The following is a 230686-nucleotide window of genomic DNA, read 5'->3' on the forward strand; positions in this document are numbered from 1 at the left end:
GCAACAGCAGGCGATTGCACCGGCACCGATAGGCAAACGAAAAGTCGTGTTGGCAACCAATATTGCTGAAACCAGTTTGACCATCGAAGGGATTCGCATGGTTGTCGATTGCGGGCTTGAACGACTTGCTCAATGGGATCCGAAAACGGGGATTAGCCGACTTGAGTCTGTGCGTATCTCACGAGCCTCGGCTGAACAGCGAGCCGGACGAGCCGGGCGGTTAGCGCCCGGTATTTGTCTGCGTCTTTACAGTGAGGAAATGTTAGCCCGACAGCCGGTGGCACAACAGCCGGAGATCTTACGGGCTGACCTCACTTCGCTGGCAATGGAACTGGCACAGTGGGGATGCCGTTCACCCTCGGATTTACAGTGGTTAGATTGCCCGCCAGAACAGGCCCTCAAACAAGCGGAGTCGCTATTGGCTCGGCTGGGAGTGACTGATGATGGACGACTGACTGAGATAGGCAGTGCTATTTCACAGTTCGGGGTTGAGCCGCGGCACGGGGCAATGTTATGGCGTGCCAAACAGCATGGTGCATCTGTGGCTGCGACGGCAGTGATGTTAGTGGCGTTACTCGAAGAACCGCCAAGAGGAAACGCGAATCCTGATTTGCATTTTCAACTGAACTTAGTTGAAAGTGGTGCTTTGCCACGCAGCCAGTTTTACTTAAAACGTGCGAGGAAGCTATTCACGAAACTCGGGTATTCAGCACAACCGCTCAAGGTCTCTCATGAATGGGTCGCTCCTTTACTGGCAGCCGGTTTTCCCGACCGGATTGCATTATCGCGTGGTCAGTCTAGTCGTTACCGATTAGCCAATGGTCAGGGGGCGATGATGTTGCCGGATGAACCTCTGGCTGATGAAGCATTATTAGTCGTGGCTGACATTGTCAAAACGCAGCAGGGCGATAGTCGGATTTTTTCAGCGGTCCGTGCCGATCAAGCGATGTTGCAACAGGTACTCCCCCATCTGTTTACGTGGCGGGAATGGTTCGATTGGGATGATAATAAAGGACGACTGACCGCAGAAAAGCACCTGTGTTGTGGAAAGTTAGTACTGGAACGCCAGTCTTTAGGTGAACCTGATGCCGATAAGGCTGCTGAAGCTTTGCTGAATGCAGTGGTGCGAAAAGGCTTATCGATTTTGCCGTGGAATCCGGCCGCACGGAACTTACTTGAGCGATCGCGATGTGCACGAGACTGGTTACCCGAGTTAGGTATTCCCGCAATGGATGATGAAACGTTGCTTAATGAAGCGGCGCAATGGCTACTGCCTTATATGACAGGGATGAAAACATTGAAGGCGTTAGCGCAGCTTGATTTAGTCGCAGCGCTTGAGGCGCGTATCGGGTGGGATGTGAAGCAACGACTCGACCATGCGTTGCCTACGCACTATGTGGTGCCGACGGGCTCACGCTATCCCATCCGTTATCAACAAGGACAAGCGCCGGCTCTGGCGGTGAAATTACAGGAGATGTTCGGAGAACAGTCTTCTCCTCGGATTGCTCAGGGCCAAATTGCTTTAGTGCTTGAATTACTTTCACCGGCACAAAGGCCGTTGCAAATTACCCGTGATCTGGCGGCTTTCTGGCAAGGGGCCTACCGTGAAGTGCAGAAAGAGATGAAAGGACGATACCCCAAGCATCCCTGGCCGGATGATCCTGCCAACCACCAACCGACCAAAAAGATCAAAAAACAGCTGTAGCTATCGCTTTGTGGTGCCTCGCTGCATTGGTTGATAAATTTCAAGGTTTATTACCGGATGTTCTGCGGGGGCTTTGGGCTTATTGCTGAAAGTGAGTGGTAAGTGTCAACGATGTCAATAAACGTGCCGTGGCTGTTAATATTGTGTCAAACCAAGCGGTTCAAATTGACATTAAACCATAGGCTTAGTACACAAGATGAACAATCTCCAACCATGTTCATGCTCCAATACATCAGGTAACATAACTGCGAACCGATGACATCGCAGCGAAAGTTGCGAATCATCCAGAGCAGAGATAGAAACGAAGCGATAATTAATTCAATGAGTAGTCAAAAAAATCAGCAGAAGAGACGACGAACTGATCGTCGCGCATCCGAAACCAAAAAAGCGCAGAGTTCGAGTCACAAAACGGCCGCTAAACGCACTGGGTGGTTTAGTAAACTGTGGCGTATCGGATGGAAAGTCGGATTAACGCTTGCCATTGTGATTGGGTTCTATGGGGTTTATCTGAATAGCCTCGTCAGTCAGAAATTCGAGGGCCAACTTTTTGATCTTCCGACCGTTGTCTATGCCCGAATTTTATCGATGTCTCCCGGTGATGATATTAGTTTGGATGCGTTGCGGCATGAGTTGGATATTTTAAATTATCGCAAAGTGGCCCGGCCGCGTTATGCCGGAGAGTACTCGGCATCTTCAACCAAGATTGAATTGATTCGCCGTCCCTTTGAGTTTGCCGACGGGCCAGAACCGGATCGGCATGTGATGCTCTATTTTGACGATAATGGTTTAACCCGGATTGAGTCGTTGGACAAACATCAGGATGTCGGTTTTTTACGTCTGGAACCGAAGATGCTAGGGATGCTGGAGAAAAACATTACCGAGCAGCGTTTATTTCTGCGCCGGGAGCAATTTCCGGAAGTGATGATTGATGCACTACTGGCGACGGAAGACCGGAATTTTTATCAGCATGAAGGGGTTTCGCCGTTTGCTATCCTCAGAGCTTTGGTGGCAAATGTGCGAGCAGGCCGGACGGTTCAGGGGGGCAGTACGCTGACTCAACAGTTGGCGAAGAATATTTTTCTCTCTAGCCAAAGAACCCTTGTGAGAAAGCTGCAAGAAGCCTATATGGCGCTCATCATTGATTACCGTTTCAGTAAAGATCGCATTCTTGAAGCCTATCTGAATGAAGTGTATTTGGGGCAGAATGGTGCTGAAGAAGTGCACGGTTTCGGTCTCGCATCCCGTTTATATTTCGGACAGCCATTACAAGAATTGAGAATTGATCAATTGGCGTTACTGGTCGGTATGGTGAAAGGACCATCCTATTACAATCCGGTTCGTTATCCTGAGCGTGCCAGAGAGCGGCGTGATCTCGTGCTGAAACTGATGATGCAACAAGATATCCTAACCGCAAGGCAGTATGCTCAGGCCGTTGAACGCCCGTTAGATATTCAGAAACATCCACATATTGCCAGACGTCAGCCTGCTTATTTTCAGCAGTTGGCGATTGAATTGAAAGATAAAGTGGGTGATCGGTTTAAATCCGACAAAGGGTTGAGAGTCTTTACCACCTTGGATCCGGTCTCTCAGTCCGAGCTCGAAGATGCAGTACAAAAGAAAGTCCCGCAGTTGGGTAAAGGTTTGGAGGCTGCGGCGATTGCGGTGGATCGTCAGAGTGGTGAAATCCGGGCAATGGTCGGTGGGGTTCGGATCGGGTTCGATGGCTTCAATCGTGTGTTGAATGGCCAACGGCAAATCGGGTCGCTGGTGAAACCTGCAATTTATCTGACCGCATTGAACGATCCGGACAAATATAATCTGGCGACGACACTGGATGATCAGCCGATTCGTTTGAAATCGGATCGGGGAGACATCTGGACACCACAGAATTTTGATCATCAGTTCCGTGGCAACGTCCCGCTGTTTCTGGCATTGGCAAAATCCATCAACATTCCAACGATTAAGTTGGGGATGTCGCTGGGGATTCCCCAAGTGAGTGATATGCTGGTGGCTCTCGGTGTTGACGGACAAGAAATTCGTCCGGTGCCTTCGATGTTTTTAGGCTCGTTTTCACTCACTCCGATTGAAGTGGCACAAATGTATCAGACGCTCACCAACTCCGGCAGACGATCCAAGCTCTCGGCATTACGTTCGGTGATTGATCTGGACGGTAATGTCTTGTATCAGTCGATTCCGAAAAGTACGCAGGCCGTCTCACAGCAGGCTGCTTGGTTAACAACCTACGCGATGAAGCGGGGCGTGATTGAAGGAACCGGTCGGTATCTGCACAATCGTTTTTCCTGGGCGATGCTTGCCGGTAAAACCGGCACCAGTAATGACTATCGGGATAGCTGGTTCGTGGGTGTCGATGGACGTGAAGTGACCACTATCTGGGTTGGCCGGGATGACAATAAACCAACTGGATTAACGGGGGCGAGCGGGGCTTTACGTGTGTATGCCAATTATCTGCAAAAACGAGTACCGAAGGTCTTGCATTTGCCATGGCCGCAGGGCATTACCATGATTGGGTTTGATAAAGACCGTCGTGGTGCGCTCAGTCTCGACTGTGATAATAAATTCAAACTCCCGGTATGGGATGCGAACCACACATGGAAACAGCGGTGTGAAGAGAGTGATAAACCATTACGTTGGCTGAGAAAGATTTTCGAATGGTAGTGTTTTCATAAACGGCTATTGAGTGGTGGTCAGTACAGGCGCAGTATTGACCTCATGATACACGGCTGGAAAGACCATTTATCATCGGTTTTTTCAGCCGTAATTTTTGTGTGGCGAGATGTTTTTGGGTTTGGCTTGAAACTACCGTGAAAAGTTTCGTCGGAAGTTGTTGCGTGGGTCAAAGAGTATACATTTCCATTTATATGTAAGTTTGCTATTCTGCATCAACCGTTTGGCCTCCTCGGCTAAGATAATTTGAGTTTGTCTCTGCACGGAGTGCCAAGTTTCCAAGGACGTTCGTTCCTATAGCTATAATAAAGTGAATGAACCGCAATGAGAGGAAAAAGTCGTGCTTGAAGCCTATCGTAAACACGTCGAAGAGCGTGCCGCAGAAGGAGTTGTTCCTAAACCTCTGGATGCTGAACAAGTTTCTGGTCTGGTTGAGTTATTAAAGTCTCCTCCGCAAGGAGAAGAAGCATTCATTCTTGATCTGCTTGAAAATCGTATTCCCCCTGGTGTTGATGAAGCTGCTTATGTCAAAGCTGGTTTTCTTGCTGCTGTGGCAAAAGGAGAAGTGACCTCTCCGTTGATTGATCGAGTCAAAGCAACTGAGCTGCTGGGAACGATGCAAGGTGGATACAACATCGAACCACTGGTTTCTTTTCTTGATGATGAAATATTAGCCCCTACAGCTGCGAAGGCTTTATCTCATACGCTGTTGATGTTTGATGCTTTCTATGATGTCGAAGAAAAAGCCAAAGCAGGAAATACCCATGCTCAACAGGTACTTCAATCTTGGGCTGATGCCGAGTGGTTCTTGTCGAAAGAAAGTATGCCTGAAAAGGTAACCTTGACTGTATTTAAAGTGACCGGAGAGACCAATACTGATGATTTGTCTCCGGCACAAGATGCATGGTCTCGCCCTGATATTCCTGTTCATGCTTTAGCAATGCTCAAAAATGAGCGTGAAGGCATTGAACCCGATGATGTTGGGAAAGTCGGCCCCGTCAAACAAATGGAAGCGCTGTTGAAAGATAAAGGACATCCACTGGTTTATGTCGGTGATGTCGTCGGGACGGGTTCCTCAAGGAAGTCGGCAACGAACTCAGTGCTATGGTTTATGGGCGAAGACATTCCTTATGTACCGAACAAACGTGCGGGTGGTTATGTCCTCGGTGGTAAAATTGCACCGATTTTCTTTAACACCATGGAAGATGCGGGCGCATTGCCGATCGAAGTGGATGTCTCCAAGCTCAATATGGGCGATGTGATCGATATCTACCCCTATGAAGGCAAAGTTTGTGAACACGGTACCGATAAGGTGTTGGCTGAGTTCAAACTGAAAACAAATGTTCTGATTGATGAAGTGCGTGCCGGTGGCCGGATTCCACTCATTATCGGCCGTGGTTTAACCGAGAAAGCACGTGAATCCCTTGGTCTTGAAGTGTCAGATGTTTTCCGTCGTCCTTCACCGGTGAAAGACAGCGGCAAAGGCTTTACTCTGGCTCAGAAAATGGTTGGTAAAGCCTGCGGTGTTGAGGGCGTTCGCCCCGGTACTTACTGTGAACCAAAAATGACGACTGTGGGATCGCAAGATACCACCGGTCCAATGACGCGCGATGAACTGAAAGATTTGGCGTGTCTCGGCTTCTCGGCTGACTTGGTGATGCAGTCATTCTGTCACACTTCGGCTTATCCGAAGCCTGTGGATGTAAATACGCACCACACGTTACCTGATTTTATTATGAATCGCGGCGGCGTATCTCTCCGTCCGGGCGATGGTATCATCCACTCATGGCTCAACCGTATGTTGTTGCCGGATACAGTCGGAACCGGTGGTGATTCACATACCCGTTTCCCTCTGGGTATCTCTTTCCCGGCAGGGTCTGGTTTGGTGGCGTTTGCTGCTGCAACGGGTGTTATGCCGTTGGATATGCCTGAATCGGTCTTGGTGCGTTTTAAAGGTAAAATGAAGCCGGGAATCACGCTGCGTGATTTGGTTCATGCGATTCCTTATTTTGCGATTCAAGATGGTCTGCTCACGGTTGCGAAATCAGGTAAGATCAATGAATTCTCAGGCCGGATCCTCGAAATTGAAGGGTTGGAGCATTTAACTGTTGAGCAAGCGTTTGAGTTGTCTGATGCTTCAGCTGAACGGAGTGCTGCGGGTTGTACGGTTAAACTGTCTCAAGAGTCGATTGAAGAATATCTGCAATCGAACATTGTGATGCTTAAATGGATGGCTTCTGAAGGTTATGGTGATGTGCGGACGATCGAGCGTCGTGTGCGTGCTATGCAAGAATGGCTGGATAAGCCAGAGATGATGCATGCTGACGACAATGCTGATTATGCACATGTGCTGGAAATCGATTTAGACGATATCAATGAGCCGATTTTGTGTGCACCAAACGATCCGGATGACGCCCGCTTACTGTCAGAAGTGCAAGGCACACCGATTGATGAAGTCTTTATCGGTTCTTGTATGACGAACATTGGCCATTTCCGTGCCGCGGGTAAACTGCTGGATAATTACTCTGGTCAGTTAGAAACACGCTTGTGGGTAGCTCCGCCAACCAAAATGGATAAAGACCAACTGGTTGAAGAAGGCTATTACGGTATTTTTGGCCGTGCCGGAGTTCGAATCGAAACGCCTGGGTGCTCTCTGTGTATGGGTAACCAAGCCCGGGTTGCTGATAAATCAACGGTGATGTCTACCTCAACCCGTAACTTCCCGAACCGCCTTGGTGCTGGTGCGAATGTTTTCCTTGCGTCTGCGGAGCTGTCAGCCGTTGGTGCAATATTGGGACGCATTCCAACCACGCAAGAGTACCTTGAGTACGCTGCGAAAATCGATGCGACGGCTGCGGATACCTATCGTTATCTGAACTTCCATAAGATGAATCAGTATACCGAAAAAGCAGACACTGTGATTTTCCAAGAGCCTGCATAAGTTCTGGTGCTGTTGAATTGAGATCAATCCCTCCGTATGGAGGGATTTTTTTGTATAGAGAAAACCCCCAGCTAGGCTGGGGGTTCCGTAAAGCTTACAGCTATAAGTCAGTTATATAACCCCTTTCAATTTGATAAAAACGTCTTGTGGTCTGGCAACTACAAGAGTTAATTAAGAATTGAAAGGGGGTCCCAATGGGGGACGAAAAGAGCTTAGCGCACACGCGCTGGAACTGTAAATACCACATAGTCTTTGCACCGAAATATAGAAGGCAAGTGTTCTACGGAGAAAAACGTAGAGCAATAGGTGAAATATTGAGGAAACTATGTGAATGGAAAAATGTGAACATTCTTGAAGTGTGGAATGTTGCGCGAATCATATCCACATGCTTTTAGAAATACCGCCCAAAATGAGTGTTTCAGGGTTTATGGGGTATTTGAAAGGTAAAAGTAGCCTAATGCTTTATGAACGATTCGGGGATTTGAAGTTTAAATATAGAAATCGAGAATTTTGGTGCCGAGGTTATTATGTAGATACGGTAGGTAAGAATACGAGCAAGATACAAAATTACATCAAGCACCAACTAGAGCAGGATAAAATGGGAGAGCAATTGTCGATCCCGTATTCAGGTAGCCCGTTTACGGGCCGCAGGAATTAGTCATATGCAAATGTCAGATCACTACGCGCCTGCTAGGGCGCAGCCAGTAGGAGAGCCTTATAGGCGCATATGAAAAACCACCGGCTATGCCGGTGGATACTTTTTATCAGAAATTTCTTTCTCTTATATTCTATTTTGATGCCTAGCTGAGCGAATCGTCTGTGAACAATGATGCGGATGCAGGAGGACAGGTACCTGTATCTGATGCGACTTCCGTATATACTAGGTGTTGGTTTGACTGTATCTCGATGAATCTCGGTATTATGGAATTTGAATTTAGAAAAAATATTTTATTAGGTGAGTATTACGCTGCATTTAATATGGAGCACGCAGTTATTTCTCGTTTTCTTGAAGATGAAATAAACGCGGAGCGCACAATGATTGAGCAGATTTTACAATTGCTGCAATCCGCATATCAAGATGATCTCACTGAACAAGTCTGGTTTGGCAGAGAGATATCACTCAAGATTCTGGAAGGTGAAGTGACGATTTTTGAAAATACCCTGACACACGCCAATCATCATGATTTTGAAGATGAATTTGAGTTATATGAGAGTGAAAGTATCGCGACTTGTGGTCTCGATGATTTCGAATCGATGCTTATGCAATGGCAACAGTTTACGCAAAATTAATTATCTTCAGCCCACACCAATCGTTTTATCCCGAAACAAATCATTTCACTTTGCACAACTGTGGTGAACTTTTCGAAACCCGCTTTATTTTTGTGAAACCGTTGCACCATATTGATGCGACGGTGATTGGGTTTTACTCCTGCTGTTAATTTTATCGATTATAATCAATTAGTTAAAAAGTTGGCACGTACCTTGGATTCAAGAGTCAGTAACCGGAGTACAGCTCGAGAGAGGACGCCATGAAATTAATTAATGCAATTATAAAACCTTTTAAATTAGACGATGTCCGTGAGGCCTTATCTGATGTGGGGATCGAGGGAATGACCGTCTCAGAAGTGAAGGGATTCGGTCGTCAGAAAGGCCATACCGAGCTTTATCGTGGCGCCGAGTATCAGGTTGATTTTCTCCCGAAAGTCAAACTTGAAATCGCAACACAGGGAGACAATGTTGACCGTGTCGTTGAAGCCATCATGAAAGCAGCACACACAGGAAAAATCGGTGATGGTAAGATTTTTGTTTATGATCTGAGCCAAGCGGTACGAATCCGTACCGGTGAAACAGATTCAGAAGCACTTTAAAAGATTCTAAGGATTGGAGAGACTATTATGGAATTATCAGTAACAGTAACGGAGTTACGTTACGCGCTTGATACCTTTTACTTCCTCATTTCGGGCGCACTGGTCATGTGGATGGCTGCTGGATTTGCAATGCTGGAATCAGGTTTGGTTCGTTCAAAAAATACGACTGAGATTCTGACGAAAAACTTTGTATTGTACGCGATTGCTTGTACGTTATATCTCATCGTCGGCTATCACATTATGTATGTTGATAATGCTGATGGGGGCTGGTTGCCTTCAATTGGTGGATTAATCGGCTCTCAAGCTGCAGATGCAGACCACTCTTTAGAATCAGATTTCTTCTTCCAGGTTGTGTTTGTTGCAACAGCGATGTCCGTTGTTTCTGGCGCGGTGGCTGAGCGGATGAAACTGTGGGCATTCTTGATTTTCGCTGTGGTACTGACTGGCTTTATCTATCCTGTTGAAGGTTACTGGACATGGGGTGGTGGTTTCCTTTCTGCTGCTGGTTTCAGTGATTTTGCTGGCTCAGGTATTGTTCATATGGCTGGTGCAGCGGCTGCTTTAGCGGGTGTTTTGCTACTGGGTGCCCGCAAAGGCAAATATGGTAAAAATGGTGAAGTTCATCCGATTCCGGGGTCAAACATGCCGTTGGCAACACTGGGTACCTTCATTTTGTGGTTCGGTTGGTTTGGTTTCAACGGTGGTTCACAGTTGATGATTTCGGATGCTGCCAATGCGTCAGCGGTCGGTAAGATCTTCTTGAATACCAATGCTGCTGCGTCAGCAGGTGCATTAGCCGCATTATTAGTTTGTAAAACCACTTGGGGTAAAGCGGATTTAACCATGGTACTGAATGGTGCGCTGGCTGGTTTAGTTGCGATTACGGCTGATCCACTTTCTCCGTCGCCAATGTACTCGGTTGCCATTGGTGCTGTTGCCGGTGTGATTGTTGTCTTTGCGATTGTCGCGTTGGATAAATTAAAAATCGATGATCCAGTGGGTGCGATTTCTGTTCACGGTGTTTGTGGTCTGTTTGGCTTGATGGCTGTGCCAGTCAGCAATGCGGATGCATCATTTGGTTCTCAATTACTGGGTGCGGTGGTTATCTTTGCTTGGGTATTTGGTACCAGCCTGATTGTTTGGGGTATTCTCAAAGCAACCATGGGAATTCGTGTCACAGAAGAAGAAGAGATGGAAGGAATGGACATGCACGATTGTGGTGTCGGCGCTTATCCTGAATTCGTGACTTCGAAATAATTTCTCCCAGAGTCAAGCTATCTATATGATCAAAACCTGCCCTTTTCGGGCAGGTTTTTTTATGTCGCTGAGCGAGTATATTGCGCTGAATGTAAAGATGTTGAGCCAAGCATGAATCAAATCACAATGATAAATAGAATTAATAGGTTGCTTGATAAACGGCAAACTTATTGGTTTTGGCTAGCGTGTCACAACTTCCCAGTGTTTGTTCAATCAGCGGGGGATATTTGAGGAAACTGTTGGCAACAATCGATAACTTGCCTCGTGGTTTTAAATAATGAGGGGACTGAGTCAGGAATGTTTCACTGGCATGATAACTGGTCCCCAGTCCGGAATGAAACGGTGGGTTACTGATGAGATGATCGTAACGATCAGTCACATCTGAATAGATATCTGATGGGAAAACATGACCGCTCAGTCCGTTTGCAGCCAGCGTTGCTTTACTGGATTCAATGGCTAATGCACTGACATCACACATCGATAGGGTGACTGATGGATATTGTGCGGCAATGACAGTACCAATGACACCGGCACCACATCCGAAATCTAAGACGTCTCCGTGCATGTCGGATAGATTATCCAACAATAGCTGACTGCCAAGATCTAACTCCCCATGACTGAACACCCCGGGCAGGCTTTTCACGATAAGCTCTTTTTGCCGATAATTGACGGTGTAAGTTTTAAACCAGTCCTGCATATTGAACTGCTCTGGCGTCTGGCTACATTCTCCCCAGTAGAAAGAGCAGCGGCGTGCCGCATCATATTTACGAATTATTCCGTAGGATGCGAATAATGTTTCAATGCTTTTTATGCCAGAGCGATTTTCGCCGACCACCACAATTTCAGTCCCCGGACCGAGTTTGGTCATCAGCATTGCAAGCAGGTATGCTGCTTCCTGCTTCGCTTTTGGCCAGTAGAGCAATACCATATCGGCATGACAGTCATCACTCAATGTTGCGCCAAAGTAGGCCGTAACGTTTGAATCGTCCGCGATCTGCCGATAATAGCCATAGTGAGTGGTAAAGATGGCGACAGACTGACAAGTTTGTCGCAGTTGCAGGGGAAACTGATCTTCGATCTCTCCGGCAACCAGGAGATGTTTTCCCTGAAAATAGGAGAGTTGACGTTCAGCAATTTGGCTTGGGGCTGAATTCTGGGCTGAAAAATATTCGCTCGACATGATTGTGCTCTACATTCGATATCACAAAAAGATGCGCGATTTTCTCACAATCTGTGGATGGCTTGAAGTTATTTAGCTTTTATCCTGTCGGTTCAGAAATGACTGGAACTCTTCTTCATAGATATTGAACAGTACAATGGTGATCGCAAAGATCAGAGGGCCGTAGACTAATCCCATCAAACCGAACAGATGAATACCTCCAAGTAATGAGAAAAAGATCATGAGGGTATTCATCCCCGAGCTTCCTTGCATCAGAAAGGGGCGTAGTAAGTTATCAATTGAGCCGACGACGACGATACTCCAGACTGCGAGGAAAATCCCCCAGGAAATATCGTTGGTCAGCAACAGATAAGCACTGGCTGGTATCCATATCAATGCAGTACCGACAATCGGAATAAAGGAAGCAAAGCCAATCATCGTGCCCCAGAACAGACCGGGGAAACCCGCAAGCCACATCCCGAGACCTCCGGCAACACCCTGCGCGAGCGCCGTCAGAAAGGAGCCCATCACTGCTGACTTCGACACTTTCTCTATCTCTTCCAGCAATCGATCCTCCTGACTGCGAGACAGGGGCAGAACATGGCGCAATGTGGTGATGATTTTTTCATAATCGCGTAGCAGGAAAAACAGCACAAACAGCATCAGGAAAAAATCCATGATAAATGCTGTCGCATCACCAACGAGTTTGGCGCTGACACCGACAAGCTGTGTACCGGCCTGACTAGACATTTTGGCGACTCTTTCAGCAATCGCGGCTGGATCAATGGTATCAAAAGGTAAGTAGGTGTTCGCAAAGTCCATCGCTTTGACAACCCAAGGATGATTGAAAATTTCCTGAACACCACCGTGAGTCACCCACTGATAAAGCGTCTGCGAGAAACGAGCGCCTTGTTGAGCAATGGCACCGAACACCAATAATAGTGGCAGCACAATAATAAAAGTCAGAATGACGCAGGATAAAAATGAAGCGAAATTTCGATAAGGATTCAGTTTACGTTCCAGATATTGATGGAGCGGATAAATCAGTAAAGAAATAATAAAAGCCAGCATAATCGAATTGATATAGGGCTCGATGAGCAGATAACATGCGATGGCTGCAACAAGCAATGCAGCGATAATCACTCGATGACTAGAGATGGTATTCACGTTATTTCTACCTTCGATGACTTATATTTCAAATATAGGTCTGTATCATGACGATAATTCAGGTTGTTATCAATCATCGGCATGTTAGAAATGGTAAACACCTGCCATAAATTGTCTCTATCCGGAGATTTTAGCGAGAAATCTGGTAAAGAAAAGGCGCTCTGGTGGGAGCGCCTGAAATCTGGTTATTGTGAAGTCGCTTAGTCGTTTGCCATCATGGCGAAACAACGATCGACGGCTTCTAATGTCGCTTCTATTTCCTGAGAGGAGTGTGCCAGCGAAGTAAAACTGGCTTCAAACGCTGATGGAGCCATATAGACACCATGATCAAGCATCAGATGGAAGAAGCGTTTAAATTTCTCAACATCACAACGGGCGACATCTTCATAGCAGGTGACTTGTTGTTGCTCGGTAAAGAAAAAGCCGAACATCCCACCGACCTGATGTACCAGCAGTGGAATACCATGTTTGTCAGCAAAAAACTTAAAACCATCTGCAAGCTGTTTGGTTTTCGATGCCAGGCGTTTTTCGTTGCCTTCTTCTTTTAACAGACTAAGACATGCATAACCGGCAGCCATCGCGACTGGATTTCCAGAGAGTGTTCCTGCCTGATAAACGGGGCCGGTTGGTGCGATATACTGCATGATCTCTTTTCGGCCACCAAAAGCACCGACGGGCATCCCGCCTCCTATGACCTTACCTAACGTGGTTAAGTCAGGCTTGATATTATAGTGTGCTTGAGCGCCACCCAAGGCAACCCGGAATCCCGTCATGACTTCATCAAAAATCAACAAGGCGCCGGCATCATCACAGAGGGTTCTGAGCCCTTCAAGGAAACCTTCAACCGGTGGAATGCAGTTCATGTTACCGGCAACGGGTTCGACAATAATGCAGGCAATTTCGCCTTCATTGGCATCGAATAAAGCTTTGACTGAGTCGAGATCATTAAAACGAGCCGTTAATGTATATTTGGCAAAGTCAGCAGGTACTCCGGGAGAGCTGGGCTGACCCAGCGTGAGCGCACCAGATCCAGCTTTAACCAGAAGACTATCAGCATGACCGTGGTAACATCCCTCGAATTTGATAATTTTATCGCGGCCGGTATATCCGCGTGCCAGACGGATGGCACTCATAGTCGCTTCTGTGCCGGAGTTGACCATGCGTAACTGTTCCATCGATGGAACGAGTTGTGAAACCAGTTCAGCAATCGCTATTTCTTGTTCAGTCGGTGCACCAAAACTCAATCCTTTTTGTACCGCGCCAATCACCGACTCACGAATGACGCCATGATTATGACCTAGAATCATTGGACCCCATGAACCGACGTAGTCGATATAAGCTCTACCATCAACGTCAAAAACGAATGGACCGTCTGCTCTGTCGATAAAAATCGGCGTGCCACCGACACCATTAAAGGCGCGTACTGGCGAATTTACACCACCGGGAATGGTGGTTTGTGCCTGTTGATATAGATCAGATGATTTGGTCATGGGGATTATCCTCTTTTGAGTGGTTGGACCAACTTGGCAAGCATTGTACTATTCATCGTTCGAAGAGAAATATTTTTTTCGATTTTTTCCTGAAATGCCAATAGATGAATACACCTTGTTACTGAATTTGTGTCTGTTTGGTCGATCATTCTGAATGATGCCAAAGTTTTGTGTGGCCGGGCTATCACGTTACGGGGCGGTTGGGGCGCTCATTGTCATCTGAAAAAGAAAGTTTGTTTGATGTATGCGGTGAATACTTGAACGACTCAGTCAGGTATTAGATAATCAAGGCGGATAATAAAGTATATCTGATGCAACAATGTTGACTGCGGTTCTGTTGACTGAAACTATGTTAGCAAGAGATATCGAAGCATGAGAGAGGTCGTTGTGAGTGATTTAAATATACCGCTGACATTTTCTGATGCGGCAGCGAAGCGCGTGAAAGCGTTAATTGCCGAAGAAGAAAATCAGGAGCTCAAACTACGGGTTTATATTACCGGTGGTGGTTGTAGCGGTTTTCAGTATGGATTTACGTTTGATGAGAATGTAAATGATGGGGATATGACTATCGAAAATTGTGGCGTTACATTGGTGGTTGATCCAATGAGTCTGCAATATCTGATTGGTGGCGAGGTTGATTATACCGAAGGACTTGAAGGGTCTCGCTTTTTCGTCAATAACCCAAATGCGACAACTACGTGTGGTTGTGGTGCCTCATTTAGTGTCTGACGCTGTCTCATCCTGATGAACCATGTCGGATCGTCGTATTCGAGCCGACATGGCTGTTCCGTGTTCAAATTCTAATTCGCCCGTTCACTGTCCATCGATATTGCTCAATCATATTGTTCAAAGCCCGACGAATATTAATATTACACAGACTCAACCATTGTTGTGTAACGCAGTGACACCTTAACGTTTGGCATACATCAGATGACTGAAGCGTTCTAGCTGTTGTAATCTGATTTTAGCATTGGCGATAAATGTCTGTTTCGATTGTCCCAAAAGTGATGCCGATTGAGGAAGAGACACTGTCCGTGGATTTTTGTGTACGCCATGAACGAGGAATTCGTAGTGCAGGTGTGGCCCTGTGACTCGGCCTGTACCACCCAGAGCACCGATTTTTTGTCCTTGTTTCACCCGTTGGCCGGTTTTCACATATCGGCGTTTCAGGTGAAGGTATTTGGTCATATAGGTATTACTGTGTTTGATAAAGACATAATTCCCGTTGAAGCGGTTATAACTCGACTTCACGACGACACCATCACCGGCTGCCCAAATGGGTGTTCCGACCGGAGCAACGTAATCTGTACCGCGATGAGGTCTGACTCTGCCGGTCACCGGATGCAGCCTGCGTGGGTTGAAGTTTGATGAAACACGACGAAAATCGAGCGGGGAGCGCAAGAATGCTTTCTTCATGGCTCGTCCATTCTCATCATAATAATCACCATTCTCATCGTTGATAATCGCTTTAAATGTCGTGCCCTGATTGGTAAACGTTGCGGCAATGATATTGCCCTTACCGACAATTTCACCTTCGACGACCTCTTCCAGATAGAGCAGGCTGAACGTATCTCCTTTGCGAATATCCAAGGCAAAGTCAATGTCCCAACCAAAAATACCAGCCAGCGCCATAATTTGATTCGGGGTTAAACCTGCATTGACCGCAGCATTCCAGAAGTTAGATGTAATTTGGGCTTCAGCGTAATTATATTGATAGTGCACTTCTTTTTTATCTAATTTCGCGGTAAAGCCATGCTCTGACTTGGTAATCATGAACGCTTCGTAGGTCGAAAGACTTCGTCGCAATTGCACCAGTTGATCATTTTCATCAAAACCGAAGCTGAGTTCGTCTCCGGGGCGGAGTCGGGTGAGTTGCTGTTTGATCTCCGGATCACTGGCGGTTAATTCATACAAAAGACGTGATGATAGCCCGATACGCTGAAACAAAACGGCGGCACTCTCTCCGGACTTTACCTGATATTGTTCCCATCTGAGCGTTGCTGTCGGTGCAATCGCTACTCCGGGAGAAAGCGCTTCTGCATTGATTGAGAGTGGATAATGACGACCGATTTCGAGATGCTTTTCTTTTCCTTGAAGCTCTTGGGGATTGGGCAGAAAAAAAATAGCGATCACGATTAAAGCGGAGAAACACCCAATCAGTATTTGATGTAATCGTGGCAGACGAGCAAAAATAGACAACATATAGACAGCGTTTTACCGATGGTTCATAAAATCCTTAGAACAATAGTTTAACTGGTTTCAAAATGCATCGCTATTCAAGTAATATGTCTAACTAATAAATTTCTGCCAAATTTGTGGAGTGAACGAGAATGGCGACAATTGAAACCGCATTAGCTGAAATCAAGCGCGGTGTTGAGGAGTTGATTCCTGAAGAGGAATTGATCGCAAAACTGAAAGAGGGCCGTCCGTTAAGAATTAAGTTGGGTGCTGATCCAACTGCACCGGATATTCATTTGGGCCATACTGTTATCCTGAATAAGTTACGTGCATTTCAGGATCTGGGACATGAGGTGACTTTCCTTATCGGTGATTTTACCGGTATGGTTGGTGATCCGACAGGAAAAAATACCACGCGCCCGCCATTGACCCGCGAAGATGTGATTCGTAATGCTGAAACATACAAAGAGCAGGTTTTTAAAATTCTCGATCCTGAAAAAACAAAAATTCAGTTTAATTCCGAGTGGCTTTCTCAATTAGGTGCCGAAGGAATGCTTCGTCTGGCATCTAATCAGACGGTTGCCCGAATGTTAGAGCGGGATGATTTTAAAAAGCGTTATCATAGTGGTCAGGCGATTGCGATTCATGAATTTATGTATCCGCTCCTGCAAGGCTATGATTCCGTAGCGATGGAAACCGACGTTGAGCTTGGTGGGACAGACCAAAAGTTTAATTTGCTGATGGGGCGTGAATTGCAAAAAGCACACGGTCAAAAACAGCAGGTTGTACTGATGATGCCACTACTCGTTGGTTTGGACGGCGAGAAGAAAATGTCGAAGTCGGCTCACAACTATATCGGCATCGATGAGGCGCCCGAAGAAATGTTTGGCAAAATCATGTCGATTTCAGATGAGTTGATGTGGAGTTATTACGATTTGTTGTCATTCCGACCTCTTTCTGAGATCCAGCAATTCAAGTCAGATGTTGCAGGTGGTAAGAATCCTCGTGATATTAAAATCTTGCTGGCGAAAGAAATCATTGCACGTTTCCATGATGAAGCAGCAGCGGATGCGGCTGAGCAAGAGTTCATTGCTCGGTTCCAGAAAGGTGCTATTCCTGATGAGATGCCTGAATTCACATTTGCATCCGGTATTGCCATCGGCAATATCCTGAAGGATGCAGGTCTGGTGGGTTCAACATCGGATGCCATGCGGATGATTCGTCAAGGCGCTGCCAAGGCGGCTGGTGAGAAAATCCAAGATACCAAATGGATTCCTGAGCATGGCACCTATGTGCTTCAGGTTGGCAAACGCAAGTTCGCCCGCGTGACCATCCAGTAAATATCGTTCAAATAAAGCCTGATGTTATGATTCAGGCTTTATATTTGAGAGGTACGATTTCTTTTGCTGACTCATCTGAATGATATCCCGATACAGTTGTTCTTCAAACTGCTCTAGTGGTGACGGCGTTTGAACGGTTTCTGCTTTATCATCATCAGGGAAGTAGTCGGTGACAAACTGGACGAAAAGCACCTGAGGCTGCCCTTTTTTATCCAGTCCATATCCCGCCATATTATAACTGCCATATAGCGAGCCGCTTTTGGCACTCAAATGACCTCTGACAATCGAAGAACGCATACTTTTCCGGTATTTCAGCGTACCGCTTTGTCCTGCAACCGGTAACAACTCGATCAGATGAAGTGATGCATCATGCTGCCAAATATAATGTAAAACCTCAGCCATTTGATTGGCGGTTACTCGGTTATTGCGTGACAACCCAGAACCATCAACCAGTTGTGCACTTTTAAGGTCAATGCCTGCTTTGGCATATAAGATTTGTTTGATTGCTTCTGTGCCGTTGGCAAAACTGCCCGCCTGAACAAAAAATTGATGACCCAATGTTTTCGTCACATTATTCGCAATTAGGTTATCAGACTCTTTCAGCATCGTATCAAGTAACTCAACGAGCGGTTTAGATGTATGTTGAACTAGGGCTTGTTGTAATGGTTTTGGGGGGCGTCCGACGATCACTTCTCCCGTGAGCGTGATCCCCAGGTGATTCAGAATTCTGTAAACGATACGAGTCGCGTAAAGGCTGGGATTCTGGATCGCAAATTTTAAGGGGAGCGGTGAATTTCGCTGAACCAGACATCCTGAAAGGCGATAGTTGTTTTCGGCACGACTACGTAGCTCAAGATCGCACAGCTGTTGTTTTTGTTCTTGTGATGAGACGGTTTTCGCCTGAGTCGTTACATAAATGGGGTATTGTTCAGGAATATAAACACGAGTATTGCCATCTTTTTGTGTATAAATTGAGCCGGGCACACAGTTTTCGTCTAACACGATGACACTCGATGGGGCGCTGTAACATACCCCCAGAATATCCCACGGCCAGCCGACAGCCCTTTCATAGCCGCTGAATAACGAATTATCGAGCCACAAGTTACCCTCAATTTTTTTGATACCTTGCTGTTTCAACGTCACAAACATGTGTTTCAAGTCATGGGTTGTGAGCTGTGGATCACCACTAAATTGGAGCACCCAATCATGGTCTGCTTTGCCTAATAAAGTCTTGAAACGAAATTGATCGCCCAGTTCTAATTTAGCAGCCAGTGCAGTAATCAGTTTCATGGTGCTGGCGGGGGGATAGAATGACAGACTATCGGTATCGACTTCTCGCAGGGGCGTATCCAGTTGTTCAACAATCAGAGCGGTTCTGCTGGTCGGTGGTAACAGACTGGCATAAGGTGTCGCCTGAGCGGCGCACAATTCAGCGCTCAGAACAAAACAGGTAATAGTAAACAGAAGCGTCCGCAGCACAAAGCAACCTAATATAATGATGTTATGTGACTAGTATAACCAGATAAAAAAACGCCCGCTAGCGCGGGCGTTTTAAGAGTATTGAATCTGGTTCAGATTAGAAGTCGTAGCGTAGACCTACAACCATATCATCTTCAGTACCATTATCACCAATTGCGCTACCGGCAAGGTCAACATCATCTTTATCAAGCATATTGATGTTGTAAGACACATAGCTGCGGAAGTTTGGCTGGAAGTAATAAGCAACTTCTAGAGCAAGATAATTAGCTACATCTTTATCTGTTTCGCCATAGTTATATGTGGCGATCAGTTTAGTTTTGTCGATGGTATAAGAAGCTGCTAGTTCATAACCGTCGTAGTTATCCTTACCAGCTGCATCGAAATCGATGTGGCTGTACAATGCTGACAGGTATAGATCATTCAGGGTATAAGCAACTGTGGCAACGATTTGATTGTCGTCGTTTTGCGCACCGTAACCTAAACCTAAATCAACACCGATATTTGCCAGTGCATAAGTGGCAGACAGACCATAACCATCTTGATCATTATTATCAATAGTGTCAGTTGTTGCGTTCTCAATACGGTCAGCGAAACGATATTCAGCAAAAACATTCAGATTGTCAAATGAACCCGCATATTTTAATTGGTTATCGACACGATCAAGCGCAACTAATTTTTTAACTGCGTTGTCACCGTGATATGACATGATATCAGTAAAATCAGACAGCGGAGTCAATACGCCGTCTTGTTTACCATAAGTAACGACACCGTATGTACCACCCAGGCCAGCATAAGCATAACGAGTGTCGAAATCACTATTCTCGTCGTTTTTCAGCGTATGAACCGTTGGAGTAGTAGGATCTTGTTTGCCATCATTAGATGTAAATTGACCTTCAAAATAGCCTAATCCATACAGATTATCGTTGATTTCTTGTTTACCTAAGAAACCCAAACGAGCACGAGATTCGTCTGATGCATCGCCATCTTTCAGAGAAAGAATGCCTTCGACACGTCCTTTCATCGTTAGGGATGTGCCGTCTTGGTTGTATAGTTCACCAGCGTTCACGCCAGTTGCCACTGCAGCACCTGCCACTGCAAGAGCGATCAGAGTTTTTTTCATCTTGTTAATCCTAAAATTTACTGTCCATAAACGTTGAAGAACATAATCGGTCTAACCTGTTAAGCCCTGTTAAGCGAGGTATCGGAGCGACTATCGTCCATCATCTGTAATGCGAATGCGCGCAACGTAGCGTAAATATAAAACTACGAAACATTGAACTTTTCGCCTTTTTCGTAGCCTAGTTGTACATGCAAAGGTGGGGATGAAGTTAGTAAAATGATATAAATCGACGCGATGAACGGTATTTTTTGAATATAAATAAATATCAAGTATTTGTTTTTAAATGATTTTTTATGCATGTCATAAAGTTCCGTTACTTGAAAAATTTAATCTATATTTATTTTTTTTTACGACTTTTGCTTCATATTTAGAATAATGTTCTGTGGCATGGATCAATTTTCTATATGGGTAAGTCAGTGTTCAGGTTTGGCGGTGTCAAAGATTTCTAAATTGAGGTCTTGAATTTAGATGATTTCACGACCAACTTTGTTTACACTGAGATAATCAATTTGAATGAAAAACTACCTAATCCTTGGGATTGGGTAGTTTTGTTTTGTCCAAAGATAACTTTGGTTTCGAGGTATAAAATGGAAAAAGTTCCAATGACGGTTCGTGGCGAGCAACTCCTTCGTGAAGAGCTTGACCGACTCCTGAAATTAAGGCCAAAGATTTCACAGGCGATTGCTGAAGCTCGTGAACTGGGAGATCTGAAGGAAAATGCAGAGTATCATGCAGCCCGGGAAGAACAGGGAATCTGTGAAGCCCAAATTCGTGATATCGAATATAAACTCTCCGTAGCTCAAGTGATTGATGTGACTAAGCTTGATAATTCCGGCAAAATTATTTTTGGTTCAACGGTCACGTTGGTCGATGTGGAAACCGATGAAGAAAAAAGTTACCAGATTGTCGGTGATGATGAAGCCGATATAAAAGCGGGACGTATTTCAGTCAGTTCTCCGATTGCCCGGGGGCTGATTGGCAAGGTTGAAGGGGATGAAGTCACCATCGTCACTCCCGGTGGTGAAAAAACTTTCGATATCGATAGCGTCGAATATAAGTAAAAACGGCAATGATGATTGATCGATATTTTGCTGCAATGTAATAAAAAAGCCGCTTCAGCGGCTTTTTTTACTTTCTGGGAATTTCAATTCTTCGCTGTTCTGAAGGACGATATAACACCAGCACTTTGCCGATGGTTTGAATTTTTTCAGCACCGGTTTCGCGAATAATTGCATCAATAATCAGCTGCTTGGTTTCCCGATCTTCTGAGACAACTTTGACTTTGATTAATTCGTGATGATCAAGTGCAATCTCGATCTCTGCAAGCACGGCTTCTGTCAGGCCATTTGCGCCCATGAGAACGACGGGTTTCAAATGGTGGGCTAAGCCCTTTAAATGCTGTTTTTGTTTTGTGCTTAGGTTCATGATGCAGCCAATTTAATTTACTATATTAGGGTTGAAAACAACTATTTTAGCGCCATCTATGGAAGATGACCACATCTTCCGTCCTTTGTTTATCTGGTGAAGTGATTTGTATTGGAACAGAAATGAGTAAAAATAAGCATTCTGCGAGCTCAGGCCGATGGCTGAAAGAGCATTTTGATGATAAATATGTAAATGATGCGAAGAAGAAAGGTTATCGTTCCCGTGCTATCTTCAAACTAGAAGAGATCCAAGGGAAAGATAAACTGCTCAAACCTGGCATGACCGTGGTTGATTTGGGCGCAGCCCCTGGTGGGTGGTCTCAATATGCCGTGAATATTGTCGGTGATTCGGGGCAGGTTATCGCGTGTGATATTTTACCGATGGATTCGATTGCCGGCGTTGCCTTTCTTCAAGGGGACTTTCGGGAAGAGGCCATTCTAAATGCCTTACTCGATAGAATTTCTCCGAACCTTGTCGATGTCGTGATGTCTGATATGGCACCGAATATGGCTGGAAATTTATCCGTTGATCAGCCCAGAGCAATGTATTTGGTAGAATTGGCTCTCGACATGTGTCGACAAGTACTTGCTGAGAATGGTAGCTTTATCGTCAAGGTGTTTCAGGGAGAAGGCTTTGACCAATACGTGAAAGATGTCCGGTCACTGTTTAAAGTGGTAAAAATAAGAAAACCAGACTCATCGAGAGCACGCTCTCGGGAAGTCTATATTGTAGCAACTGGTTACAAAGGGTAACCATTTACGGGGCTCGGGCGTTACCGATACGGTAGCGACATACTATAATCTGTAGTACCCTACCTTTAATTACAACTAGTTATCGCGAGGCTTACACCTTGAGTGACATGGCAAAAAATTTAATATTATGGCTGGTTATCGCCGTTGTCTTAATGTCCGTATTTCAGAGCTTTGGCCCTGGAGATAATAGTGGCAGGGCGGTTGACTACACCACTTTCGTAAAAGAAGTAGGGCAGGGTCAAATTCAGGAAGCTCAATTCAAAGATAGTGAGATTACTTTTACCCGCCGAGGCAGTAGTACTCATTATGTCACGTACATGCCAGTGTACGATCAGAAGCTACTCGATGATCTGATTAATCAGAATGTAAAAGTTCAAGGGACACCTCCTGAAGAACAAAGCTTACTGGGGACAATTTTCATCTCTTGGTTCCCGATGATTCTCTTGATCGGTGTCTGGATCTTCTTTATGCGACAGATGCAGGGCGGTGGTGGTAAAGGTGCCATGTCGTTCGGCAAGAGCAAAGCCCGCATGATGACGGAAGAGCAGATTAAAACAACGTTCGGTGACGTTGCTGGTTGTGATGAAGCGAAAGAAGATGTGAAAGAGCTTGTCGATTACCTGCGTGATCCGAGCCGTTTCCAAAAACTTGGCGGAAAAATTCCAACCGGCGTTTTAATGGTTGGTCCTCCGGGTACCGGGAAAACGTTGCTGGCGAAGGCGATTGCCGGCGAAGCGAAAGTTCCTTTCTTTACCATTTCAGGTTCTGATTTTGTTGAAATGTTCGTTGGGGTCGGTGCTTCTCGGGTCAGAGATATGTTTGAGCAAGCCAAAAAGGCTTCTCCTTGTATTATATTCATCGATGAAATTGATGCTGTCGGGCGTCAGCGCGGCGCAGGTGTCGGTGGTGGACACGATGAACGTGAACAGACATTGAACCAGATGTTGGTTGAAATGGATGGTTTTGAAGGGCACGAAGGCATCATTGTTATCGCTGCAACCAACCGTCCGGATGTATTGGACCCAGCGTTGTTACGTCCCGGTCGTTTCGACCGTCAGGTTGTGGTTGGACTGCCGGATATCCGTGGGCGTGAACAAATCCTGAAAGTTCACATGCGTAAAGTGCCTATTTCTAATGATGTCAATGCTTCACTGATTGCTCGTGGTACACCAGGATTCTCAGGCGCGGACTTGGCCAACTTGGTCAATGAAGCCGCACTGTTTGCGGCGCGTGGGAATAAACGCAATGTCTCGATGGTTGAGTTTGAACTGGCGAAAGACAAAATTATGATGGGTGCTGAGCGGCGTTCCATGGTGATGTCAGAGGAAATCAAAGCATCAACAGCATATCATGAAGCTGGACACGCGATTGTCGGACGTTTGGTCCCAGAGCATGACCCGGTGTATAAAGTATCGATTATTCCGCGTGGTCGGGCTCTAGGTGTCACGATGTACTTACCGGAGCAAGATCGCATCAGTATGTCTCGGCAACATCTGGAATCGATGATTTCCAGCCTTTATGGTGGACGTTTGGCTGAAGAACTGATTTATGGTGTGGATAAAGTATCAACTGGTGCGTCGAACGATATTGAGCGCGCGACTGATATTGCACGTAAAATGGTGACTCAGTGGGGATTCTCGGAAAAATTAGGTCCGTTGTTATATACCGAAGAAGAGGGTGAAGTCTTTCTTGGTCGGAGTGTGACAAAAACGAAGCACATGTCTGATGATACGGCAAAGCTGATCGATGACGAGATTCGGAAGATTATTGACCGAAACTACGAGAGAGCGAAAAAAATCCTGTTGGATAATATGGATATCATGCATTCGATGAAAGATGCTTTGATGAAGTATGAAACAATCGATGCAGGCCAGATCGATGATTTGATGGAGCGAAAATCTGAAATTAGAGACCCAGCCGGATGGGTTGAACAGGATTTAAACGCTCAGGAAAAAAAGAAGTCTACTGAACCGAAAAATGATACGACACCTGATGACCCTCAAAATGAGGAACAACAGGACAAATCAGATAGTGATGATCAAAGTGGACGAACTGAGTAAATCGTTTTGTTGCTGAAAAAAAGCCCCGGTATTGTCGGGGCTTTTGCTATTATGGGAGTATTATGGATATTCGGACATCCAATAAAACCTTAAGTTTAAGTGAGCCTCAGGTGATGGGGATTTTGAATACGACGCCTGATTCTTTTTCTGATGGCGGGCGGTTTGTCTCTCTGAAGCAAGCACTAGCTCATGCAGACTCGATGATTCAGGCTGGTGCGACGATTATTGATGTCGGGGGGGAATCAACTCGTCCCGGTGCTGCTGAAGTGACCGTTGAAGAAGAATTAAACCGAGTGATTCCTGTTGTCCGTGCTATTCGAGAAAAGTACCCGGACATATGGATTTCTGTTGATACAAGTAAAGCTGAAGTCATGCAGCAGAGCATTGATGCCGGTGCAGATCTGATTAATGATATTCGTTCACTTCAGGAGCCGGGCGCATTAGCTGTTGTCGCGAAAGCGGATATTCCTGTTTGTTTAATGCATATGCAAGGGCAGCCCGGAACTATGCAGGAACGTCCTGAATATCGTGATGTTATTCAGGAAGTCTACACGTTTTTGAAGGACAGAATTGCCGTATGCGAGGAAGCTGGTATACGACGAGAAAATATTATTCTTGATCCTGGCTTTGGATTTGGTAAAACCCTTGCGCATAATTACCATTTATTAGCCAATCTAAACACCTTTCATCAGTTTGGTCTGCCGCTGTTGATTGGTCTGTCCAGAAAATCGATGTTGCATAAATTTCTGGGCAAACACCCCGCTGATTGCATGGTCGCAAGTGTGGTTTGTGCCGCGGTTGCTGCAATGCAAGGCGCACAGATCTTTCGGGTTCATGATGTTGATGAAACCGTTGAAGCGATGAAAATAATCAGTATGATTCAAGCCAATCAATGATAAGAAAATAGGAATATCGATGTCGAATCACAGGCGTTATTTTGGTACCGACGGCGTCCGAGGAAAGGTCGGACAATTCCCTATCACTCCTGATTTTGTGATGAAGCTTGGATGGGCTGCCGGTCGGGTTCTATCGAAACAGGGAACCCGTAAAGTGATTATCGGAAAGGATACTCGCATCTCCGGCTATATGTTGGAGTCAGCTCTGGAAGCTGGTTTAGCTGCGGCCGGGCTCGAAGCAACGTTAACTGGCCCGATGCCCACACCGGCAGTTGCCTATCTGACACAAACCTTTCGTGCTGAAGCCGGAATCGTGATTTCTGCATCTCATAATCCATATGATGATAACGGCATTAAATTTTTTTCCTCTGAGGGAACAAAGCTGCCTGATGAGGTGGAGCTCGAAATTGAACAAGAGCTGGATAAGGTGATTGAGTGTGTTCCTTCAGCTGAATTAGGTAAAGCGTCACGTCTAACTGATGCTGCCGGGCGTTATATCGAGTTTTGCAAGAGTACTTTCCCATCCAGTCTAAGCTTGGCTGGATTAAAAATTGTTGTCGATTGTGCTCATGGCGCAACTTATCATATTGCACCAAGTGTTTTCAGAGAGTTGGGTGCAGATGTCATTGCTATTGGCGTGAATCCAAATGGTTTAAACATCAATGAACAGGTCGGTGCGACCGATATTCGCGCGCTCCAGCATAAAGTACTGGAAGAAAAAGCAGATATCGGATTGGCATTTGATGGCGACGGTGATCGTATTATCATGGTTGACGCATTGGGACGCAAAGTCGATGGCGACCAAATTGCCTATATCATTGCTCGTTACCTACTGCGCAAAGGAGAGCTGAAAGGTGGTGTTGTCGGGACGTTGATGACGAACCTCGGTATGGAGGTTGCGTTGAAACAACTGGGAATCCCCTTTGCCCGGGCTGCTGTCGGTGACCGGTATGTTATGGAAAAACTGTTGGAGAAAAACTGGAAAATCGGGGCAGAGAACTCAGGACATGTGATCTTATTGGATAAGATGACAACCGGAGATGCAATTGTAGCTGCGCTACAGGTTTTGACCGCTGTTGTGGATAGTGAGATGTCACTGAGTGAATTATCCAACGGTATGAAGCTTTTCCCTCAGGTACTGGAAAATGTCCGTTTCAGTGGCGATTCCAATCCACTCGATGCTGAGGCAGTGAAACAATGTGTTGAGGCAGTTGAAGCTGAACTAGGCGATAAAGGTCGGGTGCTGTTGAGAAAATCAGGCACTGAACCGTTACTTCGCGTGATGGTTGAGGGTGAAGATGAAGCACTCGTTCGGGAATCTGCATTGAAGATTGCTGACGTCGTGAAGTCAAATTGTTGAATGATCGAAAGGAACCGTTAAAATGACGGTTCCTGCCATCTGAATTTCTCCTTTCTGAATGATGAAAATACTGCAGTTGTCCCTTTTTTAACCGCTTAACCATGAATTTGAAAAAAAAGTAATTTATCCTCTTGCCAGTTTTCAATCCTTTCGTTAGTATTGCCCCCACTTCCGATACGGAGGTCGCTAGCCTAGTTCAAGTCGATAGATAAGAACGGCGCTGGCTCAACAATTTGGAACATAGGTGGATATGTTATGTTTACAGTTCTACTTGTGATTTACCTGTTGGCAGCGGTTGCTATCATCGGATTGGTGTTGATTCAACAAGGTAAAGGCGCAGATATGGGAGCCTCATTTGGGGCCGGTGCTTCAAATACAGTATTTGGTGCCGGTGGCTCTGGAAATTTCTTGACCCGAATGACTGCAATTTTTGCAATTGTATTCTTAATCGTTAGTCTGGTTTTAGGGAATTTATCAACACATAAAGCGAAGTCGCAATGGGTTGATCCCGCTCAGGATAAAGTAGTTCAAGAGCAAACAAAGACTGATGACGGTGTTCCTGCTGACGACTCAAACGGCAGTGAAATACCACAGTAAGAAGAATTTAGCCGAGATGGTGAAATTGGTAGACACACTAGCATGAGGTGCTAGCGCCTATGGTGTGAGGGTTCGAGTCCCTCTCTCGGCACCATTATTCTTTACAAACTTGTAAATGAAGATTGAGAGCGTATAATGCTCAGCAAGTCGGACGCGGGGTGGAGCAGTTTGGTAGCTCGTCGGGCTCATAACCCGAAGGTCGTCGGTTCAAATCCGGCCCCCGCAACCAATTCTTGAATTGGTTGTTGCAGGTTTGATAGTGAGAAGGTTTATCTCACTATATGTTAAGACACTGTCTTAACATTCAGGGTCCAGCATAGATAAAAACCCCGACTATCGGGGTTTTTTATTATCTGATTCTTGTGTATGAGCAGCAATCACTGTTCATATATCGAAGATTTGGTCTGTTTGCTTGGAATTGAAATTGGGCTCATAGCCCTTTTTTTGTTTCTGGAGTCGTTTAAATGACAGGGTTAGAAAAACAACTTTCTGAATTACTTGAAGCACCTGTTGTTGCTGCAGGTTATGAATTAGTCGGATTAGAATTTGTTCGTGCCGGAGCACATTCGACACTACGAATTTATATTGATCACGACAACGGTATTACTGTGGATGACTGTGCTGAGGTTAGTCGTCAGGTCAGTGCTGTGCTTGATGTAGAAGATCCTATTTCTGTGGCCTATAACCTTGAAGTTTCTTCACCTGGCATGGACAGACCTTTATTTAAATCTGAACACTATGAACAATTTATTGGTCACGAGGTCAATATTGTTTTGAAAATGGCTGTTGGAAACCGCCGCAAATGGAAAGGTATCATCCAATCGGTTGATGGTGAAACCATTGTGGTTACTGTTGATGGGCAAGAAGAACCATTCGCGCTCAGCAATATTTCAAAAGCTAATCTGATCCCTAAATTTTAAGTCTTAAAGAGGCTGGAAATAATGAGTAAAGAAATTTTAGCGGTAGTTGAGGCGGTTTCAAACGAGAAGGCTGTTCCTCGTGAACGTATTTTTGAAGCGCTTGAAACTGCGTTAGCAACCTCGACTAAGAAAAAATACGAAATTGATATTGATGTTCGCGTTGAGATTGATAGAAAGACCGGAGAGTTTGAAACTTTCCGTCGCTGGTTGGTTGTAGAAGAAGTTCAGAATCCGACCAAAGAGATTTCAGTCGAAGCAGCTCAATTTGATGATGACTCGATTGAGCTGGGTGATTTTATTGAAGATCAAATTGAATCGGTTAAGTTTGACCGAATCACGACTCAGACGGCAAAACAGGTTATTGTCCAGAAAGTTCGTGAAGCTGAACGGGCACAGATTGTTGAGCAGTTTATTGATAATGAAGGTGAGCTTGTCACCGGTGCAGTAAAGAAAGTTAACCGAGATAGTATTATTCTTGATCTCGGCAATAACGCAGAAGCTGTGATTTTGCGTGAAGATCAACTTCCCCGAGAAAACTTCCGTCCTGGTGACCGCGTTCGTGGCCTGCTTTATGCGGTTAGACCTGAAGCGCGTGGGTTCCAGCTCTTCATCACTCGTTCTAAGCCTGAAATGTTGGCTGAATTATTCCGTGTTGAAGTCCCTGAGATTGGTGAAGAATTAATTGAGCTGAAAGCCGCATCTCGCGACCCGGGTTCAAGAGCTAAAATCGCAGTGAAAACCAACGATAAGCGCATTGACCCAGTTGGTGCATGTGTTGGGATGCGTGGGGCCCGGGTTCAGGCGGTTTCCGGTGAATTGGGTGGTGAGCGTATTGATATCGTGTTGTGGGACGATAACCCAGCTCAATTTGTAATTAATGCAATGGCGCCAGCTGATGTTGCTTCTATCATCGTTGATGAAGATGCCCATTCGATGGACATTGCTGTTGAAGCCGACAATCTAGCTCAGGCGATTGGCCGTAGCGGACAGAATGTTCGTTTGGCCTCTCAGTTGACTGGCTGGGAACTCAATGTGATGACCGTAGAAGATCTTCAGAAGAAACATCAAGAAGAGTCAACTGAGTCAATTGAGTTGTTTATGAAGCATCTGGCTATTGAGCAGGACTTTGCCGAATTGTTGGTTGAAGAAGGCTTCTCTACATTAGAAGAAGTTGCCTATGTACCGGTGAATGAGTTGCTTGAGGTTGACGGGTTGGATGAAGACCTTGTTGAAGAATTGCGTACTCGTGCAAAAGATGCACTGACAACTCTTGCTTTGGCCAGAGAAGAATCACTGGATGGAGGTGAGCCCGCTGAGGACCTGCTAAATCTATCTGGTCTTGAGCGTGATATGGCTTACAAACTGGCAGCAAAAGGAGTGATTACTCTTGAAGATTTGGCTGACCAGGGAATTGATGATCTTGAAGGTATAGAAGGACTGACAGAAGAACGCGCTGGAGAATTGATTATGGCTGCGCGTAATATTTGTTGGTTTGGCGAAGACGCGTAATTTTCAGCAAGGGGAGAAAGCGGCATGACAGAACTTACAGTTAAAGCACTGAGTGAAGAGATTGGTACACCAGTTGACCGCTTATTAGAGCAACTTGCTGACGCAGGAATGACAAAAACGGGATCGGATAGTGTTTCTGAAGATGAAAAACAGAAACTGTTAACTTTCCTTCGTAAAGAGCATGGTGGCAGCTCTTCAAAGGACGAACCGACTCGTTTAACATTACAGCGAAAAACTCGCAGCACACTCAGTGTGAATGCGGGAGGTGGTAAAAGTAAGAATGTTCAGGTTGAAGTGCGCAAAAAACGTACGTATGTTAAGCGTAGTGCAATCGAAGATGAAGCGAAACGTCAGGCAGAAGAAGCAGCCCAGCGTGAAGCTGAAGAGAAAGCCAAGTTAGACGCTGAAAAAGCAAGATTAGAAGCTCAAGCGAAGCGTGAAGCTGAAGAACAAGCGAAACGGGAAGCTGAAGAGCAGATGAAGCGTGAAGCCGAAGAAAAAGCGAAGCGTGAAGAGAAACACAGTCAGAAAGTTGAACTTTCTGATGAAGAGAAATCCAAGCAAGAGGCAGCGCGACAAGAAGCCGAAGCACTGATGCGTCGTCAGGAAGAAGAGTTGAGACGTAAAGCTGAAGAGGAAAGTCAGCGTCAGCTCGAAAAAGCGCGTGAATTGGCTGAAAAGAATCAAGAGCGTTGGTCTGCTGCAGAAGAGAAAAAAGGTGCTATGGAAGACGAAACTACAGATTACCATCTAACTACTTCCCGTTATGCCCAAGAGGCAGAAGACGAAGCAGACCGTCGTGATGAAGGTAGTCGTCGCGCAAAAGCGAAGAAAAAAGCTTCTGCTCGCGATGAACAACGCCAAGAACGTGATATGCGTCCTCGCGGTGGAAAAGGTGGACGTAACTCGAATCGAGGTCGGGGAAAACCTTCGTCAATGCAGCAAGGTTTTGATAAAAATGCAACTGTTGCAAAATCTGACGTTGTTATCGGTGAAACAATTATTGTTTCCGAGCTGGCTCAGAAAATGTCAGTAAAAGGCACCGAAGTTATCAAAGTCATGATGAAAATGGGTGCGATGGCAACGATCAACCAAGTGATTGATCAGGAAACTGCACAGCTTGTTGCCGAAGAAATGGGTCACAAAGTGATTCTCCGTAAAGAAAATGAGCTGGAAGAAGCGGTTCTTTCTGATCGTGATAGCACTTCTGAAGCCGTTCCTCGTGCTCCCGTTGTTACCATTATGGGACACGTTGACCACGGGAAAACTTCAACACTGGATTATATTCGTCGTACGCACGTTGCATCTGGTGAAGCCGGTGGTATTACCCAGCATATCGGTGCTTATCACGTTGAAACTGACAACGGCATGATCACTTTCCTTGATACCCCGGGACACGCGGCATTTACGGCAATGCGTGCTCGTGGTGCTCAGGCAACGGATATCGTGGTGTTGGTCGTTGCGGCTGATGATGGTGTTATGCCTCAAACCATTGAAGCAATTCAGCACTCGAAAGCAGCGAAAGTTCCGCTAATTGTTGCCGTGAACAAGATTGATAAAGAAGATGCCAATCCAGACAACGTGAAAAATGAACTGGCACAATATGACATCATTCCTGAAGAATGGGGTGGTGAAAATATTTTCGTTCATATTTCTGCCAAGCAGGGAACAAACGTAGAGGCGTTGTTAGAAGCGATTCTTCTTCAAGCCGAAGTTCTGGAACTGACAGCTGTTGCTGACGGCATGGGAACCGGTGTTGTTGTCGAGTCTCGACTGGATAAAGGCCGTGGCCCTGTCGCAACGATTCTGGTTCAATCAGGCACAGTGCGTAAAGGCGATATCCTGCTTTGTGGTCAGGAGTATGGCCGAGTCAGAGCGATGCGTGACGAAGTTGGTGATGAAGTGCTGGAAGCTGGCCCATCAATTCCGGTTGAAGTGCTCGGTCTTTCTGGTGTTCCTGCTGCGGGTGATGAAGCGACTGTTGTGCGTGATGAACGTAAAGCGCGTGAAGTTGCGAACTACCGTCAGGGTAAATTCCGTGAAGTTAAACTGGCGCGTCAGCAGAAATCTAAACTAGAGAATATGTTCTCTAATATGACCGCTGGTGAAGTTGCTGAATTGAATATCGTGCTGAAAGCTGATGTTCAAGGATCGGTTGAAGCAATTACCGATGCATTGGTTAAACTTTCAACTGATGAAGTGAAAGTTAACATTGTTGGTTCCGGTGTGGGTGGTATTACAGAAACTGACGCGACACTGGCTGCGGCATCGAATGCAATTGTACTGGGCTTTAACGTCCGTGCTGATGCTTCTGCCCGTCGAACCATTGAAACAGAAAGCCTTGATCTGCGCTACTACTCCATCATCTATCAATTGATTGATGAAGTGAAACAGGCGATGAGCGGTATGTTGGCTCCTGAATTTAAACAGGAGATTATCGGTCTGGCTGAAGTCCGTGATGTATTCCGTTCTCCGAAACTGGGTGCTATCGCTGGCTGTATGGTTACTGAAGGACTGATCAAACGGAATAATCCTATTCGCGTGCTGCGTGATAACGTGGTCATTTATGAAGGTGAGTTGGAGTCACTCCGCCGCTTTAAAGATGATGTTGCAGAAGTGAAGAGTGGTTATGAATGTGGTGTCGGTGTGAAAAACTATAACGACGTCCGTGTTGGTGACCAGATCGAAGTCTTTGAGACAATTGAGATTAAACGGTCAATCGACTAACCGATATTGATGGTCAAGTGATATACCACACAATCGATTGTTGAATGTATCGTTGGTTGTTGAATACACCATGGGGGGTTGGCGAAGACCATCCCCCCATTCTTTCTATGAGAAAGTTTAAATATGGCAAAAGATTTTAGTCGTACGCAGCGCGTTTCTCAGCAGCTGCAAAAAGAGCTGGCAATGATATTGCAGCGTGAAATCAGAGATTCTCGCCTCGGTATGGTGACGATTTCTGAGGTAAAAGTTTCCCGGGACTTGGCTTATGCCAAAGTGTATGTTTCCTTCTTATGTGTAGGGGAACAGACACCGGAAAGTTGCCTGAAAGCGTTGAAAGGGCATGAATCTCATATTCGTATGATGTTAGGTAAGCGGATTCGTCTGCGTCTGACGCCTGAAGTCCGTTTTGTCTATGATGATACTTTGGTTGAAGGGATGCGGATGTCGAATCTGGTCAACCAAGCGGTTGATGAAGACAAACGGAAAAGGGATGAATTAGGTTCGGATGAGGAGGCGTAATGGCTCGTCGTCGGAAAGGTCGTCCGGTTGATGGCATCATTTTACTGGATAAGCCTACGGGGATTTCATCCAATGATGCCCTCCAGAAAGTGAAGCGTATTTTCTTTGCCGAGAAAGCCGGGCATACAGGCGCATTAGATCCTCTAGCGACGGGGATGCTACCGATTTGTCTGGGGGAAGCGACCAAGTTTTCCCAGTTTCTCCTCGATTCAGATAAGAAGTATCGAGTGATTGCAAAGCTGGGTGTTCGTACTAATACGTCGGATTCCGATGGTGAAATTGTTGAGACCCGGCCAGTTGAAATTTCTGAGTCGTTGTTGATGCAATCTATCGAGAAATTTAAAGGCGAAACAGCTCAAATTCCTTCGATGTTCTCTGCATTAAAGTATCAGGGGCGTCCTTTATATGAGTACGCACGGGAAGGTATCGAAGTTCCCAGAGAGTCACGTCAGATTACGGTTTATTCCATCGAACTGATCCGCCATGAAGCAGATGAAGTCGAGATGGAGATCCATTGTTCCAAAGGGACTTATATCCGTACCATCGTTGATGATCTTGGGGAAATGTTAGGCTGCGGTGCCCATGTGACATATTTACGTCGTACGGCTGTCGCACAATATCCGGCAGAGCGGATGGTCACTATCGAGGCGCTTGAACATATCCTTGAAGCCGCACGTGAACAGGATGTCGCCCCAAGAGTTTTGCTTGACCCGCTTCTGTTACCGATGGATTCAGCGGTTCAGTCATTACCTGAAGTGAATTTAATTCCTGATTTGGCCGAAATGGTCCAGAAAGGGCAGGCTGTGCAAGTTTTCGGTATACCAACAAGTGGTACGGTGCGTATGACCGTTGGTGAAGAACAACACTTTATTGGTGTTGGTGAAATTGATGATGACGGAAAAGTAGCGCCGAAACGGTTAGTCGTTTTTCGTGAATGAAATAGGGCTATTTTTCAAATGATTCGCTATTGCGGGGATAGGGAATATTCTCTATAATCCCCGCTCCTCGTGTCGGCTGAATCAGAGATTGGCTGACACAAACTAAAACTCTAACTCTTAGGAGAGAAATTATGTCTCTGAATGCAGAAACTAAAGCAGCAATCGTTGCTGATTACGCACGTGGCGAAGGCGACACTGGTTCACCAGAAGTTCAAGTTGCTCTATTGACAGCTTCAATCAACCACCTTCAAGGTCACTTCAAAGAACACAAAGGCGATCACCATAGCCGTCGTGGTCTTTTACGCATGGTTTCTCGTCGTCGTAAGCTTCTGGACTACCTGAAAGGTAAAAGTTTGGATCGTTACCACGACCTTATCCAACGTCTTGGCCTACGTCGCTAAGATTGGATTTGTACAAAAAAGGGGCGAAAGCCCCTTTTTTAATGGCTAAATTTAGCCAAAGGGCGCCTGAGTAGTTTATACTAGCGACCGTTGAAGTCAGTCAATTGATTTCAATACACAGACTCAAAGCATGACAGTCACCGAAGTCGGCCAAAAGGTCGCGACTATTCAAAGGAGATTGGCATTTCAGTATCCTTTTACTAGTCGCGATTTGTGATGCCTTGAGTATTGATAACCCATTTCTAGGTTAGCCTAGGCAAAGGAATAATAATGTTTGAAAAACCAGTTGTGAAAACGTTTCAATACGGCAATCACACCGTCACGATTGAAACTGGCGTGATTGCACGTCAGGCAACATCAGCAGTTATGGTCACCATGGACGATACATCAGTATTCATTTCTGTGGTTGGAAAAAAAGAAGCGGTAGAAGGTCAAGATTTCTTCCCGCTGACAGTTAACTATCAGGAACGGACTTATGCTGCCGGTAAGATTCCTGGTGGATTCTTTAAACGTGAAGGTCGTCCTTCTGAAGGTGAAACTCTGACAGCTCGCTTGATCGACCGTCCGATTCGCCCTCTGTTCCCTGATGGTTTTACCAATGAAGTTCAGATTATTGCCACAGTTATGGCCGTAAACCCTGATGTTCAGCCTGATATCCCAAGCTTGATCGGTACTTCTGCCGCGCTGGCAATTTCTGGTATTCCATTCAATGGTCCAATCGGTGCGGCTCGTGTCGGTCATATTGATGGACAGCTTGTTTTGAACCCAAGTGCGAAAGAGCTCGGAGAATCTCGTCTGGATCTCGTGGTTGCCGGGACAGAAAATGCGGTACTGATGGTTGAATCTGAAGCAGATATTCTCTCTGAAGAAGAAATGCTTTCAGCGGTCGTATTTGGTCATGAACAGCAACAGGCTGTGATTCAAGCCATTAATGAATTTGCTGCTGAAGTTGCAGCACCTGCATGGTCATGGAGCGCTCCTGAAGTCAATGTCAGCCTGAAAGCATTAATCGCTGAACATGCGGAAGCTCGCTTTGCTGAAGCATATCAGATCACTGAGAAAATGGCGCGTTACGAACAGGTGGGTCAGATTAAATCTGATGTTATCGCGACATTACTTGAACAAGATGCAGCTCTGGATGAAAACGAACTTCGTAACATGCTGAGTTCATTAGAGAAGAAAGTCGTTCGTAGCCGTATTCTGTCTGGTGCGCCGCGTATCGACGGTCGTGAAAAAGATATGGTTCGAGCACTGGATGTTCGCACGGGTGTTCTGCCTCGCGTCCATGGTTCATCGTTATTTACCCGTGGTGAAACACAAGCTATCGTGACGGCTACGCTGGGAACTCAGCGTGATGCGCAAATTATTGATGAATTAACCGGTGAACGGAAAGAGCACTTCCTGTTCCACTATAACTTCCCACCTTACTGTGTAGGTGAAACAGGTTTCGTCGGTTCTCCAAAGCGTCGTGAAATTGGTCATGGTCGTTTGGCGAAGCGTGGTATTCAGGCGGTTATGCCATCGATTGATGAATTCCCTTATACCATTCGTGTCGTCTCTGAAATTACTGAATCAAATGGTTCTTCTTCAATGGCTTCAGTATGTGGTTCATCGTTGGCATTGATGGATGCAGGAGTGCCAATTAAGGCCTCTGTTGCTGGGATCGCGATGGGACTCGTCAAAGAAGAAGATGATTTTGTCGTTCTGTCCGACATCTTAGGTGATGAAGATCATCTTGGTGATATGGACTTTAAAGTTGCGGGTACATCCAATGGTGTGACTGCACTGCAAATGGATATCAAAATCGAAGGGATCACCAAAGAAATCATGCAGATCGCTTTGAATCAGGCCAAAGGTGCTCGTTTACACATTCTGTCTGTGATGGATAAAGCGATTCACAGTGCGCGTGATGACATTTCTCAGTTTGCGCCACGTATCCATACGATGAAAATCAGTTCTGATAAGATCAAAGATGTTATCGGTAAAGGCGGTGCTGTCATTCGTGCATTGACAGAAGAAACCGGTACTACGATTGAAATCGAAGATGATGGGACAATCAAGATCGCTGCGACGGAAGGCGAAGCGGCTAAACATGCGATTCGTCGTATCGAAGAGTTGACGGCTGAAGTTGAAGTTGGTCGGATCTACACTGGTAAAGTTACTCGTATCGTTGACTTTGGTGCCTTTGTCGCTGTTCTTGGCGCTAAAGAAGGTTTGGTTCATATCTCTCAAATCGCAGATCAACGTGTTGAGAAAGTGACGGATTACCTGAAAGAAGGTCAAGAAGTTCAGGTGAAAGTGCTGGAAATTGATCGTCAGAACCGTATCCGTTTGAGTATGAAAGAAGCGGCTGTAAAACCAGCGGTTGAAGACGCACCACAACAAGATCAATCTGACGCAGAATAGAAACGCACCTCTGGATTCGATATATCCATTGGGTTGCTTTTTTATTGGTAAGCATGATGTTATAAAGGGAGCTGTTTTGCTCCCTTTTTTTATGCCCGCGTTGAGGAGAATAATTTTGGCGAAGTGGTTTCTCACGATATTGACAGGACTCGGCTTACTTTTGAGTGCTGGGTGCTCATCGTTTGTGCATCAGCAAGACTCTGAGTGGCTTTATGCCCCGATGGCCCGGCCATTACAACCGACGATTCAACAAGAAGTAAAAATCTTGCGGTTGAGCCAACTGCTACAGCAAAAAGAACTCACGGATGAAATTCGGGCCAAAGTTTTTCATGAACGTGGTAATAACTACGATATGCTGGGTTTAAAAAATCTGGCACGTCTGGACTTCGAACAATCTTTGCGTTTTTATCCCTCTCAGCCAGAAGTGTTTAACATGCTTGGCGTCTATTACACAGAAATCAACGATTTCGATGCTGCTTATGAGTCATTTGATTCCGCATTAGAGCTGGCACCGGAGAGTGTGTATGCCGGCAGAAACCTTGCGATTGCGTTGTATTACGGTGGTCGTGCCCGTTTGGCCCGGGATGAAATCGAACAGGTGATAGCAAAAAATTCAGCGGATCCTTTTAGTGCCTTATGGCGATATATGATCGTGAGTGAGATGGATGCGGAAACGGCTCGAAAAGAATTGATGCAAAGTTATCATGCCCGTCAGCCTGAGCAAGATAACGCTTGGGGATGGTCTTTGGTTGCCATGATGTTAGGGGAAACCGATGATTCGACGGTTTTCAAACAGCTCCTGCAAAAGACCAGTGATAATACGGTGCTCGCTCGCCGCTTAACGGAAGCTTATTTTTATCTCGGAAAGCGTTATGAGATGCAAGCACAGTATGCTGAGGCGGTCGCCTTATATAAACTCGCTATCTCAATGAATGTTTACGAGTATATTGAACATCGCTATGCCTTTTTAGAACTGGAACGGATATACCATACGATTAAGGACGATCATTCATCGTAATATTGATATTTTCTTGATTGAAATCACGACCTCAGGATCTGAATTTATTGTCTTGAAGTTGGGTTTGTGGTGAACAGCCTGCATTGATTCTTGCAGGCTGTTTGTATTTCAGGTTTGGGTTGAATCTATGCAGCAGTCTATTTATTCACAGTATTTTCGCTATACCGTTCCAACCGTTGCGGCCATGTTAGTCAATGGCTTATATCAGCTTATTGATGGTATTTTCATTGGTCAGTATCTTGGTGTTGATGGATTAGCCGGCATTAATATCTCTTGGTCCATGATTGCTATACTGGTTGGCATTGGTTTGATGGTGGGGGTCGGGACGGGCGCCATTACCTCCATTTATAAAGGACAGAAGAATTTATCCGCAGCCCGCCAGACGATCAGTACGGGGCTGATCTTGTTGATCCTGTTATCGCTGTTGCTGTCTTTGGGGTTGCGGTTCTTTATGGCGGATATTCTGAATTGGCAAACACAGGATCCCAATGTCTTTCATCTGGCGATGCAGTATATGCAAGTGGTGGTGTTTACCTCTTGTTTTACCCTTTCTGCGACGGCATTACCATTTCTGATGAGAAACGATGACAGCCCGGCATTCGCGACCTATCTGATGAGCATCGGTGGGTGTCTGAATATTGTTTTTGATTATCTGTTCATTGTGGTCTGGGATATGGCGTTGCAGGGCGCAGCGATTGCGACCGCAATATCACAGGCTGTGGTCACCATTGTCGGACTCAGTTACTTCTTTTCTCCTGCGGCATCTTTGCGTTTAAGACGCGCTGATCTGTTGTTTTTCCGGTGGCAGGATATTCGTCAGATTGTTTTGGTCGGTCTTTCAAGCTTTTTCATGTACCTCTATTGGAGCGTGATGGTGGCCTTGCATAACAGCCAATTTGCGGCCTACGGTGGTACAACCGCTTTGGGAGCATACACCATCCTCGGTTATATGGTGACATTCTATTATTTGACGGTAGAAGGGTTTGCGAATGGGATGCAACCGTTAGTGAGTTTTAACTACGGTGCGAATCAGTTAGCGAATATTAAAAAATTGTTGTTAATGGCGATGAGCTTATCTGTCGTATTCGGATTAGTTGTTACCGCGATTATGAATCTTTATCCGCATGAGATTATCGCTATTTTTAATCGTGATAACCCGGAATTGAGTGATTTTGCCACCACAGGGATACGATTACACTTTATTGCATTGTGTTTGGATGGCTTTATTGTTGTTGCATCTTCATTTTATCAATCAATTCACCGGGGTAAAAAAGCGGTGAGTATTTCACTGGGTAATATTTTTATTCAGCCACCATTCTTATTTTTGCTGCCGCTGGGATGGGGACTGACAGGCGTATGGCTGGCCTTTCCGATTTCGAATATTGTTTTGTCGTTAGTAGTTTCAGTGATCTTGTATAAAGATATCAGGCGGTTATTTCATTCAGCCGCCTGATAGGATTGGTGTGATTCAGTGATGGTGAAGCGGTGGCATTCACTGAGAGTTTGAGGTTACGTTCTCCAGCCCCGCGACGCGGTGCCAGTAACCATTACATTGGTGATTGTCTAACGGATAGGACTGCGCCGCAGTCTCATTGTCGCGGAATGCTTGAATGGTTGTCAGGGTTTCCGCACCAGTGGGGCTGAGACGAACGACATCGACGCTGTCAGTCATTCCGGGGAGTTCGTTAATCAAGTTATAGCAGTAGCCTGACTGCGTCTGAATCCCGTTCAGGTTGAAGACTTCTTGTCCTTCCTGACTTTGGACTCGGATACCATTGGGATAATGGATACAACATGTTTTACATTCATCTTTCGGGCGGTTTTCAGCCCGAGCTGTGAAACAACGGGCGGAGTAGGCGAGTGGCAGATAGCCATAGCCGAATATTTCAACTTCAAATGCGTCACGAATCCCTAACGTTTCACATTGTTGCAGCACTTGTTTCAGCCATGAATGGGACAGCTCGACAGGCATACACCACCGGATCATGCCTTGGCGCAGAAAATATTTCAGGGTATGGGCGTTGTAGCAGTTGATCGCCGGCCCGACAACAAATGGTACTCGCTGTTCATTGGCGAGATGAACGGCTGAAACATCGTTGGCTTCAATGATAAAATCACCGTTATCAATGTATTTTTTCATGACGGTGAGTTCACTACGTGACTCAAGCAGCGCCATGGTTGACAGGACGACCTGTTTACCGCTCCGGGCGATTTCCTGTGCGATTGCCAGCCAGTCGTGTGTTTTTAACTCCCGACGCTTGGAACAAACGGTCTCTCCTAGATAGATGATATCAGCGCTGGCGCTCTGTGCTTGCTGATAGAATTGTTCCACCTCTGTTTTAGGCCAGAAATAGAGTAATGGACCTAATGCATATTTCATCTGTGAACTCCTTTTATTGCCACTTTCTGTGATAGGCACCGAGTGTTGTCTGAGTGCCTTCGGAAACGTTGGCAAGAGTTCGGTTCCATGCTTCATCGACCTGATAATTTTGAGGCGCAGACAAATAATGGTCAATCGCTGCCCGCCATGTCTTGGTGACTTGCTCGACATAGGCAGGACTACGCTGCCGCCCCTCAATTTTAACTGAGGCGACATTCGCAGCGAAGAGCTCCGGTAAGAGCGACAGTGTATTGAGACTCGTTGGTTCTTCCAAGGCGTGATAACACTGCTGTTGGCCGTTTAGCTCGGTGACGAAGCGGCCCTTACATAAGGTCGGATAGCCAGCATTTTCCCCGGGTTTGTATTGATCAATCAGAATGTTATTCAGCCGGGTTTCCATCCCATGTGGTGTTTCTTGCCAGCGGACAAATTTTGCGGGTGAACACGCTCCGACAGTATTGGGAGATTCTCCCGTCATATATGAAGAGAGATAGCAGCGACCTTCCGACATAATACAGAGACTGCCAAAAGCAAAAACTTCCAAGTCAATCTCATCATCAATGGATTGAGAGAGTTGTTTGACTTGGTGAATCGATAGCACCCGGGGAAGAACAACCCGTTTGATGTGGAAGTTTTGGTGATAAAACGCAATGGCTGCGCTATTGGTAGCGGAAGCTTGAACGGAAAGATGAATTTCCTGATGCGGATAGCGATTAGAGATGTACTCCAGCAGCGCTATATCGGCAACAATTAATGCATCGACGCCCAGATCAACCGCTTTATCGGCGGCCTCCGTCCAGTGGTTAAATCGATCTGGATGGGCAAATGTGTTGAGAGCAACATGGATTTTCTTGTGATGTTCATGGACGAACCGAACAGCACTTTCCAGTTTTTTCCCTGAGAAATTTAAGCCGGCAAAATGGCGGGCATTGGTGTCGTCTTTAAAACCGATATACACCGCATCGGCACCATTGGTGATTGCCGTCTTCAGGGCGGGGAGGTTTCCCGCGGGACAAAGCAGTTCCATAGTAACTTAATTTCTGGTGGCTCTTGAAGTGGCTGTATTGTATGGAAAAGTGCGACAGAATGAATTGATGTGAGGCAGGTTTGATCTGGAATTTTTTATTTATGAAGACGAGGATGAGGAGGCGTGGCGACGGTTTTGGGCGAATAAAGCTTCGACTTCCTGCTTGGGTTGCGGACGATGAAAGTGAAATCCTTGGATAGAATGACAATGAAGATTGGAGAGTAAAATGGCTTGTTGCTGAGTTTCCACCCCTTCAGCCACGACCTGTAACTGTAAAGATTGGCCGAGATTGATGATGTTTTCGATGACGGTTAATTGTTTGGGTAATTGATCGATCTCCGTAATAAATGCTCGGTCAATTTTGAGCTCATCAATCGGAAAGCGGGCGAGATAAGAGAGAGATGAGTAGCCGGTACCGAAATCATCAATCGATAGGGTAAAGCCGAGTTTTTTGATGGCATTCAACATTTGTACAGTGTGTTCACTGTCACTCATGACCGCACTTTCGGTCAGCTCGAAGGTAATACAGCTCGGATCAAGTTGCGTCGAACGTAGGAGTTTCTCCATGAAATCGATCAGTTTCGGGTTACCAAACTGCTCCGGAGACAGATTAATTGCGACAGGACCGGGGAGGATTCCTTGCTGTTTCCAACGTTTGACTGTCGTGAATACATCCCGCATCACTACCCGACCCAAGTGTTCGATTAACCCAGCCTTTTCTGCGACAGGAATAAATGAGCCGGGGCTGATATACCCTTCGACCGGATGTTTCCATCGCACCAATGCTTCTGCACCGTTGATACTAAAATCTCTCGCATTGACTTTCGGTTGATACCAGACTTCAAGACCACTATTTTGCAGTGCTTTTTGCAGTTCAATCTCCAGCCACAATCGGGTTCTTGCTTCTTTATTCATCTGCGAACTGAAGCGAATCATCCGGTTACGTCCTCTCGCTTTGGCTTCATACATCGCAGTGTCGGCATTTTGCAGCAAGATTCGTGCATCTCTGCCATCACCTGGGTAAGTCACACTGCCAATAGAGCAAGCAAGCCTTTTACTAAAATAGTTCAAATCGAAAGGTTGATTGACCAACGCAATAATCCGTTCGGACAGCATTTCTGCGGAACGGGGTTTTTCCGGCTCTGGCAAGAGTAAACCAAATTCGTCAGCACCCAAATGACCTAAAATTGCATTTTGAGGGAGTAATCGCTTGAGTCGGGCAGCGACCTCTCGGATTACTTTGTCACCGATATGATGTCCCAGAGAGTCATTGATGTTTTTAAAGTTGTCAATGTCGAGATAGAGCATCACTAGCGGGATGTTATCAGCAATGAACATATTGAGTCGTTTGGTAAAACCGGTTCGGTTATACAACCCGGTCAATGGGTCAATGTGGGCATCAATCGATGGGTGATATAATAACTCAGGCGTCTTTTTTTCTTGAGGTTGAATAAGGACAAAAAATGCCGGACTCCCAAAAATCTTGGTGGTTTCAATCTGAAGTGTTACTTGCCGTTCTTCACCGTAGGCTTGGGTCGTATGGCAAGAAATAGGGTGTTGAATGGTCGGGGATAGATTGAGAACAAAAGGTTTCTGGGTTGATGTCTGAATAAAAATCTCTGAGAGCTGCTCTCCGTAAAGTTCATCGGCGGTACTCAGTCCCAGCAAATGGGCCGCCGCCGGATTGCAGGAAATGACGGTATTTTCTTCAACAATGAGCACCGATTCCTTCAACATATGAACTAATGTGGAGAATTTTTTTTCTGATTCGTCAATGGCATCGAGTAACATCTGCTTTTCTGAGGCATCGACAGCTTGAAAGATGATTCTTGGGGGATGACCATCGAATTGCAGTCGCGAGACGGAGATCAGGAGTGTCGTCGTGAGTTGCATACTGTCGAGTGTTAGCTCGGTTTCAATGGTTTCTCCGTTAAATGCGCGATGATAATAGGGACGAATTGCTTGATAGAATGACGCCCCAAAAACAGCCTGATCATTGGAACCGATGAGCTGCTCGTCTGTGAGACCTGATATTTCACAATAGCGTTCATTTACCATCGTATAATTGTGCTGGGCATCGAGAATGGCAAAAAAGAAAGGGCTGTGTGACGTTAACTGTATAAACCAGCGTTGAAATTCTTGTGAAATCATGCCAACTATTCATTGCTTAGCAACCAGACCGGTACTCAGCATTTATCAATCGATACGGAGTACGTCACTATAACCGCCTTTGTAACATTAGTGAAGTGCGTGGTGGTCTTAGATTTTTTGATTCACAACAGCAATTCAAGTTTAATCTTTCAGTATGATAACACCATTCATATCAACTTAATGGATAACGAATGTGCTCAATAAGATTCAGTACTACATGGTGCAAAACGCCGCTTCATTTTTGAAAACACCGGCGCGCTTTTTGCCAGATTTTGTGCAAAACAAAATTCTGTTAGAGGCTTTGAATACTATCTTTAAAGAAGCGCTGGCAGAAGGGGAGTTTGAGTTCCTTGAGCGTCAGTGTTTGAAAGTAGAGGTAAACGATTTGGGGCTCTCTTGGCTGCTTACCTGTCGTAAAGCGCAGTTGGTCATCGCTGAACCTGCTGTTGAACCTGATGCCTGTTTTAGTGGCTCTTTGAATGACTTTGTGTTGATTGCAGGGCGAAAAGAAGATCCTGACACCCTCTTTTTTCAGCGACGACTTTCGATTGAAGGGGATACCGAGTTGGGACTTGAAGTGAAGAATATGATGGATAGTGTCGATCTGGAGACATTTCCGGCACCCATTAAATATTCTTTGAATCAGCTCTCTGATTTTGTGTATAAAGGTATGCAGTCAGAACACTCAAATCATAAAGGAATGGTGAATGCTCATTCGCACTGAAGCACCCGCAGATATTTTACCTATTGATCAGTTACTACGCGCATCGCTGAAGCGTGAGGAAACTGCCGATCTGGTCATGGCTTACCGGGAAAGTAGTCGTATTACATTGTCTCTGGTGGCCTGCGATGATGAAGGACAGATTCTGGGATATATTCTGTTTACACCGATTGCTCATGATGGCGTGTTTCATCACTGGCAGCACCTGCGGTGGTTGGTTGCTGACCCACAAGCTCCGGATGAGATTACGCAACAGTTAGTGACCGAAGGGCTGAATTCGCTGTATGAATTCGGTTACCCGGTGTGCTCGGTGTTCGGCGCTTATAACGACTATCGGTCACTTGGCTTTCTGCCGGGGGAAAATTTTAGTCTCAATACTGTGCATTCTTTGTCACCTCCCAATCAATTGCTCATTTGTGAAATGGTTCAAGGGGCGGTGGATGAAATGGGTGAGCATCAGATTGAATTTGACCCCTCACTCCTTTGAGTTTTTCCCAGCTTCTGCTTCAAAGGGAAATTTGTTAGTATATCGTCCCTCTTTTATTGGTTCATTGGGCTGACATTCATGCAAGAGCGTCAACGATATTATTTACAGGAAATGGGGATTCAGAGCTGGCAGCTCATTCATCCCGAGCGAATGCAAGGTATTGTCCATACACAGTATGAGTTGCCATCATCCTGTAAATTATTATTTGTCAGTCCGGTTTTGCCTGAAGGTCCTCAGGCGGTGATGTTTGAGAAAGTGCTTAAGAGTTTTGATGTTTCTCTTGAAGAAGCACGACATGTTGATCCCCATTCGCTTGATTTGGTTGCTCAGACTGATATTGAATGGATCTGGTTTGCGGGTTGTTCAGCACCGGAGGGGATCACTGCAAAACTGCTCACATCCCCTTTGTTGAGCCAGATCGATGGTCATCCTCAACATCGTCGGGAGCTCTGGCGTCAAATTTGTTCTTATCGGGCCTCATGAATATTTCAATTATCCCAATGTCCTCTGATCATTTGGATCAGATCTACTCAATTGAGTGCCGAGCGCATTCCTTTCCCTGGAAAGAATCGATCATCCGTGCTCTGGATAGCCGTGGCGCTTGTCATCATACGCTGTTGATTGATGGGCGTGTCGGTGGCTACTTTTATGCTCAGAATATTGTTGGCGAAGTCTCGTTGCTCAACATTGCAGTGGATCCCGCGTATCAGGGTAAAGGACTTGGACGGCAACTGCTCGCGTTTTTTCTCGATTTTTGTGAACAGCATGCTGTAGAAAGCGTGTGGTTGGAAGTCAGAGCGAGTAATCTGCCAGCATGTCAGCTGTATCTCAATGCGGGGTTCAATGAAGTGGATCGGCGCTTTGGCTACTATCCGACTGAAAATGGACGTGAAGATGCGATTATCATGAGTTATTTTTTATAATCTCCCTGCTCACGTCTTGTCTGACTTGTCGTTCACTATCTCATCCCAGTTATATCTGTCTGTTTATCTATTTTCAAGAACGCTATTTTCAAGAACGCTATTTTCGAAAAATAGTGCTCTTAGTTTTTATGACTTATTTAATTAAAATAACTGAATTATTTATTATTTTAAATAAATACTTTTGAGTAGAGTGTCTCATTATTGATATCCTGACAAAAAAATAACATTTCTATGTATCTGACCTGATGTTAATTCGACTTCGTATCGATATAAATTGGCGGTGCATTCAATAAAAATAATACCATGAGTGATGCTTTTTTAACGTGTTTTATCATAATTAATTATTGTGTAAATCTAATGTCTCACTTTTAAGAATGATGAAAATATCAGTGTAATTTGCCTTTATTTCGATTGAAATAATAGTGACTGATGTCGCATACTTTGATTGTGGTCAATTTCATATTTTGACAAATAAAGTGAAGTCGTTCATTTGATTTTGGTGAGAGGATGTTAACTTTTTCTTTAAAAAATCAAATATAAACAATTAGTTATGATTATCTTGATCGTTTATGCCATAGCGTCATTTATTCAGTTTGTGGGGTGCTTCACCCAAGGGCGGTAGCATACTAAATTTATATTGGTTAGGTGGGATGTCAGATGGGATATGGTAGTCGAATTAAATATTATGGAGAAGAATCATCAGTCGGATTTAAGGTTGTTGATATTTTTGTTATTTCAATGATTTTATTTTTAGTGTCAGAGTCATATTTAGACGGTTTTACAACTATTTATCAATTAATATTGAGTTTTTTTGCGGTCGTCTATTTTGTTATATCTGATGTCGCAGGTGTGTATCGGCCATATAAATATCTTTCATTTAAACAAAATTTCTTTGCGATAGTAATGACTTGGAGTGTTTGTGTCGCATTATCTCTCATTGTTGCCTTTTTCCTTAAAATTAGTGAAGACTATTCTCGTTTGGTTATTGGTTTATGGTTCGGTCTAACCCCGTTTTTTCTGGTGGGATGGCGCTGGTTGGTTCACGGCATGTTTCGTGTCATCTTCCCCGGAGATAAACATCGCAGCAAAGCCATCATTATCGGGGCGACAGGATCGGGCCTTCAACTGGCTCAGGAACTCAAACAGCACCGCTCAAGTCGGGAAGTTTTGATCGGCTTCTATGATGACCGTAGTCTGGATCGAATCGGCTTACATCGCCTCTCTTGTCCGCTACGCGGAAAAATCGATGATGCACTGATGCTGGCGAAAAGCCACAGTGTCCAGAAGGTTTATATTGCATTGCCGATGGAAGCGGCCAAACGAATTAAACAAATCTTAAATGCTTTTGCTGACTCAAATGCTCATGTCTATGTTGTTCCTGACTTTTTCACTTTTGATCTGATGCAGTCGCGGCTGAAAAATATTGGTAAAGTTGTCACATTGAGTGTGTATGACACACCTTTCTACGGTTTTACTTCTCTGATCAAACGTATCGAAGACATCATTCTTGCCTCAATTATTATCACGCTGATTAGTCCCGTGCTGTTATTTGTTGCCATTGGTGTGAAACTGTCGTCCCCGGGACCCATCATTTTCAAACAAGAACGCTATGGTCTCGATGGCAAGCCGATCAAAGTCTGGAAATTCAGATCAATGCGGGCCATGGATAATGGTTCAGTGGTGAAACAGGCGACCAAAAATGACCCTCGCGTGACTCAATTCGGGGCTTTCATTCGCCGCACCTCTTTGGATGAATTACCGCAGTTTATCAATGTGATTACCGGACAGATGTCGATTGTCGGCCCGCGTCCGCACGCTGTTGCGCATAATGAGGAATATCGTGGGCTGATCGATAAGTATATGCTCCGTCATCATGTCAAACCCGGCATTACTGGCTGGGCTCAAATTAACGGCTACCGAGGAGAAACCGATACACTCGATAAGATGGAAAAAAGAGTTGAGTTTGATTTGAGCTATATCCAGACATGGTCTCTATGGCTCGATTTAAAAATTATATTCTTAACGGTATTTAAAGGATTTGTCGGGAAAACAGCCTATTAATTCACTGTTTTCCGAGAATGGGGTTTAGAGTTCTGATAGGTAAGTGATGTTGAAAATAATATTAAAAAGCATGGTTTTATGCTGCATATTCTTTTCTGTTTTTGTCGGTGCAGTCGAATATCGATTAGGTGCCGGGGATGCAATCAGAATTTCTGTATATGGGGAGCCTGACTTATCGTATGAACAGTATCTCATCGATAGTGGCGGAACAATGGATTACCCTTATTTAGGGAATCTGGAACTCAAACATAAAACACTTAGTGAACTGAGAAATATGATTGTCAACGGTTTGAAAGGTCAGTACCTCGTCGATCCGAAAGTGACAATCAACATTGTGAAATATCGAAATATCTATGTGAATGGTGTGGTGAATTCTCCGGGTGGATATGAATATCAACCGGGGTTGACTGTTCAGAAAGCGATTGCTCTGGCTGGCGGATTTCTCGCGAAATACCGCAAAACGCGTGGTATCTATTTAACCAAAGATGAAGAAATTGAAGGATTATCCCAGGATCAGATTGAGGAATTACTGAAAGGTAAACATGAAGTCGAACTGAATGAAACCGTACATCCCGGTGATACGATTTATGTAGTGAGTTCTTTTTGGTAAGTCTGAAAATATAAAATAGATGAAGGCAAGGTAAAGAATGCAAGAGCACTTTGAAGATAATGCCAGTCAACAGAATGATATAATTGATCTGACACATTATCTGAATTTAATCAAAAGAAACTGGATCTCAATATTTATATTCTCAGTATTGGTGACCGGGCTGTCAGTATTTATTGCGCTGTCTTTAAAGTCGAAATATACCGCAACGGCTACTTTACTGATTGAATCAAAAGAAAGACAGGCGATTTCAATTGAAGATGTTGTCGGTATCGAACCGAATCAAAAAGAATACTATCAGACACAGTTTGAAATATTGAGATCCAATCAGATTGCTGAAAAAGTGATTCATAAATTGGCTTTGGATCAGAAGGAAGAGTTTAATCCGTTACTGAGTCAGGAGAAAGGGATTATCGAGACGATAAAATCTTATCCTGTCATTGCTGGATTACTTGGTTCGACGAACGAAGAGGAAGCGCCGGATCCTGAATATGTGCGTCAGAAAGTATTAAATGCCTTTAAGAAAAATCTTGAGATTACACCGATTTTAAAGACTCAGTTGGTCAGCATCAGTTTTACATCTGAGGATCCTAAACTGGCTGCTAAAATTGCGAATGAAGTTGGTTACGCTTATATCGAAAATAATCTTGAGTCGAAACTCTCCGCAACTCAGTATGCATCGAGCTGGATAACCTCACGTTTGTCTGAATTAAGAGATCAGTTGGCCGATTCTGAAAAGGCGCTTTCTGACTTTTTGATCAAAGAGAAATTGATCGATGATAGCGGCATTGAATCTCTTGCCAGCAAACAATTGGCAAGTTTGAGTGAGCGGTTGGCGCAAGTTCGCGATGATCGAATAGAAACAGAATCAGCCTACAAAGCATTAACCACGGGGAATGTGAAAGATATTGCTTCTTTGTCAGCGATCCCTTCGATCTCCCAGCATCCTCAGGTGATCGATATCCGGAATGCGGAGCTGGAAGCCCAGAATGAAGTCAATGAATTGAGTAAACGCTATGGGCCGAAGCATGACAAAATGATCGCTGCGCAAGCTAAACTAAAATCGATTGAGGATCAGGCTCAACGTGTCACTCAGAAATTGATTCGAGGTATCGGCAAAGAGCTACAGGCAACAAAAGAGCAAGAAGCCCTGTTGGTGCAGGAAGTCACACGAGAGAAGAATGATTTTCAGGCGTTGACGGTTAAAAAAAGCAAATATGATTCATTGCAGCGTGAAGTTGAAACCAATCGGGAGATTCTCAACCTCTTTCTGACGCGACAAAAAGAAACCACTGCGACCAGTGATTTCGACTCGACGAGTGCCCGGTTTACCGATCAGGCTTTGGTGCCACAGTTACCCAGTGCACCGAAACGAAAACTGATTGTCATCGCTGCATTTATTCTCAGTATCGGGATGGCGATTGGCTTTATTATCATGCTTGATTTGTTGAAAAATACCATTGAATCCGCTGGTGATTTTGAAGATAAGTTCGGTTTAATTCCTATGGGTGGCATTCCGGTGGTGAAATCGAAACGGTTCCGTAAGAAACCGATCGATAGCAGTATCTTTACCGATGAAAATGAGGTGAGTTTTAGTGAGTCGATTCGTTCAATCCGAACCTCTCTGCTGGTCAATCATATTGATAGGCAACATCGGAAGATTGCGGTAACGTCATCACTACCCGAAGAAGGCAAGACCACGGTTTCTCTCAATTTGGCGGTTTCATTTGCCAAAGTTGAGCAAGTTTTATTCATTGATCTCGATTTGCGTAAACCCGCGGTTGCCGAACGGTTTGGCTACAAGAAATATCAGCAAGGGCTCACGAATCATTTGTTGATGAATACGCCGTTAAGTGAGTGCATCTTTAAAGATGAAGCATCCGGTTTATCTGTGTTACCCGCCGGCATGTTAGCGTCTAATCCTCAAGAGCTGTTGAGTTCTCAGCAGTTGAAAACATTACTGACAGAGCTCGAAGGTAGCTATGACCGGATTATTATTGATACTCCACCGACGTTACCGGTTAGCGATTCTTTAATCATCGGTCAGCATGTCGATTCTGTTGTGCTGGTGGTGAAAGCGAATGCGACCAAGCAGGCGTTCGTGAAAAAAGCGATGACTAAACTCATCAGTCATCAAACCACGCTTGCCGGAGTGGTCATCAATCAGGTCAGTCAGAAAGTTGGCGCGCTTGAGAATGAGTATGAGTATGGTCAGTACTATGGCTATGCGGAAAACTGAAATTTGGCAATGTAACTCAGGGATGATGAGAATGAATTGCTCGAAAATTTCACAATATACGCTGATTGCGATTTCTGTATGGATGATTATTTTCTCGGTACGGGCATTGATGGGGAGTTTGTATAGCAATGTCGTCCATCTGGAAATTGAGCGTCTCGATCAGTCAAATCATCAGATGACGGCTGATGCTCTGGCACAGTTGAATCAATTCAAAGATGGGATGTTGTCATGGGATGACGACAATCCGGAAAATCTGTCAATGGCTGCTTATACTGCCTTGCTTAATCGTTTTTCTGCACAAGAATTGACAAGAGAGCAGTATTTGCAGCAAAGCGATCATTATAACTGGCAATCGATTCGGCGCAGACCTTTGTTTCCTGATGGCTATGCGCAGGAAACGGAACTGCTTGCCTTATGGGAAAAGCCATTTGATGAGGTTGTCCGGGTTTTGAATATGGCTGAGACGTACGGACCTTATGAAAAATATACGGCCGAAACGGCGATGAATGTGTTGTTTAAGTATTGGGCACAGCTATCTCGGCAACAGCGTCTGGATGCGATTCATTATATGACAGCGCATGAAAAATATGGGCTGAAGCGGTGGCGGTTGAATGAAATATTCAAAGTTTCCCCTTACAAACAACAGTTTTGCAGTCTGGCTATCTTTATTCGTTTGCCTTTGTGGACGTGTGGCAATTTCTCGGATGCTGCCCGCAATGATCCGCGATCTCAGGAGGGCGTCTGAATGAAGCAATACTGGATACTGATTTTGGCTGTTGTTGTGGTCGGCTCGCTTTCGCTGAGTAAAAGCGTCGGTTTTGGGGCGCAACATGTGATTGCTCTGGAACAGATTTTAGGCGGAGATAAAGACCTTCATTTCTTGTGTGCCTTTGTTCTGACGAGCTTGTCGGTCTGGGTGACCCGAACCCGTGTGCGCAATAGTAAGACCGTGCGTTTGATCGGTTGGCCGACCTTAGTTGTTGTGGTGCTCATGATGCTGGATGAGTCCTCCCAGTTTTGGTTGCAGAGGCGTGAATTCTCAGTTGATGACATGATGACGAATCTGCTTGGTGTTGCGATTGCATTGTGTGTTGCAACGTTTGTGAATTACATCCTGTCGAACAAAGCGCGTTCTGATGACTAAATCCTGAGTATGACGTATTCGGGCAGAGAGCAATTGCAGGTAGATAGCAATCGAACACAGAAGTGAGTTCAATGAGATTCCACAAAAACACGTTATATAGTCTGTTAATTTCGTCTAATTTGTTATTTTTGACACTGTCTAATGGGTTGTTCAAACGTCCGATTCTGACGTTATATCTACTGATTTTTCTGTTGTTGTCATTTCGACCGTCGATTATCAAACAGATGTTTTCATTATGTCGGCGCTGTTATCCACTCATGATTGTTTTTGCATGGTGTGCAGTGACGGGCCAATGGTCGTCATGGCCGAAAGCGACTTATTATGAATTGCTTTGGCAATTGATCTTGTTTGGTTATGTGACGCTGTTTGTGATCCATTTTTATGCGATCAATGCTCGGCGTGTTGTTTACTACACCTTTTGTGTCTGGCTATTTTTAACTTATCTTTTAGTGTTCAAAAATGATGTATTGGCCGGGCGGTTGCTGGAAATATCAGGTGCGTTTGCCAATAAAAACAATTTAGGGCCGATTATCAGTGTCTTTTTGTTTTTTTATATCTACTCGGTCCAGCGCTGGAATGGATTGAGAGTGGGGATGTTGCTGGCAACTTTTTTACTGTTGTTGGCGACGGTATCCAAAACATCGATTGCACTTTTTGTGCTGGTCACTTTGCTTGCCTGGCGTATTTTTTACTGGGACAAGCAACTGGTTCATCGTTTCCGTCGGCTTTATTACGGTAGCGGTCGCATCGTCGGGTTTGGTATCTCGGTTGCTTTAGCGTTGATGCTGGTGCTCTATTACCGGGACATGGTGGATTGGTTGTTGATGCATGTCCGGGATGAATGGCTGACTGGCCGCGGTAAGCTTTGGTTGGTCATGTTGAATCAATCTTATGACAAACTATTTTTGGGCGTAGGTTACTCCGCAGTTTGGGGATTGGGTGACAACAACCTGATCCAAGAAACAGAACTCGCAAAATATGCACCGGAGTGGGTAGAAAAGCTGGCCGCATCGGATGGCGGTTATGTCGATATGCTTATTTCTATCGGTGCCATCGGAACCGCGCTTTTCGTCTATACCATTGGTGATTTTTTTATGACCTTTTATATATCACTGCGAACTCAGAAAAACGTCGCAATCACGAAGTTATGTTTTTGTGTCGGCACGTTTGTTGTTTTGAATAATGTCACGGAGACGAAGTTTTTATTGGGTTCCGGCTTTAGCTGGTTTTGTTTTCTCTTTAGCTATGTGTTGTTGAAATACATTACAGGCAAAGAGCATATTTTAAAAAATAAAGTGTCGTCATGAGTAATATTCGGAAATTAATTTGGTTCAGTCTGGACAACCTTGGTGGGGTATTGTTTGGATTGTTCAGTATCGTCTTTATTGCCAGAATATATGGGCCGACGAATATGGGATATCTCTCTTATATTCAAGCATTGGCGAGTATTCTCTCTTGCGTGTTTATTCTGGGAATGGATAACGTCGTCATGAAAGAATATGTGCTGCATCGTGATAAAAAGCGGGTATTTTATGCGGTCTCTCTGGTGCGTTTGGTTGGTGGTATCGTATTCTTTGGTGCAGTGTTTGGTTGGGCTTATTTTTTCAGTAAAACACCGGATGAACTGGTGTTGGCACTGGCGTTCACCGCTTGTGTCACCACTTATTTCGGCAAGTCCTCTGCATTTCGGCTCTATTTTCAAGCGACCGAACAACCCCGGGTGCTGTCCATTTCTACGGTGGCGTCGCGTGTGGCAGCCATCGCCTATATTCTGGGGGTGATTTACTTTCAGCTGAGTTTTATCTGGGCAATTTTCTATCTGGTGGTGTACTCGGTGGTCGCTCAGGTGATCTTACTGTGTGAATTTTATCGCGAGACTAAAGATGAGGTGTTCCCTGCGATTGCAGAGAGTCTTCGATACGGTAAACAGTTGCTGAGCGAGTCGAAGTTTGTCTTTTTCTCTTCAATTCTGTTTCCGATCTTTATGTACTTTGATGTGGTGATCATCGAGAAATTCCTCTCTCCTGAAGCGGTCGGGTTATACGGTGTCGCAACGAAGTTAGTCATGCAGTTACTGTTCGTCGGTCATATTTTCGTCTTTGCATTTTTTACCCGTCTCAACCAAGAGCTCAATGAACAGCAGTTGGATGGTTATATTTTCAGAAATATTGTCCGGCTGATGATTTATTGTTCTGTCGGTGGCGGTATTTTTGTCAGTTTAACCGGCGACTATATCGTTCACTTGCTTTACGGAGAGCAGTACCAAGGCGCGGGAATCATTCTCAAGATCCTGATTTGGAAACTGGTGTTTTCTTACTTTGGGGCGCTGTTTTCCCGGGTGCTGATCATCAGACAGTGGACCAGTATTGAACTGGCTAAAACGATTGTCGCATCGACGGTTTCTCTCTGTGCGTCGATTGTGGCCGTGCAGATCTGGGGAGCGACCGGTGTGGCTACGGTATCCGTAGTTTCTTATGCAATTGCTGATTTATTCGCTTATCTGTTGTTTGCCCGGACGCGTATTTTTTTCGTGGTTGTTGTACAAGAGTTGGCGCGTATTTTTATCCGGCCAATCGAGGCGTTCAGACAGAGCGTGGCATTTCTGGTAGAGGGGCGTCAGCGTTATGGCCATTAGTATGACCGACATTGGTATGACAGACATTAGTATCATTATCCCGACATACAATGCAGCCGAAACTTTGCCTGATACGCTCAGGTCTATTTTTGCCAGTTGTCCTGAAGAAGATAGTCGTTTTGAAGTGATTGTCATTGATGATGGCTCAAGTGATGCGACCCAAGCACAATTAGCAGCGCATTTTGCTCAGCAACTCGGTAGCGGCAGATTGTGTTATCACCACCAACAAAATGCTGGGGTCAGTGTGGCGCGGAATACCGGACTGAATTTAGCTCAGGGGCGTTATATCACCTTTGTCGATGCCGATGATGCGGTTCAGCATGACTACCTCATCCGTCTCTATGAACTGATTCAACAGCATCCGGATGTCGATATCTTCGAGTTTGGTTATCAGACTTTTCGCCATCAGGTTGATACCGTGCTGGGGCGCGGGCATGTAACACGCTGTCGGGGATTCAATGCCAAGCAACCGGCATTTGAAGGTGCGGTTTCATCCTTTGTCTGGCTGGTGATGTGTCGCCTGATTAAAGCGGATGTGGCAAAGCAGGCGACTTTCCCGGCCGGGGTAAAATACTGTGAAGATTTGATGTACTTATGCGTCGTGTATGCGCAGGCCCGATCATGTTATGCCAGCGATCTGGCGCTATATCGTTACCGGATTGGTGAAACTAGTGCGATTTCCCGGGTCACGATGGCGCAGTGTCAGCAGGTTCGCGAGTTTCTTCATACGCATGTGTTTCATGAGCGTCGGGTCAATGGTGAGCAATCAGACGGTACTGCGCAAGCCCATTCTGCACAAACCAATGTTGCGCAAACCAATACCGCGCACCTGAAAACGATTGTCGATGCGAATTTGTATTATATGTGCCACTCGGCAGGTAAACGCACCATGCCATTCTTTGAATTTTGCCGTCAGGTGCGACGTTTGCCGCTGCTGACGATATGCAGACTCTATATCCAAGGTCTGTTATCCCGTCGTAAGACGATGATCTGTCTCTTTCCCTCGATTTATTTTTTCGGTCATAGGATGAAACGGCGATGAGAATTATTTTTCGGATTTCTTATATGGGATTTGGCGGGGCAGAACAGGTGTTTTTGTCTGTCGCCAGAACACTGATGCAGGCGCATGACGTGCTATTTGTTACGGATCGCGCAGAGGGGGCAAGTTACACCACACTGTTGAACGAAAATATTCCGGTGCGCAGTCTGGATGTGAAGCGAACCTTCATGAGTCTGTTACGTTTTAAACGTGTGATCGATGAATTTCAACCTGACGTGATACTTTCGGCTTATCCGGATACCAATGCGGCTTGTCTTTTGTCCGCAGCAATGGCTCGGCATCAGGCCAAAGTCGTGGTCAGTGAACATGCCTCAATCGTTGAACATTTTCAGCATCAATCTGTATTGACTCGTGTGAAAGTTCGCCTGATTGTGCAGTGTCTCTATCGTATGGCGGATCAGGTCGTGGCGGTGTCTGAAGGGGTGATGAACGATATCGTGCCGCTCATCAAACGTGCCGATAAATGCTGTTTCATTCACAATCCGGTGCGCTTTGATCAGACCGCTCCTGCATTCGATTCGCAACCCGTCCGCCAACCTACGGATGCCCAGCAATCGGTTCTTGCTCGAACCGATGCTGCTGGCGCGGTAAAACGCGGTGCCTCCAAAACCATTTTGGCTGTCGGGCGAGTCACACCGCAAAAAGATTATATGACTTTACTTCGTGCTGTCCGTTACCTGATAGAGACACAACATCGAGATGATATACAGGTCATGATTGTCGGTGGCACACATGATAAGGCCGAAATGGCCCGATTAACCGAGTATATCGAACGGCATCAATTACAACCTTACATCACGTTTGTTGGCTTTTCGGATCAGGTTGAGCGTTATTACGCCCAAGCGGATCTGTTTGTCCTGTCATCCGCGTGGGAAGGATTCGGCAATGTGATTGTCGAGGCGCTCGCGTTTGGTGTGCCGGTTGTGTCTACCGATTGTCGCAGTGGTCCCGCTGAAATTTTACAAGATGGTCGGTTTGGCCGGTTGGTCACCGTTGGAGATAGTACCGCGCTGGCGATGTCGATTGTTGATGAACTCGATACGCCGTCTTGTCCCCGTGAAGCGCGTTTAGAACGTGCTGCACAGTTTTCTGAACGTGAGATCAGCGCACGGTATAGAACACTGTTTGAAGCATTGGTTTAAGGCTTTGTGGCATAACGAATCGGTTGAATGGTGTCATGTTTCTGTTTCACATGTGGCGGACTTTAACGTTCAGTGGGCTTTTTCAAATAATGAGTGAGCTTAAAGGTTTTCGGAGATGGTGAATAATATCAGGGCGGATGTATTTCGCTGGTATGGAAAATACAGCAGGTTGCTATTGGTGAAGGCCTTTCTTAGTCAGAAGGGATTCCGTTTCGTTTTGTTCATGCGATTGGCAAATCATGGTCGGCGCATTCCGGGGCTCAATGTATTGTTTATCTTGCTCTATAAGGTATCCAAGATCATTTATACCAGTGATGTCAATTATCGTGCTTCGATAGGACCGGGACTGAGAATGCACCATGTCTTCGGCACCACTTGGGGAGAACATGTCACGATCGGTCGGAATGCGACGATTGTACATAACGTCACTATCGCCGGTAAAGACGGCGCGTGGCCGATCATTGGTGACAACGTCTATCTCGGCACCGGCTGTTGCATTCTCGGTGGGATTCGCATTGGCAATAACGTGGTGGTGGGTGCGAATGCCGTCGTGACCAAAGATGTTCCCGACGATGCCATTGTTGCCGGCATCCCGGCCAAAGTCGTGTCAGAAAAAGGTTCTGCCGATTTCATCATTAACCCATGGAGCGACTGAGTGTGGATATTATCGTATTAGGAACCGGTCAGAATGGCGGGATTGATGCTGTGATTAACAATCTGAAGCTCAATTTGAATCAGCAGTTTCGCTATCGTCGGTTTATCAGCCATAAAGGGGGCAATAAATTATTTGACCTGATGTTGGCGCTGTGGGGATTGTGGGTTGTTTTCTGGTTATCGCTCCTTCCCGGAGAACGTATCTTTCACCTGCATATGTCTTATCGCGGGAGTTTCTGGCGTAAAAGGATGTACCTGAAAGTGGCACACTTTTTTGGTCGTAAGGTACTGATCCATTTACACGGTTCTGAATTTAAAAAATTCTATCAGGCCAGTGATGCCAACGTGCAGCAGAAGATCCGGCAACTTATCTGTCGCGCGGATGCCTTTATTGTCCTTTCTGAATCATGGCGTGAGTATATCGAGTCGATCCTTGAGCCGCCACAGCAAGCCAATCTGGTGATACTCCCCAATTTTGCCGTTGTCGCGCCGTCTCCGGAATCTGAAGGGCAGCAGAATCATGTGTTGTTTTTGGGTGCCTTGATTGATCGGAAAGGCATTTTTGATCTGTTGCGTGCCTTACGCGATCTACCGGATGTGATTTTACATGTCGGTGGCGGCGGTGATGTGGCGCGTTTTCAGCAAGCAGTCGCTGAGTTCGGGGTTGAAAAACAGTTGGTATTTCATGGCTGGATTGATCATGAGCAGAAAGCCCAGCTAATGGCCGCAACGCAGCTATTGGTTCTGCCATCTTATAATGAAGGATTGCCGGTGGTGATTCTTGAAGCGATGGCTTCAGGGCTCCCTGTCTTGTCAACACCGGTTGGCGGTATTCCTGAGGTGATTATGCCCGGACAAACCGGTTATCTGGTGGAACCGGGCAATATTGAACAGTTAACCGCGATGATCCGCCAAGCGCTCGATGATGATGCTCGGTTAAATATGGCCGAGAATGCGAGAGCGCTTTATCAACAAAATTACGATGTGTCGGTTGTCATGCCGCGCTTAGAAAAACTATATGTCAGCTAAAACCATATGTCAGCTAAGGTTAGGTTATGATCATGAAAAAAATTTTATATCTATGTCTCTTTGGGGTTTTGGGGAGTTATTCCGCAATAGCCGCAGCCTGTTGCAGTGAAGAGCAGCAGTCTGCCGAGCTGAAACAAGTACTTGGGTATAACCAATCCGCCGAACAGTTCTTTTTTGAAGCCAATCCTAAAGCCATCGCGCTAAAAGACGATGGCATACAGTTTATTCTGACGGGGAATAATTCTTATATCTTTAACGGTGAGCGTTCGGAAGTCAGTGTTCAGAGCCCGTATGAAGTTGGTGATACGGTTCGTTATCAGTTCACTTTCAAGCTACTGGACTCTCCGGTTTTTTCTCAAGGATGGGATGGGGTTTGGGTGATTGTCGCCCAGTGGCACGATCAACCCGATCCGAGAAAAGGGGAGACTTGGTCAAATTATAAGAGTAGCCCGCCGCCGCTCTCCTATCATCTCGAATATGATGACCAACTTTATCTGGTGCTACATACGGATAATCACGATGAAAGAATTCCTGTCCGGCCCGAGCAGCAAATTACTTGTCGCACTCAGGTGCACTGGCTCTATCAGACCGATGGTCGGGTGTCAGGCTGGTGTGATGTGGACGGCGTTCGGCATCCGTTTGATTTTGCCGATGACATCATGATTAACGATTATTACCACTATTTTAAGTTTGGTTTATACCGTGACAAAAATATCGATGAGTTGATGGGTATCGAATATAAGTCGCTGACGATCAATGAGGTAGACGATGAAAAATAAGATATTGTTGGTGGCTTCTCCGGGCGGGCACTTTGTTCAGTTGAGCCTGCTTTCTGAAAAGCTCGATTGTTGTGAAAGGATCGTTGCAGGGACTTATGATAAGCAGCCCGGTTTTATGGCGGGAGAGCGATATTACCAAATTTCGGATTTTAGCCGCGATACCGCTTATCTGGCGGTTAAAGTGGTATGCCAGTGTCTGAAGATCCTGAACAAAGAGCGGCCGTCTCTGGTAGTGACCACTGGCGCTGCCCCCGGGTTGGTGATGGCGTTGCTGAGTAAAATGCGTGGGATAAACACCGTCTGGGTTGACAGTATCGCCAACTCGAAAAAACTGTCGTTGTCGGGGCGGTTGGCTGCGAAGTGTCGTATCCATGTTGTCTCACAGTGGCAAGAGGTCGCTGAATCCCATCAGGTGACTTATCAAGGAAGAGTGATATGATTTTTTTAACCGTAGGTACACAACTACCGTTTGATCGATTGGTTCAAACGGTTGATCAATTGGCAGAAAAATATCATCTGGATGTTTGTAGCCAGATCGGTGATTCGGACTATCAGGCCAAATCAATTCAGAGTGCCAAGTTTTTTGCGCCGGATGATCTTGATGACCAGTTTCGCCAGTCTGAATTGATCATCTCTCACGCTGGGATGGGGACGATTATCAATTGCCTGCGAATCCGCAAGCCGTTAATTATTTTCCCCCGGTTGGCTCAGTATCAGGAACACCGCAATGATCATCAGTTGGATACACTGAATTCATTTTCCAATGTGAAGGGTATTTATACCGCCCGGGACGAACAAGCGCTTGAAGCGTTGCTGAGCAATTATCAGACATTACAAGCGCCCGATGGATTGGATACGCCAGAACGTGATCAATTGGCGCAATATATTCTGTCTCTGGCAAGTGCATGATTGCCTCGTCGATATGTTGATACGAACGATATGTTGATATGAACGATGATGAAAAAAATTAAAGACTTGATACAAATTCAGCTCCGACAACGTCTGCTTTCTTTGAATGTGTGGTACCTCAACCGCTTTTTCGGGACACACATCGATGCAACAGCCAGAATTTCTTTAAAAGCCAAAATCGATAAACGCAATGGTGACGGGATCTATATTGATGAAGGGACATACGTTGCGTTTGGTGTCGCGATTTTGGCACATGATATGTGTCGCCATCTCAAAGCGGATGTCCGGATTGGTAAGAATTGTCATATCGGCTGCAATTCACTGATCTTACCCGGTGTGACGATCGGTGATTCATGTATTGTGGCTGCGGGGGCGGTTGTGACGAAAGATGTCCCACCCAACACGTTAGTGGCTGGTAATCCGGCAATTGTTAAGAAAGAAGGAATTCACCTCAATCGGCTGGGAATTCTTCCGAAAGATTCAGTTTAATCATGGAAGTGAAATCAATGAGTGTTATCAATCATCAATATAAATATCGGCTAAAGCCAAAATTTGGCCGGGTTTATATCGGGATAATCATGGCTTTGGCGACCGCTTTTCAAGTCAGTGCTGACACCATCACATATCCGAATGGGGCGCATGTTGCGGTTCATCTGTCGTATGATGATGGACTGTCATCTCAGTTGGATCATGCGATTCCCACGCTCGATGAATACAATATCAAAGGCTCTTTTTATCTGTTACCGGGTTCAGCAACGCTCAATAATGAACGCCAGGTTGAAGTGTGGAAGAAAGCAGCGCAGAACGGCCACGAACTGGGTAATCATACGGTGTTTCATCCCTGTTCATCTAAAGGCCCTGAGCGGAGTTGGGTCAAACCTTACGCATCTCTGGAGCAGCGAACACCGGAATGGATGGCGGCTGAAGTGAAAATGGCGAATACGTTCCTGTTTTTACTCGACGGCCAAAAACGTCGTACGTTCACACCACCATGTTTTGAGACCATGACGGGGAGTGGTGATTATTTGTCGGCCGTCCGGCCGCTGGTCGCCGGGGTATATGGGCGCACATTACCCAAGCCGGAAGAAGTTTTCTGGTCTGCCCATAACGTCTCTGGTCAACAGCTCATCAATTATATTAAACGTTCGGCCACGAATCCACGGACTAAAATTATCGGCATTAAATTTCATGGTGTCGGTGGTGATTATTTATCCGTCAGTGACGAAGCGCATCACGAATTGGTGCAATATCTGGCGAAGCATCATGATCAATATTGGGTAACAACTTATAAAAATATTGTTGATTATATTCATCAACAGTAATCCTTTCCCTCGATATGTATTCTTTTTTATCGGCTATCGAAGACTCATTGAACAGGCTGTGGTGCGATTGATGAGTCTTATTTATGATTATTTCAGCTTATATTTGTCTCATTATTGATATTAAGGTTAGTTCCTAATTCAATTACCTTGTTTGCACTGCCGCCTAACCCTATAGTTTGCCTTATCGAATGAATATAATAAATTTATCAACAGATGGGTTGTTATATTTATTATCGGATGAGATCGCCATGATTAAATTGGCATAACAACGGGTAATAGTGATGAAACGCAAAGGATTGGTAGTGAATATTTTATGGAGTGTCGGATTGGCATTCTCCGTAATGGCCGCACCGGATGACGGGACGACGCAGACTGATACCGTTTCAGCGGCTGCCGCTTCTGGTGAACAAGCGCGAATCGGGCAACAGGTGGAACAGCTGTTTGCTGATCATGCCCCGCTCGACGTGGTTCGTCTCATGGCTGAGGAAAATCCACTTGATGCACCGATGGTACTTCAGGCCGTGTATCGTAAAGCACCAAATGTTTCTCTTGAGAGCCTCGTGTTAGCAGCGTTTAATGCAGCGCCTGAAGCTGCGTTGGCAATTGCATCAATGGCACTCGATTTGGGGTTAGATGCGACGCTTTTACCGGAACTTGCCATTGTCGCTAATATTGACCCGACAACTATTGCCCAAGCAACCGCAGCGGGGCCTGCCGAAACACAATCCGAATCAATCATCAGGCGTCACTCCCGGGGAAGTGGTATTTCTCCAAGTTAATATCGGGTCATGATGTGCAGCCGTAACTTCCTTACTTACCGTCAGAATTCAGAATTAAGGACGTGAACCTTGAGAGAGGAAGATCGTGACTCATAGTGAACGTTGGTGCTGGTATTCTTTATTGCTCATGTTGATCTGGCTGCCGATTCCACTTGGCAGCCACCGGATGTGGTCATGGTCGATATTTGAGATCTGGATATCTTGTCAGACGCTGTTGCTCAGTGCGTCTTTGTGGCACCAATTCCCTTGGCAGAAAATCAGAAAATTTGTCTGGTTGCTGGCACCGCTGAGTCTTTTTCAGTGTTGGATTGCGATTCAGGCAATTCCATTACCGGTTGAGGTACTCAGTATCATTGCACCGGATGTGGCTCAGGTTTATCGTCAGGTCGGTGCGGACGTCGGGAGTCTTTCCTATGATCGCTATGCGACATTGACAGGGTTGATGAAAGGGATCGCCTATACGTTATTTGCGTTCAATGCAGTCGTTCTGATCCATTCCGTCAAACGTGTAAAAACCGTGCTGTATGCGCTGGTTATCAGCGGGACTTTCCAATCATTTTATGGCGTCTTGACCGTATTATTAAATAGCCATCAAAGCTGGTTCTTTGGTTTGCCGCAAGGTCATCGGGCGACGGGAACCTTCTTGTATTTCAACCACTTTGCCAACTATCTGGTGATGTGTCTGTGTCTGGGGATCGGCCTGATTGTCTCACAATTACATCAGACTGAATCCGGGTCGTGGCATGTGCGTATCAGGCGGTGGTTCAGTGCAGTGATGTCCGCCAAAATGATGATCCGTTTGTGTCTGATTGTGATGGTTATTGCTTTGATCATGACACGTTCTCGAATGGGCAATGCGGTTTTCTTCTCCGTGATCGCGTGTGGCGGTGTCATTGCTCTTTGTTTTTATAAAAGAAGACCGAGAGCGTTAACGGCATTAATCATCTCCATGATGATCATTGATACATTTCTGGTGGGGACGTTGTTTGGTATCGATAAGGTCAAGCAGCGTATCGAAGCCACTTCCATTGAAACCGAGACTCGCGATCAGGCGGTGCAGTGGAGTCTGGATATCATTCGGGATTATCCGTTGACCGGCACGGGGTTAGGGAGCTTTTACTCTACCTTCCCGCACTACACGCACTACAATATCGGCTATTACAACTATGCCCATAATGACTATGTCCAATTCGCTGCTGAGGCGGGGATCCCGGCGGTTGTACTGTTAAGTTTACCGATACTGGTCGCATTGTGGTTTTGTTTCAATGTGATCAGAACCAGGCATAGCAAAACGTTAAAAGGCACCGCGTTAGGATGCCTGATGGGAATTTTGGCCATGATGGCGCAGATTAGCGTCGATTTCCATCTACAGGCGCCCGCGAACGCGGTGACATTTATTTTAATTCTCGTGTTGTCCGGCTGTGTGAGACAGATTCAAGTTCGTCCGGAAAGTCATCCGGTTGCCGTTGACCATTTGTTGTTGAAAAACTAATTGCTGAAACTTTTCGTTGAAAATTAGTTGTTGAAAACTAGTCATTGAAAAATTTTCTGTTAAAAACTTTTCGTTGAAAAAATGTCCAGTGAAAAACTGACTGTTTGAACGTTGTGATTTTATTAGATAACGGAGAGAACAGCCGAGAATTTGTTTTATTTATAAGAATGACACGATAAAAATTTTTATTTATTTAGCGCTGAACAAGAACTTTCATGGAATTGACGTCTACGCGCTCAATCTATGGATTAATCCTGCAAGTCGTTCAGGATACGATAAATATGACGCTTGACCTGGGTCGTAAGTTATTTTTTCTGAAATTGTTTGTCGGAGTGAATAGGACGTCAGTACGATTAAGATATCGGGGAATAAAATGAAAAAGACATTAATTGCTTTAGCAGTGGTAAGCAGCGCTTCGGTAGCTCATGCTGCGGAAATATATTCACTGGATGGTGTTACCGTTGATTTATCCGGTGAGGTGGATATGCAGTATTATAAATCTCAGGATAAAAGTCAGCATTCTGAATGGAATGTGAACGAAGCGAAGTTTGGCTTTGATATGACTTATGAAATGACCGAGGATCTGGTTGTTGGCTCACATATGGATGTTGACGCCAATGATGAAGAAGACAATGGTTCGGTCAGACGCGGTGATGTATATGGCAAGATCATCTACCTTCAGTCACATACGATTAGTTTTGGTGCGCAACCAACGATTCTGGATGACGCCGGGATCGGGGATGACTATGAATTCGGTTTTACCTCCTTCGTTGAAAGTGCGAAAAATGAAGGGGATCAGGTCATTAAATATAAATATGACGGCGGCGAAATGTTCTATGGCGGGCTGGCATATTTAGAAAATAAGAATAATACCAGTGGCAGTAACGATGATTATCAGCTCGATGGCAATTTAGGCGCAAGAGTAGAAGATTTTGACTTTACCATTTTCCTTGCACGTGCCCAGAAGAATGAGATGGATATCAGTACCTACGATCTGGAAGTCCGCTATCTGTATGGTGACTGGCAGTTGGCCACAACATACGGCATCTCTTCGACAGAGCAGGAAAATGCATCCGATCGGGATAAATCAACGTATGGTTTGACCGTGAGCTATAGCGATGGTGGTCGGTTGGAATATGCTGCCGGATGGGCGGTTGTTGAAACAGATCATAGCATCAGTAACGCGGTACCAAACGGTGATGTTAATGATTTCTATGTCAATGTGACTTATGCTTTGTCAAATGATGTCGCGCTCTATGCCGAAGTCGGTTTGACCGATGCAAATGATCAAGAAACGGGTTATGTCATCGGTATGGATACGACGTTTTGATGATGTCGGTATGGTGGCTCGATTGATCGAGTCGCTGCAAATTCATGAATACATAAACATCATCTAAGGACGTCATTTTGAAACGCATTGTATCTATTTTAGGCGTGCTCGCCGGGAGCTTTTCTTGCGCGACACTGGCAGCAGAATTGACCTTGCCGAGGAGTGTTGAGTTATTGGCTCTCGATGGTCAGAAAGTTGCGCATACAGCGGTGCTTCAACTGCCGGAAGGGAAGCATCAGTTCGTGTTTCGGTATGAAGAATCACTACGTTTCGGCTCTCGTAAGAAGAAATATCAGTCAATGCCTTTGATTGTTTCAATCCCATTTTCCGATTCAGCGCAGATGGCGCTACGCCATTCTCGTTTGCGGGACTATTCTGCCGCGGAGTCGGCATTTAAGAATGGCACCGTCGCATGGCAATTATCAAACTCGCAGGGCAAGCTCACGGAGCTTCATCCGGTTGAACTACCCGGTAACCCTGGCTTTTTGCCTTATCAGAATATTGAGGCTGCCATTGGACGCTATAATCGCCAGCATGGTATTCCGATGTCATCTGGCAGTGCGTCGGTGCGAGCCGAGCAGGGGGCTGCGACGCCCAAACAGCAAAAAACGATGAATCCGCGTCAAACCGTCGTTCCTGAACCATCAGATGCTCAATACACAGGTGATTTTGTGCCCCGGATTCAGGCTTGGTATTTACATGCAACGGATGCAGAACGTAAAGCTTTACTCAAATGGATGATTGAGCAGCAATAACGTTTTGAAGAGATGCCCCATGTTTGAAAACATTCTCGTGATTTGTGCAGGGAATATCTGCCGTTCTCCTTATGCTGCCGGGCGACTTCAGTGTCTTATACCTTCTCATACGGTGCACTCTGCCGGATTGCTCACTGAGAACAGTGGGCTTATCGGTGCTTCGGCTGCCCCAGAGGTGCAAGTCATTGCCCACTCATTGGGGATCGATCTGACCGCTCATCAGGCTCGGCAAATTAACACTGCCATGGTCGATGGCTGTGATTTGATTTTAGCAATGAACCAAAATCAGATTGATATGCTGAGCCGAATGTTTCCGAAAGCACGCCATAAAACGATGCTTTTCGGCCATTGGATTGGTGTCAGTCAGATTGACGATCCTTATCAGAAATCCTCCGCAGTTTTTCAACAGGTATATGCTGTTCTTGATCGTGCGGCGCAAGCTTGGGCTGATAAGCTCGGTCAGTAAGCTGTTCCTTCCAGGAGACTACACAGATTAATTGTTTTTCGCCTATACGGTTAGTCTGTGCCATATTTATGAACATGTAGCATAATAAAATCCCCCTATCTTTTGTCATGCTTCCCAAAATAAGAAGGCTAAACATATATATACAGCAACCTTACTTTTCTCTGTTATTTCAAATTGTTTTGCCATGCATGATTGCGCCTGACGAATGAATGAAGTTACTTATTGAAATTAAATGGATTTGTCTTGGTGTTTTTATTCGGTCATTTTCGCTGAAACGGCACCGGAAGTAACTCGGGGATTCTCCCCGGTTCATGATGAATGAAATAGTCTGTTTAATAGTGAGGGAGAGAAAAATATGAAGTTGGCTAGGTGGCTTTTATCTTTACATCACCGACTCTACGGTGGTTTGTTAATGATGTGTTTGGCCGTGGTTGCTGTCACGGTTCAGGCCAGTGAGGTTGAAACAACGAATCTGCCCACACCACAATTGCTGGAAAGTTTCGATTCTATGACGGGATGGTCCGTCAATCGCGGGGGCGTCTTCCAACAGGTCTGCCCGGTCACGGAAGGACAGGGCGCAATGGCTGTTCTCGGTAAGGGGGAGGAGCTGTCTCATGCTATTGCTCAGAAGACATTACAGACGCCGGTCAATTCAAATGATATGGGCGTGATTGCTTTTGCGGTGCGTAAGGTTTTACCGCGCGTGACGAGCAATTTGAATGTCAGATTTAGCACGGCTGGTGGTTCGTACACTGGTGTCAATTATCATCTCAATGTGGCTAACTTGAACTCGAATGCACCATTGAAAACGTATTGGGTTGTGTTTCACCAATCAGAAGATCCATTGTTGTCACAAGCGGTTGATGTGACAAAAGTTCGGGTCAGTTCGCCGTCTCGTAATGCACCTTATTTGATCAACAATGAAATTGATTCACTTTATGTGAATGCGAAAGGTCAACCGACAGTCGTGATCGGGTTTGATGATGGGGAAGATACGATAGTAAGCACTGCCTATCCCTATATGACCCAGCATGGCTTGGTCGGTACAATCTATGTTCCGACCCAGCAGGTTGGTTGGGTAAATCGACTGACTTGGGAGCAAATTTCAATGTTGTCGGATGCCGGTTGGGCGATCAGTGTGGATGGTTCACCGGATGATACACCGATGACCGATGCTGCGGATATCGACACTGCGGTTGCCAACGCGATTTCCGCGTGGGATGAATTGAAACAGCATGGGCTTGATTCCGAAGCGATGTTCCATCTGTGCTATCCCGGTGGAAAATTTTTCGATACATCTGTTCGACCGATTCAGGTGACATCCATGATGTCGGATGGTTCGAACGTAGTGATGCTGGATAACCACTATCCGATCCATGTCGGGATGCGCGTCTATGGGTCGAATATTCCCAAGAATACCTATGTGATTAACGGCGGTGGGGAATCCGTTGCTTCGGTCACTTTGTCTCAAAAAATTCCGCCACAGAATTTACCTGCCATGTTTAATGATGAATCTGGGGCATTTTATTTAGATAAGCTTCCGGCAGCATTACATAAAGCCGGATTTAAATCAGGACGAATTACCGTCGGCGGCGATATGTATACCCGGTTTGGTTTTGGCGGCAGAGAGATGACGACCATTGGTCAAGGTGTCTCTTACATGACATTTAACCAGTTTTCCCCATTACTGGAGCAAGTCGTTCTGCGCGGCACCACGATAGAAACTTATTTTCATCGGATTGTGCCTGATCCGGTGGAAGGCTGGACGCCGGATACACCGAATCCGGGGATCAATGTTTATGAGTCATTTTTCAAAGCTTATATTGATGCCGTTGCTGAAAAGGTTCAGGCCGGAGAGCTGGTTGTGCTGACCAAGCCACAGTGGTACGAGCGGGATATTGATAAGACGGTTCCTGAACCCTAATTGAGTTGAAAGCCCACGGTTTCGCAAGATACTATTTTCGAACATCGGATTGATGTCGGACAGCATTCCCTTTTCGTGCTTACCAAATGGTGTGAAAGCTGTCGCGGAAAGGGAATGGCTGGTTGCTGCTCATTCAGTACAGAATGTGTTGATTTGATACAAACTGCTACATTCTTTCCGGCTGAATTTCGCTACACTGGTTTCAAAAGTCGTTTTATTTTGCGGAGCCAGAAATCAATGACCCCCTTGCCGAATTACAATAAACGGATTCTTTTAGTTGAAGATGATACTGAGCTTGCCGGCCTGATCGAGGATTTTTTGTCTCGTTATGGTTTTGAAGTGATGACGGTGAACAACGGAACGGATGCCGTGAAACAAGTGGCTGACCTTCAACCGGATTTGGTGATTCTTGATGTGATGTTACCGGGAATGAACGGCATGGAAGTCTGTAAAACGATACGCAGTTTCTATACCGGCTATATCTTGATGCAAACGGCTCTGGACGATGATGCTGATCAGATGAGGGGATTGGAAATTGGTGCCGATGATTATGTGATCAAGCAGGTGCAGCCCCATTTATTACTTTCCCGGATTTATGCTTTATTACGACGTTCAGAACGAAGATCACCGCCAGCCAATACGACGATAGAACCCAATACCCTGATGTGTGGGCCATTGGTGATTGATTTAAGTAATCGGACGGTTGTATTGAATCAGCTCCCCGTTGAGACCACCACCGCAGAGTTTGAACTGTTGGTCTTACTGGCGAGTACGGTTGGTCAAGTGGTGAGTCGGGATGAGATTTTACAGAAAATACGCGGTTTTGAGTACGATGGTTTAGATCGGTCGATTGATCGCAGAATATCTCGATTGCGGCAAAAACTGGTGCTGGACAATGGTAAAGAACTGATCAAAACGGTCAGAGGCGTCGGTTACCAACTCTGTGTTTATTCCGATTGAACTGACCCGAAACCTAGCCTTAAACCCACCGGGAGCCGTGAGCGTTTCGTCTACGCCGTAAATAGGATTAGGATTTGTCTTCCCCAGACAGACCATTTCTTTTGCCAGTATTGCATATTGGAACCGACCCGTCGTGCTGTACTGAGCCCTCCATTCGCTGTTACAAACTGTCACACAGCGTCACCATAAGCCTCTCAAATCTCAGCCTCTGTTCAATGATAATGACGCCGTGATGCATTTTGTCCATTTTCATTGTAGTCAGAGGGAAAGTAATGAAAAAAATCATAAGTATTTTAGGCACCGCTAGTGTATTACTCGCATCAACGAGTGAGGCGGCGACATGGGTCGGGATTGAAGCGGGGATCGGTTCTTCTGATTATGAATCCGCATCGGACAGTATTGATGTTTCATGGACAGGGGCGATTCAGGCGGGTGTGGATTTGAATCAGAATTGGAGTGTATTGGTCGGCGCACATATGGGTGGGGGGAGTAGTGTGCCTCGCAAAGAAATCGGCGTGATCACCGAATCAGAAGAGGAACTTGACTACCGTGCGCTATCACTGAGTCTCAACCGGAACTTTTACCTGACGGAGCGGCAGTTTTTTTATGCGTCTGTGGGGATGAATTATAACCAGACAGAAGTTGAGCTGCATGGCGTCAAAACCATTGATGAAGATGGGATCGGTTACAATTTACGAGCGGGATGGCTATTTCGTTTAAATCAACGTTTTTCGGTCAATGTCGGTCTGCAACGTTTAGGGATGAGTGATGTGGATGTTAACTCGGCCAATGTTGGGTTGATGTATCGTTTTTAGTCACTGTGATTGTTGCACAACCAGATTGTTTAAACAGCCAAGATCAGCGAGAATAGCAGCCTCTTACGATTCACATGACGGATTTGATCTGTGGCGCGCCCGAAAGGCAGCTTGAAACATGTGTACGAATCCGTTGTACAGATAAAAGATTTTATTCATGGCTGACCAGAATTTTCTTAACGAAGTTAATAAGCGAAGAACCTTTGCTATCATTTCCCACCCGGATGCGGGTAAAACCACCATTACTGAAAAAGTGCTGCTGTTCGGACGTGCGATTCAACAAGCCGGTACCGTAAAGGGACGTGGCTCGAATCAACATGCGAAATCAGACTGGATGGATATGGAAAAAGAGCGGGGAATTTCGATTACCACGTCAGTCATGCAGTTCCCTTACAATGATTGTCTAGTCAACCTGCTCGATACCCCCGGACACGAAGACTTTTCTGAAGATACGTATCGGACGCTGACAGCGGTTGACTCTTGTCTGATGGTGATCGATGCCGCAAAAGGGGTCGAGGATCGGACGCGTAAGCTGATGGAAGTGACCCGTCTGCGAGATACACCGATTGTGACCTTCATGAACAAGTTGGACCGAGATATCCGCGATCCGATGGAGCTGCTGGATGAAGTTGAGAATGAGCTGAATATTCTCTGTGCGCCGATCACTTGGCCAATTGGCTGCGGTAAAAACTTTAAAGGTATTTATCACCTACACCGTGACGAGACCATTTTGTATTCTACCGGTCAGGGGCATACCATCCAAGAGTTGCGCATCGTCAAAGGTCTCGATAATCCGGCGCTTAATCAAGCAATCGGTGATGATCTGGCAACGCAGTTAAGAGAGGAACTGGAACTGGTCGTCGGGGCATCGAATGAGTTTGATCTGGAGCTGTTTCTTCAGGGGGAACTGACGCCGGTATTCTTCGGTACTGCGTTGGGGAACTTCGGGGTCGATCATGTACTCGATGGTTTGACTGAATGGGCGCCGGCACCGCTACCGCGTGAAACATCTGAACGCTTAGTTGAGGCAACCGAAGAAAAATTCACTGGGTTTGTGTTTAAAATTCAGGCGAATATGGATCCCAAACATCGTGACCGGATCGCCTTTATGCGGATTGTGTCCGGCTCTTATCAGCAAGGTATGAAAATCAATCATGTCCGGATCGGTAAACAGATTAGCATTTCTGATGCGGTAACTTTCATGGCCGGTGACCGAGCGCGGGCTGAAACGGCATTTGCCGGAGATATTATCGGCTTACATAACCACGGTACGATTCAGATTGGTGATACCTTTACGCAGGGTGAAGCGATGAAGTTTTCCGGAATCCCTAATTTTGCACCGGAGCTGTTTCGTCGTATTCGTCTCAAAGATCCATTGAAGCAGAAACAATTGCTGAAAGGATTGGTGCAGTTATCAGAAGAAGGTGCCGTGCAGGTTTTTCGTCCGATGCAAAATAACGATCTGATCGTTGGTGCGGTCGGGGTGTTGCAGTTCGATGTGGTCGTTGCGCGTCTGAAATCCGAGTATAACGTGGAAGCGATTTACGAGAGTGTTAACGTTGCAACCGCGCGCTGGGTCGAGTGCGATGATGCCAAGAAGTTAGATGAATTCCAGCGTAAGAATCAGGCTAATCTGGCTTTAGACGGTGGCGATAATCTGGCTTACATTGCGCCGACAATGGTCAATCTCAATTTGGCGAAAGAGCGCTTCCCGGATGTTGATTTCCGTGCGACGCGTGAGCATTAATCGCGTCGTCTCTTGAACGATCTTGTCTCGATAGAAACAAAAAAGCTCCCTCAGGGAGCTTTTTTGATCACGACGTTTAACCGATGTTACTTCTTCTTTTTAGCGGCTTTCTTTTTCACGGGCTTTTTATCTTTGGTGGCCGATTTTTTCTTCTCCGGAGACTTTTTCTTTTTGAAGACGGGCTTTTTATGTTTGGGTCGTAACCCGTCAATAAACCGTTCTTTAATCTCTTCGTTCATATAACGCTGAATCCGTTCGATCATTGGTTGATCATGTGCTTCGACCAGAGAAATCGCGATCCCTTTTTTACCGGCCCGCGCGGTCCGGCCTATTCGGTGTAGGAACACATCTGCGGTCCGGGGCATATCGTAATTGATGACATGGCTGATATCAGAAATATCTAAGCCGCGGGCAGCAACATCGGTTGCCAGTAAGATGTTGATATCACCTTCGCGAAAACGGGTAATGGCATTGTTTCGACGTTCTTGGGGCATCTCTCCCTGAATCCAGGCACAGGGAATCTGACTCCGTTCTAGTTCTGTACGTAGCTCTGCCAGTCGATCACGGGTTTTCACGAATACGATGGCTCGCTGAGATTGGTTGGTCAGAATCTCTTTCAGTAGATCATTTTTATGCACCAGACTATCTGCCCGGTGATACCACTGGGTGATTTTTTTTCTTTCCCGGCGCGGTGGTTCCGCGCGAACTTCTGCCGGTTCATTCAATAGATCTTCAGCAAACCCATCAACGCCTTTTCCTTCTAGGGTGGCAGAGAACAACAAGGTCTGTTTACGCCAACGACATTCAGAAGAAAGGCGATTCACGGTCGGTGCAAAGCCCATATCCAACATCCGATCCGCTTCATCCAAGATCAGCCACTCGATAGCTCGACAATCAAAACGTTCGGCTTCGATGTATTCCATCAACCGGCCGGGAGTTGCGACCACAATGTCCTGTGTTGCATTCAGCAGATCAGCATGTTGCTGATATTGGACACCACCGGTAATCGTAACGATTTTCAGATGGGTAAACTGAGCCAGTGTTTGAATCTGTTCCGAGACTTGAGCGGCCAGTTCACGAGTCGGCGTGAGGATCAGAATCCGAGCTGGTCCCGGTTTTTTACGGGGAAAGTCGATTAAGTACTGAATCGCGGGCAGGCCAAACGCTGCGGTTTTTCCTGTGCCTGTCGGGGCAGAAGCCATGACATCCCGACCGTCTAAAGCGTAAGGGATGGACTCGGCCTGAACTTGTGTTGGGCGAGTAAATCCTGCTTTTTCAATGGCTTCAAGAAGACAGGGATCGAGTTCTAAGTCTGAAAAATTTTTAATCACGGCTATTTCTCTGCTTGTCGAACGCTCTGCATCAAAACGCTCATTCATCAAACTATCTGTTAAGCTATCCGTTATCAGTGACCTGTGCAATCGGGATGGCAAAACTAAAGCTCGGCATTATAGAGACTTCCATCACGATCTTACATCCTTTTTTACATCTTCAGATAAAACGCTTGGGTGAGTTCGGTAAATGCAGCGGTATAGCGATTTTGTGCGCGGATGGTGAGGCTGGTGACTTCACAAGTATCATGTGCCGATCGACTGAGTGAGAACAGCAACCGCGTCGGTGGTTTTGTTGTTGTCGGCGAAACAAGACAGTATCGGGTTAAGAACCAGCCTTGTTGTTTGGCCTGTTCAATTAACGTATCTCCTTCCTGACAAGGCAGAATCAAGCTGATTTGCCCTGACGGAGAGAGCAAATGCTGGCAGTGATGTAAGAGTTGTTGGTGAGAAAAGCCAGCAACATGGCGAGCAAGGGCTCGCGCCGGCGTGATGGATACCTGTCCGGCGGTAAAATAGGGCGGGTTACAGATGATCGCATCATAATTCGAGTGGGGTGCAAAGGTTAAGATGTCTTGATGTTTTACCGCGATCCGTGAAGCCCACGGGGAATGGTTGCGGTTATGGATTGCGGTCTGAATCGCTTGTTCATCAATATCGAGTGCCGTGATGTGTGCCTCCGGGAAACGTTGGGCACAAAATAAAGCGAGCAAGCCTGTTCCGGTACCGATATCGAGAATAGAGCGGAGATTTTCCCCCTTCATCCAAGCGCCCAATAACACGCCATCGGTGCTAACGGGCATCCCACATTCTCCGCCGGATACTGAGAATTGTTTGAAATGGAATGTTTTGGGATGCTGTGATTTTTGCTTCATAGATATTGTTTTACCCGTAACAGACTTCATTTCATTGAAGCCTTTTTTGAACGATTTTCAGTCCATATACCCAAGTAACCTCAAGATGCAGTTTCAGCGAGAATCACTGGGCTCAGAGGCAAGGCAGAGATTTGAGTCATAGCCATTCTATGGCGAGAATCTCTAACACAGTCTCTGAGCTCAGTGAACTCGCCCTTCGGGAGTGCTTCAATCGGCGCCTTTCTGCGTCAAATGCCATTGAAATGGGAAGGCCATTCCTGCCGACATTTTCCTTGAATGACGCCGATTGAAGACACTCTGAATCCTGCATCTTGAGGTCATTTGGGTATAAGACGTACATTTTGGCGAGATGTTGGCAGGAATAGCATCACCTTTCAAGGCCATTTCGTTGTGGCTGTTTTTGTGAATGTTTTGTACCAAATGATGTGTGTTTTTGTATCAACATTTTGCGTTTATATTGGTTTATTGTTCTAGTAAATGTGAATTTACATGGATCGATTAACTAATTTATATTGTGTTATTGATTATTTCATTCTGTTTGTTCATGATCGCGCAAAAAATGAAAGGCAGTCTACTGTCGCAGTTACAAACACAACATCAACATAAGAAGGTGATCTGTGAAACAGACATTGAAATTAACCGATATTATGGCGGTCGGCTTTATGCTGTTCGCTTTTTTTCTTGGCGCAGGCAATATTATCTTTCCGCCGCTTGCCGGACAAATGGCCGGCGAAAACCTGTCATCCGCAATGGGTGGTTTTTTACTGACGGCAGTCGGGCTCCCGCTGATTACGATTATTGCTGTTGCCGTGGCTGGCGGAAGCTGGCAACACCTAACTAAAGATTTGCCACTCAAAGTATCAACGATTATGGCGGTACTGATTTTTATCATTATCGGCCCCGCTTTTGCTGCGCCTCGTACGGGGCTGGTTGCTTTTGAGATGGCGTTTAAACCATTAGTCGGTGAAAGTATCTTCTCTAATCTTACTTTTTTCTCTGTCCTATTTTTTGTGATTGCTGCTTTCTTCTCCTGGTCTCAGGGTAAACTGATTGATTTAATTGGTAAAGTTTTAACCCCAACGCTGTTTGTCGGACTGATTATTGTCGCAGTTGGTGTGTTTATTCATCCACAAGGGACCATTACTGCGGCGCAAGGCGCATATCTGGAAAAGCCGTTAACTACCGGTTTTCTGGAAGGTTATAACACCATGGATACCTTTGCTTCGTTGATGTTCGGTATGTTGATGGTTGATGTTCTGCGGGGTAAAGGGATTACAGAATCCCGAGCGACCACCAAGTATCTGATTGCGGCTGCCTTTATCGCGGCTTTCGGACTCGCATTTGTCTATATTTCATTGTTCTATCTAGGGGCGACCAGTTCAGTTATTGCTACCGGAGCTGACAATGGTGGGGTGATACTCAGTCTGTATGTACAGGCAATGTTTGGTTATTTTGGTCAGTTTGTCTTATCGATCATTGTATTGTTGGCTTGTTTGACAACTGCGATTGGTCTGATTTCAGCGTGTTCTGATTACTTTAGTTCTCTGACGCGATTCAGTTATCACCAGTGGGTGATTGTGAACAGCGTAGCTTGTGCTGTGATTGCGAATGTGGGATTGAGTCAGTTAATTTCTCTGTCGATTCCGGTCTTATTTGCATTGTATCCGGTGGCGATTACGCTGGTTGCGCTGACATTTGTCCGAAATAAACTACCGAATCCTAAAGTTGCTTACCGAGTCGCTTTGCTGGTGTCTTTTCTGTTTGCGTTGATCGACGCTTTCAAGTTTGTCGGCGTGGATGTTTCCTTCTTCAGCTTCTTACCACTGTTTCATATTGGTATGGGCTGGATATTACCGACTGCAATTATTTTTGTGGCAATGTTTGGCATGTCTCGTTCAGAGCAACCCATGAACGTCAACGAAGCGACCAACTGATATGTCGTGAGTGAGAATTTGCTTACGATTCATCAAAGCGATTCTTATCCCCAAATCACTGAACGCGCATGATTCCTGAGAACATGGGCGTTCGGTTCGATTCTATCGCGTGCTGGAAACTCATGTGGAACCAGCAATTTTTCCTGTATCTTCATCACATTTTTCAGTAGAATTCTTCGGTTAAATTCTACTCTAATAAACGATTGAGCAATCATGTTTGAAATCAACCCGATAAAAAACCGCCTGCAGGACGTGTCTGAACGCACAAATGTCCTGAGGGGGTATCTTTGACTATGATGTAAAAAAAGAACGTCTCGAAGAAGTCAATGCAGAACTTGAACAACCCGAAGTCTGGAACGAACCTGAACGGGCTCAGGCGCTAGGAAAAGAGCGAGCTACGTTAGAGGCTATTGTTGAAACCATTGATCTCTTGGATCGTGGTGTTGATGATGTCGAAGGTTTACTTGAACTGGCGGTTGAGGCTGAAGATCAGGAAACGTTTGATGAGATCGGCCCTGAACTGGATGAGCTAGAAGCGAATCTGGAGAAGCTGGAATTCCGTCGCATGTTCTCAGGAGAGCATGATTCATCCGATTGTTATATTGACCTTCAGGCTGGTTCCGGTGGAACAGAAGCACAAGACTGGACGTCGATGCTGCTGCGGATGTATCTACGCTGGGCCGAAGCTAAAGGTTTCAAGACGGAAGTGATTGAAGTCTCCGAGGGGGAAGTCGCTGGTCTGAAATCCGTCACGGTACGGATCGTCGGCGAATATGCCTACGGATGGCTGCGGACCGAAACCGGTGTTCACCGTCTGGTGCGTAAATCTCCGTTTGATTCTGGTGGTCGTCGTCATACTTCTTTTGCATCTGCGTTCGTCTATCCGGAAGTTGATGAAAACATTGCTATTGATATTAATCCTGCTGATCTGCGTATCGATGTTTACCGGGCTTCAGGCGCGGGTGGTCAGCACGTCAATACGACCGAATCTGCGGTACGGATTACGCATTTACCGACGAATACAGTCGTTCAGTGTCAGACGGACCGCTCCCAGCACAAAAACAAAGATCAAGCGATGAAGCAACTTCGTGCGAAGCTGTTTGAACTTGAACTTCATAAACAGAATGCCGAGAAGCAAGCGAGCGAAGATGCCAAATCTGATATCGGATGGGGCAGTCAGATTCGTTCTTACGTGCTTGATGACTCGCGGATCAAAGATTTGAGAACGGGGATCGAAAACCGCAATACTCAGGCGGTTCTGGATGGAGATTTAGATAAATTTATTGAAGCAAGCCTGAAATCAGGTCTTTAAGCTTTTCACCGATATGACAGGTACATCGAAATGACTGATGCGATTCAAAACGAAACGACTCAAGAAAGTAACAGACAAGAAGAGAATAAACTTATCGCAGAACGACGCGGCAAGTTAGATTATATCCGTCAGGATTCTAAGGCAAACGGTCATCCCAATGACTTTAGACGTGATAGTTTAGCCAGTGATTTGCAACAAACATTCGGTGAAAAGACAAAAGAAGAATTGGAAGCATTGAATCATGTTGTGGCGATTGCCGGACGCATTATGGCAAAACGTGGGCCTTTCTTGGTGATTCAAGAAACTTCCGGTCGGATTCAAGCCTATGCAAGTAAAGATGTGCAGAAAGATCTGAAAGCCAAATATCAAGGTTTGGATATTGGTGACATTATTGGTGTGAAAGGTGTGCTGCATAAATCCGGTAAAGGCGATCTGTATGTCAATATGGAATCCTACCAATTGCTGACGAAAGCGTTGCGTCCATTGCCAGAGAAGTTTCATGGTCTGACGGATCAGGAAATGCGTTATCGTCAACGTTATGTGGATCTGATTATGAACGAAGATTCGCGCCAAGCATTTATTATTCGTTCCAAACTGATTAGCGCGATTCGTCATTTTATGATTGGCAAAGGCTACATTGAAGTTGAAACACCAATGATGCAGAGCATCCCCGGTGGTGCAGCGGCACGTCCGTTTATTACACACCATAATGCGTTAGATATGGAAATGTATCTGCGAATTGCGCCGGAGCTCTATTTGAAGCGTTTGGTCGTGGGTGGCTTTGACCGTGTATTTGAAATCAACCGTAACTTCAGAAACGAAGGGCTGTCCCCTCGGCATAATCCTGAATTTACGATGATGGAATTCTATCAGGCTTATTCTGACTATAACGATTTGATGGATTTGACGGAAGAGATGCTGAGTTCGGTTGCTCAGGAAGTGCTGGGTTCGACCGCCATGCCTTATGGGGATGAAATGGTTGAGTTCGGTGGCCGTTATACACGGATGAGCATGTTAGAGGCAGTGAAGCACTACAACCCTGACCATGCTGATATTCAAAGCCTTGATAATGATAGAATTCAGGATCGTGACCTGATGGTCGCGATTGCTAAATCGTTACATATCGATGTTGAACCATTCTGGACATGTGGTCAGTTACTCGAGGAGATCTTTGGTGAGACGGCTGAACCAAAACTGATTCAACCGACGTTCATTACAGGTTATCCGGCTGATATATCGCCATTGGCTCGCCGTAGTGATGACAATCCATTTTTGACGGATCGCTTTGAGTTCTTTATCGGTGGCCGAGAAGTTGCCAATGGTTTCTCCGAGCTGAATGATGCTGAAGATCAGGATGCACGCTTTAAAGCACAAGTGGATGCCAAAGATGCCGGTGATGATGAAGCAATGTTCTATGATGCGGATTATATCACTGCGCTAGAACATGGCTTACCACCGACTGCCGGACAAGGGATCGGTATTGATCGCTTGGCAATGTTGTTCACCAACACGCATACGATTCGAGATGTAATTTTATTTCCAGCAATGCGTCATCAGGGATAATTGACTAAATTTATCACTAGTTATGGATTAAAGTGCTAAAAAACATGGAAAGCCTTTCCTTCGGGAAAGGCTTTGTTTTATCTGAAAGAGAAGGTAGGATGATTAGACCAGTGATGATTTCATATATTAGAGGAGTTGAAAGGGGGGATATATCTAAGTAGTTGTCATCGGATAAGGAAAACGGGTCGTAGTATTTTATCGCTTCTGTTCTTTTTATGTAATTTCTTATGTTAGTCTCATAATTAAGAATGTGCGTTTTTTAATTCGTGCCTATGGTAGCGTAATTATTAATAATTAATACTATATAAGCCCCCAAATAACATAACAATATGAATAAATGATAAGGAATAGTTCATGGGTAATCAGTTCCGTATGGACTCTGTGCCAGGTTCTCTTATCGTGGTTGGTGGCACGTATGAACCATGGCTTTCGGTATTAGAACAAGTTGGTTGGCGATGTTCTCAAGTCGGCGATTTAAGAAAGGCAGATGTCTTGTTTGATGAAGTCGGTCCTTGTATTGGTATTGTCGATTTAAGTCACGATGAGTTCAGTTTAAATGGGGTTGCGAACTTAGTTAGTAGTCATAGACAAGTTCGATGGCTGGCATTCATTCGCGAGTCACAATTAAGCTCAGATACAATATGTCAATTTATTGTGAATTTTTGTATTGATTTCTTTACTGCGCCAATTCCTGATGCGCAGTTGTTGAGCACTATTGGACATCAGCTTGGAATGTTGAAGCTTGAGAAAAAAGTATGGCCTCACTACGGGGTAAACGATAATTTTGGTTTGATTGGCGAGTCGGTTTCAATGAAACGACTCCGTGATCAGATCAAACGAATTGGACCGACCGATGTGAGTATTTTGATTCATGGTGAAAGTGGTTCAGGGAAAGAGTTGGTTGCTAAAGCAGTCCATCATTCCTCTTCCCGTTCTAAAAAGCCATTTATCTCTGTGAATTGTCGAGCGATGTCCGAAAAACGTTTTGCGATGGAATTGTTTGGTATCGATGCTGATGATGATTTTATTTCAATTCTGGAAAAAGCAGATGGGGGCACGGTTCTTCTGAATGATATTTTATCGATTACGAAAGATCAGCAACTGAATTTACTCCGCTTTTTCCAAGAAGGAACGGTAGAGACATCAAGAGGGATCCAGACTGCTGATGTCCGAATATTGGCCGCAAATGCGACAGATATAGAGAAGGCTTTGATTGATGGTAATTTCAATGACGAGCTATATCACTATATTAATGTATTGCGAATTAATGTGCCTAGTTTAAAAGAACGTGTTTCAGATATTCCTTTAATTGCCCGTCATTATCTTCAGCAATTTTCAAAAGAGTACAACGCTCAGGCTCGTGGTTTTACAGAAGATGCACTCAAAATGCTTTCCCGTTACCATTGGCCAGGAAATATTCGTGAGTTAATCAATCAGATAAAACGAATGGTTCTGATGTCTGATACCGTTATGCTCGGTGAGAGTAACCTAGATTTACCAAAATTTGAGGATGGAAAATTAAGTCTGAAAAGTATCCGTGAACGTTCTGAAAAAGAAGCGTTGATGTTGGTGCTTGAGTCTAATTCCGGGCAAATTACTCAGGCAGCAAAAGAGTTAGGTATATCAAGAGCGACAATGTATCGTTTGTTGAATAAACATAATTTAATTTCTGAAGATATGAACTAATTATATTTTTTGGGACATCTTATTTTAGCAAAGTTGTATGATGCAGTTTGAAAGCCTTATGATTTCAGTAAGGCTTTTTTCGTTTTATCAGATATTCGTATGATTTAAAATAGTGTTAGTGAATTGTTTCAATAAAATAATTTATTCTAGTTAAATGTCATCATGAATAGATGGGTGATTGTTGATTATTGAACTAATCTATTTTTTTTAGAATATCGTTCGTTCATTGATTGATTTATTGTCTTGTTGCCATTAAATTATCGCTGTGGTTTCGGCCATAAATATTAACTGGATTGTAATAACTAAAGGAGACACGCTATGAAATCTATACTCTTCATTATTTTTGTTTGTGTGTCTTCATCTCATTCTATTTGTAACTTGCTGGCAAGTGCTACTCATTGCATGCCACGACAAATGAAACGAGATATTTTTAGTTAATCAATCCGTAAGCTTTTTTATTAGGCTGCGGAAATGTAGCAGCTTAATAAGTCAAAGAATTCAATTCCCTATTCTGCATTCTGTTAAGTGTCGCTAGATTTCCTCCGGCCAATGATCCTCAGGAGATACTACTATGCGTCATTCACTTTATTTATCACTCGCAGCATGGCTCATTCGAGCCGATTTACGTCGTGAAGAACGGGTATGGAGAAGAAAAGTAAGTCGAAGTGCTTACGATATTCCATGGGATAACCCATATTTATTGCGTGATATCGGTCTGGAAGCTGATGGTCGCCCCTTTGGTCGTTCAATCAATGAAGATCAGCGTGTGGCACGTCGTATGCACCTGCTCAGTCAGTTTATATCATTGCGAATACCGACATAACTGAAGCAGGCCAAAAGGGTGTTTCAATCCCTTTTGGCCTGGTACTCACTCAGCCCATAGATGACCTTCGATAAGGTTCAGGGCAATCAATATCAGTAAAAATTACGGACAAGGGTTGGGGTAGGTCGTGGCAATGTCATTGATTTTGCCGATGATCTCATCCGACAATGTGACATCAATACTATCGATATTACTTTTTAATTGATCTAATGTCGTCGCACCGATGATGTTGGAACCGACAAAAGAGCGCTGGTTGACGAAAGCCAGCGCCATTTGCGCCGGATCGAGTTGATAATCTCGGGCAAGTTGAACATAAGCTTCGGTAGCTTTGATTCCTTGAGGAGTGAAGTAGCGTTTAAAACGTTCAAAGCGTGTACAACGTGCTCCTTCCGGTTTGGCGCCATCGAGGTATTTTCCACTGAGAATGCCAAATGCAAGTGGGGAGTAAGCCAGTAATTGCACCCCTTCAAAATGACTGATTTCTGACAGGCCGATCTCAAAGCTACGGTTCAGTAGGTTATATGGATTCTGAATCGTGACAATTCGAGGTAAATCATGTTTTTCGGCTAAGCGAAGATAGGTCATCACGCCCCAAGGGGTCTCATTGGAAACACCGATATAGCGAACCTTTCCTGCCCGGACGAGATCCGTCATCGCTTCAAGTGTTTCAATCAATGTGATTTCTTCTTGTTCCGGAAGTTCGGGATAGTTGAGTGTTCCGAAGCAGTTTGTCTGGCGTTGTGGCCAGTGGAGTTGGTACAAATCGATATAATCGGTTTTCAAGCGCGCGAGACTATCGTCAATGGCTTGATGGATATTACGGTGATCCAGGGCCATATTTTCCCTGATCTGAAGTGGATTTCTTGGTCCGGCGTTCACTGGCCCGGCAACTTTGCTTGCCAGAACGATTTTCTCTCTCTTACCTGACTTTTCAAGCCAGTGGCCGATGAATTCTTCTGTTCTTCCCTGAGTCTCCGGAGAAGGGGGAATCGGATAGACTTCTGCCGTATCAATGAAATTTACGCCTCGTTCGAGGGCGTAGTCAAGTTGGCTGCAAGCATCATCACATGTATTTTGTTGACCGAAGGTCATGGTACCAAGGCAGATTTTACTGACTTCTAATGTTGAGTGAGGCAGCTTTGTATAATGCATATGACTTCCTTTCTTGTTAGAGAACCAATTATCCAGTAGCTCTGACTGCATATCTTCATTAGGTTTGAGCGTGGTTATATATGCTTCGTCATTCACTATAAGCGAAATTCCTACCGAAAAGGAAATAGAAATTAATCGTAAAAGATTGGTGACGAGTTACAGCATTGCGCTGAACAGCAAGGTTGGAACGATACTCGTTATGGTGCCGTTGTCAGATGTAAATGATGCCGTATCTATATGAAGTGATGAGCGAGGATCTGCGCGGTAAATTGCGTCCGTAGATAAAACCCTCGGGGACGTGTACGGATTATTTTTCCGTTATAACCGTAAGCTTCCGTTTTGACTCGACTATTGGCTGCTTTCGGGCGTAATTGAAGGATTTCTCCATGTCTGGCTGTGACTTGTTCGATCTGCCCTAGCACAATGAACTCCATGAGTTCTTCCCAGTCATTTTTGAGTTGTGCTTCTTGTTCAGGTGAGGGACTCCATAACAGTGGTGCACCGACTTTTCTGTCAGAGAGCGGAATATCGCGTTCTCCTTCAACGGGAATCCAGAGGACTCGTGACAATTTGTTTCTGACATGGCTGTTTTCCCATGTCAAACCATGGACACCTGTGAGTGGTGCCACGGAGACAAATGTGGTTTCGAGTGGCTTGCCAACATAGCTGATGGGAATACTTTTCAGTTCAATTCCCAGTTTTTCAAAATCTTGTTGCGGTTTGCTTCCTGCTGTTGCCCCCAAATGCCATTCGAGAAGTTGCCCGACCCAGCCTTTATCTTTTTTCAGATCCATCGGGACTTTCATCCGGGCAATGGCTGCAAGTTCTGCAAAACTGAGTCCGGCTATCTCCCAAGCTCTGTCAAGTAATTCACGCTCTGTTTTTGGTTCTGGTCTCATAAGATCTTTCGGATATTCGTGGCGGAAGCGCATCAGTTCAGGATGTAATACGCGCTAGTCTAACAGATGAAATGAGAGGTCGTCATGGTTTGTCTGAAAGTGCTGTTCTCTGATGATGTCCTCAGCTTATCCACAGGATTCTTATATGTGATGATTTATTGTTTCACTATATGGATAAATATACAGGTTTTTTCGGCGGGTTCTGTTATTTTTTCAGCGAAATCTCGGTTGTCGTGTGGATAAAAATGGTAGTGGTTGATCTTTGTTCAATGTGGTGAGGCGATTGATCCTTGTGAATCCAATTGGGATCGTAAGTATGATGTCTGTTGATTTAACTTATTGATAAGTAATTATTAGTTTAATTTTTATAGTGGTCGTTGAAAGATTTATTGTGAGAGGAAGATCTAAATATTGTGAGTAATCTATCACTTTTTCACATAGTTACTCACAGAAAAGGTGAATAAGATCCGCTAAATTTGTCATCTTGTGTTAATAAGTTACTTATCCTGATGTGAAATATCAAATTTAGTCCACGGGGGATTTTTGTTTTTATTGTCAATGGATATTTGCTACATCTGGGGATCTATGAAAAAATCAGGAGAAGTTAAATTTTATTAGAGGTTTGCCAGTGATAGATGGCGATGGTTATCGACTGAATGTCGGAATTGTAATCTGCAACAACCATGGTCAGGTATTCTGGGCGAAACGATACGGACAACACTCTTGGCAATTCCCTCAGGGCGGAATTGATCATGGTGAAACTCCGGAACAAGCGATGTTCCGAGAGTTATACGAAGAGGTTGGTTTAACAAAAACGGATGTGAAGGTCATTGGTTCTAGTCGTCATTGGTTAAAGTACAAACTTCCCAAACGATTGGTACGCTGGGATTCTCAACCTGTCTGTATTGGACAAAAACAGAAATGGTTTCTTCTGCGTTTAGAGAGTCATGAGTCTAAAATTAACATGCAGCGTGGAGTAACCCCTGAATTTGATGGTTGGCGTTGGGTGAGTTATTGGTATCCGGTAAGGCAGGTTGTTTCCTTTAAACGTGATGTTTATCGGCGGGCAATGAAAGAGTTTGCTTCTATTGCGATGCCATTTAAAGCACGGAAAGTAAAAGGTAAACGGAAAGGGAAAAGAGGATAAACATGCTCTCTCAGCTTCGGGACATTATGGAACAGGTTTCAAAAGTTGAAGATGTTCATCAGGCCTTCGATATTCTGGTGCAACAAACCTGTGAAGCGATGAATACTGAATGCTGCACGATTTATCTCGCCAATGAAGAAAAATTACGCCTTGAATTGATAGCGACGCAAGGGTTGAAATTTAAAGGCAATAAAATACATATCGGCTTTGACGAGGGGTTGGTCGGATTAGTTAAACGTTCTGCTGAACCGATCAATCTGGCCGAAGCCTCTAAACATCCTGACTTCAAATACTTCAGACAGCTTGGCGAAGAGGTGTACCAAAGCTTTTTAGGTGCCCCTATTATTTACCGCAAACAAGTGCTGGGTGTTTTGGTTGTCCAGCAACGTTCTCCTCGCCAATTTAGTGAAATCGAAGAATCCTTTATGGTGACGCTTTCAGCCCAGTTGGCTGTTTTGGTTGCACATGCGCAGTCTCAAGGGCTCTGGTCTCTGGCGAAACAACAACCGGTCGTGCGTGGTATTGGGGTTTCTCCGGGAGTCGCCATTGGTGAGTTCTGGTGGGATAACTCTCAACCGGAGCTAGAGAATGTTTTGCCAGCGTCGACGCTTGACGTCAAGAAAGAACAGGAATGGTTATCCAGAGCGGTTGAAAAGGCTCTGAGCGATTTTCGGCGAATGCGTAAGAAATTGGATGGTGACATTCACAAAGAAACGCTGGCTATTTTTGATCTGTTTACCCATTTACTCAATGATCCGATGTTACGTAAAGATCTGAAAGAGCAGATTCTCAAAGGTGATCGAGCTGACTGGGCTTTACGTCAGGTGGTTGAAGCATATGTCGAACGTTTTTCCCAAATGTCGGATGTTTACCTGCGAGAAAGAGCTCAAGATGTCCGGGAGCTCGGGCAGCGGATGTTGTACTTTTTGTACAACAGTGAACAGGACGAGTTGACGCTGGAAAAGCCGATCATTCTTGTCGTCAGAGAATTAACCGCCTCAATTCTGGCCAGTATTCCAAAAGATAAACTCTTGGCTGTTGTCTCACTCGAAGGTGCTGCTAACTCCCATGCCGCGATTCTATCCCGAGCCTTGGGAATTCCTGCCATTATGGGTGTTTCTTTAAATTTTAAAGAGATTAATAATCAATTAGCGATTGTCGATGGTTACAGTGGCTTCATTCATATTTCACCGGATTCCGAAGTTCTGGCCGAATACCAAGAGCTGATGGAAGAAGAAGGTGAATTGTCTGAAATGGTCAATCAAAGCCTTGCCGAGAAAGCGATTACGAGCGATGGATATCCGGTCAATATTTTGTTGAATGCAGGGTTGAATACCGAAAACAATACCGCAGTGAATCAAGGGGTAGATGGTGTCGGTTTGTACCGGACTGAAATCTCGTTCTTATTACAGAATCGTTTTCCTTCCGAAGAAGAGCAGATTCAAATTTATCGTCAGGTACTATGCTCGCATCCCGACAAGATGGTTGTGATGAGAACATTAGATGTCGGTGGTGATAAACCTTTACCTTATTTGCCAATTGAAGAAGATAATCCATTTTTAGGGTGGCGTGGTATCCGTTTCACACTCGATCATCCGGATATTTTTCTGATTCAACTTCGGGCGATGCTCAAAGCCAGCATCGAGACGAGTAATCTGGGTATTCTGTTACCGATGATTTCCGGCATGAAAGAACTCGATGATGCACTTGCTTTTATTGAACAGGCATTTATGGAAGTTTCGGCAGTGGATGAACGGGTGAAAATGCCTGCAATCGGGATTATGCTCGAAGTGCCATCGATGATTTACCTTTTACCTCAGATGGCTGACCGAGTTGACTTTATCTCAGTGGGAACAAACGATCTGACGCAATATTTATTAGCGGTTGATCGGAACAATGCCCGGGTTGCTGATGTCTATGAATCCATGCATCCGTCAGTCTTGATGGCGTTAAAACATATCTCTGATGTGTGCCATCAGCATCAGATTAATGTCTGTGTGTGTGGCGAGCTTGCCGGTGATCCGATCGGGGCGTTGCTTTTAATCGGTATGGGGTATCAGACATTGAGTATGAACACCGCGAATGTTGCGAAAGTGAAGTACCTCATTCGTCATTCAGAAGTCAAAACGCTGAAAAAACTTGCATCGCAAGCGCTGATGCAAACTTATGGTCATGATATTTATAGTATGATGCGGACTTATTTTGAAGAGTTCGGTTTTGCTGGCTTTATCCGCGCTGGCAAACATTAAGTTAATCTAAGGAACGAACGTGACCATCACTTTTGTCTTGTTGTTGATTGTGTTAGGTGCTTTTGTCGGCGTTATGGCTGGGCTATTGGGCATTGGTGGTGGCTTAATTGTTGTTCCGGCTCTGTTATTTTTATTTCCCCATATCGGTATCGCACCTGATATCGCGATGCAAGTGGCTTTGGCAACCTCTCTCTCCTGTATTATTCTGACCTCCGGCTCTTCTGCCTTGAATCATTTACGCTATGGCAATATTGATTTATTAGCCGTGAAATGGCTGACGCCTGGAATTGTTGCCGGTGGATTGATTGGCGCGACGCTTGCTGACGAGATGCCGAGCGAATATCTGCCCAAAGTATTTGGGGTGATTGTTTTTTTTCTGGCAACACAAATGTTTCTCTCGATTCGTCAGCAGGTTACGAAACCGATGCCCGGGCAAGGTGCAATGTTATTGAGTGGGAGCTTAATTGGTATGATTGCCAGTTTGGCTGGTATCGGCGGCGGGGCGTTATCGGTGCCTTATCTCAACAAACATGGCGTAGAAATGCGTAAGGCGGTTGGTACATCATCACTTTGTAGCTGTGTGATTGCATTGTCTGGGATGGTGGGATTTATCTGGCACGGTTTTTCAGTGAAAAGCCTGCCTGAATTTAGTCTCGGATATGTTTATTTACCTGCTTTGTTGTTTATTTCCTGTGCGTCGATATTTACGACCAAAGTGGGAGCCAAGTTAGCGACTGAGTTACCGACATCAGTGTTGAAAAAGGTGTTTTCTGTTTTTCTAATGTTTATATCTGTTTATATGTTGCTGCGCTGAGCGTGGTATGTCATAAACCATTTTATATTGAATAAAGAGTAATGATTTATGTCTCAGGAATTCCTGCAGTTTCCGAATATTGATCCCGTCTTAGTCTCCATCGGGCCGCTTTCGATCCGTTGGTATGGTGTTATGTATCTGCTAGGGTTCCTTTTTGCAACTTGGCTTGCAAACCGAAGAGCGGATAAAAAAGGCAGCGGGTGGACGAGAGAACAGGTTTCTGACCTTTTGTTTGCCGGATTTGTAGGCGTCGTCATTGGTGGGCGCATCGGGTATGTTCTGTTTTATGGGTTTGAGTATTTTCTGGCCGATCCGTTATATCTGTTTAAGGTCTGGACCGGAGGGATGTCTTTCCATGGTGGTTTACTTGGTGTGATTACGGCAATGCTTTGGTATGCAAGGCGCAATCATCGCCAGTTTTTTGCCGTTGCTGACTTCGTTGCGCCACTGGTTCCATTCGGACTCGCGTTGGGGCGTTTAGGGAATTTTATGAATGGGGAGTTGTGGGGAAGAGTGACACATGTACCTTGGGGAATGGTCTTTCCTGGTGCGGGACCGTTGCCGCGTCATCCTTCTCAGTTGTACGAGTTCTTTTTGGAAGGTGTCCTCTTGTTTATCGTCCTTAACCTCTTTATTCGCAAACCTCGTCCAGCGGGCTCGGTTGCCGGACTGTTTCTCATCGGTTACGGTGCTTGCCGTACGTTTGTTGAGTATTTCAGAGAGCCGGATGCACAATTGGGTTTGTTTGCCGGGTTTATTTCGATGGGACAAATTCTTTCTTTACCAATGATTTTAGCTGGAGCACTGTTGATGGGTTGGGCTTATCGTCGTCATTCAGGTGTATCAGCACAATAAATCGACATCTTAGAGTAATGATTATCAGGTTGGCTAAATGGCTTTAAACGTATTAAAGACGAAGTTATCGAGACATATAACCGGGGACGCAAGAGCCCCGTTTGAGACTTGTTTGTAAAGATTCCCCGATGAAATCATTCGTCGGGGAAAATTGTGTCGTTATATTGCGACGGGCGCTTTTATCGATGGATACGGGTCATAGCCAACGATTTCGAAATCTTCAAAACGATAGTCATAAATCGATTCGGGATGGCGTGAAATACGTAATTCCGGTAACTGTCGTGGTTCTCGGGTGAGCTGTGTCTTAATTTGTTCCATATGGTTCGAATACGCGTGTAAATCACCAAAACTGACCACAATTTCATGAGGTGTCAGATTGCATTGTTGGGCGAGCATATGGGTGAGCAGCGCCAATGAGGCAATGTTATAAGGTAACCCGAGGAAGCTATCTGAACTACGAATGTATAATTGTGCAGAGAGCTTGCCGTTTGAGACATAAAACTGATACAGCAGATGACAGGGGGGGAGTGCCATTTTCCCCTGATGTGCATTATCTCGCGGGGTCATGGACTCGTCAGGTAGATACTCAACATTCCAGCCATGGAATAGAATACGGCGACTGTTGGGATTATTTTTTAAAGCATCCACGACATAATCGATTTGATTGATACTCTCACCTGATTGCGTTGGCCATGCTGTCCACTGCTTGCCATAAATCGGGCCCAAGTCACCATCTTCCGTCGCCCATTCATCCCAAATCGAAACGCCATTCGCTTTGAGCCAAGTGGTATTGGTGTCTCCACTCAGGAACCAGATCAGTTCGTTTGCGATACTTTTGAAGTGGAGCTTCTTGGTTGTAATGAGAGGAAAACCCTCTTGGAGGTTGTGACGAATTTGACGGCCAAACACCGAAAGTGTCCCGGTACCTGTACGATCACCTTTGACATCACCGTTCTTCAGAATATCTTCCAATAATGCAATGTACTGCTTCATAACTTGCCTATTCATGAATTTTTTATCAGTTTAATGAATTTCCCAGAGACTTGTAAGAGGCAGCGTCGAAGATATTTTTATGTTCGGGTATATCGACTCTATAGATTGAAAACTACGATTATTTCGATCATGCTGATGATAGAATACGCTGTACTGTTATAAATTGAATCTGACTGATGGTCTGGGTATATGTCTCATTTGAATTACAATCACTTATATTATTTTTGGATGGTTTGTAAACAGGGATCGGTCACGAAAGCCGCTCAAGCTTTATTCCTGACACCGCAAACAGTGACCGGGCAAATTAAAGCGCTTGAAGCACGTATGGATGGTCAGTTGATGAAACGCGCAGGGCGACGTGTCGAACCGACAGAGCTGGGACAATTGGTTTATAAATATGCTGATCGCATGTATGGCTTGAGCTATGAGATGCTCGATATCGTCAACTATAGTCAGCGGGCAAATTTATTACTGGATGTGGGGGTTGCTGATGCCATTTCCAAACAGATCGTCAGTAAGATTTTGTCGTGTGCCGTCCCTGAAGATGAACATATTCATTTACGCTGTTTTGAATCGACACATGAGCTGCTGCTTGAGCAACTTTCTCAGCATAAATTGGATATGATTCTGTCTGATTGCCCGGTTGATTCTGCTCGCAGTCCCGGTTTGTTTAGTAAAAAGCTGGGAGAAAATCAAATGTGCTTTTTCTCATATACGATGCCTCAAAAGTGTTCACTCATTGAATGCTTGTCTGGTGGAAAAATACTGATTCCGGGGAGTCGGACCGCAATGGGAAGAAGTGTGATGCACTGGTTTGATAGCCAGGGCATTCAACCCAATATTATGGGGGAGTTTGATGATGTCGCGCTGATGAAAGCCTTTGCCAGAGAACATCGAGAAGTTATTTTCTTAGCACCATCTCTCTATACCGAAGGGATGAATGGTGATTTCCCGATACATTTGATCGATAGAATCGATAACTTAAAGGAAGAATATTTCGTTATCTTTGCCGAGCGGATGATCCAACATCCGGCCGTGAAACGTATATGTAGTGAGGATTTTAGTTATTTATCAGTATAATTGGTTCTTTTCCATGAGTAATTGCTTTAATATCTAGCACTTGCTTATTATATAAGTACAAGTTTTGTGATGCCGTAGAGACAATAATAATCATGAATCTCGGTGAATGAACAGAAAGTAAAGTGATTTTGTAAGGCTGCAAGGTTGTAGTCGCTATATGTATAAAATAAGTCCATAAAGGGAGCCTTTCGTGAATCTTCAGGAGATGGAACAAAAATCAGCCAACGCCGTTGTATTGCTCAAAGTAATGGCGAATGAGAGACGCCTTCAGATATTATGTTTACTGTTAGCGCAGGAGTTTTCAGTAGGTGAGTTGAGTGAGAAACTTGAGTTGAGTCAGTCTGCATTATCGCAACATTTGGCGTTACTCCGTCGGGAGCAATTGGTTGCGACGCGGAAAGAAGCGCAGACGGTTTACTATTCGCTCAGTAGTCATGAAGTGAAAGAAATGATTGAATTGCTGTATCGGCTTTATTGTGCGTAAACGGGCGTTGGCTGGTATCAGAGAAATAAAAAAACCGACAAAAAGTCGGTTTTTTATTTTTGTATAAAGCAATTAATGCATTACAGCGCTTTGATTGCAGCAACAAAACGAGCTTTATGACGAGCTGCTTTATTCTTGTGGATCAGGCCTTTTGTTGCCATACGATCAAGAATTGGTGTTGCTTCAGTTAGTGCAGCAGTTGCAGCTTCTTTGTCGCCAGCTTTGATAGCAGCGACAGTCTTTTTCATATAAGTGCGCATCATTGAGCGGCGGCTCGCGTTGTGTTGACGATTTTTTTCCGCCTGAATAGCGCGCTTCTTAGCAGATTTACTATTTGCCAAGGGTCTACTCCCAAAAACTTTAGTTCAGTGACATTTTAAGGGCGGGAACTATCCCTTATTTACCTAAAAATGTCAATTCATTTGTGCAAAAACACAACGAACCAAAACATTTTTGGCCTCGTTGGACATTCGCGGTTAAGATGGCGGGGATTCTAACAGCATTCTTTTTTGAATGCTAATACTTAATCTGCTCTTTCAACGGTCATCTTTTTTTGTGTTTATACGTCTTTAACGAGCGTGGTGCTGTATCACTCAGTTTGAATCAATAGACATATTGTTGACACAACTATGATTTGAAAAGCAGCGCATTCTACGTTAAAAGACTGCACACAGGCAGAAAGTATCCTCAGCTCGCCGGATAAAGCCAGCGTGATGCTTTTCATCCTGCTATATCAGTAAAGTCACCGGGATTCTCTCGGATGTGATTTGACATATAAATAGAGGTTACGGTGAGTCAACGTCTTCTTAGGTCTGGGCTGATTGTCAGTACCATGACACTGCTATCGCGCGTTTTAGGATTATTTCGAGATATAGTGGTTGCGAATCTTATGGGGGCCGGTGCGAGCGCCGATGTGTTTTTCTTTGCCAATAAGATCCCCAATTTTTTACGTCGTTTATTTGCTGAAGGCGCTTTTTCACAGGCTTTTGTTCCCGTACTGACCGAATATCACGCTCAGGGGGATATGGACAAAACACGCCTGTTAATTGCCCGGGCTTCGGGGACGTTGGGTGTTCTCGTTTCGATCGTCACGTTGTTGGGGGTTCTTGGGTCTAGTGTTGTGACGGCTGTTTTCGGGGCAGGTTGGTTCCTCGATTGGTTACATGGCGGACCGTCAGCCGCAAAGTTTGAGCTGGCTAGCTTACTCCTCAAAATTACATTTCCTTATTTATGGTTTATCACCTTTGTTGCGCTGTCCGGTGCGATTTTAAATACGTTGGGTAAATTTGCGGTTTCTTCATTCACGCCGGTATTTCTGAACGTGATGATTATTGGTTCAGCACTGTTGATTTCCCCTCGACTGGCACAACCAGAGATTGGTTTAGCTTGTGGCGTATTTCTCGGTGGACTGGTTCAATTTCTGTTTCAGTTACCTTTTCTGATTAAAGCTGGTGTTTTTGTCTGGCCGAAATGGGGATGGAATGATCCCGGAGTACGAAAAATCAGAACATTGATGATCCCGGCGCTATTCGGTGTGTCTGTTAGTCAAATCAATTTATTGTTTGATACCTTTATTGCCAGCTTCTTGCAAACCGGGTCAATTAGCTGGCTGTATTATTCGGATCGCTTGTTGGAATTTCCGCTCGGATTATTTGGTATCGCCATTGCTACCGTGATTTTGCCGGCATTATCAAGAAAGCATGTCGATGCTGAGCCCATCGGATTTGCGAATACAATGGATTGGGGGGTCCGGATGGTTTGTCTGTTGGGAATCCCTGCCACGCTTGGTTTGATCGTGTTAGCCCAACCGATGATTATGGTCTTGTTTATGCGTGGTGAGTTTACTTTAGTTGATGTACAGCAGGCTGCGCTTTCGCTACAGGCATACGCTTCCGGTCTGTTGTGTTTTATGCTGATCAAAGTTCTGGCTCCGGGATACTACTCTCGTCAAGATACCAAAACGCCCGTCAAATATGGGATTGTGGCAATGGTCACCAACATGTTTTTTAATGCTGTATTTGCTTGGTTTTTCGGTTATGTCGGTTTGGCAATGGCGACTGCATTGTCGGCATTTGTCAATATGGCCTTATTATATCGAGGACTACATTTAGCGGCCGTATATCGGATGCAGCGTTCGACCATTCTATTTGTTGTCCGGATTTTTGTTGCCAGTCTCATCATGAGTGTATGTCTTGCTTTAGGAGCAGACCATCTGGCGGCTTGGGCTGAGTGGGGGACGTTAAAACGGGCGCTTATGTTGGCTGGGTTGATCGTGTCCGGTGCCTGTATTTATGGGGGCGTCAGCTTCATCAGCGGGATTCGGTTGAAAGATATCCGAGTAACCCAATAGGTGGGGTCTCCCGTGTTTATATTGGGGAAAGTTGGTCTTCCAGTGAGACGGTCACATCACTAAAGCAGGATGTGGAACATATTTGTTGGCGTGATTGACTTTCTTCTCCTGAGCTGAGGTTATATAATCCGTCGGTTTCATCATCAGAGAATTGAATCATAGGTTTTAAACGTCCGATATGGAATTAATCCGAGGTATTCATAACATACGTACTCAGCACCACGGTTGTGCGCTGACGATCGGGAATTTTGATGGTGTCCACTTCGGACATCAACAGGTACTGCGGTTAGTGTCGGAACAAGCCCGTGTATTGGGTGTTCCATCGATGGTGATGACCTTTGAACCACAGCCAATGGAGCTATTTAATCAACATCATGCTCCGGCTCGCTTGACTCGTCTGCGTGATAAATTTGTGCAGTTGAGTCGACTCGACATAGATCGCCTGCTCTGTGTTAATTTTGATCATCAATTTGCCCAGTTAGATGCAGAAACCTTTATTCATGACTTGTTGGTCAAGCACTTGGGTGTTAAGTTTCTTGTCATTGGCGATGATTTTTGTTTTGGTCGGCAACGGCGCGGTAATTTTGCGATGTTGCAACAAGCCGGCAAGAAATTCGGTTTCGACGTGGTTAGTACACAAAGTTTTTGTGTTAATCGCCTTCGGGTTAGTAGTACTGCGATTCGTGAAGCATTGGCGCATGATGATCTTGCCGCTGCCAAAGAGATGCTTGGGCGTCATTACAGTATCAGCGGCCGAGTGTCTCATGGGCGAAAGCTCGGGCGAACGATTGGTTTTCCGACTGCAAATATCCCGTTGAAACGATGTGTTTCTCCTGTTTCCGGGGTGTATGCCGTGCAGGTTTCTGGTCTGACTGAAACACCGATTCATGGTGTTGCAAATATCGGGCACCGACCAACGGTTAATGGTGTCCGCCAGCAACTAGAAGTTCATTTGTTTGACTTTCATGGCAATATTTACGGTAAACAGTTAGAAGTCGCACTTTTACATAAACTTCGAGGGGAGCATAAATTTGATTCCTTCGAAGCATTGAAACAACAAATAGAATTGGATGCTGAAGCTGCAAGGGTGTGGTTGCTTCAGTATGAGGGTTAGCCGATACATGTTCGGCTGACATAATGTCTAACTTCGCCCAGTATAACGGAATTAAGAATCGATGAGTGAATATAAAGATACCCTGAATTTACCTGAAACAGGGTTTCCAATGCGTGGCAACCTGGCGCAACGCGAGCCGGATATGCTGAAACGTTGGTATCAAGAGGACCTTTACGGTGCTATCCGTAAAGCTAAAAAAGGCAAGAAATCTTTCGTATTACATGATGGCCCTCCTTACGCCAACGGTGATATTCATATTGGTCACGCTCTGAATAAGATTCTTAAAGACATTATTATCAAATCCAAAACGCTTTCAGGTTTTGACTCACCTTATATTCCGGGGTGGGACTGTCACGGATTACCGATTGAGTTGATGGTTGAAAAGAAAGTTGGCAAACCGGGACAAAAAGTCACGGCTGCCGAGTTTCGTGAAAAATGTCGCGAGTATGCTGCCGGCCAAGTTGAAGGACAAAAAGAGAGTTTTAAACGTCTGGGAATTCTTGGTGAGTGGGATAAACCCTATCTCACGATGGATTTTGCCACTGAAGCGAACATTATCCGTGCTTTAGGCAAAATTGCCGATAACGGGCATCTGCTCAAAGGCTTTAAGCCGGTTCACTGGTGTACCGATTGTGGCAGTGCCCTTGCGGAAGCGGAAGTTGAATATAAAGATAAACAATCGCCATCGATTGATGTGCGTTTTAAAGCGGTTGATGTACCGGCGCTATTGTCTAAATTCACTTTAAGTCAAGGCCATGAAGGCGACGGCGACCTCTCTATCGTGATCTGGACGACAACGCCATGGACCTTGCCGGCAAACCGTGCTGTCTGTTTACGCGATGATCTGGAATATGTTTTGATTCAGATTGAGGCTGATGAAGCGACAGGGCGTCAGGCTGAGCGGATTATTGTTGCTTCCGAACTGGCCAAAGACGTGATGGATCGTACCGGTATTGAACATTTCCATCATTTAGGGTTTGCAAGCGGAGCGGATTTAGAATTAACCCGCTTCCATCACCCGTTCTATGATTTCACTGTGCCTGCTATTTTGGGAGACCATGTTACGACAGATTCAGGGACTGGGGTGGTGCATACCGCACCTGGCCACGGTCAGGAAGACTTTGTTGTTGGTCAGAAGTATCAACTGGAAGTTGCAAACCCTGTGGGATCAAATGGTGTTTATCTGCCGGATACTGAATTGTTTGCTGGTCAGCATGTATTTAAAGCCAATGATACAGTGATAGAAGTCCTGAAAGAAAAAGGCGCGCTGTTACATCATCATGCTTATGAACATAGCTATCCTCATTGTTGGCGCCATAAAACACCGATTATTTTCCGCGCGACACCACAGTGGTTTGTGTCGATGGATCAGGCAGGATTGCGTCACAAAGCACTGGAAGCCATCAAAGGTATCAAATGGATGCCAGATTGGGGCGAAGGCCGTATTCAGAGTATGATTGAAGGTCGTCCGGAATGGTGTATTTCCCGTCAAAGAACTTGGGGTGTACCAATTGCGCTATTTGTACATAAGGAGACGTCTGAATTACATCCGAACTCTTCTGAGCTGATTGAGCAGGTTGCTCAACGGGTTGAGCAAAAAGGTATTCAGGCATGGTGGGATCTGGATGTTGCAGAACTGTTGGGTGATGATGACGCGCAGCAGTATGAAAAAGTATTGGATACGCTGGATGTTTGGTTTGACTCTGGCGTGACCCATTATTCAGTTGTCGATTCCCGTGAAGAATTCCACGGTGCCGAGGCTGATATGTATCTGGAAGGTTCCGATCAACATCGCGGCTGGTTCCAGTCTTCTCTGATTTCATCGATTGCGATGAAAGATAAAGCACCATACCGAGAAGTGTTGACGCATGGTTTCACGGTGGATGGACAAGGTCGTAAGATGTCTAAGTCGATCGGCAATACCATCGCCCCGAAAGACGTCGTCAATAAATTGGGTGCAGATATTTTACGATTGTGGGTTGCTTCTACGGATTACACTGGTGAAGTTGCAGTTTCTGATGAGATTTTGAAGCGTTCTGCGGATGCATATCGTCGGATTCGTAATACGTCTCGCTTCTTCTTAGCGAACCTAAACGGCTTTAATCCGGCAACAGATATTGTTCCGATGGAAGAGATGGTTGCATTAGATCGTTGGGCCGTCGCTCGTGCGCTCGCAACTCAGCAAGAAATCATCAAGGCTTATGATGGGTATAACACACACGCAGTTGTTCAGCGTTTAATGCATTTCTGCTCGATTGAAATGGGTTCTTTCTATCTCGATGTGATCAAAGACCGTCAATACACAGCCAAGTGTGGCGGACATGCACAAAGAAGTTGTCAAACAGCACTGTTCTACATCGTTGAAGCTTTAGTTCGCTGGATGGCACCGATTATGTCATTCACTGCGGATGAAATCTGGCGTGAAATGCCAGAATTGCAAGCAAACGGTGCAACCCGTAATCCGTTTGTCTTTGCAGAAGAATGGTATGAAGGTCTTTTCGATTTGCAGGATGGCGAGCCTTTGGATCACGCATTCTGGAGTCGTGTTCAAGAAGTGCGCGGTGTCGTGAATAAGTTGCTGGAAACAGCGCGTAGTGAAAAGATCATCGGGGGATCATTACAAGCTGAAGTGACGTTGTACGTTGATGGTGAACTGGCAGACAAACTGAATCGACTTGAAGATGAACTCCGTTTTGTGTTGTTGACCTCAAAAGCCGTTGTTCAACCAGTCTCGCAGAAAACGGAACAAGCTCAGAGCACCGAGATCGATGGTCTGTTTGTCATGGTTTCAGCGACTGAAGCAGAGAAATGTGAACGTTGCTGGCACCATACGGATGATGTCGGTACGATTGCCGGACATGAACATATTTGCGGTCGTTGTGTCTCCAACATCGAAGGTGCTGGCGAAGTCCGTAAATTTGCATAATCAGTCGACTGACGGAATCAATATGACAGAACTGACACTTAAACGTTCAGGGATCCGCTGGTTATGGCTGGCGGTTCTGGTTTTCGCACTTGATATTATTATCAAACTGGTCGTCATGAATCATATGGATTATGGATGGCAACACCGTATTGAGGTGCTGCCGTTTTTTAATCTGTTGTACGTTCATAATTATGGTGCTGCATTCAGTTTTCTGAGTGATCAGACCGGATGGCAGCGTTGGTTATTTACCGGTATTGCAGTGCTCGTCGTTCTGTTACTGATGTACTGGATGCGTAAGCAACCTGCATTAGAACGATGGACAAACAGTGCTTATGCAATGATTATTGGCGGGGCTGTGGGCAACGTCTTTGATCGCATTGTGCATGGATTTGTAGTCGATTACCTCGATTTCTACTGGGGAGGACACCATTGGCCAGCTTTCAATCTGGCTGACAGTGCGATTTGTCTTGGCGCGGTTATGCTCATTCTTGATGGCTTCCGTCGTAAAGATGAACCCAAATAGTTTATCCGGATTCATTGAATGAATCACCCGAAGCGCTGTCTGTTGAACCGGATAGCGCTTTTTGCATCAAAGCAGGGGAAAGTAAGTCACATGACAAATACAAACAAAGTTCAATTGATACAGAAAGGGAGTGCTGTCACTTTTCATTTTACAATTAAACTGAAAGATGGCTCTATTGCTGACAGTACGCATCAGATGGGGAAACCCGCGAAATTAGTCATCGGGAATGGCAGCTTAAGCGACAACTTTGAGCAATGTCTGTTCGGTTTACAGGCGGGCGATCAACGTATGATCGAACTGAAAGCAGCCGATGCATTCGGTCTAGCAAACCCTGATAATATTCACCATATGGATCGAACGAAGTTTGCCGGGGATGCGGAACTTGACGTCGGTGTGATCATGGGGTTTAGCGGCCCTGATGGCATGGAGATTCCCGGTATTGTAACTGCTATTGAAGGTGAATCGGTCACGGTTGATTTTAATCATCCGTTGGCCGGTCAGGATGTCACTTTCGATGTTGAAATTTTAGCTGTTGAATCGGGTGAATAACGACGCATGTCGTGAGTTGAGTAAAAACCATGAGCAATGATATGAAAATACTACTAGCAAACCCTCGCGGCTTTTGTGCCGGTGTTGACCGAGCCATCAGTATTGTCGAGCGCGCTTTGGAGATGTATCAGCCACCGATCTATGTTCGCCATGAAGTCGTTCATAACCGGTTTGTTGTTGAAGATTTGAAGCGGCGTGGCGCTATTTTCGTTGAAGAGTTGCATGAAGTTCCTGACAACCAAATTGTGATATTTTCTGCGCATGGTGTCTCTCAAACTGTCAGAAACGAAGCAAAATCCAGAGCATTAACTGTCTTTGATGCAACCTGTCCACTCGTGACCAAAGTCCATATGGAAGTTGCCAGAGCCAGTAGAAAGCATATGGAAGTCGTTTTGATTGGTCATGCCGGGCACCCTGAAGTTGAAGGAACAATGGGGCAGTATGCCAGTCAGACGGGCGGTATGTACTTGGTTGAGAAACCAGAGGATGTTGTTGAGCTGAAAGAGAAAGTCAAGCATCCGGATAATCTTCACTATGTCAGTCAGACCACGCTTTCAGTTGATGAAACTGCGGATGTGATTGATGAATTGCGCCACATCTTTCCTGATATTCAGGGCCCGCGTAAAGATGACATTTGCTATGCCACGCAGAATCGTCAGGATGCAGTTCGGATCCTTGCTCAGCAAGTGGATGTGATGATCGTGGTTGGTTCTAAAAATTCATCGAATTCAACGCGGTTGAAAGAGTTGTCTGAAAAACTGGGGACTGCTGCATTTCTCACGGACCGACCGGAAGACATTCATCCGGAGTGGTTATCCGATGTCCAGCTTGTCGGCGTGACAGCAGGGGCTTCGGCACCTGAAGCGCTGGTTAATCAGATTCTTGAGCGAATCAAAGAATTGGGTGCTGTCTCAGTCGAAGAAGTGTTAGGACGAGAAGAAAATATGTTTTTTGAAGTTCCGAAAGAGTTGCAAATGAAAATGGTTGATTGACCACTTTCTTTTTAGCGATGATCGTATTAGGGCTCCCTTAGGGAGCCCTTTTTACATTAAGCGCTGTCATGAAACAATGTTAAGTTATGCGGTTTTAGTCTGCTTATCCGATGCGTTTTTCGGATCTGAAAGTGCAGTCTTATCATGCCCTTTTGTCACTTTAAGTACGTAGGCGAGCATCGCAATGGAAGCAAGGAAGCCGAGGATTGTTGAAATCTGCATGGGTAACCCGAATCCCAGTGTACTACTGTTGAGAATAAAGCTGACACAGACGGTTGTCATGAACAGTGCTGGTACGGTTGTGATCCAGTGGAATTTCTGGTGGCGTAACAGATAAGCAGAAGCGGTCCACAGCATTACGACTGCGGTTGTCTGGTTGGCAAAACCAAAGTAACGCCAGATGATCGCAAAATCGACTTGCGTCAGAATACCACCGATAACAAAGAGTGGCATTGCCATCAGTAACCGATTGCGCAGCGTTTTCTGCTCGATGTTAAAATATTCTGCTAAGATCAGACGGCTGGAGCGGAAAGCAGTATCACCGGAAGTTATGGGCAGAATGACGACACCAAGGAAAGCGAGAATACCACCGAACACGCCCAGTAATCCGAACGAAGAGCTGTAGACCACATTACCCGGACCACCTTGAGCAATCGCTTCAGAAAGCCCGTCCAGCGAACCGAAGTAGGACAAGGCAATCGTACACCAGATTAAAGCAATCACACCTTCGCCAATCATCGCACCATAGAATACGAAACGGCCATTTCTTTCATTTTCCATGCAGCGTGCCATCAGCGGTGACTGTGTGGCATGAAACCCTGAAATTGCACCGCAGGCAATCGTAATAAAGAGAGCCGGCCATAATGGCATGTCACGTGGATTCAGATTGCTGAACAGATCACCAATGGTGAAACCACCCATGATGGTATGTTTGTCGGAGACAAGGATTGCAGTGATTAACCCAACAGACATGAAAATGAGCAGGGCGCCGAATAATGGATATAGACGTCCGATGATTTTATCGACTGGAACGATCGTTGCCAAAATGTAGTAAGCAAAAATGATGATGACCATCAGACCAGTGCCGACGTGGAGTGATAATTGCTCATTGATTAAGTTGGTAATCATACCGGCAGGCGCAGAAACAAATACAACCCCAACAAGCAGTAAGAGAATGATTGCAAAGGCATTCATGAAATGTTTTGCGCCATTGCCAAGATATTTACCACTGATGTTCGGGACCGATGCTCCCCCGTTTCTGACCGAGAGCATACCTGAGAAATAATCATGTACCGCGCCGGCAAAAATACAACCAACAACAATCCACAATAATGCTGCAGGGCCGTATAGCGCACCCATAATCGGGCCGAATATCGGGCCGACACCGGCAATATTCAGTAACTGTACAAGGTAGACTTTCGGTGTTGATATCGGGACATAATCAACCCCATCTCTCATACTGTAAGCTGGCGTCTGCCGTTGCTCATTAATACCAAATATTTTTTCGACAAGTGTACCGTAAATAAAGTAACCGCCAATGAGAGCGATTAAGGAGACGAAGAACCACGACATATCATTTTCCTTCTGTTGATGGACAGAGATGTTCTATCGATAGACTAGTCTGACCAGAAGCGTTATGCATGAGAAAGTCAACTGAGTGGTGCTATGAAGAATTAAGTGGTCTTCTATCCGTAGGAAGTGGTTTTCACTTGGAGGATGTATTGGATGATTTATAAACATAATTCGTATCAATGTTAATGCACTATTATAGGAAACTGGACATCGCTGTTTGGTGTTTTAGGTCGAAAGCGTATATGGTTGAAGAGAGTAAATTTAAAACAAGGTATTGATGTCGTGATAAATTTCCGTAATTGGTTCGGTGGAATGGTGGTTTCTTTACTGTTGTTAGGGTGTTCTGCGTCGGAGCAGTCACTCGCTACACAAGGAGACTGGTATCAAATTGGTTATCGTGATGGGATTGCGGGGCATCAACAGCGATCCTATCGAGATCTTCATCAACTGGGGGCGGTCCAAATGGCCGATTATGATGAAGGATACGATGATGGTGTTACCAAGTATTGTAATCCAGATTTTGCCTATCAAATCGGGTTATCCGGTCAATATTATGATGGGGTTTGTGCCGGTACATCAGCGGGGAATCAGTTCCGTATGGAGTGGCAACGAGGTTGGGATCAATATACCAGTCACTGAGTGATGGCTTGTATCTCAGTGACATAGTATTGAAGACAGACTGTAAACGAGTCGATATGTCGGTTCTTTAAGCGGACGGTTGGATTGCTTTGCGTAAGACCCCTTCGGATTGCGAGAGTCTGTCCAGCGCTTCCTGATAACTCATATCGGTCAACTGCATCAGAATCGCAATTTTCGCATTGTTCTGGCTCTGCGCCAGTAACTGTTCTGCCCGTGTCTTTTCACAGTCAGTCGCTTGCATCACAATTCTCACCGCCCGGGCTTTCAGCTTTTTATTGGTTGCCTGTACATCAACCATCAGGTTTTGATAGCTTTTACCTAAGCGAATCATACTTGCGGTGGTCAGCATATTCAGGATCAGCTTTTGTGCCGTACCGGACTTCAGTCGCGTAGAACCGGTTAATGCTTCCGGACCGACCAGCGGTGAGATGGCTATCTGTGCAATGGCTGCAATGTTTGAGTCTGGATTACAAGAGACGGCAACGGTCGTGGCGCCTATTTGATTGGCATATTCCAGCCCACCGATCACATAGGGTGTACGACCACTGGCGGCAATACCAACCACAACATCTCGCTGATTTAACGCAATGTTTTGGAGATCATGGTTTGCCGCGCTCGGGGAATCCTCACTGCCTTCTTGTGCTTTAAACATGGCTTCTTTCCCCCCGGCGATCAAACCGATTACCATTTGATCGGACACTCCGAAAGTCGGAGGGCATTCTGAGGCATCCAGCACACCCAAACGGCCACTGGTACCGGCACCGATATAAATCAACCGCCCTTTATTTTTAAATGCCGTGGTAATGGCGTCGACGGCTGCCGCGATTTGAGGAATGACTTTTTCTACCGCAAAAGGCACAGTCTTATCCTGTTGATTCAATCGTTCAAGAATGGCTTCAGTGGATAACAAATCGATATCCATGGTTTCAGGGTTACGTCCTTCAGAAACCAACTGAGATAGCGCGGACAATAAAGCATCATTCGTCATAAGCTTTTACTCTTCTGATTTTATTGGGTTGTGTAGATGACGCCCAGTGACACGGCTCTGATCGCGCCAGTGACTTCAGGCACGTTGCTCGGGAGTGCATGAATGCGTTGATGTGCCAGCCAAGCAAAAGCCATAGCTTCCATATAATCGTTATCAACGCCTTGTTCTGATGTATTACTGACCTGCCAGTCTTGCAACAGGGTTTGTAACTCCTGCATCAATAATGGATTGTTGGCACCACCGCCACAGACAAACAATCGGGGCTGAAGACCGCTGACATATAAGCGGCTTTGATCGGCAATGGTCTCAGCGGTCAACCGGCATAGTGTTCTTTGTACATTTTCGGGAGGGATGTGATGGTTCAGCAATCTGACTTTCGACTGAACCCAATCCAGATTGAAGTATTCTCTGCCGGTACTTTTGGGGGCGGGTGCTGAAAAATAGCTATCCCGCTTCATCAGTTCCAGTAGCGGCTCATCGATTTCTCCACTGCGAGCCATCTGTGCATCTTGATCGAATTTTTCCCGTGTGTGGTATTGGCACCAGGCATCCATCAGGATATTTCCGGGGCCTGTATCATAGCCTAATAGCGGCTGATTCGGTCTGAGCACTGAAATGTTGGCAATGCCACCAATGTTAAGCACGACCAAGGTTGCATCATCTTGCGAAAAGACTTCCCGATGAAAAGCAGGAACGAGCGGTGCGCCCTGACCACCCAGCGCCATGTCTTTACGGCGAAAGTCCGCAACGGTATCAATGCCTGTTTTCGTGGCGACAATATGGGCATCACCAAGTTGCATTGTAAACGGTGTATCCCCTGTCGGGTGATGGTAGACCGTCTGTCCATGACATCCAATGGCTCGGATATCTTTAGCCTGATATCCGCTTTGTGCCAATAGAGCATTGACTGCATCGGCAAACAAATGACCAAGATGATGATCGAGCCTGCCAATTGCAGGGAGATGGGTCGGCTGACCGGTACAGATATCCAGAATGTTCTGTTTGATTGACTCCGGCATAGGATACATCGCGGATGAAAGTAGCCGAATGTCGGGAGCGTCGACTTCAATCAGAGCAACATCAACCCCGTCGAGACTCGTGCCGGACATCACGCCAATATACAATTCTTTCTGAGTCATGATTGCTTCCCGCTGATGGAACATCATTGCATTGTAATTGATTTTTGTCGCAGCACCACTGCGCATGCAAATCTTTGCTGAATGCTCTTTTTTATTTGTCCCTCAGCGTGTTAATCGCTTGGGGGAACGGGAGACTCTGGTATTGCGAATAGAACTGCATCCGAGCGTGGTTGTGTATATAATCGGCTCAAATCAATCATTCGGGTTCGGGAGATAGGTATGGGGCCGCTGTGGCTAGATATGGAAGGATGTGAGTTGAGTGCCGAAGAGAAAGAAATGTTGGCACATCCGACTGTCGGTGGCGTGATTTTGTTCGCCAGAAACTATTTCGATTCAAGGCAATTATTGGCTTTAACTCAGTCAATTCGCCAGTATGCAAAAAAGCCAATCCTGATTGGTGTCGATCAGGAAGGTGGTCGTGTTCAACGTTTTCAGGATGGATTCACCCGATTACCGGCTGCCGCAAGCTATGCGTGTTTCCCTGAGAGTGAACAGCTCGCGCAACTGGGTGGTTGGTTGATGGCCAGTGAACTGATTGCGCATGATATTGATTTAAGCTTTGCCCCGGTTCTCGATACGGGATTTTCCTGTCGGGCGATAGGGAATCGTGCTTTTGGTGAAGAGCGTGAGACGGTCATATCGATGAGTCAGGCATATATGCAAGGAATGAAGTCCGCTGGTATGGCAACGACGGGTAAACACTTTCCGGGGCATGGTGGTGTCGTGGAAGATTCACATAAAGAGACCCCATATGATCATCGTGAGGATATCTTTGAGACCGATATGCAGGTGTTTCAGCAGCATATTCAGGCAAATTTATTAGATGCGATGATGCCGGCTCATGTGATCTATTCTCATTACGATCAGCAGCCTGCAAGTGGTTCCACATTTTGGCTGAAGCAGATTTTGCGTCACAAACTTGGCTTTCATGGCATTATTTTTTCTGATGATTTGGCGATGGAAGGCGCCTCTGTCATGGGAGATGCGGTAGCTCGTTCCCATCAAGCTTTGGCTGCTGGGTGCGATATGTTACTGCTGTGTAATGATCGCGCTGCGTCTATCCGGGTTTTGGATCATCTACCGATTATGGCGGTGTCTGGTGCTGAATGCTTGCAAAAGCAGCGCGCGTTTAGTCCGGCTGAACTGAAAGCGACGCCGCAATGGAAACACGCAGTGGCAGCACTTGCACCACTGACGGAGCGGTAAGTCTTTGCTGCACTTAACTGATACCAAGCGTTTCTTTTAAGTTTTTCAGGTAGTGCCGACTGACAGGGACGGTATATCCCGAAATGGTCAGCACTTCTGCCAGACCATGATCGAGGAGTTTGATCTCCTGAATATTTTTCGGATGAATCAAATACTGACGATGACAGCGAAGCAGCGGGGTCTTTTCTTCCAAATGTTTTAGCGTGAGCTGGCTGGTGGCTTTTTTATCGCTGGTCTGGACATGAACCCCTGCCAGATCACTACTGACAAACTCAACCGCGTGTATTGGGATAATCACAATCCGGTTGAGTCCGGTGCAGGGGATCTGTTCCAGTGACTTGGGGATAATGGGAGAAAAATCCTGTCGTTGTATATCTCGCTTTAACCGTTGTAGGGTTTTGTGCAAACGTTGTTCATCAATAGGTTTGAGCAGATAGTCAAATGCGTTGTCTTCGAAGGCTTGGATTGCGTATTGGTCATAGGCGGTGACAAACACGACTCTCGGCATGGTTTCTTGATCGAGCATTGCCAATAGCTCGATACCAGAGAGTTGAGGCATTTGGATATCAAGAAAAACAACATCAGGTTTGAGCTGATTAATCTGTTTCAAGCCGTCAATCGCATTCGCAGCCTGACCGACGATTTTCAACGTCTCATCTTCTTCAAGCAGTTGGATCAGTTCTTTTCTGGCATGTATTTCATCATCAATAATCAGTACTCGCATTCAGATATTCTCTCAAAGGCATTTCAGGTTAGGTTTGGGAGTAAAAATTGCATTTTGGTCGATACATCCGGCTGGACGTCGGTTTGCAATTGTGATGAATGACCAAAGTAATTGATCAGGCGTTTCTCAACGATTTGCATACCCAGCCCATGTGTTTGATTCGGTGAAGCACGGTACAGACCGGCATTATCTTCAACCACGATGAGGTGTCCATGCACTGTTGGTTGGTTATAAATACGAATTTTACTCTGTCCAAGTAAATTGGAGGTGCCGTGCTTGATAGCATTCTCTACTAAAGGCTGGAGGGTAAATGTAGGCAAACGTCGTTCCATCAATGCGGAATCGATCTGAATCTCAATATCGAGGCGATCGCAAAAGCGGGCTTGCTCAATCATCAAGTAGGCATTCACATGGGCGAGTTCCTCTGCGAGGGTTATCGTTTCTATATTCTGCTTTAAGTTGCTGCGAAAAAAATGAGCCAGGTGTTGAATCAGTTCACGAGCTTGACCGGGATCGGTGCGAATGATCGCACTGATCGTATTCAAAGCATTAAAGAGAAAATGAGGGTTCACTTGTGCGTGAAGGAGTTTGATCTCTGCCTGAGCCAATAATGTTTTCTTTTGTTGATATTCACCGTGAAGGATTTGGCTCGACAATAGCTGTGCGATGCCGCCAGCCATTGACATATTAATGGATGAGAATAGTTTGCGCTTCTGTTCATAAAGTTTGATGGTTCCGATGACGCGATCATCGACACGGAGCGGAATGATCAACGCGGAGCCTAATTTACAGTCCGGTGACAGGGAACATTGATAGGGTCGCTCGTATCCGTCGAGATAGATAATTTCATTTTTTTCAATCGATTCCAGTGTTTTGGGCGATGAGATAGGAGTATTGGGATGATGATGATCATCACCGATACCAATGAAGGCGAGAATTTTTTCGCGATCTGTGATTGATACAGCACCGACATTGGTTTCCTCATAGACGATACGGGCTACCGGTCCTGCAGTTTTGGCGGTAAATTCTTCGGATAGTAGTCCGACGGAACGTTCAGCGATGTGTAATGCTTTGCGGGAAAAAGTTGCAGAATATTCTTCATAAATCGATTTTTTATCTTTGAGAATACTCATAAACAGTGCCGCTCCGACAGAGTTGGCAATAATCATCGGGGCGGCAATGGTACTGACCAATGAAAATGCTTGGTCATATGGTTTGGCAACCGATAAAATAATCAACATCTGAATCACTTCTGCGAACAGGGTAATCCCAAAGACTACGCCCGGATGAAACAAACGTTCCCGTTGGTATCTTCTCATCAGATAAGTATGCAGTAATCCGCCGATGAGTCCTTCGGTTGTGGTTGAAATCGCACAGGCTAAATCGGTAAATCCACCGAGTGTGTAACGATGAAGCCCACCGGTCAGACCAACGGCAAAACCGACAATCGGCCCGCCGAATAATCCACCCATGACGGCACCGATAGCTCGGGTATTTGCGATAGCATCATCGATCTGTAAGCCAAAGTAGGTTCCCAAAATACAAAATAACGAAAAAAGCACATAAATTGACAATCTGTGTTCTAAACGGGAAGAAATGTTCAGGAGTGGCAGAAATAGGGGCGTTTTACTGAGCATATAAGCAAGAACAAGGTAAACGCACATTTGTTGCAGCAGGGAAAGAATCACATCCATGGTCATACAGAACATCTTATAAACTGTTTGCTTATTCTAGGGGAAGCCACAGCAATAAAATACTCACCGAGCAGTGAATTGTGACGGAATAAGGGTGAAATGAGTTTGTAAAATAAAATTTACATTAAATGTTGTTATTATTTTACATTCACAATGGTCGTTTTTACTGGTAACTTAGGCCGTATATGTGATTTAATTCTCGTTAACAAAGAATAAAGTGTAAAATATTTTGTACAGGTGGCTACAATGAATGAACTCAACGATATTAATATAACTGACCAACAGGTTTTGATTACGCCGGAAGCACTGAAAGCGAAGCTGCCTCTGAGTGAGAAGGCACAGCAATTCATTCATCAGTCTCGTCAGACGATTGCTGACATTATTCATAAACGGGATCACCGTTTACTGGTTGTATGTGGTCCTTGTTCGATTCACGATCTGGATGCAGCCAAAGAGTATGCCATGCGTTTTAAAGCGTTAGCTGAAGCTGTCAGTGATCAGCTGTATTTAGTCATGCGGGTTTATTTTGAAAAACCACGGACAACCGTGGGTTGGAAAGGGTTGATCAATGACCCGCATATGGATGGTACATTTGATATTGAACACGGGTTACATATTGGTCGACAATTATTGGTCGAACTGGCAGAAATGGACATTCCGCTTGCGACGGAAGCGCTTGATCCGATCAGCCCTCAATATCTCTCTGACACATTTAGCTGGGCTGCTATCGGAGCAAGAACCACGGAGTCTCAGACTCACCGAGAAATGGCCAGTGGTCTTTCAATGCCTATCGGGTTCAAAAATGGTACAGATGGCAGTTTATCTACGGCAATCAATGCCATGCAGGCGGCTTCATCGAGTCACCGTTTCATGGGAATTAACGCCGAAGGTCAGGTCGCGTTGCTAACGACTCAAGGAAACTCAAACGGACATGTGATTCTGCGTGGTGGTAAGCAAACCAATTATGATTCAGTTTCTGTTGCTGAATGTGAAGCAGAAATGCACAATGCGAAACTTGACCCGGCATTGATGGTAGATTGTAGTCATGCGAACTCTCGTAAAGACTTCAGACGTCAACCGTTGGTTGCTGAAGATGTGATCCATCAGATCCGTGAGGGAAATCGCTCGATTATCGGATTGATGATCGAAAGTCATATTCATGAAGGAAACCAATCTTCTGATTTGCCTCGTGAGGAAATGCAGTACGGCGTCTCCATCACGGATGCATGTATCAGTTGGGAAGTGACTGATTCCTTGCTGCGTCGTGCGCATCAGGATCTGGTTCCATTCTTAGAGAAACGTTTGCAAGATTAAAGAGGTTGTTCATGTCAGTTGAGCTCAACGCGTTACGAGATCAGATAGATGAAGTCGATCAGCAGATGATCAAGCTGCTTGCCCGTCGTTTGGCGTTGGTTGAAAAAGTCGGTGAAGTGAAAAGTCAGCACGGTTTACCGATTTACGCCCCGGAACGTGAAGCAGCGATGCTGGCGGCACGTCGTGAAGAAGCTGAGAAACAGGGGGTTCCTGCTCAACTGATTGAAGATATTCTGCGCCGGACGATGCGTGAGTCTTATGCAAGTGAGAAAGATGCGGGCTTTAAGTGTTTGAATCCCGAATTGCGTCCGATTGTGATTGTCGGTGGGAATGGGCAGCTAGGTCGTTTATTTGCGCGGATGTTCCGTTTGTCCGGTTATACGGTAAAAATCCTCGGCAGTCAGGACTGGGATCATGCCGATGAACTCCTGCATGATGCGGGAATGGTGGTTGTGACGGTGCCGATTCATTTGACACTGGATGTCATATCGAAGCTCAAACACCTGCCTGAAGATTGTATTTTGTGCGATCTGACTTCGATCAAGTCTAAACCATTACAAGCCATGTTGGATGTGCATGCCGGCCCGGTTGTCGGATTACACCCGATGTTTGGTCCTGATGTGCCAAGCCTTGCGAAGCAGGTCGTGGTCTATTGTGACGGACGTGGTGCAGACAGTTATCAGTGGCTGCTCCAGCAGATCTCGATTTGGGGAGCCAGCTTGTGCCAGATTCGGGCTGAAGATCATGATCATGGGATGACATTGATTCAGGCGCTGAGACACTTTACATCTTATGTGTATGGCTTGCATTTATCGAAAGAAAACCCAGATCTGGAAAAACTCCTTCAGCTCAGTTCTCCGATTTACCGTCTGGAATTAGTGATGGTTGGACGTCTATTTGGTCAGGATCCGAACCTTTATGGTGACATCATCTTCTCTTCGGAAGAAAACATCGCCATGATTCGTCGTTTTTATCAGTGCTTTACTGAAGCGATGACCATCATTGATGAAAAAGAGAAAGGACGATTTATCGAGAGCTTTTCTAAAACCAGCCAATGGTTTGGCGATTACTCGCAGAAGTTTATGTCAGAGAGTCAGAGTTTGCTCAAACATGCCAATGATACGATTCATCGTGGGTAAATTTGCAGTCGTATTCTTCACTGAAAGCACTTAAAAAAGAGCGGGTTATCCGCTCTTTTTACATTGTCCTCTATATTATCCTCGATTTAGTCTGCACCAGACGTATCATTTGTCCTCGTCATCACCTAAATCCGTCAGGTGTTCGAGTTCTCGATGTAAGAGTGCGTCATTCCCCACATTCAGCTCAATCAGTCTTTTCAGGTGAGAAATACTTTCGACATCGATATAAGCAATACTCGCATGCAATGTATTGTTTTCCAAATTAACAATATTGGCTGTCATTTGAATCGAGATGTCACTTTCAGGGAGTGGGAATTCTATGTAAATCGGTTGTTGTGTATCGAGTCTCGATTCACCAAGGATGGAAAGCAGAATCCCGTGTAGTGATAGATCCTGAACTGTTGTTGCAATACGGACTGACCCTTGGGTCAGTAAAGCCGGAGCTCGGTAGATAATCCGTGAAAATCGACGTTTTTCTGCCATATCTCTGCCTCTGTATGTGGGAGGAGGGCGCTCTGTTGTGGCGAATGCACCGTGATCCGTCTTTTCCTGATAAAAAGGCCGCAATGGCGGCCTTTTTATATCAACAGAAAACACTATTTCGCAATACGCTTGTATTTAATGCGATGCGGTTCTGCCGCCTGAGCACCCAGTGTCTGTTTTAGCCATTCTGAGTATTCAGTATAGTTACCTTCGTAGAAGTTGACTTGCCCTTCATCACGGTAATCAAGAATATGTGTCGCAATTCTGTCAAGGAACCAACGGTCATGCGAAATAACCATGGCGCATCCCGGAAACTCTAACAACGCTTCTTCCAGCGCCCGGAGTGTTTCTACATCGAGATCGTTGGTTGGTTCGTCAAGCAGTAAGACGTTGCCGCCGGCTTTGAGTAGTTTTGCCAGATGAACGCGGTTACGTTCCCCTCCGGAGAGCTCTCCGATGACTTTTTGCTGATCCACACCTTTAAAATTAAAGCGAGAGCAATAAGCCCGCGCCGGAACCTCAAAGTTATTGATCCGGATGATATCGGCACCTTCAGAAATCTCCTGAAAGACCGTATTCTTATCATTCATACTGTCACGGAACTGATCAACCGAAGCAAGCTTCACGGTATCACCGATGTCGATGGTTCCGGAGTCAGGTTGTTCGGTGCCACTGAGCATCTTGAACAGTGTCGATTTCCCGGCACCGTTGGGACCAATGATGCCGACTATCGCACCTTTCGGCATGGAGAATGACAGATCATCAATTAACACTCTGCCATCGAATGACTTGGTGAGGTTTGCCACTTCAATGACTTTTTCACCTAAACGTTCACCCGGTGGGATAAACAGTTCATTGGTTTCATTGCGTTTTTGATGATCACCGCTCTGCAACTCTTCAAAACGAGCCATCCGGGCTTTCGATTTGGCCTGACGACCTTTCGGATTCTGACGAACCCATTCAAGCTCTTTCTCGATGGTTTTCTGGCGAGCTTTTTCCTGAGATGCTTCTTGCTTCAGACGCGCATCTTTCTGTTCCAGCCAAGAGGTATAATTCCCTTGCCATGGAATCCCTTCACCACGGTCAAGTTCCAGAATCCAGCCCGCAGCATTATCCAAGAAGTAACGGTCGTGGGTAATGGCGACCACGGTACCGCTATAATCGACTAAGAAATGCTCCAGCCAAGCAACGGATTCCGCATCCAAGTGGTTGGTTGGTTCGTCTAATAGCAGCATGTCTGGTTTTTCCAGTAGCAGACGGCAAATCGCCACTCGACGTCGCTCTCCACCAGAAAGGTTGCTGATTTTTGCATCCCATTCAGGCAGACGTAGTGCATCTGCGGCACGTTCCAGTATATTATCTAAATTATGGCCATCTTTTGCCTGAATTAAGGCTTCCAGATCCCCTTGCTCTTTGGCCAGCGCATCAAAATCTGCATCCGGTTCCGCATAAGCTGCGTAAACCGCATCGAGGCGCTCAAGGGCATTTTTGACATCAGAAACTGCTTCTTCAACAATTTCACGGACGGTTTTACTTTCGTCCAGTACGGGTTCTTGTGGCAGATAGCCGACATTTAATCCGGGTTGGGGACGTGCTTCGCCATCAATGTCTGTATCAATGCCAGCCATGATGCGCAGTAGCGTTGATTTCCCTGCACCATTGAGACCCAGAACACCAATTTTGGCACCAGGGAAAAAGCTTAGAGAGATATCTTTCAGGATTTGTCTTTTCGGGGGGACGACTTTACTCACCCGAGACATTGTATACACGTATTCAGCCATTACCGATCGTTCCTAACTGTTACTCGTAGACCAAAACGGCCATTTTATACTAATCAGATGACATTTGTTACTGACAGACATTTTTTTCATACAGACTTTGGGCGGGTCAGATGATTTGTGAAAAAATATGCAAATTGATGTTGTTTGAGATTTTTTGTTAATTTAGCCTCTCTCATGTAATAAATGAGGAAATTATGGCTAAAATGTTAAAAAGTCGTTTTAGAGGAGTCAGGCCGATTATATCGTTCATGAACGGGTCTTGGAGTCGTGTCATATTGCCGATTGTACTGGGTGTTTTTATCGGTAGTGGCTTCGTTTCACGTAGTTTTGCTCAAAGTGATTTGACACTTGCACAACAGCGCCAGCTGTACGAGCGTGCTCAGCTCTGGCTGGATCAACAAGAAGTCAAAAAATACCATCGTATTCGTGACCAGCTGTTGGATTATCCTCTAACACCTTACCTCGATTATCGTTCCATTTTAGTCAACATTGGTGATAAGCCGCCTCTGGTCATTAAAAATTTTATTGATAGTCATCGTAATTTCCCATTTGCCGGACGAATTAGTGCGCCTTATCTGGATGCGTTGGCTCAGCAAAAGAAGTGGTCGGTATTACTGACCTATCAAAAATCGACTCCCAAACAAGAAAAATATCGTTGCTATTACTATACCGCGATGTGGCATACCGGCAGAAAAAATCAAGCATATCAGGGAGCTGAGTCACTGTGGTTGAGTGGTGACAGCGTTGATGATGCGTGTGATTTCCTGTTTTCTCAGTGGCGCAAAACACGGTTTTTTACTGATCGGCAAGTGATCGACCGAATGTTTCTCGCTTTTGAACAGCGAAATTTTTCTCTGATGAAGTATTTGAATCGGCAGTTGAATACGGATCAAGCGCATGTTCAAGCGCAGCGATTGCTTGATGTATATCGTCATCCAAAGCGGGTACTGACACTCATGAATGAGAATGCATTGAGTGCCGATGATTCTAAAACTGCCTTTCTTGGGTTGAAAAAATGGGCAGCAGCGAAGCCGATTGCAGTGTATTCACTGATCGCGCAACATCAGTTGACGTTACTGACCGCTGAAGAACAGAATCATCTTGCGCTTTATGTCGCCAAGCAATTGCTGGATGAAACATCCGTATCCGGTATGACGAAGTGGCGGGATCAAATGATTGCAGAAAGTGGCGACATTCAGCTCATTGAACGGCGTATTCGTCAAGAAATCAGGCAGGGAGATTGGCATCATATTCATCGTTGGATTGGCTATTTGCCGGAATCGCTACAACGGTTGCCCCAATGGCAATTCTGGCTTGGTCGCAGCGAGATCGAATCGGGTAATGAAGCCGAAGGGATCAATAAATTAGCTGCGCTTACCGAGTTGCGAAGTTTTTATGGGGTCGCCGCGTCTGAAATTCTGCAACAGCCATTTGTCTATCGAACCAGTACTCTGAGCTATAACCCTGATTTGATTGAACCCTATCAAAAAGCGCTGGCTCGGATTGAGGAATTGATTGAGCGGGAAAAGATAGCGGCGTCTAAAAGTGAGTGGCATTGGTTACTTCAGCGTGTTTCAGTGGAAGAACGTGCGATGTTGGCACGCTATGCTGCAACTGCCCATTGGTATCATTTGGCTGTAGTTGCTTCGATTCAGGCCAAGCTGTGGGCAAACTTGGATCTGCGTTTTCCCAGAGCGTATCTCAAATGGTTTGAGTTTTTTGGTAATAAAAACAATGTTGATCCGATCTCATTGATGTCTTTGGCAAGGCAGGAAAGTGCAATGGATATTGAAGCGCATTCTCCGGTGGGAGCGAAGGGGTTGATGCAAATCATGCCATCTACGGCTCGCCATGTGGCCAAAAAATATCGATTGCAATATCACAATGCCAGTGATCTGTTTAATGTGGAAAAAAACATCGAGCTGGGCAGTCAGTACCTCCATGAATTGCTGGCGCGATATGATGGCAATCGAATTCTGGCCTTTGCTGCATATAATGCCGGGCCATATCGGGTTGATCAATGGCTGAAAGCCTCGGATGGTGAGTTGGATGTATATCGCTTCATCGAATCGATCCCTTTCTACGAAACGAGGGGATATGTACAAAATGTACTGATGTTTGAAAACTATTACCGCTATTTGATGGGAGTAAAAGGCGATTTTTTACAGCATATGGAAGTGGAGACAAAATATTGATTCCATTGGTCGGTAAAACCACTACAATGGATGAAGTGTATCAATCAACGAGTACAGCCATGTTACAGCAACCAAAATTTACTGATTGGCAGGCTTTATTAGATCTGCTGAGAGAAGCATCGAAACAGGATCGTTTGGCAATGGTGTTGACGATGATGATGAGCTCAGATGAGCGGGAAACGTTGGTTTCCAGAATCAATATATTTCATGAGTTACTCAAAGGTGATTTATCTCAGCGACAGATCAGTCAAATGCTGGGGGTTGGGGTCGCAACGATTACCAGAGGTTCGAACGAACTCAAATCATGTACTGAAGAGAATAAAGCAGCCTTGATGGCGCTGCTGCTTGGAGAGAATTAGCTCCCCGTCTCGAATCAAGCCGATTGATGTTGGCTGCCGGAATTCGGTCACGCCCCAATCGGCTTGTTTTTCGTGTCTCACTTGTGATTCCCGATGTGTTAGCCGATCCCGCCCTGAGTCAGTTTTTGTGGATCGAGGAGTTTTTCCAATTCTTCTTTACTGAGATCGGTTTCCTCAGCCGCGACATCAATGATTGCTCGTTGCTGTTGGTAAGCTTGTTTGGCGATTTTAGCCGCTTTGGAATAGCCGATGACCGGATTGAGTGCGGTGACTAAAATCGGATTCTTCGCTAAAGCAATATCCAAATTATCCTGACGAACCGTAAACGTAGCGATGGCTTTATCGGCTAACGCAGTGGCGCTGTTGGTCAGGAGTTCGATACTTTCCAGAATATTATGAGCAATGACAGGTAACATCACGTTGAGCTGAAAGTTACCGGCCTGTCCTGCAATGGTAATGGTTGCATCATTGCCGATGACCTGAGCCGCTGCCATTGCTGTGGCTTCCGGAATCACGGGATTGACCTTGCCGGGCATGATCGAAGAGCCGGGTTGTAGTGCTTGTAGTTCTATTTCTCCTAAACCTGCGAGTGGGCCTGAATTCATCCAACGCAGATCATTGGAAATTTTCATGAGTGCTACGGCGGTTGTTTTTAACTGTCCTGACAGAGCAACGATGGCATCCTGACTACTGAGGTTGAAAAAGAAATTTTCACTGCTGGCAAACTGAATCCCGGTTTTTTGAGATAAATGTTCAACAAAGGCTGCCGCAAAGCGAGGATCTGCGTTGATTCCCGTCCCTACAGCTGTACCACCTTGTCCTAAAGCTTTCACTGATGTGAGACTATGCTCAATGCCTTGAATCGCGTGTTGAATCTGATGAGCCCAGCCACTGAGTTCTTGGGCAAATGTAATCGGCATCGCATCCATTAAGTGCGTACGTCCTGTTTTGACATGATGACCAATCTCAGTACTTTTATGGTTGAGGGTTTCAACCAAGTGACTTAACGCAGGGAGTAGTTGTTGTTCGATCGAAAGGGCACTACTGATTTGGATGGCTGTCGGGACAACATCGTTGCTGCTTTGCCCCATGTTGATATGATCATTCGGATGAATCTGAGTGCCGAGAATCTGGGAAGCAAGTGTCGCAATCACCTCATTGGCGTTCATATTTGAACTGGTTCCGGATCCGGTCTGAAAAATATCAATCGGAAACTGTTCAAGGTGCTGCCCATCAATGATTTGTTGAGATGCGAGATGAATTGCGTTGGCAACGTCATCCGCTAGCAAGTCTAATTGGACATTGGTCTGTGCTGCCGCTTGTTTGATATAAGCTAAAGCCTGAATAAATCCACGAGGCATTGGTCGTTTACTGATGGAAAAATTATTCACAGCGCGTTGTGTTTGTGCCTGATAGAGGGCATCCGCAGGAACCAGCACTTCTCCCATACTGTCGGTTTCAGTTCTGAATGTTTGTTCCATGAGTTCACTCCTATATTTGATTAGTCGAGTATGGTCTGAATACTTCTTAATTGTTGTTGTAACGCCGTCAGTTTGGCATCGCCATTATTTAGCTGACGATAGTAACGTTTGAGTGTGAGGAGTGGAATGTGGATCGAATCGAGGCAGATTCGGCGAAAAATTCGGCTGTAAATGGGATCTTGAATTGCGTCCAAAAGATGAAAGAATACCTGCCGAAGAAACAATTCATAGAGCAGATCGTTTTCATCATGTGTCTCCGGACGGTAAAACGACGCGAGTAACAGGCCACTCTGAATATATTCCTGAATAGTTTCAGGCTCGAAACCCAGCACTTGATGATGTTGAATGAATCGATCCTGAGCTTTGAAAAAAGCGTTATATAAGTTCTCTTCTCGATGCATAGTCATCTCACTTTACGCCACATTATAATGATAATTATTATCATTATAATGTGGCGAATGCAAGTGCACTCTGCTTATCTGAAGCCATTCGGTACGAGGGGCAAGTTGTCAGGATAGAGTGTTGGATTGACAAAAGGTACTAGCGCCAAAATCAAAGCTTGGTGATAAACAGAGCTGCGAGTGAGAAGATGGTTGGTGAGTAACCCGATAGCACCACCCTGTTGTTTGATATTGGTGGTTTGAAACAGGTCGTCCATAATACTGCCGAGCTCGGTTTCGGCATTTAATTGCGTGATCACTTCAGGCGGAAGTGGCAGACTTGAAGAGCGTGATTCACCTCTTTTTTGTCCTGATTCGACGATCATCCATGCGTAAGTAAATTGTCCTTCTACACCTGCTTCCAGACCCACATAGAAATCAGCGTCCGGGGATTGCTTTCGTGCGTTGGCAACGCGGTTTAATGCGCCTAAACGTGTTTCTGAATCACTCATGGGTTGATCTGCAACGTTACTGGGAACGGATATACCGATCACTTGTGCTTCAACGGTCGGAAATACTTCCTGAAAGGCATTCTCTACAGCTTTGATTTTTACTGGGTTGAGTGATGCAACAATAATTCGGGTCATCATGCTGTTCCTTTTGATTGTTCTGCAAGTGTCGTCAGTTCCGTGATTGATAGTGGTTTACCGAAGTAATATCCCTGTAAATAATCACATTGGTATTTCTGCAGCCATTGATACATGCTTTCTGTTTCGATCCCTTCAGCGGTTACTTCCATATTTTGAGAGTGGCATAGGTCAATTAATAGCTTCACCACCTGATGCTTTTGAGTGGCAATTAAAGTATCAAGAAAATGACGATCTAATTTTATTTTTTGGACTGGATATTGAACTAACTGAGAAATCGATGTGTATCCTGAGCCAAAGTCATCGATCGTCAAATCAAACCCGAGTTTCGATAACTGGTGTAATAGTGGAAAACCCTGAGATTCCGCGGCGAATGTTTCAGTAATTTCAAACTCGACCAAATGGGATGGAATCTGATAAGTGTGCGCGAGAGATTCGACATATTCTGCCAATTGTAAGGAGTTTAGTTCTGCGGATGACAGGTTGATTGCAACTTTTTTCGGTTCATTCTGAATCTTTTGAAGTGTTGCGAACTCTGCAAAGGCCTTATGAATAACCCAACGGTCGATATCACCAAATAACCCGGTTTGCTCAGCAATAGGAATGAACTCGTCAGGAGAGATCTCTCCCAACTGGACCGATTCCCAGCGCAGTAAGACTTCAAATCCAGTGATGGTTTTTTCGGAGCAGGTAAAATAGGGCTGATAGACCAAACTAAACTCATCATCGAAAGCGCAGTTTCTCAGCGCTCGCTCAATATTCGCCCGGCGCTGGACGATTTTATCAAGTGCTTTTGAGTAGTGTGCAATCTGGTTCTTGCCTGCATTCTTTGCCTGATACATTGCTGTATCGGCATTGGACAGAAGTTTCTCAATATGTTGACCATCTTCCGGGAAGGTCGCAATCCCGATACTGGCGGTAATCGGAAAGTGTCCTATTGGCGAATGAATCCGGCTTTGTATTGGTTCTAATAGTTTTTGTGCAAACCTATCTGCAATTTCCGGTTGTTGAGTCGATGATTGAAGCAGAATGGCAAATTCATCTCCGGAAAGCCGCGCAGCCAGGCAATGCACTTGATAACTCTGATTAAAGTGTTGGCATAGTGTTTCGATATGATTGGCAAAATTAATCAGCAGGGAATCTCCGATTTGATGCCCATACTTATCATTGACATATTTGAAGTTGTCTAAATCAATATAGAGTGCCCAGACATATGTGTGAGCCTGAGCCAGAATAGCTTTCGCGTGACGTTGAAACTGATGTCGGTTCGCCAGATTAGTGAGGTGATCGTTTTCTGCCAATAACTTGGTTTGCTGGTAGGTCTTTTCCAGTTCGGTATACATCATATAAAAGCGTGATGATAAGCGTCCGATTTCATCGTTGCTCGACAGAACTTCAATATTTTTGCGCTGTCTATTTTCAACTTGCTGTAATTGATGATCCAGCCGGGTGATTGGGTTTATGACATGCCGATACAGCAGAAGCAATAACAGAGCAACGGTAAAAAATGCAGAGATATTAAACGCTAAGATTAATTCTTTCTGAATAGTATTGAGCTGTTGATTCAGAATCAATGGTGCCGGCGCCAACGTAGCGAACCAGCCGGGCTGAAGTTCAACGGTTTGAATCAGGTCTTCTTTTCGGGCTGATTGATTTTCCGAAGGTTGATGCGTGAAAAAAATGGCGGTTTGATTATCGTACTCGAGGACCTTTTTTAGATGATTGAAACGATCAAGCGTTGCGTAGACAAGCACAAAAAAGATTTCATTTTGATTATAACTCAGCGGTGTTTGCAGTGTTTTGGTATCTAAAACATCATAACGAATTAAGACATCTTCTCCTGATGAATTTTCATTATAGCCAACATAAGTTGGCTTTTTGCTCTGCTGGTAAACTTGCTCGGTGTCTTTGAGAAGTTTGGGATCCATTAAGGCAAAGGGATCATGGCTTGTGTCGGCGTAGTAAAGAACCTTATGCTGACTGTCCAAAATCGATAATGCGATAAACTGTTGCTGCTTGGGCTGAAGTACATAAATGGTATCATTCAGGTTATCAATCAGTTCAAGTTCTCGAAACGGATTTTGTTCATGGCTAATATAATGGCGAATAATATCGCTTTTAGCCAATGTGTAGGCATAGCTACTCACCAGCGTATTCGTCTGACGATAATAGCCTGCTAATTTTTCCATGTTGAGCTGTAGGTAGCTATTGGTACGTTTTATCAGTGCATCTTTTTGCATCACATAAATAATGTAATTTGATGCTGCGGCACTCAATAAAACAACAGGTGCGATGAGTAATAATATTCTATGGCTGAGTTTCATGTTGATTAATTAAACTGTTGATTATTTTAGAGCGAATATTTAAATTCAAGGGTGAAAGTTCCGTATCAATGATGATGTTCTTCATGTTCCTAATGGGTGGAAATATACTCTCATCATGAATAAAACTTGCTGGAAGTCGTTTGAGTGCTTCCATATTGGGTGTCGCTGCACCGATATCCAGCGCGTTTTGAGCTGCGACATCCGGCCGCATTAGATAATTCAGAAAATCTTTGGCCGCCTTTTTATTTTCTGAATTACGATTGATTGCCATACAATCTACCCAAATAAATATTGGACCTGCAGGTGTGATAAATTTCCAGTTGTTATTACTGAAATATCGATTGAGTGAATACTGATCGCCACTATACCCTAATGCCATGTAAAGATTGTCATTATCTTTGTGGTGGCTTCTCACGTAGCTGAGTGCATATTCATAAGTGATAATATTGGCGTTGAAACGTTCCATCGCATGATAAGCGGCTCTCAATTCAGGTAAAGAATCTGTTATCGGGGATAAGTGCTGTGCAAATAAGAAAGGTAATAATGTTTCAACACTGTCTTGTATCATGCCGATGTGCCCTTTAACCGCTAGTGGTGGATTCATAAATTCAGACCATGTCCGTGGTGGTGAAGGTATTTTATTTTCTCTATAGACAATCCCGACACTTCCCCAAAAATAAGGGATGGCATGAGTCCCACACACTTGATTCCAACGCGGATCGATATATCTACGGTTTTCTAGCGATGACAGATCTTCAAAAGCATCTTGGCGGGCAAAAATTTGCGCAGAAACATTATCTAAAACAATAATATCAAAAGGAAGTTGAAAACTTTTCAGCATAAGAAGGCTGCGTTCATCATCATTATCAAAATGGAACAGATGTAAAGGGATATTTAAATATTTACCCCACTGCGATATGACATGTTTTGATAGTGTATCTTCCCACAGATAAATATTAAGTTCTGAAGCCGTGACTGTTAAAGGAAAAGCCGCAAGGGTAATAATCAGTATTCTAACCAGTTTTTTTACCATCATGTATACGTTCGAACCTGACGTATGCCGATCCTAAAAATGAGATAGGCGCTATTTGCTACTTTATCTTGTATCTAAGATAACAATACGACAAAAGACTATGTTGAGGTGAGGAGATTCATTCTATGTTGTCGATGTCGTATTGTCAGCTTGACCAAGGCAGGAAATCACCCGTTTCTCAATATTGTTCCACTTGGGTCGGTTTTACATTTTCAATCGGGTAACATCCCAGCACTTTGAGGAATTTGGTTAAGCGGGTCAATTCTTCCAAAGCTTTCTGCATTTCGGGAGAGGCCAAATGTGCAGCTAAGTCAACATAGAACATCTCTTCCCAAGGATTGCCCATCACCGGTCTCGACTCCAGTTTAGTCATATTAATTCCCAGCTTTTGTAACACCTGAAGGGTTGAAACCAGAGCACCGGCTTCTTGGGATGTTGCCATAATGAGCGTTGTTTTGGCGGGGATCTGTAAGGAAACTTCGACCGATTTACGAGCCACGATAATAAAACGGGTATAATTCTCGGTTTGATTGGCTATATTGGTTTTGATCGGTTGTAACCCGTACAGTTTTCCGCTGGAAGCATTACCGATCGCGACAACATCATGACGATTCATCTCTTTGACTTTCTGCATGGCATCCGCGGTACTGATGCAAGATTCGAGTGTAGCATGACGCATATAGCCTAAAAATTCACTACACTGTTGCAGGGGTTGTGGATGAGAGTAAAGAACTTTAATTTCTTCCAGAGGAATGTCTTGCGTTGCCAACAGGCAATGCTCTATCGGTAAGGTTAATTCCCCGACAATGTGTAATGTTGTACGCTGGAGTAGGTCATACACTTCGTTGATTGACCCTGAACTGGTATTTTCTATTGGTAATACGCCGTAATCTGCATGGCCTGACTCAACCGCTTTGGTCACATCTTTGAACTGCTCACTATTCATCTCAATCAGTTCGACATTTTTCCGACTAAAATATTCACGCGTTGCCAAATGTGAGTAGGAACCTTTTGCCCCTAGGAAAGCGACGCGAGATGTCGGTTTTCTATGCACTGGGTTGGCTAAGTTCTGTAAATAGTTTTGTTGGAGTAATACTGAATCTTCAATGATGGTATAGAACACTTTGGTGATATAGGGCGCATCTAACTGGTATTTTTCTTTGCCATTATTGATCAGTTTCACCAGTAATTGCTGCTCTCTATCGGCATCGCGCACGGGTTTGGCTGTTTCCACCTTGCTTTTGGCAACTTCAATGCTCAATTTACGGCGTTCTGAAAGTAATTGAAGTAACTGATCGTCTAACTCGTTCAGTCTTAAGCGAATATCCTGCAAAGAGTACTTCTGAGACGTCATTAATATATCCTCATAAGAAAAGACCTCCGTACAGAGAGGAGGTCTCCATTTGTTATTTTATATGCGCAATGATTGTCATTTGATTCGGAGTTTCAGCGCTGATTCATCTGGTGAATCTAAAGTCGAAAATCGTAATTAGTCACACAATAAGCAAGGTGTCATAAGGCGTCAAGCAAAAAACAGCGCTGATTCAGCGCTGTTTGATATGAGAAATGATTTCTTTTTTACAAGGTTGTCGATGGGTCAATTTTATCTTTATCGGTACGTCTGGCTTCTGGTTTGTGTCTCAGTTTATTGAGCTGACGTTCTAGCTTCTGTTCGACTTCATTTACAGCGATATAGAGATCTTCGTGTGTAGCCGAGGCAACCAGTTGTCCTTTGGGAATCGAAATAATCGCTTCGAATTTTTTCTTTTTATCCGGCTCTTCTTGGAATGTGGTTTGACAGCCAATGATATCAACTTGCCATTTTTCCAGTTTTTTGATTTTCCCTTCGATATGCTCGCGGATTGCAGAGGTGACTTCAATATTTTTACCGATAATGTTTACATTCATAGATGATTCCTCTGTAGCTATCCCATCTGGATTACCTTCAGGTTACCTGTTTGATATGGAAAAAATGTGACACGCGTCACTTAAATGGGCGATGAATTCTGATGTGGAACCAAACGTGATCTGTCGCAAAGAGTCATCGCGAGAAAGTGAGAAAAGGGTTGAGAATATTTTACGTCACGCTAGATTAGAGGAAGGTTGAACTGAAAAATATTTGTTTTTTAGTGGTTTTTTTCAGCTTGATAAAAAACGTCAGTTAAAAAGTCATCAAATCGGTTGCTTAGTTAATTCGCATCTCCTTTCCAAAAAACGAATTGCTCCTCCCAAAATGAGAAAGAGCAATCTGTATTCGTCTGTTTTATTTATGTGTGTTTATTTGATGGGGTTTAATTTGATGAGTGTCTTCGTTCGCTTCACTGCGTCAGTTAACCCCAACTGTTGATAGGCTTGCAATTGTATTTGCAATGACTTTCTCGCAGCTTCAGTATTCGGGAAGGTCTTTTGTAGTTCCTGACAACGTCTGATCGCTGCAATCCATGCTTCCCTTCTCAAATAAAAATCTGCCGTCGCCAAGTCATAATTAGCCAGCCTGTTCTTCAGCGCCAAAAGGCGTTGATGAGCATCTTTGGCGTAAGGACTGTCTGGATAGCGCTCAAGTAATTTTTTAAAATCGGCAAAAGCTTCTTTCGCGGGCTCAGGATCGCGATCTGACCGATCAATATTAAACAGATCCTGCATAAAATTGGCATCTTGGGCGATATTGGTTAAGCCCCTCATATAGAGCACCCAATCGATTTTATCGTGCGTTGGATTTAAACGCATAAAGCGATCAATCGTTGCCAGACTCATGGCGAGCTGATCACTTTTATAATAAGCGTAGATCAGATCAAGCTGGACTTGTTTTGAATACGCTCCGAACGGATAACGTGAGTCCATGGCCTCCAATTTTTCAATTGCACTGGTCCAATTACCGTTTTGCAAAGAGACTTTGGCTTCTGAATAGAGCTGTGAAGGAGGGATATCGGGAACAACGTGTTCACTGCTGGAGCATCCCGCTAGAAGTGTCAGCGCAAGTAGACCTGATAAAGCTTGGTATTTCATGTCAGAAGTGGCTTCCTTTAATTCAAATAGTTCAGTGAAAGTTCTCTTTGGAAAAGGTTACGTTACTTTCTCTGTGGTAACAGATACAATAGTGCATCATTTTATCCATACTAGGGACTATTAGTCTCCTTGTTTTTTAAAAAGTTCGATATGGCTCAGCAGATTGAATTAAAGAGTACCGTAAGAGATAGCCAGTTAGGACAACGCCTCGATCAGGCGATTGCCGAACTGTTTTCTGATTTTTCCCGTTCTCGTCTTAAAGAATGGTTACTTGCCGGCAAAGTGGTTGTCGATGGCGAAGTGGTGATTAAACCTCGTCAGAAAGTGATGGGAGGGGAAGAAATTGTCCTTCACGCTGAATTGGAAGATGAAGAGCGCTGGCTTCCTCAGGATATTGCGTTGGATATCGTCTATGAAGATGATGATATTCTGGTGATCAATAAACCCCGTGATTTTGTGGTCCATCCCGGTGCCGGGACACCCGATGGCACGGTGCTGAATGCATTACTGCATCATTATCCACAAATTGCGGAAGTGCCGAGAGCGGGGATTGTCCATCGTCTGGACAAGGACACAACCGGCCTGATGGTGGTCGCCAAGACCGTTCCCGCTCAAACACGTTTGGTTCGGGAGCTCCAGAAGCGAAAAATCACCCGAGAATATGAAGCAATTGCAATCGGAACAATGACCGCTGGCGGTTTGGTTGATCAACCGATTGGCCGACATCCGACCAAACGAACATTGATGGCTGTATCACCCATGGGAAAACCAGCCGTGACCCATTATCGGGTGGCAGAACATTTCCGTGAACATACGCGAATCAGATTGCGGTTGGAAACCGGACGAACTCACCAAATTCGTGTGCATATGGCATCGATTCAGCATCCGTTGTTGGGCGATATTGCATATGGCGGGCGAGTCAGAATTCCGAAAGGTGCAGATGACGAGGTTGTATCGTTGATCAGAAACTTTGATCGTCAGGCGCTACACGCAGTTATGTTGCGGTTTGAACATCCGATTACAGGAGAAGAACTGGAATTTCATGCTCCAGTTCCTGAAGATATGGTGATTCTGACTGAAGCATTACGTGACGATATCAACAAATATGGAAAAGATGAATATTCATCATGATCATCCCTGACTGGCAGCTTCCTCAAAATGTTCAGGCGGTGTCTTCGACACGCCAACGCGGTGTGTCCACCGGGAAATATCACAGCCTTAACTTGGGGATGCATGTCGGTGATTCGGCGGAACATGTTGCAGAAAACCGTCAACGGATCATTGTCTATGCTGACATGCCTTCAACGCCGGTATGGATGAATCAAACCCATTCAACACAAGTGCTTCCCGTTCATCAGCCAACTACTGATGTACTGGATGCCGATGGGCTTTTTACCCGGATACCAGGTGTTGTTTGTGCGGTGATGACCGCAGACTGTTTACCTATTCTGATGACGAATACATCAGGGACTGAAGTCGCTGCGGTTCATGCTGGTTGGCGAGGGTTAGCTCACGGGATTATTGAAGAAGCCGTCGCCAACTTCTCTGGGGAAGTGATGGTATGGCTGGGGCCTGCGATCGGTAAAGCTGCTTTTGAAGTCGGTGATGATGTGGTCGAAGCGTTCACCCAGATAGACCCAATGGCTGAACAAGCGTTTGAACCACGCCAGCAAGATGGAAAGTGGTCTGCAGATTTGGTGCAATTGGCGCAACAACGACTGAACCGAGTCGGTGTTGGACGCGTTTCCGTCAGTGGCTTATGTACATACAGTGATAGCCACAATTTTTTCTCTTTCCGTCGGGATGGTGTGACAGGAAGACAAGCTTCATTTATTTGGATCAAATAACCATCTTTTTATGGTGGTGATTTGACCTCTCCCCCTTGAAAAAACGATCAAGCGTATCCATTTTTCTAACAGTGAAATTTTATTGCTCCGAAGCAAGCAGGAGATAGATATGCGTCTTGATCGATTTACCAGTAAATTTCAAATTGCCATTTCTGATGCCCAGTCACTCGCACTCGGGCGTGATCATCAATATATAGAACCTGTTCATTTGATGGTCTCTTTGCTCGATCAAAATGGCAGTCCTATCCGACCACTACTGACCATGCTGGATGTAGATGTCATGCATTTACGCTCCAAACTTGGAGAAATGCTCGATCGACTTCCTAAAGTGAGTGGCATCGGTGGTGAAGTTCAGTTGTCCAATTCCATGGGTTCAGTCTTGAATATGTGTGACAAGGTTGCCCAGAAACGACAAGATGCTTACATCTCTTCCGAAATTTTTCTTTTAGCGGCTTTAGAAGACAAAGGGCCTCTCGGAAAACTATTGAAAGAAATCGGTTTGACTGAGAAAAAAGTCTCTGACGCAATAGAGAAAATTCGTGGCGGACAGAAAGTTAATGATCCGAATGCGGAAGAGCTACGTCAGGCACTTGAGAAATATACTATCGATCTCACCGAGCGTGCGGAACAGGGCAAACTGGATCCAGTCATTGGCCGTGATGATGAGATCCGGCGGACGATTCAGGTTCTTCAGCGCCGGACTAAAAATAATCCAGTGATTATCGGTGAGCCGGGGGTGGGTAAAACCGCCATTGTGGAAGGATTAGCGCAGCGGATTATCAACAGTGAAGTTCCGGAAGGGCTTCGCGGACGTCGGGTGCTTTCCCTTGATATGGGGGCATTGGTCGCTGGTGCGAAATATCGGGGTGAGTTTGAAGAACGTTTGAAGTCTGTTCTGAATGAGCTTGCTAAAGAAGAAGGGAATATCATTCTGTTCATTGATGAGCTGCATACCATGGTCGGCGCTGGTAAAGGTGAAGGGTCTATGGATGCCGGTAATATGTTGAAACCGGCATTAGCCAGAGGAGAGCTTCACTGTGTTGGCGCTACAACCTTGGATGAATATCGTCAGTATATTGAAAAAGATGCCGCGCTTGAGCGTCGTTTCCAGAAAGTATTGGTCTCTGAACCGAGTGTCGAAGATACGGTTGCGATTTTACGTGGCCTGAAAGAGCGTTATGAACTCCATCATCATGTCGAGATTACTGACCCGGCGATTGTATCGGCAGCGAGTCTTTCTCACCGATATATCTCGGATCGTCAGCTTCCCGATAAAGCAATTGATCTAATCGATGAAGCGGCTTCCAGCATTCGTCTGCAAATTGACTCAAAACCAGAAGCGTTGGATAAACTAGAACGCAGAATCGTGCAGTTGAAAATAGAACAACAGGCGCTTAGTAATGAGCATGATGATGCCAGTGAGAAACGACTGAATATTCTCAATGATGAATTGCAAGAGAAAGAACGGGAATATGCAGAGCTAGAAGAGATCTGGAATGCTGAAAAAGCGGCCCTTTCTGGTACTCAACATATCAAAGCCGAACTTGAACAGGCCCGTTTGGATCTTGAAGTTGCTCGTAGAGCAACTGATCTGAACCGGATGTCGGAACTCCAGTATGGCCGCATCCCTGAATTAGAGAAGCAGTTGGATCTTGCGACTCAAGCCGAAATGCAGGAAATGACATTACTGAAAAATAAAGTAACGGATGCTGAAATTGCAGAAGTTCTGTCAAGGCAAACCGGTATTCCAGTTTCAAAAATGCTTGAAGCTGAGAAAGAAAAACTACTACGTATGGAAGATGCGTTGCATAAACGGGTTATTGGGCAAGGGGAAGCTGTTGAGGTTGTATCCAATGCAATCCGCCGTAGTCGAGCTGGTTTATCGGATCCCGCTCGACCCATTGGTTCCTTCCTATTCTTGGGGCCAACCGGGGTTGGTAAAACTGAGCTGTGTAAAACACTCGCCAACTTTATGTTCGATAGTGATAATGCCATGGTTCGAATTGATATGTCCGAGTTTATGGAGAAGCACTCCGTGGCTCGTTTAGTGGGTGCGCCTCCCGGTTATGTCGGATACGAAGAAGGTGGATATTTGACTGAAGCCGTCCGTAGAAAACCTTATTCTGTCATTCTATTAGATGAGGTTGAAAAAGCTCACCCTGATGTTTTCAACATTCTACTTCAGGTTTTGGATGATGGGCGATTAACCGACGGACAGGGTAGAACGGTTGATTTTCGCAATACCGTTGTAATCATGACATCTAATTTAGGTTCTTCACATATTCAGGAACATTTTAAAGAGCTGAATTATGAAACAATGAAAGAGCAAGTGATGGATGTTGTCAGTAAACATTTCCGTCCTGAGTTCCTCAACCGGATTGATGAGTGTGTGGTATTTCATCCATTGGGCAAAGGACAAATTAAGTCGATTGCATCGATTCAGATTGAGCATCTGCGTCAACGAATGCAGGAAAAAGATTATGATCTTGAAGTTGAAGATGTTGCATTAGAATTGATTGCTCAAGTTGGCTATGACCCCGTTTATGGTGCGAGACCACTTAAACGAGCCATACAGCAATCCGTAGAAAACCCACTAGCGAAATCAATTCTGAGTGGAGAATTGCTACCAGGGATACCGATTCGTCTTTCAGTAGAAGATAGTCAGATTGTAATGTCACAGTAGTTCGGCTGGGTTGAAATCACAAAAGAGGTGTCTGATGGCACCTCTTTTTGCATGGGAGATGCGTAAAATACGTGATCACTCGGATAAAAGTGCTAAAAAATTAATCGCTTCGATTGATATTTAATCTGTTGGACGAAAAAAGAAAGAATTTATAGTTTTTGCTATTGCTAAGTTAAATTAACGCCATATAATGCGCCTCGTTGTCTCGGGACTCAGTCACGATTCAATGACGGATTTTGAGTCTTAAGTGCTCAAAAAAGAGAATAAAAAAAGTGTTTGACACCAAGATTTATCTCGCTAAAATGTCCGTCCGCTTCAAGTGCTAACCAAACGCTTCGGAGCTAAGCTCTTTAACAATATAGACCAATCAATCTGTGTGGGCACTCGTCGATAAATATCCAATAAGATTTTATCAATGAACCGAGTGACCAATATCAAGTTGGAAAGCAGTTTGCTGTTATCTGACAAGAGCACAGTCAATTCAGCATTACTTATGTAATGTGACTTTTTGCTTTCGCTTTTTTAAAAAGCGGAGACGAAAAGCAGTATTCATTGAGCCGACACTTCGGTGTCACAAAAACTTTAATTGAAGAGTTTGATCATGGCTCAGATTGAACGCTGGCGGCAGGCCTAACACATGCAAGTCGAGCGGTAACAGAAAGAAGCTTGCTTCTTTGCTGACGAGCGGCGGACGGGTGAGTAAAGCCTGGGAAATTGCCCTGATGTGGGGGATAACCATTGGAAACGATGGCTAATACCGCATGACGTCTACGGACCAAAGAGGGGGACCTTCGGGCCTCTCGCGTCGGGATATGCCCAGGTGGGATTAGCTAGTTGGTGAGGTAAGGGCTCACCAAGGCGACGATCTCTAGCTGGTCTGAGAGGATGATCAGCCACACTGGAACTGAGACACGGTCCAGACTCCTACGGGAGGCAGCAGTGGGGAATATTGCACAATGGGCGCAAGCCTGATGCAGCCATGCCGCGTGTATGAAGAAGGCCTTCGGGTTGTAAAGTACTTTCAGCAGTGAGGAAGGATATAGCTTTAATAGAGTTATATTTTGACGTTAGCTGCAGAAGAAGCACCGGCTAACTCCGTGCCAGCAGCCGCGGTAATACGGAGGGTGCGAGCGTTAATCGGAATTACTGGGCGTAAAGCGCATGCAGGTGGTTTTTTAAGTCAGATGTGAAAGCCCGGGGCTTAACCCCGGAGTTGCATTTGAAACTGGGAGGCTAGAGTACTGTAGAGGGGGGTAGAATTTCAGGTGTAGCGGTGAAATGCGTAGAGATCTGAAGGAATACCGGTGGCGAAGGCGGCCCCCTGGACAGATACTGACACTCAGATGCGAAAGCGTGGGGAGCAAACAGGATTAGATACCCTGGTAGTCCACGCCGTAAACGATGTCTACTTGGAGGTTGTGGCCTTGAGCCGTGGCTTTCGGAGCTAACGCGTTAAGTAGACCGCCTGGGGAGTACGGTCGCAAGATTAAAACTCAAATGAATTGACGGGGGCCCGCACAAGCGGTGGAGCATGTGGTTTAATTCGATGCAACGCGAAGAACCTTACCTACTCTTGACATCCTCAGAAGAGACTGGAGACAGTCTTGTGCCTTCGGGAACTGAGAGACAGGTGCTGCATGGCTGTCGTCAGCTCGTGTTGTGAAATGTTGGGTTAAGTCCCGCAACGAGCGCAACCCTTATCCTTGATTGCCAGCACTTCGGGTGGGAACTTCAGGGAGACTGCCGGTGATAAACCGGAGGAAGGTGGGGACGACGTCAAGTCATCATGGCCCTTACGAGTAGGGCTACACACGTGCTACAATGGCGTATACAGAGGGTTGCCAACTTGCGAAAGTGAGCGAATCCCAAAAAGTACGTCGTAGTCCGGATTGGAGTCTGCAACTCGACTCCATGAAGTCGGAATCGCTAGTAATCGTGGATCAGAATGCCACGGTGAATACGTTCCCGGGCCTTGTACACACCGCCCGTCACACCATGGGAGTGGGCTGCAAAAGAAGCAGGTAGTTTAACCTTCGGGAGGACGCTTGCCACTTTGTGGTTCATGACTGGGGTGAAGTCGTAACAAGGTAGCGCTAGGGGAACCTGGCGCTGGATCACCTCCTTACGAAGAGATATTTTGGATGAGTGTCCACACAGATTGATTTGGTTTATAAGCAAAGAGAGTTTGGGTCTGTAGCTCAGGTGGTTAGAGCGTTCGCCTGATAAGCGAGAGGTCGGTGGTTCAAGTCCACTCAGACCCACCAAAATCTTCGAATAGCGGCGTTAGTTTCCTCGTCGTGTATAAACGATACACGTCCTCGAAAACTGCCTTGCTCTTCAATGATTTATCTCTAAAGATGGGGCTATAGCTCAGCTGGGAGAGCGCCTGCCTTGCACGCAGGAGGTCTGCGGTTCGATCCCGCATAGCTCCACCATCTTTAAGGGTTTTTAGACAGAATCTTTAAAAATGGTTTTGTAATATACAAAATCTTTGCTCTTTAACAATTTGGAAAGCTGACAAAATAATGTGTGTTTCTTTGGAAACAGACGATTATTTGTAAAAGTTCTCAATACTTTCTCGAAAGAGAAAGACCAACACAATCAAGTGTTCTTGGAATGACACAATTTAGTGTCTATTCAATTGAGTCCGGCAAAACCAGTCTCTCGCTCATGTAAAATAATGAGAGACACCTAGGTTACTGATATGCAGCTCGAAACTTCTTCGGGTTGTATGGTTAAGTGACTAAGCGTACACGGTGGATGCCTTGGCAGTCAGAGGCGATGAAGGACGTACTAACTTGCGATAAGCGTAGATGAGGCAGTAAGAGCCACTTGAATCTACGATTTCCGAATGGGGAAACCCACATGCAGCAGCATGTATCATCAGGTGAATACATAGCCTGATGAGGCGAACCGGGAGAACTGAAACATCTAAGTACCCCGAGGAAAAGAAATCAACCGAGATTCCGACAGTAGCGGCGAGCGAAATCGGAGTAGCCCTTAAGCTTTTACAGCGTTAGGTGAAGTGTCTGGAAAGGCACGCGATAGAGGGTGATAGCCCCGTAACCGAAGGCGTTGTTGAAGTGAAAACGAGTAAGGCGGGACACGTGATATCCTGTCTGAAGATGGGGGGACCATCCTCCAAGGCTAAATACTCCTGACTGACCGATAGTGAACCAGTACCGTGAGGGAAAGGCGAAAAGAACCCCTGTGAGGGGAGTGAAATAGAACCTGAAACCGTGTACGTACAAGCAGTAGGAGCACCTTCGTGGTGTGACTGCGTACCTTTTGTATAATGGGTCAGCGACTTATATTCAGTGGCAAGGTTAACCGATTAGGGGAGCCGTAGCGAAAGCGAGTGTTAACTGCGCGTTTAGTCTCTGGATATAGACCCGAAACCGAGTGATCTAGCCATGGGCAGGTTGAAGGTTGAGTAACATCAACTGGAGGACCGAACCGACTAATGTTGAAAAATTAGCGGATGACTTGTGGCTAGGGGTGAAAGGCCAATCAAACTCGGAGATAGCTGGTTCTCCCCGAAAGCTATTTAGGTAGCGCCTCGGACGAATACTACTGGGGGTAGAGCACTGTTAAGGCTAGGGGGTCATCCCGACTTACCAACCCTTTGCAAACTCCGAATACCAGTAAGTACTATCCGGGAGACACACGGCGGGTGCTAACGTCCGTCGTGGAGAGGGAAACAACCCAGACCGCCAGCTAAGGTCCCAAATTACAGCTAAGTGGGAAACGATGTGGGAAGGCTCAGACAGCTAGGATGTTGGCTTAGAAGCAGCCATCATTTAAAGAAAGCGTAATAGCTCACTAGTCGAGTCGGCCTGCGCGGAAGATGTAACGGGGCTAAGCTGTAAACCGAAGCTGCGGCAATGCGATTTATCGCATTGGGTAGGGGAGCGTTCTGTAAGCCGTTGAAGGTGTGTTGTAAAGCATGCTGGAGGTATCAGAAGTGCGAATGCTGACATGAGTAACGACAAGGGGGGTGAAAAACCTCCCCGCCGGAAGACCAAGGGTTCCTGTCCAACGTTAATCGGGGCAGGGTAAGTCGACCCCTAAGGCGAGGCTGAAAAGCGTAGTCGATGGGAAACGGGTTAATATTCCCGTACTTGTTGTGAATGCGATGGGGGGACGGAGAAGGCTAGGTGGGCCTGGCGACGGTCGTCCAGGTTCAAGTGCGTAGGCTGTAGAGTTAGGCAAATCCGGCTCTACAATAGGCTGAGACACGATGTCGAGCATCTACGGATGTGAAGTCATTGATGCCATGCTTCCGGGAAAAGCCTCTAAGCTTCAGTTCACAAGAAATCGTACCCCAAACCGACACAGGTGGTCGGGTAGAGAATACCAAGGCGCTTGAGAGAACTCGGGTGAAGGAACTAGGCAAAATGGTACCGTAACTTCGGGAGAAGGTACGCTCTTGACGGTGAAGTCCCTTGCGGATGGAGCTGATGAGAGTCGCAGATACCAGGTGGCTGCAACTGTTTATTAAAAACACAGCACTGTGCAAAATCGTAAGATGACGTATACGGTGTGACGCCTGCCCGGTGCCGGAAGGTTAATTGATGGGGTTAGACTACGGTCGAAGCTCTTGATCGAAGCCCCGGTAAACGGCGGCCGTAACTATAACGGTCCTAAGGTAGCGAAATTCCTTGTCGGGTAAGTTCCGACCTGCACGAATGGCGTAATGATGGCCACGCTGTCTCCACCCGAGACTCAGTGAAATTGAAATCGCTGTGAAGATGCAGTGTACCCGCGGCTAGACGGAAAGACCCCGTGAACCTTTACTACAGCTTGGCACTGAACATTGAGCCTACATGTGTAGGATAGGTGGGAGGCTTTGAAGCAGTCACGCTAGTGATTGTGGAGCCGACCTTGAAATACCACCCTTGTATGTTTGATGTTCTAACTTGGCCCCATTATCTGGGGTGAGGACAGTGCCTGGTGGGTAGTTTGACTGGGGCGGTCTCCTCCCAAAGAGTAACGGAGGAGCACGAAGGTGGGCTAATCACGGTTGGACATCGTGAGGTTAGTGCAATGGCATAAGCCCGCTTAACTGCGAGAGTGACGGCTCGAGCAGGTGCGAAAGCAGGTCATAGTGATCCGGTGGTTCTGAATGGAAGGGCCATCGCTCAACGGATAAAAGGTACTCCGGGGATAACAGGCTGATACCGCCCAAGAGTTCATATCGACGGCGGTGTTTGGCACCTCGATGTCGGCTCATCACATCCTGGGGCTGAAGTCGGTCCCAAGGGTATGGCTGTTCGCCATTTAAAGTGGTACGCGAGCTGGGTTTAGAACGTCGTGAGACAGTTCGGTCCCTATCTGCCGTGGGCGTTGGAGAATTGAAAGGGGCTGCTCCTAGTACGAGAGGACCGGAGTGGACGAACCTCTGGTGTTCGGGTTGTGATGCCAATCGCATTGCCCGGTAGCTAAGTTCGGAATCGATAACCGCTGAAAGCATCTAAGCGGGAAGCGAGCCTTGAGATGAGTTCTCCCTGGCGCTTAAAGCGTCCTGAAGGGTTGTTCGAGACTAGAACGTTGATAGGCAGGGTGTGTAAGCGCTGTGAGGCGTTGAGCTAACCTGTACTAATTGCCCGTGAGACTTAACCATACAACACCGAAGGGGTTTTAGGGCTCAGTAAGAGACTTGATTGTGTAGAGAGAGAATCAGCTTTTCGAATTGAAAGAATTTGCTTGGCGACGATAGCGTTTTGGACCCACCTGATCCCATGCCGAACTCAGTCGTGAAACGAAACAGCGCCGATGGTAGTGTGGGGTCTCCCCATGTGAGAGTAGGACATCGCCAGGCTTTAATTTATCGTTTGTCTACTGAAGCTTGATGCTTTTGATAGCTGCGATGCTCATGTGCACTTGCACACTGCGCGTCTCACTTCAAAATCCTCATCGCCCAGCGACAAACGTCTCAATAAAGCAATGAGATTATAAGACTTTATTGAGAGACAGTTATTTGTGGAGCGGTAGTTCAGTTGGTTAGAATACCGGCCTGTCACGCCGGGGGTCGCGGGTTCGAGTCCCGTCCGCTCCGCCACTTATTTATATTTCGCTTTTAGCGATTACAGGGGTGTAGCTCCAATTGGCAGAGCAGCGGATTCCAAATCCGCGTGTTGGGGGTTCGAATCCCTCCACCCCTGCCATTACAAATTGCATAATTATGCAAAACGAAACCCGCTCATTGAGCGGGTTTTTTACGTTTTGAACAAAAATAAAATTGTTAGGTACAAAATAGAGTGTCATAATACCAATCGCACTAATTAACTGGTCAACATGGTCCAATCTCTAAAGCAGAGTGAAATGACTCTGCTTTTGTCTGCACAAAAACGATTCCAAGCACTACACAGCTTGTCGACAATATCGTCATAACATTCAAAACACCTATTGGCTATTTCGTTCTGACGTAACCAACTCCATACCTGCTCTATTGGATTCAGTTCCGGTGAATAGGACGGTATATGAATGATAGTCACGTTCTTGAATGAATCGGCAAGATAATACCAATCGCACTAATTAATTGGTCAACATGGTCCAATCTCTAAAGCAGAGTGAAATGACTCTGCTTTTGTCTGCACAAAAACGATTCCAAGCACTACACAGCTTGTCGACAATATCGTCATAACATTCAAAACACCTATTGGCTATTTCGTTCTGACGTAACCAACTCCATACCTGCTCTATTGGATTCAGTTCCGGTGAATAGGACGGTATATGAATGATAGTCACGTTCTTGAATGAATCGGCAAGATAACTTTGATGCCAACTGGCTTGATCCATGATGACGACAGCATGTTTGTCCGTGGGTGTTGATTGAGAAATGAGCCTGAGTTGCTCTTTCATTGCTTCCATGTTGCTCATCGGCACAACAATAGCTTCAGTTTCTCCGGTATTAACGCACACCGCTCCAAAGAGGTACGCATACTCAAATTGCTGTTGTTGTACCGCTCTGGGGCGAGTCCCTTTTTCTGCCCATATTCGGGTGGTTGTGTTGCGCTGGCCAAATCTGGCTTCATCTTGAAACCAGATTTGAACATCTTTTAAAGCCACATGTCCTGGGATCTTAAGGATCGTTTCGATTTGGAATTTTTTTAAAAGCTTCTTGCGCTTCTACAGATTGCTTTGGGTGCTTTGAACGCGTTGTTATCCAAACTAAATCAAGCTTTCTCAATATTTTATAGATACCTGATAAGCTGTACGATAGGCCAAATTCCTCATGTATGAATTCAATAATATCTGTTCCCTGTAGTCTTCCACCTTCAGGCTTAATCGCATTGGAAGTTATGTACAGCTTTAACTGAGATAGCTGGTCTTCAGTCAGTCGTGGAGGACGGCCTGTATGCTGCTTTTCTACTAAGCCTTCAACACCGTTCTTCAAATAAGTCACCACCCAGTTATTGACACTGGTACGACTGACTTTTAAATATTTGGCGATCTGAGTGCGGCTTTTTCCATCCACGAAATGAGATATAGCAAGAAGTCTCGTACGCATCCTAGCATCAGATGTTTCACGAATAAGTTTTGGGAAGTCAGAGGTCATCATATCAGCTCCTATTGAAGTTGACATTAGATCATAAAATTAGTGCGATTGGTATAACTTTGATGCCAACTGGCTTGATCCATGATGACGACAGCATGTTTGTCCGTGGGTGTTGATTGAGAAATGAGCCTGAGTTGCTCTTTCATTGCTTCCATGTTGCTCATCGGCACAACAATAGCTTCAGTTTCTCCGGTATTAACGCACACCGCTCCAAAGAGGTACGCATACTCAAATTGCTGTTGTTGTACCGCTCTGGGGCGAGTCCCTTTTTCTGCCCATATTCGGGTGGTTGTGTTGCGCTGGCCAAATCTGGCTTCATCTTGAAACCAGATTTGAACATCTTTTAAAGCCACATGTCCTGGGATCTTAAGGATCGTTTCGATTTGGAATTTTTTTAAAAGCTTCTTGCGCTTCTACAGATTGCTTTGGGTGCTTTGAACGCGTTGTTATCCAAACTAAATCAAGCTTTCTCAATATTTTATAGATACCTGATAAGCTGTACGATAGGCCAAATTCCTCATGTATGAATTCAATAATATCTGTTCCCTGTAGTCTTCCACCTTCAGGCTTAATCGCATTGGAAGTTATGTACAGCTTTAACTGAGATAGCTGGTCTTCAGTCAGTCGTGGAGGACGGCCTGTATGCTGCTTTTCTACTAAGCCTTCAACACCGTTCTTCAAATAAGTCACCACCCAGTTATTGACACTGGTACGACTGACTTTTAAATATTTGGCGATCTGAGTGCGGCTTTTTCCATCCACGAAATGAGATATAGCAAGAAGTCTCGTACGCATCCTAGCATCAGATGTTTCACGAATAAGTTTTGGGAAGTCAGAGGTCATCATATCAGCTCCTATTGAAGTTGACATTAGATCATAAAATTAGTGCGATTGATATTAGGTACAAAATAGAGTGTCATAAAAAACTTTGTTGTTTCAGAATCGCCCATACAGCGGCTCAGATAAGCCGTCCCATAAATGGTTGCTTTGGGGGAAACAATACTGATGACTATTTATTTTTTATTCTCTCAACAGCGTTAGGGGAAAAATGGTATCATTTGCTGAAAAAGAGGAAGTCAGTATGCCCCATTTTCGATTTCGCGCGGTTGAACCGCAGACCGTCCAGCACCTTTCAAAAACATTGGTGGATGAACTACAGTCCCCGATGAATGCTCCTCGTGAAGATTTTACATTCGAATACATATATACCACTTTCTTCCAAGAGGGAGAGGTTTCTCAAGCTTATCCTTTTGTTGAAGTGTTGTGGTTTGATCGGGGGCAGGAAACTCAGGATCAGGTTGCACAAGTTATTACGCAACAGGTCAGAGAAGTGATAGGAGAAGAGGTTGATGTTGCTGTTATTTTTACAGCACTGAACCAGACAGATTACTATGATAATGCGCAACATTATTAATTGAGAAAATGGAGACAATTTAAGATGAATCCGGTCATTGAAACTATTCAGAGCCATCGCTCGATTCGTTCCTTTCAAGAGAAACCACTCACAACAGAACAGATGGATGCCATTATTGCTTCTGGGATTGCAGCGTCTTCTTCAAGTTTGTTACAAACTGTCTCTATTATACGAGTTACGGATCAGGAGAAACGGCGGGTTTTAGCTGAACTTGCAGGAAATCAGTCTTATGTGGCAAGTGCAGCAGAATTTTTAGTTTTTTGCATTGATTACCAACGTCATGCTTCACTGAATCCAAATGTTCAGTCGGAATATACTGAGCTCACTTTGATTGGAGCGATTGATGCCGGGATTATGGCGCAGAACTGCTTGCTCGCGGCGGAGTCGATGGGGCTCGGCGGTGTTTATATTGGTGGCTTGCGCAATGCTCCGAAAGAAGTCGATGAGTTATTGGGATTACCACAATATACCGCGATCTTGTTTGGGATGTGTTTGGGATATCCGGCTCAAGATCCAGAGTTGAAACCACGTCTGAGCCCTCAAGTTATTGTTCATGAAAACAGCTATCAGCCATTAGATCACGCGCTGATCGATGAATATGACCAAAAAATGGAAGACTATTACCAGCATCGCTCGACAAATGCGAAGCAGCAAGCATGGTCTGATCAAGTCACCACCAAACTGAGTAAAGAGCAACGACCTTTTATTCGGGATTACCTGAACAGTAAGGGATTAGCCAAGAAATAACAGCGATAAAAAAGCCCAATTTTTTAATTGGGCTTTTTTTCGTGAACAATCTGAGACTATCATCATTTACACAAGGGGAATGAGCAGATTATCAGGTCAGCCCTTGAATAATGACAAATTTTTCCAGCAGTTCATCTTCTGTTTCAATATGGTCTGGATTTGTGATGATGCAATTGCTTATCGGACAAACCGACTGACAAGTCGGATGATCGTAATGGCCTTTACATTCGGTACAAAGATCCGGATTAATTTCATAAAGATGTTCACCAAATGAAATTGCATTATTCGGACACTCAGGTTCGCACATATCGCAATTGGTGCATTTACCGGTGATCAAAAGTGCCATATCACTTGCCTGTCGGGTTACGGGTATCCTGACCAACGTTCAGATTGCGCATCAGTAATGCATAATCGAGCTTGACGTCTTCAGGCACAGGAATATAAACGAAATGACCATTTCCTTTGGCGTCATCAATTGCCTCACTCTTGCGGTTTTCCATCGCTTCCAGTGTGAACACGATATTCCCTTGTGGCGTCATCAGTTCCAGACTATCGCCCAGACAGAACTTGTTCTTCACTTCAACTTCAACCAAATCACCACGACGTTTACCGGTAAATTCACCCACAAACTGCTGACTATCCGATACAGAATATCCATAGTCATAATTCTGGTAAGCATCATGCGTATGGCGACGTAAGAAACCTTCGGTATAGCCTCGGTGTGCCAGACTTTCCAGTGTGCCTAGCAGCGTCTCATCAAAAGGCTTGCCTGCCACAGCATCATCGATTGCTTTACGGTACACCTGAGCCGTCCGGGCACAATAATAGAATGATTTTGTCCGGCCTTCGATTTTCAGGGAATGAACCCCCATCTTCGTGAGACGCTCGACATGCTGTACCGCACGCAGATCTTTTGAGTTCATGATATAGGTGCCGTGCTCATCTTCGAAAGCCGCCATTTTTTCATCTGGCCGGTGGCTCTCAGACAGTAACACCACATCGTCTATCGGTTTGCCCGCTCCAATGGTGTTTTCCGGACGTTCGTTTTGCACTTCTATCGCTTGTGGCGAATTCGGATCAAATTGTTCGACGATCTGGCCGGCTTCGTCTTCTGTGCCTTTTTCGACTTTGTATTCCCAACGGCAGGCATTGGTGCATGTTCCCTGATTCGGATCGCGTTTGTTAATGTATCCGGACAGTAGGCAACGACCCGAATAGGCCATACAAAGTGCACCGTGAACAAATATTTCCAGTTCGGTGTCCGGACATTTTTCTCGGATTTCTTCAATCTCTTCAAGAGACAGTTCTCGGGAAAGAATAACCCGAGTGACGCCGTGCATTGACCAGAATTTGACGGTTGCCCAGTTGACGGCATTGGCTTGAACCGATAAGTGGATTGGCATGTCAGGGAAGGCTTCCCGAACCATCATGATCAGGCCCGGATCAGACATGATTAGCGCATCCGGCCCCATATCGACAACGGGTTTTAAATCGCGGATAAACGTCTTCAGTTTTGAATTATGCGGCTGAATATTACAGACCACATAAAACATTTTTCCCTGAGCATGGGCTTCATCGATCCCGATTTTCAGGTTTTCATGATTAAATTCATTATTACGAACCCGCAGACTGTATCGGGGTTGCCCTGCATAGACAGCATCTGCGCCATAGGCAAATGCGTAACGCATATTTTTGAGGCTACCTGCCGGAGAAAGGAGTTCTGGTACGAATGTTTTTTCTGTTGTCATTGCTTCTATTCCAAATCTGATCACAAGTCAGGCCGATACCACCTGATGGTACCGGAGGGGGCGAATTTTACGTCAAAACAGGTTGTGATCCTAGCTTTGTTTCGGATGGATTTAGCGATGGATTATGGCGGCTCATTGAGAGAATGAAAGGGAGACGATAAACAGTGCGGTCATCAAAAGCGGTGCGACATGGTCACACTTGTTCAGGTTGGAAAACACAAAAGCCAGCAGCAGGATTTACCGACGGCTGGCTTTTTAATCATTTCATGTGAATGAAGTCTGTGTTACTCGGATTCGGGTAAGCCACCTAATGCTTCAAACAGGTTCGGCAGAAAAGCACTGAGTTCACCGCACATCAACGAGAAATCGGCATCGAAGCGAGCGGCACGATCTTCACGGGGAATATCTTCGTTGTGATCTTTCAGCTCATCGCTGTATTGTACTCTTTTCAGGCTCGCATCGTCGGCCAGTACAAATGTGATTCGCTCCTGCCAGCTTAGCGCCAGCTTGGTTACCACTTTGTTGGCAGTGATGTGACTCATAATTTCGTCACTGGTCAGATCCTGTTTTTTACAACGTACGACGGCACCATCTTCCAGTAAAGATTTTAGCTCAGCTTCGTCTTGCAGTTGAAAACCTGTCGGTAACTGGCCGCTTTGAACCCATTCGGTGAGCGTGGTTTCGACCGCATTTTGAGGGATCGCCGGAATAACAGGCAGGCTGCCCATGGTTTTACGTAGCAGTGAAATGACTTCTTCTGCTTTTTTATAACTTCCCGCATCGACCACGATTAACCCTAGTGAAGGCAAGATGAGCAAATAGGTATATTGGCTTTTGCTAAACGCACGCGGGAGTAGATCAATGATGATATCCTCTTTGAGCGTATCTTTTTCTTTCTTTTTAATGGGGCGGCCTTCTTCCGCCTCAAGCGTTTCTACTTTACTCGCAAGAGAGTCTTGAATCACCGATGCCGGCAAGAGTTTTTCTTCTTTTCTGGCACATACGAGGATGCGGTCTTCAGAAAGATGGGTCAGCATATCCCCATCTTTTCCCATCACACTTGTCCAGCCGAATTTCTGCTTATCCTGACTGCCGCATGGTGTAAAGCGGAATTCATGAAGTTGTTTTTCTAGTTGATCGGCATTGAAGTGGATATCGCTATTTACACGATAAACCATACAGTTTTTAAACCACATAAAGTCTCTCTTGTCCCATAATCAAGGGCGAATATCATAGGCTAAAAGCAAATAAATGTCTCAGCCGATTTGCAATCTCTGGAGCCGGTTAACTTCCTTAATGCTGTTGAAACCCCGCCATGACAGTAGGAATCGATGCGATAAACATCGATAGTTCAGGCTGTTGCGCCAAAGGGCTTATCTGCGAAAGCATTTATCTGTGAATTTGCGACGAACGTTATGTGAAAATTTGTTTTCAAAGGTCACAAAAGTGTCATAATTATTTTTAATAATGCAAAGCGTTGATAGAAAAACAAAGGCTAATCGGATATGTCCAGAAGGATTCTTGTGGTTGAGGACGAAGCACCCATTCGGGAAATGTTGTGTTTTGTACTTGAACAAAAAGGTTATCAGGCGGTTGAAGCTGAAGACTATGAGACCGCCATTAACAAACTGGCAGAACCTTTCCCTGATCTTGTTTTACTTGATTGGATGCTTCCCGGAGGAAGTGGCATTAATTTTATCAAACACATGAAACGAGATGAGTTAACCCGCAATATTCCGGTCGTGATGTTGACGGCTCGCGGAGAAGAAGAAGATAAAGTGCGCGGACTTGAAGTCGGTGCTGATGATTACATTACTAAACCTTTTTCTCCGAAAGAGCTGGTCGCCCGACTCAAAGCTGTGATTCGACGTGTGACGCCGACAGCGTTGGAAGATGTCATTGATGTTCAGGGGCTCAAACTTGATCCGGTTTCACACCGGGTGACAGCCAATGATAAAGCGCTGGACATGGGGCCGACAGAGTTTAAGTTGCTGCATTTCTTTATGACGCATCAAGAACGGGTCTATAGTCGTGAACAGTTACTGAATAATGTCTGGGGTACGAATGTTTATGTCGAAGACCGGACTGTGGATGTGCATATTCGTCGCTTGAGAAAAGCACTGGAAGATGCCGAACACGATAAATTAGTTCAGACGGTCCGTGGTGCCGGATATCGTTTTTCAACGAAAGCATAACTGATGTTGATGGCTTGGTTGAAGCATCGTAGAGGAGTGAGATGGTCGAACGTCTAACATGGAAAAGGCTGGCTTGGGGGCTGGCTTTTTTTTACTGTCCTTGGGTACTGGTCGGCTGGATCTTTGGCTACATGCCTTGGCTGTTGTTGATCGCGACAGTCATTCAACTCCTCTGGCATCTGGGCAATCAAGTCCGTCTTTCTGCCTGGCTGTGGGATGAGCGCCGTTTAGGGCCGCCATCTGGCAAAGGACAATGGGAATATCTCTTTAACGGTATCTACCATCTTCAACAGCATCAGCGTAAAAAACGCAAAGAGCTGGCAAATCTGATCCGACGTTTCCGTAACGGTGCGGAATCGTTGCCCGATGGTGTGGTGGTCTTCCGCGATGAAGGCAATATCGTTTGGTGTAATCGACTCGCTCAGAACCTGTTGGGGTTTCGTTGGCCCGAAGATGAAGGTCAGCCGATATCTAACCTTTTGCGGGCGCCCGATTTTATTAAATACCTCGAAAAGAATGATTTTACCGAACCATTGGAAATTCATTCACCGCTGAATGTCGATCGCATGCTGGAACTGCGGATTGTGCCTTACACCAAAGGTGAACACTTGCTGGTGGTGCGTGATGTGACCCAGTTGAAGCAGTTGGAAGGCATGCGGAGAAACTTCTTCGCCAACGTCTCTCATGAATTACGGACGCCAATGACGGTTTTACAGGGATATCTGGAGATGACTGAAGATCCGGATATGCTCGGCGGCCCGATGTGGGAGAAGGCGCATCAGGTCATGACTGAGCAACTCAGTCGGATGAATAGTCTGGTGAATCAGTTACTGACTTTATCGAAGATCGAAGCGGCGCCAATGCATGAATTGGATGAAGTGGTGGATATTCCTGCAATGCTCAAGGTGCTGGAGAAAGAAGCCATGAGCCTCAGTGGTGACAATCAACATCAATTGCATTTTGAAGTGGATCAAACCCTGAAAGTGTTGGGCGATGACGATCAGCTCAGAAGCGCAGTCTCTAATCTTGTTTATAATGCGGTGAAATATACGCCTCCCAAGGCAGATATCCATGTGCGCTGGTATGCCAGTTATCAGGGGGCATGTCTGGAAGTTGAAGATTCAGGGGAAGGCATCGCACCGCAGCACCTACACCGTCTGACGGAGCGCTTTTACCGGGTCGATAAAGCGCGTTCCCGCGATACCGGTGGTAGTGGGCTTGGGCTGGCAATCGTGAAACACGCCCTTTCTCATCATGACTCACATCTTGATATTCACAGTGAAGTCGGTGTCGGCAGTCGGTTTTCTTTTGTATTACCCAAACGTCTGGTTGTGCAATCATGAGCCGAGTCAAGCGCTGGTTATGGGGCTTTCTGGTGTGTTGGTGGAGTGGTTGGTCGCTGCAAGCGGCAACACTGTCTGAGTCGTTGCCCGAGTACCAGAAACAGCTTGGTGTCTCCGGCAGCCTCTTGTCGGTCGGGTCCGATACGCTGGCGGGTGTCATGTCTTTGTGGGTGGAAGCCTTCCAGTCTTACTATCCGAATATTAATATTCAAGTGCAGGCTTCCGGCTCTTCAACGGCACCACCGGCATTGATACAAGGGACTGCTCAATTGGGTCCGATGAGTCGGGTAATGCGGCACCGGGAGGTCGGGGCGTTTGAACAGACGTATGGCTATAAACCGACGGTTCTGCGCGTGGCGATTGATGCCATTGGGATTTTCGTCCGGCAGGATAACCCGATTAAGGGACTCAGTTTTCAGCAAATCGATGCGATGTTTTCTACAACACTACGATGTGGGGAAACTCAGCATCTGACAAGCTGGTCTCAGCTCGGCATCAAAGCGCGTTGGGCGCTGCGTACAATTCAGTTATTCGGGCGTAATTCAGTGTCTGGGACTTACGGTTATTTTAAAAATCATGCGCTGTGTGGCGGTGATTTCAGCCCGAGAGTGAACGAACAGCCCGGCTCTGCTTCTGTGGTGCAGTCGGTTGCGTCCTCGATGAATGCCATCGGTTATTCTGGTATTGGTTATTCGGTTTCCGGGGTTCGGTTGGTTCCGATATCCCGCGAGGGAACAAATTATATTTTCCCTAACCGGGATCATATTTTGTCCGGAGACTATCCGTTATCACGCTATCTCTATATTTATATCAATAAAAATCCGGAGCGGTCACTCTCACCGGTTGAGGAAGCATTCATTCGTTTTATCTTTTCCCGGGAGGGACAGGCGCTGGTTGCGAAAGATGGCTATGTCCCGGTATCGCCACAAATCGCCAGACAAGAACTGGCGAAAGTCGGATTAAATTGAGATGCAAAAGACGGTGAGGTGACAACATCATCGCCTTTCACCTTTCACCTTTCACCTTTCACCTTTCACCCATGACGTTGTTGTGTTTAATATTTAAAAATCAATGGTTAGAAGATTAATGTCCAACCGATATTTTCCCAGTATTGCTGCTCGCTGAGTAGATCGGCATGAAGCAGTTTGTTGTTTTCTAACCATTCGACATCATGGCTGGAAAGTGTCCAAACGTTGTCCTCTGCTGTCAGACATATCTCCGGTAGTAATTCATCACTTCTTTGTCCGTTAAGAACTATCGCCAGCCTGAGAATGCGGATCAGTTGGATGATCTGTTTTTTCTTGTAGAGCGTGAAGTCCGGCATTTCGTTGAGCTTTAATGCTTTTCTCTGAAAACGGGCCAATGTAGAGAGGACCAATTGCTGCTCGCTGTTAAATCCCGGCATATTGGTGTAGCGAAGAATATACTCCGAATGGCGGTGATACCCTTGCAGGCTGATGCTAAGACCGACCTCGTGTAACAGAGCACTCCATTCCAGCAAATCGACCAGTTCATGTTGCTGAGGCGATATCTTGGCTCCGTGATGGATTTGATCAAAAAACTGCCGAGCCAATCCTTTTATTTTTGCGGCATGTTCCAGATCGACTCGATGTTTCTGAGCGAGACTCTCGGTCGTTCTCAAGCGAATATCCGAACATTTAAAGCGTTCTTCCATTTCATACAGTAACCCTTCTCTGAGGGCGCCTTGTGAAAAATGCATCTCTTTGATATTCAGATCTTTTAAAATGGCATACAGAATCGCAACGCCTGCGGCAAATACCGGTTTTCTTTCGTCACTGAGGCCCTTGAGATCCAATTCTTCAATCTGGTTTTTTTCACAGAGTTTGTCGATCAGTGTCTCCAATCGCTCGATGGTGATAATGCCATCGTCATAGCCAATGCCGATCAACACTTCCCGGACTGCTTTGATGGTACCAGACGCTCCGAACGCACTTTGCCAGCCTTTTTTACGATATTGTCGAGCGACGGATTCCAGCTTTTGCTGTGCGGCAACGAATGCTTGGGCAAACCGTTTTTTGGAAAGTTTGCCTTGGGGGAAAAAACGCTGATTGTAACTGACACAGCCCATTTGGAGACTGTTGACCAGTTGTGCTTCAAATCCCTGACCAATCACCATTTCGGTACTTCCCCCGCCAATATCAACGACGAGCATTGAGTCTGATTGCGGTTGGGTATGAGCCACTCCCAGATAAATGAGTCGGCCTTCTTCCATACCCGGAATGATCTCTATCGGGTAGGGCAGAATAGTGCGAGCACATTCAATGAATTTCTGAGCATTTGCTGCTTGGCGTAAGGTATGGGTTGCCGCAATGCGGACATTTTCCGGTGCGAATCCCTGAATACGTTCAGCAAACATCGCAAGGCAATCCAGCCCACGGGTCATCGCTTCGTCATTGAGTTTTTTAGTGTTATCGAGCCCTGATGCCAGCCGGACACGTTGTTTATGGCGGCTGATCAACTGAAGATCCTGATCGATAACTTGTGCGACCACCATGTGGAAACTATTGGAACCTAAATCAATTGCAGCGATATGTCGGGGCTCACTGGGTGCTTTCATGGGATTTTACTTCTGTTGCCTTTTGCTTGCGTGTTTGTCTTTCGACATTTTTCAGATAGTCATAAATCGCTATCTGGGAACGTATTTTCTTACGGTTACCACGGTTAACATATCGGTTACTCATCTCTTTGTCTATCCAGCGAGCTTTAACCGTATCGGTAAAGTGAATGTTGATGAGGTCAATAATGCGTTTTTTCAGGCGCTTGTCACGAATTGGCGTAGCGACTTCAATCCGGTGATCGATGTTGCGCGTCATCCAGTCTGCAGAAGAAATATACACCTGCGGATCTCCGTCATTGTGGGTAATGATGACGCGAGGATGCTCCAGAAATCGGTCTACGATACTAATGATCTGGATGTTGTCGCTGATCCCTTCTATGCCCGGAACCAGAGAACACATGCCACGGATGACCATTTTGATCTGAACCCCCGCTGAACTGGCTTCATAAAGTTTGTTCGTTAACTCGCGATCAACCAGATTATTCACTTTCAAGGTAATGGCGGCTTTCTTATTCGCTTTGGCATTGGCGATTTCATTGTCCAACAATTCATTGAGACGAGAGCGGGAATTCCGGGGCGATACAATCAGGTGGCGGAATTTTACCGGCCGATATGGATTTTCGATATAGTCAAATACACTGCGGACTTCATTGGTGATTTCCGGATCAGCGGTTAGCAATGAAAAGTCGGTATAAATCCGAGCCGTTTTTTCATGGAAGTTACCGGTTCCGATGTGTGCGTAGCGGATGATATCTTCTTCCTCTTTACGACTGATCAAAAGTAGTTTTGAATGGATCTTGAGCCCCGGGACACCAAAAATGACGTGCACACCGGCTTCAGTCAGGATTCTGGACCATTCGATATTCGCCTCTTCATCAAAGCGGGCTTGTAGTTCAACCACCACGGTCACTTGTTTACCATTCATCACGGCATGGATCAGGGAATGCATCAACTTGGAGTCTTTGGCGACACGATAAATATTGATTTTGATACTCAGAACTTTGGGATCAAATGAGGCTTGCCTGACCAGTTCGGAAATATGTTCGAAAGTGTGATAAGGGTAATATAGCAGAATATCTTGCGCTTTAATCGCATCAAAACTGTTGTCGAAACCGAGAAAGTCAGAACATTTGATCGGTGGCATCGGCTTATTTTCCAGGTAGTTCCGCCCGACATTCGGAAATGAAATGAAATCTCTGAAGTTATGATATCGGCCACCGGGGAGCAGGCTATCATAATTGGAAATTTTGAGCTTATCGCACAGAAAATGTAACATCTCTTTCGGCATGGCACTTTCGTAGACAAAGCGTACCGGCATGGCCGTTAAACGCTGACTGAGACCTTCCGACATCTGTTCCAGCAGACTGTGTTCCACCTCATGGCTAAGATCATATTCGGCATCCCGGGTCATCTTGATGGCGTAACCATTGAGTTGATCATACTCGAAGAACCCTCTGAAAATATCATCGAGACAGTAACGGATAATATTATCCAGCAGCATAATTGTTTTACGTTGCTTACCTTTTTGCTCCGGTACCATGATAAACCGAGGCAGATGATTGGTCGGAATTTCAATCAGCGCATAGTGAGAATGTTCATCGGTGTTCAGTTCGACTGCAATGTAAGCATATTCATCTTTAAGAAATTGCAGCATGTCGGCTTCTTCATTGAGTAGCCAAGGCGTAATGTGCTGAATAACTTCACTTTTAAAATATTTTCTGACCCATCGCTCCTGAAATTCGTCCAACTGGGTTTCATTGACTAAAAAGATTCTCCGCCGTGCCATCTCCTTGATCAGATCGTTATACAGTTCTTCGAATTCTAGGTTGAGTTTGAGCGCCTTACTTTGCATTTTCGAGAGGAGGTGTTTGTAGGAACTGTTGCCGCCATGTTCTCGGTCAATCAGGATCCGCCGTTTTACATCGGCAAAACGGACTTTGTAAAACTCATCTAAATTATTAGAAAAAATTCCCAGAAAACGTATCCGTTCAATGAGTGGCACTGACTTATCCGCAGCTTCTTGAAGAACCCGTTCATTAAACGACAACCAGCTTAATTCTTTTTCAATATATAACTTCTCAACACTCATACAATCAGACCTTTCATGTAACTCAGGGCGATCCATTCAGCGACAGAGAATTAGTCATAGCAACGAATTCGCTGTGAAACAATCGTCAGTGAGATTATGGCTTTGTATATGGCGTACACCTCATACAAAGCAAATATAACTATCAGTAATAAAAAAGAAAGTTAGGTGTTTTGTGTTACATTTTTATTTCAAAGTATATAAGACATCTGCTGATTCGTGGAGCAGACTAGGCATTTTGTTCATCTGGACGAGGGGAATACACCGGAAAAAAGGCTGATGAATCAAGCATAAAATCAAGCTCATGTGTCACTTGTTTAGCGCTTGTTGTAATATAAATGTCACGTCATTGACATATGCTTATGGGTCGGAGATATCAAAGCCTAGGGCCTCGTGAGTCTGTTGCAGTCTAAGGACGGGTGTTATTCTCTGTTTGTGTCATTGGTATATCGGTCAGATTCGTTAGGACAAACATGTCATACCCTCAGTTTTCTCTTAAAGCAGCGGATAAAAAGCGTCTTGTTAAAGATCGGCTGATTCGTTTGACCGTCCGTGCTGGTGGCGTCAGTGTGCTTGGAGCGTTGATCTTAATTTTTGTGTATCTGATTTGGGTGGCATTTCCCCTGTTTTCCAGCGCTGAAATCAAAATGTCTCCCGTTCATCCTCATGTTGCCGCCGCTGGTCAGACTCCGATCCAATTCGCTGTTGATGAATATGGTCAGTATGTCTTCATGCTCGATCATTTTGGGAAAATGACATTCTGGCCGACTCAAAAAACACAGCAGTCTCCGGTTTGGCAGCAGCAACTCGGGTTCGAACCAAAGCAGAGCGCGGTCGCTGGACATTGGTTTGCAGTATTCGGTGCCGATAAACAACTGGTGATTGGTCGTCCTCAATTCACCCATCGGTTTCGTGGGGGAAAGAAGATTTTCGTCCCTAATCTTGAACGGTTACCATTGCCTTCATCTCTTCGTTCTGCGCTTCCGGATCGTATTCAGCGATTGACGTTTACTGTATCGGCCCAAGAAGTGACCATCGCATTGGCTGCCCAAAATGGTACGCTGACGGTTTTGTCTTTTTCGCGGCATTCGGAGCAAGTGAGCGTTTTTCGTTTTCCTGAGCAGGTTGCAGCGGACACGTTATTATTGTCACCGGATGGTCATACGCTATATATCCGCGAAGGTGGCCATCTTGTGATTGCTCAGCGTCACGGTCATGCGTATCCAGTCAGAGAAGTGGTTGATCTGACCCGAGGCGATACACAGCGAACGATTGTTCAAATGGTTTTATTGCCGGGTGGCGACTCATTGTTAGTGCGTGACCAACAGGGGATTGTGACCCAATGGTTTGACGTCATCCGCGATCAAAAAAGACAGTTTATGCCGATCCGCGCATTCAACACGGGTGAGCAGACCCGTTTGATTGTGGCGGATATTTATCATCAGGGATTTTTCTCATTACATCGCGACGGTCAAGTGCGCAATTATCAGGCAACAAATCATAAGCTTGTTTTGAGCCAAAAGCTGTTTGATCAAATGCCTGAGAGTGTGGCGTTGTCTGAAAATGAAAAATATCTGGTGGCTTATCATCAGGGGCGCTTAAATCTGGCTCATATTGATCTCGGATATCCGGAGATATCATTTTCGGCGCTTTGGCAGAAAATATGGTATGAAAATTACCCGGAGCCGGACTATGTCTGGCAATCAACATCGGCTTCAGATAGCTTCGAACCGAAATTCAGTTTGGTGCCCATTGCATTTGGCACCATCAAAGCCGCATTGTATGCGATGATCTTTGCTGTGCCGATGGCTATTTTAGCGGCGATTTATACGGCTTATTTCATGTCTGCTCAGATGCGACGCAAGGTTAAGCCGACAATCGAGCTGATGGAAGCATTACCCACCGTCATTATCGGTTTTCTGGCCGGGTTGTGGCTGGCACCGATTTTAGAACGGCACCTGGTCGCAGCAGTGGTCATGATCATCTTATTGCCGCTATCGACGATAGTGTTCGGTCTGATTTGGCATTTTTCACCGGAACGATGGCGCAGTACGGTGCAGCGTGGTTGGCACGCTGCGCTTTTGGTGCCGGTACTCGCTGGCGTCATGGTTCTGATGCTGCCCGTTGGCTTTCATCTTGAGACTTGGTTATTTGATGGCGATATCCGAGTGTTTCTGGCGCAATATGGTATCGACTTCAATCAGCGCAATGCGTTAGTGGTTGGTATCGCCATGGGATTTGCGGTGATTCCGACCATTTTTACTATCGCGGAAGATGCGATTTTCTCTGTGCCGAAACATCTTTCTGACGGATCGCTTGCATTGGGTGCGACGCCTTGGCAGACCCTGACTCATGTTGTATTGCTGACTGCAAGTCCGGGCATTTTTTCAGCAATTATGATGGGGCTCGGACGCGCAGTCGGTGAAACCATGATTGTATTAATGGCGACAGGCAATACACCGATTATGGACTGGAATATTTTTGAAGGAATGCGAACACTGGCGGCGACCATTGCGGTGGAATTACCGGAAGCGGAAGTGGGGAGTAGTCAGTATCGCTTGTTGTTTTTGGGCGCATTGCTGCTGTTTGTTTTCACCTTTTTAGTGAATGCGCTGGCGGAATGGATTCGATTGCGTCTGCGAGAAAAGTATCGGGCATTGTGATGTTAGGACTGGATTAAATGGTGAATTGGATAAAGTCCGGCTCTCCGTGGATATGGTTGACCGGTGGTGCGGTGAGTTTCAGTTTACTTGCCGTATTGGGGCTGTTGCTACTGATTGGCTGGAAAGGGTTGACCTATTTCTGGCCGACACCGTTGTTATCATGGCAGACATCGTCAGGTGAGCGTGTGATCGGCCAGCTTTATGACCAAGACAAAGTATTGGCCTCCCATTTATCCTCATCAGAGAATGCCAAAACCGTGGGAAAAGGGGACTCAATTACGCGTTTGCATATCAAAATTGCGAACCGGGATATTTATCCGTCAGATTTTATATCGGTCCTCAAGCGCCATCTCTCTGAACCCTCGAAGCCACGAGGATGGGCTGTCATTGATCGGGTACGGGATGGGCAGTTTTTTGGCAAACCAATCGGTTATCAGCTTGCTGATGGCGTGATGGCGGATAACATTGATGCTGCTTTGCAAACCGGACTGCGTGAAGCGGAACAACGCCATCAACAGATTCAAACCCTGATGCATGACAAAGTGCAGGTCTGGAGCCAGCAACTTGAAAAACTCCGGCTAGAGAAACGTAAGCGGGAATTGAACCATCACATCAATGCCGCTTATCTGGCACAGTATGAACAGCAAAAATCGGCGCTGGAGCAACAGTTAACCGCGGTTGCTCAGACCTTGGATACGCTGCGGGAGCAGCTCAGAATGCAGGCGCTGGTGGTGGTGGATATGCGGGGAGATAAGGTTCGTATTCCGGTCAGCCAGATCTTGAACATATGGTATCCCAACGATATGTCCTTGCCGCAAAAAATGGTTCATTGGGCGCAACAGGTATGGCATTTTGTTGCCGATAATCCAAGAGAATCGAATTCGGAAGGCGGGGTTTTCCCGGCGATTTTCGGCACCATTTTGCTGGTGATTATTATGTCTGTCATCGTGATGCCGCTTGGCGTGGTTGCTGCGATTTATTTACATGAATATGCCGGTGACAATGCATTCACCCACCTGATCCGTGTCGCGGTCATGAATTTGGCTGGTGTCCCTTCAATTGTCTATGGTGTTTTCGGACTTGGTTTTTTTGTCTATACCATCGGCGGAGCCATCGATTCGATTTTTTATGCCGAGCGCTTACCGGCACCGACGTTTGGCACTCCCGGTCTGTTATGGTCCGCGTTGACGCTGGCCGTTCTTACGTTGCCGGTTGTGATTGTTGCGACAGAGGAAGGGTTAAGTCGAATTCCACTCTCGGTACGCCATGGTTCGTTGGCTCTGGGAGCGACTCAATTTGAAACGATTTGGCGGGTGGTTTTACCGATGGCAACGCCTGCTATGATTACAGGGTTGATTCTGGCTGTTGCCAGAGCCGCCGGGGAAGTGGCGCCGTTAATGTTGGTCGGGGTGGTCAAAATGGCATCTCGTTTACCGGTCGATAATGAGTTTCCATTTATTCATTTAGAAAGAAAATTTATGCATCTGGGTTTTCATATTTATGATGTCGGTTTCCAGACCAGCAATATTGAAGCGGCTCGTCCGCTGGTGTTTGCGACATCATTTCTACTTGTAGCTGTGATTGTTGCGCTAAATCTGACAGCTATTAGTATCCGGAATAATCTGCGGGAGAAATACAGAACAATGGGACAGGATTAATCATGATGCCGCTGAATCATACGCTTGGGTTCCAGCCATCAATTGATGTCAATCACCTCAGTGATAAACAGACAGCGATTGAGATTGATGATCTCAGTCTGTTTTATCAGGGAACAGTCGCGCTCAGCCATATTTCAATGCGGATCCCCAAAGGGCAAGTGACTGCGTTTATCGGGCCTTCCGGCTGTGGTAAGTCAACGTTATTGCGTTGTATGAACCGAATGAATGATTTGGTTGAAGGCTGCCGCGTCGAAGGGAGAGTCGCCCTGCATGGTCAGGACATTTATGCGCCATCCGTGGATGTTGCAACGCTGCGCCGGCGAGTGGGGATGGTGTTTCAACGTCCGAATCCGTTCCCGAAGTCAATCTATGAAAATGTGATTTATGGGCTTCGTTTACAGGGCGTGCGCAATGCGCGGATATTGGATGATGCTGTCGAGCGTTCGTTGCGGGCAGCGGCGCTGTGGGAAGAAGTCAAACATCGTTTACATGAGAATGCATTCGGTTTGTCCGGTGGGCAACAACAGCGTTTGGTGATTGCCCGGGCAATTGCGATTGAACCGGAAATTCTGTTACTGGATGAACCGACATCGGCGCTTGATCCGATTTCGACCCTGACGATCGAAGAACTGATTAATGATCTGAAAACCAAATATACGGTGGCAATTGTCACGCATAACATGCAACAGGCAGCGCGAGTCAGTGATCATACGGCCTTCATCCATATGGGGAAATTGGTTGAGTATGCCGATACCGATACTATTTTTACATCGCCCGTGAAAAAACAGACCGAAGATTATATTACGGGACGTTACGGATAAACGGTTGTTGTTACCACTGTTGTTACGACAATACAATTGAAGAGAGGCATTATGCAGTTTGGTCGCCATATTTCCGGACAGTTCAACGCTGAGCTTGAAGCGATCCGGACTCATGTTCTGACAATGGGCGGATTGGTCGAGCAGCAATTATCCTATGCAATGCAGGCGCTACATAAGCAAGATCTGGAGCTGGCGCGTCAAGTGATCCGCGGTGATCACAAAGTCAATGCCATGGAGGTCTCTATCGACGATGCCTGTACCCGGATTATTGCCAAGCGACAACCGACCGCGAAAGATTTGCGCTTGATTATTGCTATTATTAAGACCATCACTGATTTAGAGCGAATTGGTGATGTTGCGACCAAAATGGCTCACGTTGCTATCGAAAGCCCGGCTTCGAAAGAGCAGCGGTTTCAGGTGTCTTTGGAGCCGTTGTGTCGCCAAGCCATTGCCATGTTGCATCAAGTGCTGGATGCATTTGCACGTATGGATATTGAGGCTGCGGCTCAGGTTCATAAACTCGATGACCGGCTTGATTCAGAATACGAAGCGGTTATTCGCCAGTTGATGACCTACATGATGGAAGATACCAAGAATATCCCGCATATTCTGCAAGTGATGTGGTCGGCTCGGGCGATTGAACGTGTCGGTGATCGCTGTCAGAATATTTGTGAATACATTATCTATTTTGTGAAAGGAAAAGATGTCCGTCATTTGGGCGATCAATCTTTGGATGATGTGTTAAATACTGATTCCGACACATAAAAAAACCGGAGCAAAGCTCCGGTTTTGTATCGACTTTACTTTTTCATGATTGGGGTAAGTCATTCTTTATTTATTATCCAACCATTGACCAGTGTTGAGAACTGGCAAGTCTGTATTATTTTTTATCTAAATCTGCTGTGTGCTCAGATAGGTAAGCGGCAACACCGTCTGGTGATTCTTTCATACCTGCTTTGCCTTCTTCCCACTGTGCCGGACAAACTTCACCGTGTTTTTGGTGGAAGTTCAATGCATCAACCATACGCAGCATTTCGTCGATGTTACGACCGAGTGGCAGATCATTCACGACTTGGTGACGAACAAGACCTTCTTCGTCGATCAGGAAAGAACCACGGAAAGCAACACCTGCATCTGGATGCTCAACATCGTATGCTTTTACGATTTCATGTTTGACATCAGCGACCAGTGGATATTTCACTTCACCGATACCGCCTTTATCAACTGGGGTATTACGCCATGCGTTGTGTGAGAATTGAGAGTCGATTGATACACCGATCACTTCAACGCCTTTCGCTTTGAATTCTTCAAAGCGCTTGTCAAATGCAATTAACTCTGATGGGCAAACGAATGTAAAGTCTAGTGGATAGAAGAAAACAACAGCTTTTTTACCCTTAGTAAACTCTGCAAAGTTGAATGCATCAACAATTTCACCATTACCTAAAACAGCAGCAGCAGTAAAATCAGGGGCTTTACGACCAACTAGTACCATTTTTTTTGCTCCTAATAATATGAATAATTCCAGACTGTCAAAAAACGGCCCGGTCCATGTTTGTTTCCAATCAACTATAGTCAAATCCTTGTATAGGAAAAAGAGAAATAAATAGATTAAGTCTATCGAAAAAAGCGATGAACTAGGATATCCTAACGTTTATACAGACTTAACTCATATATTAATGATTTTATGAATAAATGGCCGAGTTTAAAGCAAATTCATTACTTGGTAACCCTGTATGAAACACGCCATTTCAGCGAAGCGGCTGAACGCTGTTTTGTCAGTCAGTCTACGCTGAGTAAAGGTATTCAGACGCTGGAAGAGCTGATCGGGTGTCCTTTATATGAGAAAAAGGATAAGAAGAGCCCACTCGTCTTTACTCATGCCGGCGAGCAGGTGGTTCATCAGGGCAGAGAATTACTCGCCAAAGGGCAAGATCTGATTGAAATGGGGAAACTCTGTCAGGGCGATTTAATGGAAGGCCAGCTCAGAGTCGGCTGTATCCCGACGATTGCTCCGTTTCTCTTGGGGGATCTGGTTCAAGAAGTCAATATTCGCTTTCCTAAACTTCATTTATTATTACGAGAAGATACCACAACCAATTTGCTGCAAGGTCTGCGCCATGGCGAACTGGATGTGCTGGTCTTAGCTTTACCTGTTGATATCGGCAATATGGAAAGCCGAATTGTCGGTAAAGATCCCTTCCGAATGATTATCAGTAAAAGTCAGGCGGATCGTATTTCGGTGCCGATTCGTTATGATGACTTGCCGGATGAATCTGTATTTCTGTTAGAGAACGAACACTGTTTGACAGAGCACGCGGTGTCAGCCTGTCAGTTAACGGAAAAAGAAAAAATTAATCCTTTCATGGCAACCAGTTTGCACACGCTCGTGCAAATGGTGGCGAATGGGTTGGGCACGACGTTTATTCCGCAGATGGCTATTCAGCACGGTTTGCTGGAGAACCAGAATTTGGTGGTTGTTGAGCCACCCGGTCAAAGTGCATTTCGTTTGATTGGTTTAGTTTGGCGGCCGAGCTCTTCTCGCACTCAGGTTTTTCATCAATTATCTGAAGTCGTTTCAGAACTCCTTTAGCAATTGGTCTTAACCAGATATTTATACTGTAGAAAAATATTTTCACAGTTTTTTATCTTGATTGATTGCAATTTTTTGTCAAATTTTACAGCACCTATCGATTGAAGCTTTCATAAAATCAAAAATATTCACAATGTCAATTTTACACAAATCTACAAGAGGGTTGTGGCTGACATGTTGAATAAATTTAAATCAAATCAATGACTCACCAAGCACTATTGAAAATATAGCTTTTTGCTATTGGATTTTATATGTCATTATTTTGGTAATTTAATTACGAAATAAAATTACCATTAACCTCTAACTCTCCCGCAGTATGAAACTTCGAATTTTGTTTTTTGCAGTTCAACCGTCTTTTCATCTATCTATTTATTTCCTAGAGTTTACCTAGCTTATGTAAGACTTATGTCTAGTTTGAGAGAGGTTGAAAAATGGATCGTTCTGGAACATGGTAGATGATACCAACGTTAAAATATCGCATTTGAATGGTATTTAAATGTTGTTTTAAATTTACAAATGAAAATTGATGTGTGATTGGATGATAACGAAAGAAAAGGGAAGTAATGATGGAACCACTCGCTGATGAAAACACGCTCTCTTGTGAGCAACAAAAAGTACTTGAACGACTTAATATTCACGGCAGCGTGCCTGAAGCGCAGTCTTACATTATCCCATCGGCGGCACAGCTCTTTTTGGCTGAACTTTGTGCTCGTTTTGCACCTCACGTCAAAACCTTATTGCAGCGTCGTATCGACCGTCAGGAAAGCATTGATCAGGGGACATTACCTCACTTCTTACCGGAAACTCAGTCTATTCGCGACGGGCAGTGGAAAATTTTAGGTATTCCCCAAGATTTGCAGGATCGACGGGTTGAAATTACCGGGCCGACCGACCGGAAGATGGTGATTAATGCACTGAATGCGAATGTAAAAGTGTTTATGGCTGATTTTGAAGACTCAATGTCTCCGGTCTGGTCCAAGATGCTGGAAGGACAAATTAACCTTCAGGATGCCGTCAATGGCACTATCCGTTATGTACAACCGGAAACCGGCAAGTCTTATCAGTTATGTGATGACCCTGCTGTGTTGATATGCCGAGTGCGTGGTCTGCATCTGCGTGAAAAACATGTCACTTTTGAACAACAGCCGATTCCCGGTTCATTATTCGATTTTGCACTCTATTTTTTCAACAATTATCAGGCGTTACTGAAAAAAGGGAGTGGCCCTTATTTCTATATTCCTAAACTGCAAAGCTATCAGGAAGCAAAATGGTGGAGTGATGTCTTTCATTTCACCGAAGCGTATTTCGGCCTGAATACCGGCACGATCAAAGCCACCGTGTTGATTGAAACGCTGCCGGCAGTGTTTGAAATGGATGAAATCCTGTTTGCCATGAAAGAGCATATTGTCGGCCTGAATTGTGGCCGCTGGGACTATATTTTCAGCTACATCAAAACGTTGAAAAACTATCCGGATCGCGTATTGCCTGATCGTCAGGTCGTGACGATGGATAAGCCTTTCCTCAGTGCCTATTCCCGTCTGTTGGTTCGGACGTGCCACCGACGTGGTGCATTCGCGATGGGTGGCATGGCTGCCTTCATTCCTGCCAAGGATGCCGCTCAAAACCTTCAGGTTCAGGAAAAAATTCGTCAGGACAAGTTGCTGGAAGGCACCAATGGCCATGATGGGACTTGGGTGGCTCATCCTGGTCTTGCCGATACCGCCATGGCTGTTTTTAACGAGGTGCTTGGTAGTCATCCCAACCAATTAAACGTCATGCGCGAGGATGACGCTCCGATTACCGCGGAAGAATTACTCCAGCCTTGTGCAGGGGAGCGAACCGAACAGGGAATGCGACATAACATTCGGGTCGCATTGCAATACATCGAGGCTTGGATTTCCGGGAATGGTTGTGTACCGATTTATGGCCTGATGGAAGATGCGGCAACGGCAGAGATTTCCAGAACGTCTATCTGGCAATGGATTCAGCATCATAAAACATTGGATAACGGGGAGGTTGTGACGAAAGCTTTGTTCGAGCGTTATCTTGCTGAGGAGCTTGAAATTGTGCGCGAAGAAATCGGAGCAGAACGGTTTGAGCAGGGGCGATTTAGTGAAGCGGCTCAACTGATGAAACGTCTGACGACCAGTGATGAGTTAACGGCATTTTTAACGGTGCCGGGATACGACTATCTGGCGTAAGACAATAAAAATAAATGAATAAAACGTGAAACAAGCTTTTCGATGTCAATTGTTCAACATGGGGTTGATCAACATCAATTGATAGAGAAAAGAAACAAGGATCACCGATATCATTCGGGACAACATGAGGGATAAGACTATGACTTTGACTCGTCGTCAACAAATTGAAGCGCTAGAAAAAGACTGGGCAACCAATCCACGCTGGCAACATGTAAAACGGACTTATTCAGCCGAGGAAGTCGTCGCATTACGGGGATCGGTTATGCCGGAGTATACCCTGTCACAGCGTGGTGCTGATAAACTTTGGTCGTTAGTCAATGGTCAGGCGAAAAAAGGCTACGTCAACTGTCTGGGAGCGTTGACCGGCGGACAGGCGGTTCAACAAGCCAAAGCCGGTATTGAGGCGATTTACCTGTCGGGGTGGCAAGTGGCTGCGGATAATAATACCGCTTCAGCAATGTATCCGGATCAATCTCTCTACCCGGTGGACTCTGTACCGGCGGTCGTCAAAAGAATTAACAGTGCATTCCGGCGTGCCGACCAAATCCAGTGGTCAAATCATATGGCGCCTGAAGATGAGGGCGGGATCGACTATTTTCTGCCGATTGTTGCCGATGCAGAGGCGGGTTTTGGCGGTGTTCTTAACGCTTACGAATTGATGAAACATATGATTGAGGCCGGAGCGGCTGGGGTTCATTTTGAAGATCAACTGGCATCGGTGAAAAAATGTGGTCACATGGGCGGTAAAGTGTTGGTGCCGACTCAAGAAGCCGTCCAAAAGTTAATTGCAGCCCGCCTCGCTGCTGACGTCGCTGGCACGACGACACTCGTCATTGCGCGAACCGATGCGAATGCAGCCGATTTGTTGACCTCCGATTGCGATCCTTACGATCAGGATTTCATTGTCGGAGAGCGGACAAACGAAGGGTTTTATCGGGTGAAAGCGGGGATTGAACAGGCTATTTCTCGTGGTTTGGCCTATGCGCCTTACGCTGATTTGGTCTGGTGTGAAACTGCCAAACCTGATTTAGAAGAAGCGCGGCGTTTTGCGCAGGCGATTCATGAGCAGTATCCGGATCAGTTACTGGCATACAACTGTTCTCCTTCCTTTAACTGGGAGAAAAATCTCGATGCGGAAACGATTCGTCATTTCCAACAGTCTCTCGCTGATATGGGATATCGCTATCAATTCATCACCTTAGCGGGGATTCATAACATGTGGTACAACATGTTCGATTTGGCCCATGCTTATGCACAGGGAGAAGGGATGCGCCACTACGTTGAAAAAGTTCAGCGGCCTGAGTTTGAAGCCTCAGAGCGAGGATATACTTTCGTTGCGCACCAACAGGAAGTCGGAACCGGTTATTTTGATCGGGTGACCAATACGATTCAGGGCGGTCAGTCCTCAGTAACAGCACTGACGGGGTCAACTGAGGAAGATCAGTTCTGAATCTAGCGAAGGTTTTACCACGAACCTTGCCATTTTACTTTGCACATCTCGTCTGGTTGCAAAGAGAGCAGCTTAGGCTGCTCTCTTTTTGTGATACCTCATCTTTTTTGTGATACCCCATCCAATTTGGCGGCTGTTCCTATGCTAAAGGGAATCTATGTCCTCGCCTTCGATCTCATCGGGTTCGGCTTCTTCTTGTAGTTCGAGTAGGTTAATCGCAATCGCAACAAAGTCGTTGTCGGTGATGATCCCAACCAAACGATTATCTTCGATCACGGGGAGACAACCGACCTTGTGTTTTTGCATAAACAAGGCACTTTCTTTCAGCCCTGCATTGGGAGAAACCGTGATCATATGTCTATGCATGATTTCAGACAACGGGTGAGAGAGTAAGATTGTTGCAGGAGAAACATCACGATTCAGGCAGGAATGTTGAGCTTGTAAGATGTCTCTCTGTGAAATGATACCCAGAATCTTTTGGTGTTGATCGACTACCGGAATATGGTGAATTTCATACTTTTCCATAAATGCCCGGGCATCTTCTATGGTATGTGTCGGGGTCAGGGTATGTGGATGGCGAGTCATCATGTCTTCAATCTTGATCATAGTGAACTCCTTACTGAAGCGGCAATCATCTGTTGTAGTGAATACAAGAAGGTGAATACCCTGACTATAGTAATTTCTATGAGGCAGAGATGAGAGATCGAAACCGATTTCTGGTTTTTGTTAAAAAATTATTCCGGATTTCGCCCGAATCACTGGAATACGCTGACGTCCTTACTGATTTCCGTATATACTACCGCGCTGCGAATGACTAGACAGAAAAGAGTTATGCAAGTTTCCGATTTTCATTTTGACTTACCTGATGAGCTGATAGCCCGATACCCAAAAGCTGAACGGACATCGAGTCGTCTGTTGCAGCTCAACGGCGAGACGGGAGCCGTTGTGGATGGAACCTTCACCGATGTTTTGAATCTGGTGCGGCCGGGAGATTTACTGGTGTTCAATAACACACGGGTCATCCCGGCACGTATGTTTGGTCGAAAGGCTTCGGGTGGTAAGATTGAAGTCTTGGTTGAGCGAATGCTGGATGAACACAGCATACTGGCTCACGTCCGATCTTCAAAAGCACCACGTGCCGGCAGTGCATTATTGCTGGGAGAGAATGACGACTATCCGGCTACAATGGTTGCGCGTCATGATGCCTTGTTCGAGATTCGTCTGGAGACTGAAGTGACAGTGCTGGATGTTTTGAATGCTATCGGGCACATGCCTTTACCACCTTATATTGACCGGCCTGATGAAGACGCAGATAAAGAGCGTTATCAAACCGTCTATAACGAAAAACCGGGTGCAGTTGCCGCACCAACGGCAGGGTTACATTTTGATACTGATTTGCTTGAACAAATTGCGGCAAAAGGTGTCGAAATGGCTTATGTTACGCTCCATGTCGGTGCCGGTACCTTTCAGCCTGTCCGGGTTGAAAACATCAATGATCACCACATGCACGCTGAATATGTTGAAGTGCCTCCCGCCGTTGTGGATGCAATTAACGCGACTCGTCAACGTGGCGGTCGGATCATTGCGGTTGGAACCACGTCGGTTCGTTCGTTAGAAAGTGCTGCACAGCAAGCGTTAAAAAACGGCACAGCGTTGGCGCCTTTCTTTGGGGATACCGAGATTTTCATTTATCCGGGATATGAATATCAGGTGATTGATTGTCTGATTACCAATTTTCACCTGCCGGAATCAACGTTGATCATGCTGGTGAGTGCTTTTGCCGGTTATGAAAATGTGATGGCAGCGTATCGTCATGCTGTTGAACAGAAATATCGCTTCTTCAGTTATGGTGATGCGATGTTTATTGAAAAGCGTCAGCATGAAAGAACATGAACAGAGCGCATACAAGCGCTAGTCAATGATGTTTGTGAAGCACGAACATCCAAGAGAGAATTTCTCGTAGACCGTCAGATTGTTTCTCTGGCACTTTGGAGGCATTGTGAAGTTAAAATTTGAACTGAAAAAGAAACAAGGAAATGCCCGGCGCGGGCAGATTACTTTTGAACGAGGAACCGTACAGACCCCTGCATTTATGCCGGTCGGTACTTACGGCACCGTTAAAGGCATGACCCCTGAAGAGGTCAAAGATACAGGTGCTGAAATTTTATTAGGCAACACATTCCACCTTTGGCTGCGCCCGGGGCAGGAAGTGATGAAAATGCACGGTGATTTGCATGATTTCATGAATTGGCAAGGCCCGATTCTGACTGACTCCGGTGGTTTTCAGGTCTTTAGTCTGGGTGATATTCGTAAAATCACCGAAGAAGGGGTGCATTTCCGTAATCCGGTGAACGGTGAAAAAATCTTTATGGATGCGGAAAAGTCGATGGAAATTCAGAACGATCTCGGTTCTGACATCGTGATGATCTTCGATGAGTGTACACCGTATCCGGCCACACACGATGAAGCAAAACGGTCGATGGAAATGTCATTGCGCTGGGCGAAGCGTTCGCGAAACCATTTTGATCATTTGGAAAACCCGAATTCACTGTTTGGTATTGTGCAGGGCGGCGTGTACGAAGATTTACGCGATGTTTCTGTTGCCGGCCTGACAGAACTCGATTTTGACGGATATGCCGTCGGTGGTTTGGCTGTCGGTGAACCGAAAGAAGATATGCACCGCATTCTGGAACATACGTGTCCACAATTACCTGAAGATAAACCTCGCTATTTGATGGGCGTCGGAAAACCGGAAGACTTGGTCGAAGGGGTTCGGCGTGGGATCGATATGTTTGATTGTGTGATGCCGACTCGTAATGCCAGAAATGGTCATTTGTTTGTGACTGGTGGTGTGATAAAAATTCGTAATGCGAAGCACAAAACGGATACAACACCGTTAGATCCACATTGTGATTGCTATACATGTAAACATTATTCTAAGTCTTATTTGCATCATTTGGATCGTTGTAATGAGATTTTGGGAGCTCGTTTGAACACTATCCATAATCTTCGCTATTATCAGAGATTAATGGAAAGTATTCGTCAGGCAATTGAAGCGGATCGGTTTGATGCGTTTGTCGAGGAATTTTATGCTCGTAGAGAGCGTGCTGTTCCGCCACTTGCAAAAGCCTGAATGGATTGCGCCAGCGAGAGATAATCACCAAGTGGTTGAAATCCCAATGGCGCACCCCAACAATAAGACTAATATGATTTAACAACAATAACCCGAGAGGACGTTTCTCAATGAGTTTAATTTCTGTTGCCCACGCTGCGGGCGAAGGCGCACCACAAGGTGGTGGTTTTGAAATGCTGATCATGCTGGCTGTGTTTGCTGTCATCTTCTATTTCATGATCTATCGACCACAAGCCAAACGTGCCAAAGAACATAAAAATCTGATGTCTTCGATGGCAAAGGGTGATGAAGTATTAACCAGTGGTGGTTTGATTGGCAAAATTACTAAAATTGCTGATGATAATGATTTCATCACGATCGAATTGAACCCGAATAATCCTGTTGTAATTAAAAAGGATTTCGTTACTGCAGTGTTGCCAAAAGGTACGCTTAAATCTCTATAACAGCTAGAGGATCCTCGCTGTGCTGAACCGTTACCCATTATGGAAGTATCTGATGGTGGCATTGATTATTGCCATCTCTGCATTGTATGCACTTCCGAATATTTACGGTGAAGATCCAGCTGTTCAAATAACTGGGGCGCGTGGCGCCTCCGTTGATATGGCAACGCTGGATACTATCACCCAATCGCTTGACAAAGCGCACCTTTCTTACAAATCAGCTGCTTTAGAAAACGGCTCTGTTCTTGTCCGGTTCAATAGTACCGATACCCAACTGAGTGCTCGGGATACGATTCGGGAAGCGCTTGACCGTAATATGATCGTGGCATTGAACCTTGCACCATTGACACCCCATTGGCTGGAGTCTATCGGTGCGACACCGATGAAGCTGGGGCTGGATTTACGCGGTGGCGTACATTTCCTGATGGAAGTGGATATGGATGCCGCGATGGACAAATTGCTGACTCAGGAAGAAGATGCCTTCCGAACCGAACTTCGGGAAGCAAAGATTCGTTATCGCGCGGTTCATACGGTTGACAACAAGCGTTTGGAAGTCGTGTTACGTAACGAAGAGCAGGCCAATGAGGCTGTAAACATTCTTCAACCAAAACACCGGGACATGACCATCTCAGCGACAGAAGACAAAGGTCGTTATGTTCTGAAAGCGGTGTATACCGAAGCACGTCTGCAAGAAATTCGTAATTACGCTGTTGAGCAGAACATTACAATTTTAAGAAACCGAGTGAATGAACTTGGTGTTGCCGAGCCATTGGTGCAGCGTCAGGGAGCAAACCGTATTGTGGTTGAACTGCCCGGTGTCCAAGACACTGCCCGCGCAAAAGAAATTTTGGGTGCGACGGCAACATTGGAATTCCGTGAAGTTGATACCAGTGTCGATTTGGCTGCAGCTGCTGCCGGACGTGTCCCACCGGGAACAGAAGTCAAACTTGACCGTCAAGGTCATCCGGTTGTACTGAAAAAACGGGTGATTTTGAGTGGTGCCAGTATTACCGATGCAAGCTCTAGCACTGATGAATATGGTCGACCTCAGGTGAATATTTCTCTCGATAGTGAAGGTGGCAGCAAAATGGCTGCATTTTCCGAGAAGAATATCGGTAAGTTGATGGCAACTGTTTTTGCCGAGTATAAAGACAGTGGTCGTAAGACGCCGAAAGGCAAAATCATTCTGACGAAACATGAAGAAGTGATTAACCAAGCGACCATTCAGTCGGCTTTGGGGCGTAGTTTCCGGATTACGGGAATCGATTCTTCCGCAGAAGCACACAATCTGGCATTACTGCTTCGTGCCGGTGCTCTGATCGCGCCGATTTCTATTGTTGAAGAGCGGACAATCGGTCCGTCTATGGGACAACAGAATATCGATATGGGGATTCAGGCATGTATCTGGGGTCTTCTTGCTGTCATGCTGTTTACTGCACTTTATTATCGTAAGTTCGGTTTGATTGCGAATTTGGCTCTGGTGGCAAACTTAGTCTTGATTGTCGGAGTCATGTCGATGATCCCCGGAGCAACGATGACATTGCCGGGCATTGCCGGGATTGTATTGACTGTCGGTATGGCAGTGGATGCGAACGTGCTGATCTTTGAGCGGATCCGTGAAGAACTTGTTGAAGGGCGTAATCCGCAACAGGCGATTCATCAAGGATATGCCAACGCATTTAGCACCATTGCTGATGCGAATATCACAACGTTAATTACTGCGATTATCTTGTTTGCGGTCGGAACCGGTGCAATCAAAGGATTTGCTGTGACGTTGTCCATTGGTATTCTGACTTCAATGTTTACTGCCATTATTGGAACACGTTGTGTGGTGAACTTGCTTTATGGCGGCAAGCGGATTAAGAAATTGTCGATCTAATCGTCGTCATGATTAAAAGCTGGGAATAGATATGTTTCAAATTCTAAAAGCAAAGCAAGCGATCAACTTTATGCGTTGGTCGAAGTTTGCCTTCGTCCTTTCCGCGTTACTGATTGTGGCGTCTATAGTGACAATCTCGATGAAGGGATTTAACTGGGGGCTCGATTTTACCGGTGGTACGCTGATTGAAGTGACGTTTGATCAACCGGCAGATCTTGCACAGGTCAGGAGTGCGCTTGAGGCGAAAGGTTTTGGTGATGCGACGGTGCAAAACTTTGGTTCTGCCAAAGATGTGATGGTTCGCCTCCGTCCGCGTGATCATGTTGCCGGTGAAGCTTTAGGCAACCAGATTATTAGCGCAATTAATACTGCGACAGGGCAGCATGTTGAAATGCGTCGTATCGAGTTTGTCGGTCCTAATGTGGGTGATGAACTGACTGAAGCGGGCGGGATGGCAATCCTGGTATCGCTTCTTTGTATCCTGATGTATGTGTCGATGCGTTTTGAATGGCGTTTATCTGCCGGGGCGGTTTTATCGTTGGCGCATGACGTGACCATTACTCTCGGTGTATTTTCGCTCTTACAGATCGAAGTCGATCTGACGATCGTTGCAGCATTGCTGACGGTGGTGGGGTACTCATTGAACGATACAATCGTTGTCTTTGACCGGATTCGTGAGAATTTCCGTAAAATGCGGAAAGGAGAATCTGACGAAGTGATGAATAATTCAATTACACAGACGCTGAGCCGGACTTTAATTACCTCTGGTACAACGTTATTTGTGGTGATTGCTTTGTTCGTTGAAGGTGGGGCGATGATCCACGGGTTTGCACTGGCACTGTTACTTGGTATCACCGTCGGGACATACTCTTCAATCTACGTTGCTTCTGCGCTGGCCTTAAAACTAGGGATTAAACGTGAGCACTTACTTCAACCGCAAGTTGAGAAAGAAGGTGCAGAGTTTGATGAACGCCCTTAACGTGTATTGAGCGAAACAAAAAAACCGCTGATATTCAGCGGTTTTTTTATCTGTAGTGCATTCAGCAATGATTATTTCAGAATCGCATCATTACCTTGTTCACGGATATGCTTCAGAATCGCTTTGGTTCCTTTGGCGCTAGATACCACGATATTACCTGACTTCATGTAATCTGTTCCGCCTGCGAAATCAGTCACGATAGCTCCGGCTTCACGAGCGATGAGTTCGCCTGCTGCCATATCCCATGGTTTCAATCCCAGTTCAAAGAAACCATCGACACGATTTGCGGCAACGTAGCATAAATCCAATGCGGCAGAGCCTGTTCTGCGGAAGTCTGCACATTCAGTGAAGAGAGCCGAGACGATTTTCAGGTAAGGTTCAGCATGTTGTTTCTGTTTAAAAGGAAAACCGGTTGCCAGTACAGTACCCTGTAAATCTTTGAGTGCATTGACGCGAACTCGGGAGTTGTTCAGCTGTGCGCCTGAACCACGTTGTGCAGTAAACAGTTCATTCAGCATTGGGTCGTAAACACAGGCGACTTCTGTTCTGCCTTTGATACGTACGGCGATAGATACAGAAAAGTGAGGTATTCCTCTGAGGAAGTTGGTTGTGCCATCCAGTGGGTCGATGATCCATTGTACGTCTTGATCTTTTCCTTCAATCACGCCATTTTCTTCAGCGATGATGACATGTTCCGGATAAGAGGTTTTGATTACGTCGACAATCATAGACTCAGCTTCTTGGTCTACATTAGTCACGAAATCATTCGTACCTTTTTGAGTTGACTGAATTTTTTCAGCGTTTTCTAGTGATTTAGCAATATGATTGCCAGCTTTTCGTGCGGCACGAATAGCGATATTAAGCATTGGATGCATACGAGTTTCCCAACGGATGTTAAAGAACGAAAAAAGCGGGCTGAAGTATACCAGAGATATTCAGAAAAGGAAGTGGTTAAATTCTGTTCTATAGGGGATTATTTCACTTAGAACCTGACCATTTTTCTCTGCTTTATGATAACATCGGCAGCTATTCAATGATGTCATCATCCCATAATCAATAAAGTAGAATCACCCATGCTCAGTCAAGTGAAAATCGTGCTCGTCGGCACTTCTCATTCAGGTAATATCGGTTCAGCGGCTCGAGCAATGAAAGTGATGGGATTCAGCCAGATGGTTTTGGTTGCACCTCAATGTGAGATTGATGCACAGGCCATTGCAATGGCTGCCGGTGCCAGTGAAATTGCGTTAAATGCAACCGTCGTTGATTCCCTCGAAGCCGCAGTTGAAGATTGTCAGTTAGTGGTTGGTAGTAGTGCTCGTTCGAGAACACTGTCTTGGCCCATGCTGACCCCAAGAGCGTGCGGAGAACGTTTTGTTCAGGAAGGGGAGCAAGCTCCGGTTGCATTAGTGTTTGGTCGGGAGAGAACGGGCCTGACGAATGAAGAATTACAGAAGTGCCATTATCATGTCGCGATTCCGGCAAATCCGGAGTATAGCTCTTTGAATCTGGCGATGGCGGTACAAACGCTGTGTTATGAGATTCGTGTCGCCTATCTGGCTCGGCAAGCACAGGCTTTCCCTCAGGAAGCACAACCAGAGTATCCGCGTCATGATGAGTTAGAACGATTCTATCAGCATCTGGAGAAGGTGTTGTTTCAGACCCAGTTCATTACCGAACAACAACCCAATCTGGTGATGAATAAGTTACGTCGTTTATTTAGTCGTGCCCGCCCGGAATCTCAGGAAATCAATATATTAAGAGGCATTTTGACGTCGATTGAACGGCGTACGAAATAACCCTCTTTATGAAATGGTTAAATACCCGACTAAATAGGTCAAATAAATACTTGACCTATTTAGTCGGGTATGACACACTCCTATCCACATAAACGGTGTGGATACAAGTGATTATGAGATTAACATCAAAAGGAAGATATGCAGTGACAGCCATGCTTGATGTGGCTCTGCATTCGCAACAAAATCCAGTGCCGCTGGCTGATATCTCCGAGCGTCAGGGTATTTCTTTGTCCTATCTGGAGCAGTTGTTTGCAAAACTGCGTAAAGCCGGATTGGTTGCAAGCGTTCGAGGGCCGGGAGGCGGGTACCGTTTAGGAACCGAAGCCTACGCGATTTCTATCGGACATATTATCGGTGCTGTTGATGAATCCGTCGATGCAACCAAATGTTCGGGGAAAGGCGATTGTCAGGGCGGAACGCGTTGTCTGACACATACACTTTGGTGCGATTTAAGTTCTCGTATTAGTGATTTTCTCAATAATATCACCCTGGGTGATCTGATGAATGATAACGAAGTAATAGAAATTTCAGATCGACAGAATGTAGACCTTGCAATCAATCAGGGACGCACGCAGCAAAAGCCGCCTTCGGTGCAAGCCGAACCTGTGCCTCTTAGAGCGAATGCTCGGTCATAATTGCTAGTTTTACATTGGAGTAGAAAATGAAACTGCCTATTTATTTTGATTATTCAGCGACATGTCCGGTTGATCATCGTGTTGCTGAGAAAATGGTTCAGTACATGACGGTTGATGGTATTTATGGTAATCCGGCATCTCGTTCTCACCGTTATGGCTGGCAGGCAGAAGAAGCTGTTGATACGGCTCGTGAGCAGATCGCAGCATTGCTGAATGCCGATTCAAGAGAAATTGTTTTCACCTCGGGTGCCACAGAGTCTGATAACCTTGCGATTAAAGGTGCTGCTCATTTTTACGGTAAGAAAGGCAAGCATGTCATTACCTGTAAGACCGAGCATAAAGCCGTTCTGGATACCTGTCGTCAGCTTGAACGTGAAGGTTTTGAAGTGACCTATCTTGAGCCTGAGCCAAATGGCTTGATCGATCTCAATAAGTTGAAAACTGCGATGCGTGATGAGACTGTTCTTGTCTCCATTATGCATGTTAACAATGAAATCGGTGTGATTCAGGATATTGAAGCGATCGGTGAGTTGTGCCGTGAGCACAAAATTGTATTTCATGTGGATGCTGCTCAGTCGGCCGGAAAATTACCGATTGACGTTCAACAAGTTAAAGTTGACCTGATTTCTTTATCCGGGCATAAGATATACGGTCCGAAAGGGATTGGTGCACTCTATGTTCGTCGCAAACCTCGTATTCGTCTTGAAGCGCAGATGCATGGTGGCGGACATGAGCGCGGATTTCGTTCAGGAACGCTCCCTACGCATCAGATCGTTGGTATGGGAGAGGCTTGCCGAATCGCCAAGGAAGAGATGCAACAAGACTATGATCATGCGAAAAAGTTACGTGATCGGATGTTAGCTGGCCTTGAAGGGATGGAAGCGGTCACAGTCAACGGTGATCTTGAGCAGCGTCTGCCGAACAACCTGAACATTAGCTTTGCTTATGTTGAAGGTGAGTCGTTACTGATGTCTTTAAAAGACCTTGCCGTCTCGTCTGGTAGTGCATGTACTTCTGCTAGTTTGGAGCCGTCTTATGTATTACGTGCGCTAGGGATGGACGATGAACTGGCTCATAGCTCAATTCGTTTTTCATTTGGTCGTTTTACGACGGAAGAAGAGGTAGACTACGCGGTCGAGCAAATCCGTGTAGCTGTAGATAAATTACGCGACATGTCTCCTCTATGGGATATGTACAAGGAAGGCGTTGATTTGAGTTCCGTTGAGTGGGCTCATCATTAATTTCTTCGCAGCGATAGAGGATATGAGGTAATCATCATGGCATATAGTGATAAAGTAATCGACCACTACGAGAATCCACGCAATGTTGGTTCTTTTGACAACGAAGATCCAAGTATTGGTAGTGGTATGGTAGGTGCGCCTGCGTGCGGTGACGTGATGAAACTGCAAATCAAAGTTTCATCGGAAGGCATCATCGAAGATGCGAAATTTAAAACATATGGGTGTGGTAGTGCGATTGCTTCCAGCTCATTAGTTACCGAGTGGGTGAAAGGCAAATCGATTGATGAAGCGGCAGCGATCAAAAATGCTGAAATTGCTGAAGAACTTGAGTTGCCACCAGTGAAAGTTCATTGTTCGATTCTTGCAGAAGATGCGATTAAAGCAGCTGTTGCGGATTATAAGAAAAAACACGAGCATTGATCATCGATTGAGGGAGTCTGACGGGCTCCCTCTGAAATCCACTTAGATTTGAGGTTAGAGTTGTATGTCCATCACCTTAACTGAAACGGCAGCAGATCGCGTTCGTTCTTTTTTAGACAATCGCGGAAAAGGGATCGGCTTGCGTTTAGGTGTTAAAACAACAGGTTGTTCTGGCATGGCGTATGTGCTGGAGTTTGTTGATGATCTCAATGAAGAAGACCAAGTCTTTGAAAATCATGGTGTGAAAATTATTATTGACGCCAAGAGTCTCGTTTATCTTGACGGCACTCAGTTAGACTATGTGAAGCAAGGATTGAACGAAGGCTTTGAATTCAACAACCCAAATGCCAAAAGTGAATGTGGTTGTGGTGAAAGCTTTAATGTTTAAGGCATCGGAAGTCAGGATTGATGAATGTTGAATTGGATAGCCGATGAATCAGGACTGATATGAACATGAATTATTTTGAATTATTTGGGCTACCAACTCAGTTTGATCTGGATGGTAGCCTTCTTTCTTCTCAGTACCGAGAGTTGCAAAAGACTTTTCACCCAGATAACTTTGCCACTGCGTCAGAGCGTGAGCGTTTAGTCGCGGTCCAGAAAGCTTCAGAGATTAATGATGCTTACCAGACTCTGAAAAATGAAATTCGTCGAGCTGAGTATCTTTTAATGCTCCATGGCATTGAACTTCGGGGTGAACAACAGACCATGCAGGATCCTGAATTCCTGATGGAACAGATGTTGTTACGTGAGGAGTTGGAAATGCTTGAAAGTGCGGCAGACGCTCAGGAACAACTGATCGATTTCGAAGGGAAAGTCAGCAAAATGTACAAAATACAATTGACGACCCTGAAAGAACAACTGGCGCAATCCCATTGGGAATCGGCTGCAGATATCGTCCGAAAGCTCAAATTTATTGCCAAACTAAGAAATGAAATCGAACGCGCCGAAGAGAAACTTCTCGGCTAGTTCAGAACAAAGGAAAGCCCTATGGCATTACTGCAAATCGCTGAGCCTGGTCAGAGTGCGACACCTCATCAACACAAGCTGGCTGCAGGCATTGATTTAGGTACAACAAACTCACTGGTGGCTTCGGTCCGCAGTGGTACGGCTGAAACGCTCCCCGATCAAAATGGATGGGCGATTGTTCCTTCGGTGGTGAACTATGACCGAGATGCGGTCATCGTTGGTGTTGATGCCCGAAAAAAAGCGCAACAAGATCCTGAAAATACAGTAATTTCCGTGAAACGACTGATCGGTCGTTCACTGCATGACGTTCAACAACGTTATCCTCATTTACCTTATCTGTTTAAATCGAGCCAGAATGGCTTGCCTGTCATCCAAACAAAGCATGGGGATAAAAACCCGATTCAGGTGTCTGCCGATATTCTCAGAACCTTGGCGCGTCGTGCAGAACAATCACTGGGTGGCGAATTAGCGGGTGTGGTCATTACCGTGCCTGCTTATTTTGATGATGCTCAGCGTGCAGGAACGAAAGAAGCGGCACTGTTAGCCGGACTCCATGTGTTACGTTTGTTGAATGAACCAACCGCTGCCGCGATTGCTTATGGTCTTGATTCGGGACGTGAAGGGGTGATTGCGGTTTATGACCTTGGTGGCGGAACCTTTGATATCTCTATTTTGCGTTTGTCAAAAGGGGTGTTTGAAGTTCTGGCAACCGGTGGTGATTCTGCCCTTGGTGGAGATGATTTTGATCATCTGATCGCAGAACATCTCAAAGAATGTATCGGCATTGAACAGACGCTCAATGCTGAAGAGTATCGCACATTGTTAGATGCTGCATCACAGGCAAAAGTAGATTTGTCGGACGCTGAATCAGTTGATATTTCGGTGCTTGGCTGGCATGGACAATTGAGCCGTGAACAGTTTGAAGCGCTGATTCAACCGTTGGTGAAAAAGACGCTGATGTCATGTCGCCGTGCATTGAAAGATGCCGAGGTCGATGCGGACGAAGTGATCGAAGTGGTGATGGTCGGTGGTTCGACCCGAACGCCATTCGTCCGGGAAATGGTCGGTGAATTCTTTGGTCGTGAACCGCTGACCAGTATTAATCCCGATGAAGTCGTGGCAATTGGTGCAGCAACGCAAGCTGATATTTTAGCTGGTAATAAACCGGATTCGGAAATGTTGTTGTTAGATGTTATTCCACTATCGTTGGGCATTGAAACCATGGGTGGATTAGTGGAAAAAATTATCCCGCGTAATACAACGATTCCGGTTGCCCGGGCACAAGAGTTCACGACGTTTAAAGATGGTCAAACTGCAATGATGGTTCATACGGTGCAGGGAGAGCGGGAGATGGTTGCTGATTGTCGCTCTTTGGCGCGTTTCTCTTTAAAAGGGATCCCACCGATGACGGCCGGAGCTGCACACATCCGAGTGACTTATCAAGTTGATGCCGATGGTTTGCTTTCTGTAACCGCCATGGAAAAAAGTACGGGGGTTCAGGCAGAGATTCAGGTGAAACCGTCTTATGGTTTAAGTGAAGACGAAGTTGCCTCGATGCTCAGAGATTCAATGGCTCATGCAGCCGAAGACATGCAGATCCGGGCGCTGATGGAACAGCGCGTTGAAGCTGACCGTGTGATCGAAGGATTAATTGCAGCAATGCAGGCTGATGGTGATGAACTATTGGATGAGCAAGAAAAAGCAACGCTCTTAAGAGCGATTGAAATGCTGATTGCTTTGAGAAATGGTGATGATGCCAATGCGATTGAACAGGGCATTAAAGATATTGATAAAGTGAGTCAGCCATTTGCTTCACGCCGTATGGATAAATCAATTCGTGAAGCACTAGCTGGTCAGTCTGTAGATGATATTAAGTAGTTGAGATACAAACATGCCAAAGATTATTGTTTTACCTCATGAAGATCTATGTCCCGAAGGTGCTGTCCTTGAGGCAGAAGCCGGAGAAACGGTTCTTGATGTGGCGTTGAAAAATGGGATTGAGATTGAGCACGCGTGTGAGAAGTCATGTGCGTGTACAACTTGCCATGTTATCGTTCGGGAAGGGTTTGATTCACTGGATGAAAGTGATGAGCTGGAAGACGATATGCTGGATAAGGCTTGGGGGCTTGAGCCAGAGTCTCGTCTGGGGTGCCAGGCGAAAGTGACCGATGAAGATCTGGTCATTGAAATCCCTAAATATACATTGAACCATGCAGCGGAAGAGCATTGATTTTGCCGTTGCTCCGTATCTGATAGGAACGAATGATGAAGTGGATTGATTCACGGGATATTGCTATCGAACTATGCGACCTTTATCCTGATGTTGACCCGAAAAGTGTACGCTTTACCGATTTACATCAATGGGTCATGGATTTGGATGATTTTGATGATGAGCCAAATCATTCGAATGAAAAAATTCTGGAAGCAATTATTCTGTGTTGGATGGACGAAGTCGATTAGGTTGCCATCCTTGCATTCAGAGTGTTTGTAAAATAAATCTCGTCAAAAGCGGATCTTTACAGGTCCGCTTTTTATCAATTTGACATGTTTGCCAGATATAATGGTAAATTGTCTGAGTGAACTAGGAAAAAATAAGTGGCAAAAAGTGAAAAAAGACAAGGAGAGGCCATGTCTGTAAATATGTCAGTATCAATTAGCCAAGAGAAAGCCCCTGAACAGTGGGGAGAGACGGCGACAGTTTCTTATTCCGAATCCGGTGTGACCATTCATATCGATCCATCATCTACCCCGCTCGCAACGATTCAGAAAGCTGCCCGAAAAATGGATGGGCAAAGTTTACGTAATATTTCATTAATTGGTAGTGATTGGGATTTAGAGCGAATTTGGGCTTTTTATCAAGGATATCGTGATCCGAAAAAATTAAACACATTGACATGGGAAGCGCTTGCTGAAGATGATCAGCGAGAACTAGAGGCTCGGATCAAAACATCTGACTGGGCAAGAGATGTCATTAATAAGAGTGCGGAAGAGGTTGCCCCTCGACAGTTGGCAACGATGGCTGCTGAATTTGTGAAGTCTCTCGCGCCTGACTCGGTTTCTTATCGTATCGTCAAAGATAAAGATTTACTTTCTGATGGTTGGGCAGGCATTTTTGCTGTCGGGCGCGGCTCTGAACGGACTTCAGCGATGCTGCAATTGGATTTCAATCCAACGGGTGATGAGAATGCCCCCGTGTATGCCTGTCTGGTCGGCAAAGGTATTACATTTGATTCGGGTGGTTATAGCCTGAAACCATCGAACTTCATGTCATCAATGAAATCGGATATGGGTGGTGCTGCGTTGGCTACCAGTGGTTTAGGACTAGCGATGTTACGCGGTCTGAATAAACGGGTGAAACTGATTCTGTGCTGTGCGGAAAATATGGTGTCCGGACGCGCACTGAAGTTGGGCGATGTGATTACCTATAAGAATGGTAAAACGGTTGAAATCATGAACACCGATGCGGAAGGGCGTTTAGTGTTGGCCGATGGTCTGATCTATGCGAGTGAACAAAACCCAGAGATGATTATTGACTGTGCAACGCTGACCGGTGCGGCGAAGACGGCATTGGGTGTTGACTACCATGCACTGATGAGTTTTGACGAAAGTTTAAGTCATCAGGCACTTTCCGTTGCGAAAATGGAAGATGAACGTTTATGGCCGCTGCCACTGGAGTCATTCCATCGTGACATGTTGTCTTCTAGTTTTGCCGATCTATCAAATATCAGCGCTTCTGACTATACGCCGGGTGCCAGTACCGCAGCTGCATTTTTGTCGCATTTTGTTGAAGATTACCGCAAAGGTTGGTTACATTTCGATTGTGCCGCGACTTACCGTAAATCAGCCACGGATAAGTGGGCTGCGGGTGCAACGGGGATTGGCATTCGTACTTTGGCTCGTTTATTGACTGACTAAAATAAAATTCAGATCTTGATATTTGAATAACAATAGAGAAAGAAAGGACAATTTTATGGCATTAGAGAGAACGTTTTCTATCATTAAACCCGATGCTGTAGAGCGTAATCTGATTGGTGAAATTTATCATCGTATTGAAAAAGCCGGATTGCAGATTATTGCGGCGAAGATGGTACATCTGACTGAAGAGCAGGCGAGTGGTTTCTACGCTGAGCATCAAGGCAAACCATTTTTTGAGCCGCTCAGAGAGTTTATGATTTCCGGACCCATCATGGTACAGGTACTTGAGGGTGAAAATGCCATTGCTCGCTACCGTGAGCTGATGGGAAAAACCAACCCGGAAGAAGCTGCTTGCGGCACGCTGCGCGCAGATTACGCACTGAGCATGCGTCTGAATTCTGTTCATGGTAGTGATAGTGAAGATTCTGCTGCCCGGGAAATCGCTTTTTTCTTCCCTGATTCAGAAATCTGTCCAAGAGTATCTCAGTCATAATTGAACGTTGTTATCATTGAAAGATGCAGTTGAAAAACCCCGCTTAAAGCGGGGTTTTGTTACTTATTCACAGGGCTTGTTGTCAGTGCTCAAAGGCTGTACAATTCGCGCCCTGAATTTGATGTACGGCTTTTCTGAGAGGCACCATGACCACACAAAAAATTAATCTGCTTGATTTTGATCGTACAGCTTTGCGTCAGTTTTTCACTGAAGAGCTGAACGAGAAAGCGTTTCGTGCTGATCAAATCATGAAGTGGATTTATCACTTTGGTTGTGATGACTTTGAACTGATGACCAACATTAACAAAAAGCTGAGAGAGAAACTGAAAAATCGCTGTGAAATTAAAGCGCCACTGGTTTCAGAAGCTCAGCATTCATCGGATGGTACGATCAAATGGGCGATGCGGGTTGGTGACCAAGATGTCGAGACCGTTTATATCCCGGAAGATGATCGGGCCACATTATGTGTGTCATCTCAAGTTGGTTGTGCACTGGAATGTAAGTTCTGTTCTACAGCACAACAAGGATTCAACCGTAATTTACGCGTTTCCGAAATTATTGGGCAAGTCTGGCGTGCTGCACGTGAAATCGGTATGGAAAAAGAGACTGGCCGACGTCCTATCACTAACGTTGTGATGATGGGCATGGGTGAACCCTTACTCAACATGAAAAACCTGCTTCCTGCATTGGAGATTATGCTGGATGACTTAGGATTCGGGTTATCCAAGCGTCGAGTGACTGTGTCTACATCTGGTGTTGTTTCCGGACTGGAACAGATGACCGGACGGATTGATGTTGCGTTGGCGATCTCTCTTCATGCACCGAATGATAAACTGCGCAGTGAAATCATGCCGATTAATGATCGGTGGGATATTCAGGATTTTCTGTCCTCTGTACGTCGTTATATCGCCTCGTCAAATGCGAACCGTGGCAAAGTAACGGTTGAATATATCCTGCTTGATCATGTCAATGACGGGACGGAACACGCTCACGAACTGGCGGAATTAATGAAAGATACGCCATGTAAGATAAACCTGATCCCATTCAATCCTTATCCGGGATCGCCATATCGGAAACCAAGCAACTCCCGTATTGATCGATTCATGAAGACCTTAATGGGACATGAATACACCGTAACGGTTCGTAAAACGCGTGGGGATGATATTGACGCAGCTTGCGGCCAGCTTGTCGGAGATGTCATTGATCGGACCAAACGGACTCGGTTATTGACTGAGCAGGAAAATGCAATTCCGATTAAAGCGGTTCAATAATTTCGGTTGCATATAGCTTTCTCTGACGCGGGTGTTTATTTTTTATGATTAAAACGGTCCCGTGTCGAAATCTCCTCCATTTTATATGTTTAACTTCCTTTATTGGTGCTTTTTGAGCGTATATTTTATCTCTGTTCAAGAAGTGCGATGAGTTGATAAAAGTCGTCTTCTTGCCTGTATCACTCAGTGTTTAGCCCTCTTTTGTGTCAATTTTCCGAAAAACTTAGATTTGACCGAGTCTTCTTCCTTAATTCATTGTTGTTTCAGTTTTAATATCCTTTAGAATGACGATTGTGTGTATCAAAATTATTTGAGTTATTGATAATATTGACGCTAAGATGAACTTTATTTTGTGCTGGAACGGAAATAAGCTATCCCAAAAGAACTAAAATCAATAAAGCGCTATGCTTATTATAGAGTTACAGCAAAGAGACAAGAGATAGACGCTACGTGATGACAGAATCAGAAATAGTAAAAGAAGAAGATAACCAGATAGGCCCCGGCACACTTCTTAAACAGAAGCGCGAGTCTCTCGGGCTGACTCAAAAGCAGATCGCGGACAAGCTTCGGCTACGTCTGACGATTATACAATCGCTTGAGGAAAATAATTTTGATATCGACAAGGTATCAACATTTACAAGAGGTTATGTTCGTTCTTATGCCAAACTGGTTGGAATTGATGAGCCGGAAATACTCACAGCGTATGAGCATTACTGTGGTGTGACTGCCCCTGACTTATTGATGACCAGCTTTTCAAGAAAAACGACTCGAGAGCAGCATAACAGCCGGATTAATCTGATTACGGTTGGGATTGTTGCCATTGTGATCGGTATTTCATCGGTCTGGTGGTATCAAAACCAAAAACAGGACACCCTTATTCCAGCTCAGACCCAGACATCATCACAACAGGATCAAGTTGCGGGTTCGTCGGGAGATAAGAAGACTGATGGCTTTACGACGGTGCGAGATTTGACTCAGTCACCCCAAGAGTCATCTAAGACTGAGAATGCAGCGTTACCTGCAGAAGAGCCAGAAGCAAACGTCGCTGATGACACTGCTGTCGCTGAACCTGAATCGGCACAACCTTCGCAAGACGAGCAGGAAGCGGTGACCGATGAAACCGATACCGCGTCAGCGGAGCCGGTTGCTTCCGATTCAGCAACACCTCCCGCAGATGAGCCGCAGTCTTCAGTTGCATTGACTGCTTTGACCATGAATTTTGCGAATGATTGTTGGGTTCGCATCACTGATACAAACGGTAAAACGTTAGTGATTGGATTGAAGAAAGCGAATCAATCTGTTCAGCTTCAGGGAGAAGCACCATTTAAGGTTATTTTAGGGGCTCCGGAAAGTGTTTCTATGACATTTGCAGGTGAACCTGTTGACCTTTCTGGGTATACTTCAGGCAAAGTAGCCAGATTTAGCTTACCTTAGACAAAAATATGCAATATGAGTCTCCAATAAAGCGTCGCCGTTCGACACGTATCTACGTTGGCGATGTTCCTATCGGCGATGGTGCTCCCATCGCAGTTCAGTCGATGACAAATACGAGAACAACCGATGTCGAGGCAACGGTTGCTCAAATCCATTCACTGGAAAAAGTCGGTGCAGATATTGTTCGGGTTTCAGTTCCGACCATGGATGCAGCGGAAGCATTCCGAGAAATTAAGAAGCGTGTATCGATTCCTTTGATCGCCGATATTCATTTTGATTACCGTATTGCACTTCAGGTTGCTGAATACGGTGTCGATTGTTTACGGATCAACCCGGGGAATATCGGCCGTGAAGAGCGAATTCGTGCCGTTGTCGATTGCGCTCGAGATAAAGGCATTCCCATCCGAATTGGTGTCAATGGTGGGTCATTAGAAAAAGATATTCAGCAGAAATATGGTGAACCAACAGCCGAAGCGCTGGTGGAATCCGCAATGCGTCATGTTGATATTCTTGATCGACTCAATTTTGATCAATTTAAAGTGAGTGTGAAAGCCTCCGATGTTTTTCTGGCCGTTGATTCTTATCGTTTGTTGGCTCAGAAAATCGATCAACCTTTACACTTAGGGATCACCGAAGCCGGTGGCGCGCGCGCGGGGGCGGTTAAATCATCCGTTGGGCTGGGCATGTTGCTTGCGGAGGGGATTGGCGATACGTTGCGTATTTCGTTGGCGGCAAATCCGGTCGAAGAAATTAAAGTCGGTTTTGATATCCTCAAATCTCTGCGGATTCGTTCTCGGGGAATCAATTTTATTGCCTGTCCGAGTTGTTCCCGTCAAGAGTTTGATGTCATCGGCACCGTCAATGCACTGGAAGAGCGTCTTGAAGATATCCTTACACCAATGGATGTCTCGATTATTGGCTGTGTCGTCAATGGTCCCGGAGAAGCCGAAGCTTCACATTTGGGCATTGCGGGTAGCAATCGCAAAAGTGCATTTTATGAAGATGGGATCCGCCAGAAAGAACGGTTCGACAATGATGATTTAATTCATCAGCTTGAAGCAAAAATTCGGGCAAAAGCGTCAATGCTCGACCAGCAAAATCGCATTCAAGTCACTCAAGTCGAAGACAACAATTAATATCATGATGAATTTACGGTAATCCTTGTGACAAAAACAATTCAAGCAATTCGAGGCATGAATGATTGCCTCCCGACACAATCACCGCTCTGGCAAAAGGTTGAGGGCAAAGTAAAACAAGTTATCAATGCATACGGCTATAGTGAAATCCGTATGCCGATCATTGAAATGACGCATCTGTTCAGTCGAGCGATCGGTGAAGTGACCGATGTGGTTGAAAAAGAAATGTACACTTTCGAAGATCGGAATGGTGATAGCCTAACCTTGCGTCCTGAAGGTACGGCTGGTTGTGTCCGAGCCGGCATTCAAAATGGTCTGTTATATAATCAGGAACAGCGTTTGTGGTATATGGGGCCGATGTTCCGCCATGAGCGACCTCAGAAAGGACGATACCGCCAATTCCATCAGTGTGGTGTCGAGGTGTTTGGTCTTGATGGACCAGACATTGATGCAGAGTTAATCATGATGACCGCCCGGATGTGGCAGGCGTTGGGAATCGCACCCTATGTAAAACTCGAACTCAATTCAATTGGGTCACCAGAGGCGCGTGCTGAATACCGGACCGCGTTAATTGCCTTCCTGGAGCAGCATGAATCTGTGTTGGATGAAGACAGCAAACGTCGGATGTATACCAATCCGCTGCGAGTGTTGGACACCAAAAATCCAGAAATTCAGGCCATTTTGGGTGAGGCACCGAAGTTGTCTGAATATCTTGATAGTGATTCTCGTGCTCATTTTGCTGGTTTATGTGAACTTCTTGACGCTGCAGGCATCGAATACACGGTCAATGAGCGTTTAGTTCGCGGGCTGGATTACTATAATCGTACCGTTTTTGAATGGGTGACTGAAAGTCTCGGGGCTCAGGGCACGGTCTGTGGCGGTGGTCGCTATGATGGTCTTGTCGAACAAATGGGCGGCAAAGCGACATCTGCGGTTGGTTTCGCGATGGGATTGGAACGTCTGGTCCTGATGGTTGAAGCATTGGAACTGACTGATGATATTGCCCGTCAAGTCGATGTTTATATCGTAACGGCTGGCGAAGGCACATTATCGGCGGGAATGAAATTGGCCGAGTCTGTCCGGGAATCATTGCCGACGCTACGTATTATGAACCACTTTGGTGGTGGTAATTTCAAGAAACAGTTTAAGCGGGCCGATAAAGTCGGCGCCTCTGTTGCGTTAGTTCTCGGAGAGGATGAAATGGCACAACAGATGGTTGTCTTTAAAGATTTGAATGGTGGAACTCAGGAAACGGTTCTACAGTCAGATATCATTGAAAAACTGGCTTATTTTTTCAAGTGCTGATGGTTGGCAGTTCAGCTGAGATGCTTAATTAAAGAGGGAAAAACGTGGAACTCTACGATACCGAAGAACAACAAGTTGAAGCGATTAAGAATTGGTGGCAAGAGAATGGCAAAGCCGTCATTGTCGGCACCGTTGTCGGTTTAGCTGCGATTCTAGGCTGGAATTATTATCAGTCATCAGTGAAAGCCGCTCAGGTGGCTGCTTCTCATCAGTATTCTGATGTGGTTGATTCACTTTCTCAGCAAGGTCTCGACGCAGAAAAAACTGTTCAGAATTTCATTGAACAACATTCAGACAGTAATTATGCCGTGCTGGCCGCCATGCAGTTAGCGAAATCTCAAATTGAAGCCAAGCATCTGGATGAAGGACTTGCTCAGCTTGAGTGGGCTAAAGCGCATACCGATGATAAAGCATTGGATACGTTGATTGACTACCGAATTGCCCGGATTCAGGCTGAACAAGGTAACTATGAAAGTGCTGAAGCATCTTTGAAACAGATTACCGACTCAGGCTGGGTTGGTCGCGTTGCTGAGCTGAAAGGTGACATTGCGCTGCGTCAGGGCAATAAGGAAGCCGCTTATGTTGCCTATACAGAAGCTCAGCAGGCTGAAGATGCCAGCCAAACATTACAAATGAAGTTAGATGATCTTGCCAAATAAGGGCGTGAGTGAATGAAAAAGTGGTTTGGCAACTTATGTTTAATGGCTGCAATGACGAGCGGGTTGATTGGATGTTCCGGAGAAGAAGAATCGGTCGTCATGGCGCCTGTTCCTGTCGTCAAAAGTCAGTTTACGCCACATTCGGATTGGCATGCTTCCGTTGGCAGTGGGGTCGGTCATTATTTCTCAAAACTCAAGCCGAAGTATGCTTATGACACCATTTTTGTTGCAGACCGGGATGGTTTGGTCAAAGCGCTGAATCCGGAAAATGGTAAAGAGCTCTGGCATCATGATCTTGAAGTGGATGATCCTATTCGTTTGGCCGGCGGAATTGAGTCTGGATTTAACCAGATTTATGTTGGTAGTGAAAATGGGATGGTTTACGCGCTGGATGCGAAAAGCGGTGAACTGAAGTGGAAGCAGAGCATCGGTGGTGAAGTTCTGGCACCCCCGACAACTGACAGTAACCTATTGATCATCAATACCAGCAATGGCAATTTGACGGCACTGGATCAAAGCAGTGGCAAAGAACAATGGGTGATTAGTACCGAGGTACCAAACCTGACATTGCGCGGCGTGAGTGAACCGGTTGCTGTATCTGGCGGTGTGTTCTGGGGAACGGCCGGTGGTCGTCTGGCTGCTGCGATTACGTCCCGAGGGCAAATGATTTGGCAACAACCCATCGGGATACCGAAAGGGGCAACAGAAATTGATCGACTTGTGGATGTTGATTCATCGCCACTGGTTATCGGCAATTCCCTTTATATCATTGGTTATAATGGTCAATTGGTTGATGTTGATCTCCGTTCTGGCAAGCCGGTCTGGAAACGTAGCTATTCTTCAGCAAAGAATATCGCAACGGATGGTGGCCGTCTGTTCATCGCGACGGATGAAGATCATATTGTCGCGGTTGATGCGCGTAGTGGAACAGAACTGTGGACTAACAGTAAACTCGAACACCGCTTGGTAACCGCCCCCGTCGTGATCAGTAACTATGTTGTTGTTGGCGATAGCGAAGGTTACCTCTACTGGATTGACCGAAATAGTGGTGATTTTGTTGCTCAACAGTTTGTTGATAGCAGTGGATTTGCTGTTTCTCCTATCGCTTTGCCTGACAATAGTTATCTATCGATCACTCGAAATGGCGATCTGAAGAAACTGACGATCCGCTAAGAATTCGTGATATAATTTTATAATCGGCTCCTGGCTGGAAACAGTTAGGAGCCATTTTATTGTGGTTTTGAAAGACTGCTTTTTCAAGCAGTCGTGCTTTGTGTGATACCGACTGGATTCATCGAAATGAATGGACGCCGTCATGTGGTTATACACAAAGTATTGAACGATTTAGAGGTTGTTATGGTTCCTGTTGTTGCGCTGGTTGGGCGTCCGAATGTCGGTAAATCTACATTATTCAACCGATTAACCCGTACTCGCGATGCATTGGTTGCAGACTTTCCCGGTCTGACCCGAGACCGTAAGTATGGTCATGCCAAAGTAGGCGAGCAAGAGTTCATCGTGATTGATACTGGTGGTATTGATGGTGGTGAAGAAGGTGTCGAAAGCAAAATGGCACAACAATCTCTGGCTGCAATTGAAGAAGCCGATGTTGTGCTATTTATGGTCGATGGCCGTGCCGGATTAACGCCAGCAGATGAAGGGATTGCATCGCATTTACGTAAAATTGAAAAGACTTCATTTCTGGTTGTAAATAAAGTCGATGGCATTGATGCCGATGCTGCCAGCGCTGAATTCTGGCAGTTAGGGATGGCGCAGATGTTCCAAATTGCGGCAGCCCACGGACGAGGTGTCAGTGCGCTGATTGAGCGGGTTTTGACGCCAACGATTGAATCGTTAAAAGCACAGGCTGAAATCGAAGATCTGACCGACATCGAAACAGTTGAACAACCTGCCATACAGGATTACACCGAAGAAGATGCGGAAGCTGAGTATCAGCGCTTGCAAGAGCAACCGATCAAGCTGGCAATTATCGGTCGTCCCAATGTCGGCAAGTCAACGCTCACCAACCGTATTTTGGGTGAAGAGCGCGTCGTCGTTTATGACATGCCCGGAACCACCCGCGATTCGATCTACATTCCGATGCAACGTCAAGAACGTGAATATGTCTTGATCGATACAGCAGGCGTGCGGCGTCGTAAACGCATTCATGAGACCGTAGAAAAATTCTCGGTTGTGAAGACGCTTAAAGCAATTGAAGATGCGAACGTTGTATTGCTATTGATCGATGCACGGGAAAATATCTCTGATCAGGATTTGAGCTTGCTTGGTTTTGCCCTGAATGCCGGACGTTCGATTGTTCTCGCTGTAAACAAGTGGGATGGATTGGACATTGATGTAAAAGATCGCGTGAAAAAAGAGCTCGACCGTCGGTTGGGATTTGTTGATTTTGCCCGTATTCACTTTATTTCAGCATTGCATGGTACAGGTGTCGGCCATTTGTTTGAGTCTGTTGAAGAGGCCTACAAATCAGCGACAACGCGTGTGAGCACATCGGTGTTGACGCGTATTATGAAAATGGCAACGGAAGATCATCAGGCACCGATGGTACGAGGTCGACGCGTCAAGTTAAAATATGCCCATGCCGGTGGTTATAACCCGCCGATCATTGTCATTCACGGTAACTTGGTCAATGAGCTGCCAGACTCTTACAAACGTTATTTAATGAATTACTATCGCAAGTCTTTAGAGATTATGGGCACACCGATCCGGATTCAGTTCCAGAGCAGTGAAAACCCGTATGAGAATAAGTCCTCTAAGTTAACTTTGTCTCAAGAGAGACAGAAAAAGCGTTTGATGTCGATGATGAAACATCGCAAAAAATAGTTTTTCGTTATGCAGAAGCATCAAGAGCCCGGCAAACAAGCCGGGCTTTTTCATGTCCGGCGTTTGGTTTCTGTCACCGACAATCTTTTACAAACAACAGACAATGTAAGGTGTATGATCTTTTTATGAAATGCTTTTTGTTGGTTTTGAATACGGATATTTATTTATAATATATCGTTTAAAATTCAAAAACAGAACATGTAACTTATGCTTTCGGTGTGTGGTTATATAAATGTTCTTTTTGGTATTGATCGCTGATCAGTGTGAATAAAGCATGAGATCAAGCAAAGATCTTATTCTTTGCTGTCAGGATCCTCGTTATCATCCTTTTTACCAGTGCAAGCAAATACTTATACATGCCTGCTTCACAGAGTATACAATCAATCGAGTGATTTCAGATCTGATCTTTTTCCATATACGATCAGGTATACGGATCTGAGATGTGGATCAGATCGGCGGTGAGTGAAATCGTGCTATTCCAAAAAGGAGGAGAAAGGATGAACCTGAATCAATGTCCAGCGTGTGATGAAGCACTTCAATGGGATGGACAGTATTATTGTCCGGTATGTGCGATACATTACCGCAAAGTCGCGTACTGTCCTGATTGCCAAACTGAATTGGAGCGACTGCAAGCCTGTGGTGCGGTCAGCTACTTTTGTCCACAGTGTAACGAACAGAAATCAAAACGAAATCCTAAACTACGCTTGATATTTCAACCGATAGGACAAGACTCTGAGCGATAATTTACTCAGTCTGAATGACGGTTGAGCGAATCGTGCCATCGGTAAGGCGAGTGGTGATGCATTCACCGGGTTTGACATCGTTCAGACTCCGGATGATCTGACCGGACTGGTTTTGAGTAACGGAGTAACCTCGTCTCAACGTCGAAAGCGGGCTGACGGCATCCAATGTTTCGGCTGCGAGTGCCAATTGATGACGTGAACTGAGCAATCTTCTTTCTATCGCATCAATATAACGCTGTTCATATTTTTTCAGCAGATAATGCTGTTGCTGAATCTGCTGTTGTGGCGAGTTGTATCTGAGTTGGTTGGTGGTTCGCTCGACCATTTGCGAATGTCTGGCTAAATAATGCTGCATGGCTTGTTGCAGGCGAATACTCAACTCATCCATCTGCTGAATTTGTCGTTCCAGACGATAACTTGGGTGTTGTTTTTCCAAGGCATATTGATGTGTCTGACTCTTCTGACGTTGTTCTGCCAGATAATAACGTATCGCTTGGCTCAGACGGTGACGATAATTGAGCAGGCCGGTCCGTTTGTAACTACTGTCACGGCTCACTAACTCGGCTGCGGCTGAAGGTGTCGGAGCTCGCACGTCGGCGACAAAATCAGCAATCGTGATATCAATTTCATGACCCACTGCACTGACAATCGGGATTTGGCTGGCAGCGATTGTTCGGGCGACAATTTCATGGTTAAAACACCATAAGTCTTCCAGAGAGCCGCCTCCGCGTCCAACGATTAACACATCACATTCTTGACGGGCGTTGGCGCGGCCAATCGCTTGGGCAATTCGAATCGCAGCATCTTCTCCCTGTACCATCGTCGGATAGATAATCACAGGCAGTGTCGGATCACGGCGTTTCAACACATCGAGAATATCAAACAGGGCGGCACCGGTTTTGGAGGTAATGATACCGATACATTGCGGGTGCTCAGGCAAAGGTTTCTTATTACCGGGAGCAAATAGGCCTTCCGCAGTGAGCTTTTGCTTCAATTGCTCGAATTCTTGTTGAAGCCGTCCATCACCTTCAGCTTGCATACTTTCAATGATTAACTGATAGTCACCCCGTGGTTCGTATAACGACAGACGTGCTCTGACCAAAACCTGCTGTCCGTTTTGGGGTCTGAAGGAGACAAAACGATTATTGCCTTTAAACATGGCACACTTGACCTGTGCCCGGGCGTCTTTCAGCGATAAGTACCAATGCCCTGAAACCGGTGCGGAAAAATTGGAGACTTCACCGAGCAGCCAGATGATGCCCATCTCATTTTCGAGGAGCAGACGAACTTCTGCATTAAGGCGGGATACCGTATAAATGTTTTGGTTGTTTGCAGATAGCACAGGAGAATGTCGTGGCCGTAGGAATGGAAATTAGCCGCAATATAATACATATCAAGGGGGCAATTGCAAATAAAAATTGAATAAATGTGTAGTAAAACGATTAATCGCTCGGTATAATCCCTCCGCAATATCAAATCCAATTCACTTTGATAAAAACATTTGAGGGATTGGGTTATTTCTTTTAACACCCTAGCTGTGAGATATTGCAAATGCTACGAATCGCCAAAGAAGCCCTGACTTTTGATGACGTATTGCTCGTCCCCGCCCATTCAACTGTTCTCCCAAATACTGCTGACCTGAAAACTCGGCTGACCAAAAATATCACGCTGAACATTCCAATGATCTCTGCGTCCATGGATACAGTCACAGAGGCTCGTCTTGCGATTGCTTTGGCTCAGGAAGGTGGCATTGGCTTTATTCATAAGAATATGTCAATCGAACAACAAGCTGCTCAGGTTCGTCAGGTGAAAATCTATGAAGCCGGGGTTGTTACTTCTCCGGTGACGGTTCAACCAGAGCAAACCATCGCTGATGTTATGGCTCTGACTGAAAAACATGGCTTTGCCGGATTCCCTGTCGTGACAGAGAATAATGAGCTGGTTGGTATTATCACTGGCCGTGATGTCCGTTTCGTGACGGACTTGACCAAAAAAGTCTCTGTGGTTATGACGCCAAAAGAACGTTTAGCTGCGGTAAAAGAAGGCGCATCTCGTGCGGAAGTTCAGGAAAAAATGCACCAAGCCCGTGTTGAAAAAGTTCTGGTTGTGAATGATGAATTCCAACTGACAGGAATGATCACTGCAAAAGATTTCCATAAAGCAGAAATTGCACCAAATGCGTGTAAAGATGAGTTGGGTCGTTTGCGTGTGGGTGCTGCTATCGGTGCCGGTGCAGGCAATGAAGAGCGTGTCAAAGCATTGGTTGAAGCTGGTGTTGATGTGTTGTTGATTGATTCTTCTCATGGTCATTCTGAAGGGGTCTTGCAACGGATTCGTGAAACACGCGCCACTTTCCCTAATTTAGATATTATCGGTGGCAACGTTGCAACGGCTGAAGGTGCTCGTGCGCTGATTGAAGCTGGTGTGAGTGCAGTCAAAGTGGGTATCGGCCCCGGCTCGATTTGTACCACGCGTATTGTCACGGGTGTCGGGGTACCACAGATTTCAGCCATTGGTGATGCCGCATCTGTTGCCAACGAATATGACATTCCAGTGATTGGGGATGGCGGTGTCCGTTTCTCCGGTGATATCTGTAAAGCAATCGCTGCCGGCGCATCTTGCGTGATGGTCGGTTCGATGCTTGCCGGTACAGAAGAATCTCCGGGAGAAGTGATTCTTTATCAAGGTCGTTCTTATAAAGCCTATCGTGGTATGGGTTCACTGGGCGCAATGTCAAAAGGCTCTTCAGATCGTTACTTCCAGTCAGATAATGCAGCCGATAAGTTAGTTCCGGAAGGGATTGAAGGACGTATTGCATACAAAGGTCTGCTGAAAGAAATCGTTCACCAACAAATGGGTGGTCTGCGCTCTTGTATGGGATTGACCGGTTCCGCAACGATTGAAGATCTGCGTACCAAGGCTCAATTCGTAAGAATTTCTGGTGCTGGCATTCAAGAATCCCATGTCCACGATGTTCAAATTACGAAAGAAGCACCAAACTATCGTTTAGGGTCATAATCCCGTAACGAAAACGTTTGCTTTTTGCTTGATGATGACATGAGAGGCGAGTAAACTCGCCTCCGTTCTATAAACTTTTCTTTGAAGACGACTCAACATGACCAAAAACATTCATGACCAACGGATCCTTATCCTAGATTTTGGTTCACAATACACGCAGCTTGTCGCACGTCGTGTCCGTGAAATTGGCGTATATTGCGAATTATGGAGCTGGGATGTCGATGAAGCCGACATTCGAGAATTTAATCCGAACGGCATCATATTATCAGGTGGCCCTGAAAGTGTGACCGAGGAAAACTCGCCTCGCGCACCACAATATGTCTTTGATTGTGGCGTGCCTGTTTTGGGCGTTTGCTATGGGATGCAGACCATGGCAGAACAATTGGGCGGGAAAGTCTCCGGTTCGACTGAGCGTGAATTTGGCTATGCTCAGGTGAAGGTTGTTCAGGAATCGAAGCTGTTTGAAGGCTTGCGTGATAGCGTCACTGACGATAACTATGCGCTGTTAGATGTTTGGATGAGCCACGGTGATAAAGTCGTAGAGATTCCAATGGGATTCACCCAAGTTGCGCAAACGGATACCTGTCCGTATGCAGCAATGGCAAATGAAGAGAAAAAATACTACGGGGTGCAGTTCCATCCTGAAGTGACTCACACCAAGCAAGGCCTGCAAATGCTGGAAAACTTCGTTTTTGGTGCATGTGGTTGTGAACGCTTGTGGACGCCTAGCTCAATTATTGAAGATGCGGTTGCCCGAATTAAAGAAACTGTCGGTGACGATGAAGTCCTTCTGGCGCTTTCCGGTGGTGTCGATTCATCAGTTGTTGCGATGCTGGTTCAACGTGCTATCGGTGACAAACTGACCTGTGTTTTCGTTGATAACGGCTTATTACGCCTCAACGAAGGCCAGCAGGTGATGGAAATGTTCGGTGACCATTTCGGGCTGAATATCATCAAAGTTGATGCTGAAGAACGTTTTCTCAATGCACTGGTTGGCAAGTCTGATCCGGAAGAGAAACGAAAAGTTATCGGGCACGAGTTCATTGAAGTCTTTGATGAAGAAGCCAGCAAGCTGCAAAATGCCAAATGGCTTGCACAGGGTACTATTTATCCGGATGTCATCGAATCTGCTGCTTCTAAGACTGGTAAAGCACATGTGATTAAATCACACCACAATGTGGGTGGATTACCAGAAGATATGGAAATGGGCTTGGTTGAACCGTTACGTGAGCTCTTTAAAGATGAAGTACGTAAAATTGGTTTAGAACTCGGCCTGCCATATGACATGCTATATCGTCATCCATTCCCGGGGCCGGGTCTGGGTGTCCGAGTTTTAGGTGAAATCAAGAAAGAATATTGTGATTTACTGCGCCGCGCAGATGCCATCTTTATTGAAGAGCTACGTGCTGCGGACTTGTATAACCAAGTATCACAAGCATTCACCGTGTTCCTCCCAGTTCGTTCAGTCGGTGTAATGGGCGATGGCCGGAAGTACGACTGGGTCGTATCGCTACGTGCCGTAGAAACGATCGACTTTATGACAGCACATTGGGCGCATCTGCCTTACGAATTCTTAGGCCGAGTCTCAAACCGCATTATCAATGAGATCGATGGTATCTCGCGCGTGGTTTACGATATTTCAGGTAAGCCACCGGCAACAATTGAGTGGGAGTAGGGCTGATTATCAATAGCGATTAAAGCCTTAAGCCAATAAATGCAATGCCAGTCAGGAATAATACTGACTGGCATTTTTTATGGTTTTTTACTTTCCTAAAAACCTTGCGGAGGTAATTGGTTTCTTCGCAGTGATGTTCATTGTGATACTGGCCTTCTATTTTTTGGGCAGTGGCTGCACAACACCGGACACGGCCCGAAGATGAAAGCCATTGTCGACAAAATGGAGGTATTCCAAAACAGGTTGGCCGATCGTGCATATAAGGATATGACGAGATCGGTCGATCAAATCGACAAAATGAGACGCTGGCCGTTTGGCCGACGTAAGTAGTTAGAAAGCACACGGGCCGGTGATGGTGCACCGGCTCGCATTTCCATATACATATGGCTGATTAGGGGGAAGCTGTAACTTGTTTCTGGACAATTGTGAGTTATCGACTTGGCTAATATTAGGTTCTGTAGGGCAAATGTAGGTCTTAATCGTTTACAGGAACAGGGGTAGCACCCAAATCGACCCTACCTAGGAAGGTAAGGTCAACGATACTTATTATTTTGAAAAATAGGGGGCAGTCTATACGTCGGCTAACAGTAGTTTTCCTGATTTAGGATTAATTTTATACCCTTTATCATGAATGATTTGTGTAATTTTTCCCAAATCGATCTCAGCAATGGCCACTCCTTCATACATAGCGTTACGTAGGATATCCAAATATATATGACTTGCTGTAAGCTCTTCACTGAAAGAAATAGCATCGATAGTTTTCTCGATAACGTCCATTCCATCATTGCGTAGTTCATACTCTTTAGGTGCAGAGTTCTCGTCACTTTTTTGCACGGTGACAATAAGATCTAGAGTTACAACTTTTTCAGTTCCAGAATTAAGTCCTTTAACGCTACGCTGCCCTTTATCTAAAATAGTAATGTTCACAGGCTTATTAGTAAAACCTGCATCACGTAAAGCTTGTTGAACGACAGCCCAAATAGATCCTTGGCTATTCCCAAAGACAACTGATAAATGCCCATCATTCTTTAAAACTCTTCGCGCTTCCTTAAAAGCACCTGTTAAGATTTTCTGGTAAGACTCTTTGCTCTTGGCTTTGTCTTTACCAGTTGTTCTCATTACCGCTTCCGAAGTATTGTCGGTATATTCACCTAACCAAGCTTCATGAAATAGGTTCATATCAGCGTAGAAAATGTTTGAACCAAAAGGAGGATCTGTAAAAACAAACTCGACGGAGTTGTCATGAAGATGAGCAAGATTATCTGCTGAAGCTGTTACATACTCTTGATTGGTTTCTAGAGCGTCATTTCCTCGGTAATCAGTTATTTGTTTGTCTGCTTTTACTAGCGCATTAATTTTTCTTTCAATAAGTTCATAAACGTTCCACTCGTAGAATACTGGTGCAATATAATAGTTTTGTATTGCTGCATTGAGCGGAGCTTTTTTGCTCCACTGGTAACGTTTGGACGCTCTTGGAAGAATTGCAGTGAAAGCAAACTTTAACTTTTGTCTTAAGGATTCATTTTCAACTTGTTCAAAGCGTTGCCATAGGTCATACAATATAATGGCATTTCTGTGCGAGAAAAACTTGTGCGTAGATGTCAAGTTCCATTTTTTAAGTGCAGAACGTTTATACATTTCTCGGTCTTCAGGTATATCTACACTTGGAAAGTACTCAAAGATACCGGAACTTTCAGCGCTCTCAATTTTTTCATAGTCAAATTCTGAAAGGCGCTGCTCTATTTGTTTACCAGCGCACCCTTTCAAAGAAACTACAACGGGTTCATCTCTTAGGAATTTTGCTCCTTTTTTGACAAAGATTTCACCACATGAAGGACATTTCAGTTTTTTTGGGTCCCAGTCATTATCATGAAGTGCGTTATAGTAATTAATTTCATTTTGGCAATGACCACATTCATAAACAAATGACCAAATTGTTTTACCAAACGACATCTTCAAGCCATCTTCTTCACGTAAGGAGTCATAAAAATGCCCCACAGTGGCTTTGCTATCATTCAGAATTCTTCGGGCTTCAGTTTCGAATTCTTCAGGAGTTACGGAGCTAAGGTAGCCCGTCCCGATATGCTTCCCTAAACGTGAAATATCACTGACAATGGCATTTCTACCTGCCATTTTGGCTGCAACCGCTGTCATGCCCGAACCAGCAAAGATATCGGCAACAGTATCGCCTGTTTTGGTATATTCTTCGATAAATGGAACAATAGCCATAACAGGCACTTTAGTTAAGTAGCTATGTCCGTTATAGATAGCATCAGAACGGCCTACTTTCAGGATATCTTGCATATTTTCTGACTTTTCGCATTACAGTAAAAATTTGATCATGCGAGTATACGTCACTGAAATCGCTTTAACTAGACTCTTTGTTTCTATTTTACGACACATATGACTGGTACGACCAGACATATGTGTCATGTCTTTATCGCGTGTATGCAAATAGTTTTATCATTAAATTTGCAACATGGCGCAAGACAATAATGAACAAAAATGACCTGATGTGGCAGTTGGCTGATAATGTTAAATGTTTGAGAGAACGTGAAAAATGGACTCAAGAGGAGCTTGCTGAAAGAGCAGATCTTAACGTTCGCCAGATTAGCCGTATCGAAAATGCTTCTAATGAAACTAGCCTTGAGAACCTTTGTGCTTTGGCAGATGTATTCGATATAGCTCCCAGTAAACTATACGAAAAACTGTTCTTTGAAACTAATATTGAGTGGTTGAATAGTATATTCCCGAGCGTAAGAGATATGGAGTATTTGGCAAAAAAAGAGGGGATAAAAGATATTTTTCAGGACAACGGGGGAAAGCTACTTCAAGTCCTCCTTGTTACTGGGTTAAAGGATTTGTCGGGTAGAGAAGGTAATGATGCCATTGACTGTTTTGGCAATGAGTATGAACTGAAGTCATTAAACGTTAATTTAGTTAAAGGTTTCTCGACTCATCATCACATGAACCCCAAGATAATTGAAAAATATAGAAAGGTAGATTGGGTTTTTGCTGTCTATAGTGATATTGAACTTCAAGAAATATGGCTGCTCACACCTGCTGACCTAGAGTTCTACTATGATAAGTGGACAACAAAATGGTATGACGAAGGAGGTAGGGACATTAATAACCCTAAGATTCCTTTAAAATATGTCCGTGAAAACGGCAGGTTGGTGTATGAGCGACCTCGAAGTGGAGATTTATTTTTCTCTGATATTACTCGTTTTTTGTAAATTTTAAGGCTTGAATCATCAAGCCTTTTTAACATTGCTTCTTTACTAAATCTTATTGAACTACTTATCTCAAGTGGTAGGTGTTCTCCGCATAACTTTGCTTCGACATCGCCCACAATCTCGCGATACCTCATCACAAATGTGAGCTTGCTGTAGTATTGTTGACTCATTGATTTACTAATTTCGCAATGTATTGCTAGGGGTTGTATAGGTCTCCTCCATCATTGCAAGGATAATTAGTCGTTTTTGACAGTAAATAGGTTTGCGTTCGTATATCCGGCTTCTATCTGAAGTATTCATACTTCGAGCCTCGATGAACTTCGCACATATCGTCCTTATCGTTGACACGGATTTTAATCCAAACGCCCTATCAGCTTTTCGATATGCAGTTTTACCTCTCTGTCATCACTTCTACTTATCCAGCAATCCTCGGAAGAGAACGACAATTTGCTGCAAAACCCATCACGAAAGGTCAACAGCCCCTAGCAGATTGGTAAAGCCTGAGTTTTGTAGGTACATTAGGGTTAGAAAACCTAACGTACCTCCAGCTTAAAGGACTCGGCACATCCATTGGGCGAAACACGGAATGGGGCATAGGTGAGTTTGCCGTGATCGGCGCTGGCGCATCTCTGGACACTTTCGACTCAAGTGTGGCAGCGTACCAATGTTATCGCTGCCATTTTTCTCATCTCAGATAATCGATGACATCATTGAATTAAAGAGGCAAACTCAGGTGCAGATTTTGTGGGCACAAACTCGATTAATTCATAATGAGCCAGATTATGAATTTTAAATGGATCATCGTTTAGAACTTCTTCTAGCTCACTAAGATTTCTAGCTTTTGCGAGAATGACTCCACCATTACGGGGAACTTTTCTTCCAGAAGCAATAAAAACCCCTTTCTCATAGTTTTTATCTAGGTACTCAACATGAGCCTCAAGATACTTATCTATTTGAGATATTTCACTAATGTACGTTAATGACACAATAAACATAATTATTCCCCTTTACGTTTGTGACCTTTGATCACAGTGATGAATTCGTCAGTCTTTATGATGGCGTGATTAAGCTTTTATTTTTCTGTGCCCTTAAGTGATTCAACCCACTGTTCTGCGAGACTTTTTAAAGGATAGATTGATGAAATTATTTGCTTTCCTAATTCGGTTGGTTGATAACCTAATTCGCCCTTTTCAAGTAGTTTTGCCTGCCTTAATTCTCTAATTCTTGAATTTAAAACAGCGGGAGAAATAGACTCACAACGGTTCTGCAACTCACGAAATGTACAAGGCCCACCTGAACATAACTGCCATAGAACCCCCATGGCCCAGCGTCGTCCTAGCAAATCAAATAATGCCATGATTGGATTGCCTGTTTCCGAACCACGAACTGGCTTGCCAGGGTACGGGATTTTTTCCATTTTGATTTCTCTGCGATTAAGTTCATGGCAAAGCATAGTCAAATACACAAAAAATTGCTATGTTTTTAATAGCAAGGTGGTAGGGTTTTTTCTGGCGGTTTAGAAAGTAATATTAAAAAATTTAGACATCTCAATTCTAAGTGCATTACTTATTTTTATGGTTGGATAGCGTTAACTCAACACACAATGGCTAAACAAGTTACCACTTTTTAATCATCAAAATCTTCTCGCAAACAATACACCTATGATGTTCAGCATGTGATTCAGTCCCGCGAGCAGGGTGGGTGGTTCTTAGAACTTGATCAAATCGAGCCGCAACTGCGGCTCGAAAACTAAATAAACCAATCAATCATCACACCAAATCTGATTCATCTGGCTCTTCATGATAGTGCACATAATGGGTGGTAATCAGGTTATTCAGATATAGCAGCACGTTGCGCAGCTCTTGACTGTTGTGCCGCTGTTCGGCTTCAAACATTTCTTCTAACTGACGCAAGTATTCGCGGGCTTTTTGGGCGAATTGATGATCGTAAGGGATGGTTTCGTACATAGTTATCTTCCGAAGAGTTAGTGAAAAAACATATCACCACGGGAGTTCCTACGCTCGGGTGGTGAACTGGAACAAGGTGTAGGAATACCGTTCTCTCCGGAACACGGCCAGCCGAAGCTGCCTTGGCCAGCTCACCATAATTCAGATGTGCTGAGGCCGTATATAGTAAAAAACCAACGTAAAGTTAGCAACCTATAATGCCGGAAAGCTATAACGGGTTCCTACGCCCGGCACCGGATTTTGCCAGTGCAGGAGTCAGGTTATCTGATTGTGGGAAATAAAAAGTATTAAAAAAGTATGAGATTTTGGGTGTGGGTTCTCAAAATAATCAGCCGATGAGCGTTTCAGCGAATTTGGGGACAGTCAGTTTTAAAAAGGCGTTGGACAAACGTTTGCCAGTGAGTTCACTAAATTAGCTATCTTTGAATAACTTTTCGTATCCTAAAACATTAAAGACCACCGTTGTCAGCGGTGCTCGATTTGCGCGGAACTGTATAAAATCTTCCACTCGCTACCAACACGATTAGATTCATTTTGTAAACATCCCTTATTCTCGTGGTCAGTTGAATTAGCGTCTTGCTCTTTCCATATCCAACAATGTTCTTTTGCGCTCTAGTCCCCAGCGGTAGCCTCCTAAAGAACCGTCGTTGCGCAATACTCGGTGGCAGGGGATAAGAATCCCAACTGGATTTTTGCCACAAGCGGTTCCTACAGCGCGAACCGCCTTCGGATTATCAATATGTGCGGCAACCTCACCATAGCTCATCACGTCCCCTTCTTTGATACTTAGTAAAAACTGCCACACCTTAATTTGGAATGCCGTTCCTCTGATATCAAGAGGAACATCGGGTCTGGGAGCGCCCTGACTCATATGCTGATCTAAAGCCAACATCCAACTATCCAGCTCTGGTGCGTCTTGTGCCGCAGAAAGTACAAGCCGAGCCTCTGGAAACTCGTCACCTAACAGAGTTAGCAAAGAATCTTTGTCATCACTAAACTGTACCGAGCATACCCCCTTATCTGTTGCAGCCATTATCATGAACCCAAGCGCCGTCTCTCGACACGCATAATGGATAATTTCACCTTTACCGCCAGCTCTGTATGCTTTTGGCGTCATGCCTATATTTCTGGTCGCTTCACCATATACCCGACTGATTGAGCCATAACCGGACGAATAAATCGCATCAGTTACACTCTCTCCCTCTTTTAACGAACGCTTAAATTTTCGCATTCGCACTGCATCCTGATAATGTTTGGGAGACACACCAAACATGTCTTTAAATGAGCGTTGTAATCGGGAAGGTGAAACCCCTGCAATATTGCCTAACTGGGTTAGTGTCATTTTGTCTTCGGCATGAGTTTCTATATAGCGAGCCACATCGATTAGCTGCTGAGTCCGCTCGTCCTGTCCTGCTGGATTACAACGCTTACAAGGACGATACCCTGCTTGCATTGCAGATTCGATATCTAAGAAGAATCTCAGGTTTTCTGGATTTGCCGCTTTGGTTGAACAGGAAGGCGAACAAAATACCCCAGTGGTGATGACGCCATAGTAAAAATGTCCGTCAAAAGATCCATCTCTCTGCGCTACCGCATTTTTCATTGCATTGTCTGATAACTTTGGCATAGCTACGCTCACTGTGTCGCGTGATTCATCAGTATCTCATCACACCAAGTTCGATGATACCATCCGATTCTTGCTGATTAATTCGGGGATGTTGATTAACCCTTCCATTTGAATATGGCGCAATTTTCGGATGTTTAAGAGCGGTTCACATCGTTAACATGAGTATTCATCAAAAGCAAAATAACTAATCAGGTATCACCTAATGAATACAAATTTTATTATAAAACCAATTGAAAAGAGCATATTTAGTGAATACTTTAACCTCAACGACCAACAACTTGAAAAATTTAACGCCAAATGGTTGATTGCAGACTCAAAGCCTGGTTTCCCATGTCGAGTCTCTTTAAAAGAAGCTGAAATTGGCGAAAGAGTTTTACTCATCCCGCACAAATATCATGATGTAAACTCACCATATAAAGCTTCCGGACCCATTTTCATTCGGGAATATGCTGTCGAGGCAAAATTGAACATCAATGAAATTCCCGAAATACTCACTAAACGACTACTGTCTGTAAGAGCTTATAGTGAAGATAGTATGATGATTCATGCTGAAACTACTTTGGGTTCAGGTTTGGAAAAGATTATTTACCATCAGTTGTCTGACCCCAACGTTAAATACCTACAGGTTCATAATGCGAATCCTGGCTGTTTCAACTGTACTGTTTATAGAGCTTAGATGTATCAAGCCTTGTGTGATAGGGAACGGGTCTGCGCCACCCAGACTGGAAAATCGTCCAAGCGAATTATTATGCAAAAGTCAGTAGTCAAAGGTGTCTTTCCAAGTTAAATCTCTATAAAATTAGGCATTTGTTCGTTTAGCGAACCAAGTGAACTAATTAAACCAAGTGAATCAAGTGAACCAATCATCACCATACAACTCCGCTTACCGAACTGAAATTGATGGGCTAAGAGCATTTGCTGTTCTATCCGTCGTAGTCTTTCACGCTTTCCCAACGGGGCTAAAGGGTGGTTTTGTCGGTGTTGATGTCTTCTTTGTAATTAGTGGGTTTCTAATCACTAGCCATATCTTTGAACATTTGGCTAGAGATCGTTTTAGCCTTACAGATTTCTATGGACGTCGCATCAGACGTATTTTCCCAGCCCTTATCTTAGTGATGGCGTGTTCTTTGGCATTTGGTTGGTTTGTTCTATTGGCCGATGAACTTAGCCAATTGGGCAAGCACGTAGCGAGCGGAGCAGCGTTTGTCAGTAATTTTATCTTTGCAAGTGAAGTTGGTTATTTTGATACTGCCTCCGAATTAAAGCCTATGCTCCATTTGTGGAGCTTGGCAGTAGAAGAGCAGTTCTATATCTTTTTCCCTTTGTTGCTTTTGCTCGCTTCAAAGCTAAGAATAAACCTTCTTATGGTTTGTTTGGTGGTTTTGATAGCTTCATTTTTTGTAAATATATTTTTTGTTGACCGCTTTCCCACTGAAATATTTTTTTGGCCGTTTGGCCGTTTTTGGGAGTTGCTCACCGGTAGTGTTTTGGCTTGGGTGATGCTTTACAAGCCCTCTAATAACTCGATTTCATCTTTCCAAACTAATGATCGCAGAGGCGAATTTGGGTTGTTTTTTTCAACTTTAAATAAACGTGGGGTGTTTTCACTTGTCGGACTACTTATATTAGTTCTGTCCATTGTGTTAATAGATAAGGCGAAACCGTTCCCTTCATACTGGGCTATTTTCCCAGTATTGGGTGCAGTTTTAATCATTATTGGTGGTAGTGCTAGTTATGTAGCAAAGCGAGTCTTATGTAATAGGTTAGCTGTTTGGTTTGGCTTAATTAGTTATCCTTTGTATTTGTGGCATTGGCCTATACTTTCATATTTTCGTATCATTGAAGACGGCACACCGCACAGAGACAAAAGGATACTTGCTGTTGTTCTGTCGGTTGCTCTCGCTTGGATTACTTTTCAATTTGTTGAAAAGCCTATTCGCTATGGTAATTCGATTAAATCGTTTCGAACAATGGCTCTTGTTGTAGGAAGCGTCTTAATTGGTTTAGTTGGATTTTCGATCAGCAAATTAGACTTAAAGGAGACGAATGGCGTTGATGATGTCTATTTCAGGGAAGGATTGGAGCACCGCATTGGAGCTACATCTCGTTGGTATGAGGGATTAAACGATTGGTTATTTTTGGGTAATTCTTACGATGACACAGTTGCTAAACTGAAACTGGCTATAAAGCCTTCAGACCACAATATATCTGAGGAAGTAACTCGTTTTAATTCTTTAGCTGAAAAAGGAAGCGAAGTCGGGGCAAAAGTTGCTCTTTTAGTTGGCCCAAATAAATCAAGTGTTTACGGCGAAAAACTACCCAAAGAAATAAAGCCATCTGAGACGAGATACATTTCTTACTTTACTAATCAGCTTAGTAAAATTGATAATCTATATTTAGTTGATCCTACTGAGTTGTTGATTAGAACGAAGGAAACTGAGGGTTTAGTTTATTGGAGAACTGATACTCATTGGAATCAGAAAGGGGCTTATATTGCATTTACTGCAATGATGGAAAAGTTGGGGCTCAATTACCCTCGCCTTCAGTTTCATTTAGAAGGTGATCACAAAGGTGATTTAATTGGAATTTCTAATTTAAATGATTTTCCCATTCATACTGATGACAATTGGAGTCAAAGTGTTCTAAGTGATGAACGGTTAGAGATTGTTCCAAACCCAGAGCAAGCCGATCCCTCAAATATGTATAAAACCGGTTGGGAAGGGGTTGTAAAAAATAAACAAGGCCTAAATAAGTTAGTAGTTTGGGTGTTGGGCGATTCATTTGCTAACTCGATCAAACCATATCTGAATGCAAGTTTTTCAAATGTAAAATATCTAGGGCATTGGCATCACAACATCGATGTTTTGCCTTCAATGATATCAGACTCAATTGAAAAACCCGATTTAGTGTTTATCGTTAGGGTTGAACGATCCTTTTAGATATCATTTGATGGCCTCTAATCGCCTTTTCACTAGCGCATTGATATTATTGAGTTTAAATGATTCCCTTCGGACTTGTTAACGAATCGAATAGTTAGAAACTTGTTAGAGGTTTGCTTTTAACCCTAAATAAATCAATATATTAACAATGCTATTGAATGGGAATGATTGTTAGGCCGGAAAAATCAGGCAGGAACAGGCACTAAATCATACTTAAGTCCGCGTCATTGCGGACTTTTTTGACTTAGTCATTCCTGGCAATGTCTGGCAACGCCAAGCACGGTTTGACCGTGGTATTTCGGATTCTATAAAGATACTTTTCAACAGCAGCAAAAGATACAGAACGAACAGGCTTCACACCTTTACATCCACAGTCATCGTTACAAAATCAACAAGGCGGCAGAAAAACACTGAAAACCAGTCAAAAGTATACGGTTTGTGGCAATTTAGCTATATGGTTGACTCTGTGACTGACATAGTGAAGGCTTATGTAAATACTTTTGTCAAATGCAGTGCGTTACAACAAGCGTAGAAAAACGTATTGTTCATCCCCTTAACAAATATATAATACAAGGCCGATACTTAACCAACGGAGGTGTGAGATGAAATTTTATAGTGAGTTGAAAGCTGCAGTGGAAGCAATTCAGCAGCTGGTGTTTGCAGCTCAGAAGAACGAACGCGCGAATTCGCTGAAAGAAGTAAAACGTCTTTGTAAGGAGTTCGGCTTTATTACAGGGATGCTTAAAAACTCGGTTGCTGAAGGCAGAAAAAAGAAATGAAAAAGTTAGCTAAAGAGTTTATTAAAAAATCTCCCGTTCTTCTATTTTTTGTAAAAAAAATATTATCAGGGTTTCGACTGATTGGTTCCAAGAAAAAATGGAAACGACTCGCGCTAAGTGAAAATATAAAACTAGAATTAGGCTCAGGAGCAAAGAAAGGAGCTAATGGGTGGACTACTATTGACGAAGCTCCTGCAGATATTCGCTGGGACCTAAGACGTGGTATACCTCTACCCAATGATACTGTTGATATAATCTATTCGTCTCATCTACTAGAGCATATTCCTTATGACCAATTGCTCCCTTTTCTACATGAATGCCGTCGTGTTATGAAGAGTAACGCTGAGTTTTCTGTCTGCGTTCCAAATTTTAGGCTTTATGTTGATGCCTACAAAAAAGGGGAATTGTTTCAGAGTAGAGAAGACTGGTATCAGCTTGGCTTGATAGATACTGGATCCTCTATCGATCAACTGAATTATGTGGCTTATATGAAAGACGAGCACAAATATATGTTTGACGAGGAAAACTTAGTGAACACCCTTGTTAAAGCCGGATTTTCAAATGTTCAGCTTCGGGGTTTTGACGAAGAGCTTGATTTGCGTGAACGTGATATCAACTCTATTTACGCCAAAGCTGGCAAATAGACAAATAATCAGCCAGCGCAAGTATGGGGGGCTACCCGAGACTTTTGTGTAAATGTCAGTGGGAACCTCCACGTTACAACAAGCGTAGAAAAACGTGTTGTTCATCTCCTTAACAAATATATAATGCAAGGTTGATACTAAACTAATGGAGGTGTGAGATGAAATCTTATAGCGAGTTGATAACTGAAATGCTTAAGGCTTCTCTGGCTAAAGGAAGGAAGACATCGTGATTGCAAATATCTACTCTCGTATTTTTAGCCGCGGTTTTTTTTCGAAAATTAATAATCGTATTCTTTTACTAGCTCTACGTGCTAGAGGTTATAACAACTTTCGTAATAACAGTGAAAGCGGTGAGAGCTTTTTTATTGAAAAAATCCTATCACCAACAAACCCACGCTTATGCATTGACATTGGTGCTAATGTTGGAGATTACACTGTTGAGCTTCTGAGTAAAACAAATGCAAGTATCGTAAGTTTTGAACCATTGCCAACAGCTTTTCAAAAGCTTACTGAGGCAACTAAGAATGCACAAGAGCGAGTCACGCTGGAAAACAAGGGCGTAGGAAAAGCAGCAGACGTTCTGACTATCCACTACAATCCAAATGCGCTAGCACACGCTTCGTTTTCTGAGGAAGTGAAAAAAGTTAGTTACGTATCAAATGACGAACAAGTAGATGTTCCAGTCGTCACATTAGATGCCTATTGTGAGGAAAATAATATCACTGAGATTGATTTTGTAAAAATTGACACAGAGGGATTTGAGTCAGAAGTGTTTGAAGGGGCAAAACACACTTTCGCAGTAATCAAGCCTAAATTTATTCAAATTGAATTTAACTGGCATCAGTTATTTAGAAACATCTCGTTAAACTTCTTTGCCGAAAAATTACCAGATTATGATGTCTATCAACTCATTCCAAATGGATGGATAAAGCGAGATGCGAAAGATCCTTTAACGAATATCTACCATTTTTCAAACTTCATATTCGTACGTAAAACGTGAATGGGTAAGTGGTACTACAGTCAAAAAATTAAGCAGCAACTTTCGTAAGTTGCTGCAAGAACGTTTAGACAACGTTAATCCATGTTGTACTGAACTAACCATAGATGAAAAGAAAGGACTCTACGCTGTTTTTAGAGACTGTCTTGATTTCTGTATAAATGCCAGTCGTTACATGTAATCCGATAAACGCTTTTCAAATTCAATCATAAAACGATTCAAGGCTTCTTCCTCTGTTGTGGCTTGATAAATTAGCTTTAGCTCTTTTGTGACAGACTTGTAGTCCTTCCATAGCTCGTGTTTCACTGAGTTACGAACCATATGAACGATGCAGCGCTGAATTACGCACTCGAAATGCAAACAGGTATCCGGAAGCCCTTCAGACCGTCTACACAAGTAATGAAAATGTCCATGTTTAGCGATATCAAAGAGTAAACATGAACCTTTGATTATGCTACCGTGTGCTATCGTACAATCGATATTTAATTTGATGGAGATAGATAATGAACAGCGGTTGGGGTAACTTCTTTCCGTACTTTGCTGGTGCTTTAAAAATTATTGTATTAGCGATTGCAGCCTACTTAGCTATTAAATGGCATTTTGATGAAGAAAAAAGGGTAAGGGAAGCAGAAGGTGTGGTATTTGATAAACCAGGCTTCATGAAAAAGTTGGCAATGATTCTCGCTTTCCCTGTCTTTCTCATTATTTTAGTTATTTCAGTAGTTTATGCGACTAACTGGGTGCTCTACTGACAGAGTATGCCGGAAACATCTGGCAGGAACAGACCCTAAATCAAAATTGAAGTCCGCACAACTGCGGACTTTTTTGTTTGTATAGAGAAAACCCCCAGCTAGGCTGGGGGTTCCGTAAAGCTTACAGCTATAAGTCAGTTATATAACCCCTTTCAATTTGATAAAAACGTCTTGTGGTCTGGCAACTACAAGAGTTAATTAAGAATTGAAAGGGGGTCCCAATGGGGGACGAAAAGAGCTTAGCGCACACGCGCTGGAACTGTAAATACCACATAGTCTTTGCACCGAAATATAGAAGGCAAGTGTTCTACGGAGAAAAACGTAGAGCAATAGGTGAAATATTGAGGAAACTATGTGAATGGAAAAATGTGAACATTCTTGAAGCGGAATGTTGCGCGGATCATATCCACATGCTTTTAGAAATACCGCCCAAAATGAGTGTTTCAGGGTTTATGGGGTATTTGAAAGGTAAAAGTAGCCTAATGCTTTATGAACGATTCGGGGATTTGAAGTTTAAATATAGAAATCGAGAATTTTGGTGCCGAGGTTATTATGTAGATACGGTAGGTAAGAATACGAGCAAGATACAAAATTACATCAAGCACCAACTAGAGCAGGATAAAATGGGAGAGCAATTGTCGATTCCGTATTCAGGTAGCCCGTTTACGGGCCGCAGGGACTAGTCATATGCAAATGTCAGATCACTACGCGCCTGCTAGGGCGCTGCCAGTAGGAGAGCCTTATAGGCGCATATGAAAAACCACCGGCTATGCCGGTGGATACTTTTTTTTTGTTATAAGCGACCTTCGTGTTTGACAACTAAAATTCTGGCTTCACCTTGGGGGCAACGTGCTCGGTACCGACAGAAGCAAAGAATATATCTCCCGAATTCAAGGTTATGGATTTCTTTTCGTTGTTTTCTTTATTGCGCCTTTTCATCTGAGATCTTTCAACGTGTATAACATTTGTTAGACAGACAACATCTAAAAAATGTGGGTTTCTTAGCAGGTCAGTGCATTCCCATGCGTGGCGGTGGAGTGGCATTTACGGAAGTGGTGTTATCAGCAACGAAACTGAAAAATAGCCCATCGTTATGGCAACTAAGGCATCAAGAATACGCCAAGCATACGGATTGCGAAACAGCGGTAATAAGAGCTTTGCACCGTAGGTAATTGTACTAAACCACACCACACTGGCAGATAAGGCTCCAGCAGCAAATTTCCATTTCTCAATGCCTGAATAGGGAATCGATAAACTACCGATCATAAATACTGTATCAAGATATACGTGTGGGTTAAGCCACGTAAACCCCAAGCAAGTTAAGATCACCGTTTTAAAATGGGAAGAATCTTCAGTGGAAGGGTTCAATTGACTGTTGCCATACCATGCTTGCTTCGCTGAAGATAAAGCGGTCCATGCTAAAAAAACTGCACCCGCATAGCGAACGATTTCCACCAAATTAGGCCAATTTTTTACTAGCGTTCCCAATCCAGCAATACCACAACAAATTAATATGATATCACTGATACTACAAATTGCCGCAATGGCAAATAAATGATGGCGTAAAAGACCTTGTTTAAGAACAAAGGCATTTTGTGAACCAATGCACACGAGTAACCCCGCTCCAGTTGTAAATCCAGTGATAGCTGAAGCAATGAACATACATCCTCCTTTTTGTGACTTTTCTTTTTCAGGTAGGAGTATTGATTGTTTATAAAAATTAGAAAATCGATATAATCTTAATTAAGTTAAGAAAATCTTAATAGGAATGCATGAGTTTACTATCTCCACAAGTTGTGGCTTTTATTGCTGTGATCGAAGAAACCAGCTTTGAACGTGCGGCCAAACGATTATCGGTGACACCGTCAGCCATTTCACAGCGTATCAAACAACTGGAGGATCGTATTGGTCAGTTGTTGATCGTTCGACAGTCTCCCTGTAAACCCACTCGAGCTGGCCAAAAATTGCTGGCTCGAGTGAAACCGATGTCCTTACTAGAATCGGAAGTCATGAACGACTTCCTACCTGATGAACCAACTGCTGTTCATTCAAACACGTTTTCGATTGCGGTAAATGAAGATTCTTTTTCGACTTGGCTACTCAATGCATTGGCTCCGCTTTATCAGAAGTATAATTATCAGTTTGATATTCGAATCGATAATGAAGAATTTACCTTGGAACATTTAAGGAACGGGCATGTGATTGGCGCCTTAACTTCCGAACCTAAGCCATTGCAAGGTTGTGTCGTGCATGAACTTGGTCAAATGCGCTATTGTGCGGTCGCAACACCCGCTATGTACCAGCGATATTTTAGTAACGGGTTGACTATAGAAGCGTTTCAACACGCCCCCATGATTGACTATGACCATAAAGACTTTTTACAAAAGCGTTTTATTGAAATGGTCACGGGATACGAAGTTCTACCCAATCATGTACATTATTTGCCAAGTGCGGCAGGGATTGTTGAAGCGACTCGGTTAGGAATGGGGTGGTGTGTAACTCTCGAAGGATTGTTAGGTGATGCGCTTGAGACAAAAAAATTAGTGAATATCGCACCGGATATCTCGCTGTATGCGCCTTTATATTGGCAACACGCTGGAGTTCGCTCCCGAGTGTTAGCACAAATTACTCAGGCTGTAATCGCGGAATCAGCTCGGTTTTTATACACATAAGTTCTACATTCATCAAAAGACATACGCAATACCAATGACGACTCGCAAGTCGCAATCCCAAACAGACTCGGCTGGTTGCGTGCAATCGGAGCAACAGGAAATACAATATTTGTGTTCGGTTTGGTCATTCTGGCAATATCTGACGTACAAACATCAATGAATACAGATTGATAATGATGCTTGCCTAATCGTATCCAGCGGCAGCCCGCATGCCCTAATCCCTCATGTTTTTGGGGTGAGAACCTGCAAGCGAGCTTCGTGGCACGCGGTTTCGAGTTTGTTGGGTAAGGTGTCATCTGAAATCAAATAATGGAAATCCATCAGGTCGCCGATTTTATAGGTCGCGGCTTGGTTAATGGCTTTCTTTTCCACGATAAGATATCTTTTCATGCTTCTTTCCATCACGATGTTGGCGATATTCGAGACCAACATGTCTGAAGCGGTGACGCCAAATTTGTCGTGTACACCAGCGGATGAAATAAATACTTTCTGAAATATCATCGGTGTCAGAACACCATTGGACGCTGAAATAAACACATCATGGACAGGGTTGTAACTGCCACCTTGCAAAATTGCTTTGCAGTTCGGCTTATGCTTTAGCGCCAAGAAAACATTCATCGAAGCCGTCACCCCAGTAAACATCACATGATTCGGGATAGAACCAATAATGTCAGCATTGAGATCGCCGTTGTCGAAATACACCACATCATTCATCTCGATAAAATCAGAGACAATTGCTGAAATGTAGTTGTTCACTTTCACCGGGGGAAAAGCGTTCGCGGTGTTGGCTGTGTGATAGTCAGGAGATGGCGGTGAGGTTTCGTAGGATATGAATTCGAGACCTTCCTGAACGTCATCATGCACGATTGGATGACCACGGCGGATATATCCGCCGTAGTACTCGAGGGGAAAAGAATGGGCAGCGTTGGAGTTTAAATCTCGACGCACTGTCATTTCTGACACTTCTAAAAGACGGGCTATTTCTTTCAAGTGAATTTTATCGCTGTGTTTGAGGCACGCTTCAATTCGTCGAAGTCTTTCTAACTGCTTTGTAACCATGTTTCTCCATTTTCGGCCTTTTACGGCCGAAGGCTTCCTACTTTTAGTAATCATCAGTTGTTGGCGCTTGGCCTGAAATAATGCTGACACTGGCACTTGCACCAACGCGTGATGCACCGGCGTCAATCATTGCTTGTGCTGCCTCTTTCGTACGAACACCACCAGATGCTTTGACGCCCATTGTTTTGCCAACAGTATCACGCATTAACTTAATATGCTCAACAGTTGCACCACCAGTCGAGAAACCTGTTGAGGTTTTCACAAAATCAGCGCCGGCACGCTGACTTATGTTACACAATTCAACGATTTGTTCGTTGGTTAACAGACACGTTTCAAAGATAACTTTGAGTAATTGTGAACCACATGCTTTTTTGATCGCTCGGATTTCTTGTTCAACGTTGCTCCAGTTAGCCGCCAACACATCGCTGATGTTAACAACCATGTCGATTTCATCCGCGCCCAGCGAGATGGCATTTTGGGTTTCAAAAACTTTAACCGCAGTGGTGTTCGCACCTAATGGGAAGCCGATCACTGTGCAGATCTTCACATTTGATGTTTCTAACCGCTTTGCACAATGCTCAACAAAACCGGGATTGATACAGACAGAGAAGAACTGATGTTGATGGGCTTCATCGCATAATGTGTTGATTTGATCTGTGGTTGCGTTAGCAGATAGCAGTGTGTGGTCAATATAGTGATTCATAAGGTTACCTTGTACTTTCATTTTGAAAAAAGGGTTCGTGTTACATTAATAACACCTGAAAATGCTAATGTTATTATATTTACATGAAATTGTGATCAGGTACGTGAATTATTATTTATTAATCAATATTAACATCATTAGAGTGATGCAGATCGCAGTAAGTGTTCATTGAGATCGACTAATGTTAATTTCATAACATGAATAAGGAAGTACAAAATGAAAACAATTGCAGTGATCGGCTCGAATATGGTCGATCTCATTTCATACACAGAACGTATGCCAAAAGAAGGTGAAACATTAGAAGCGCCATCATTCAAAATGGGGTGTGGTGGTAAAGGGGCAAACCAAGCTGTTGCAGCCGCAAAGCTGGGCGCGGATGTGGTGATGGTGACGAAAGTGGGTGATGACATGTTTGCCGACAATACCATCAGGAATTTTCAATCTTATGGCATTAACACCCAATACGTAAGTAAAGAGCCTCAAACATCGAGTGGTGTGGCGCCGATCTTTGTCAGCCCGACATCGCAGAATTCCATTTTAATCATCAAGGGAGCCAATGAATTTCTCAAGCCGGCTGATATTGATAAAGCAGAAAGAACACTGGTCGAATGCAGCCTGATTGTCCTTCAGTTAGAAGTGCCGCTTGAAACGGTTTATGCCGCGATCGAATTTGGTAACAAACATCATATTCCGGTGCTGCTAAATCCTGCTCCGGCGGTTCCTGAGCTGGACATTGAATATGCCTGTCGCTGTGATTTCTTTGTTCCGAATGAAACAGAGCTCGAAATCTTAGTCAATAAACCTGTTGAAACCGTCGAGCAAATAAAAGAAGCCGCAACGATCCTTCTGAATAAAGGATTGAACAACATTATTGTGACGATGGGGGAGAAAGGAGCTATTTGGTTAAGTAAAGACGGCAAAGACGTCTTTATCGAACCGACGCAAGTCAATGCAGTGGATACAAGTGGTGCAGGTGATGCGTTTATTGGTTGCTTCTCTCATTACTTTATGCAAACCCGCGATGTACAGCTGTCGCTGGAAAAAGCGTCGTTATTCGCTGCATTCAGTGTGACGGAGAAAGGAACACAGTTCTCTTATCCCAGCATTGAACAGTTTGAAGAATTCGAAACAAAACACACGAAATAATATCTTGGTCTGAAATAACAATTAAAAACAGGCTCATTTTTAAATGGGCCACATAATAACTGTCCTAAAAGGAACCCTACAATGATTAAAGCTAATGCCATCCAAGGATCCGATGGGTATTTGGATAAAACACCGATATTTCAATTTATATTATTGTCCTGTCTATTTCCATTATGGGGCTGTGCCGCTTCATTAAACGACATTCTAATTACCCAATTTAAATCTGTTTTTGAATTGTCGAATTTTGCAAGTGCATTAGTGCAAAGTGCTTTTTATGGCGGATATTTTTTAATTGCCATTCCTGCATCTTTAGTCATTAAAAAGTCATCCTATAAAGTTGCCATCATGATTGGTTTGTCACTTTATATTCTGGGGTGCACCGCATTTTTCCCTGCCTCCCATATGGCGACTTACACGATGTTTCTGGCAGCGATTTTCGCCATTGCTGTCGGTCTGTCTTTTCTGGAGACCGCAGCCAATACCTATTCTTCAATGCTGGGGCCGAAATCGCACGCGATATTACGTCTGAATATCAGCCAAACCTTCTATCCTGTTGGTGCTATTGCCGGTATTTTGCTTGGTAAATATCTGATTTTTCAGGATGGTGCGAGTCTGGGATCGCAGATGGCAGTGATGTCCCCGGATCAGATTCATGCGTTCCGACTGGAGATGCTCGAGCATACGTTGAAACCATATAAGTATATTATCTTCATTCTTGTTGGTGTCTTCACCCTGTTTGTACTGACGCAATATCCGAAATGTAAAGTCGCACGACAAAGTGGTCATAAAGCGCCTTCGATTGGCAAAACCTTAAAGTATCTTTCGACCAATAACCGCTTTAAGAAAGGGATCGTTGCTCAGTTCCTGTATGTGGGAATGCAAGTCGCGGTCTGGTCATTTACGATCCGCCTGGCATTAGAGATGGCCGATATTAACGAACGGGCCGCATCCAACTATATGGTGTATTCGTTTGTGTGTTTCTTCATTGGTAAGTTCGTCGCCAATATTTTAATGACTCGGTTCTCGGCAGAGAAGGTATTGATCGCTTATTCAATCATTGGTATGGCGTTCCTGACCTATGTGTCTTTGGGTCATGATTTTAGCGCTGTTTATGTGGCGGTTGGTGTCAGTATTCTGTTTGGACCTTGTTGGGCGACCATTTATGCCGGCACCCTGGATACGGTCGATAATGAATATACAGAAACGGCTGGTGCCGTTATCGTCATGGCTATTGTCGGGGCTGCTGTCGTGCCAGCAATCCAAGGTCTGGTTGCTGATATGGTTGGTATGCAATTATCGTTCTTGGTGAACTTTATTTGTTTTGGTTATGTTGGTTATTACTTTTTCGGTGAAATGAAAAATAAAAAAGCAAATCAAGCACAACCTAAATTAGCAGAACAAACTCATTAATTCAGAGAAGCCACTTTTATAGTGGCTTTCCTCTTCAGGAGATAAAATAATGTACACAATGCCTTTAGGTAAACATTTATTTAATCAACAAGAAGTCATATTCATTCAATCCGAACACTTTAAAGTCTCTGGTTTTAAATATAACTCCGGTATTGAAGCGCTGAGAATAGAAAATTCGAAAGGTTATTTGGTTATTCTGCCTTTTATGGGCCAAATGATATGGGATGCTCAATTTCTCGGTGAAAACCTGTGTATGGAGAATATGTTCTCTGAACCAAAGCCAAGTCGTGAAGTTGTCGCCACGTATGGTTGTTTCGCGTTTCATTCTGGCTTGATCCGTAACGGTTGCCCTAGTCCTGAGGATGACCACCCCCTTCATGGTGAAATGCCATGTGCCAATATGGATAAAGCATGGTTAGAAATAGATGAACACCACATCACCATCAAGGGAGAGTACGAGTATGCGATGGGGTTTGGTGATCATTATCTGGCATCACCATCGGTTTCGATTCAGCAAGACGCTTCAGTATTCGAGATAAAAATGAAGGTGCAAAACTTGGCCTCTGTGCCCATGCCGCTTCAGTATATGTGTCATATGAACACGGCATATTTCCCAGATGCTGAAATGAAGCAGAATATTCCCGACAGTGCGGTAAAACTTCGTGAGTCTATCCCGAATCATGTCACCCCGACGGCACAATGGCTTGATTTTAATGAAATGCTCAAAACGCAAGCAAGCCCAATAGAACAACTCTCAACACCAGACATGTATGACCCTGAAATAGTTTACTTCATGGATAACTTATCGTTGCACACCGACAGGGCTCAGTTTGAAATGGCAATCGGAGGCGGTAAAACATTAATCACGCATTTTGATACCGCCATGCTCAATTTTGCGACGCGTTGGATTTTGCATAACGGTGATCAAAAAGTCGCAGCTTATGTCCTGCCGGCAACATGTCGGCCTGAAGGTTACTTGTCTGCTAAAAAGAGCGGCACACTGATTCATTTACAACCGCAGGAAGTCAGAGAGTTTGCTGTGACAACCGGGATCGTTCAATCCGATTGATCTATGGATAGCGGGCAGTATATTTGCACTGAGCACCGTGGGGTTCGTGCTTGCTGACTGCCCCTATTTTCAGTTGATATTAGCTGGCGGTGAAGGCTTGGCCTCGGGCAATATATCCCACCGCGTAAAGGTCATGCGCTTGGTAGGCGCTCAGCTCTGCGTGACGAATCCATGTGACCCTGATAGGTTGCCAAGCGTGGTAATTGATGCCTTGGACATCCGCCTGTTGGCTTGCATCATGGGTAATCGATGCAAATTGATGTTGCGCTGTGGGGGGCGACGGGGGTTCATCAATAAACCAGGTTTCGACTTTTGGCCGACCAAATTGCTCACACAGCGCTTTAAATCCCTCACTGTTAAGAAAGGCCATCATCGCATGGTGATCTTGCCAGACATAAAAGGGGGCGTAGCTGTTTACCGGACTGTGGTACAGCGGCGCATCCTGACGCGCGTACAAGTAAGCCTTGAAGACTAATCCCGGCCAATCATCTAATAAATAGCCCTTCTCTGTGATCCGTCGTTCGATGAGTGTCATGTCGTAATCAGCGGGGAGTACAAACTTATATTGCATTGCAATCATTATCATTTTCCTATCAATCGATGGCTGAAATACCGGAAGCAAAAGACCAATCTTCTGCATGATTAAATTGAATTATGACCATAATGTCTTCTTCATTGAGGGGAAGAGACTGAGTCAAGTGTTGATTGAGCGCTTGATATAAAGCTCGCTTTTGCTCACAGCTGCGCGGCTTTCCGGCAAAGATATGGAATAGAATTCCGGATTCACTGCGTTTTTTGTGCAAATTGGGGTAGTAGCCATCAAACACGATGTGCTGTGGCGCTTGCACATCAAAGATCTGAAAGCAGTCATGACTGGGGACATCAAAATGGGTTTCTAAGCACTGTTGTAAAATCGTCGAAATTTCCTGATGGCCTGTTTCAAACAAAGCCGGGGTGAGTGTAATTCGTGTTAAAGGCATCTGATTGTTACTCCGCTGGATGACATTGAGATTGGCTGGTATCGAGACGCTCAAGCGCCGAGGCGGCGACAGGCCAGCCGCCATAAAAAGCTAATTGAGTGATTGCTGCACTGAGCTCCTCAGGGGTCAAGCCATTGGTTAACGCGCGCGTCAGGTGACCGGGTAATTGTTCCGTACGGTTGAGGACGACAAGCGCGGTGACTGTGATCAAACTGCGGTCTCTCTGGCTTAATCTGTCGTCCTGCCAAACTTGCCCGAATAATACTTCTGACGTGAATTGATGAAACTGAGGCGCGAGCCGGGCGAACATCGCCATCAGTTCTGTTTCTTTGGAAGTCATCGATTTTCCTCGCTTGTTTCAATGGACGGGAAAATCATAAGTTGATTTATTGATACAAAAAATCAAAACTATTGGTATTAACTGTTTCGATTTTTGGGATGATTGGTCATGCGCAGTCTTGATTTAGATGCTTTGCGATGTTTTGTTTTAGGGATTGAATTGGGCAGTTTTGCGCTGGCTGCCGAGCGTCTGAATCGCTCTCCTTCTGCCGCAAGTGCTCAGTTAAAGAAATTAGAGCAACAGTGTCATACGCCGTTAGCCGTGAAAGTTGGCCGGCACCTTGAACCGACAGAAGAAGGGGAAGTGGTGCTGGGATATGCCCGGCGAATGTTGCAACTGAATGATGAGTTAATGTACCGACTGGTGGGGGAGCGGCTGGAAGGTAAAGTCACGTTCGGCTTACAAGAAGATTTCAGTGATGTGCTCTTGCCACAAATGTTAGGTGCATTTGCACGCACTCATCCGCAAATCCAATTGCAGTCCATTGTCGGGCGACACCAAGAGCTGCTTGACGGTATCGTATCGGGTGAGTTGGATTTCTCGCTCGGATGGGTGGGCGAAAAAAGTGCGCCTTATAGTGAGCTTTTAGCAGAGTTACCCATGCACTGGTACGGACCGGCCAGTAAGCACCTCCGAGAGTCAGTGCTGACGACAAAGCCTTTACCGTTAGTGATGCTGGACGGCTCATGTCTGATCCGCAAACAAGCAACCGAAGCGTTAGATCATCAAGGGATTTCGTGGAAAATTAACTTTGTTGGCAGAAGCTTAAGTAATTTATGGCGTGCGGTGGAAGCCGGATTAGGGATTACCGTGCGATCCTCTTTTAGTTACCCGGAGAGCATCACCAAACTGAGCGGTTTTCCGCCATTGGGGACGCTAAAATTGTGTCTGGATCGCAATCAATATCAACTTGAAACCGTCCAGGCTCAGTTGTATGAAGAACTGAAACAGCAGCTATTGCAGTATCTTGAAGCGTAAGGAAAGGCTCGGGCTCAACCCTCATTCGTGAGTTGAGCCAGTTGCTCTTTCATATGACGATGACCTCACTGACTCATCCGATGCGGGCCGGCGCCTTTCTCGCCTAATTCATCTTGAGGATTAAGCAGCCGGCATCTTTCAAGGGAAAGACAGCCACAGCCGATACAGTCTGTCATCATGTCTCTTAACTCGGTTAACTGGATAATTTTTTTATCCAATTCTTGTCGCCATCTGACGCCCAATGCTTCCCAGTCCTCCAGCGTGACACGGGTACGATTCGGCAGGCCTTCAAGCTCAGATAAAATGTCATCCAAAGAAAAGCCAGTTCGCTGAGCAACCTGAATCAAAGAGACAATCCGAATGACATGTTTGGGATATTGTCTGTGGTTGGCAGCGTTTCTGTGGCTTTTGATTAAGCCTTTTTTTTCGTAGAAATGTAATGCTGATATTGCAACCCCCGTTCTTTTACTCAGCACGCCGACAGAGATCCACTCAGGAATGACTGCTTTAGAAGTGGTCGTTTTTTGCATTCGTCATAACACCTCAACTTAACTTGAGATTTCATGATAGGCATCCATAGAGACTTGCTCAAGTGTTGATCTCAACCGCTGATCATTGGATGTACCATCGGTATTGTTATAGGGTCGTTTACAAGCTTATTTTTTCATCACTTTCTCAAAAATGAAGTATTCATATTCATATAAATCCGTCAGGTTGTAATCGCGCAGATCGGCAGGAAAATGCGTATCCGGATGATAGCGATTGTAAAATTCAGTAATGTGGAAGCCACACTTGTTGAGATAAAAGTGGACGTTTCTTTTTTCAAAGTAGGGCGTTCCGGTTTGCCAGACCTTGGTTGCCGGATAGGCCGCTTCTATCGCCTGCCATGCAGCAAGGCCGATCCCTTGGTTATGATTGCCTGAGTCAATAAAAAACCATTCAAGTTCATGATGTTGAGTCTCTTCGTTGATCTGCAAAACCGCGCCGCCAACGGGGTTACCATTGGATAAGATATGGTAGAGAACCATATTCTCCTCATCAAATGATGACTCAATGTCTTTATCAGAGGGAATGGGTTTACCATGATACTGACCAAACTCTTTGATCACTGCATCGGTGAATGCTGTCTTTAATTTTTGTTTAAATTCGGGCCGGTCTTCTTGTTGAACCGGCATTAATGTGACCTGTTTTTCTTGCATTATCATTACCTTGTTCAGAGATGAATGTGTTGAGCGAGTTGCATCGCTCATTTTGACTCGATGATCAATCAAAGCGCCGATTCGCTGATTCAAGTCTCCAGTCACTCCCGTGCCCCTGATGACTCAACTAATCCGCCGCCTAACGCTTTATATAAAAAAACAGCATTACTTAATTCTTGTTGTTTGAGTTCAAGCCATGTCTGTTTGGCTGCGTAGAGTTGCCGTTGGGCATCGAGTAACGTCAAATGTCGTTCAACACCAGACTGATAACGCAGTTTAGACAGGTGTGTTCTGCGCTGTTCTGCTGCGATAACATTCATTTGTGCCGCGATTTGTTGTTGGTAGGTTTCACTGCCTGATAAACCATCCGCAACTTCTTTAAAAGCGGTCTGAATGGTTTTTTCATATTGCGCGATGGCACTGGATTGGCGGACTTTTGCCAATTTTAACGCGGCATCCAGTCTTCCGCCTTGGAATATGGGCAGCTCTATTTGCGGTGACAATGACCACATGGTCGCCCCCGAACGAACTAAATGGCGGATACTCGAACTGGCATAGCCCATGGCACTGGTCAGAGAGAGGCGGGGGAAGTAGGCCGCTCGCGCTGCACCGATGTCTTCGTTGGCTGCAATGAGGTTTTGCTCCGCTTGCAAAATATCCGGCCTATACAGCAATAAATCAGCAGGAAGCCCTGCGGGGAGCCGGGTCATCATCTCCTGGTCTGTCAATGGGCGGGGAGCGGGCAGATCATTCGGTAAACGCGAACCAACCAGCAACCGGAGTGCGTTTCTGGCTTGTGCCAATGCCCGTATCTTGGCGGCTCGATTGGCTTGCGCACCGGCGACCTGACTTTCCGCCTGAGCAACATCAAGGGCACTCGCCTGATTTCCCATCCTGAGTTTTTGCGTTAAGTCGAGCGATGCCTGCCAGTCCGTTAACGTTTTCTCAGTCAAGCGGAGTTGTGCTGTGGTCAGACGTTCAGAAAAATAAGCGTCAGCAATTGCGCTGATCAGCGCAATTTGTGCCGCCTTTTGACCATAATCACTGGCTAAGTAACGTGCAAATGCAGCATCTGACATTGAACGCGTGCGGCCGAACAAGTCAATTTCAAATGCACTGAAACCGAGATTCAGATTGCTTTGTTGTTGGATTTCCGATGATTGGGTGCCTTGGTCATCGCTCGTCAGATTTCGTTGTCGGCTGGCACTCATCGTCACATTCAGATGAGGAACTTGAGCCGAACGCTGAATATGATATTGGGCTTTCACCGCTTTCACATGGAGGATCGCAATCCGTAAATCCCGGTTATTGGCCAAGCCTAGTTCGATGAGCTGTTGTAAGCGTTCATCTCTGAACATGGTTCGCCAGCCAAGTTCAGCCGTTGGCGGTGACATCGTCCCCGTGTCACTGGCTATCGGCGGAAAAGTCGCCGGTACGGGGAGTGCGGGTTTGGTCATCTCGGGCGTCAGGGAACAGGCCGAAAGCAAGCCTGTCAGACAAAAAATAAATACACGCATCATCTTTACTTAACCTTTAGGCTGAGCTGAGGATTTTGAACTTGTTTTTCGCCAGTTGGAGAGTCGTTCTTGCAGGCGGGTCACCCAGACGAAGAATGTCGGCACAAAATAGATAGCAAGGACAGTCGCACTCACCATGCCGCCAAAGACGCCTGTTCCTATCGCATGTTGTGTCTCTTGGCTCGCGCCACTCGCCAGCATCAGCGGCACCACCCCCAGACCAAATGCCAGCGAGGTCATTAAGATCGGCCGTAAGCGCAATTGGGCGGCCTGCGTTGCCGACTCCATTAATCCGTGGCCTTGCTCGCGGAGTTGTTTGGCAAACTCAACAATCAGAATGGCATTCTTGGCCGACAAGCCAATCACCGTAATCAGGCCCACTTTAAAAAACACATCATTGGGCAGATCACGCAACATCACGGCCATCACCGCGCCCAGCAGACCTAATGGAACAACCAACATCACCGACAGCGGAATTGACCAGCTCTCGTAGAGGGCGGCCAGCACCAAGAAAATGACGAGCATGGACAGTGCCATCAGTTTCGGGGCTTGTGTGGCAGACTGACGCTCTTGCAACGATTGACCTGTCCAGGCAATGGTAAACCCCGCTGGCAGTTGTTGGGCAAGGCGCTCGACTTCTGCCATTGCTTCGCCACTGGCGTATCCTGATGCGGTATCACCCGAAATGAGTAAGGCGGGATACCCCTGAAAACGAATGAATTGCGGTGAGGTTTCACGCCAGCTCGGGGTGATGAACTCTGATAAAGCAACCATGCCGCCTTTGTTATTGCGCACATAAAGGTGCAGAACATCATCGATTTGCATCCGGGCTGAAGCATTGGCCTGCATGATCACTTGCTGCATGCGTCCCTCATTGGGGAAGTCGTTGATGTATAACGATCCTAAAGCCGTCGAGAGCGTGTCACTGATCGTCGGATATGAGACGCCCTGTGCCGCTGCTTTCTGGCGATCAATCTCTAAATGGATACTGGTGCCAGAGGGGAGACCGTCAGCGTAGATCTTGCCTAGCTGCGGGCTTTTTTCAGCCAGAGCAATCAGTTGCGCTTCAGCTTGCTTGAGCGCTTGCTCGCCGTGATGACCTCGATCTTGTAAGAAGAAACTGATGCCTGAATTGGTGCCGAGTTCTTCAATCGCGGGTGGCAGCGTATGGGTGACGGTGCCTTCCGGTACGTCAGCCATGGCTTTTTGAGCCAGAGCTAACTCTTGGCGGGTCGAGGTGTCATCGCGGGTTTCCCAATCTTGCAAGGTGGTAAAGATCTGTGCCGTATTGGTGCCTGAACCGGAAAAACCAAACCCGATGACTGCCATTGTGGATTTTACCGCCGGTCGGGAGAGAATATAGTCTTCAAACCGTTTGACGATCGCCAAGGTACGTTCAGCCGTGGCATCCGCAGGCAACTGAATGTTGGTCATGAAATATCCCTGATCTTCTTCGGGCAGAAACGAGGTGGGCAACTGACGAAATGTGACCACCAGTAGGGCGGTGAGCAGCACAAAGATGATCATCATCCGGCCCTGACGCTGAATGCAGCCTCGCACATGAATCGCATAGCGGTTGTTGAGGCGCGCAAAGTTGCGGTTGAAGCCCTGAAAAAATTTGCGTTTTTCGTGTGCGGCGCTGACTGGCTTGAGCAGTGTGGCGCATAAGGCAGGGGTGAGTGTCAGCGCCAGAAATGCAGAAAATAGGATCGAGACAGCCATGGAGAGGGTGAATTGTTGATAAATGACACCCACCGAATCACCGGCCAGCCCCATCGGAATAAAAACAGCGGTGAGCACTAACGTGATACCGATAATCGCACCCGTGATCTCTTTCATGGCAACCGATGTTGCAGCTTGTGGTGATAAGCCTTTTTCTGACATCAGGCGCTCGACATTTTCGACCACGACAATGGCATCATCAACAATGATACCGATGGCTAACACCATGCCGAACATAGTCAGGACGTTGATTGAAAAGCCAGTGATCAGCATGATGGTGAAGGTGCCCAACAGCGCAATCGGTGCGACGATCGCCGGGATGAACGTATAACGGATATTTTGCAGAAACAGGAACATCACGCAAAAGACCAAAAGCATCGCTTCAATTAACGTCTGGATCACTTTATTGATCGACACTTTGACAAATGGTGCGGTATTAAATGGGATTGAGTCACTCATACCGGTCGGCAGACTATGTCTGAGTTCCGCCAGTCGTTTTTGAACGGCTTCGGCTGTGCTGAGGGCATTCGCCCCCGGTCTCAGGAGTATTGCAGCAGCAGTCGCGTTTTTACCATTTTCCCGGTTTAAGAAACCATAGGATTGCGAGCCGATCTCCACGCGAGCCACATCACCTAAAATCACGCTGGCACCGTTGGTATTGGTGCGCAGAATGATATTGGCAAATTGCGCCGGTGTGGTGAGCTGACTTTGAACCGTTAATGGCACTGTCACGCGTTGCCCCGATACCGTGGGCGCAGCACCGACGCTACCGGGAGCGATTTGGGTATTTTGTTGGATAACCGCCTGACTGATATCGGTCATGGTCAACCCCCGTGCATTCAATTGGTCCGGGTCAACCCAGATACGCATCGCTTTCTCTGCACCGAAGGATTGCACCCGTCCGACGCCATCGATGCGACGTAACTCTTCCACCAGATTGCGCGACAGATAGTCGTTGAGGGCGATTTCATCGAAACGATTGTCATCTGATTTCAGGCCGACAATCATCAGGAAATTTGAGGTCGCCGATTCAACGCTTAAGCCATTCTGACGGACGGCTTGCGGCAGTCGCGACTCAATCATTTTGAGCTGATTTTGAATATCAACCTGAGCAATATTCGGATCGGTGCCGGGTTTGAACGTGGCTGTAATAGAGGCTGAGCCGGAGGTATCCGCAGATGACTCGAAATACATCAGGTTTTTGACGTTGGATAGTTCACTTTCGATCAGACTCAGAACGCCATCGTTCATCGCTTTGGGCGTGGCCCCCGGATACGTCGCGGTAATGCTGACGGTGGGTGGGGCAACGGACGGATAGCGGGAGATAGGCAGTTGAGGAATTGCCAGACAGCCGAATAAGATAATGAATAGTGCAATCACCCACGCAAACACTGGGCGTTGTATGAAAAACTGCGACATAAAAGGACACTCTCACCTAAAGCATGGATTGTGGATGTGTTGACTGTGACGATTGAAAGTTAAAGGGGCGGCGAGGCTTGCCATGGCCGCTGATGAACGGTGATACCGTCCTGTAGTCTTTCTTTGCCCTCAACCACAATATGGTCGCCCGCATTCAGCCCTGCTTTGACATGGTATTGCCCTTGCACCAACGCCCCGAGAGCGACGGGTTTCAGCGCGGCACGATCATGGGAATCAATGGTCCAAATATGAGGGACGCCGCCAATGTGGACGATTGCCTGCTGCGGGGCTGTCAACGCATTGGTATAACGCGAACGCAAAACGCGTGCTTTGACAAACATTCCCGGTAGTAATAAGCGTTGCTCGTTATCCACCAACACGCGCAATAAAACATCTCCGGTACTGGGATCAATATGGATCCCGGAAAATAGCAACTGACCTTGCAGCGGATAAGGCTGCCCGTTCGGATGTAAAATATTGATATTGGTTTGTGTCGCTGCGGCAGATTCAGCAGAACCGGTTGGGAGCGCCTGATTGATTGACTCAAGTGATGATGCCGGGCGGCGAACATCAACAAAAACTTGGTCAATCTGTTCAATGCGTGTCATCGGTGTGGTATCTGAGCGGCTGACAAGCGCTCCCTCGCTGACCAGTGTTTGATCGATACGCCCGGCGATCGGCGCGGTGACGCGGGTATAGTTTAAATCCAGTAAACGACGGGCAAGCGTGGCTTGAGCCTGAGCCACATCGGCGTTGGCCTGATCGCGTTGTAAAACGGCATCATCATATTCCTGACGGCTGATCGCATCAGCGTCGAGTAAAGGCTTTAAATAGGATGCTTTGTCCATCGCGCGCTTTAAAGTCGCCTGCGCTTTCTGTAGTGTCGCTCGGGCAGTATCGACATCGGCCTGAAAGGGCGCCGGATCAAGCTGAAATAAAGGATCCCCGGCCTTGACCTCGCGTCCTTGTTTGAAAAGACGATGTTGGACGATGCCACTGATCTGGGGACGGATCGCTGCGACACGAACCGCCGCGACTCTTGCCGGTAGGGTTTCAAAGATATCCAGTTGTGCAGGCTTCATCGTCATGGTTGACACGAAAGGTTCGGCTGCTTGAGATGCTGTTTCTTGATCGCTTTCGGACGGATGACAAGCCACTAAAAAGAGCAGTGCCAATATGTGTAAGTGGCAACGGACACATATATTTATCTTTTTCACTGAGGTATCCTCTTGGCAATCATTGATGCGTTAGCGCTGTAGAGGGATGCAGTCTACCGCCCCTATGTGGAGGTTCCGCCGAGTAAATGTGGAGATTTGATGGAGATGGATGATTTACGCGTTGGTGCGCAAAAATTGAGCGCTGATTCAGAGCAAGGCGCAGGCACAAACCGTCAAGTGCTGGTGCTGATTGCCGAAGATGAGCCAGAAATTGCCGATATACTGAGTGCTTATTTAGCACGGAGCGGAATGCGTACGGTACATGCCACTGACGGGGTAGAAACGCTTGCGCTGCATTCATCGATGAAACCCGATCTCATCTTGCTCGATATTCAAATGCCGAAAATGGACGGATGGAAAGTCTTGGCTGAACTGCGTCAGCACAGTCAGACCCCCGTCATCATGTTGACCGCAATGGATCAGGATGTCGATAAGCTGGTGGCACTGAGAATAGGGGCCGATGATTATGTGATTAAACCGTTCAATCCGGCAGAAGTCGTGGCGCGGGTTGAAGCCGTACTACGCCGAACCATGGACAGCCGCCAGCATCATACGCAGCGTATCCTGCGTGTTGATCCCTTCGAAGTTGACTTAGACAGCCATGAAATCTCAATCCATCAGGACGGACAGCGCACTTTACTCTCTTTAACGTTGACTGAATTTAAGCTACTGACTCACTTTATTCGCTCACCGAAGCGGGTATTCAGCCGTGGGGAGTTATTAAATACGTGCCTACCGGAGGGCGACACACTGGAACGCACGGTTGACAGCCACATCAGCAAGATCCGCAAAAAACTCGAAGTGGTCGGCATTCACGGCATTCCTGCCGGGGTTCGTGGTGTCGGGTATCGATTCAGGGGCGAATCATGAAATTAGCAGGGCTGAGCCGGCAGGTTGCATTATCGATGATGAAAATTGCGATGGGATCAGCATTACTGGTGATTTTCGGTTCCTTTGTGTTTTATTACCTGTGGGAAAAGTATTGGCCGGATGAGATCCCCAACGATAATAATATGGCACCCTCCGTGCCGGAGTGGATTTGGATTATCTGTACCTTTGTTTTTGTGATTTGGTTTGCTGTTCATGTGGCAATCAAGTTATCCCGACGGATTTTAGAACCTTTAAATTCGGTTGCTGAAGGCATACGAACCATTGCCAAAGGTGATCTGGATGTGCGGGTATCCGTCGGGGATCGTTCGTTAGGTGAAGCCGCGCTGCTGGCTGAAGATTTCAATCGTTTAGCCGAAAAATTACAACACATGTCTGAAGCGCAAAATTTTTGGAATGCCGCCATTGCCCATGAATTAAGAACTCCGGTCACCATATTACGCGGGCGGTTACAGGGGTTAGCCGAGGGGATTTTCACTCCTGACAAAGCACAGTTTCACAAATTATTAGCCCAAGTTGAAGGGTTATCTCACTTAATTGAAGACTTACGGGTCGTGAGCTTAATGAACAGTGGCGAACTGAATATCAATCTCGAAGCGGTGCACCTCTTTGCGGAAATCAAGTCGGTGACCGATATGGCGGAGAATATGCTTCAGGCGGCAGGGCAGTCGGTCCAACTGGCATTACACGCTGAGTTGGTGTGGTGTGATTCGGTACGGATTCGACAAGCGCTGCTGGCAATACTCGATAATACCAGCAAATATGCCGTTCCGGGGACGGTTACCATTCGCTCAAGGGAACAAGACGGGATGTACTTTTTGAGCGTTGCCGATCAAGGCCCCGGCATCGCGCCGGAATTATTGCCCAATGTGTTTACAGCATTCCACCGGGCAAAAGATGCATCCCAGCGAGGGAGCGGGCTCGGCTTGGCCGTCGTCGCTGCGATTGTTCATGCGCATCAAGGTGAAGTGACCTGCTTTCTGAATGATGTCGGCGGAACCACCATTGAGTTATGCTGGCCGTCATCCATATCATCATCAGGCGATTGTCTTCATTAATAACGGTTCTCTCATTAATAACAGCTCCCTCGTAAATAACTGTTCTCGTTCATAGTGCTTCGGCTATTGAGATCGACCTTCACCGTGATGAATCGAATCAAATGAATCGAATCAAAAAAGGGAGCCATTTATGGCTCCCTCTGCTTATTTTATCTTGATGATCAATGACTATGACTCAGCCGGTCTCTCTGAAAGTGGCAGAATGTCATGGTCAGAGGTGGCGGTCGGTTTTTGTCCCGTTTTACGTTCATAGCGACGCTCCCAGTAATCTGCGCCTTTGATTCCGAGTTTCACCGGGTTGAACGTATATTGTTTGACGCCTCGCTTCTGTTGTTCTTCATAATCGCTCAAGGCGGACATGGCCGGTTTATTGAGGAAGAAGATAATCAGAATCCCGATGATATTGAGCCAAGCCATCAGGCCAACCCCGATATCCCCCATCGCCCAGGCGAGATTGGCGGCTTTCACTGTACCGTAGAATGTTGCACTGAGCAGGACAATTTTCAGTAAGAAAGTCAGCGTCCCGGAACCAAAACGACGGCAAATGTAGGCGACGTTGGTTTCTGCAATATAGTAGTAGGCCAAAATCGTGGTAAATGCGAAGAAGAACAGCGCAATGGCAACAAAGGTTTTGCCGACGCCCGGGATCGCTTTTTCAATGGCTATCTGAGTAAATGCCGGGCTGTTTGCTGCCACATCGGCTGCCAAATGTTGTACGAGGAATGTCCCTTCGGCCGCTCCGTGAACGTTGTAAGCACCCGTGATCAGAATCATGAAGGCGGTTGCAGAACAGACCAACAGCGTATCAATGTAGATCGAGAAGGACTGAACCAGACCTTGCTGAGCCGGATGTTGTACATGCGCAGCGGCTGCTGCGTGAGGCCCGGTCCCTTGACCGGCTTCGTTCGAGTATACCCCGCGTTTGACACCCCAGCCGATAGCCGCTCCCACGCCTGCCATTGGTGTAAATGCATCACCGATAATCAGGCTGAAGACATGTGGTACTTGGCTGATGTTGAGCAGGATAATCACGAAAGCGGTAATAATATACGCAAGTGCCATAAAAGGGACGATAATCTGGGTGAAACTGGCAATACGTTTAACGCCTCCGAAAATGATGAAAGCCATCAGAATGGAAACGATCGTCCCGGTCAGGATTTTCGCCATACTGAATGTGCCGATTGCGGTCTCGACCATCTCACCGCTGCCGAAAGCCGATTCGATTGCGTTGCCGATACTGTTTGACTGAACCCCCGGTAACAGCACACCGCAGGCGATGATGGTCGCGATTGCAAAAATCATCGCATACCACTTTTGTCCCATCGCTTTTTCAATGTAGTAAGCCGGACCACCACGGAACTCACCATCATCTTCTTCTTTATAAATTTGAGCCAGTGTTGACTCTGCATAAGCGGTCGCAGCACCGAGGAAAGCGACGACCCACATCCAGAACACGGCTCCCGGGCCACCAAAACCGATTGCGGCTGCAACACCGGCAATGTTCCCGGTGCCGACTCGTCCGGAAAGAGACACGGCCAAAGCTTGGAACGAAGAAATCCCCTTCGTTGACGTTTTTGCCGAGAAGAGTAATCGGCACATTTCTGCAAAGTGCCGGACCTGAACAAAGCGTGTCAGGATTGAATAGAAGAGCCCGGCGCCGAGACACAGATAAATCAGTGCCGGGCTCCAGATTATCCCATTCAAAAAATCAACAAGTGACTGCATAGTTATTTTCCTGTATTTGAGTGTTGTTGTATGTCATTGAGGCGGTGTTGTGTTTGCAATATTTTCATCTCAATGTAAATTAAATGTTAATATATGTGACTTTTCAATGCTATCTATTTTTAATTTGATGTTAAATTTTGATTTGTGCCAAATGTTAGGGTGTATATTCTGGTTTTAAGTGAGGTTATGGGTGAATAATGTTAATTATATGTTTATTTATAGAATAATAAAAAGGTGATGGTTTTTGGGCTTTTAAGCAAGATGTGACTTGTGAATCGAATGAGATTGATATTTTATTCTGCACCTAGCCGGTATAAAGGTTAGAACTCGGTGAGATAGTTAAAGTTTAAACACTTTTTAGGTGTCAGGCGGTTTCCGAACTGGTCATGAGCGCGGCGCATTATGTTGGTTAAAAATGCTACAAAGCAGGTCAATCGCCCGATAGACCTGCTTTGTGATGAACCGTGATTTACAAGCTATCAATCACACTCAATGAGCGGAATTCATCAAAGGCAAATTGGTCGGTCATACCACTGATGTAGTCCTGAATCAGCCGCACCCGAAAATAATATTCCCAGCTACTTTCATCCAGCGAGTATCCACCGGGGAAGTGTCCGGCTTGAATGGCTTTCATCGCATTTTCGTAAGCGCGCAGATGTTTGTTCGGTAGCTTTTTATATAAGCGGGCCGGGAGAAGCGGTTTGGTCTCACCGTCGACAATCGCTTCAAACTGGGCTCTGCTCAGTTCCAGTAGCGGCTTATAGAAGTCGAGCAGGCCCGTGATGATTTGATAACCTTGCAGCTCGCGGGCTTCAACTTCTTTATCACAGAACGCATGTTTTTTGGCGACGTTTTTCAGGGTTTCGACCAGCACATGTTCGGTGCTGTCATCTTCAATCAGTGCCCGGTCAAGATGACCGTGATAAATGGCCTCGATATTGTAGATAAACTGTCTGGCTGCATGTTTCGGCAGACGTTTGCTGATTTCGACTCTTAAGGTAATAAAAAAGTGACTCACCGCGCAGTTATTGGCGCGCTCGGCACTGCCGAGTGCGGTCTGAACAATGGTATCCATCATATCATGAGCTGCATTCGGATAGTCCGTTTGCCGTAGACGTTGATACTCGGCTTTCAGGGCATCACTGGTCTGTTTGATATCAATGATGCCTTTTTCAACCGCATCCTCAATATCTGCAACCCCATATGAAATATCATCAGCCGCTTCCATAATATAAGAGAAGGGAGAGCGGCTGCCTTGTTCCATCGAAAGAGAGCGGTAGAGTTTATCGATAAAGAGCGCTTCACTCAGATAGTAACCGACCTTCTTCTTCAGATATTGCAGCTCACCGGCAGCAAACTGGTGGCCTTTGGCTTGCAATGCCTTCGGGCTCAGTTCATCGCCACGCCGGGTATATTTGAGGATCGCTGAAATCTGTGTGTAGGTCAGGTTGAGACTGAGAATCGAATGCACCAACCGAACCGCCTGCGCATTGCCTTCAAATTCGGTGAGATCTTTCTGCAATGGCTCAGGAAGCGGAATGGTTGCTGCTTTTAACGGAATATAGTGATGGAACCAGTCATTGATTGCTTGTTCACCGAAGTGACCAAAAGGCGGGTTACCGACATCATGCATCAGGCACGCCATTTCAACGATCGATTCAAAGTGACGTTCCAGCGATTCAAGCCCGTAGTGTTCAGCATCAGACCCCAGCATCTTATAAATCTGCTGCACGATATGGCGCCCGACTTGCTGCACTTCCATCGAATGTGTCAGACGACTACGGACGGAGGAGTTTCGTTCCAGCGGGAAAACCTGCGTTTTTTGTTGCAGGCGGCGAATTGCCGCAGAATTGATGATCCGGCCGCGATCACTTTCAAAGCAGGATAACGACGGGATTTTCCCATTGTGGTTATATGGAATGATACTTTCTTCTTTGCCGTTACTTTGGTCATAAGGGCGGTTGAATCTGAATCTGGCTCTGAAATCGATCGACATAACTGACTCGTTCCATCTGTGTCACACGGGTGTTTGCTATTTAAAACAATTTTTTAACCGATGAAAACAGATTCTTATGATTATCGTGACTGATTCGCGTTTGACCACGTTGTTTATGACTGAGTTTGAATAAATTTACTGTAGGAACTGAGCTGTCCGTTAATATACTCGATACCACAGTGAATATTCTGTTCCGCACAACCGACCACTTGATACTCGATAATAAACTCACCACTGATCACTTTGATAAATAAGAAACCATCAACCACTTTCCACAAGCCGCGCAGCGTTTTGTTACTGAATAAGTCCTGTTCGGTCAATGCGCCGTTCGGCAACAACAATAGGCTTGAGGACGATCCATCAACGTTGACTTTGACCCACGGCTGATGGTGGACCTCATAAGCGAGAATTTTGCGGCGTTTTTTGAGCCAGTGTTTGAGTTCCTGCGCTTGTGAAGGGGATAAGATGGGTAAGTCTTCCATATCAAGCAGTGCGTGATACTTCTCATACCAGAAGAGTTGTAGGTGGAGTAATTTCATCAAATTGCGAGCGAGATCAGCGTTATATGCACAAGTATTCACCTTGCGATAACCGAGGAAAGAAGTCAATTTTTCCGGTTAAACTTTTTTGCTCATCCAGCTTTCGGTGACGTTGAGTAATCGGTGACATTGAACAATAAGAAACGGGCAGACACCAATGCGTCTGCCCGAACAGGTTACCCGATCATTTTACCCTCGCTCATGGGTGGTAATTTTAATGCACGGCAGTCGTGGATTCCGGAAATAACGGTGGCAGGTGGGCCACGCTACAGGCTTGGTTAAGACGTTGCTGTGCTGTGTGAATATTGTCTTGCCAGTGGTCATCTTGAGCCCACATTTCGAGCACCAACGGCACGACACAGTCGAGCTGTTTGAGGGTGCTGAATACCGCTGAAAAATCTACGTCACCGTCCCCGATCACCAGATCGCGGAACTGCCCCGGATACCCCGGTTTGACCGGATGCGTATCTTTCAGATGAATCTGCGTGATATGCGGTAAGCTCAGTGCGAGTTCCGTGCAGACATCGTAATTCCAGCCACTGATGTTACCGACGTCGGGATAAGCGGTGAAATAGGGAGAGTGAACCGCACGGTTCAGCACTTCAAATTTACTCAACGCATTGAGATACGGCGTATCCATAATTTCTACCGCTAACATGACACCGGCACGTTCTGCCAGTTTTGCTGCACGTTTCATCCCGGCAACAAAATAGGCATGCGTTTGGGCACTGTTGGGTTCGTAATAAACATCATACCCCGCTAACTGAATCACCCGGATGCCCAGTTTATAAGCCAGCGTGATGGCTTTTTCCAGATGCAGGTCTGCTTGTTGACGAATTTCGGGATCCATCGAACCGAATGGGAATTTTCGGTGAGCACTCAGGCACATCGAATGAAGCGGCACCTGAAGTTGCTCACACAAATGACGTAGGCCATAAATGGTCTCGTTATCCCAGTCGAGCCGACTGCGCCGTTCATCCGATTCATCAATCGAGATTTCAAGAAAGTCGAATCCTAATGCTCGCGTCGTTGTGAGTTTCTCTTCCCATGTCATGTCGCTTGGCAGGGCTTTCTCATACAGGCCGGTCCGGTGACGTTGTACATGTTGGTACATCAGACTACCCCCAAAAGCGTGCGATCTGCTCTTTCAGCGCGGCCGCCGTTTCACGGCCTTCCTCACCGGCGAGCGCTCTGCCGGCAATGAATGTTTTGGCTTTGATGCCTTCAAACAGATAGAGATCTTCCGGTACGATGCCGCCGGTAATCGAGAGTTCCAGGCCTAAATCTGACAGTTGGCGCATCTTATCCAGATCGCCCGGTGTCCAGCCGATACCGGCCAGCTCTGCATCACGCGAGCGGTGGTAAATCGCCTGAGTGATCCCTAAATCGACCCATGATTTGGCGTCAGCCATGGTCCAGTTACCATAAATTTCAATCTGAATTTCACCGTTGAACTCATCGGCAACCTGTTTACAGGCAGCGATGGTTGCGATGTGAGCCGCAGCGGAAACGGTGATCCAGTTTGCACCGGCCTCAAATGCCATGCGTGCCAGAATCGCACCGCCATCCGTCGTTTTCATATCACAGACCAGCAAATGCTCCGGATGATTGTGACGCAGGGTTCTGACGGCATTCATGCCTTCGGCAAAAGCCAGAATAGTACCAACCTCAATCACATCGACAAAACTTTCGACACGGCGTGCCACTTCAATGGCAGAGGTCAGGTTGGTTTGGTCTAAAGCGATTTGAATCATGGGTAGGGTCATGAGATTTATCCTTGAATTTTCTGTCGTATGAGATGGGCAAGGCCATCACTATTGTTATCGGTTTGACAGATCTGTTTCGCGTGAGATTTGACGGCGTCGTCAGCATTCGCCATTGCGATACCCAAGCCGGCATAAGTCAGCATTGAAATGTCATTGTGGTTATCACCGATGGCAATGACGTGATTGGCGTCATACCCCAGTGCGGCGACATATTCGGCCAGTCGCTTGCCTTTGCTGTTCCCTTTGGCGGCAAAATCGATACGATTTGACCAAGAGAATTCACCGTTGAATGTCTCTTTCACCCAAGGGTGTTCTGCAAGACGCTCGACGGAGCTTGGCAGGCCTTCGACAACGAATTTCCACACGTGATCTGCCTGTTCTACTAATTGGTGAAATGAATCAACCCGATGAATCTGAGGACGAATGGATTCAGGGTATTGGTTGGCCCATTTTTCGAGTGCTTCCATATAAACAATCGGATTCTGTTTGCCGTAGTTCATCGTATCGGTGACGTACAGGACCATTTTCATTTGGTATTGTGTGGCGAGATCGATGAACTTGCGCGCATCGTCTTTGGCAATCGCATCGTATTGCAAGACGGCGTCATTCTGATAGTCATAGACATACGTTCCGTTGCAGCAAATGATCGGTGTATTGAGCCCCAATTCCAGATAATAGGGTCTTGCTGCGGTATGATGACGACCGGTGACAATCACGACATGGCACTGTTGTTGTGCTGCGTGAATCGCCTGTTTCACTTCAGGGTGAATGGTATGGTCGTCCGTGAGTACGGTTCCGTCTAAGTCTAATGCAAGCACTTTATACATGTAAGATTACCTTTGTCCGTAGTAAGCATTTACGCCGTGTTTACGCAGGTAATGTTTGTCGGAAAGTTCCTGTTGGATGTTGATTTCCTGATTCAGGAATCGTGTTGCAATCGCCATCGCAGCAACTTCTTCTAACACGACCGCGTGATGTACGGCGTCGTTTGCATCGGCCCCCCATGAAAATGGTGCGTGTCCTGCGACAATCACACTGGGGACAGACATCGGTTCAATATGGCGCATGTGAAACGTTTCGACAATCACCAATCCGGTATTCTTTTCGTAACGATTGATGACTTCGTCACCGGATAACCGGCGTGTGCAGGGGATGTCCCCGTAAAAATAATCGGCATGCGTGGTGCCGAGTGCCGGAATATCCCGCTCAGCCTGCGCCCAGATCGTTGCATGACGAGAATGGGTATGAACAATCCCGCCAACTTGCTCAAATGCCTGATAAATTTCCAGATGAGTGGCAGTATCACTCGACGGATTCAGCGTACCTTCGAGCTGATTGCCGGCCAGATCGACAATCACAATGTCATCGACGGTCATGGTCTCATATGCCACACCGGATGGCTTGATCGCGACCACACCGGCAGCGCGGTCAATTTGCGAGACATTGCCCCAGGTAAAGGTGACCAGCCCATAACGCGGGAGTTGCAGATTGGCATCCAGCACTTGCTGTTTTAAGGATTGAAATGAATGGCCGTGTCCTGACATGTTGACTCCTTAAACCGTCGTTTCCGCCAGCGCTGCATCAATCACTTGCAGTACATCTTCGTTACAACGACAACGGCGGAGTTTATCGAGATCAACTCCCGTTTCACTCTCGTCATCATCCAACACCTGAGTGACTTCCATCAGGCCTTCCATGTGTTCATTCGAGCTGCTGCCGGCCAGTGTGATCAACACATCAACCGGTTCATCTTCTCCGACAAAGTAGACCGGTGTTTCCAGCGTCACTAACGCAAACGCTGTTCGCACGACACCATTTTCTGGTCGGGCATGCGGCATCGCTAACTGAGGGGCAATCACAATGTAAGGGCCCAGTGTTTCGACACTGCTGATGATGGCATCGTGATAAGAGGGCAGAATTGCCCCCGATGCAATCAGGAGGTCGGTGCCGATTTTGATCGCTTCACGCCAGTCCGAGGCGGATGCTTGTAATCGAATTGAGTTATTCTCAATCAGTGACTGTTTCAGTCCCATAATCTTCTCCGCGAGGGGCCATCCTTTGACGACGTAAGACGCCGAGGGACAGGCCCATAGTGGTGGTTCAATCGTGATATTTGATGGTGAAAAAAAGTAAATCAGGCGAAGCGTGCCGGTTGTCCTTCCGGCCTACGCTATCAGTGCCCCACAAAGTTTTTATTGATGATATCCAGCAGCTCATCCCCGAAAGAGTTCGGATTCAGCATGTTCTGTACGCCAAGGACGAACTTGCCTTCTCCCGGATCCATTTCAGCGGAAAGGTGTCTCGATGACACAATAATATCGGTGGTTGCCAGCTTGGATTTGTAGTCAGACACTGCACAGGAGTCCATCACATGCGGAATGCCTTTTTTCTCCAGATATTTACCGATCTTCATTTTCATCATCATGGAAGAGCCCTGACCATTACCACACACCGCGAGAATACTGACCGGGCGCTGTCCGTCGTGGGTTTTCAGCGCTTGTTCTACCGCTTCGAGGACTTCAGGTTCTTCGCTGATTTCAACCGTGCCCTGAGCATCTTCTTCTGCACGCAGACGTTTTGATGCGAAGAACATATAAATGACTGCCAGTCCGATCAGCGCAAAGAAGAACAGTTTCGACATCGAGAGCCCTTGCATAATCGGTGGGAAAACCAAGGCCCAGTCAGCCATTCCCATCCAGCCATTGAATGCCACACCGTGTTGGCTGAATAAGTGAATTGCCCATGCAGAACCAACCACCTCAATGATGCCCATCACAAAGCAGATCTTCATCACGGCACGCCAGCCACCGAAATGGTTCGCAAACACACCAATCGTGGCGTTGGAGAAGAACATTGGAATAAAGCCGGGAATAATCATGATTGGAGCATTGAAAGCGAGCATCGCTAACACCGCAGTAAACTGCCCGATGGCCCCCCACATAAACCCAAACACCATGGCATTGGGAGAAAAGGCATAGATAGCCGCACAGTCGATGGCAAGTACCGCATTCGGAATCACACGTTCAGAAATCCCTTTGAAAGCCTCGGATAGTTCGGCAACGAACATCCGCACCCCGGCGACAATCACCTGAATGGCAACCGCGAATTTCAAACCGGTTTCAAGAATGTAAATCGTCCAGTGGGTTTTCCCGGCCATCGCCTGAAGGTTATCAAGACCGAAAGAGAGCAGGATAATGCCGAAGAACACCGTCATGACAATCGCGGTCGCGGCAATACTGTCGTGGAAAATGTGGAGCCAGCCGGGGAGCTTCAGATGATCAACACTGTCATTTTTATCCCCGAGTTTGTGGGCAACTTTGGTGGCAATCCAAGAGGCGACTTGCTGTTGGTGACCAATGGAGAATCCGGCCCCCCCGGTTACCGCTTCGGTTGGTTTAAACATGATGTTTGACGAAATGCCCCAGTACAGCGCCATCAACACCGCTGAACAGATGATGGTTTCCCACATACCGGCACCCGTGATCAGGTAGAATACTGCGATCAGACCGGCTTGCTGGAACATAATGTGCCCGGTCAGCATGATGGTCCGAATCCCGGTATAACG

General features: G+C 45.4%; 198 protein-coding genes, 6 tRNA genes, 3 rRNA genes and 5 pseudogenes (2 of these 212 running past the window's edge). 142 read left to right on the forward strand and 70 right to left on the reverse strand.

The genetic code is table 11. The features are described from left to right. The 7 genes and pseudogenes from hrpB to MKS89_RS02705 all read left to right on the forward strand — a co-directional run. Window positions 1–1705, forward strand: the 3' portion of a protein-coding gene (gene hrpB, locus MKS89_RS02675; RefSeq protein ID WP_106406968.1) for an ATP-dependent helicase HrpB. 731 nt of this gene lie to the left of the window's left edge; only the last 1705 of its 2436 coding nucleotides appear in the window; the start codon falls outside the window, past its left edge; its stop codon occupies window positions 1703–1705. A gap of 321 nt (window positions 1706–2026) precedes the next feature. After that, window positions 2027–4381, forward strand: coding sequence for a penicillin-binding protein 1B (gene mrcB, locus MKS89_RS02680; protein ID WP_072959983.1), 2355 nt, complete (start codon window positions 2027–2029; stop codon window positions 4379–4381). A gap of 349 nt (window positions 4382–4730) precedes the next feature. Further along, entirely contained in the window at window positions 4731–7331 is a 2601-nt protein-coding gene (gene acnB, locus MKS89_RS02685; protein ID WP_072959981.1) for a bifunctional aconitate hydratase 2/2-methylisocitrate dehydratase, read from the forward strand. Window positions 7332–7525: 194 nt separating this feature from the next. Then, window positions 7526–7989 (forward strand): annotated as a pseudogene (gene tnpA / locus MKS89_RS02690) (IS200/IS605 family transposase). Window positions 7990–8252: 263 nt separating this feature from the next. Further along, a complete protein-coding gene (locus tag MKS89_RS02695; RefSeq protein WP_072961393.1) occupies window positions 8253–8621 on the forward strand; it encodes a YacL family protein in 369 nt (122 codons plus the stop codon). A gap of 239 nt (window positions 8622–8860) precedes the next feature. Continuing rightward, entirely contained in the window at window positions 8861–9199 is a 339-nt protein-coding gene (glnK, locus tag MKS89_RS02700) for a P-II family nitrogen regulator (protein ID WP_021020598.1), read from the forward strand. Window positions 9200–9226: 27 nt separating this feature from the next. Then, the gene (locus MKS89_RS02705) at window positions 9227–10456 is read left to right on the forward strand and encodes an ammonium transporter (RefSeq protein ID WP_072961356.1); all 1230 of its coding nucleotides are present in this window, start codon (window positions 9227–9229) and stop codon (window positions 10454–10456) included. Between the two features lie 139 nt (window positions 10457–10595). Here the strand turns inward: MKS89_RS02705 and rsmC are convergent, their stop codons facing one another. The 3 genes from rsmC to hemL form a co-directional block, all read right to left on the reverse strand. Further along, a complete protein-coding gene (gene rsmC / locus MKS89_RS02710; protein ID WP_072961353.1) occupies window positions 10596–11636 on the reverse strand; it encodes a 16S rRNA (guanine(1207)-N(2))-methyltransferase RsmC in 1041 nt (346 codons plus the stop codon). 72 nt (window positions 11637–11708) lie between these two features. Next, window positions 11709–12782 carry an AI-2E family transporter gene (locus MKS89_RS02715; protein WP_072961350.1) on the reverse strand — a complete coding sequence of 358 codons (1074 nt, stop codon included), beginning with the start codon at window positions 12780–12782 and terminating at the stop codon, window positions 11709–11711. Between the two features lie 200 nt (window positions 12783–12982). Further along, window positions 12983–14272, reverse strand: coding sequence for a glutamate-1-semialdehyde 2,1-aminomutase (hemL, locus tag MKS89_RS02720; RefSeq protein ID WP_072961347.1), 1290 nt, complete (start codon window positions 14270–14272; stop codon window positions 12983–12985). A 387-nt stretch (window positions 14273–14659) separates the two neighbouring features. Here hemL and erpA point away from each other — a divergent pair, with 387 nt between their 5' ends. Then, entirely contained in the window at window positions 14660–15001 is a 342-nt protein-coding gene (gene erpA / locus MKS89_RS02725) for an iron-sulfur cluster insertion protein ErpA (RefSeq protein WP_027694229.1), read from the forward strand. 180 nt (window positions 15002–15181) lie between these two features. On the opposite strand, the gene shyC is transcribed toward erpA, so the two are convergent. Beyond that, window positions 15182–16474, reverse strand: a complete 1293-nt coding sequence (gene shyC, locus MKS89_RS02730) for a peptidoglycan DD-endopeptidase ShyC (RefSeq protein ID WP_072961344.1) — start codon at window positions 16472–16474, stop codon at window positions 15182–15184. Between the two features lie 128 nt (window positions 16475–16602). On the opposite strand from shyC, the gene tyrS reads away from it, so the two are divergent. After that, window positions 16603–17790: a tyrosine--tRNA ligase gene (gene tyrS, locus MKS89_RS02735; protein ID WP_072961341.1), complete on the forward strand. Its 1188-nt coding sequence runs from the start codon at window positions 16603–16605 to the stop codon at window positions 17788–17790. Between the two features lie 24 nt (window positions 17791–17814). Here tyrS and dacB read toward each other — a convergent pair whose 3' ends face one another. Together dacB and MKS89_RS02745 are read right to left on the reverse strand one after the other, a co-directional pair. Beyond that, complete coding sequence (gene dacB / locus MKS89_RS02740; RefSeq protein WP_072961390.1) at window positions 17815–19266, reverse strand: serine-type D-Ala-D-Ala carboxypeptidase; 1452 nt, start codon at window positions 19264–19266, stop codon at window positions 17815–17817. A gap of 100 nt (window positions 19267–19366) precedes the next feature. Then, a complete protein-coding gene (locus MKS89_RS02745) occupies window positions 19367–20389 on the reverse strand; it encodes a porin (RefSeq protein WP_072961339.1) in 1023 nt (340 codons plus the stop codon). A gap of 587 nt (window positions 20390–20976) precedes the next feature. Between MKS89_RS02745 and greA the strand changes: the two genes are divergently transcribed. Then, window positions 20977–21450 carry a transcription elongation factor GreA gene (greA, locus tag MKS89_RS02750; protein WP_072961336.1) on the forward strand — a complete coding sequence of 158 codons (474 nt, stop codon included), beginning with the start codon at window positions 20977–20979 and terminating at the stop codon, window positions 21448–21450. Between the two features lie 67 nt (window positions 21451–21517). Here greA and yhbY read toward each other — a convergent pair whose 3' ends face one another. Beyond that, a complete protein-coding gene (gene yhbY / locus MKS89_RS02755) occupies window positions 21518–21814 on the reverse strand; it encodes a ribosome assembly RNA-binding protein YhbY (protein ID WP_021020609.1) in 297 nt (98 codons plus the stop codon). A gap of 122 nt (window positions 21815–21936) precedes the next feature. Here yhbY and rlmE point away from each other — a divergent pair, with 122 nt between their 5' ends. From rlmE to MKS89_RS02835, 16 genes are all read left to right on the forward strand, one after another. After that, the gene (rlmE, locus tag MKS89_RS02760; RefSeq protein ID WP_072961387.1) at window positions 21937–22566 is read left to right on the forward strand and encodes a 23S rRNA (uridine(2552)-2'-O)-methyltransferase RlmE; all 630 of its coding nucleotides are present in this window, start codon (window positions 21937–21939) and stop codon (window positions 22564–22566) included. Between the two features lie 98 nt (window positions 22567–22664). Beyond that, on the forward strand, window positions 22665–24626 hold the full coding sequence (ftsH, locus tag MKS89_RS02765) for an ATP-dependent zinc metalloprotease FtsH (RefSeq protein ID WP_072961333.1): 1962 nt from the start codon (window positions 22665–22667) through the stop codon (window positions 24624–24626). A gap of 62 nt (window positions 24627–24688) precedes the next feature. Beyond that, window positions 24689–25522 (forward strand): dihydropteroate synthase, encoded by an 834-nt coding sequence (gene folP, locus MKS89_RS02770; protein ID WP_072961331.1) that lies wholly within the window; start codon window positions 24689–24691, stop codon window positions 25520–25522. Window positions 25523–25541: 19 nt separating this feature from the next. Continuing rightward, a complete protein-coding gene (gene glmM, locus MKS89_RS02775) occupies window positions 25542–26882 on the forward strand; it encodes a phosphoglucosamine mutase (RefSeq protein ID WP_072961328.1) in 1341 nt (446 codons plus the stop codon). Between the two features lie 255 nt (window positions 26883–27137). Continuing rightward, entirely contained in the window at window positions 27138–27479 is a 342-nt protein-coding gene (gene secG / locus MKS89_RS02780; RefSeq protein ID WP_072961326.1) for a preprotein translocase subunit SecG, read from the forward strand. A gap of 10 nt (window positions 27480–27489) precedes the next feature. After that, window positions 27490–27573 (forward strand) — tRNA-Leu (locus MKS89_RS02785). A gap of 58 nt (window positions 27574–27631) precedes the next feature. Next, window positions 27632–27708 (forward strand) — tRNA-Met (locus MKS89_RS02790). 235 nt (window positions 27709–27943) lie between these two features. After that, window positions 27944–28399: a ribosome maturation factor RimP gene (gene rimP / locus MKS89_RS02795; protein ID WP_072961323.1), complete on the forward strand. Its 456-nt coding sequence runs from the start codon at window positions 27944–27946 to the stop codon at window positions 28397–28399. A 21-nt stretch (window positions 28400–28420) separates the two neighbouring features. After that, on the forward strand, window positions 28421–29908 hold the full coding sequence (gene nusA / locus MKS89_RS02800; protein ID WP_072961320.1) for a transcription termination factor NusA: 1488 nt from the start codon (window positions 28421–28423) through the stop codon (window positions 29906–29908). 24 nt (window positions 29909–29932) lie between these two features. Continuing rightward, window positions 29933–32635, forward strand: coding sequence for a translation initiation factor IF-2 (infB, locus tag MKS89_RS02805; protein WP_072961318.1), 2703 nt, complete (start codon window positions 29933–29935; stop codon window positions 32633–32635). A gap of 123 nt (window positions 32636–32758) precedes the next feature. Beyond that, window positions 32759–33154, forward strand: a complete 396-nt coding sequence (rbfA, locus tag MKS89_RS02810; protein ID WP_072961316.1) for a 30S ribosome-binding factor RbfA — start codon at window positions 32759–32761, stop codon at window positions 33152–33154. Beyond that, a complete protein-coding gene (gene truB, locus MKS89_RS02815) occupies window positions 33154–34092 on the forward strand; it encodes a tRNA pseudouridine(55) synthase TruB (protein WP_072961314.1) in 939 nt (312 codons plus the stop codon). The genes rbfA and truB overlap by 1 nt, the downstream gene beginning before the upstream one ends. Before the next feature lie 131 nt (window positions 34093–34223). Further along, window positions 34224–34493, forward strand: a complete 270-nt coding sequence (gene rpsO / locus MKS89_RS02820) for a 30S ribosomal protein S15 (protein WP_027694233.1) — start codon at window positions 34224–34226, stop codon at window positions 34491–34493. A gap of 270 nt (window positions 34494–34763) precedes the next feature. Beyond that, window positions 34764–36899, forward strand: a complete 2136-nt coding sequence (gene pnp, locus MKS89_RS02825; RefSeq protein ID WP_072961312.1) for a polyribonucleotide nucleotidyltransferase — start codon at window positions 34764–34766, stop codon at window positions 36897–36899. Between the two features lie 115 nt (window positions 36900–37014). Beyond that, entirely contained in the window at window positions 37015–37917 is a 903-nt protein-coding gene (nlpI, locus tag MKS89_RS02830) for a lipoprotein NlpI (RefSeq protein WP_235862528.1), read from the forward strand. A gap of 127 nt (window positions 37918–38044) precedes the next feature. Continuing rightward, window positions 38045–39370 (forward strand): MATE family efflux transporter, encoded by a 1326-nt coding sequence (locus tag MKS89_RS02835; RefSeq protein ID WP_072961307.1) that lies wholly within the window; start codon window positions 38045–38047, stop codon window positions 39368–39370. Between the two features lie 39 nt (window positions 39371–39409). Here MKS89_RS02835 and MKS89_RS02840 read toward each other — a convergent pair whose 3' ends face one another. The 3 genes from MKS89_RS02840 to MKS89_RS02850 form a co-directional block, all read right to left on the reverse strand. Then, window positions 39410–40297 carry a U32 family peptidase gene (locus tag MKS89_RS02840; RefSeq protein WP_072961304.1) on the reverse strand — a complete coding sequence of 296 codons (888 nt, stop codon included), beginning with the start codon at window positions 40295–40297 and terminating at the stop codon, window positions 39410–39412. 13 nt (window positions 40298–40310) lie between these two features. Next, on the reverse strand, window positions 40311–41324 hold the full coding sequence (gene ubiU / locus MKS89_RS02845; RefSeq protein WP_072961301.1) for a ubiquinone anaerobic biosynthesis protein UbiU: 1014 nt from the start codon (window positions 41322–41324) through the stop codon (window positions 40311–40313). A gap of 99 nt (window positions 41325–41423) precedes the next feature. After that, on the reverse strand, window positions 41424–43475 hold the full coding sequence (locus tag MKS89_RS02850) for a sensor domain-containing protein (protein ID WP_072961298.1): 2052 nt from the start codon (window positions 43473–43475) through the stop codon (window positions 41424–41426). A gap of 193 nt (window positions 43476–43668) precedes the next feature. On the opposite strand from MKS89_RS02850, the gene ubiT reads away from it, so the two are divergent. The 29 genes from ubiT to prfC all read left to right on the forward strand — a co-directional run bounded on the left by ubiT (window position 43669) and on the right by prfC (window position 71455). Next, window positions 43669–44199: a ubiquinone anaerobic biosynthesis accessory factor UbiT gene (gene ubiT / locus MKS89_RS02855; RefSeq protein ID WP_072961295.1), complete on the forward strand. Its 531-nt coding sequence runs from the start codon at window positions 43669–43671 to the stop codon at window positions 44197–44199. After that, window positions 44183–44683: a GNAT family N-acetyltransferase gene (locus MKS89_RS02860; protein WP_072961293.1), complete on the forward strand. Its 501-nt coding sequence runs from the start codon at window positions 44183–44185 to the stop codon at window positions 44681–44683. Before ubiT ends, MKS89_RS02860 begins: the two co-directional genes overlap by 17 nt. Window positions 44684–44761: 78 nt before the next feature. After that, window positions 44762–45166, forward strand: a complete 405-nt coding sequence (locus MKS89_RS02865) for a DNA polymerase III subunit psi (protein ID WP_072961290.1) — start codon at window positions 44762–44764, stop codon at window positions 45164–45166. Continuing rightward, a complete protein-coding gene (gene rimI, locus MKS89_RS02870) occupies window positions 45163–45606 on the forward strand; it encodes a ribosomal protein S18-alanine N-acetyltransferase (RefSeq protein ID WP_072961287.1) in 444 nt (147 codons plus the stop codon). The genes MKS89_RS02865 and rimI overlap by 4 nt, the downstream gene beginning before the upstream one ends. 657 nt (window positions 45607–46263) lie before the next feature. Next, window positions 46264–47667, forward strand: a complete 1404-nt coding sequence (locus MKS89_RS02875; RefSeq protein WP_072961285.1) for an undecaprenyl-phosphate glucose phosphotransferase — start codon at window positions 46264–46266, stop codon at window positions 47665–47667. A 46-nt stretch (window positions 47668–47713) separates the two neighbouring features. After that, window positions 47714–48277 (forward strand): polysaccharide biosynthesis/export family protein, encoded by a 564-nt coding sequence (locus MKS89_RS02880; protein ID WP_072961282.1) that lies wholly within the window; start codon window positions 47714–47716, stop codon window positions 48275–48277. A 37-nt stretch (window positions 48278–48314) separates the two neighbouring features. Then, complete coding sequence (locus MKS89_RS02885) at window positions 48315–50513, forward strand: GumC family protein (RefSeq protein ID WP_072961280.1); 2199 nt, start codon at window positions 48315–48317, stop codon at window positions 50511–50513. Between the two features lie 31 nt (window positions 50514–50544). Beyond that, window positions 50545–51258: a hypothetical protein gene (locus MKS89_RS02890; RefSeq protein ID WP_131814920.1), complete on the forward strand. Its 714-nt coding sequence runs from the start codon at window positions 50545–50547 to the stop codon at window positions 51256–51258. Then, a complete protein-coding gene (locus tag MKS89_RS02895; protein ID WP_072961274.1) occupies window positions 51259–51657 on the forward strand; it encodes a VanZ family protein in 399 nt (132 codons plus the stop codon). It abuts the gene before it with no gap. Window positions 51658–51728: 71 nt separating this feature from the next. Next, window positions 51729–52964 (forward strand): hypothetical protein, encoded by a 1236-nt coding sequence (locus MKS89_RS02900; RefSeq protein ID WP_072961272.1) that lies wholly within the window; start codon window positions 51729–51731, stop codon window positions 52962–52964. Beyond that, on the forward strand, window positions 52961–54292 hold the full coding sequence (locus MKS89_RS02905) for a flippase (protein WP_072961270.1): 1332 nt from the start codon (window positions 52961–52963) through the stop codon (window positions 54290–54292). The genes MKS89_RS02900 and MKS89_RS02905 overlap by 4 nt, the downstream gene beginning before the upstream one ends. Beyond that, a complete protein-coding gene (locus MKS89_RS02910; RefSeq protein ID WP_072961267.1) occupies window positions 54282–55334 on the forward strand; it encodes a glycosyltransferase family 2 protein in 1053 nt (350 codons plus the stop codon). The genes MKS89_RS02905 and MKS89_RS02910 overlap by 11 nt, the downstream gene beginning before the upstream one ends. After that, window positions 55331–56494, forward strand: a complete 1164-nt coding sequence (locus MKS89_RS02915) for a glycosyltransferase (RefSeq protein WP_072961264.1) — start codon at window positions 55331–55333, stop codon at window positions 56492–56494. Before MKS89_RS02910 ends, MKS89_RS02915 begins: the two co-directional genes overlap by 4 nt. 115 nt (window positions 56495–56609) lie before the next feature. Then, entirely contained in the window at window positions 56610–57149 is a 540-nt protein-coding gene (locus tag MKS89_RS02920) for a serine O-acetyltransferase (protein WP_072961262.1), read from the forward strand. 2 nt (window positions 57150–57151) lie between these two features. Continuing rightward, on the forward strand, window positions 57152–58177 hold the full coding sequence (locus MKS89_RS02925) for a glycosyltransferase family 4 protein (RefSeq protein WP_159439606.1): 1026 nt from the start codon (window positions 57152–57154) through the stop codon (window positions 58175–58177). Between the two features lie 32 nt (window positions 58178–58209). Next, window positions 58210–58956, forward strand: a complete 747-nt coding sequence (locus tag MKS89_RS02930; RefSeq protein ID WP_159439605.1) for a heparin lyase I family protein — start codon at window positions 58210–58212, stop codon at window positions 58954–58956. After that, window positions 58946–59395 (forward strand): glycosyltransferase family protein, encoded by a 450-nt coding sequence (locus MKS89_RS02935; RefSeq protein ID WP_072961255.1) that lies wholly within the window; start codon window positions 58946–58948, stop codon window positions 59393–59395. The genes MKS89_RS02930 and MKS89_RS02935 overlap by 11 nt, the downstream gene beginning before the upstream one ends. After that, window positions 59392–59865, forward strand: a complete 474-nt coding sequence (locus MKS89_RS02940) for a glycosyltransferase (RefSeq protein WP_072961251.1) — start codon at window positions 59392–59394, stop codon at window positions 59863–59865. The genes MKS89_RS02935 and MKS89_RS02940 overlap by 4 nt, the downstream gene beginning before the upstream one ends. 45 nt (window positions 59866–59910) lie before the next feature. Then, complete coding sequence (locus MKS89_RS20885) at window positions 59911–60354, forward strand: acyltransferase (protein WP_106406978.1); 444 nt, start codon at window positions 59911–59913, stop codon at window positions 60352–60354. Window positions 60355–60371: 17 nt separating this feature from the next. Further along, window positions 60372–61187: a polysaccharide deacetylase family protein gene (locus MKS89_RS02950; RefSeq protein ID WP_159439604.1), complete on the forward strand. Its 816-nt coding sequence runs from the start codon at window positions 60372–60374 to the stop codon at window positions 61185–61187. Window positions 61188–61489: 302 nt separating this feature from the next. Continuing rightward, a complete protein-coding gene (locus MKS89_RS02955; protein WP_072961249.1) occupies window positions 61490–61966 on the forward strand; it encodes a hypothetical protein in 477 nt (158 codons plus the stop codon). 85 nt (window positions 61967–62051) lie between these two features. Continuing rightward, window positions 62052–63458 (forward strand): O-antigen ligase family protein, encoded by a 1407-nt coding sequence (locus tag MKS89_RS02960; protein WP_106406977.1) that lies wholly within the window; start codon window positions 62052–62054, stop codon window positions 63456–63458. Between the two features lie 373 nt (window positions 63459–63831). Beyond that, entirely contained in the window at window positions 63832–64788 is a 957-nt protein-coding gene (locus MKS89_RS02965) for a porin (RefSeq protein WP_072961243.1), read from the forward strand. A gap of 77 nt (window positions 64789–64865) precedes the next feature. Next, the gene (locus MKS89_RS02970) at window positions 64866–65543 is read left to right on the forward strand and encodes a YccT family protein (protein ID WP_072961240.1); all 678 of its coding nucleotides are present in this window, start codon (window positions 64866–64868) and stop codon (window positions 65541–65543) included. A 19-nt stretch (window positions 65544–65562) separates the two neighbouring features. Further along, the gene (locus tag MKS89_RS02975) at window positions 65563–66009 is read left to right on the forward strand and encodes a low molecular weight protein-tyrosine-phosphatase (protein ID WP_072961236.1); all 447 of its coding nucleotides are present in this window, start codon (window positions 65563–65565) and stop codon (window positions 66007–66009) included. Between the two features lie 355 nt (window positions 66010–66364). Next, entirely contained in the window at window positions 66365–67933 is a 1569-nt protein-coding gene (locus MKS89_RS02980; protein ID WP_072961233.1) for a polysaccharide deacetylase family protein, read from the forward strand. Between the two features lie 237 nt (window positions 67934–68170). Beyond that, window positions 68171–68893, forward strand: a complete 723-nt coding sequence (locus MKS89_RS02985) for a response regulator (protein ID WP_072961378.1) — start codon at window positions 68171–68173, stop codon at window positions 68891–68893. Between the two features lie 272 nt (window positions 68894–69165). Next, complete coding sequence (locus MKS89_RS02990) at window positions 69166–69708, forward strand: porin family protein (protein WP_072961230.1); 543 nt, start codon at window positions 69166–69168, stop codon at window positions 69706–69708. 157 nt (window positions 69709–69865) lie between these two features. Continuing rightward, window positions 69866–71455 (forward strand): peptide chain release factor 3, encoded by a 1590-nt coding sequence (gene prfC, locus MKS89_RS02995; protein WP_072961227.1) that lies wholly within the window; start codon window positions 69866–69868, stop codon window positions 71453–71455. Between the two features lie 86 nt (window positions 71456–71541). Here the strand turns inward: prfC and srmB are convergent, their stop codons facing one another. Further along, the gene (gene srmB, locus MKS89_RS03000) at window positions 71542–72786 is read right to left on the reverse strand and encodes an ATP-dependent RNA helicase SrmB (RefSeq protein WP_072961376.1); all 1245 of its coding nucleotides are present in this window, start codon (window positions 72784–72786) and stop codon (window positions 71542–71544) included. Window positions 72787–72938: 152 nt separating this feature from the next. Next, the gene (locus MKS89_RS03005) at window positions 72939–73661 is read right to left on the reverse strand and encodes a tRNA1(Val) (adenine(37)-N6)-methyltransferase (RefSeq protein WP_072961224.1); all 723 of its coding nucleotides are present in this window, start codon (window positions 73659–73661) and stop codon (window positions 72939–72941) included. A 617-nt stretch (window positions 73662–74278) separates the two neighbouring features. Between MKS89_RS03005 and brnQ the strand changes: the two genes are divergently transcribed. The 5 genes from brnQ (at window position 74279) to MKS89_RS03030 (ending at window position 80979) form a co-directional block, all read left to right on the forward strand. Continuing rightward, window positions 74279–75595 carry a branched-chain amino acid transport system II carrier protein gene (gene brnQ, locus MKS89_RS03010; RefSeq protein WP_072961222.1) on the forward strand — a complete coding sequence of 439 codons (1317 nt, stop codon included), beginning with the start codon at window positions 74279–74281 and terminating at the stop codon, window positions 75593–75595. 213 nt (window positions 75596–75808) lie between these two features. Beyond that, window positions 75809–76907, forward strand: a protein-coding gene (gene prfB, locus MKS89_RS03015) for a peptide chain release factor 2 (protein ID WP_106406976.1) whose coding sequence is annotated in 2 segments (ribosomal slippage) — window positions 75809–75883 and window positions 75885–76907 — 1098 coding nt in all. Because the reading frame shifts where the segments join, the coding sequence is not laid out codon by codon here. A gap of 30 nt (window positions 76908–76937) precedes the next feature. Further along, on the forward strand, window positions 76938–78470 hold the full coding sequence (lysS, locus tag MKS89_RS03020) for a lysine--tRNA ligase (protein ID WP_072961219.1): 1533 nt from the start codon (window positions 76938–76940) through the stop codon (window positions 78468–78470). Between the two features lie 354 nt (window positions 78471–78824). After that, window positions 78825–80156: a cyclic-di-GMP-binding transcriptional regulator VpsR gene (gene vpsR, locus MKS89_RS03025; protein ID WP_072961216.1), complete on the forward strand. Its 1332-nt coding sequence runs from the start codon at window positions 78825–78827 to the stop codon at window positions 80154–80156. A 571-nt stretch (window positions 80157–80727) separates the two neighbouring features. Continuing rightward, complete coding sequence (locus MKS89_RS03030) at window positions 80728–80979, forward strand: DUF1127 domain-containing protein (protein WP_072961214.1); 252 nt, start codon at window positions 80728–80730, stop codon at window positions 80977–80979. Between the two features lie 102 nt (window positions 80980–81081). Here the strand turns inward: MKS89_RS03030 and MKS89_RS03035 are convergent, their stop codons facing one another. Then, window positions 81082–82131: an NADP(H)-dependent aldo-keto reductase gene (locus tag MKS89_RS03035; protein WP_072961211.1), complete on the reverse strand. Its 1050-nt coding sequence runs from the start codon at window positions 82129–82131 to the stop codon at window positions 81082–81084. 233 nt (window positions 82132–82364) lie between these two features. Next, window positions 82365–83030: a DNA mismatch repair endonuclease MutH gene (mutH, locus tag MKS89_RS03040; protein ID WP_072961373.1), complete on the reverse strand. Its 666-nt coding sequence runs from the start codon at window positions 83028–83030 to the stop codon at window positions 82365–82367. Between the two features lie 628 nt (window positions 83031–83658). Here mutH and rppH point away from each other — a divergent pair. The 4 genes from rppH to lgt are packed head-to-tail and all read left to right on the forward strand — an operon-like array spanning window position 83659 to window position 88095. Then, a complete protein-coding gene (gene rppH / locus MKS89_RS03045; protein WP_072961208.1) occupies window positions 83659–84177 on the forward strand; it encodes an RNA pyrophosphohydrolase in 519 nt (172 codons plus the stop codon). 2 nt (window positions 84178–84179) lie between these two features. Beyond that, a complete protein-coding gene (gene ptsP, locus MKS89_RS03050) occupies window positions 84180–86426 on the forward strand; it encodes a phosphoenolpyruvate--protein phosphotransferase (protein WP_072961204.1) in 2247 nt (748 codons plus the stop codon). A gap of 19 nt (window positions 86427–86445) precedes the next feature. Beyond that, window positions 86446–87240, forward strand: coding sequence for a sulfite exporter TauE/SafE family protein (locus tag MKS89_RS03055; RefSeq protein WP_072961201.1), 795 nt, complete (start codon window positions 86446–86448; stop codon window positions 87238–87240). Between the two features lie 48 nt (window positions 87241–87288). Then, window positions 87289–88095: a prolipoprotein diacylglyceryl transferase gene (lgt, locus tag MKS89_RS03060; protein WP_072961199.1), complete on the forward strand. Its 807-nt coding sequence runs from the start codon at window positions 87289–87291 to the stop codon at window positions 88093–88095. Window positions 88096–88254: 159 nt separating this feature from the next. Here lgt and MKS89_RS03065 read toward each other — a convergent pair whose 3' ends face one another. Next, window positions 88255–89088, reverse strand: a complete 834-nt coding sequence (locus MKS89_RS03065; RefSeq protein ID WP_072961196.1) for a thymidylate synthase — start codon at window positions 89086–89088, stop codon at window positions 88255–88257. Window positions 89089–89277: 189 nt separating this feature from the next. On the opposite strand from MKS89_RS03065, the gene nhaR reads away from it, so the two are divergent. Both nhaR and MKS89_RS03075 read left to right on the forward strand, forming a co-directional pair. After that, a complete protein-coding gene (nhaR, locus tag MKS89_RS03070) occupies window positions 89278–90168 on the forward strand; it encodes a transcriptional activator NhaR (RefSeq protein WP_072961194.1) in 891 nt (296 codons plus the stop codon). A gap of 190 nt (window positions 90169–90358) precedes the next feature. Beyond that, window positions 90359–90652: an ArsR/SmtB family transcription factor gene (locus tag MKS89_RS03075; protein WP_072961192.1), complete on the forward strand. Its 294-nt coding sequence runs from the start codon at window positions 90359–90361 to the stop codon at window positions 90650–90652. Between the two features lie 80 nt (window positions 90653–90732). On the opposite strand, the gene rpsT is transcribed toward MKS89_RS03075, so the two are convergent. Further along, entirely contained in the window at window positions 90733–90993 is a 261-nt protein-coding gene (gene rpsT, locus MKS89_RS03080) for a 30S ribosomal protein S20 (protein ID WP_021020689.1), read from the reverse strand. A 491-nt stretch (window positions 90994–91484) separates the two neighbouring features. Between rpsT and murJ the strand changes: the two genes are divergently transcribed. From murJ to ispH, 6 genes are all read left to right on the forward strand, one after another. Then, a complete protein-coding gene (gene murJ, locus MKS89_RS03085) occupies window positions 91485–93002 on the forward strand; it encodes a murein biosynthesis integral membrane protein MurJ (RefSeq protein ID WP_373636447.1) in 1518 nt (505 codons plus the stop codon). Between the two features lie 178 nt (window positions 93003–93180). After that, on the forward strand, window positions 93181–94116 hold the full coding sequence (gene ribF / locus MKS89_RS03090) for a bifunctional riboflavin kinase/FAD synthetase (protein ID WP_072961187.1): 936 nt from the start codon (window positions 93181–93183) through the stop codon (window positions 94114–94116). Between the two features lie 61 nt (window positions 94117–94177). Continuing rightward, the gene (ileS, locus tag MKS89_RS03095; RefSeq protein WP_072961184.1) at window positions 94178–97042 is read left to right on the forward strand and encodes an isoleucine--tRNA ligase; all 2865 of its coding nucleotides are present in this window, start codon (window positions 94178–94180) and stop codon (window positions 97040–97042) included. 22 nt (window positions 97043–97064) lie between these two features. Further along, the gene (gene lspA / locus MKS89_RS03100; protein WP_072961182.1) at window positions 97065–97565 is read left to right on the forward strand and encodes a signal peptidase II; all 501 of its coding nucleotides are present in this window, start codon (window positions 97065–97067) and stop codon (window positions 97563–97565) included. Between the two features lie 90 nt (window positions 97566–97655). Continuing rightward, on the forward strand, window positions 97656–98114 hold the full coding sequence (gene fkpB, locus MKS89_RS03105) for an FKBP-type peptidyl-prolyl cis-trans isomerase (protein WP_072961370.1): 459 nt from the start codon (window positions 97656–97658) through the stop codon (window positions 98112–98114). Window positions 98115–98143: 29 nt separating this feature from the next. Further along, window positions 98144–99106, forward strand: coding sequence for a 4-hydroxy-3-methylbut-2-enyl diphosphate reductase (gene ispH / locus MKS89_RS03110; RefSeq protein ID WP_072961179.1), 963 nt, complete (start codon window positions 98144–98146; stop codon window positions 99104–99106). Between the two features lie 84 nt (window positions 99107–99190). On the opposite strand, the gene MKS89_RS03115 is transcribed toward ispH, so the two are convergent. Further along, the gene (locus tag MKS89_RS03115; protein WP_072961176.1) at window positions 99191–100678 is read right to left on the reverse strand and encodes a carbon starvation CstA family protein; all 1488 of its coding nucleotides are present in this window, start codon (window positions 100676–100678) and stop codon (window positions 99191–99193) included. 312 nt (window positions 100679–100990) lie between these two features. On the opposite strand from MKS89_RS03115, the gene MKS89_RS03120 reads away from it, so the two are divergent. Continuing rightward, window positions 100991–101317 carry a DUF2799 domain-containing protein gene (locus tag MKS89_RS03120; protein ID WP_072961173.1) on the forward strand — a complete coding sequence of 109 codons (327 nt, stop codon included), beginning with the start codon at window positions 100991–100993 and terminating at the stop codon, window positions 101315–101317. 67 nt (window positions 101318–101384) lie between these two features. Here the strand turns inward: MKS89_RS03120 and murQ are convergent, their stop codons facing one another. Both murQ and MKS89_RS03130 read right to left on the reverse strand, forming a co-directional pair. Continuing rightward, window positions 101385–102305 carry an N-acetylmuramic acid 6-phosphate etherase gene (gene murQ, locus MKS89_RS03125; RefSeq protein WP_072961170.1) on the reverse strand — a complete coding sequence of 307 codons (921 nt, stop codon included), beginning with the start codon at window positions 102303–102305 and terminating at the stop codon, window positions 101385–101387. Between the two features lie 20 nt (window positions 102306–102325). Continuing rightward, window positions 102326–103444 (reverse strand): anhydro-N-acetylmuramic acid kinase, encoded by a 1119-nt coding sequence (locus MKS89_RS03130; RefSeq protein WP_072961367.1) that lies wholly within the window; start codon window positions 103442–103444, stop codon window positions 102326–102328. A 219-nt stretch (window positions 103445–103663) separates the two neighbouring features. Between MKS89_RS03130 and nagZ the strand changes: the two genes are divergently transcribed. Continuing rightward, window positions 103664–104650 (forward strand): beta-N-acetylhexosaminidase, encoded by a 987-nt coding sequence (nagZ, locus tag MKS89_RS03135; RefSeq protein ID WP_072961167.1) that lies wholly within the window; start codon window positions 103664–103666, stop codon window positions 104648–104650. Between the two features lie 13 nt (window positions 104651–104663). Here nagZ and btsR read toward each other — a convergent pair whose 3' ends face one another. Beyond that, a complete protein-coding gene (gene btsR / locus MKS89_RS03140) occupies window positions 104664–105374 on the reverse strand; it encodes a two-component system response regulator BtsR (RefSeq protein WP_072961164.1) in 711 nt (236 codons plus the stop codon). 23 nt (window positions 105375–105397) lie between these two features. After that, a complete protein-coding gene (locus tag MKS89_RS03145) occupies window positions 105398–107068 on the reverse strand; it encodes a sensor histidine kinase (RefSeq protein WP_072961364.1) in 1671 nt (556 codons plus the stop codon). A gap of 246 nt (window positions 107069–107314) precedes the next feature. Between MKS89_RS03145 and MKS89_RS03150 the strand changes: the two genes are divergently transcribed. After that, window positions 107315–108382, forward strand: a complete 1068-nt coding sequence (locus MKS89_RS03150) for a 3-deoxy-7-phosphoheptulonate synthase (RefSeq protein WP_072961161.1) — start codon at window positions 107315–107317, stop codon at window positions 108380–108382. Window positions 108383–108393: 11 nt separating this feature from the next. Continuing rightward, window positions 108394–109521, forward strand: a complete 1128-nt coding sequence (tyrA, locus tag MKS89_RS03155) for a bifunctional chorismate mutase/prephenate dehydrogenase (protein ID WP_072961158.1) — start codon at window positions 108394–108396, stop codon at window positions 109519–109521. Window positions 109522–109626: 105 nt separating this feature from the next. Here tyrA and MKS89_RS03160 read toward each other — a convergent pair whose 3' ends face one another. Next, window positions 109627–110004, reverse strand: a complete 378-nt coding sequence (locus MKS89_RS03160; protein ID WP_072961156.1) for a PilZ domain-containing protein — start codon at window positions 110002–110004, stop codon at window positions 109627–109629. A gap of 113 nt (window positions 110005–110117) precedes the next feature. Further along, complete coding sequence (gene ettA, locus MKS89_RS03165; RefSeq protein ID WP_072961151.1) at window positions 110118–111785, reverse strand: energy-dependent translational throttle protein EttA; 1668 nt, start codon at window positions 111783–111785, stop codon at window positions 110118–110120. Window positions 111786–111979: 194 nt separating this feature from the next. Between ettA and MKS89_RS03170 the strand changes: the two genes are divergently transcribed. Together MKS89_RS03170 and trpR are read left to right on the forward strand one after the other, a co-directional pair. Continuing rightward, entirely contained in the window at window positions 111980–113980 is a 2001-nt protein-coding gene (locus MKS89_RS03170) for a transglycosylase SLT domain-containing protein (RefSeq protein WP_165614825.1), read from the forward strand. 59 nt (window positions 113981–114039) lie between these two features. Further along, entirely contained in the window at window positions 114040–114339 is a 300-nt protein-coding gene (trpR, locus tag MKS89_RS03175) for a trp operon repressor (RefSeq protein WP_207521996.1), read from the forward strand. 98 nt (window positions 114340–114437) lie between these two features. Here the strand turns inward: trpR and MKS89_RS03180 are convergent, their stop codons facing one another. The 8 genes from MKS89_RS03180 to MKS89_RS03215 all read right to left on the reverse strand — a co-directional run bounded on the left by MKS89_RS03180 (window position 114438) and on the right by MKS89_RS03215 (window position 123210). After that, entirely contained in the window at window positions 114438–115820 is a 1383-nt protein-coding gene (locus MKS89_RS03180) for a class II fumarate hydratase (protein ID WP_072961144.1), read from the reverse strand. Between the two features lie 20 nt (window positions 115821–115840). Continuing rightward, window positions 115841–116221, reverse strand: coding sequence for a hypothetical protein (locus MKS89_RS03185; protein WP_072961141.1), 381 nt, complete (start codon window positions 116219–116221; stop codon window positions 115841–115843). Between the two features lie 74 nt (window positions 116222–116295). Beyond that, the gene (gene yjjX, locus MKS89_RS03190) at window positions 116296–116847 is read right to left on the reverse strand and encodes an inosine/xanthosine triphosphatase (protein WP_373636448.1); all 552 of its coding nucleotides are present in this window, start codon (window positions 116845–116847) and stop codon (window positions 116296–116298) included. Beyond that, window positions 116847–119171 (reverse strand): putative bifunctional diguanylate cyclase/phosphodiesterase, encoded by a 2325-nt coding sequence (locus MKS89_RS03195; RefSeq protein WP_072961134.1) that lies wholly within the window; start codon window positions 119169–119171, stop codon window positions 116847–116849. The genes yjjX and MKS89_RS03195 overlap by 1 nt, the downstream gene beginning before the upstream one ends. Beyond that, a complete protein-coding gene (locus MKS89_RS03200) occupies window positions 119155–120204 on the reverse strand; it encodes a polyamine ABC transporter substrate-binding protein (RefSeq protein ID WP_072961359.1) in 1050 nt (349 codons plus the stop codon). Before MKS89_RS03200 ends, MKS89_RS03195 begins: the two co-directional genes overlap by 17 nt. 178 nt (window positions 120205–120382) lie before the next feature. After that, window positions 120383–121558 carry a prephenate dehydratase gene (pheA, locus tag MKS89_RS03205; RefSeq protein WP_072961132.1) on the reverse strand — a complete coding sequence of 392 codons (1176 nt, stop codon included), beginning with the start codon at window positions 121556–121558 and terminating at the stop codon, window positions 120383–120385. A 224-nt stretch (window positions 121559–121782) separates the two neighbouring features. After that, entirely contained in the window at window positions 121783–122112 is a 330-nt protein-coding gene (gene hpf, locus MKS89_RS03210; protein ID WP_072961130.1) for a ribosome hibernation-promoting factor, HPF/YfiA family, read from the reverse strand. Between the two features lie 369 nt (window positions 122113–122481). After that, complete coding sequence (locus MKS89_RS03215) at window positions 122482–123210, reverse strand: outer membrane protein assembly factor BamD (protein WP_072961128.1); 729 nt, start codon at window positions 123208–123210, stop codon at window positions 122482–122484. A gap of 150 nt (window positions 123211–123360) precedes the next feature. Between MKS89_RS03215 and rluD the strand changes: the two genes are divergently transcribed. The 10 genes from rluD (at window position 123361) to MKS89_RS03265 (ending at window position 133907) form a co-directional block, all read left to right on the forward strand. After that, window positions 123361–124341 carry a 23S rRNA pseudouridine(1911/1915/1917) synthase RluD gene (gene rluD / locus MKS89_RS03220; protein WP_072961127.1) on the forward strand — a complete coding sequence of 327 codons (981 nt, stop codon included), beginning with the start codon at window positions 123361–123363 and terminating at the stop codon, window positions 124339–124341. Continuing rightward, the gene (gene pgeF, locus MKS89_RS03225; protein ID WP_072961125.1) at window positions 124338–125057 is read left to right on the forward strand and encodes a peptidoglycan editing factor PgeF; all 720 of its coding nucleotides are present in this window, start codon (window positions 124338–124340) and stop codon (window positions 125055–125057) included. The genes rluD and pgeF overlap by 4 nt, the downstream gene beginning before the upstream one ends. A gap of 109 nt (window positions 125058–125166) precedes the next feature. Beyond that, window positions 125167–127740 (forward strand): ATP-dependent chaperone ClpB, encoded by a 2574-nt coding sequence (clpB, locus tag MKS89_RS03230; protein WP_072961123.1) that lies wholly within the window; start codon window positions 125167–125169, stop codon window positions 127738–127740. 583 nt (window positions 127741–128323) lie between these two features. Beyond that, window positions 128324–129865: ribosomal RNA gene (locus MKS89_RS03235) — 16S ribosomal RNA — on the forward strand. Window positions 129866–129927: 62 nt separating this feature from the next. After that, window positions 129928–130004, forward strand: a tRNA-Ile gene (locus MKS89_RS03240). A 95-nt stretch (window positions 130005–130099) separates the two neighbouring features. Continuing rightward, window positions 130100–130175, forward strand: a tRNA-Ala gene (locus MKS89_RS03245). A 298-nt stretch (window positions 130176–130473) separates the two neighbouring features. Then, window positions 130474–133363: ribosomal RNA gene (locus MKS89_RS03250) — 23S ribosomal RNA — on the forward strand. Window positions 133364–133445: 82 nt separating this feature from the next. Then, window positions 133446–133561: ribosomal RNA gene (gene rrf / locus MKS89_RS03255) — 5S ribosomal RNA — on the forward strand. The 16S, 23S and 5S rRNA genes sit together here with 4 tRNA genes alongside, the layout of an rRNA operon. Window positions 133562–133724: 163 nt before the next feature. Next, window positions 133725–133801, forward strand: a tRNA-Asp gene (locus MKS89_RS03260). A gap of 29 nt (window positions 133802–133830) precedes the next feature. Then, window positions 133831–133907: transfer RNA gene (locus tag MKS89_RS03265), tRNA-Trp, on the forward strand. Window positions 133908–134024: 117 nt separating this feature from the next. Here MKS89_RS03265 and MKS89_RS03270 read toward each other — a convergent pair. From MKS89_RS03270 to MKS89_RS03285, 4 genes and pseudogenes are all read right to left on the reverse strand, one after another. Beyond that, window positions 134025–134258: pseudogene (locus MKS89_RS03270) on the reverse strand (transposase); the annotation flags it as partial. Between the two features lie 19 nt (window positions 134259–134277). After that, a protein-coding gene (locus tag MKS89_RS03275; protein WP_252518332.1) for an IS630 family transposase occupies window positions 134278–135304 on the reverse strand; the annotation gives its coding sequence in 2 pieces (ribosomal slippage) (window positions 134278–134853 and window positions 134855–135304; 1026 coding nt in all). 23 nt (window positions 135305–135327) lie between these two features. Further along, window positions 135328–135654: a transposase gene (locus tag MKS89_RS03280; RefSeq protein ID WP_159439614.1), complete on the reverse strand. Its 327-nt coding sequence runs from the start codon at window positions 135652–135654 to the stop codon at window positions 135328–135330. A 13-nt stretch (window positions 135655–135667) separates the two neighbouring features. Then, window positions 135668–136147, reverse strand: a complete 480-nt coding sequence (locus tag MKS89_RS03285; RefSeq protein ID WP_159439594.1) for a helix-turn-helix domain-containing protein — start codon at window positions 136145–136147, stop codon at window positions 135668–135670. A gap of 235 nt (window positions 136148–136382) precedes the next feature. On the opposite strand from MKS89_RS03285, the gene MKS89_RS03290 reads away from it, so the two are divergent. Both MKS89_RS03290 and nfsA read left to right on the forward strand, forming a co-directional pair. Then, window positions 136383–136715: a DUF1904 domain-containing protein gene (locus MKS89_RS03290; RefSeq protein ID WP_072962749.1), complete on the forward strand. Its 333-nt coding sequence runs from the start codon at window positions 136383–136385 to the stop codon at window positions 136713–136715. A 24-nt stretch (window positions 136716–136739) separates the two neighbouring features. Further along, window positions 136740–137462: an oxygen-insensitive NADPH nitroreductase gene (gene nfsA / locus MKS89_RS03295; RefSeq protein ID WP_072962744.1), complete on the forward strand. Its 723-nt coding sequence runs from the start codon at window positions 136740–136742 to the stop codon at window positions 137460–137462. A 91-nt stretch (window positions 137463–137553) separates the two neighbouring features. Here nfsA and MKS89_RS03300 read toward each other — a convergent pair whose 3' ends face one another. The 3 genes from MKS89_RS03300 to rdgC all read right to left on the reverse strand — a co-directional run bounded on the left by MKS89_RS03300 (window position 137554) and on the right by rdgC (window position 140406). Beyond that, window positions 137554–137808, reverse strand: coding sequence for a YfhL family 4Fe-4S dicluster ferredoxin (locus tag MKS89_RS03300; protein WP_072962741.1), 255 nt, complete (start codon window positions 137806–137808; stop codon window positions 137554–137556). A gap of 1 nt (window position 137809) precedes the next feature. Then, complete coding sequence (gene trhP, locus MKS89_RS03305) at window positions 137810–139210, reverse strand: prephenate-dependent tRNA uridine(34) hydroxylase TrhP (protein ID WP_072962738.1); 1401 nt, start codon at window positions 139208–139210, stop codon at window positions 137810–137812. A gap of 284 nt (window positions 139211–139494) precedes the next feature. After that, on the reverse strand, window positions 139495–140406 hold the full coding sequence (gene rdgC, locus MKS89_RS03310) for a recombination-associated protein RdgC (protein ID WP_072962736.1): 912 nt from the start codon (window positions 140404–140406) through the stop codon (window positions 139495–139497). A gap of 309 nt (window positions 140407–140715) precedes the next feature. On the opposite strand from rdgC, the gene phoB reads away from it, so the two are divergent. The 3 genes from phoB to MKS89_RS03325 are packed head-to-tail and all read left to right on the forward strand — an operon-like array spanning window position 140716 to window position 143716. Continuing rightward, window positions 140716–141405 (forward strand): phosphate regulon transcriptional regulator PhoB, encoded by a 690-nt coding sequence (gene phoB / locus MKS89_RS03315; RefSeq protein ID WP_072962733.1) that lies wholly within the window; start codon window positions 140716–140718, stop codon window positions 141403–141405. Window positions 141406–141446: 41 nt separating this feature from the next. Next, on the forward strand, window positions 141447–142748 hold the full coding sequence (gene phoR, locus MKS89_RS03320) for a phosphate regulon sensor histidine kinase PhoR (protein ID WP_021020743.1): 1302 nt from the start codon (window positions 141447–141449) through the stop codon (window positions 142746–142748). Beyond that, window positions 142745–143716: a PstS family phosphate ABC transporter substrate-binding protein gene (locus tag MKS89_RS03325; protein WP_072962730.1), complete on the forward strand. Its 972-nt coding sequence runs from the start codon at window positions 142745–142747 to the stop codon at window positions 143714–143716. The genes phoR and MKS89_RS03325 overlap by 4 nt, the downstream gene beginning before the upstream one ends. Before the next feature lie 107 nt (window positions 143717–143823). Here MKS89_RS03325 and ppx read toward each other — a convergent pair whose 3' ends face one another. Together ppx and ppk1 are read right to left on the reverse strand one after the other, a co-directional pair. Further along, entirely contained in the window at window positions 143824–145326 is a 1503-nt protein-coding gene (ppx, locus tag MKS89_RS03330) for an exopolyphosphatase (protein ID WP_072962726.1), read from the reverse strand. Further along, window positions 145310–147415, reverse strand: coding sequence for a polyphosphate kinase 1 (gene ppk1, locus MKS89_RS03335; RefSeq protein WP_072962724.1), 2106 nt, complete (start codon window positions 147413–147415; stop codon window positions 145310–145312). Before ppk1 ends, ppx begins: the two co-directional genes overlap by 17 nt. Window positions 147416–147885: 470 nt before the next feature. On the opposite strand from ppk1, the gene MKS89_RS03340 reads away from it, so the two are divergent. From MKS89_RS03340 to phoU, 4 genes are read left to right on the forward strand one after another with little or no spacing between them, the layout of a single operon-like run. Beyond that, the gene (locus tag MKS89_RS03340; protein ID WP_072962721.1) at window positions 147886–150075 is read left to right on the forward strand and encodes an ABC transporter permease subunit; all 2190 of its coding nucleotides are present in this window, start codon (window positions 147886–147888) and stop codon (window positions 150073–150075) included. Window positions 150076–150092: 17 nt separating this feature from the next. Then, window positions 150093–151733 carry a phosphate ABC transporter permease PstA gene (gene pstA, locus MKS89_RS03345; RefSeq protein WP_072962719.1) on the forward strand — a complete coding sequence of 547 codons (1641 nt, stop codon included), beginning with the start codon at window positions 150093–150095 and terminating at the stop codon, window positions 151731–151733. Between the two features lie 2 nt (window positions 151734–151735). Continuing rightward, window positions 151736–152554, forward strand: coding sequence for a phosphate ABC transporter ATP-binding protein PstB (gene pstB, locus MKS89_RS03350; RefSeq protein ID WP_072962716.1), 819 nt, complete (start codon window positions 151736–151738; stop codon window positions 152552–152554). A gap of 51 nt (window positions 152555–152605) precedes the next feature. Beyond that, window positions 152606–153319 (forward strand): phosphate signaling complex protein PhoU, encoded by a 714-nt coding sequence (gene phoU, locus MKS89_RS03355; RefSeq protein WP_072962713.1) that lies wholly within the window; start codon window positions 152606–152608, stop codon window positions 153317–153319. A gap of 115 nt (window positions 153320–153434) precedes the next feature. Here the strand turns inward: phoU and MKS89_RS03360 are convergent, their stop codons facing one another. Next, window positions 153435–154046, reverse strand: a complete 612-nt coding sequence (locus MKS89_RS03360; RefSeq protein WP_072962711.1) for a peroxiredoxin C — start codon at window positions 154044–154046, stop codon at window positions 153435–153437. Between the two features lie 192 nt (window positions 154047–154238). On the opposite strand from MKS89_RS03360, the gene MKS89_RS03365 reads away from it, so the two are divergent. The 3 genes and pseudogenes from MKS89_RS03365 (at window position 154239) to aceA (ending at window position 158795) form a co-directional block, all read left to right on the forward strand. Continuing rightward, complete coding sequence (locus MKS89_RS03365; protein ID WP_072962709.1) at window positions 154239–155144, forward strand: hydrogen peroxide-inducible genes activator; 906 nt, start codon at window positions 154239–154241, stop codon at window positions 155142–155144. A 671-nt stretch (window positions 155145–155815) separates the two neighbouring features. Beyond that, window positions 155816–157345 (forward strand): annotated as a pseudogene (gene aceB / locus MKS89_RS03370) (malate synthase A); the annotation flags it as partial. A gap of 139 nt (window positions 157346–157484) precedes the next feature. Continuing rightward, window positions 157485–158795, forward strand: coding sequence for an isocitrate lyase (gene aceA, locus MKS89_RS03375; protein WP_072962704.1), 1311 nt, complete (start codon window positions 157485–157487; stop codon window positions 158793–158795). A 144-nt stretch (window positions 158796–158939) separates the two neighbouring features. On the opposite strand, the gene MKS89_RS03380 is transcribed toward aceA, so the two are convergent. Continuing rightward, a complete protein-coding gene (locus MKS89_RS03380; protein ID WP_072962701.1) occupies window positions 158940–159401 on the reverse strand; it encodes a CBS domain-containing protein in 462 nt (153 codons plus the stop codon). A 225-nt stretch (window positions 159402–159626) separates the two neighbouring features. Between MKS89_RS03380 and queA the strand changes: the two genes are divergently transcribed. The 5 genes from queA to secF all read left to right on the forward strand — a co-directional run bounded on the left by queA (window position 159627) and on the right by secF (window position 165226). Further along, window positions 159627–160688 (forward strand): tRNA preQ1(34) S-adenosylmethionine ribosyltransferase-isomerase QueA, encoded by a 1062-nt coding sequence (queA, locus tag MKS89_RS03385; RefSeq protein ID WP_072962699.1) that lies wholly within the window; start codon window positions 159627–159629, stop codon window positions 160686–160688. 106 nt (window positions 160689–160794) lie between these two features. Then, window positions 160795–161928 carry a tRNA guanosine(34) transglycosylase Tgt gene (gene tgt / locus MKS89_RS03390; protein ID WP_072962696.1) on the forward strand — a complete coding sequence of 378 codons (1134 nt, stop codon included), beginning with the start codon at window positions 160795–160797 and terminating at the stop codon, window positions 161926–161928. A gap of 110 nt (window positions 161929–162038) precedes the next feature. Beyond that, window positions 162039–162371: a preprotein translocase subunit YajC gene (gene yajC, locus MKS89_RS03395; protein WP_072962694.1), complete on the forward strand. Its 333-nt coding sequence runs from the start codon at window positions 162039–162041 to the stop codon at window positions 162369–162371. Window positions 162372–162390: 19 nt separating this feature from the next. Beyond that, window positions 162391–164247 (forward strand): protein translocase subunit SecD, encoded by a 1857-nt coding sequence (secD, locus tag MKS89_RS03400; protein WP_072962691.1) that lies wholly within the window; start codon window positions 162391–162393, stop codon window positions 164245–164247. A 31-nt stretch (window positions 164248–164278) separates the two neighbouring features. Next, a complete protein-coding gene (gene secF, locus MKS89_RS03405; RefSeq protein WP_072962689.1) occupies window positions 164279–165226 on the forward strand; it encodes a protein translocase subunit SecF in 948 nt (315 codons plus the stop codon). Between the two features lie 71 nt (window positions 165227–165297). On the opposite strand, the gene suhB is transcribed toward secF, so the two are convergent. Beyond that, window positions 165298–166101, reverse strand: a complete 804-nt coding sequence (gene suhB / locus MKS89_RS03410) for an inositol-1-monophosphatase (protein WP_072962687.1) — start codon at window positions 166099–166101, stop codon at window positions 165298–165300. Window positions 166102–166299: 198 nt separating this feature from the next. Here suhB and trmJ point away from each other — a divergent pair, with 198 nt between their 5' ends. From trmJ to MKS89_RS03505, 19 genes are all read left to right on the forward strand, one after another. Next, the gene (trmJ, locus tag MKS89_RS03415; RefSeq protein ID WP_072962684.1) at window positions 166300–167022 is read left to right on the forward strand and encodes a tRNA (cytosine(32)/uridine(32)-2'-O)-methyltransferase TrmJ; all 723 of its coding nucleotides are present in this window, start codon (window positions 166300–166302) and stop codon (window positions 167020–167022) included. 113 nt (window positions 167023–167135) lie between these two features. Then, the gene (gene iscR / locus MKS89_RS03420) at window positions 167136–167657 is read left to right on the forward strand and encodes a Fe-S cluster assembly transcriptional regulator IscR (protein ID WP_072962682.1); all 522 of its coding nucleotides are present in this window, start codon (window positions 167136–167138) and stop codon (window positions 167655–167657) included. A 26-nt stretch (window positions 167658–167683) separates the two neighbouring features. Continuing rightward, entirely contained in the window at window positions 167684–168898 is a 1215-nt protein-coding gene (locus tag MKS89_RS03425; RefSeq protein ID WP_021020764.1) for an IscS subfamily cysteine desulfurase, read from the forward strand. Between the two features lie 36 nt (window positions 168899–168934). Next, entirely contained in the window at window positions 168935–169318 is a 384-nt protein-coding gene (gene iscU / locus MKS89_RS03430; protein WP_021020765.1) for a Fe-S cluster assembly scaffold IscU, read from the forward strand. A 64-nt stretch (window positions 169319–169382) separates the two neighbouring features. After that, window positions 169383–169706 carry an iron-sulfur cluster assembly protein IscA gene (gene iscA / locus MKS89_RS03435; protein ID WP_072962679.1) on the forward strand — a complete coding sequence of 108 codons (324 nt, stop codon included), beginning with the start codon at window positions 169383–169385 and terminating at the stop codon, window positions 169704–169706. Window positions 169707–169771: 65 nt separating this feature from the next. Further along, the gene (gene hscB, locus MKS89_RS03440; protein ID WP_072962676.1) at window positions 169772–170287 is read left to right on the forward strand and encodes a co-chaperone HscB; all 516 of its coding nucleotides are present in this window, start codon (window positions 169772–169774) and stop codon (window positions 170285–170287) included. A gap of 21 nt (window positions 170288–170308) precedes the next feature. Next, on the forward strand, window positions 170309–172165 hold the full coding sequence (gene hscA, locus MKS89_RS03445; protein ID WP_072962669.1) for a Fe-S protein assembly chaperone HscA: 1857 nt from the start codon (window positions 170309–170311) through the stop codon (window positions 172163–172165). Window positions 172166–172178: 13 nt separating this feature from the next. Further along, window positions 172179–172517, forward strand: coding sequence for an ISC system 2Fe-2S type ferredoxin (gene fdx, locus MKS89_RS03450; RefSeq protein ID WP_072962666.1), 339 nt, complete (start codon window positions 172179–172181; stop codon window positions 172515–172517). Between the two features lie 35 nt (window positions 172518–172552). Continuing rightward, the gene (gene iscX / locus MKS89_RS03455; protein WP_072962663.1) at window positions 172553–172747 is read left to right on the forward strand and encodes a Fe-S cluster assembly protein IscX; all 195 of its coding nucleotides are present in this window, start codon (window positions 172553–172555) and stop codon (window positions 172745–172747) included. 168 nt (window positions 172748–172915) lie between these two features. Continuing rightward, on the forward strand, window positions 172916–174202 hold the full coding sequence (pepB, locus tag MKS89_RS03460) for an aminopeptidase PepB (RefSeq protein WP_072962660.1): 1287 nt from the start codon (window positions 172916–172918) through the stop codon (window positions 174200–174202). A 55-nt stretch (window positions 174203–174257) separates the two neighbouring features. Then, complete coding sequence (ndk, locus tag MKS89_RS03465) at window positions 174258–174695, forward strand: nucleoside-diphosphate kinase (protein ID WP_072962659.1); 438 nt, start codon at window positions 174258–174260, stop codon at window positions 174693–174695. A 146-nt stretch (window positions 174696–174841) separates the two neighbouring features. Beyond that, window positions 174842–175966 (forward strand): dual-specificity RNA methyltransferase RlmN, encoded by a 1125-nt coding sequence (rlmN, locus tag MKS89_RS03470; RefSeq protein WP_072962656.1) that lies wholly within the window; start codon window positions 174842–174844, stop codon window positions 175964–175966. Between the two features lie 453 nt (window positions 175967–176419). Beyond that, window positions 176420–177400 (forward strand): cytoskeleton protein RodZ, encoded by a 981-nt coding sequence (rodZ, locus tag MKS89_RS03475; RefSeq protein ID WP_072962653.1) that lies wholly within the window; start codon window positions 176420–176422, stop codon window positions 177398–177400. A gap of 8 nt (window positions 177401–177408) precedes the next feature. Beyond that, a complete protein-coding gene (gene ispG / locus MKS89_RS03480; protein WP_072962652.1) occupies window positions 177409–178536 on the forward strand; it encodes a flavodoxin-dependent (E)-4-hydroxy-3-methylbut-2-enyl-diphosphate synthase in 1128 nt (375 codons plus the stop codon). Window positions 178537–178563: 27 nt separating this feature from the next. Then, on the forward strand, window positions 178564–179841 hold the full coding sequence (gene hisS, locus MKS89_RS03485; protein WP_072962649.1) for a histidine--tRNA ligase: 1278 nt from the start codon (window positions 178564–178566) through the stop codon (window positions 179839–179841). Between the two features lie 44 nt (window positions 179842–179885). Then, the gene (locus tag MKS89_RS03490; RefSeq protein ID WP_072962647.1) at window positions 179886–180500 is read left to right on the forward strand and encodes a YfgM family protein; all 615 of its coding nucleotides are present in this window, start codon (window positions 179886–179888) and stop codon (window positions 180498–180500) included. A 12-nt stretch (window positions 180501–180512) separates the two neighbouring features. Beyond that, window positions 180513–181673, forward strand: a complete 1161-nt coding sequence (bamB, locus tag MKS89_RS03495; RefSeq protein WP_072962644.1) for an outer membrane protein assembly factor BamB — start codon at window positions 180513–180515, stop codon at window positions 181671–181673. A 183-nt stretch (window positions 181674–181856) separates the two neighbouring features. Beyond that, on the forward strand, window positions 181857–183341 hold the full coding sequence (gene der / locus MKS89_RS03500; RefSeq protein ID WP_072962747.1) for a ribosome biogenesis GTPase Der: 1485 nt from the start codon (window positions 181857–181859) through the stop codon (window positions 183339–183341). A 497-nt stretch (window positions 183342–183838) separates the two neighbouring features. Continuing rightward, window positions 183839–184084 (forward strand): zinc ribbon domain-containing protein, encoded by a 246-nt coding sequence (locus MKS89_RS03505; protein WP_072962642.1) that lies wholly within the window; start codon window positions 183839–183841, stop codon window positions 184082–184084. Between the two features lies 1 nt (window position 184085). Here MKS89_RS03505 and xseA read toward each other — a convergent pair whose 3' ends face one another. Then, window positions 184086–185426 (reverse strand): exodeoxyribonuclease VII large subunit, encoded by a 1341-nt coding sequence (gene xseA / locus MKS89_RS03510; RefSeq protein ID WP_072962639.1) that lies wholly within the window; start codon window positions 185424–185426, stop codon window positions 184086–184088. A gap of 209 nt (window positions 185427–185635) precedes the next feature. On the opposite strand from xseA, the gene guaB reads away from it, so the two are divergent. The 3 genes and pseudogenes from guaB to MKS89_RS03525 all read left to right on the forward strand — a co-directional run bounded on the left by guaB (window position 185636) and on the right by MKS89_RS03525 (window position 189107). Next, entirely contained in the window at window positions 185636–187102 is a 1467-nt protein-coding gene (gene guaB / locus MKS89_RS03515) for an IMP dehydrogenase (RefSeq protein ID WP_072962636.1), read from the forward strand. Between the two features lie 97 nt (window positions 187103–187199). Then, complete coding sequence (gene guaA, locus MKS89_RS03520; protein ID WP_072962634.1) at window positions 187200–188777, forward strand: glutamine-hydrolyzing GMP synthase; 1578 nt, start codon at window positions 187200–187202, stop codon at window positions 188775–188777. Window positions 188778–188856: 79 nt separating this feature from the next. After that, window positions 188857–189107 (forward strand): annotated as a pseudogene (locus tag MKS89_RS03525) (hypothetical protein). A 240-nt stretch (window positions 189108–189347) separates the two neighbouring features. Here the strand turns inward: MKS89_RS03525 and MKS89_RS03530 are convergent. Next, window positions 189348–191081, reverse strand: coding sequence for a DNA methyltransferase (locus MKS89_RS03530; RefSeq protein ID WP_072962631.1), 1734 nt, complete (start codon window positions 191079–191081; stop codon window positions 189348–189350). A 191-nt stretch (window positions 191082–191272) separates the two neighbouring features. On the opposite strand from MKS89_RS03530, the gene MKS89_RS03535 reads away from it, so the two are divergent. Next, window positions 191273–192013, forward strand: a complete 741-nt coding sequence (locus tag MKS89_RS03535; RefSeq protein ID WP_077316565.1) for a helix-turn-helix domain-containing protein — start codon at window positions 191273–191275, stop codon at window positions 192011–192013. Window positions 192014–192720: 707 nt separating this feature from the next. On the opposite strand, the gene MKS89_RS03540 is transcribed toward MKS89_RS03535, so the two are convergent. The 4 genes from MKS89_RS03540 to MKS89_RS03555 all read right to left on the reverse strand — a co-directional run bounded on the left by MKS89_RS03540 (window position 192721) and on the right by MKS89_RS03555 (window position 195607). Next, window positions 192721–193008, reverse strand: coding sequence for a YciI family protein (locus MKS89_RS03540; protein ID WP_072962627.1), 288 nt, complete (start codon window positions 193006–193008; stop codon window positions 192721–192723). Window positions 193009–193085: 77 nt separating this feature from the next. Next, window positions 193086–193430, reverse strand: a complete 345-nt coding sequence (locus MKS89_RS03545) for a winged helix-turn-helix transcriptional regulator (protein WP_072962625.1) — start codon at window positions 193428–193430, stop codon at window positions 193086–193088. 352 nt (window positions 193431–193782) lie between these two features. Beyond that, entirely contained in the window at window positions 193783–193980 is a 198-nt protein-coding gene (locus MKS89_RS03550; protein WP_021020789.1) for a hypothetical protein, read from the reverse strand. 568 nt (window positions 193981–194548) lie between these two features. Next, window positions 194549–195607, reverse strand: a complete 1059-nt coding sequence (locus MKS89_RS03555) for a bifunctional transcriptional activator/DNA repair enzyme AdaA (RefSeq protein WP_072962623.1) — start codon at window positions 195605–195607, stop codon at window positions 194549–194551. A 202-nt stretch (window positions 195608–195809) separates the two neighbouring features. Between MKS89_RS03555 and MKS89_RS03560 the strand changes: the two genes are divergently transcribed. The 5 genes from MKS89_RS03560 to MKS89_RS03580 all read left to right on the forward strand — a co-directional run bounded on the left by MKS89_RS03560 (window position 195810) and on the right by MKS89_RS03580 (window position 200969). After that, a complete protein-coding gene (locus tag MKS89_RS03560; protein ID WP_072962621.1) occupies window positions 195810–196283 on the forward strand; it encodes a DUF1203 domain-containing protein in 474 nt (157 codons plus the stop codon). 178 nt (window positions 196284–196461) lie between these two features. Then, window positions 196462–198546, forward strand: coding sequence for an acyltransferase family protein (locus MKS89_RS03565; RefSeq protein ID WP_072962619.1), 2085 nt, complete (start codon window positions 196462–196464; stop codon window positions 198544–198546). A 602-nt stretch (window positions 198547–199148) separates the two neighbouring features. Then, entirely contained in the window at window positions 199149–199325 is a 177-nt protein-coding gene (locus MKS89_RS03570; protein WP_162841355.1) for a hypothetical protein, read from the forward strand. Further along, on the forward strand, window positions 199322–199969 hold the full coding sequence (locus tag MKS89_RS03575) for a class I SAM-dependent methyltransferase (RefSeq protein ID WP_072962616.1): 648 nt from the start codon (window positions 199322–199324) through the stop codon (window positions 199967–199969). The genes MKS89_RS03570 and MKS89_RS03575 overlap by 4 nt, the downstream gene beginning before the upstream one ends. A gap of 226 nt (window positions 199970–200195) precedes the next feature. Further along, on the forward strand, window positions 200196–200969 hold the full coding sequence (locus MKS89_RS03580) for an FkbM family methyltransferase (RefSeq protein WP_072962614.1): 774 nt from the start codon (window positions 200196–200198) through the stop codon (window positions 200967–200969). A 216-nt stretch (window positions 200970–201185) separates the two neighbouring features. Here MKS89_RS03580 and MKS89_RS03585 read toward each other — a convergent pair. Further along, a pseudogene (locus tag MKS89_RS03585) lies at window positions 201186–201376 on the reverse strand (transposase); the annotation flags it as partial. A 93-nt stretch (window positions 201377–201469) separates the two neighbouring features. On the opposite strand from MKS89_RS03585, the gene MKS89_RS03590 reads away from it, so the two are divergent. Beyond that, window positions 201470–201718: a hypothetical protein gene (locus MKS89_RS03590; RefSeq protein ID WP_072962612.1), complete on the forward strand. Its 249-nt coding sequence runs from the start codon at window positions 201470–201472 to the stop codon at window positions 201716–201718. A gap of 221 nt (window positions 201719–201939) precedes the next feature. Next, a complete protein-coding gene (gene tnpA, locus MKS89_RS03595; RefSeq protein WP_252518336.1) occupies window positions 201940–202401 on the forward strand; it encodes an IS200/IS605 family transposase in 462 nt (153 codons plus the stop codon). 361 nt (window positions 202402–202762) lie between these two features. Here tnpA (MKS89_RS03595) and MKS89_RS03600 read toward each other — a convergent pair whose 3' ends face one another. Further along, complete coding sequence (locus tag MKS89_RS03600; RefSeq protein WP_072962079.1) at window positions 202763–203380, reverse strand: LysE/ArgO family amino acid transporter; 618 nt, start codon at window positions 203378–203380, stop codon at window positions 202763–202765. A 110-nt stretch (window positions 203381–203490) separates the two neighbouring features. On the opposite strand from MKS89_RS03600, the gene MKS89_RS03605 reads away from it, so the two are divergent. Further along, window positions 203491–204390: a LysR family transcriptional regulator ArgP gene (locus tag MKS89_RS03605; RefSeq protein ID WP_072962080.1), complete on the forward strand. Its 900-nt coding sequence runs from the start codon at window positions 203491–203493 to the stop codon at window positions 204388–204390. A gap of 222 nt (window positions 204391–204612) precedes the next feature. Here the strand turns inward: MKS89_RS03605 and MKS89_RS03610 are convergent, their stop codons facing one another. Continuing rightward, window positions 204613–205539: a DeoR family transcriptional regulator gene (locus MKS89_RS03610; protein WP_235862440.1), complete on the reverse strand. Its 927-nt coding sequence runs from the start codon at window positions 205537–205539 to the stop codon at window positions 204613–204615. Further along, window positions 205493–206152: a deoxyribose-phosphate aldolase gene (gene deoC / locus MKS89_RS03615; RefSeq protein WP_072962083.1), complete on the reverse strand. Its 660-nt coding sequence runs from the start codon at window positions 206150–206152 to the stop codon at window positions 205493–205495. Before deoC ends, MKS89_RS03610 begins: the two co-directional genes overlap by 47 nt. A 216-nt stretch (window positions 206153–206368) precedes the next feature. On the opposite strand from deoC, the gene rbsK reads away from it, so the two are divergent. From rbsK to MKS89_RS03630, 3 genes are all read left to right on the forward strand, one after another. Beyond that, window positions 206369–207298 (forward strand): ribokinase, encoded by a 930-nt coding sequence (rbsK, locus tag MKS89_RS03620; RefSeq protein ID WP_021020802.1) that lies wholly within the window; start codon window positions 206369–206371, stop codon window positions 207296–207298. A gap of 81 nt (window positions 207299–207379) precedes the next feature. Further along, complete coding sequence (gene fucP, locus MKS89_RS03625; RefSeq protein ID WP_072962085.1) at window positions 207380–208708, forward strand: L-fucose:H+ symporter permease; 1329 nt, start codon at window positions 207380–207382, stop codon at window positions 208706–208708. A gap of 49 nt (window positions 208709–208757) precedes the next feature. Next, window positions 208758–209777 carry an aldose 1-epimerase family protein gene (locus MKS89_RS03630; RefSeq protein ID WP_072962088.1) on the forward strand — a complete coding sequence of 340 codons (1020 nt, stop codon included), beginning with the start codon at window positions 208758–208760 and terminating at the stop codon, window positions 209775–209777. A gap of 79 nt (window positions 209778–209856) precedes the next feature. Here the strand turns inward: MKS89_RS03630 and MKS89_RS03635 are convergent, their stop codons facing one another. Genes MKS89_RS03635 through MKS89_RS03645 form a run of 3 tightly spaced genes read right to left on the reverse strand, consistent with a single transcriptional unit; the run spans window position 209857 to window position 211097 of the window. Further along, complete coding sequence (locus MKS89_RS03635) at window positions 209857–210357, reverse strand: DUF4865 family protein (RefSeq protein WP_072962091.1); 501 nt, start codon at window positions 210355–210357, stop codon at window positions 209857–209859. 13 nt (window positions 210358–210370) lie between these two features. Beyond that, window positions 210371–210757 carry a tautomerase family protein gene (locus MKS89_RS03640; protein WP_072962094.1) on the reverse strand — a complete coding sequence of 129 codons (387 nt, stop codon included), beginning with the start codon at window positions 210755–210757 and terminating at the stop codon, window positions 210371–210373. A 7-nt stretch (window positions 210758–210764) separates the two neighbouring features. Continuing rightward, entirely contained in the window at window positions 210765–211097 is a 333-nt protein-coding gene (locus MKS89_RS03645; protein WP_072962096.1) for a carboxymuconolactone decarboxylase family protein, read from the reverse strand. A gap of 108 nt (window positions 211098–211205) precedes the next feature. Here MKS89_RS03645 and MKS89_RS03650 point away from each other — a divergent pair, with 108 nt between their 5' ends. Next, window positions 211206–212075 (forward strand): LysR substrate-binding domain-containing protein, encoded by an 870-nt coding sequence (locus MKS89_RS03650; RefSeq protein WP_072962098.1) that lies wholly within the window; start codon window positions 211206–211208, stop codon window positions 212073–212075. Window positions 212076–212140: 65 nt separating this feature from the next. Here the strand turns inward: MKS89_RS03650 and soxR are convergent, their stop codons facing one another. The 5 genes from soxR to MKS89_RS03675 all read right to left on the reverse strand — a co-directional run bounded on the left by soxR (window position 212141) and on the right by MKS89_RS03675 (window position 219149). Next, entirely contained in the window at window positions 212141–212605 is a 465-nt protein-coding gene (soxR, locus tag MKS89_RS03655) for a redox-sensitive transcriptional activator SoxR (protein WP_106406988.1), read from the reverse strand. A 126-nt stretch (window positions 212606–212731) separates the two neighbouring features. Continuing rightward, window positions 212732–213274, reverse strand: coding sequence for a GNAT family N-acetyltransferase (locus MKS89_RS03660; RefSeq protein WP_072962263.1), 543 nt, complete (start codon window positions 213272–213274; stop codon window positions 212732–212734). Between the two features lie 101 nt (window positions 213275–213375). Further along, window positions 213376–214794: an efflux transporter outer membrane subunit gene (locus tag MKS89_RS03665; protein ID WP_235862439.1), complete on the reverse strand. Its 1419-nt coding sequence runs from the start codon at window positions 214792–214794 to the stop codon at window positions 213376–213378. 6 nt (window positions 214795–214800) lie between these two features. Further along, window positions 214801–217932, reverse strand: a complete 3132-nt coding sequence (locus tag MKS89_RS03670; protein ID WP_072962100.1) for a multidrug efflux RND transporter permease subunit — start codon at window positions 217930–217932, stop codon at window positions 214801–214803. A gap of 59 nt (window positions 217933–217991) precedes the next feature. After that, complete coding sequence (locus tag MKS89_RS03675; protein ID WP_072962102.1) at window positions 217992–219149, reverse strand: efflux RND transporter periplasmic adaptor subunit; 1158 nt, start codon at window positions 219147–219149, stop codon at window positions 217992–217994. 99 nt (window positions 219150–219248) lie between these two features. Here MKS89_RS03675 and MKS89_RS03680 point away from each other — a divergent pair, with 99 nt between their 5' ends. Together MKS89_RS03680 and MKS89_RS03685 are read left to right on the forward strand one after the other, a co-directional pair. Continuing rightward, window positions 219249–220019, forward strand: coding sequence for a response regulator (locus MKS89_RS03680; RefSeq protein WP_072962105.1), 771 nt, complete (start codon window positions 219249–219251; stop codon window positions 220017–220019). Continuing rightward, the gene (locus tag MKS89_RS03685; protein WP_072962107.1) at window positions 220016–221095 is read left to right on the forward strand and encodes an ATP-binding protein; all 1080 of its coding nucleotides are present in this window, start codon (window positions 220016–220018) and stop codon (window positions 221093–221095) included. The genes MKS89_RS03680 and MKS89_RS03685 overlap by 4 nt, the downstream gene beginning before the upstream one ends. Before the next feature lie 168 nt (window positions 221096–221263). Here MKS89_RS03685 and MKS89_RS03690 read toward each other — a convergent pair whose 3' ends face one another. The 9 genes from MKS89_RS03690 to MKS89_RS03730 form a co-directional block, all read right to left on the reverse strand. Continuing rightward, window positions 221264–222820 carry an alanine/glycine:cation symporter family protein gene (locus MKS89_RS03690; protein ID WP_072962110.1) on the reverse strand — a complete coding sequence of 519 codons (1557 nt, stop codon included), beginning with the start codon at window positions 222818–222820 and terminating at the stop codon, window positions 221264–221266. A gap of 469 nt (window positions 222821–223289) precedes the next feature. Continuing rightward, a complete protein-coding gene (gene dgt, locus MKS89_RS03695) occupies window positions 223290–224816 on the reverse strand; it encodes a dGTPase (RefSeq protein ID WP_072962112.1) in 1527 nt (508 codons plus the stop codon). Window positions 224817–224929: 113 nt separating this feature from the next. After that, window positions 224930–225355, reverse strand: a complete 426-nt coding sequence (locus tag MKS89_RS03700) for a hypothetical protein (protein ID WP_072962268.1) — start codon at window positions 225353–225355, stop codon at window positions 224930–224932. 214 nt (window positions 225356–225569) lie between these two features. Then, window positions 225570–226469: an L-ribulose-5-phosphate 3-epimerase gene (locus tag MKS89_RS03705; RefSeq protein ID WP_072962114.1), complete on the reverse strand. Its 900-nt coding sequence runs from the start codon at window positions 226467–226469 to the stop codon at window positions 225570–225572. Window positions 226470–226473: 4 nt separating this feature from the next. After that, complete coding sequence (locus MKS89_RS03710) at window positions 226474–227121, reverse strand: 3-keto-L-gulonate-6-phosphate decarboxylase UlaD (protein ID WP_072962116.1); 648 nt, start codon at window positions 227119–227121, stop codon at window positions 226474–226476. A gap of 5 nt (window positions 227122–227126) precedes the next feature. Beyond that, window positions 227127–227948, reverse strand: coding sequence for a Cof-type HAD-IIB family hydrolase (locus MKS89_RS03715; RefSeq protein WP_072962119.1), 822 nt, complete (start codon window positions 227946–227948; stop codon window positions 227127–227129). A gap of 6 nt (window positions 227949–227954) precedes the next feature. Continuing rightward, entirely contained in the window at window positions 227955–228665 is a 711-nt protein-coding gene (locus MKS89_RS03720; RefSeq protein ID WP_072962122.1) for an L-ribulose-5-phosphate 4-epimerase, read from the reverse strand. A gap of 9 nt (window positions 228666–228674) precedes the next feature. Then, window positions 228675–229154, reverse strand: coding sequence for a PTS sugar transporter subunit IIA (locus MKS89_RS03725; RefSeq protein ID WP_072962124.1), 480 nt, complete (start codon window positions 229152–229154; stop codon window positions 228675–228677). 140 nt (window positions 229155–229294) lie between these two features. Next, window positions 229295–230686, reverse strand: partial view of a PTS ascorbate-specific subunit IIBC gene (locus MKS89_RS03730; RefSeq protein WP_072962127.1) — the 3' portion only. 366 nt of this gene lie beyond the right edge of the window; 1392 of the gene's 1758 nt are visible here — the last part of the coding sequence; its start codon lies beyond the right edge, outside the window — the gene reads right to left on this strand; the stop codon is at window positions 229295–229297.

This window comes from Vibrio gazogenes (genome assembly GCF_023920225.1).
GTDB lineage: Bacteria > Pseudomonadota > Gammaproteobacteria > Enterobacterales > Vibrionaceae > Vibrio > Vibrio gazogenes.

Bases quoted from the DNA above. Each gene is read 5' to 3' on its own strand.
- mrcB (WP_072959983.1), top strand. From the start codon at position 2,027: ATGAGTAGTCAAAAAAATCAGCAGAAGAGACGACGAACTGATCGTCGC.
- MKS89_RS02695 (WP_072961393.1), top strand. From the start codon at position 8,253: ATGGAATTTGAATTTAGAAAAAATATTTTATTAGGTGAGTATTACGCT.
- glnK (WP_021020598.1), top strand. From the start codon at position 8,861: ATGAAATTAATTAATGCAATTATAAAACCTTTTAAATTAGACGATGTC.
- MKS89_RS02705 (WP_072961356.1), top strand. From the start codon at position 9,227: ATGGAATTATCAGTAACAGTAACGGAGTTACGTTACGCGCTTGATACC.
- rsmC (WP_072961353.1), bottom strand. From the start codon at position 11,636: ATGTCGAGCGAATATTTTTCAGCCCAGAATTCAGCCCCAAGCCAAATT.
- hemL (WP_072961347.1), bottom strand. From the start codon at position 14,272: ATGACCAAATCATCTGATCTATATCAACAGGCACAAACCACCATTCCC.
- shyC (WP_072961344.1), bottom strand. From the start codon at position 16,474: ATGTTGTCTATTTTTGCTCGTCTGCCACGATTACATCAAATACTGATT.
- tyrS (WP_072961341.1), top strand. From the start codon at position 16,603: ATGGCGACAATTGAAACCGCATTAGCTGAAATCAAGCGCGGTGTTGAG.
- MKS89_RS02745 (WP_072961339.1), bottom strand. From the start codon at position 20,389: ATGAAAAAAACTCTGATCGCTCTTGCAGTGGCAGGTGCTGCAGTGGCA.
- greA (WP_072961336.1), top strand. From the start codon at position 20,977: ATGGAAAAAGTTCCAATGACGGTTCGTGGCGAGCAACTCCTTCGTGAA.
- yhbY (WP_021020609.1), bottom strand. From the start codon at position 21,814: ATGAACCTAAGCACAAAACAAAAACAGCATTTAAAGGGCTTAGCCCAC.
- rlmE (WP_072961387.1), top strand. From the start codon at position 21,937: ATGAGTAAAAATAAGCATTCTGCGAGCTCAGGCCGATGGCTGAAAGAG.
- folP (WP_072961331.1), top strand. From the start codon at position 24,689: ATGGATATTCGGACATCCAATAAAACCTTAAGTTTAAGTGAGCCTCAG.
- glmM (WP_072961328.1), top strand. From the start codon at position 25,542: ATGTCGAATCACAGGCGTTATTTTGGTACCGACGGCGTCCGAGGAAAG.
- secG (WP_072961326.1), top strand. From the start codon at position 27,138: ATGTTTACAGTTCTACTTGTGATTTACCTGTTGGCAGCGGTTGCTATC.
- rimP (WP_072961323.1), top strand. From the start codon at position 27,944: ATGACAGGGTTAGAAAAACAACTTTCTGAATTACTTGAAGCACCTGTT.
- nusA (WP_072961320.1), top strand. From the start codon at position 28,421: ATGAGTAAAGAAATTTTAGCGGTAGTTGAGGCGGTTTCAAACGAGAAG.
- infB (WP_072961318.1), top strand. From the start codon at position 29,933: ATGACAGAACTTACAGTTAAAGCACTGAGTGAAGAGATTGGTACACCA.
- rbfA (WP_072961316.1), top strand. From the start codon at position 32,759: ATGGCAAAAGATTTTAGTCGTACGCAGCGCGTTTCTCAGCAGCTGCAA.
- truB (WP_072961314.1), top strand. From the start codon at position 33,154: ATGGCTCGTCGTCGGAAAGGTCGTCCGGTTGATGGCATCATTTTACTG.
- rpsO (WP_027694233.1), top strand. From the start codon at position 34,224: ATGTCTCTGAATGCAGAAACTAAAGCAGCAATCGTTGCTGATTACGCA.
- pnp (WP_072961312.1), top strand. From the start codon at position 34,764: ATGTTTGAAAAACCAGTTGTGAAAACGTTTCAATACGGCAATCACACC.
- MKS89_RS02835 (WP_072961307.1), top strand. From the start codon at position 38,045: ATGCAGCAGTCTATTTATTCACAGTATTTTCGCTATACCGTTCCAACC.
- MKS89_RS02840 (WP_072961304.1), bottom strand. From the start codon at position 40,297: ATGAAATATGCATTAGGTCCATTACTCTATTTCTGGCCTAAAACAGAG.
- ubiU (WP_072961301.1), bottom strand. From the start codon at position 41,324: ATGGAACTGCTTTGTCCCGCGGGAAACCTCCCCGCCCTGAAGACGGCA.
- MKS89_RS02850 (WP_072961298.1), bottom strand. From the start codon at position 43,475: ATGATTTCACAAGAATTTCAACGCTGGTTTATACAGTTAACGTCACAC.
- MKS89_RS02860 (WP_072961293.1), top strand. From the start codon at position 44,183: ATGCTCATTCGCACTGAAGCACCCGCAGATATTTTACCTATTGATCAG.
- MKS89_RS02865 (WP_072961290.1), top strand. From the start codon at position 44,762: ATGCAAGAGCGTCAACGATATTATTTACAGGAAATGGGGATTCAGAGC.
- rimI (WP_072961287.1), top strand. From the start codon at position 45,163: ATGAATATTTCAATTATCCCAATGTCCTCTGATCATTTGGATCAGATC.
- MKS89_RS02875 (WP_072961285.1), top strand. From the start codon at position 46,264: ATGGGATATGGTAGTCGAATTAAATATTATGGAGAAGAATCATCAGTC.
- MKS89_RS02880 (WP_072961282.1), top strand. From the start codon at position 47,714: ATGTTGAAAATAATATTAAAAAGCATGGTTTTATGCTGCATATTCTTT.
- MKS89_RS02885 (WP_072961280.1), top strand. From the start codon at position 48,315: ATGCAAGAGCACTTTGAAGATAATGCCAGTCAACAGAATGATATAATT.
- MKS89_RS02890 (WP_131814920.1), top strand. From the start codon at position 50,545: ATGAATTGCTCGAAAATTTCACAATATACGCTGATTGCGATTTCTGTA.
- MKS89_RS02895 (WP_072961274.1), top strand. From the start codon at position 51,259: ATGAAGCAATACTGGATACTGATTTTGGCTGTTGTTGTGGTCGGCTCG.
- MKS89_RS02900 (WP_072961272.1), top strand. From the start codon at position 51,729: ATGAGATTCCACAAAAACACGTTATATAGTCTGTTAATTTCGTCTAAT.
- MKS89_RS02905 (WP_072961270.1), top strand. From the start codon at position 52,961: ATGAGTAATATTCGGAAATTAATTTGGTTCAGTCTGGACAACCTTGGT.
- MKS89_RS02910 (WP_072961267.1), top strand. From the start codon at position 54,282: ATGGCCATTAGTATGACCGACATTGGTATGACAGACATTAGTATCATT.
- MKS89_RS02915 (WP_072961264.1), top strand. From the start codon at position 55,331: ATGAGAATTATTTTTCGGATTTCTTATATGGGATTTGGCGGGGCAGAA.
- MKS89_RS02920 (WP_072961262.1), top strand. From the start codon at position 56,610: ATGGTGAATAATATCAGGGCGGATGTATTTCGCTGGTATGGAAAATAC.
- MKS89_RS02930 (WP_159439605.1), top strand. From the start codon at position 58,210: ATGAAAAAAATTTTATATCTATGTCTCTTTGGGGTTTTGGGGAGTTAT.
- MKS89_RS02935 (WP_072961255.1), top strand. From the start codon at position 58,946: ATGAAAAATAAGATATTGTTGGTGGCTTCTCCGGGCGGGCACTTTGTT.
- MKS89_RS02940 (WP_072961251.1), top strand. From the start codon at position 59,392: ATGATTTTTTTAACCGTAGGTACACAACTACCGTTTGATCGATTGGTT.
- MKS89_RS20885 (WP_106406978.1), top strand. From the start codon at position 59,911: ATGATGAAAAAAATTAAAGACTTGATACAAATTCAGCTCCGACAACGT.
- MKS89_RS02950 (WP_159439604.1), top strand. From the start codon at position 60,372: ATGAGTGTTATCAATCATCAATATAAATATCGGCTAAAGCCAAAATTT.
- MKS89_RS02965 (WP_072961243.1), top strand. From the start codon at position 63,832: ATGAAAAAGACATTAATTGCTTTAGCAGTGGTAAGCAGCGCTTCGGTA.
- MKS89_RS02975 (WP_072961236.1), top strand. From the start codon at position 65,563: ATGTTTGAAAACATTCTCGTGATTTGTGCAGGGAATATCTGCCGTTCT.
- MKS89_RS02980 (WP_072961233.1), top strand. From the start codon at position 66,365: ATGAAGTTGGCTAGGTGGCTTTTATCTTTACATCACCGACTCTACGGT.
- MKS89_RS02985 (WP_072961378.1), top strand. From the start codon at position 68,171: ATGACCCCCTTGCCGAATTACAATAAACGGATTCTTTTAGTTGAAGAT.
- MKS89_RS02990 (WP_072961230.1), top strand. From the start codon at position 69,166: ATGAAAAAAATCATAAGTATTTTAGGCACCGCTAGTGTATTACTCGCA.
- prfC (WP_072961227.1), top strand. From the start codon at position 69,866: ATGGCTGACCAGAATTTTCTTAACGAAGTTAATAAGCGAAGAACCTTT.
- MKS89_RS03005 (WP_072961224.1), bottom strand. From the start codon at position 73,661: ATGAAGCAAAAATCACAGCATCCCAAAACATTCCATTTCAAACAATTC.
- lysS (WP_072961219.1), top strand. From the start codon at position 76,938: ATGACTGATGCGATTCAAAACGAAACGACTCAAGAAAGTAACAGACAA.
- vpsR (WP_072961216.1), top strand. From the start codon at position 78,825: ATGGGTAATCAGTTCCGTATGGACTCTGTGCCAGGTTCTCTTATCGTG.
- MKS89_RS03030 (WP_072961214.1), top strand. From the start codon at position 80,728: ATGCGTCATTCACTTTATTTATCACTCGCAGCATGGCTCATTCGAGCC.
- MKS89_RS03035 (WP_072961211.1), bottom strand. From the start codon at position 82,131: ATGCATTATACAAAGCTGCCTCACTCAACATTAGAAGTCAGTAAAATC.
- mutH (WP_072961373.1), bottom strand. From the start codon at position 83,030: ATGAGACCAGAACCAAAAACAGAGCGTGAATTACTTGACAGAGCTTGG.
- ptsP (WP_072961204.1), top strand. From the start codon at position 84,180: ATGCTCTCTCAGCTTCGGGACATTATGGAACAGGTTTCAAAAGTTGAA.
- lgt (WP_072961199.1), top strand. From the start codon at position 87,289: ATGTCTCAGGAATTCCTGCAGTTTCCGAATATTGATCCCGTCTTAGTC.
- MKS89_RS03065 (WP_072961196.1), bottom strand. From the start codon at position 89,088: ATGAAGCAGTACATTGCATTATTGGAAGATATTCTGAAGAACGGTGAT.
- nhaR (WP_072961194.1), top strand. From the start codon at position 89,278: ATGTCTCATTTGAATTACAATCACTTATATTATTTTTGGATGGTTTGT.
- murJ (WP_373636447.1), top strand. From the start codon at position 91,485: ATGACACTGCTATCGCGCGTTTTAGGATTATTTCGAGATATAGTGGTT.
- ribF (WP_072961187.1), top strand. From the start codon at position 93,181: ATGGAATTAATCCGAGGTATTCATAACATACGTACTCAGCACCACGGT.
- ileS (WP_072961184.1), top strand. From the start codon at position 94,178: ATGAGTGAATATAAAGATACCCTGAATTTACCTGAAACAGGGTTTCCA.
- lspA (WP_072961182.1), top strand. From the start codon at position 97,065: ATGACAGAACTGACACTTAAACGTTCAGGGATCCGCTGGTTATGGCTG.
- fkpB (WP_072961370.1), top strand. From the start codon at position 97,656: ATGACAAATACAAACAAAGTTCAATTGATACAGAAAGGGAGTGCTGTC.
- ispH (WP_072961179.1), top strand. From the start codon at position 98,144: ATGAGCAATGATATGAAAATACTACTAGCAAACCCTCGCGGCTTTTGT.
- MKS89_RS03115 (WP_072961176.1), bottom strand. From the start codon at position 100,678: ATGTCGTGGTTCTTCGTCTCCTTAATCGCTCTCATTGGCGGTTACTTT.
- MKS89_RS03120 (WP_072961173.1), top strand. From the start codon at position 100,991: ATGGTGGTTTCTTTACTGTTGTTAGGGTGTTCTGCGTCGGAGCAGTCA.
- murQ (WP_072961170.1), bottom strand. From the start codon at position 102,305: ATGACGAATGATGCTTTATTGTCCGCGCTATCTCAGTTGGTTTCTGAA.
- MKS89_RS03130 (WP_072961367.1), bottom strand. From the start codon at position 103,444: ATGACTCAGAAAGAATTGTATATTGGCGTGATGTCCGGCACGAGTCTC.
- nagZ (WP_072961167.1), top strand. From the start codon at position 103,664: ATGGGGCCGCTGTGGCTAGATATGGAAGGATGTGAGTTGAGTGCCGAA.
- btsR (WP_072961164.1), bottom strand. From the start codon at position 105,374: ATGCGAGTACTGATTATTGATGATGAAATACATGCCAGAAAAGAACTG.
- MKS89_RS03145 (WP_072961364.1), bottom strand. From the start codon at position 107,068: ATGGATGTGATTCTTTCCCTGCTGCAACAAATGTGCGTTTACCTTGTT.
- MKS89_RS03150 (WP_072961161.1), top strand. From the start codon at position 107,315: ATGAATGAACTCAACGATATTAATATAACTGACCAACAGGTTTTGATT.
- tyrA (WP_072961158.1), top strand. From the start codon at position 108,394: ATGTCAGTTGAGCTCAACGCGTTACGAGATCAGATAGATGAAGTCGAT.
- MKS89_RS03160 (WP_072961156.1), bottom strand. From the start codon at position 110,004: ATGGCAGAAAAACGTCGATTTTCACGGATTATCTACCGAGCTCCGGCT.
- ettA (WP_072961151.1), bottom strand. From the start codon at position 111,785: ATGGCTGAATACGTGTATACAATGTCTCGGGTGAGTAAAGTCGTCCCC.
- MKS89_RS03170 (WP_165614825.1), top strand. From the start codon at position 111,980: ATGGCTAAAATGTTAAAAAGTCGTTTTAGAGGAGTCAGGCCGATTATA.
- trpR (WP_207521996.1), top strand. From the start codon at position 114,040: ATGTTACAGCAACCAAAATTTACTGATTGGCAGGCTTTATTAGATCTG.
- MKS89_RS03180 (WP_072961144.1), bottom strand. From the start codon at position 115,820: ATGGAACAAACATTCAGAACTGAAACCGACAGTATGGGAGAAGTGCTG.
- MKS89_RS03185 (WP_072961141.1), bottom strand. From the start codon at position 116,221: ATGCATCGAGAAGAGAACTTATATAACGCTTTTTTCAAAGCTCAGGAT.
- yjjX (WP_373636448.1), bottom strand. From the start codon at position 116,847: ATGACCCGAATTATTGTTGCATCACTCAACCCAGTAAAAATCAAAGCT.
- MKS89_RS03195 (WP_072961134.1), bottom strand. From the start codon at position 119,171: ATGAAACTCAGCCATAGAATATTATTACTCATCGCACCTGTTGTTTTA.
- MKS89_RS03200 (WP_072961359.1), bottom strand. From the start codon at position 120,204: ATGGTAAAAAAACTGGTTAGAATACTGATTATTACCCTTGCGGCTTTT.
- pheA (WP_072961132.1), bottom strand. From the start codon at position 121,558: ATGACGTCTCAGAAGTACTCTTTGCAGGATATTCGCTTAAGACTGAAC.
- hpf (WP_072961130.1), bottom strand. From the start codon at position 122,112: ATGAATGTAAACATTATCGGTAAAAATATTGAAGTCACCTCTGCAATC.
- MKS89_RS03215 (WP_072961128.1), bottom strand. From the start codon at position 123,210: ATGAAATACCAAGCTTTATCAGGTCTACTTGCGCTGACACTTCTAGCG.
- rluD (WP_072961127.1), top strand. From the start codon at position 123,361: ATGGCTCAGCAGATTGAATTAAAGAGTACCGTAAGAGATAGCCAGTTA.
- pgeF (WP_072961125.1), top strand. From the start codon at position 124,338: ATGATCATCCCTGACTGGCAGCTTCCTCAAAATGTTCAGGCGGTGTCT.
- clpB (WP_072961123.1), top strand. From the start codon at position 125,167: ATGCGTCTTGATCGATTTACCAGTAAATTTCAAATTGCCATTTCTGAT.
- MKS89_RS03285 (WP_159439594.1), bottom strand. From the start codon at position 136,147: ATGATGACCTCTGACTTCCCAAAACTTATTCGTGAAACATCTGATGCT.
- MKS89_RS03290 (WP_072962749.1), top strand. From the start codon at position 136,383: ATGCCCCATTTTCGATTTCGCGCGGTTGAACCGCAGACCGTCCAGCAC.
- nfsA (WP_072962744.1), top strand. From the start codon at position 136,740: ATGAATCCGGTCATTGAAACTATTCAGAGCCATCGCTCGATTCGTTCC.
- MKS89_RS03300 (WP_072962741.1), bottom strand. From the start codon at position 137,808: ATGGCACTTTTGATCACCGGTAAATGCACCAATTGCGATATGTGCGAA.
- trhP (WP_072962738.1), bottom strand. From the start codon at position 139,210: ATGACAACAGAAAAAACATTCGTACCAGAACTCCTTTCTCCGGCAGGT.
- rdgC (WP_072962736.1), bottom strand. From the start codon at position 140,406: ATGTGGTTTAAAAACTGTATGGTTTATCGTGTAAATAGCGATATCCAC.
- phoB (WP_072962733.1), top strand. From the start codon at position 140,716: ATGTCCAGAAGGATTCTTGTGGTTGAGGACGAAGCACCCATTCGGGAA.
- phoR (WP_021020743.1), top strand. From the start codon at position 141,447: ATGGTCGAACGTCTAACATGGAAAAGGCTGGCTTGGGGGCTGGCTTTT.
- MKS89_RS03325 (WP_072962730.1), top strand. From the start codon at position 142,745: ATGAGCCGAGTCAAGCGCTGGTTATGGGGCTTTCTGGTGTGTTGGTGG.
- ppx (WP_072962726.1), bottom strand. From the start codon at position 145,326: ATGAAAGCACCCAGTGAGCCCCGACATATCGCTGCAATTGATTTAGGT.
- ppk1 (WP_072962724.1), bottom strand. From the start codon at position 147,415: ATGAGTGTTGAGAAGTTATATATTGAAAAAGAATTAAGCTGGTTGTCG.
- MKS89_RS03340 (WP_072962721.1), top strand. From the start codon at position 147,886: ATGTCATACCCTCAGTTTTCTCTTAAAGCAGCGGATAAAAAGCGTCTT.
- pstA (WP_072962719.1), top strand. From the start codon at position 150,093: ATGGTGAATTGGATAAAGTCCGGCTCTCCGTGGATATGGTTGACCGGT.
- pstB (WP_072962716.1), top strand. From the start codon at position 151,736: ATGATGCCGCTGAATCATACGCTTGGGTTCCAGCCATCAATTGATGTC.
- phoU (WP_072962713.1), top strand. From the start codon at position 152,606: ATGCAGTTTGGTCGCCATATTTCCGGACAGTTCAACGCTGAGCTTGAA.
- MKS89_RS03360 (WP_072962711.1), bottom strand. From the start codon at position 154,046: ATGGTACTAGTTGGTCGTAAAGCCCCTGATTTTACTGCTGCTGCTGTT.
- MKS89_RS03365 (WP_072962709.1), top strand. From the start codon at position 154,239: ATGAATAAATGGCCGAGTTTAAAGCAAATTCATTACTTGGTAACCCTG.
- aceA (WP_072962704.1), top strand. From the start codon at position 157,485: ATGACTTTGACTCGTCGTCAACAAATTGAAGCGCTAGAAAAAGACTGG.
- MKS89_RS03380 (WP_072962701.1), bottom strand. From the start codon at position 159,401: ATGATCAAGATTGAAGACATGATGACTCGCCATCCACATACCCTGACC.
- queA (WP_072962699.1), top strand. From the start codon at position 159,627: ATGCAAGTTTCCGATTTTCATTTTGACTTACCTGATGAGCTGATAGCC.
- yajC (WP_072962694.1), top strand. From the start codon at position 162,039: ATGAGTTTAATTTCTGTTGCCCACGCTGCGGGCGAAGGCGCACCACAA.
- secF (WP_072962689.1), top strand. From the start codon at position 164,279: ATGTTTCAAATTCTAAAAGCAAAGCAAGCGATCAACTTTATGCGTTGG.
- suhB (WP_072962687.1), bottom strand. From the start codon at position 166,101: ATGCATCCAATGCTTAATATCGCTATTCGTGCCGCACGAAAAGCTGGC.
- trmJ (WP_072962684.1), top strand. From the start codon at position 166,300: ATGCTCAGTCAAGTGAAAATCGTGCTCGTCGGCACTTCTCATTCAGGT.
- iscR (WP_072962682.1), top strand. From the start codon at position 167,136: ATGAGATTAACATCAAAAGGAAGATATGCAGTGACAGCCATGCTTGAT.
- MKS89_RS03425 (WP_021020764.1), top strand. From the start codon at position 167,684: ATGAAACTGCCTATTTATTTTGATTATTCAGCGACATGTCCGGTTGAT.
- iscU (WP_021020765.1), top strand. From the start codon at position 168,935: ATGGCATATAGTGATAAAGTAATCGACCACTACGAGAATCCACGCAAT.
- iscA (WP_072962679.1), top strand. From the start codon at position 169,383: ATGTCCATCACCTTAACTGAAACGGCAGCAGATCGCGTTCGTTCTTTT.
- hscB (WP_072962676.1), top strand. From the start codon at position 169,772: ATGAATTATTTTGAATTATTTGGGCTACCAACTCAGTTTGATCTGGAT.
- hscA (WP_072962669.1), top strand. From the start codon at position 170,309: ATGGCATTACTGCAAATCGCTGAGCCTGGTCAGAGTGCGACACCTCAT.
- fdx (WP_072962666.1), top strand. From the start codon at position 172,179: ATGCCAAAGATTATTGTTTTACCTCATGAAGATCTATGTCCCGAAGGT.
- iscX (WP_072962663.1), top strand. From the start codon at position 172,553: ATGAAGTGGATTGATTCACGGGATATTGCTATCGAACTATGCGACCTT.
- pepB (WP_072962660.1), top strand. From the start codon at position 172,916: ATGTCTGTAAATATGTCAGTATCAATTAGCCAAGAGAAAGCCCCTGAA.
- ndk (WP_072962659.1), top strand. From the start codon at position 174,258: ATGGCATTAGAGAGAACGTTTTCTATCATTAAACCCGATGCTGTAGAG.
- rlmN (WP_072962656.1), top strand. From the start codon at position 174,842: ATGACCACACAAAAAATTAATCTGCTTGATTTTGATCGTACAGCTTTG.
- rodZ (WP_072962653.1), top strand. From the start codon at position 176,420: ATGACAGAATCAGAAATAGTAAAAGAAGAAGATAACCAGATAGGCCCC.
- ispG (WP_072962652.1), top strand. From the start codon at position 177,409: ATGCAATATGAGTCTCCAATAAAGCGTCGCCGTTCGACACGTATCTAC.
- bamB (WP_072962644.1), top strand. From the start codon at position 180,513: ATGAAAAAGTGGTTTGGCAACTTATGTTTAATGGCTGCAATGACGAGC.
- der (WP_072962747.1), top strand. From the start codon at position 181,857: ATGGTTCCTGTTGTTGCGCTGGTTGGGCGTCCGAATGTCGGTAAATCT.
- MKS89_RS03505 (WP_072962642.1), top strand. From the start codon at position 183,839: ATGAACCTGAATCAATGTCCAGCGTGTGATGAAGCACTTCAATGGGAT.
- guaB (WP_072962636.1), top strand. From the start codon at position 185,636: ATGCTACGAATCGCCAAAGAAGCCCTGACTTTTGATGACGTATTGCTC.
- guaA (WP_072962634.1), top strand. From the start codon at position 187,200: ATGACCAAAAACATTCATGACCAACGGATCCTTATCCTAGATTTTGGT.
- MKS89_RS03530 (WP_072962631.1), bottom strand. From the start codon at position 191,081: ATGCAAGATATCCTGAAAGTAGGCCGTTCTGATGCTATCTATAACGGA.
- MKS89_RS03535 (WP_077316565.1), top strand. From the start codon at position 191,273: ATGAACAAAAATGACCTGATGTGGCAGTTGGCTGATAATGTTAAATGT.
- MKS89_RS03540 (WP_072962627.1), bottom strand. From the start codon at position 193,008: ATGTTTATTGTGTCATTAACGTACATTAGTGAAATATCTCAAATAGAT.
- MKS89_RS03545 (WP_072962625.1), bottom strand. From the start codon at position 193,430: ATGGAAAAAATCCCGTACCCTGGCAAGCCAGTTCGTGGTTCGGAAACA.
- MKS89_RS03550 (WP_021020789.1), bottom strand. From the start codon at position 193,980: ATGTACGAAACCATCCCTTACGATCATCAATTCGCCCAAAAAGCCCGC.
- MKS89_RS03555 (WP_072962623.1), bottom strand. From the start codon at position 195,607: ATGCCAAAGTTATCAGACAATGCAATGAAAAATGCGGTAGCGCAGAGA.
- MKS89_RS03560 (WP_072962621.1), top strand. From the start codon at position 195,810: ATGAATACAAATTTTATTATAAAACCAATTGAAAAGAGCATATTTAGT.
- MKS89_RS03570 (WP_162841355.1), top strand. From the start codon at position 199,149: ATGAAATTTTATAGTGAGTTGAAAGCTGCAGTGGAAGCAATTCAGCAG.
- MKS89_RS03575 (WP_072962616.1), top strand. From the start codon at position 199,322: ATGAAAAAGTTAGCTAAAGAGTTTATTAAAAAATCTCCCGTTCTTCTA.
- MKS89_RS03590 (WP_072962612.1), top strand. From the start codon at position 201,470: ATGAACAGCGGTTGGGGTAACTTCTTTCCGTACTTTGCTGGTGCTTTA.
- tnpA (WP_252518336.1), top strand. From the start codon at position 201,940: ATGGGGGACGAAAAGAGCTTAGCGCACACGCGCTGGAACTGTAAATAC.
- MKS89_RS03600 (WP_072962079.1), bottom strand. From the start codon at position 203,380: ATGTTCATTGCTTCAGCTATCACTGGATTTACAACTGGAGCGGGGTTA.
- MKS89_RS03605 (WP_072962080.1), top strand. From the start codon at position 203,491: ATGAGTTTACTATCTCCACAAGTTGTGGCTTTTATTGCTGTGATCGAA.
- deoC (WP_072962083.1), bottom strand. From the start codon at position 206,152: ATGAATCACTATATTGACCACACACTGCTATCTGCTAACGCAACCACA.
- rbsK (WP_021020802.1), top strand. From the start codon at position 206,369: ATGAAAACAATTGCAGTGATCGGCTCGAATATGGTCGATCTCATTTCA.
- fucP (WP_072962085.1), top strand. From the start codon at position 207,380: ATGATTAAAGCTAATGCCATCCAAGGATCCGATGGGTATTTGGATAAA.
- MKS89_RS03630 (WP_072962088.1), top strand. From the start codon at position 208,758: ATGTACACAATGCCTTTAGGTAAACATTTATTTAATCAACAAGAAGTC.
- MKS89_RS03635 (WP_072962091.1), bottom strand. From the start codon at position 210,357: ATGATTGCAATGCAATATAAGTTTGTACTCCCCGCTGATTACGACATG.
- MKS89_RS03640 (WP_072962094.1), bottom strand. From the start codon at position 210,757: ATGCCTTTAACACGAATTACACTCACCCCGGCTTTGTTTGAAACAGGC.
- MKS89_RS03645 (WP_072962096.1), bottom strand. From the start codon at position 211,097: ATGACTTCCAAAGAAACAGAACTGATGGCGATGTTCGCCCGGCTCGCG.
- MKS89_RS03650 (WP_072962098.1), top strand. From the start codon at position 211,206: ATGCGCAGTCTTGATTTAGATGCTTTGCGATGTTTTGTTTTAGGGATT.
- soxR (WP_106406988.1), bottom strand. From the start codon at position 212,605: ATGCAAAAAACGACCACTTCTAAAGCAGTCATTCCTGAGTGGATCTCT.
- MKS89_RS03660 (WP_072962263.1), bottom strand. From the start codon at position 213,274: ATGCAAGAAAAACAGGTCACATTAATGCCGGTTCAACAAGAAGACCGG.
- MKS89_RS03665 (WP_235862439.1), bottom strand. From the start codon at position 214,794: ATGATGCGTGTATTTATTTTTTGTCTGACAGGCTTGCTTTCGGCCTGT.
- MKS89_RS03670 (WP_072962100.1), bottom strand. From the start codon at position 217,932: ATGTCGCAGTTTTTCATACAACGCCCAGTGTTTGCGTGGGTGATTGCA.
- MKS89_RS03680 (WP_072962105.1), top strand. From the start codon at position 219,249: ATGGAGATGGATGATTTACGCGTTGGTGCGCAAAAATTGAGCGCTGAT.
- MKS89_RS03685 (WP_072962107.1), top strand. From the start codon at position 220,016: ATGAAATTAGCAGGGCTGAGCCGGCAGGTTGCATTATCGATGATGAAA.
- MKS89_RS03690 (WP_072962110.1), bottom strand. From the start codon at position 222,820: ATGCAGTCACTTGTTGATTTTTTGAATGGGATAATCTGGAGCCCGGCA.
- dgt (WP_072962112.1), bottom strand. From the start codon at position 224,816: ATGTCGATCGATTTCAGAGCCAGATTCAGATTCAACCGCCCTTATGAC.
- MKS89_RS03700 (WP_072962268.1), bottom strand. From the start codon at position 225,355: ATGAAATTACTCCACCTACAACTCTTCTGGTATGAGAAGTATCACGCA.
- MKS89_RS03705 (WP_072962114.1), bottom strand. From the start codon at position 226,469: ATGTACCAACATGTACAACGTCACCGGACCGGCCTGTATGAGAAAGCC.
- MKS89_RS03710 (WP_072962116.1), bottom strand. From the start codon at position 227,121: ATGACCCTACCCATGATTCAAATCGCTTTAGACCAAACCAACCTGACC.
- MKS89_RS03715 (WP_072962119.1), bottom strand. From the start codon at position 227,948: ATGTATAAAGTGCTTGCATTAGACTTAGACGGAACCGTACTCACGGAC.
- MKS89_RS03720 (WP_072962122.1), bottom strand. From the start codon at position 228,665: ATGTCAGGACACGGCCATTCATTTCAATCCTTAAAACAGCAAGTGCTG.
- MKS89_RS03725 (WP_072962124.1), bottom strand. From the start codon at position 229,154: ATGGGACTGAAACAGTCACTGATTGAGAATAACTCAATTCGATTACAA.